Genomic DNA, 230,686 nt, shown 5'->3' on the forward strand with positions numbered 1-230,686 from the left:
GTTTTTGCGAGAAATTCCGACCGAAACGCTTCAGGAAGTCAGGATGCGCGCTCAGGTCAGCCGTCCGGTTTCATTCACCGGAAACGTGGATAGTCATGAGCCGGGGGTATATAAATTGGGGCAGCGCGTCCGCCATGAAAAATTCGGCGAAGGTGTGGTGCTGCAAAGAGAAGGCAGCGGCGCACAGGAGCGCATTCAAATCAATTTCCAACAGGTCGGTATTAAATGGCTGATGTTGTCATATGCTAAGTTGGAAGGGGTGGGTGTTTAAAGTAAGAGGTTTTTTATTCCCTTTGCTAATCAATTTTCGGCACGGTGGGGGGCGCCAAGCGAGTAACCGAACCGGCTACAAAGCTCTTAGCCCCGAGAAGTTATTTGTCAATAATCCTTAGTCGCAATTATCGCAAAGATAAGTCGTCACCTTATTGGGTTCATATTCTACCGACCATTCTTCGAGAATCATTTGCGGTATTTAATGGTCCACTAATCAGGGTTGGTGATGGAACGTCTCGGCAAGGAAAAAGATCTGGACGGCAATACGGTGCACCAAGGCCTTGCCATCTATGGCAACAAGGGCTCGACGGGTCAGCATGCCTTTGTCCTGCAACTGCGGGAGGGGCGCGCTATCCCCGTCGTAGATCAAAATTCGGTGCCGGGGTATCCTTAGGTGCTGCCGAAATTTGAAGTACGAAAGTTATAGATAATGAGGTTTATGTTTGCAAGGGGCTTGGACGCCTGTTGCGTTCAGCGATATTTTCCGGAATTTGGCGTAGATATTTGGGTATTGACTACAATAGTCTGTACAGACACTCTTATAAGTCAATGCCCGACACCTTCTAAACATGGTTTATCTTAAAAAGAGAAGTTGGCATGTGTTGTAGACCGTTCGTGCGGAGCCAAGTCGAAGCATGAAGGGTTTACAGCACTTTCACCAGTTCGGTGAAGCCTCAATGCTCTTTTTAGGTTTATGCTGTAAACAGTTATAAATTTTTTTAAATAACCACCAGGAGTGGCAAGTGAACAAATATATGCATATCGGCACGATAATCTTAGTTTCAGTACTAACCGGATGTGCCACAAAATCCACCACCCAATTTGAAGCCTTTGAACCGGCAGATTTGAACGAACTCGTCAAAACCGGTTCGTTAGTGCAAAAAACCGATAGTTTTCTGGTTTTGAATGACTCGTCCTCGTCCATGCGTACTCGATATGAAGGAGTGGGTGATTTGAGAGGTACTAAATTCGATGTCGAGAAAAATCTGCTCAATCGTTTCAATATGTCTATCCCCGATATTCCATTGTCGTCGGCTCTAAGGAGCTTCGGGTTTGGACCTTGTCTCGACTGGGGTGCAACCAAGTTGAATCAGCCTCTGCAAACCTATTCTGCAAGTTCGTTCGATTCCTCAATCCGCTCTCTTGAATGCGCAGGAGGAGGAACACCATTGGCTAGCGCTGTTAACGCAAGCAAGCAAGACCTCACGTCGGCTCCCGGCAATATCGCAGTGATCGTATTCAGCGATGGCATGGATGAAGTTTCGCCGGTACCTGCTACCAAGGCTTTAAAAGCCAAGTATGGCGACAGACTTTGCTTCTACAGCGTTTGGGTGGGTAACAAAAAAGATGTTTCGGGTAAGAGAAATCTACTCAACATGACTAATATTGCAAAATGCGGCTTTAGCACACAGACCGAAGCGATTGCCACTCCCCAAGGCATGGCCGCTTTCGTCAAGAGAGTATTCTTTAAACCCGGAACACCCGAAGTGGTAGACAACGACGAAGATAAGGATGGCGTTGTCGATAGTAAAGATAAATGTCCCGGCACGCCAAGAGGTGCGATTGTCGACAAAGACGGTTGTTGGGCATTTCATGGTCTGTTGTTCGACTTCGACAGCGACAAAGTCAAATCTCAGTATGATCCGATGATACAAAATGCCGTCAAAGTGATGAGGCTCAATCCGAAATTGACCGTCGAGATTCAAGGCCATACCGACAGCATCGGTTCGGACGACTACAACCAAAAATTGTCGGATCGCCGAGCGAAGTCGGTTAAAAACGAACTCGTTAGACAAGGTATTGAAGGCCGTCGCATGAGCGCTGTCGGTTTTGGCGAATCACAGCCGGTTGCTTCGAATGAAACCGATGAAGGGCGAGCCTATAACCGCCGGGTGACCTATATCAGAACGGACAAATAACGAGAGAAAACCTATGATCTAAACCGTTCGCCCTTAGTTAGCTCGAAGGGTGAACGGTTTAGTGTAGTGATAAAGAGGAAAGTAATGGGCATGGAATAAATCAAGGAATTGTAGGCGCGAATTCATTCGCACTGTGCGGATAATTCCGCACCTACACCGGAAATTCATCCGCGCACTTGAGGAAGTTATTTTTGTGCAAAATCCTAAACTGTCGCCTTTATCAGAGGAGAGATTTTTGAACAACTCTCTTTATCCTTCACTTTGCCAAATCAATACTCGCGTCCGGCTCAATAGTTTGTCACGCCAAATCGGCCGCCCGGCAACGCTGGATGATATTCCCGATTCCGAACTGGATGAATTGGCGAACTTGGGATTCGACTGGATTTACTGCCTTAGCGTTCGGCAAACCGGGGCCGCAGGGCGCAAGGACTCCCGTTCCAATCCGCAATGGTTCGCCGAATATCGAGAACTGTTACCGGATTTGCAGGAAGACGATATTTGTGGATCCGGGTTTGCAATAACGGCTTATGTTCCCGGCATTCGATTGGGGGATGAAGATGCGTTGATACGCCTGTGTGACCGTCTTCGTGACAGCGGTCTAAAATTAATGCTGGATTTTGTGCCCAATCATACCGCTCCGGATCATCCTTGGGTAAAGGCATATCCGGAGTATTATGTTTCCGGTACGGAGGAACAACTTGCCGGCCAGCCGCAAAACTATATCAAATTGGACCTACCCCAAGGCCCAAGTATTCAGGCTTACGGGCGCGATCCTTATTTTGACGGTTGGCCGGATACCTTGCAGCTCAATTACGGCAATCCCGACTTGCAGGTCGCCCAGACAGAGGAATTGCTGAAAATTTCCCGGTGCTGCGACGGCTTACGCTGTGACATGGCGATGCTGGTTTTACCTGCGATTTTTGAACGGACCTGGGACATCGCCGCTGAACCCTTTTGGCCTATGGCGATTTACAAGGCGAGAGAGGAACATCCGGATTTTGTGTTCATGGCGGAAGTATACTGGGATTTGGAATGGACTCTGCAACAGCAAGGATTCGATTACATTTACGATAAGCGTCTTTACGACCGTTTACGTGAGAAACATGCGCTCCCGGTGTGGGGGTATTTCCGGGCTGATCTGGAGTATCAGAAAAAATCAGCACGTTTTTTAGAGAATCATGATGAGCTTCGTGCCGCTACGGCTTTTCCCTCACAGGTACATGAAGTCGCCGTAATTTTAACCTACTTTTGTCCCGGTTTGCGTTTCTTTCACGAAGGACAATTACAAGGATGGCAAAAGAAAATTTCCGTCCATCTCTTCCGAGGCCTAGAACAACCTTCCGATCAAGATTTGCATGCGTTTTACCGTCGCTTACTCGAAACGATTCGACATAAATACTTTCACAAGAACGGAGACATAAGAGATGCAGAACGATAGCCACTCAATCACGACTAACGACTTTACACGGAAGGCCTTGGAAACTTCTATTAAAATCGGTCTTGTGTTTCTGTTACTGGTCTGGTGTTTCAATATCGCCAAACCTTTTATAAATCCTTTGGCCTGGGGAACCATTATCGCGGTAGCGCTGTATCCGGTGCATCTGAGACTATCGCAGATATGTGGTTCGAGGGAGAAACTGTCGGCTGGCCTCATTACAACCGTGCTTTTGCTGATTATTCTCGGACCGTGTGGAATTTTAGTGACTATGCTTGGGAATGAGATGCAGGAACTGATCCAGATGCTCCATCAAGAGACATTCAGGCTGCCTCCGCTCAACGAAAAAGTGGCCAACTGGCCGTTAATCGGAAAGCCAATCTTTGGCTTTTGGCAATATGCCTCGAATCATCTCGATGAGACCGTCAGGACCTATGCGCCACAATTAAAGGAACTCGGCAAGTGGTTGTTTGCCTTGAGTGCAATGGCACTGACGGCAATCCTGCAATTGTTGGTGTCGGTGGTTATCAGCGGCTTGCTGCTTGTCAACGGCAAAAGCGGCCATCTGCTTGCTTTAAATATCGGGCGGCATATTGCCGGGCAAAAAGGCGAGGAATTGACAGGCTTATGTATCGCCACTATCCGCGGCGTGGCTCGTGGTGTCTTGGGCGTGGCATTAATCCAGGCTGTTTTGGCCGGTATGGGGTTCTTTTTTGCCGATTTGCCCGGAGCGGCCGTCCTGACAATCGTATGCCTGTTTCTTGCCATAGTGCAGTTGCCGACTTTTATTTTACTTTTCCCGAGTATTATCTATGTGTTTTCAACACACGAAACAACGACAGCAAGTTTGTTTGCGGTGTGGATGTTGGGAGTGGGCCTGTTGGATAATATACTGAAGCCTCTGTTGATGGGACGCGGTCTAGATCTACCGATGTCTGTCGTGTTCATTGGCGCTATAGGGGGCATGCTGTTTTCAGGAATTATCGGGCTATTCGTCGGCGCGGTTGTCCTGGCTGTGGGTTATAAATTATTTCTTTCCTGGTTGCAGGATTAGCGCTTGAAGACTTCCTCTCTTCGGCATCCTCAATGATAACTTTAATATCCCCGAACTGTGATTATTGCTAATTTAACCTTAAATAAGGTTAAAAGGCCTTGATGAACAACCTAACGTTCATGAAAGCCAGGCAATCGCCCCGGCAAATGAAAGTGCGAGAATGGAAAGGGCGCGGTCACTCGCCCGACAGGACGCCGTGAATACATCCTTGTAGGCTCGACGGCGGAATCTGATTGCCATGGATGGCATGAATGCAGATTTTGCAGGAGCAAAAATCTGCCCTGCCGCCGACGCCTGTCGATCGAACAACCGCACCCTTTTCGGAACCGGCATTGTTTTGCATATCGAAAAATTAGATAAAGAGTCCAGATCTAAGAACTTTTACAGTAACGTGATTTCACTTAGGGTTCTAGTCTAGTTCTGCAAACGAAATCGACAAGCTACTGTTTGTTTATCGTTCTCGGCAAGCCAAGCTTGATTCTTAGCCGTTATTGCGGACTATCCAACATGGGAGAGACTTACTTTGCGGACTAGGCTAATGACTTCAGTGACACTTATGTTGATAAACATGCGTTGAAGCGATGGGATCAAAATAAGGCTTGCGCGTTCTTCCGAACACAAGTACAAATAAACAATAAGGTTATTATCTTGGTCAACTGATCGACGCACTCGCATTTTTGCATGGACAATTCTAAAAACAACAATCCGCTGAGCACGCTAGAAAAGCAACTTCACTTTCAATCGTTGCTGGCGGAGCTTTCGGCCACATTCGTACGCGTGCCGGTGGACAAGATCGACCAAGAGATCAACGATAGCTTGCGCCGGATTGCCGAAAATCTCGATATCGATCATATCGGATTGGGCTTAATCACGGCGGACAGTCAAGATATTTTTTCTAAATACAACTATGCCAAACCCTGCACCAAGCCATGGTTGGCGGAATCTCTGATGTCCGAAGGTCCATTGTTGACTCAAACCCTCTTGGCGGGTAAATCCTTCGTCATGAACGATGTGGACGCGCTGCCGCCCGAATGGTCTAAAGAACGGGAAGGGTTTCTCAATTATGGGATAAGAGCCGACTTAGTATTTCCTTTCATCGTTGGCGGTCGCTTAACCGGCGGCATCGGCTTTGCTTCGGCTCGACCTAGACAATGGTCCGCCGATGTCGTGCAAGGTCTCAAGTTGATCTCCGATGTCTTCTCCAATGTGCTGGAACGAAAGTTCGCCGTACAAGCACTCCAACAAAGAGAGGAACAAATGCGATTGGCTGCCGATGCCGCCGACATCGGTCTTTGGGTTTGGAATATTCCGGAGGATACGATCTGGGCTACCGATAGAGCGCGGGAAATTTATGGTTTACCTATTGGCGATAAGCTGAACATGGAACGTTTTTTCCAATGTCTTCATTCCGACGATAAAGAGCGTGTCAGAGAGACCGTGCAACTTACATTGCAGGGTGGAAATGGTTTTAGGGAAGAATATCGAGTAGTACATCCGGACGGCAGTGAACACTGGATTTGCGCGACCGGAAGATACCAACTCGGCGCCACAGAACAACCTGATCGGTTGATGGGGGCTAGTCTGAACATAACCGAGATTCGTCGCACCAAGCATGAACTTGAGCGGAGCAATGCCGAACTCAAAACGGCCCTTGAGAAAATTAGCGATCTTAAAGACCAAATTCAGCAAGAGAACATTTATTTGCGCCACGAAATATCGGAGCGGCAGGGATTAAGTCAATTAATAAGCGGCAGCGCTGAAATGCGGCGCATTTTATCGGAGATTCAGCAAGTGGCTGCCACGCCCGCTACCGTTCTGATCATCGGTGAAACAGGAACAGGTAAAGAGTTGTTGGCGACCGCGATTCACGAAGCCAGCCCGCGAAAACACAGGACGATGATCCGGGTGAACTGTGCGGCGATTCCGGCTGCGCTGATGGAGAGCGAGCTCTTCGGGCGGGAAAAAGGCGCCTATACCGGGGCGCTTTCCAAGCAAATCGGACGTTTCGAATTGGCCGACGGTTCGACGCTCTTTCTCGACGAAATCGGCGAGTTGCCGCCGGATGCTCAGGCCAAGCTATTGAGAGTTTTGCAGGAAAAAGAGATTGAACGCTTGGGCAACCCTAATACGATCAAAGTGGACGTGCGGGTGATCGCCGCGACGAATCGAAATCTTAATCAGGAAGTGGAAGAGGGGCGTTTTCGTGAGGATCTCTTTTATCGGCTGAATGTTTTTCCTGTTCATGTGCCGCCTCTTCGTGAAAGGCGCGAAGACATTCCCCGCTTGGCCGAAGCCTTCATCAAAGAAATTGCAACGACAATGGATAAATCGATCGATAAGATAGCCAAATCCAGCTTGCAGGCTCTCTGCAGCTACGATTGGCCGGGTAATATACGCGAGTTGCGAAATGTCATTGAACGAGCGGTCATTCTTGCTAAAGGACCCTCCCTAAAAATCGATCTGCCAACCGACTCCAGGGCTGAAGCGGGTTGCGCGAGAACCAACCTGGCATCGCTGGAGCAGATCGAACGTGATCATATCACTCGAGTCCTGAATGCCTGTGGTTGGAGGGTCCGTGGGAAAGCCGGCGCGGCTGCCATTCTCGGCCTTAAACCCTCCACTCTTGAAAGTCGTATGAACAAACACGGCATTCGCCGTCCGACTGCTGTTTAAACCTCGTTTCCGGTTGCTTAAAAAACTTGCCGAGCCGCAAGAATGTAAAAATACAGGCGCGGTTATCTATCCCGCTCTTGGCATTGATACGAGCGCCCGTCGTTCTGAGACGGGGTCAAGTCTTGCGAGGCGCATAATTGTTCGAAGGCTTTTTTCTTGTCCGGGTCGATCAGAACAGTCAGTCGTGCGGTTTTAACTTCAATGGTTTCTTTCGGATTTAACTTATGATAATTAAATTATAATGCATTGAATACAATACGATTTGACACAACCTAAACCCTCAAGGAAGAACTTCATGCGTATAAAACCGGCACTATCAACAATTTATCAAATCGGAATGAGGTCACCATGCCCTTACTAAAACAGCCATTGAAACTATCCCTGGTAGCGGCAATTACTTTATTGGCAAGCGCCTGTGCTATCGACAGTCATCAGACTACGACCGACTGTACCGAAATTCGTGAAAAAACCTACTATGCGCTACCGGGCCTCGATCACGGACATATCCAATCTCCGATCAACATCTTGACCGCCGAAGTCGGCGAAAGTAGTCGGCATCGCATCACGCTGCACTTTCAGGATCACTTACGCGCAGTCGAAAACCTCGGACATACCGTTCAGGTCGATTTCATACCGGGTAGCACAATTGAAAGCGATGGCAAAATCTATACGTTTCGACAACTGCATTTTCATACGCCTTCCGAGCATTTGCTCGACGGCGTAACGTTTCCGATGGAAATGCATATCGTTAATTACGCGCCGCCGTTTGATGAGACAGACATGCCGCACTACCTGGTCATTGGCGTGCTGTTTAAGATGGGCAAGAAAAATGCGTTCATTCAGGAAGTATTAGACAGCATTCCCGATCATGAACACGAGACGACCTACATCAAGCACGACTCGATTCGTCTAAAGGATGTGTTCATGGAAAATAGCGACAGAGAATTCAATAACTTCTATTACTACAAAGGCTCGTTGACCACGCCACCCTATACCGAGTCGGTCAACTGGTTCGTGCTTAAGCACATCATCGAAGCCTCCCCCGAGCAGATAGCGACGATCAATCGTATCGAAGGCAACAATGCGCGGCACATCCAACAAAAACACGGCAGAGCAATTGAATGACAAACATTCATGATCCGCAGTCATCTGAAACTATCTCAACCAACTTGCGCGAAAACATCACTCACGCCATCCCTGATGTTCGAGCTGCCGTCAAGCCCTCATGGACGAGTTCACCCCGCACCTAAATTCCATAGTCCATTGGCTAGATTCACTACCCAGGATAATTTAGGTGCTGGGTTCATGGCGGTCCTCGATAGACACATCCCATAACTTTTCCTGATTAGCAAGTTTCTTCAGCTAAAGCCCAAAGATTAGCATATCCCTAGCAGGACGGGGTTCGTAAGCCATGCGTGTCAAGCTAAAAACGGCCAACCCACATCACGCTCTTTCCCAAGCTCCAGCTTGGGAAAGACACCCCGGAAGCTCCCCCTTCGACAAGGCTCTCCTGAGCGCAGCCGAAGGGCTCAGGGCAAGAGCTTCCTGAGACCGACACAACCTCCGCACATTCTCAATCAACCCCGGCTCGCTCGTTCAACCTTTCTTGATTGTCGGGAAGCTAGAGCTTCCTGAACAGGTTACCCAAGCTGGAGCTTGGGTAACAGCATATTGTAGTTTTTGCGACTACGACTGGCCCATGCTCGGACACTTGGCTTCGGCAAGCTGAAGTATCTTGCTAATCAGGTAACTTTTTAGTCTTAGACGGTTTTCAATCAAGGGGGAGTAAGTTCGCGGTTTTGGTTGGCTCTTTCGATAGCCTCGGCACGCCATTTGTCACGGATACTCTTACTGTAATTCGAACTCGCCCGGCTTCCAGATCTTGTCGAACCAGCTCTTCTCGGGCCCATACAGGCGCAGTAGCACACTCCAACCCCTACCGGGAACGGTCTGGACCCAATTGTTTTCATGCCCCTTGGGGGCCGTCGGGCCAAACCAGACATCCACCGAACCATCGGCATTGATGACGATGTCCTTGTTTTTGCTGCCTATGCTTGGGAACTGCTGGTCGGTTTGCAGCATCGAGCGGCTCTGGTTGTCATACACGACGAAGGACCAGAAGTCCTTGGCCGGAATGTTCGGTGGCAGCTGGATCTTGTAGGTCTTCCCACCGTCCAGCGCCTTACCCTCGGAATCGGTGGTCGCCATGACGTACTGCGAGCCGATGCCCACCATTTCAATCGCCATCGCCGGCGTGACGCCGGTGTAGTTGTAGTGGAACAGGACGCGTGCGGCCAGGTTGCGCACGCCCGGTTGTGAGAGGAACTGGTAGCTGCCGCCGACAAAAGGGAAGAACCATGCGCTGTTCGGATGGAGGTATGCGTCCTTCATCCGGGGCTTGAAGGCGATGGTACGCGCGGTGGCATTGCCCACGGCCACGGCTTCGGTGAGTGTCTTCTTGAGTTTTTCGTCCGGATTGAAGGGCTTGCCCTTGTCGATGCCGATGGTGGCGAGCATGCCCAGGATTTCCGGGCTGTAGGCCTCATTCGGCTCTGCCTGGACGATCTCATTGATGTCCTCGAAGAAACTGAAGTCATTGCCGCCGATGGTATTGAAAGCCTTGCCGGAAACATTGATGAACCTCATCGCCGGCGGGCTGTTGGTGTCGGCCAGCGGGTAGACCTTGGCGAATTTCCTGGTGTTCTCGACCGCAGTCACGGTGCTGCCGTCCTTGATGAATCCACGCCAGAAATACAGGTTCTGGTAAGTGCGGGAGCGCAACACGAAGTAACCCTCCGGTACCTCGCCCTTGAAGCCGGGTGGTAGCAGCAGGTATTTACCGCCCTTGCCTTTGTCAGGCCCGGCATTGCCGATATCACCTACGTATTGGAACCAGTGGTCGTTGACGATGCCCAGGACATCGGGTGGCGACTCGATCACCAGCGGGCCGTCCTTCAGGTCCAGCCACATCATGCTGTAGATGCTGTCGGTGTTGGGGGTGAGGAACAGCGACTTGGAGTCCATCAGTTGCTCCATGATCAAAACCGTCTGGTTGTCACCGCCCTGGCTCTTGATGCCTCGGCCGGCCGCGTGGACCGACGCTCCCGGCAAAGCGTAGAGGAAAGCTTCCACGCCATGCATGAAGTCCAGATACTCATAGAGCGTTTCGGCCGTGGTGTCGGTCGGGTAGCCTTGCGGAAATTCGAGGATGCCGAGCCGGCTTTCGATCTTTGCGGGCGTCGTGATCGACTCCGGGATCGGGGTCGCCATCTTCATCATCTTCACCTTCGGGCTCGTCGTCGTACATCCGCTTGTAGCCAGCAGCAGCCCGGTCATGACGGCGGTGGCGCGGGGGAACGTTTTCATGGGGCTAATCCTGGTGTGTGCTTTGGCTTGTGTGCGTGTATTTAGGCTGCCCCGGATGGCTCTCCATCCGGGGCAGTGTAATGTATGGGCGATGACCCGACCCGTTTCACTCCGCCTTCATCAGCTTTGGCTGGGTCCACGAACCATCCAGCGCGGATTCTTTCGGCCAGTAAAGGCGCATGTAGGTAGCGAAAGGCCCTTTCGGCGCGGGCAGCCAGTTCGATTCCTTGTCCTTGCCGGGCGATTCGTTCTGGATGTAGAGGGTGAGCCCGCCATCGGCGTCTTTTTTCATGTTCGGCAGCATCGGTGAGTTGATGAGGTAACGGTTAATTGGATTGGCCACCAACAAGCTTTGCGGCAAGTTATACATCGTCAGCGACCAGAAGGCGTTGACCGGCGGGTATTCGCCCGGGGCAAAGCGCAGCGTGTAGCGATCGGTGCCGCTGAGTGCCTTGCCCTCGCTGTCCACGCGATAGACTGGATACATGGCTTCCTCTTTGGCATTGCCGTAGATGCCAATTGTGCCGAGCCAGCGGTTCAAGTAATTGTCCTTCAGGAATTCGCGGGAGCCGAAGACATCACCGGAAGTGATCTTCCCTTCGGTCAGCTCTTTTACGCCACCGGCAAAAGCTTTCCAGGCATCGGCGCGGCCCTGCTCGATCGCGGTCTTCATTTCAGGCGAGAGCCTGGCGGGGTCGAACGTCATGCCGCCACCGATGCCAATCTGGGCGAAGCGTTCCCTTAGAGCCACCTCGCTCGGTACCGCCGGGCTGTAGCCCAGTACGAAGTTCATGATGTTGAAGAATTCTAGCGACGTCTTCTGCTCGTTCTGGGTGATTGGCTTGATGAAATCCACAGTCGGTGCGGCCGGCGGAGGCGTTGTTCCCAGGAAAGCGGACAGTGGCTGCATCTTGTACTGGGCCTGGATCTTCTCGACCTTGCCGATGTCGGCAGGATCGAACAACTGCGTGCGCAACACGACAACACCGAAGTCTGTATCAGAGACGTACACCTTCTTGATGCCTTTGGGCGTCTCGCCTTTCCAGCCCGGCCCAACCACCATGAAATTGCCAGCATCATTGCCAGTGGTTCTCGACCCGGCGTAGCCGACAATAAACGTATAAGCATCCCAGATCTGAATGGAATAGTACCGCTCTTTCTCGATCGCCGGCACAGAAATCACGATTGGCTCGGCACGCAAATCCAGACCCGCCCAGGAATACGGTGTGTCCGAATTGGGTGTCTGCACCGCAGTATCGGCCGGCGTGAAGACTCGGTTAATGTTCTTGATGTGGTTCCAGGGTGCCTTGAAATTGGGATCGTTCTTGTCCACGTAGTAGGCGTACTGGGCACGGTAGTTGTCCACCATCGGGTAGCCGTAGATGTACGCATCCTTGGCAATGGCACGGGCCTCGGCCGCTGTTAAGTCGCTCGCCTGCGCCAGCGGAGCCAGGACGAACGCGGCTGCCATCACGATGGTCGTGGAGATATGTCGAATTTTCATCCGTTTTGGTACCTCGGGTTATGATTGGGAGCACAAGATAGTATAAGCGCTAACTGGGCGGCGTCTCGCGTCCCACATGCCCAGTTGGTGTTGTGAACTTCTTCTCGAACTCTCGGATAAGACGTTCAGTTGCAGTGCACGAAGGCTGTACAGGCTCATTGGGTTCGGAGCGACCAAGAGCAAGGCCGACGCCCATGATTGCGCCGGTGAGCGCACCGCAGGTTCCTCATGTGCGACCCATGCCACCGCCCTTTGGCAGAAGCTCGGACTCAACGCTTTGTGCATCGGCGAGAGTGAGCACGACACTTTCCGCACAATAGAGGCTGGAGGCGAAAGAGTCCTCGGCAGACCTACGAACGTTCAGGACAAACTCAGATTTCACGAGTGGCTCCAGTGCGATATGAGAAATGGTTACGGGTTGAATAAGGAGCGCGTGAGCGTCTGTCTTGATTCGATTGATGGCGATGAGTTAATCGTAGCAGTGAGTTTATCAAGGCTTGCGCTCCTTATTCGATCCGATGGCTCTGCGGAGCGGAGTTATCAAGTTATTATCCAGACGAGGCTAGCATAGGCTTTTATAAATCCAGTTGTCAAGAATGAGCCTCAGTACCTGATTTTCTAAGCGGTTTAATCTACATTTTTTGCATGTTAAACAGACAGGGATATCTCCATGCTCACTCTACCCAAAGATTTATCACAAAAATTTACCTGATTATCAAGATGCTTCAGCTTGCCGAAGCCAAGTGTCCGAGCAAGGGCCAGTCTTAGTCGCAAAAACTAAAATATGCTGTTACCCAAGCTCCAGCTTGGGTAACCTGTTCAGGAAGCTCTAGCTTCCCGACAATCAAGAAAGATTGAACGAGCGAGCGAGTCGGGGTTGATTGAGAGTGAGCGGAGGTTATGTCAGTCTCAGGAAGCTCTTGCCGTGAGCCCTTCGGCTGCGCTCAGGAGAGCCTTGTCGAAGGGGGAGCTTCCGAGGTGTTTTTCCTAAGCTGGAGCTTGGGAAAGAGCGTGATGTGGGTTGGCCGTTTTTAGCTTGACACGCATGGCTTACGAACCCCGTCCTGCTAGGGATATGCTGATCTTTGGGCTTTAGCTGAAGAAACTTTCTAATCAGGAAAATTTAACGATTTACTGGCTGAAAAATCGTTTCCAGATGAGTTCAGAGCTTGCTATTTAAAATGGCTACGTTTTTTGTTGTTCTTCGCGGTACTGGTCATTAGGTTGCCTGATTCGGGCAAAGTCTTCTTGCATTGTGCAGGCAACAAAACGCTGATGATTTTCAAGTTTTGATGGTTAATATCGGGTAATCTCCGATATTTCGTGTTTTGGTTGTTTAAGCGTAGATAGCTTCCCGCTCAGTCAGTTAACTAATAGTCTGTTTTATAAGAGGTTTATATGGTTGACACCAATATTGTCCTTAATGGCACAGGATGTGCCTTTAAATTCAGATATGATCGAATTCCATATCACCCTCAAGACACCGTCCAATAAAAGCCGGCCAGTGATCGAAGCACTTCAAGTGCTCGCCAAAAAGGCGCGCGCCGAATCCGGTTGTATTGCGGTCGAGGTTTATAAGACCGTTGGTTTTCCATGCCGCATAGGTTATCAAGAAACCTGGGCCACGGAAGAGGCCTTACGCAGCATGATCGCATCGCATCATTTTAGTCAACTGGCTTCACTGATGGAACTATCGATCGAACCGCCCAAATGTGAATTTAGGTTTATAAGCGTTATTCACGGCCTTGAATTTGCCTCCAAGGTTAGAAATTGCTCCGTATACGATTAGGCCATTCCAACTAATGACGCTAAACCTAAATTGTTGCATATCATTTTTTCAACGAACTAATTCAACACAATTCAAGGATAAGTCCCTATGAAATTTAAACAGACGACCCTGACAATGGCTCTGATAATGACCTTGTCGATCAACGCTTGTGCGGCAAACAATAAGAAGGATATCGAATCCTCAGAGATGGCGGAGAAAGGACCGGTGGAGATTTTTATGCAAGGTTGCAGCACCGAATTGGAGACCTACTGTAAAAACGTGACGCCTGGCGACAATCGTTTGCTGGCTTGCATCTATGCGCACAGCGACAAACTCTCGGGCCGCTGCGAATTCGCCCTCTATGAAGCCTCCGCGCAATTAGAGCGTGCCATCGCTTCGCTCCGTTATGCGGTCTCGGAATGTGCTGATGACCTCGAAAAATACTGCGCCGATGTAGAGGTCGGTGAAGGTCGGTTGCTGGCTTGTCTCGACAGCAACGAAAAGTCGGTCAGCACCCGCTGCAAACAAGCGTTGAAAGATGTTGGATTGAATCAATGAATTTATTGAAGGGTAACTTCGAAATGATTTTTAACGTGCCTCGTTGAATGGTTATGAACAACAAAATAACTCTACCTAAATCGCCTATGAAAAGCTCCATTCTTTATTCGTTAGTCATGATCCTGGCTCTAACGATAACCGGGTGCTCGAGCGTTCGAACCGGTACCAACCAAGCTAAATCTTTAGTCGTCGAACCTGCGCCCGATGCAGGCTTCATCGAAAATCCCGAACGCCAAGTCAAACGCATCGATTTGCCGTTTCAGAAGGTATGGATCAAACCCGGTTTCGACAAGAATACATATCATGAGCTTGTCGTCGCCCCAGTCAACACACAATACATGCAGGAAATGGACTGGCTGCATCAACTGAGTTCGGCAAACTATATCAGCGATGTGAAAGCCGATATCGAAGAACTGGCGCAGTATTTTCGTAGCCGGGTAATCAAACAATTCAGAGAAGATCCACGCCGTCGTTTCCGACTCATCGAGCATGCGAGTCAACACAGTCAACCGGCGCTACGGCTTGAACTCGCTTTGATACAAATCGATCCCTCACAGCCTGTGCTTCACGCACTCGGCTGGCTGCAAATGGGGGGTGGAACGGCCGCCGGAGTCATCAATCAGCGCCGCGCCGCTTTCGAAGGTCGTCTGCGCGACTTGCAGACCGGCGAGGTGGTCGCGACGTTTGCCGACCGCGACATGCAGGATGCAGGCCCTCTAGATTTGACTCGCTTGACTTGGTACGGTCCTGCGAAGGGCATTATGGACCGCTGGGCTGAACAGTTCGTGAAAATCGCGAATCGGAAACCGGGCGAGTCGGTGACCGACTCCACGCCGTTTACGTTGAGACCTTTTTAAACGCATACCGCACCATGAAATTAGGATATACCCATGAAAAAACATGAAATAACGGTAGCCGTTCTAACATTGTTAATCGCCGGCTGCAATGAATTATCTCTTTCCAAAAATTCGACCGCGACTCAAACCGAATCGTCGGCAGTTAACGGCGACGATCGAACGGTGCTGCCGATTCCCGAACCGAAACGGCCTATATACAAAGAGTTGGACGTTCGTAATGCCGTGCCTCCGCCCCGCTTCGAAGTCAAGCCGCCGGAAGGCGCGCCGAATGTGCTTTTGGTATTGATCGACGATCTCGGCTTCGCCGGTGCGAGCAGTTTCGGCGGCCCTGTCGGCACGCCTACCTTCGACCAAATCGCCAATGAAGGGTTGAAATACAATAATTTTCACACCACCGCCGTTTGTTCGCCGACCCGCGCTGCCTTAAAAAGCGGGCGCAATCATCACGTCAACAACATGGGCGCCATTATCGAGACCGGCACCGCCTTTCCCGGCAACACCGGTCAGATCCCGAACGAAGTCGCACCGCTCGCAGAAATGTTGCGTCTGAACGGTTACAGTACCGGCGCCTTCGGCAAGTGGCATGAATTGGCAGCTTGGGAAGCGAGTATTTCTGGCCCGTTCGACCGCTGGCCGACTCGGCAGGGTTTCGACAAGTTTTACGGATTTCTGGGCGGAGAGACCAACCAGTGGGCGCCGTTCATCTATGACGGCGTTCATCAGGTCGAACTGCCCGACGATCCCAATTATCACTTCCTGACCGACATGACCGACCAAGCGGTTGCCTGGATCAAGTATCAGAATGCTCTGACACCGGACAAACCGTTCTTCACCTACTATGCGCCGGGTGCCGTGCATGCGCCGCATCATGTACCGCAAGAATGGATAGCCCGCTGGAAGGGTAAGTTCGATCAGGGTTGGGACAAGTTGAGAGAAGAGATTTTGGCTCGCCAAATTGCCAGCGGCATCGTTCCCGAAGGTACCGAACTGGCACCTAAGCCCGAGGCCATTCCGGACTGGGAGACGCTGTCGGACGACGAGAAACGCTTGTTCACGCGCCAAGCCGAGGTGTTCGCCGCTTTCGTCGAAATGACCGACCATGAAATTGGTCGCGTCATCAAAGCCATCGAAGAAACCGGCCAGAGCGACAACACCTTGGTCATTTTCGTGTACGGCGACAACGGCACCAGCGCCGAGGGCGGCCGCAACGGCATGTTCAGCGAGATGACCTATTTCAACAGCGTGCAGGAAACGGTGCCGGATATGCTCAAATTTCTGGATAAATGGGGCGGCCCCGAGACTTATCCGCACATGGCGGCAGGCTGGGCCGTGGCCTTCGATACCCCCTATCAGTGGACCAAGCAAGTCGCCTCCGATCACGGCGGCACCAAGGTCAGTATGGCTATCCGGTGGCCGAAAGGCATCAAGTCAAAAGGCGGGTTGCGTACTCAATTTCATCATGTGATCGACGTTGCTCCGACCATCTTAGAGGCCGCCGGCCTGCCGGAGCCAAAAGTCGTCAACGGCGTGCCTCAGCGCCCAATGGATGGGGTCAGCATGGTTTACAGTTTCGATGACGCCAATGCGAAGGATCGGCACGTCAGCCAATATTTCGAGATGTTCGGCAATCGAGCCATGTATCACGACGGCTGGTTCGCCAGAACCATCCATAGGGCACCTTGGGAACGCGAGCCACGCCGCCCGCTCGTCGAGGATATCTGGGAGCTCTACAATACCCGTAGCGATTTCAGTCTCGTGAGCGACCTGGCGCAGGCCCATCCGGACAAATTGGCCGAGTTACAGAAGCTATTCATCGCCGAGGCCGAGAAGAATCATGCGCTGCCGATTGACGACCGGGTGCTTGAACGCGTGAACGCGGAATTGGTCGGCCGTCCCGATCTTATGGGCGGACGTACCTCGATGACATTGGCCGAGGGCATGACCGGTATGTCGGAAAATGTCTTTTTGAATATCAAAAACAAGTCCAAGACCATTATTGCCAACATCGAAGTGCCGCAAAGCGGAGCCAACGGCGCCATCCTCGTGCAAGGCGGCCGTTTCGGCGGCTGGGCATTGTACGTCAAGGACGGCGTGCCGGCTTACGACTACAACTTCCTAGGGCTGCAGCGCTTCACGATCGCTTCGAACCAAAAGCTCAAACCGGGCAAATCGACGATTCGCTTCGAGTTTGCCTACGACGGCGGCGGTTTGGGCAAAGGCGGACTGGGTACTCTGTTCGTGAATGACGAGAAAGTCGGCGAAGGGCGCATCGAACGCACTCAGCCGATGATTTTCTCGGCGGATGAAACTGCCGATGTCGGTATCGATTTGGCAACGCCCGTCGTAGAAACGATCGGATCGGAAGCAAAATCGCGTTTTACCGGACATATCCCGAAAGTCATGGTTCAGGTGAACTGAGGAGGTTTTTGAAACCGAATGAGATGGAAATGATGCAATCTTTTTCAATCGTTTAAAAGAGCAAAACATGAAATTACTATCGACGCTGAAACAAGAGATTAAGGAAGTGGGTTTGGTCACCCTCTATTTTTTCTTGTGTTTCCTTGTCATGTTGACATTGAAAAAGTTATTGCTGGCTGACTATCACATCGAAGTTCATGCTCTTTCAACGGCGGTCGTCAGCGCGCTTATCGTCGCAAAACTCGTGATCATTCTCGATAAGACGCCTGCCGGAAACCGTTTCGACGCAAGCCACCCATTGGGAATAGCTGCTTTATATAAGACGTTGGTTTATATGCTGATTACGTTCATAGTCTTATTCATGGAAAAACTTTTTCATGCTTACCGTGAGGTCGGCATATTCGGCCAATCCGTCATCTATGTCTGGGAGCATAAGGATCGCAATATCATGCTAGCCAAAGTCATCGTTATCGGTTTGATGTTTTTGGGTTACCACCTCTACGCCGGACTCGACCGCTGCCTGGGAAAGGGACGTCTTCGCCGGCTTGTGACCGAATCGCCAAATATTACGGGGAAGGAGGATTAAGCGATGTCTCACGAAATAATAAAAATCGATGGCGATCTGATAACCGTTCATATTCGAGAGATCATGCGCCTGGCCGATCAGAAAGCCCTGCAGGACGTGGCTCGTGATTTTATCGAACGAGGTTTCTATCCGAAGGTATTGGTCATCATCGAAGACTTCGAGGGTTGGGAGAAGTCTGAGGAGTGGGGCGAGGATGATTTTTTGCTGGAGCATGGAAACGAGATCCTCAAGATTTCGATCGTGGCCGAGGAGCGCTGGAAAGAGCGGCTTTTGATGTACGTCGGCAAGGGTTTGCGCGCCACCGAAATTGAATTTTTTGCACCTTCCTCTTTGAAGGAGGCCGAGCTATGGTTGCGCACCTGAGTCGTTCTGATCCTACCTATCAAGGAAAAAGACCGTCATTTTCGGTGTTTCCGCGGTGGAGAGTTGAATGATCGTCTTCACTTATCTCAACGTATTGTGTTCGCTCGCCTTATTCATTGGTATGTTGCTCGTTTTTGTGATCGGAAGGCGAATGGGATTCACATCATCGACGGTAGAATACAAAGGAGACAAGTCTTCGTCCGGCTTATTGGACGGCGCGGTGTTCGGGCTAATGGGGCTGCTAATCGCCTTCACTTTTCATGGCGCTTCTTCTCGATTGGATCATCGCCGGGAATTGGTCATGGAAGAGGCGAATGCGATGGGTACCGTCTATCTTCGTCTGGATTTGTTATCGGCTGAAAGCCAACCGGCTCTGAAAAGCTTGTTTAGAAACTATCTCGATTCGCGTATCGAAGTCTATCGATTACTTCCCGATCTCGAAGCGGCGGAAGCCGAGTTGGAAAGAACCGGGGATCTGCAAACGCTAATCTGGTCGCAGGCGGTCAAAGCTTGCGAAACGACGGGATCGGTTCCGGCAACGACGCTACTGCTGGCGGCCTTGAATCAAATGTTCGATATCGCTGAATACCGTGATTCGACATCGCGGTTCATGCATCCGCCAATGATCATTTTTATGATGCTGTTTGTCTTAGCGTTGATGAGTTCGCTGTTGGCGGGTTACGTGACCGGCAGCAATCAGGACCGCAATTGGGTCCATGCGATAGGCTTCACCGTGATCATGTCGATTACGGTCTATGTGATACTGGACATCGAATATCCCCGTGCCGGTTTGATCCGCGTCGACTCGGTGGATCGGATTCTAATGGATCTTAGGGAAGACATGAAATGAATCGGAAGGTCGCCAAGCGGTCGATAGATCGCAGGAGTCCGTGACATGTCGGCTCCGGTCAGACCATATCGTAAGTCGCTGTTCGCGGCAGCGGCAGTGTTGCTGATTATCGGCGTGGCGGTGATCTTTGTCAGGACATCCGGCCATCCGTCATCGTCGAATGGCGATGTGGCGTCATCGAAAGCGATGGTCTTGTCCGGTCCTGAATTTGTCGGCAGAACCGTTTGCGCCGAGTGTCATGCCGAACAGGATCGCCTATGGAGGGGTTCGCATCATGATCTGGCAATGCAGAAAGCGGCAAGCGGCACGGTACTAGGTAACTTTGATGACACTGAATTCAGCAAGGACGGTATTGTCTCGCGATTCTTTCGCCGTGATGGCAGTTTTTGGGTGAACACCGATGGGCCGGAAGGCCGATTGGCCGACTTCGAAATCAAGTATGCATTCGGATTTTTTCCGCTGCAGCAATATCTGATTGAACTGCCGGGCGGGCGGCTCCAGGCACTTTCGATTGCCTGGGACAGCCGTTCAATAGAAGAGGGCGGTCAGCGCTGGTTTCATCTGTATCCGGATGAATCCACCGAGCATACAGACGAACTGCATTGGACAAAGCGTTCGCAGAATTGGAATTTCATGTGCGCCGAGTGCCATTCGACCAACTTGCAGAAAAATTACGATCCTGACACCCGCAGTTATCATACTGTTTGGTCGGAGATCGATGTATCCTGCGAGGCTTGTCACGGTCCGGCCTCTCGCCATGTCTCCTGGGCTGAACGCAAGCCCGGTTTCGAGCGTATCGATGCCGAAACCAAGGGCTTGATCGTTCAGTTAGATGAACGTCTCGGGAACCGATGGACGATCGATCCTGAGTTGGGTAATGTCCATCGCAATGTCCCACGCAGTGCGGATAAGGAAGTCCAAATTTGCGCCCGTTGCCATTCTCGACGCGCGCAGTTCTTCGCCGATTACCGCTACGGCTCGCTGATGAATTCGCATCTGCCGTCGTTGTTGCAAGAGAGCTTGTACCATGCCGACGGTCAGATCGACGGCGAAGTCTATGAATACGGTTCGTTCCTGCAAAGCAAGATGTACAGGTACGGCGTGACTTGCAGCGATTGCCACGAACCTCACTCGCTGAAACTGCGCGCGGAGGGCAATGGCGTTTGTTTGCAATGCCATGCAGCCGAACAATTCGACAACGAGCGTCATCATTTTCATGAACTCGGCGCTCCCGGTTCTCGGTGCGTCGACTGTCACATGCCGGCCAAGACCTATATGGTCGTCGATGTGCGCCGCGATCACGGTTTTAGAATTCCGCGTCCTGACTTGTCGGAACAAATCAGCACGCCGAATGCCTGCAATGCTTGCCATAGCGATCAAACGTCCCGTTGGGCGGCCGATATCGTCCGGCAGCGCTACGGACATGATCCGAAGGGGTACCAACATTTTGCCGAAGCGCTGCATGCCGCGCGGTTCGGCGCAAGCGATACCAATGCGCGGTTAACCGCGTTGTTGAAAGATAAAAATCAACCGGCAATCGCGCGGGCCACCGCGGTTGCGGAGCTTGGCAATAGGTTAAGCTCCGAACTGTTCCCGCTTTTAACGGAAGCTTTGAACGATCCTGAACCGTTGCTGCGCAGTTCGGCGCTTGAAGCCTTGTCCCAATTGCCGCCCGAGCAGCGCTGGCCGATTGCGCATCAGCTCTTGCGCGATCCGGTGCGAACAGTGCGAGCGCTTGCCGCATCGGCTCTCGCTGGTACTTCAGAGCACAGTATTCCGCCTGATGAAAGAGCCGAATTTAGGCAAGCCATGAATGAATATCTTAGCGCGTTGCGCTTGAACGCGGACGACCCGGCGGCACAAGTCAATCTAGGCAATTTTTATTCGGTTCGAGACGAGACCGATTCCGCCGAGCGGGCCTACCGGGAAGCCTTGCAACTCGATCCGAACTGGGTGCCGGCGTATATCAATCTCGCCGATCTGCTACGCCGGCTCAAGCGCGACGGTGACGGCGAAAGAGTGCTTCGAGAAGGTTTGAATCATGCGCCGAAATCGGCAGTGCTTCATCACAGCCTGGGGCTGTTGCAGGCACGTAACAAGAATCTGATGGAGGCCTTGGCCTCGTTGAAACAAGCGGTTGATTTCGATCCCGGTGCGCCGCAGTTCAGCTATGTCTATGCTCTGGCTCTTTCCAGTGCGGGTAAGAATAAGGAGGCCCGCGAGTTTGTCGAGTCTGCCCTGAAGCGGCTACCTCATAATCCTTCATTGATCGCATTGAATGACCAATTGACTCAGGAGTGAATCGTGAACTCACTCAATTCGATTAAGAAAACTCATCCATCAACACAGAGAATGCCCATGAAAACTCGTTTATTACCTTGCTTAATACTCATCACCGTATCGATCTTGGCAGGCTGCCAGGCCGGCGGTGGTGCACCAAGGTCGTCTTCGTCCGCCGGGCAAATCGACCACGATGTCAATGCGGCTCTCGCGAAGCTTTACCAACAATCGCCCAACCTCCGGCAATTGGCGGCGCGAGCAAAAGGCGTATTGGTGTTTCCGAATGTAGTAAAAGCCGGATTCATCGGCGGCGCGCAATACGGTAAAGGAGCGATGCGAAAAGGCGGCAGAACGGTCGGTTATTACAGAATGGTAGCCGGATCTTACGGTTTACAAGCCGGGGTGCAATCGTTCGATTATGCTTTGTTTTTCATGAACGATGCCGCGTTGGCTCATCTCGACAGCAGTGCGGGATTTGAAATCGGGGTCGGCCCGAGCGTTGTCGTTCTGGATGAGGGAATAGCCAAAACGATGACGACGACGACCCTTCGCGACGACGTTTATGCGGTGGTATTCGGGCAGAGAGGCTTGATGGCCGGCTTGGGATTGCAAGGCTCCAAAATTACCCGAATAAATCCCTAAACCAATAGAAGAATCGACTTTATGCCAAAGCAGCACATGGGCTGCGTTCATCTTACAACTTCAGGTAAGACGTCGGAGAAAGCCTTATACATTTAGTGGAAACAACAGTTACAAATCAGGAGACTAATGAAATGAGAAACAATAACAAAAGAACAAAACTGGGGATTTTCGGCTTGATTCTGGTCATCCCGATGCTAGGGTGTGCACCGACCAAGCAAGCAAGAGACGTCGAACCCGCCGGTTTTCTAGGGGATTATTCGATGCTCGGGGAAGGAAAAGAAGGCGAGGCGCTTAAAATTTATCTCAATCCGTCTTATCAGAGCACTTGTCATAACTATGACAAGGTCTTGATTGAGCCTGTCCGGATTTGGGTCAGCGGAAACAAAGATTTGGCCGAAATGCCGCTCGCAGAAAGACAGGTCTTAGTCAATCACATGCATGGCTCATTGGTTGACGAGTTGGGCAAACATTATCGAATCGTTCGAACCCCCGAACCCGGAACGATAAGAATCAGAACGGCGATCACCGAGGCGGAGGGATCATGGGTCGCATTGGATACCGTCTCCTCGTTCGTGCCGCAGTTATTGGTCATGTCGACAATTAAAGAAGTGGCCACCGGAACAGCGACTTTTGTCGGCAGGGCCGGTGCCGAAGCGGATATCACCGATGCAATGACCGGAGAACGGATTGCCGCGGCTGTCGATCGTAGAGTCGGAAAGAAGTCCTACGAAGGCGTCACTCAACAATGGGATGATGTGACACGGTCTTTCGATTATTGGGCGGGGCGCATGGCATACCGTTTGGCGAATTGCGGCGCGATGCCGCCCGAGCAATGAGATTGACGCGCCTTTACCGGCTTCAATCATTCAACCTAAATTCGGCAGTTTAACGATGACGCACATGAAGTTCATGAAGGATTCAATAAATTACCAAAACATTCTCGCTAACCTTTTTGGTGAGCGAAAGTTCTATACAAACTTATAACAAGTTATTGTATTAACTTCTTATTCTTCATGATCTTCATGGTGAAATGCTTTTTCTAGGTTCAAACGATAACAATACAAAAGGGATACAAAAATGAATAGATCAATTAGCAAATTTATGCAGGCCATCATCGTCTGTGTTATGGGGGGGGTAATCGTATCACCGGCGGTTTGGGCGCAGGGAAATCTGATGATTTACCCAAAAATGGGACAAAATCCGCAACAACAGCAGCAGGATCGATACAACTGCCACGGTTGGTCGGTGCAGCAATCCGGCTACGATCCCAGCAACCCGCCTGCTCAAAGTTCGGGTCCAAGCTTTGGTAGCGCCTCTAGAGAAACGCTAAGGGGAGGCGCGCGTGGTGCTGCGGCCGGCGCGGCTATCGGCGCGATTGCCGGCGATGCCGGAAAGGGTGCGGCTATCGGCGCCGTTGGTGGCGCCATGAGGCGCGGATTTCAGGAGCGTGATAATCAGCGACAAGCCGCATCGGCACCGCCACCCGGACTCGACAACTATAACCGCGCGATGAAGTCTTGCTTGGAAGCGCTCGGGTATTCGGTCAATTGATCAACCTAACGGGGTTGGCAATGTTTCGCAAACTCCTCGGCTTTTAAATGAAAATTCCGGTTTCGGGCAACCGACGCAGCAATTCTCGCATTGGGATTCATGCGTTATCGATGCAGGCATTACTGCGTTTGAACGTCGTTGTTTGTTTGATTTTGCTAATGCCGTTGGCGTGGGGTGCGAGTGATTCGGCAACGCGCAATGATGTGGATGCGTCCGGCAAGGAACGCGTAGCCTCAATCAAATCGAGGCTTGCACAAGTACAAAGCCGTCTGTCCACACTGCCTGCCGACGGCTCGGGAGCGCCTACGGAAGCGGATGGCGATGAATGGTCGGAGTACAAGAGACTACTTAACCTGATCGCCAACACCTATGAATCTCATCTCGATGCATTGAAGAAACTGAATGCTATGCGCGTTGCACGGCAAGATTTTCACGAGCAATCATCGGCTTGGTTCAGTTTTTCGGAACCCGGGCCTTATTCTGTCGATTTCGTCGATGATTTATGGAACCAATTGCGAGCCAAGGAACGAGAAATCGAAGCAGTCCGTATCGAACAAGCGATGTATGCCAATCTACTGGAAACCCGTCGGCTCGCGCTCCGGGGTTCCGAACAAGCGTTAAGAAAAGCTGAGGAACAACTGGAGGCTGCCGAACCTGCAGCTGCGGACCGGTTGCGATGGTATCGAGACCTGAGCGCTCTTCGTAATCAGCTAGATCAAGCACGCGTCGCATCACTCGATACCGAGCGGGAGTTTCGGGACGAAATGCTGAGTTTACGTAGCGGCCAAAATGAACTGATGCTTCGCCAAGTCAAGGTAGCAAGCCTGGCATCGCCTCTTAGCGAACAGAATCTTGACGCCAAGCTCGCGGTATTGACGCAGTTACAGCTGGAACTGGACAAGGAGACTCAGCAAGCGATCGATATAGATCGGATGCTCCAGAAGCAATGGCGCCAAACCAGCGATCGATTACGCGAGGCCGAGGCATTCACCAGCGCGCTGCTTCCGGACGTGGCCGAACAGCAGAAGCGAAATATCGAACAATTGCAGTCAGAATTACGCACGCAAGTCATCGAAGCCGAGGCATCGAGTACGACGCTCAAAGTCATGCGGTTGTTGGGCAGAATAGTGGTCGCACGCCGTCATCTTTGGGAAACGCGTTATCGATTCGAAAACGAGGGCGACCTAAAAACGTTTGAAGATGCATTGCATGACATCGATCAAGGATATGGTCAATTAAATTTATGGCGGCAATATTTCCTTGCCAGTCTCAATAAGACACGCAGTCTTTTGGACAATCAAGAAAAAAAGCTTGCCGACTGGAAACCCGAATACGGCAACCGAGAATTAGCGGAACGAGAAAGGCTCGCTTATTCTCGGCAAGAGGTGATGCTACGGCGCATAGCCGTCGAAGCCGATGAGTTGGATGCGATGCTACGTAGTTTGAAGCAATCGGTAGAATTGCGTTATGAAGGCGTTACTTTGGGCGAGCGCCTGAATGAGCTTTATATTAATGTTGGCGGTGCGGTCGGTAAATTGTGGGATTTCGAGCTTTTTACGGTCGACGATAAAATCGTTGCCGAAGGCCGGGAGATCGTCAGTCAACGCAGCGTAACCGTCGGCAAGATCGTCCACATGTTATTGATTTTGGGGATCGGATTATGGCTGATCTCCAGAATTGCCGATCGTGGCGGTCAGTTGATGGCGAAATATCTGCCCGGACGAGAGAGTGCGATACTGCTGAGCTTAAGGTTATTTACGCTATTCGCCGTTATCGGAATCGTCGTTTATGCATTAGTAAGAGTTCACATACCGCTTACCGTATTTACATTTTTCGGAGGCGCATTGGCGATCGGCATCGGATTCGGCGCGCAAAATATTATCAACAACTTTATCAGCGGTTTGATTCTGTTGGTGGAACGCCCGATTAAGGTAGGCGATATCGTAAACGTCGAAGGAGTAAAAGGTAAGATAACGCATATCGGTGGACGTTGTTGCCAAGTGCACCGTTTCGACGGTATCGACATGCTGATACCGAACAGCAGTTTCTTGGAAAAGAGCGTCACTAACTGGACACTCTCCGATCAGTCAATCCGCTGCACGATTACCGTCGGCATCGCTTACGGTTCTCCGGTGCGCGAAGCGTTACTATTGGCTGAACAAGCGGCTAGAGAACATGGTTTGGTGCTCGACTCTCCTGCTCCTGAAGTCTATCTGGAGGAGTTCGGCGACAATGCACTCAATCTGGCCTTGGATTTTTGGGTCGGTAATTTGAAACAGATCAATCGACGCCGTGTGATGAGCGATATTCGTCATCGTATCGTTAAACTGTTCGGCGAACGAGGCATCGAGATTGCGTTTCCTCAGCGCGACGTACATGTAGACAGCAATAAGCCAATCAAAGTGGAGTTTGTATCGGCAGAGACAGAAACACCATCCAATTTGACAAGGGCTGTCGACAGAGCGGAATGAACCTAAATATATCGGTTCAGCTAAGACCGCTCGCTTCATCCAAAGAACATAATGAGGAGGTAAGCCATGAACAATTACATTTTGACGCAATCACCCAAAGGAGGTGACTTATGAAGACAACGATAAAAACGAGACTTCGTACCGCGCTATGCGGGGCGGTTCTGGCGGCAACGGCGGGTTGTGTCGAAAGACCGATGGTGACGCATTCAGAAACTTTGGCTTCCCATGGAGCGGTCACTCATACACTCGCCGAACCGGTGGAGGTTAAGGATATTCTTATGCGCATGGCCGAATTCCTAGCCAAGACTCCGAAATACAGTGTGAATCTTGAGAGCAGTTACGACGTGCTTCAGGAGTCGGGACAGATGATTGAATTCGGAGAAAGCCGGAGAATTGTCGTCAGTCGGCCCAACGGATTGCGCGTCGAAATCGAGCATAGCGACGGCGAGCGGCACCTCGTTCAATATGACGGGAATGACATAACGACGTTCAGCCCGACTCACAATGTTTATGCGCAAATTGCCAAGCCGGGCGGGATCGACGAGGCGGTCATGTATTTCCTCAGAGATCTCGGCATGCGCTTGCCGCTGGCGATGCTCCTGGTAAGCCGGCTGCCGGAAGAGCTGGAACGTAGGACTCTGGCGCTCGATTATGTCGAGAAGACTGTTGTCGACGGAACACCGACCCATCATTTGGCGGGACGCACCGAAACGGTGGATTATCAAGTTTGGATTGCGGAAGGCGCTCGACCGCTGCCGCTTCGTATCATCTTGAGCTATAAGAACGCAGAGGGGCATCCGTCATTCAGAGCGCAGTTTTTCGATTGGAGCCTGATGCCCGAAATCCAAGACTCCCAGTTTACGTTCAACCCAACCGATGGCATGAGGAAAATCGCCTTTGCTGCGGAATTACACAAAATTGCACATGAGGGTTCGATACGTCCGGAAGAAAGTGGAGGAAAACAATGAACACTAAAATCAAAACAGTCGCAACAACTTTTATAGCTTCTATCGTGATTTTGATCGCAACCAACGATGAAGCAACCGCGCGAGGCATGGGTGGAGGAGGCGGCGCTTCCCGTGGTGGGGGCGGAGGTTACTTGCGAGGCGGAGGCGCTGGCGGTTATTCTCGAAGCGGCGCCGCCGCGAGCGGCAGCTTCTCCTCCGGTGCGGGCCGATACGGTTCGGCGAGGTCCGGAAGTTCTGCGGCAGCGGCATCCAGAACGGCTAGCCGGTCCCAGGCCGCGCAGACCGCTTCGACAAGCCGATCTCAGACCGCGCAGACGGCTTCCACGAACAGGGCGTCGACCCAGCAAAGCCGGCAAGGCAGCTCAACCGAAAATCAGGCACAACGTCAGGATTACAGGCTAGACAGCCAAAGTCAGCGCCAGCAATATTCGAATGAAAACGTCGAGACCCGTCAACAAGGCGCTACAAGTCGAACCCAAGATCGTCAACAAACCGCGCAGTCCTATCAAGGCGCTTACCCTCCAGGTTATCGTCCGCCGGCAGGGGCTTACTATCCGCCGCCTCAAGGTTATTACGACGATAACCATTGGGACGACGGCGAAGTCGCCGCCGTGGCGCTCGGTGCAGCTGCGGTGGGTGCTATGGCGGGATACGCAGCAGGGGAGTCATCATCCGCGACAACGGCACCCCCGCCTTCGACAGTCGTCTATTCGGCACCTCCGCCTACAGCTTCGACCGGCCTGCCCTGTACGCCCAATACGACGATGGTTAACGGCATAACCTATTATCAATGCGGGGCCTCTTGGTATACCCAAGCTTACGGCAATAACGGCGTCATTTATATGCCGGTAGCGCCGCCTAACTAAGGTTAGGCGCAACACGACGAGAACGCAACTTTTTGAATTGCGTTCTCGATTTAAAGGTTTTGCTCGGAATAATTTGTTTACCACCGGACTTTTGTCATGAACCCCATGAATTTTTCGTTAACTTTCCTACGAGTAAAGAATGCTGCGCCGATTCTACTCTGCACGATTCTGCAGATGGCTGCAAACCCGTATGCCAACGCGCTAGGGCCGATCGATACGCCGCCGACTTGGGGCGGCGACTTGTCATCGCGGCCTCGGCTCAGCGGCAGTTGGGGCGGGTCGAGAGACGAATTGGCTAAGAAGGGTGTAGTGTTGGACGCAGACATGTATTTGCTTCCGCAGGGTGTCGTTGCCGGCGGTAAGGATACGGCGGCGGAATTCTGGGGCAACGTCGACTACTCGCTTGATCTGGACATGGGCAAAATGGGACTCTGGCCGGGCGGTTTCTTCAAGTTCGAAGGTGTTTCAAGCTTCGGCAATACACTTTACAACGATGTCGGCGCCGTTGTGCCCACTAACGCATCCTATTTGTTTCCCGGTATCAATGAAGCCGATAGCGCGCTGATGGGTGCGACATTCACGCAATTTTTCAGTCCCCAATTCGGCGTATTCATGGGGAAAGTCAATCTGTTCGATTTTACGCCGACTGAATTCTACGGCAATTATCGCACTCAGTTTTCGAATGCGGCGATGAATTTCTCGATGGCTTATGCGATGGTTCCGCTCTCGGCTTATGGCGGCGGAATTTTGTTGTTGCCGACGGAAAATATTACGCTGGCGGCGATGGCTCTCGATGCGAGCGGCACGCCGTCAGATAATGATGTCGGCAAGGCTTTTGATGACGGTACGACCGTCGTTAGTGCGGCCAATATCAAAATCAAGCCGTTCGGGCTGGTCGGTCATCAGAGTGTCAGCGGGATATGGAGTGACAAGACCCGTTTTTCTCTGGATCAGGACCCTACCAACATAGGACGTATGCTTTTGAACGAACGATTTCCCAGGCTTGCAAACCCCGGCCCGATACTCAGTCGGATTCTCGAGCGATTTTTTCCGGAACTGCTCGTCCCGGTTAGACCGGCGAACCGAAAAGACAACACCTGGGCGGTCATTTACAGCTTCGATCAGTATTTATGGCAGCCGGAAGGCGATTCGAGCAAAGGTATCGGCCTTTTCTTCAGCTTTGGCGCTACAGACGGTAATCCGAATCCCATTCAGTACAGTTATCTGATGGGAATCGGCGGCAAGGGCGTCATGCCTGGTCGGCCTGACGACTCGTTCGGCATTGGCTGGGCGCGCACGCAATTCAGCGACCATTTTGTGCCGCTACTTCGCGAGCGGCTCAATCTCGGGCTCGATTACGAAGACGCAATAGAATTGTATTACACCGCTTCGGTTACGCCTTGGCTCAGTTTGAGCCCCAATCTGCAGATTATCAACTCGGCGATGAATAAAACACTCAACAGCAATGGTGAGTTGCAAGGCTTGGATACGACGCTCGAAGCGAGTCTGCGTATGAATATCAAATTTTAATCGGCTTCAAGTGTTGATTCGAAAAGACAATGTTCAAACCGGTTCGACTGTGAAAAAAACCGGCAAAACATATAAACTCGAGCCGTTGCCAAGCAATGGCCGTAGAGGACTGTGATGCGGATAGTTAACTTTTTCGCGATGTTTTTCGTATTCGTGACTTTTCGTACGCAAGGCCAGGAGCTGGAGCCGCGCTCGTATGTCAACACTCCCGTGGGTCTGAATTTTCTGGTCATGGGTTACGGACTCACGGAAGGCGGTGTCGCGACCGATCCTTCGTTGCCTTTACAAGATGCGCAGCTCCAGGTTCATTCTATGTTTTTTGCCTATGCTCGTTCGCTGGATGTCTTAGGTAAGTCCGCCAAGTTTGACGTAGTGGTGCCCTATGCCTGGCTTTCAGGCGACGCCAAGGCATTTGGTCAAACTCGCGAGCGCCGCGTGGACGGCTTCGCCGATCCGCGTTTTCGCTTTTCGATCAACCTTTTCGGCGCTCCCGCATATCCTTTGGATGATTTCAAGCATTATCGACAAGACCTTGTTATCGGCACCGTTCTAGAAGTGACGGCGCCGGGCGGGCAATACGACGCCGACAAACTCGTTAACATCGGTACCAATCGGTGGTCTATCAAACCGGAGATAGGCATTGCCAAGAGTTTTGGACCTTTAACATTGGAGTTGGCCGGTGGGGTCCGATTCTTCAGCGAAAACGATGAGTTTTTCGGCGGTCAACTGCGTGAACAGGAGCCTATCTATTCTGTTCAGGGGCATCTCGTTTACAGCTTCGGATACGGTATCTGGGCAGCTGTGGACGGTACATTTTATACCGGAGGTCGGACCACCGTGGACGGATCAAAAAGTAACGACCGGTTGGAAAATTCACGTATGGGCGCCACACTGGCATTGCCCGTAAACCGTTATAACTCCGTCAAAATCTATTACAGTACCGGCGTCTCGACCCGTATCGGAAGCGACTTCGATGTGGCGGGCATTGCTTGGCAATATCGCTTCGGCGGAGGGTTCTGAGATGAGATTGAGCGAAGTTTTATTACCCCGTCGTTTATTGCATTCAGAGCGAAAGTGTCAATTTGGGGGAAGGCACTGTGATATCGACATACTAACCATGATCTTTGAGTTCGGGAGCACTTTCAAAACATGAGGCGATTCATCGAGTTGTCATTAATGGCGTTGATTATTATCGCGACTTCCGTATGGGGGGCTCTTGCCGTTTATTTCGGCGATTCGGATAGCGGCATTATCCGGAATTTTTTATCCGCCGGTTTTGGTGTGTTCAGTCTGGTTACACTGATTAGCCTGGGATTTCAACATTGGCGTAAACGCTGCCTTTACGGCTATGGGGTTGTATTTTCGCTAATTCTGATCTGGTGGCTTTCGATCAGTCCTTCGAACGATCGGCAATGGCAACCGGATGTCGCGAAGTTGGCTCATGCTACCTTCGACGGCGACAAAGTCACCGTTCACAATATCCGTAATTTCGACTACCGGAGCGAATTCACTTATGTGCCGGCTTATTACACGAAAACCTTCGACTTGAACAAATTGGAAGGCGTCGATTTGTTCTCGGTATATTGGATGGGGCCTGCGATTGCGCACACGATTCTGAGCTTCAATTTCGGCGACGGTGGTCATCTGACGGTTTCGATCGAAGCACGCAAGGAGTTGAGCGAAGGCTATTCGACGATCAAGGGTTTTTTCCGGCAGTATGAGCTGATCTATATCGTCGCGGACGAGCGCGATGTGATTCGGCTGCGCACAAATTATCGAAACGATCCGCCTGAACAGGTCTATCTATACCGGCTACAAGGGCCCCCGCAAAACGCTAAACGTCTGTTTTTGGAGTACCTGGACAAGATCAATTCGCTGAACGAAAAACCCGAGTTTTACAATACCTTGGCGGACAACTGCACGACCGCCATCTGGCTACGTTCGCGCATCAATCCTGAGCATCTACGCTTTTCCTGGAAAATACTTTTGAGCGGCTATTTGCCGGAATATCTCTATGAATCTCAACGGCTGAATACCCGGATTCCGTTCAACGAATTACAAAAACAGTCGTTGATCAATGAACGGGCGCTGAGAACCGATCAAGAGGACGATTTTTCAAGACGTATCCGTACGGTAATTCTCAAACACAATTAATACTTTTCACTATCAACTTTGAAATGCAAGGAAAATAAACCTATGAATATCAATTCGAAACACCTGAATGTAAAACCAGGTCACTTGCTATCGTCTATGGTAGTGACGATGTTGTTATCGGGATGCACCGGAATCGGCAAGGGCATGGTCGAGGCAATGCTGGAAAAATCGGAAGCCGAGGATACCCGAGTCTGCCAAGTCTGGGGGCAGCCCTTTACCGGAATTAGCTCCGGTTTGGGTAAGCAGCAGGGTAAAACCAAGCTGCTATTCGTGCATGGCGTCGGCGATCATCTGCCGGGCTATACGACCCAATTCATGGAGAAATTAGCCAAACAGTTGGACTTGAACGTACGTTCGGAAACCCCAAAAAATATCACGTTGAACGCACCTTTAGTTCCGGATAAGGAACTCGGTAATCTACGCATCACGCAGCTTCTTAACGAAAAAGATAAACGGGAACTTATTTTTTATGAATGGACTTGGTCGAACATTACTCGAGACCAAAAAGCGTTGCTGGCATTCGACAATTCGGGAGACTACGAATTCAGGCGTGCCAGAATCAACAGTATGCTGAAAAAATTCAGCAATGATACAGGTCCCGATCCGATTATTTATTTGGGAGAAAGCAGAGAAGCGATTTTGGCGGGCTTTGCGCAATCATTTTGTTGGATGGCCAGTGGCGATTGGCTGGATCTTCCTGACAGCGGCAGTCATACCTGTACCGGCTTGCATGATGAAAATATCGACCATATCGCGCATGACGACTATGTTTTTATTTCGCACAGCTTGGGCAGCCGTATCACGATCGACGGCATGCAGCGCATTGCGTTTCTTTTGGCGAATGCTGAAAAATTTGCCGATTCTAGCCAGGAAACTGAGTTGACTAGGGCATCCATCGAGGCTTTGCAAAATAAACGCTTACCCATCTACATGCTGTCGAACCAGTTGCCAATGCTGCAATTAGGAAGAAAACTTCCCGAAGTGAGCGGCCAAGCAGAAAGCTATTGCAGTCCCGCAAGCAACCGTTACCATGAGCGCCTGGTCAACGAAACGACGATCGTTGCGTTTAGCGATCCCAACGACTTGTTAAGTTACGGTATACCGCCGGGATTCAAAGACAAGTATCTGGATTCGAGACTTTGTGCAGCAGTCACTAATGTCAACATCAACATCGCCAAGATCATCGATGCATTCGGCCTAAGCGATCTGGCCAATCCGTTGGAAGCCCATTTAGGTTACGATCGAGATGATCGCGTCGTCGCGTTGATTGCCAACGGCATCGGTCACCCGAATGCATTGCCGTTGGTCGAAGAAAAATGTGAATTTGTCAAAACCGTCAAATGAATTCAAGCACGTCACAATTTTGGTAGCTGAAACCGGGCTAACCCTATGTCGGCTTTCACGAAAAATCGTGGCGCGCTTGCCGATCTATTCTTTGTTTATCAATCTATGAAAGGCCAAAATCATGTCAAAACAATTCAGACTCCTGATCACCGCCTTGATAATGATGACATTATTTACGGCATGTTCTACAACCCACGTGGCGACGCAGTCAAAACGCGCAGCTATTGAACAATTACTCTTGAGCGAGGCATTGATTCGCAGCCTTCCTCAGGAAGCCGACAGTTTGTTACCGATATCGACGGGTGCGAATGTCTTTCTCGAAATTTCCGGCATCAGTGGAGATGAAAAGCTTGTGCGGGATGTTTTGGCCGGATGGTTGGGCCAACAGGGTTACTTTGTACAAAATGAGGCCGCAAAGGCATCGTATCGCATCAACGCTATTCTTTCGTCTTTGGGAACCGAATCCGGTAAAACATTAGTCGGCATACCCGAGGTTGAAGGCAACTTTATTTCGATTGGAGAGCTCGCGTTTTATAAAGCGGAACACCAAACAGGCTATGCAAATTTGTTCTTTGATGTTTTCGAATTGCCTTCAGGTAAACATATTTTCCGGACATCGTCATTTCTCGCTGAAACGTTCTATAACTATTACACCGCATTTCTAATATTCGATTTCAACAGAACAAATCTGATTAAGCCGCCCCGGCTGCATTCATTTCAACATGAATGAAATACTGATGTGGCTAAAGCTGAGATCAAGCTTAACGCCCGGTTTTATAACATAACCGGCGTGAATTGGTGATTTGCCTAAATTGTTACATGGTGTAAATATTCAGTTCCCCTCTTTGAAAAAGAGGGGATAGGGAAGATTTTTTAAATTAATTCCCCTTTTTAAAAAGGGGAAGCCAAGTCGACAACTTGTTTTGGATGCAGGAGACTGAATAATTACCACATGGTTCTTTGGTCAATAAAATTAAATTGGTTTTTTCATGATTACAACTATCAAGCCCTATGCCATTCTTGTTGCAAGCCTCTGTTTGGCGGCCTGTTCATCGGTCCAAGTTGTCACGGACTATGATCGCTAGGCGTCTTTCGATTGCTATAAAACTTATACTTTAGAGCCTTCCGGTGCACCGATTCCAATGGCGCCATCGGTTGAGGCGGCGCTGCGAGATTCTCTACGGACGCAATTGTACGCTCACGGCATCATCGAGGTATCCGAAAACGCAGACCTTCATGTCGTGCGGCATGTATCGACCAAACAAAAAGTAACAGTCCATCAATCGCCCGGCGTTCCTTATCGTTACGGTCGCTACGGAGCATGGGCAGGTGCCTCGTACGGTTATACCGATGTTTCTCAATACACGGAAGGCACTTTAATACTGGACTTCGTCGATGCAAAGACACAGAAATTAGTGTTTCGTGGAGCCATCACCGGTACCGTCGGTAAACCGGAAACGAACGCCGAACGAATCCGGGAGGGTGTGGAAAAAGTCATCCAAAATTATCCTGCAATAGTTGCACATTGATCATCAAAAAAGGTATTGGGTCATGTTTCATAATAATCAATCGATCAAAACATTATTCTGTCGGCTTATCTTTGTTCTGGGATTAGTCGGTATTATTCCGGCGCAAGCGGAAGACTCATCGGAAGTGACGGCGTTGATGGGGTTGCTCGGCATTAACTCGAAAGAGTTGGCCAATCTGGAGCAGGGTAAAACCGTCTCATTCGATATCGCGGAAAACAACGAAAAAGAATTGGCCGCCGGCGTCGTGATGTACATACCGGCTAAACCTTCCAAGCTCGTTCAGTACATTAACGAGAAAGATCTCGGAACCATTGATACCGATCTCATTTCGCAAGGTAAGATTCCGGCCAACGCGACACTGGAGTCGTTCAAAGGTTTTGCTTTAAAGGCAGGAAGTGGGGAGGCAAAGAATTTCATGCGGGCGCAACCGGGCAGTCAATTCAATTTGTCGATCGACGAATTCAAGCTTCTTAAGAGCATCGACGCCGCGCAAGCCGACGCGGCGTCACAATCCTATCGGCGCATTCTTCTCGAACGCATGCAATCTTATCGCAAAAAGGGACTGAAAGGGATTGCCAATTATGATCGTGGAGACGGTTTGTCGGCGAGGCCTGCGGAAGAGCTTCGCACCGCAACATTGGCCAATAAAGTATTGACGCGTTATTTTCCGCAAGTTTACAAGGCTTGGCTCGATTATCCCGCGGCAATGCCGGCGGGTGCAGGCGAACAATTTTTCTGGCTCAATCGCAATGTCGAAGGGCGCCCCACCGCAATCCTGGGGCATCGCATCATGTTGTCATCGAATGGCGCCGAAGTCATGCTGTCCCGGCAGTTTTATGTCGGGCACTCATACAATTCCAATCAACTCAGTATCGCCTGTCTGCCTTATCGTGATGGTTCATTGGTTTTCTATGCCAACCGGAGCTTTACCGACCAAGTGGCGGGTTTCGGTAGCGGCGTTAAGCATTCGATAGGGCGCGAGCAAATGCGGGGGGAAATCGTCAAGAGGCTGATCAACTTGCGTAAGGCAATTATGTAAATGTCTTTTTTGGAATATACTTGGATTGCGACCGGATATGGTATGGTGCGCCCCATTCAACCCGGAGATTACGATTTCGTGTCCCAAGCTATCCCTGTCTATTCGTATGAGCTTTCTTAGATAGAACAAAATGGTCAGTGATTTGGTGTTTAAAGAGGTTTATTGCTTCGGCAAAAATCGTTTCAGTTCCGGCAGGCAAGAGCCGCAACCGGTTCCTGCGCTTAACCGCTGCCCGATTTGTTCGACGTTCGCTAAATTGAATTCCCGGACCGCTTTGGCGATCGATTTTTCGCCGACATTAAAACAGGAACAAACCAAGCGGCCGCAATCCTCTTGTCCATCCGGCGGCAAAGCGCTCAATAACCGTAAACGTTCTTCTTTGTTAATCTGCGGTTGCGCGAATAGCGATTCAAGCCAGCTGGTTTCCGGCATCGGCGGTGTTGAGGACACGAATAAGCAAACTTCCAATCGGTCGTCGATGATTAGCGCACTTCGATAAATGCCCCGTTCCGGATCGCTGTATTCCAGACAATGAGGGTTATTCGATTCGCCGGATAGCGATCTTAGCCAATCGCGCCAAGAAAGGCGGGGCATACGGTCGGCCAGCTCGTAGCGGATGAAGTCGTTGCCTTTGACTGTAACGCGATATTCTATATCGTCTAGGGCCAACGGCGCCCGCGACAATAGCATCGCGTACCAAAGCGCTCGGTAAGGCGTGATGGTTACCGGCGTTTGTTTGCTTTCCGGTTGGCCGGAATGCGGATCGACGACCGGGTTGACCAATGCGCCGACGCGTCCACGGCTAGTGAGTTGCGCCGTCCAGTGCATCGGCACGAATAGGCTGCCGGGTTGTTGGCTGTCGGTGATTACGACGCGGGCAATCATATTGCCCCATAGGCTCGAGATCGTGGTTAGGTCATGCGCTTGTAATTTGTGCCGGGACGCATCGAGCGGATGAATCTCGACAAAAGGCTCCGGTTTATGGGCATTGAGTTTTGCCGACAAGCCAGTTCGTGTCATTGTATGCCATTGATCGCGCAGGCGTCCGGTATTCAACGTGAAAGGATAATTCGGATCGGGCTTGTTAACCGGCGGGCGAGGGCGTATCGCAATGAACCGGGCTTTTCGAGACGCGGTATAAAACTTACCGTCGGTGAACAGGCGCGCGGTGCCGTTAGGATTCTTCTTGGTGACCGGCCATTGCACAGGTTGTAACCGGTCGTAGGCGTCTTCGGTCAGATCCGCGAAGGCCGAAATATCGAAATCGCGCGGTTGGTCTTCCCGATTATTTTCAAAGCCGGACAGCGCGGCATGTTCGCGGAAAATGTCGGCACCGGACCGGTAGGCGAAGGCATGTTTGAAGCCCATGCGGGCGGCGACTTGACTGACGATCCACCAATCCGGCCTAGCGCTTCCGGAAAAAGGGAATAGCGGTCGCTGACGCGATATTCGCCTTTCCATGTTCGTGACGGTACCGTTTTTTTCGCTCCAGCCGGCCGCAGGTAGGCGGACATGCGCCAAATCGACCGTATCGGTGTTCTTGATGCAATCCGATACGATGACGAGATCGCAGCGTTTCAGCGCATTTTTAATTTTGTCCGCGTCCGGCAGCGTGACGACCGGATTCGTTGCGATAATCCAAACCGCCTTGACGGTGCCCGCATCGATCGCATCGAACAGTTCGACCGCCTTTAGGCCGGGACGGGTCGCGATCCGATCGGTTTGCCAAAAGCGGGCAACGCGGTCGATATGCTCTGGCTTATCCAATTCCATGTGTGCGGCCAAGGTGTTGGCTAAGCCGCCGACTTCGCGTCCGCCCATCGCATTCGGCTGACCGGTGAACGAAAAAGGCCCCATGCCCGGTTTCCCGATTCTACCGGTCGCCAAATGGCAATTGATGATGGCATTGCATTTATCGGAGCCGGAGGCCGATTGGTTGATGCCTTGCGAATAGACCGTAACGGTTTTAGCGGTGTTCGCAAACCAGTCGAAAAATTTTTCGACGTCGGCCGAGGGCAAGCCGCAGTCTTGCGCGATGTTTTCAATATCTCCGGCCGTGTTGCGGGCGGACTGCAACGCCCATTCGAAATCCTGAGTAGATGTGTCGATATAGTCGTTATCGAGCACATCGCTTTGTGCTAAATAGGCCAACAAACCGTTGAATAATAAGCCGTCCATGCCCGGTTTGATAGCCAAATGCAAATCCGCGCTGTCGCATGTCGCGGTTCGGCGCGGGTCGATCACGACGATTTTCAGCGCCGGATTGTTTTGCTTGGCTCTGAGGATGCGCTGAAACACGACCGGGTGACACCATGCGGTGTTCGAGCCGGTCAGCACGATCAATTCGGCGGCCTCCAAGTCTTCGTAGCTGCACGGAACGGCATCGGCGCCGAAAGCCCGTTTGTAACCAGTGACGGCCGAGGACATGCACAGCCGTGAATTGGTGTCGATATTGGCCGAGCCGATAAAGCCTTTCATGAATTTATTGACGACATAATAGTCTTCGGTCAAGAGTTGACCCGAGACATAGAACGCTACCGCATCGGGCCCGTATTGCCGGACGATCGAGGTCAAACCTTCAGCAACGGTGTCGAGCGCGGTATTCCAGTCGCACGGCATGCCATGGACTTCGGGATGCAGCAGGCGATTTTCCATCGATACGGTATCGCCCAAGGCCGAACCTTTCGAGCACAGTTTACCGAAATTGGAGGGATGATCCGGGTCGCCTTGTATCGTCACTTTGTGGGTGATAGCATCGTCGACGGTCGCTAGAATACCGCAGCCGACCCCGCAATAAGGACAGGTGGTTTCGATTGTTTTTGCGTTCATGGCGGCGGTCATGCGGCAATCGGCAAGGGTGGGCGCCCGAAAATCAAACATTCGCGGTACGGCGAAATATCGGTCCGGTTTTTCAAACAATCGAGATACCAAGCCGAATCGCCAGTATCGCCATAGAGCACGATACCGGCGATACGTCGATTCTTGATAACCAATTTTTTATAAATATGCAGGGCAGGGTCCTTGAAAACAATCTGTTCGCTCTGTTTGCCGCCATTGAAATCGCCTGCCGAAAACAGATCGATGCCGGTCACCTTGAGCCGGGTTGCCGGCAACAAGCTTTGATAACGCGAATCGCTTCGATGACTCAATTGCCGAGCGCAGACCTTGGCTTGCTCGTATACCGGCGCGACCAGGCCGAACAATTCGCCGCGATGCTGCACGCATTCGCCGACCGAATAGATCTCAGGATCGCTGGTTCGCATCGTATCGTCGACGACGATGCCTTGTTCGCAGTCGAGGCCGATGGCCTTTGCGAGCGCGATATTCGGCTTGATGCCGGTTGCCATGATCAGTAGATCGGCGGGCAGGATGCTGCCGTCGCTCAGTTCGACTTCGGCGATATGGCCGTTTCGGCTGATGATGTTTTCGATCGTGCAGCCCAGCTTGAAATAAAGCCCCTTGGATTCGAGCTGCGATTTCAAGAGAGCGCCGGCCTCGTTATCGAGTTGGCGATTCAATAAATGGTCGGCGCGATTGATAACGGTCACATGCATGCCTCGCTGCTTGAGACCGTTGGCGGCTTCCAAACCCAACAAGCCGCCGCCGAGTACGATGGCGTGCCGCTTGCTTCGGCTTTTTTCGATCATTGCTTCGACATCGGCGATTTCTCGGAAACTCATCACGCCTTCGGTGTCGCGGCCCGGAATCGGTAGAATCAACGGCAGCGAACCGGTTGCGATTAACAGACGGTCGTAAGGGGCTTCGGTGCCATCCTTTGCGATCACGCGGCGATTGGCCCGGTCGACGTTGACGACGGTTTTGTCCGGACCGCAATAGAGCGTGATAGCATGTTTTCGGTACCAGGCGAAGTCGTGAATCATGATGTCGTTGATCCGTTTTTCGCCATACAAGACCGGAGTCAACAGAATCCGGTTGTAATTACCGTAAGGTTCGGCGCCGAATACGGTGATGTCGTATAAGTCAGGCGCGGATTCGATCAAGGCTTCGACAGATTTCATACCCGCCATGCCATTACCGATAACGACTAATTTTTGTTTCATGATCATTCTCCTTAGGATGGTGTGGGCGCGATGCCTTTAGTTCGTGAGCGAAGAACCGGCATGCACCACTTAACCTGTTAAAAAGAAACGTTGCCCTGAACCCAAACCTTTTGCGTGTCGTTTTGGGCAAAAGCGGGGGCGTTAGCATCGGCGGCGTAATAGGCGTATTTCAACAATACGGAATAGTGCTTGCCGAAGGCTTTGGTGACTTGGAAATCGTATTCGTTGCCGTAATCGATACTACCGCTGTCATCGGTGAAGTTGTGATAGACGAACATCAAATTGGCGCCGAGCACGCCGCTTGCCAATGTGACATTGACGTCCCGAATACCGTCGGCAGGCGTTGCCAGAAATCGGTCGGCCCAGCCTTGAAAGGCATGGTTAGTGCCGAGCGGCGCTTGGAAGGCATTGCGCCCGTTGCCGTTAAGTTGTTCCATAGCTGCTTTTGCAGTGATGCCGAATAGCGTCAAGCCGCCCATCAAGTTGTAACGATCCAATGCGAAGCTGTTCGGATTGTTTTGATAATCGGCTTGATAGCTGTATTCGGCCGTGTAATGCAGTGTCAAGTCTTCATTGATTTGCGGCGAGCCTATCAGTCTAATACCGTAGGTCTGGCTGGAGCGGCCGAACAACGCCTTGTCTTCGGTATATTTCAACCAGTAACCGTAAGCGGTTGCACTGCCCAAATTACCGAAGTTGTAATTGACGTTGAGTAAAGGCAGTTCGGTGTTGTCGGTCAACGAAAGAATGTTTCGGACCCTGCCGATATAGCCTGCCCGAATCGTCAAATCGGCAATCGACGTGTTCGTCACCAGCACAGAATCGTAGGTCATCTCCATTTGCCGCCAACCGACGTTACCGATGAAACGGTCGTCATCCAGCTTGATGCGTTGCCGGCCGCCCTTGATCAATGTATCCGGAATACCGTTAAAAGTGAGCCAGAGTTGATTCAATTCGTGCCGGTCGGCCGGGTCGGCGACAACATGATAACGGCTGTTGCCGGTTGATACGCCATTGTAATCGCGTTGCGCAGCAAAGATATTCTCGTATTCGGCGAAGCCTTGCCAACCGAATACATTCGGACTCAAATAGCCCAGACGCAAGCGAAAGGTATTGGCATTGGCCGGTTCCGGCGGGGTGCCTTCGGTGTTGGCGTGTTCGTAGCGGTAGTTCAGATCGAAAGTAACTTGACCGTATTTACCGTCACTTTGTCCGAACTTGAGCGCGTTTTCGATCGTTTCGTCGAAGCCGCCGGCCTGGGCTGACGATGTTATCGCGATTAATGTTGCCGAACAGGCGATATGCCAAGACCTTCGGGTTTTAAGCGGTAAAGCGGTAGCTAATAGCATCGTATTCTCCTTAATGAACATGAAATCGTTTTGATCGCACATGCGATCCATTAGAACGGGCTTAGGCCTCACGCGTTTACAGCGATTATGCATCGTGGACCCTATACAAGCGTCTCAATGCGTATGCTCGCATTCGGCCAGAAAGGTCAGTAGGCTTTCTCGGTACTTGTAATAATCCGGGTGATCGAGTAAGGCTTGTCGTGTGCGCGGCCTTGGTAGGTCGATCGTTTCGATCTTGCCGATCTTCGCGTGCGGACCATTGGTCATCATCACGACCCGGTCGGCGAGCAGGATGGCCTCGTCGACATCGTGGGTCACGACGATCGCGGTGACATGGGTCCGTTCCCAGACTTCCATCAGGACTTCCTGCAATTCCCAACGGGTCAGCGAATCGAGCATGCCGAACGGCTCGTCGAGCAATAACAGTTTCGGCGACAATGCGAAAGCGCGGGCGATACCGACCCGTTGGCGCATTCCGTTGGAGAGGTCCGCCGCTTTTTTATCCATCGCATCGGCCAGTCCGACGCGGGTTAAGTAATATTCGACGATATCGTCGCGTTCGGACTGCGATGCATGCGGGTAAACGTTGTCGACGCCGATCATGACGTTCTCGAACGCGGTCAGCCAGGGAAACAGACTGGGCGACTGGAACACAACGCCCTTGTCCGGGCCGGCGCTGTCGATTTCTTTGTTGTCCAGCACGATGCCGCCTTCGGATACGTCGGTCAGGCCTGCGGTCATCGACAGTACGGTCGATTTACCGCAGCCCGAATGGCCGATGATCGAGATGAATTCGCCTTTTTTGGCTAACATGTCGAATCCGTCTACAACCTTGACCGTGCTTTTACCGTCGGGCGTCGGATAGATTTTCGAGAGTTGCGAGAATTCCAGATAACGCGGTTTGCCAAGATCGTTCTGTTTGGGTTTTAAAGCCGAGATGTCCAATTTCCAATCGTTGCTGGTGTTGGGTCGAACATCCGGCAAAACAATGTTTTCTTTATCGGACGCGTCGGCTTTTTGCATGCCGACACCCATCAAATAGCGGGTGATTTCGGCGCGGAGTTTCTTGAAGGTTTCATCGTGATTCAGCGCGGTTCGGCCGCGCGGTCTTGCCAACGGAATCTTGAAGCTGGGCCCGAATGTCGCGCCGGGTCCTGGGTTCAGTGCGATGACGCGATCGGCCATATAGATCGCCTCGTCGACATCGTTCGTGATCAAAATGACGGTTTTCTTTTCCGCTTGCCAAATCGCGAGGATTTCGTCCTGAAGTTTGCCGCGCGTCAGCGCATCTAATGCGCTCAACGGTTCGTCCAACAACAAGATATCGGGATTGGCGGCCAAGGCCCGGGCCACATTGACGCGTTGACGCATGCCGCCCGATAATTCGGCAGGCTTTTTGGTCATTGCGCCGCCTAAATTGACCATGCGTACATATTTTTCGGTATGCGCTTTACGCCGGTCGGCCGACCAATCTTTGAAGCGTTGGTCGACGGCCAGTGCGACATTGTCGAATACGGTCAGCCAAGGCAGCAGCGAATAATTTTGAAAGACCACGCAACGGTCAGGCCCCGGTCCCTTGATCGGCCGGCCTTGTTTAAGCACCTCGCCGCTGTCGGCCTCGATCAATCCTGCAATCGTTGAAATCAGCGTGGTCTTGCCGCTGCCGGAAAAGCCGACGATCGCGATAAATTCGCCTGCCTCGATGTCCAGATTGATGTCTTTCAATACCGGCGTTTTACCCTTGCCCTCGCCGTAGGATTTGTAAACGTTTTTGAGTTGTAAGAAAGGTTTCAAGGAATGGACCTTGGCTAACGGCGCAGCGGGTGCCGGCGTGTCGATTGATTCGTCATCGATACGTAAGAGTCGGGATGTTTTCATGTCGGTCTCCGGGTCAGAGTGTTTTGCCGAAGGAGAAGGCTTGTTGCAGCGAATGCATGATGCGGTCCAGCATGAACCCGATGATGCCGATCGTGAATACCGCGACCATGATACGGCCTAAGGAATTCGAGCTGCCGTTTTGAAACTCGTCCCAGATAAACTTTCCGAGGCCGGGGTTTTGTGCGAGCATTTCGGCCGCGATCAGCACCATCCAGCCAACCCCAAGCGACATGCGCATGCCGGTGAAGATATAGGGTAAGGCCGAGGGTAGTACGATCTTCTTGATCTGCGTGCTCCAGTTGAGACGAAGGACTTTGCCGACATTAACCAAATCCTTGTCGATCGACGAGACGCCGACCGCGGTGTTGATCAGCGTCGGCCATAACGAGCATAGCGTGACGGTAATTGCCGAGGTCAAAAAGGCTTTTTCGAACCATGAATCGTCCGTCGTGATGTAGACCGCGCTGACAACCAGCGTCACAATCGGTAACCAAGCGAGCGGCGAAACCGGTTTGAAGATCTGAATCATTGGGTTGATCGCGGTATTGATAACCGGGCTCATGCCGCAAAGGATACCGAGCGGCACAGCAATCAACGTTGCAATGATAAAGCCCGTGAATACGGTATAAAGACTGGTCAAAATTTGGTCGAAGTAAGTCGGTTTGCCGGTATAGGGCCGTGTTTTGATTTCGGCTTGCGGGTCGCGCGCCAACTTTTGTTGATTGCGGATTTTTTGGCGCTCGTAGAATGCGGCCATTTTTTCTCTTTCGGCATGATGGGCGTCGATCAGTCCCTGCGCTTCATGCCATACGGCTTCAGGCCCCGGAATCGCGCCCAAACTGGTTTGGATTTTTACGGCCGAGGCATTCCAAAGGCCCAGGAAGATGACGAAAGCCAGTATCGGCACGATGATCGTCAAACCGATTTGCCGCATTTGCTGCTGCGGATTTTCGCCGGCGCAAAGCTTGACGAACGGTACGAACCAGGTCAGCCCGGTCACGTTGAAAAATTTGATTAATGTAGTCGACATGGCGAACCTCTTTGTCTAACCAACGGTCATGTTTAGTCATGAATGTCTAAAAAAATGACGCGTCCTTGCGCCTAGGCGACATTCGATGTCACTATCGGAAGGGGTTGTTCTTTATCTAGGATTTCGTGATAAATAACGTCCTATAGCTATGAGTTTTGTTGAGGGTTCGGCAACTCGCTTGACAGGTCGCCGTGAACCCAGCACCTAAATTCCTTAGCCCATTGGCTATGTTTAATATAATGGCTAATTTAGGTGCTGGGTGAATACGTCCGTGTAGGCTTGACGGCGGAATCTGATTGCCATGGATGGCATGAATGCAGATTTTGCAGGAGCAAAAATCTGCCCTGTCGCCGACACCTGCCAATCAAGCAACCGAACCCTCCATAGGATGGGAAAGTTATTGACGACCAAATCCTTACTTGTTTTATTCGGAGCGATGCGCCGTCATTGGCTGATTTTTCCGTCTTTCAATATTTCTTTGCCTTTCAAGCCGATCGGGAATTTCGTCAGATATTCGTTCGGTTTACTGCCGTCGTAAACAATGTCGTCGATAAAATCGGCTTGCGGCGGTTTGAATCCGGTTTCGGTTTCAGGCGGAAAATCGCTTGCCTTGGCTTTACCTTCGGCAATCAATTCTTTTGCGGCGGCCCTATAGATATCCGGGCGATAAACTTTTTTAGCCGTTTCAACGAACCATTCGTCGGATTTGGGTTCGTTGATCTGTCCCCAACGGCGCATTTGCGTCAGAAACCAAATTGCATCGCTGTAATAGGGGTATGTGGCGTGATAACGGAAAAACACATTGAAATCGGGCAGCGAACGGGCATCGCCTTTTTCATATTCAAAAGACCCGGTCATGCTATTGGCGATCACCTCAAAATCGGCGCCGACATAACGGCTGTCGGAAATAATCTTGGCTGCTTCTTTGCGGTTCTTATTGTTTTCGGCGTCGAGCCATATCGCCGCACGAATCAGCGCCTTGACGACAGCCAAGTGCGTATTCGGGTTTTTATCGGCCCAGGTTTTACTGACACCGAATACTTTTTCCGGATTGTTCTTCCAAATTTCATAATTGGTCACGACCGGTACGCCGATACCTTTGAATACCGCTTGCTGATTCCACGGTTCGCCGACGCAATAACCGTAAATCGTGCCGGCTTCGAGCGTGGCCGGCATTTGCGGCGGTGGAGTGACGGACAGCAACACTTCGGCATTGAGCTGTCCGGTCGTTTCTCCCGGCGGCGAGTAATAACCGGGTTGTATACCGCCGGCTGCCAGCCAATAACGCAGTTCGTAGTTATGCGTCGAAACCGGAAATACCATGCCCATGTTGAACGGTTTGCCTTCGGCCTTGAATTTTTCGATCACCGGTTTCAAAGATTCGGCTTTGATTGGATGCACCGGCTTGCCGTCTTGCATTGGTACATGCGGTTTCATTTGTTGCCAGATGTCGTTCGAAACGGTCACGGCATTGCCGTTTAGGTCCATGCTAAACGCGGTAATCACATCGGCTTTCGTGCCGAAACCGATTGTCGCGCCCAAGGGTTGTCCCGCTAGCATATGCGCGCCGTCCAACTCGCCGTTGATGACGCGGTCGAGCAAAACTTTCCAATTAGCTTGGGCTTCTAATTGCACATAAAGGCCTTCATCTTCGAAAAACCTTTTTTCATAGGCGATGGCCAAGGGCGCCATATCGGTTAACTTAATGAAACCCAATTTCAGGTCTTCTTTTTCGATGTTTTCTACAGATGCAGCATTCGTGCTTGCCATAAGCAAAAAGGCTGCGGTAGCCGCCAATATGGTCGGTCGTCGTTTAGCGTTGGATACTAAGTTTGAGTTCATGGTCGGTTCCGCAAATATAAAATTCAGGCAAAAAAAAGGCGTCTGCCATGCGATACGAGGGGTTATCGCATGAGAGACGCCTTTGTCCGGTTTGCTCGACAGTGAGCTTGTCAGTTACTCCATCGTTGGAGATTTATTAATATTTAAGCAAATGGAATGCCAATAGTGAGATGGTTTCGGGATAGTAATTAATAATTCAATAATAACAATAGGCTATGGTTAGATTGGATTTGAGAAGGGAGTAAGGGCGGTTTTTCCCTGGGCAAGCGATGACATGATTTAGTGCAGAGATAGTCATTGCCAGGGTAGTACGGCACCAAATGTGTGCGTTGGCGTTAGAAGAACGGTTTCGAGCAGATTATTCTCTTTTGATTGAAAAACCGGCTCAGAATAAAAGGTATGGGATGCGTCTACCGAGGACCGCCGTTCACCCAGCACCTAAATTATCTCAGATAGTTAACCATAGCCAATGGACTATGGAATTTAGGTGCTGGGTGAACCCATCCATGGGGGCTTTACGGCAGCAATCCCTGCAGCCGACATCCTCGTTAGCCACACCTTATGCTTTTATAAAGTTAGCTAATTTTTGAGTATAAAGGGAGTAAAATAACTCAGTGGAGATTCTTTGGTCCGGCTAATCTACCATAGCAATATATACACTCAGCTATTTCTAATTCAATGTCTGACTAGAGCGAAAAAATGGAATGCGGAATTCGGTACCGACAGAAAAGATTGGGGAAACGCCAAAGTGCATTAGCGCAAATTGCTCGTGTGCCGGCTGGGTAGATAGAGATGCTCCTCTTATTATCCGATCCTTATTATATCTTTCGCATTGCAAATTTCGGCAAAGCTTAGGGGGCATTCCAGTGCCGAATTTTGATCTATGAAGAGTATGTCGTCAAAGGTGTGTAATTATGAATCCAAACAAAAAACGTATCCTCATCGTCGGCGGCGTGGCCGGCGGAGCGACTTGCGCGGCGCGTGCGCGGAGACTTTGCGAAACCTGCGATATTGTCGTGTTCGAACGAGGCCAGCACGTTTCGTTCGCCAATTGCGGCCTGCCTTATTTCGTCGGTGACGTGATCGAGTCCGAAGCAAAGCTGCTGGTGGCCAGCCCGGATTTGTTCGAGCACCGCTTCAACATCGAAGTCCATACCGAAACCGAAGTCACACGCATCGACCGGCAAGCGCGAACGATAGAAGTGCTTGATTTGAAAACGGGAACGTGCCGCGAAGAAGCCTATGATGCCTTGGTTTTGGCGACCGGCGCCCAGCCGATCCGCCCACCCTTGCCGGGCATCGATCTGCCGGGTATCTATGTCTTGCGCAATATTCCGGATAGCCGAAAGATCAAGGCCGCCACCGCTAAGGCATCGCGAGCGTTGATCGTCGGCGGCGGTTTCATCGGGCTCGAAATGGCCGAAAATCTGGTGGCATTGGGACTCGATGTCACGTTGCTGGAATTGGCAGACCATGTGCTGCCGCCGTTGGATCCTGAAATGGCAAGCTATGCGGCAGAACGCTTGAGGACCAACGGCGTCGAATTAAGGCTCGGCGAAAGCGCCGTGTCGTTCGAGCAGCACCCGGAGCGCGGTTTGATCTTGCACACCTCGAAAGGCGCAGCGCTCAACACCGATCTGGTCATCCTGGGAATCGGCGTGCGTCCCGAAGCCACGCTGGCTCGGGAGGCTGGATTGGAACTGGGCGAGCTCGGCGGAATCCGGGTCGATCCCTACATGCGGACGAACGATCCGGCGATTTGGGCGGTCGGCGATGTCGTCGAAGTCAAAAACCGGGTCACCGAGCAATGGCAACTGGTCCCGCTGGCGGGGCCAGCGAACCGGCAGGGGCGGGTTGCGGCTACGGCAATCATTCATGATTTTTCATGCGGAGAAAAAGAAGCATTGCCGCCCTTGACTTTCGATGGCGTTTTGGGAACCGCCGTATGCGAGGTTTTCGGCCTGACCGTTGCCTGCACCGGCGCCAGCGAAAAACTATTGAAGCGGCTCGGTATGGATTTCGAGAAGGTCTATTTGCATCCAGGTCACCATTCCAGTTATTTCCCTGGCGCGAAACCGATACACATCAAGTTATTGTTCTCGAAGACCGACAACAAGATTTTGGGCGCGCAAGCCGTCGGCGAGAAGGATGTCACGCGGCCGATCGATGTCATCGCGACGGCGCTGATGCAAGGAGCCACGATATTCGATCTGGAGAATCTGGAACTTTGCTATGCGCCGCAGTTCGGCGCGGCCAAAGACCCGGTCAACGTCGCCGGCATGTTGGCCGGCAACCATCAGCGCGGCGATTTTCCTTTGGCGAACTGGGACGACCTGGAGACAACCTCGGCCTTGTTGGTCGATGTGCGTAGCGCGGACGAATATGCCAGCGGCCATGTTCCGACTGCGCAAAACTTACCGCTGGAATCGTTACGCGATCGCATTCACGAGTTACCGACGGATCGTGATATCTGGTTGATCTGCGGTGTCGGCCAACGCGCTTATTATGCATATCGTCTTTTGACGCAAAACGGCTTACGGGTCAAAGTACTATCAGGCGGCATGAAAACCTATCAAGCAATGACTCTGGCGACGGATGCTCCAGAATAGGTACTGCTTATTCAACCATAATCAGTCATTGCCCTTTGTCACGGAAGAAAATCGATGCTAGAAATAAAACTACGCTGGCGATAATGATCAACGGACCAGCCGAAATGCCGGTGACGCCAAAGGCAAGGATGCCGAGCGCGCAAGCAATGGCGCCGGCAATTGAACTGATGACGGTATATTGTTCCAGGCCGTTGCTGAGGTTTTTGGCCGTGCAAGCCGGAATGGCTAAGAGCGCAGCGGTCATCAGTCCTCCGACGATGCGCACGCCTATTGCGACGGTGATCGCAATACAGATAAGATAAATCGCATCATTGCGTTTTATATTTGCGCCGTTGGTTTGCGCCAGGTCGGCGGATATTCCGGATAAAACCAAAGGGGCGTAAATCGATTTGATCGCCCCGAAAAGCCCTAGACAGATTACTACCGTGATGAATACCGTCGCAGGCGATATTTGTGAAATATCTCCGAGCAAGGCGATTTCGGTTTTTTCCTCGGGCAGAAACAAAAATGCGGTTGCCAACGCGCCGGAAAACACCACGGCGGTCAGCGCTTCGGGATGCAGCCGGGTTTTTTGCTCCAAAAGCCAGATGATCGCTACGCCGCCGGTCAAAAAAAGTAGCGCGCCGATCGATACGTCGAAATCGTAAAGTAAAGCCAAGGCTACGCCAGGCAGCGTCAAATGACCAAGAGCTCCGCCCATCAACGCCATGCGTTTGGTAAGCATCAACGAACCCATGTAACCGGCAACCGCGCCGATTGCGCAGCCGATAATCAGAGCAAGCAAGATCGTTTCTAACATAAATTTTATCCGTGCCGATGTTGATAGAATTTGATGCCGCTACCGTAGAGCCGTTTCAATTGCTCCGGCGTCAAGACTTCGTCGGGTTTGCCCATGCACATTTCTTGTCGGTTCAAACAAAGGACTTGCGTTGCATATTCCCAGACGACATGCAGATCGTGAGTGACCAACAAAATAGTCAAATTTTGCATTTGCCAGAATTTTTGCAACAGGCTATAGATCGTTTCTTCGCCGCCGATATCGATACCCGAGGTCGGTTCGTCTAAAATCAAAACGTCCGGATTATCGAGCAGCGACCAGGCGATCATCATGCGTTGAAATTGTCCGGTCGATAATTCGTTGAATTGACGCTGCAAACATCTTACATCGAGTCCGACCGCGCATAGCATCGCTTCGATTTTTTCTCGGTCCGACGTTTTGAAGGCAAAGAATTCCGAGAGTTTCAGTGGCGGAATATCTTGTCGTCTAAGTAATTCTTGAGGCGGGACATAACCGATTTTTCCGGCATGCCAGGTGATGTCACCTTGATAAGGTAGCAGGTTCAACAGACTACGGAGCAGCGTGGTCTTGCCGGCACCGTTCGGCCCTAAAATGACCAGAATATCGCGTCGCTTGACCGCAAACGAAAGCCCTTCGATCACAGTCGTGCCGTTATAAGCGACTCGAAGATCATTGACTTCCAATACTTTGTTATTATCGTTCATATTGCTTTCCAATAAGCTGGGAATTCTTTAAGCTCTACAGCAAACAGAAAAAGGAGCAACTCATGATCGTATTCGGACCGGTACCGTCAAGACGCCTCGGGCGTAGCTTGGGAATCAATAACATACCGCCCAAACACTGCTCTTATTCGTGCCTATATTGCCAGGTAGGGCCGACAAAAGCCACGGAAATTCGGCAGCGTGCGTTTTACGAACCTGAGTATCTATTCGATGAGATCGCAAAGCATCTTGAAAAGCTTAAGCGATGCGGCGAAACGGTCGATTATCTGACCTTCGTTCCGGACGGGGAACCGACCCTGGATGCCGGTCTTGGCAGAGCGATCGAATTGCTGCGTGTTCTTGATATCAAAATTGCCGTGATTTCCAATGCCTCGTTGATCAGCGAACGCCAGGTTCGTGAACACCTCAAGTTGGCGGACTGGGTATCGTTGAAGGTGGATGCGGTCGATCGCTCTATTTGGCAACGCATCAATCGGCCGCACCAAGAACTCGATTTGGAGCTTATTTTGTCGGGAATGCTGAGATTCGCCGGCGAATTCACGGGAACACTGGCGACCGAGACGATGCTGCTCGAGGATATTAATACCGGGCAAGACTCTACGAAGCGTCTGGCGTCTTTTTTGCTGAAATTGGCGCCCGAGATAGTTTATCTCTCCATACCGACACGTCCGACTGCGGACAGTAGCGTTCGCGCGGCTTGCGCGGAGACGTTGACTCGTGTCTACCAAACCGTCAATGAAGTGATGCCTCGCGTCGAATTACTGAGCGGCTATGAGGGCAATGTCTTTTCGTCGACCGGCGATTTTGTCGAGGATATCCTGGCGATCACTGCAGTGCATCCGATGCGCAAGGATGCCGTAATGAAGTTACTGGAAAAGAATCATCAGGACTGGAAGGCTGTTGAAGTTCTGTTGAAGCAAGGAAAGTTACAGGAAGTCGACTATGAAGGGTACAGTTTTTATGTAAGAAGCAGTCTTTAAATTAGGCTATGTTCGCGTTAGCAGTTGCAACGGTTCTCTTTCCTAATAAATTAACCATTTAGGAAATAGTCAATGATTGCTTTCCAATGCACTGAGCGTGGAAGAGGGTACGATTACTCGCCTGACAGGACGCCGTAAACCCAGCACCTAAATTCCATAGCCTATTGGCCATGATTAATTATATAGATAATTTAGGTGCTGGGTGAATGCAGATTTTGCATTACGCCATGGATGGCGTGTATTAGGGCACCAACAGTAGGCGCTTTAGGCGATGCAGGGCAGAAAAATGCTCCTGCATTTTCTGCATTCATTACATCCATGTAACTCAGCAATTGCCGAGGAGCAAAAATCTGCCCTGCCGGCGACGCCTGCCAATCGAGTTATCGAACCTGCTTACCTTGCATTAAAAATAGGCAAATTATTTATGACCAAATCCTTAGTGGGTCGATGCGTAAAGCCTTTGAATTTCTTTATATCGATTTGCCGCATCGTTCAAAGCGCTTCTGGCCGATACTAGGTCATCGTTTTTTACCGCGCTACGTGCTTTTTTAAGTACGCTGCTGGCTCGGTTGCGTTTGACGTCCAAGGCATTGTTGGCTATGTCCTTTTGCAACTGCCGGGCGTCGCTGATCAAGTCGATCAATACGGCTTTATCTGTGTCGTTATCTAGTGCGCTTTGTGCTTCTTCGACTTTGGCCAGCGTATTTTCGATAGCGGCTTTAACCTCGGCATAGGTTGGATTGGTGACCGCAAAAGCGTTGCTCGACAAAGCACCGAGCAGGAACGTAAACAGAATTTTAGCGAATGTGTTCATAGAAAACCTCAGAAATGAAAAAAACAAGATATATAGCCTGGAGATTATTAGTGGCTTCGGAAGCAAAGCATTGAGTCAATCTCAAGGTGTGGTGATAGTCTACCTTAATAAAGGACTAATTAGAACTAAAAAGGTTCTAACCAGAACAAATATTTCAAATCAGTTTTCTTGCTCTCATGCTACGGATTATCGGTAATGCATTTAAATATAATTAAAATCATATGCTTGGGAAATATATCGGAGGTCGGTTAGGAGCTTTTTACGTCAGCGACTCCGATAACATTTGGGCGGCAAGACTTGCCGAAATAAACAGGAAGATCAAAACTTGCCGTTCATATAGAGGTTTCCAATAGTTTTGTATGACTGCATCGCGGCAGGTTTCGCGGTGAAAGCTTGCCGGGCTTATCGTTTGGCGCTATCCTGATCGTTCTGATTAGAACTTTTTAGTTGATCGCATGACAGTCTCTTCTACATTCCCAGGCGTGTTGCGTGACTTATTACGCACACATCAAGCTTTTTTATCTTATGCGGCGGTTCATGTTCAAAAATTCGATCTGACCTTGCCCCAGTACGACGTCATCATCACCCTGGGTGGTACGGAAGGCATGACGCCTAAAAAACTGGGTGAAGAAACGCTGATCACGAAAGGCACGCTGACCGGAGTCGTCTGCCGATTGGAGGATAAAGGACTCGTTCGGCGCTGCGCTTCCGCGAAGGATGGCCGGAGCCAAATCATCAGTTTGACCGAGGCTGGAAAAGATATCTATGAACGATCTTATCCGGAACATTTACGTTACATCGGCCGTTTGTTCGACGATTATGAATCCGAAGAAATAGGGGCGCTCGAGGCCAGTCTGGTGCGTTTGTACCAGGCAATTGCGGCTGCGCGGAATGGGGAAGAGGGCGCGGGTGACGATTGAAAGGATTTTAACCTAGAAAATGAATTTCACCATGAAGAATAAGAAGTTAATTCAATAACTTGTTATGCGTTTGTATGGTACTTTCTTTTACCCAAGAGGTTAGTGGAAATATTTAAGTAATCTCTTGAAATACTTCATTACTTTCATGTGACTCATGGTTAAGTTGCCGAAATTAGGTTTAGAGTTGTTTATCTCGGTAGCTTAGGAAAACGAAACATAGCTGCCTCATTTGATTTTCTCGGTTTGATGACCTTGAAGTAACAATCGCTATAAACTTTTCATCATTATCAACAATCGCTAAACTATGCCGTTTTTCAAGAGCGCCCCGGCTCTTAATATTTCGATAAATGACAACCGACAATAATGTGACGACTCTATTTCCCCTGCCGCAAAATCATCCGCAACGTTTCGTATTGCACAATGAAGTCCATGCCCGTGCCTCGTTGAATTTGGAATTGCCGATCAGGGCCTCTCATCTGGCCTTGTTGTTGACGAGCGATGAAAAACAGCGCGAACGCGATCATTTAAGTAAGCTCTGCCAGCGCTACGGCAAGCCCTGTCCCGAAAAAGACGCTAGCCATTTGAGCGAAACCTTCGATACGTTCGAGATTCGGTGGGAGCAGCATAGCGAATTCAGCACCTACACGTTTTACGTAGCGAATACGCCGGCTGATCCGTTTTCCGACCCTGCGTTGAAAAAAGTGCCGGTCGATTGGCTTTCCGAATTGCCGGGTCAATTGATGGTCGCCGCGCATGCCGCAATCCAACCGGCGGCCGTCGTCAAGAACGGCGACGGACTCGATATGGCCGCGATTTCCGCCTGTTTCGCGAACAATCCGGTCGTCGGTTCCAGCGTGACCGGCGGGGACGCCCAAGTATTTACTGATTTTAGGGTACATGTCGACGGGTTCAGCCGTTTTCTGATCGTCGACCATAATTTGCGCTCGGCGCAGGCGGGGCGATTGCTGCATCGTCTGTTCGAAATCGAAGTCTACCGAGTGATGGCACTGTTGGCATTTCCTATTGCGAAAAAGCTCGCGCCGGAGCTGAGACGGGCCAACCAAAAGCTTTATACAATCACGAATGCGATGGCGCAATCGGACAACAGCAAAGACGCAGGTCTGTTGGACGAATTGACGACGTTAGCTGCCGAAATCGAAAACCATATTTCGACGCATCTGTTTCGCTTCACGGCCGCAAGCGCTTACTATCAGCTCGTCGGTCAGCGCCTAGAAGATTTACGCGAAGTCCGGATTCAAGGCATACAGACGCTCGGTGAATTCATTCGGAGGCGCATGGAACCGGCGATGAGCACTTGCTATTCGACCTCCAAACGCTTCACGTCCCTGTCTGAAAGAGTCGGCAATGCGAGCCAATTACTGCGAACCCGCGTCGATATCGTGATCGAACGACAGAACCAAGGCTTGCTAACCTCGATGGCGCGCCGCGCGAAAATGCAATTCAAGATGCAACAAACCGTCGAAGGCATTTCGATCGTCGCGATCACCTATTACGCGACAGGACTGATCGGCTCGGTCTCCAAGGCGCTACGTGCGGCCGGTTGGCCGGTTAATCCGGAACTGGCGGTCGGCGCGGCGATTCCGTTCGTGATGATCGCAGTCGCGTTGGGCCTAAAACGGATTCACAAGATGATTGAAAAAACGAGCGAGGAATGAAGACGGGTAGGCCGGGTTAGCGATAGCTAATCTTCTACATTTCAAGGCGTTCTATTTTTAATGTTGGTTTTGGGAATGCTTTTGCCTGAAATTCCGGTTTCCCGAGGCCGGCAAGCCAAAGCTTGCCAATCAATCGTTCCCAAGCTATGGTTTGTAGGCCGAACATCAAGAAAATCGAAATTTGGAGGCAGAGGCGCGTTTTCGATTCGGCTATGTAAATTGTTAGTTGAACCGAGGGCGTTGGAGTGGGCAAATTAAACCTGACCACTTTATTCCTTTTTTTGGGAAAATAAACATCATGCCTATTCATCGTTCCTACGCTCTGCGTGGGAATGCATCCCGGGACGCTCTGCGTCCCCATAGGTCGATAATCCCTACAAGAGCAACGATACATTCTCTGCAGTTTCATAACCCAATTACCCTCCGCAGTCGACGCAGAGCGTCTAAAGCGGCATTCCCACGAAGAGCATGGGAACGAGCGGTTTGTGGGGATACCTCAGAACCTGCCCCCTTTTTCGTACATACAAATGGGCAGTAAGGGCTCGTATAATAAATTTTTCCAACAGCGGAATTTCTTCTATGCTCCATTGCTGCCGGTGAGATTGCCCGTTAAAAGGTGATTTCCTTCAACGCGTTACCGAAGCCGAACCGCAACAGGTCGATATCAATGGCTTATGACCGACTTGCTCCTAGCCAACTCGGCAAGCCTAATGTGAGCGCCGGCCAATAAGTGATGATTAGCACGGCCAACAGCAGAATGAAGAAAAAGGGCAATGTAGCCTGGTATAGCTGTAGTAACGGGCGCTGGAATCGGTAACTAGCGATAAACAAGTTCATGCCCACCGGCGGCGTGAAATAGCCGATTTGCATATTCGCCAGAAAAATAATGCCCAGATGCACCGGGTCTACGCCGTAACCGACCGCGATCGGCAGCAGCAACGGGATCATGATGACCAACGCGGCGAAGATGTCGAGCATCATGCCCAAGGCCAGCAAAAACACGTTCAGCGCGATGAGAAAGGTCAATCGGCTCGAAATATGATCGTGAACGAATTCGAACAAACGTCCGGGTACATCGGCATCGATCATCACGTTCGTCGAGGCCAACGAAACGCCTAAAATCACCAGAATGCCGCCGACCATGACCATTGCGCTCCGCATCACGGCTGGCAATTGGCTGAGACTGATTTCGCGGTGAATCAAGACTTCGACTGTCAGCACATAGACCGTCGTGACGGCGGCGGCTTCCGATACCGCGAAATAGCCGCTGTAAATGCCGCCCAGCACGATAAACGGCAGCGGCAATTCCCAGCGCGATTCGCGCAAAGCCTGCCAGGCTTCGTTTACGGTGAATTGGGTTAGTCCAATATCGCGGTTATGCCAATAACTCCAACCCGACAACATGACCAGCATCAGCAGGCCCGGCATGATGCCGGCCAAAAACAATTCATCGATCGTAAACGGGCGGCCGACGCTCATTTGCTGGGCGATAACGCCGTACAATATTAGCGGTAAGGAAGGGGCGAACAGCAAACCCAGGCTACCGGATGTCGTGACCAAGCCAAGGCTGAAATTTTCATGGTAACCGGCTTTGATCAAGGCCGGATAAAGCAAGGCGCCCAATGCGACGATCGTGACGCCCGAAGCGCCGGTAAACGTCGTCAACAATGCGCAAGCCGTCAATGAAACCATGGCCAGGCCGCCCGGCAGCCAGCCCAGCAGGGCTTGAGTCAGTCGCATCAGTCTTGTGGGTGCTTGGCTTTCGCTCAATAAATAACCGGCAAACGTAAACAGCGGAATCGCCAGCAATATCGACATATCGGCCAGCCGGTAAAATTCGATCGCTACGACCATTAGGTCGATGTCGTTATGATAAAAACCGAGCAGGGCGCTAGCGGCGATAATCGCGAACAATGGAGTACCCAATAGCGCCAGAACGATTAGCGCAACGACGACGAGCATCAGGGCGCCTCTCTATTCAACAAGACCGAAAGCCCATGTAATGTAAAACGCAGGCTCATGATGCCGAAGCCGAATGGAATGACCAGTTGGCAAATCCAGGCGGGAACCGAGGCGAATGCCATAGTCGCATATTGATAGTCCATCAGCATCAATCGCGCGCCTTGCCAAGCCAACAGAGCGCAAATGATAGCGGTAAACCAGTGGCTGAGGAGTAGAGCGGGTATTTTTAGAAAGCGAGGAAGGAATTTGCTAAGGACATCGATACTGATATGGTTATTATCGCGGGTTGCGGACATTGCCCCGAGCAGAGCGATCCATAGCACCAGGATACGCAGCAGCGGGTCGGCCCAGTCCAAGCCGGCGCCCCAAACGTTTCGGAGCACGACCTGGCCGATGGCCAGCAAAATCATCGCGGCGAGTACCAACGCTAAAATGCCGTCTTCGAGACGTCTTAATCCGTTGATGAGACGACGACACATGGGTTTAGCGGACTGAACCCTGGCGAAAATCGTTCAGATGCCGTCTTAAGGTCTCGATGATCGATTGGCTGAGAATGCCTTCCCGTTCCATTTTCGATTTGGTATCTTCGAGCATCGCTTGCCAGTTTTTTCGATCGTTTTCATCGGTTGCGACAAATTGTATGCCTTGGTTGCGTAAAACCCTGAGCGCTTCGGTATTATCTCGGCGATTAATGCTGTTGAACTCTTTATAAACCGCGCCGATCACCTCGCGAACGATTTGTTGATCGCCGGGCCTTAATCGTGAGAAGGCTCGGGCTTGAACGATCATCGTGCCGTACAAATAAGCCAACGGTTCGTCGGTGACGTATTTGATGCGGGCGTGCCATTGCAGCGCTATGGCACCCATCGGCGAGGTTGCGACCGTATTGATTAAGCCTGTTTGCAATGCAGTCATTACATCGGTTAACGGCAGAGATATCGGCGATACGCCGATGGTTTGAAAGGCGCTTCTGCTGATGTAATCGCCTTCGGGAACCCATATCTTTTGGCCTTTTAGGTCATCGACCCGCGACACCGGTTTGTCCGACATCAAATAAGCAAAACCGCCTTCGCTCAGGCCGAAGCTGATAAAGCCGTTTTGCTCGAGACCTTTGATGATCAAATCGTCCATGCGCGAGCGCACATAATCGACTTCGTCGAAAGAACGAAAAATCAACGGCAAGCTATACACCTGAGAATCCGGGTAAATGTCCTTCAAGCCGCCGCCTGGAAAAATACCGCCTTGTAATTGATTGACATTGATTTTACGCATCACGCTGGCATCATTGCCCATGATGCCGCCCGGATAAAAACGAAAGGTGACGCGGCCATTCGTGCGCCGTTTGATTTCGTCGGCCGCCTCGCGCATTTTTTCCATCCAGACCGTACCGTCCGGCGAAGCCGTTGCGATTTTGAGCATTTGCGATAGGGCAGGAGGCGAAAAAACCATCAGGCACATTAAAAACAGAGTCGCGATTAAATGATGCATAGTTTACTCATGGAAGTAGCTGTCGGATTCATCTAATAATAGTTGGGCTTCTTGTTGCGCGATCGTATTGGAAAGGGACAAGCCAGGCACATTCGGATCGGCCTGCAGCACTTCGCGCAACAAACGGTCGTGCATTTCACGGTCATACAGCATCCGTGCATAATTGCGCGCCAAGGCGACCTTGACGGCCAGGTCGTTGCCGCGCGACAGTTCAATTGCGCGCTCGAAATGGCTTCTAGCGGTTTCCGGATTGCCGCCCAAAGCCGGCGATAACTGCGAGCGGAGTAGTCCTAGGTAGTAATGCGCACGGCCGGAATCGAGGGACTCGTCTAATTCGAGGATTCTCTCGAACAACGATTCGATTTTCGGGCGGTCGGCAATCGCATTCCAGTCGCGGCTGTGAGCTTGCAACCACGCAGCCCAAGCCAAACCGTAGGTATAGAGTTCATTCAAGGCCGCGCGATCGGCATTTTGCAAAGCCGGTGCGAAAGCGTCATGCGGCAATTGGTCGATATGGCATAGGGATGGTTGCTCCAAACAAAGTGCTCGTTCGGCGTAAACGCGCGCTTTATTGGTGAGGTTGCGGGCACGGGCCGGCTCCCTCACCAATTCCGATGCATAAAATGCATAGAGCTTAGCGCCGGAAACCAGTCGGTCCGTATTTTCCGATTCTTGCTCGATCAATCCGTCGGTCATCAATAGATAAGCCGGCAAGCCTTCGCGCACGATCTCGATGTCGTTTTGATTGAGAATAGCATCGGACAAAGAATCGGAAAGGTTTTGCAGAGACGCGCTCACGCAACCAGTTAAAAATGCCGATAAAACCGGCAATAAAATAAATCGGGTTATTTTCGCTATGACCACAGGATTATTCAGAAAAATTCGAATTCGGTGGGCCATTATACCTTTATTGGTCAGCGAAAGAATACAGAAGCTAAAGGTGGATCGCTAAAGAGTAGCATCTATAATCGCTGCTTCGGGGTTGCATAAATTCGGTGTTGAATCCAAGATTGAATTTTCAGATTTCAAATTCGTTTAGCGCCAAGCGAAGGGATTGAGGAAGAGGCGTAGGGCGCATTGCCGTTCCCTCTTTCATCATAGAGGCGATTTGTTGTTCACCACTGGCGATCAATTCTTCAGTGTTGTCTTTACGGACTCTTAGATAATCGAATTTCATTGTAACGCGGTTTTGTGTGATCTGAGTCGCGTACATTTTAATGAGCACTTCGTCCAAAGCGAATAATTCCTGAAAGTATTCGCACGATATCCGCGTCGTTACTAGGCTTAACCCTTGCCCAAGCGCATCGATCACGTCGGATGCATAATCGCGTATAAACATTTCACGTACTCGGCCTTGCCAACGGATATGGTTGGCGAAATAGACATTGCCGACTAAGTTGGTTTCTTCAAAGCTAACGATGTGCCGATATTCGTAGGCTTTCATATTACTTCCCGAATGTTGCCGGCGATTTGGATTGGCGATTTTGTTCGACCAATATCGAAAACATCAATGGCGAAGAAGTGCCTTTGAGCTTTGCGATGTAGGTGGCAATGACAAAAGGGCCGGCTGTAAAAGTGACCCATTCGTCTTTTGCAGCCGATTGTAAGGTCAACGGGTGATTTGCGCTTGCGCCTGCTTTTTTTAAGCATTCGATGGCTCCCCAGACGCGGGTTGCAGTTAGATCTAGGTTTTCTCCGAATTGTTCGACGGTCAACCGCGCCAATGCAAAGCGTTCTTTGCCGAGTAAGTCTTCCCATATGGTAATCGGCCGAACGGTAACGATTTCTAAATCGCAAGCGACTTGTGATTCGCTTGTAACCGCGAAAATCCAATCTTCAGCATGCGCTGCAGAAATCGTTCGGCCATCGACGGATTCGGGTTTTCCGTCGCTACGGCGCAAAATAATGGTTTTGTTACCCAAAGCCAATTGTATCGCAGTGTTAGTCGGTTCTTCGGTAATATGGTTGTCGTTGTGTAATAAGACGAAGTTCAATTCGTGTGATTTAACGATTGCAGAAATCTTTCGCTGCAAATAAGGGGCAATTAAACCAACAGGCCAAGTTTCCCAATCGATGTTCGTAATTTCGCGTAAATGTAGGCCTTGCCACACTTCTTTCAAACAACCCGCATGGTTTCGAATTTCGAGGTCGTAGCAAAATTCATCGTGTCGTTGCCACCGTTCTCGGGCTAGGACATATATCGGGCCGTCGACTTTCAAGTCTTTCGGTACCCAGCGTTCTAAAGCGGTGGGTAACACGATTGCATGCGGAATGCAGGCTTGAATCGCGTGGATGGCCGCATCTCGAGTACCGGGGTCGCCTATCAGTAAGGTTTGCGGCAAGAAGCGGGCAAACCAAGTTTCTTCTGAAAGGTCTGAGCCGATATCGGCGGTACATTGAAATGCGGAAAGCTGCCGATAGGCTTTCACTTGTCGAAAGCGCCCGTCTTGAAAAAATAAAGGGCCGTAAAGTTCGGCGTCCGGCTCAATGGCTATTTTATGTGAATTGGTTGAATTTTCTTGAGCTACTTCTTCGCGAATAGTATTCGGACAGGCATCGAATCTTAATATCGCATGGAAGTGATCGATTTGGAATGCGGTCTGGCTGAAGCGTAGAGCGACCTCGATACTCTGGTCCTCTTTAACTAAAGCAACGGTGCGCAGCGTAACGACCTCTTTGGGAGGCACTACGATCGGTTGGGCAAAACGCAAGTCCTGGAAGGAAGGAGTTTCAGTCTGGCCAGTGACCGACCGGGCGGCTTGCACCATAGCTTCCATTCCGATGACAGCCGGAAAAATATGTTCGCCTTGGTAAACATGATCGTTCAAATAAGGGTCGTTGTTTAATGAAATTTCAGAATCGGTTACTAGTTCGATTCCCGGATAAAATAGTCCGGGCTTTTCTATAAATCGAAGAAAAGGTAATTCATGGGTCGGCAGAATCGGTAAAGGCGGAGTAATGCCTAATCGACCGCTTATTACCACATTTGAACTCGGCAACTCCAAATCCAGCAACCGGTTCAACCATTCGATGCCTTGTTCAGGCGATATCGGGCTAATCCCTTCACGTAATAAAGCGTCGATACGGCCCAAGCGCTCACCCATTCCGACGCCCGACCATATAGACCATTCGAGAGAAAGGCAACGACAAGCAGGGTTACGCTCTTTGAACGAATCGGTTTCATGACTCAGCCAAGCATTCGCCAATGCATAATCGGCTTCGCCACGCATTCCGACGCGGCCAATAATCGAGCTGAAGTTAATCAATAGCTTGAGTTTGCCGGAGTCGACCGAGGCTAATAGATGATTAAGGCCGTCGATTTTTGGAGACAACGTGCGCTTTAGATTTTCGATATTCAAATCGCGGATCAATCTAGGTTCATTGACGCCTGCGCCATGTAAAATAGCGGTAATAGGGCCGAATTCGGATTGTGCTTCCTTTACGGCGTTCTGGATATTGTCCGCATCGCAGACATCGACGGCATAATAGCGAAATGCGATGTTGGTCTTACTGAAACGTATCAGGTTTTCAGCTAACATGGTATCGTTTTCCGGTAATGCACGTCCCAAGAGTATCAGGCGTAGATCATGCGCGCGGGCTAACGAAAAGGCGCATTCGGCGGCGATACCTTTACCGCCGCCACTGACTAACAACACATCGCCAGATGTTAATAAGGAATTTCCGCTATCGTTGACAAGAGTGGTAATTAAACGCAAAACCCGTTCCGATCGTTGCCCTGTACTATCGTAAATCGCCTCACGAAAGCCCTCGGCAGCAAACGTTTCGGTTATAATCCAAGATAGCGCCTCTTGGCGATAGGGCGTATCGATAACACTAACGCATAGTCCATCGGCTTCTTCAAACAAGGTTCTTGCAAATGCCGAGGCAAAACCGTTGTGCTGAACCAGAATGAAAGACCTTGGCTTTCCGTCTTGTTCCAACGCGGCTTGTGAGGCATCCAGCAGTAATCGATCATATCCGGAGTCTGGAGTAGGAGGGAGGCATAGCAAGACGCCCGTGCCTCCGATCGATTCGAGCCGCTCTAATAAAGGAGTGACCAGTATATGATCTTTAGGAGCAAATACACGCCAAGATGAAGGCTGTTGTCTTTGATGGTAATTAGAAGAGGGCTTAGCTGGTTTTAATTCGCAGGGGCGCTGTTCGATAGTGAAGGCTCTTACCCAATTTTCTAATCCTTGAGGCGCTTTATGTCGTTCGAGATCGGCGTCATTATTCACGGTGCGAATCGATTCCAAAAATCGGGCGGCTTGGCCAACTGTGGCGTGTGCGTATTCCGTCGGTGCTAGCGAAACCGGTAGATTCAGTTTTCGTGCGGCCTCGGCCATAATTTGTCCGATGCTGATCGAGTTCAAATGCAAATCCCTCAATAAATGATGCTGCTCTTGAATTTCCGAAGCGGGCAGTTCAACTTTTTGAGCCAGTATTTGACGCAGTAACTGTAAAGCGTCGGGCTGTTCGGAGGCTTTCGGTAAAGCCTCATCCCGCCGATCATGGATAAGGACTTCAGTGTTCATTTTCGGTGTCGAGTCGTTTAAACGGTTTTCGATAGTATCCGTTGGTGCTGCCTCGCAAGGGTTGGATAAAAACGACAAGGGTCGTAACGGTTCGAAAAATCGTGTAAATCGATCAGCGAACAAGCCTCGAGTTTTGATTGGCTGCCCAAGCGCGTAAGCCGCGCCGATTGCCATGAGCAGCCCTTGCAAAGACGGACCCGAGGAATCGAGCGCCACGATAGGCGTAGTGTGGTCGGTGTTAAGTAAGCCGCTGAGTATTTGTCCGGGGCCGACTTCCAGACAAAGATCGCAATGCGGTAGAAGTTGGGCGAGCGCTTCGGTGAAACGAACCGGAGAAGTTAATTGCTCCCCAAGATGTTTTGGAAAATGAATGTCCGATAAAAAATCGCCGGTTACGGTCGATACAATGGGCCGGATAAGCGAATGAAAAATTTCGGATTCCAGAGACCGGGTCAATTGCTCGGCGGCAATCGTCATCGAAGGCGAATGAAATGCATGTGTAATCGGTAACAGGGTAAATGCAATATCTTGCGCTTTAGCGAGTGTCATCACACGGCGAATGGTATCGGTATCGCCGGCTATCACGCATTGGTGACTGCTGTTAAAACCGCCAACGACCACACCGGGTTCTTGGGCAATTAGCGCTTGTGTGATGGCTTCATTGGCGCCTATGACCGCCATTGCCCCGTCCGATTGTCTATCGGCTGACATGATCTCGCCACGCCGGCGGACGATACGCATTAAAGCCTGTTCGTCCAAAGCGCCGGCCCAGTGCAGGGCGGTCAATTCGCCCAAGCTGTGACCGACTGCTATTTGCGCTTCGATACCGACGGCGTCAAGTAAGCGCAAGCCCGCGATTTCGGCGAGCGCGATCGCCGGTTGCGCATGACCGGTATCTTGGGGGTCACCGATTAGCGGCGATTCTTGGTCATGATATAAATTGCCGATTTCGTTAAAGCGTTTGCCCATCGCGCCGCCTGTGAACCGTACCGGCGACGCTTGGCCGGGAAATAAAAAGGCGATGCGGGGGGCGGTTTTTCCACTGCCTAAAAATACGCCGGTTTCGGTATCGAATCCGGAGCTTTTTTCCTCGTCAAGCCAACCCTGCAAGATTTCTATGTTTTCTTCCAGTTGTTTCGGAGTTGCCGCGACGACAGCGGCGCGACAGAAGGAAGGCTTGACCGCGTTTGCCAGCGCGGCGGCCAAATCGCTCAATTCGGCGTAAGAAAGGGAAGCCGCTAATTCCCGTAAGTGTTTGATCGATACGATCAACTCGGCTGGGGTTTCGGCGCTGAGCAGAAACAACTCACAGTCTTGTCGGCTGTGACATAGTGACGTTTCACGCGATGTTACGCTTTTTCGGCGAACCGCCGAAGCACTTTCCAATGCAACATGGACATTGATACCGCCAAATCCGAAAGAACTGACGCCAGCTCTTAACGGCTCTCCTTCAGGCCAAGGAAGACCGGTTTCCAAGAGCTGTAGATTTCCTTGTTCAAAGATTCGATGCGGCTGATCAACACCCGTAGCGGGCGGTAAAATTTGGCTATGTAGAGCCATCAGCGCTTTGATCAGACCGGCCATACCGGCCGCCGCTTTGGTATGGCCGATGTTGGCCTTGATCGAACCGATCGTTGCGGGTGTTCGATTGCCTGCCAGTAATTCCGACAACGCAGCGAGTTCGACTTCATCGCCGACCGCCGTGCCGGTGCCGTGACCTTCAAACAAAGGCACGGTGTCGATTCCATAGCCGGCTCGTCGGTAAGCGCGCTGCATCGCGAGTTGCTGGCCCATGATTTCAGGTCGGGTTATCCCGCCGCTTCCGTCCGATGATATTCCCCAGCCGCGAATGAAGCCGTTACAACGAAGCCCCCTGCCCAAGGCTTCATCGTGCCGCATTAGCAAAGCGAAACCACAGCCTTCGCCCGGTAAAAATCCGCGGGGATTGCGGTCATAAACCCGCATGCCGTCCCGGGATAGCGCACCAACCCGCGAAAATCCGATCAATTCGAAAGGATCAAGGCTCAAGTCGACACCGCCGACCAATACCGCATCCAAATCGCCCGATTGCAGCGAGGTGCAAGCCTGTGCAACCGCAAGCAACGACGAGCTGCAAGCGCCGTCAACGGTAAATCCGCCGCCCTGGAAATTGAAAAAGTTGCAGATTCGCCCCGCTATCGTGTTGGCGAGGCCGCCCGCCAAGGTTTCCTCGCCGACCGGTTCGAAAGGCGCTTTATAGTGCTGCTCCATGTGCCGCAAGAATTCGCGTCGTTTGTCGTTGTTCCAACCTTCGGCGGCCAAGCGTTCGTTTAGCACTCTTTGAACATAGGGCCAGCGCAAACGCATCAAAGCCGCCCGCGAGAATTCCCCTGCTAGCGTATTCCCGACAATGACGCCGGTGCTTTCTTTCGGTAAGCCGATACCATTCGGCAGGCCGGCATCTTCGAGCGCGCGAGCGGCAATATCGAGTGCCAGCCAATGCGTCATATCGGTACTGCGAAAAGTCGAACCGGCAATGCGGAACTTTTGCCGGTCGAATGAATAACCCTCGAGTACGGCCGCCTCTTTGACGTATATCGAGTCTGAATACTCCGTTTTGTGCTCTAAATAGTCCTGCAGGTTGAGCCGTTCGGACGGCAAACGCCTAAACGCGAGGCGTTGGGCTAATACATTTTCCCACAGCGCTTGCGGCGAGTCGGCATCGGGGTAACGGCATGCAATTCCGACAATCGCAATCATTTTCCGGCACTCTCGGCAAATTGCGCATTCTGGAACAGTCGTTGGCGGTGTGCGATCAGATATAGTCCGGCTCCTCGGCAAGCGCAAACGACAAATAATGCGATAAACAATCCGAACACGATATTTTCAATCAGCAACAGTGCATAAACGGAGGCGACGGCCAGGCCGAAAATGACTTGGCGTAATGGATTCAGAGGCGTCGTGGCCGGGTCCGGAATCATATACAGTGTGAATAGAATGAACGCAGCGCTGGTCATGGGAATCAGAGGTACGATCCAAGGAATATCGAAATACCAACTACGCAGTAAGGCTTGCAGCAAAAAACCGCCGATCCAGGCGATGCATAACGGTAGACGACCGGTAAAATAAGCATGAACAATAATACCGCTGATTAAAATGAACCCCGGAATAATCCAATGCCAAAGGCCGGTGACGTTTTCGGTAAATTGATAGGGCGGAGCGAGGCCGATCCATGGAAATAGCAGCAAGGTTACCGTAATGCCGAAATTCGAAGGGTTGAAAATATGCTGCGAGCCTTGACCGACCGGCGCTCTGAAAATGACTTTCGATGCGATCGATAAGGCCGAAGCAAAAATCATCGGCCAAAGCAGTTCATTCGGATAAATCAGCATACCGACAGCAAGCCCCGGTATTAGGGCTGGCAGCAGAAAGATAAATCGTTCCGATAAGTTGTTTCCGTATCGCGGCGCACGTCGTGTCGAACGGCTATCCACCCACTCCAAGAGCCAATGCGTGAAACACGCGCTCGCCACGGCGACGATCGGTTGCAGACCGGATTGCTCGAATCCGAGCACGGTATGTCCAAGAATCGTCCAAAGCGTAATGAGAGCGGCAAAATAGCCTAATGCGAACAGGCGTAACTTAGGACTGCCTTTTGGATAAAAAAAACGGGTCGTAATTGTTTCGTTAATATTCATAAATTTTCCGCCTCTGCTTCGCCGAGTATGACAGTGTGCCACCCCGTTTTTAGGTCGAGCGTCTTACGGTGCAAACTGCCGGCTTGTCCGCGCCAACGCAGTTCAACCTCCAAGGGAGCATTACCGGACAACTTGCCGAGCCCGAAATGGAGATCAGGGCTCCGTTGACCGGAATGGCCGTTTCCGCCGTCGACTTGGGCGACTAATTTTTTTCCGTTAGGTAAATAGACGGTTGCTTGGGCTCCGATCGCCGGATAAGCGGCAATGTCATGATCCGGATGTCCCTCAATCATTCTAGTATTTGCCGAATCGCCGGCGATTCGAAGGTGTAAGCCGATAAAATTGCCGCAGTCGGGACATTCGTTGCGAAAGAAATACGATCTTTCCCATTGATTGGCTACGACAAAATCCAAGTCTCCGTCTCCATCGACATCGGCCACGGCAATGCCGCGACTGACCATCGGATCGTCCAGTTCAAGTTCCGATGCTAAATTGAAGAAACGACCGTCCTCGGCGCGCACAAAAAAACCGTTGGCTTCATGGCCACTTAAATCGTCGCCGGGTTTGAAAGATGGCCAATGCCGGGGATTGCTCATCATACGGTCGTTTCCGGTGCCTAACGCTTGCAATTTTGCCCAGCGAGGCGTTTCTCCCTTGACGAAACCGGTCGCGACCAGTGCTTCCGGATGGCCGTTGTTATCGAGGTCGGCCAGACGCGTATCCCAACCCCAACCGGCTCTGGAAAGGCCGAGCTGTTCACTGGCTTGAAAATAGGGCGCAACGCCATCGCGCATGCGTTCCGGCTCGCCGGTGCTCAACCATAATAAATTGCTCTCTTGCAAAGCCCATTCGCTGGTAATATTGCTGACGAATAAATCCAATAGGCCATCGCCGTTGAGATCTCCGAAATCGACGCCCATGCCTTTAAAGGAATCCTGACCCAGCACGAACGATTTCGGCGTGGCGAGGCTCGCTTTGCCGCGCAATTCGGCCCAACTTAGGCTGCCCGGAGTCGAACGGTTGTGCAGTAAGCGGTCCGGGCCGAAGTCATGCCCTAAATAGAGTTCCGGCAACAAGTCGCCATCCAAGTCGGCCGCGCCGACCGCCAAAGCCCAGCCGTGCTCGGTCGCCGGATCGAGCACGCCGGTTACGGCCCGATAACGGACCGTGGGTTGCTCGCCTCTTTCGGCGCCGTCCCAAAGCAATAAGTGCGTTTTGCCGCCGCTGAATGAGCGCGACTTGGTGTCGTGCATCCGTTCGATGCCTGTGCCGCGCGCATCGAGAATTTGCGCGCCATCCGAAAAATAGTTACCGATAACCAAGTCGATATGGCCGTCGCCGTCCAAGTCGGCAAGCGTCGCGGCATTGGTAAACCAACGCGCGTTGCCGGGAAAGATATCCACCGGCTTAAAGTTTTTCGCGGCGAGGCCGGCGCTATTTCCACGCTGTAAAAATGCGACCGGCGTGCGGCCCCAGTAGTAGACGATGGCATCGAGTAAGCCATCCTCGTTGAGGTCGCCCAATAGACAGCCCATCGGCGCCATTGTCGAGGCATCGAATGCCACGGGCGCCGGATGCAACTCGAATGGCATATAACGTTCGCCGGTTTCCGGCACGGGCGCGATGATGACCGAATCGAAGCGCGGGTCGACATGGCAAAGATCGTTCGGCAAGCCGTCTCCGTCAAGGTCACCGAGCGCCACGCTCGCGCCGACCGATGAAATCCACGCGGAAATATGTTCCAAGCTTGGATGAACGTTTCTTACCGAGCGAGGGCTTTTTCCGGAGGGTTCCGGTAACGGCAAGCGGGTAAAGTCGAAGCGGCCTGCGATGGACTTTCGTTCCGAAGGGCTCAAGCTCGGCGGTTGCATAAAGCCGTAAAGAAGGCCGATCCAAACCAGCGCGACCAACAGGGTCGCGCGGCGGCGTAGTAGCGGATAAACGCTATTCATAGTGCTGGTATCCTCTTAGTTGAGACTGCGATACAGGCTTAAATAAAGTGTTGCCGTATCCGTTGCCGCCAATGTTCGTAAGCCGGCAGCGCGTTATCGGCAGGCGCTTTTCGCAAGGCATCGTCCGTTAATTGCGCGGCATGCTCGGCGCTTAAATTGCAAAAGATGCGGCAGGCTAGCTCAGTATGTTCGGTCGGATTGCCGGCCCGTTGCCGGGCTTTGGCCGCAAATGCAGCGCCTTGAGCCAAATGCGCGGCAAAGTCCCCGGCCAAAATTTTCAGACGCTCTAAAACCTCCGGTTCGACGCCGCCGGCATAAGCGCCGGCCAAGCCGACACCGCTCCACAAGTCGCCCAACCTATCCGGCGGAAAGTTTTGCAGCCCCGATACGATACGCTCGGGGTCGGCTCCCATGACGAACCACAGACTGCGTCCCAAACCTTGATCGAAAGCTCTCTTTTCATAGCCTTGCAGGCATGAAGGACACTGTTGACGGCCGATGCTGTCCGGCCAATGAAAATAACCTTCATGGAAGCCGTAACCATCCAGCACCAGCCAACGGAGTAGGCTATCCATGCGCGAGGTCAGACGCGCAGGCGACACCGGCAAGCGGGCCAAAGCCCAACCGGCGCCGACATGCAACATATAGGCGTGATGCTGCGCGGGGCCGGTCAAAAATGCTTGAAAACGGCTCGGTTGCCAAGGGCAAAGGAAGTCTGAAATCACCAAGCCCATAGCGGCGCCTTCGAAGAAAAAACCGCGCCATTCATTGTCGCCGATCGCGTTTAAATGCTCGGTAAGGCGCAACGGATCGTTATCGAGCAAGGCGGCATGATAACCATCGACAAAACTCTTGCCGATGTGGTCGATTCGAGCCTTAACCCGGTCGTCGCCGACCTTGAAGCCGCGCCGTTCGACTCGGGTTTCGGCATCCGAAATGCCGAACAACGCGCGCCGGCAGCGTCCGAAAAATGCAGTCATCGATACTTTATTTATTCCGTTAAAGCCAAAAAACGGCAAGGGCAAAATGCGCCGAAGGGTTCGGCGCATGGTTTTGCGCTTAAACCAAGGGTTTGCGGCGATGTTGCCAACCGAACAATGCTAAGCCTGCACTTAGAAGTATAAAGAGATTTGGTTCTGGAATAGGAAGGTGATGTGCTGAAGCTGCAGATAGCTGACCAATAACCGGGTCGTTAGGATCGTTTAAATCCCCTATTCTGTAATATAGGTTGACAGGTTCAGGAGGTACGTACCCGATATTATTTTCAAAACATTGTCGACCAATTGGCGGTAAACAAAGAATTTTTGCTTCTACTCTATATGGAACTGTGTTGTATACGATCCCGGTTAAATCTAAGAGGTCAATTTCAAAAAATATATCAAAAAAGCTATCGCCGGATATAAATCTCCAGTCGTTAGGATCTTGAACGATATTCTCTATCGCGCCATATGTTGCTCCTTCCTGAACAGGTATGCCGGGATCTATCGGAAGCTGTCCGGGATGTCCGGGATTTGGATCAATACGAGTTCCGGCTCTTAAATGTATGTCACCGATAAAGTTGCTTGTACCAAATAAATCGAGAGCTAACATTTCCGTTAATATAGTGCCGCCTGATTGCTCATCCCTATGAATAGTCGTGTAATGCCAATTGTCATTCCAGTCTTTAGACGACACGTAAATATTCTCAGTAAATTCCGTACCAATGGGTCCATCAAAAATAGTCAATTTAAATTCGCCTACTGATTTGAATCGATCATCTCCCTCAGGAATCAACGCTGCATTTGAAATAACAGGCATTGAAACCAGCATTATTCCGAGTACCAATGAAGCGGTTGTGGATTTAATCATTCTTTTTTCTCTATTTGTTTCGATTGATGCAAATAGATTATGTGAAAAAATATTAATGAATTTACACATAGAACTCCCCCAAATTTTAAAATTGAAGTCAAGAATCAACGAAAATCAATATAAATTGCTTGTTCGTCATGTGTTAGCATGAGTCCAGACACGCCAACACAAAAAAACAGACAATATTTATTCCAAAGAATCTAAGTTATTCGTGGCGTCATTGCACTTGTCGCATAATTCATGTAGCCCATAGCGATGACTATCCTTATTGAACATGATGGGTAAAATGATGAAACGACAAGATCTAAGTCATGAACGTCTGGTGCTTATCGAGACCTTAAATAAATATTTAAATAAATCGCGTTCCGCGCGTTTTTATTATCGATTACAGATCTTGATTTTAGCGGCTGCTGGACTGAGTTACGAACGTATTGCCCAATGTTTCGAGATCAGCATTCGAAGCATTCAACGCTGGGTGCGTTTTTACCGGATATTTGGACTGGAAGGCCTTAAGGATGACAAGAAGATGGGCCGGCTTGCTGTCTTGAGACAAGATGAGAAGCTAAAGGTGAGGATTGATATTTCCCATTCGCCGAAGGAGTTGGGATATCCAGATCAAAAGTGGAGCGGCGGTTTATTGAAATCGCATTTACAGGAAAACTATGGTGTTAATCTCAGTCTTAGGCAGTGTCAGCGTATATTGAAGGATTATCGAGATGAATTAAACCGCAAGGAGCCTGCGCCATAGTTAATGATTTTACGACAAGTATTTTGTCGCTAGTACTAAAGTACAATTGACTTGTTACTGAGCGGAATAAAGTTTATGTCGATCTGTAAAATTTATGGACATTTCGTGATCGTTTGTGTGGATGTGTTTATTATATCTTTACGTTTCTAATCTGACGGCGTAGCTTTGAAGTTATCAATGATTCAGCAAAACAATACCTTAAAGAAATAGAGCAATTCAAGTTGCCTGCCTAGAGTGTAAAAAAAGCTGACATTTGGCCCGGCTAAATTGAGCTCATTTGCGCTTATTCGTATCGTCGTCCCACAGCATCAATAAAGGCGGCAGCAGTAATAAATCCAAGAACAAGGCGATGGTTAGCGTTATCGCGGTCATTAAGCCCATTTCCGAATTGATCGTAAAAGGTGAAAAACTCAAGACGATAAATCCGCAGATCAAAACCGCTGACGTTATCCATATCGCTTCGCCGACGGTCGAAAAAGCGTGCTGTATTGCCTCCCGGCAGCCATGGTTTTTTTCCTGCCGTGCATGTCGATATTTGCTGATGAAATGAATCGTATCGTCGACTACAATGCCTAGCGTGATGCTGGCCACTACGGATAGACTCAAGCCCACGCGCCCGTCGATGAGCGCCCAAATACCGAAAGCGGCAAGAGCAGGAGTTAAATTCGGGATAATGCTGATAAGACCTAAACTCAGCGAACGAAATGCACCGATTAAAATAAACGAAATAAAGACGAGCACGAGCAAGGTTCCTGTAATCATACTGCGGATATTGCGTTGCCCGACATGGGCAAACATCAGTGCCGTGCTGCCGGTTTCAATGCTCGTTTCCGGCATGTCGGTTTTTAACCATGCTTTCGAGCGCGATTCGAATGCCAGCATTTGTTTGGAGCTCAAATTCTTCAAGGTGACGATGACCCGCGTACCCGATTTATCGGCGTTGATTTGATCGTTTAAGTCCAAGCCGTATGGCAACGACAATTCATACATTAAAAGGTATTGAGAGGCGAGTTCGCGACGGTCGGGTAAAGCGTAATATTTCGGGTCGTCGTCATGCATGTTTTTATTGAGTCGTTTGAATATGTCGGTCACGGTATTGACATGCACGGTTTCGGGTTGTTTTTTCAGCCAGGCGCTGAATCGGTCGAGATTTCGCAAAAAAACGGGTTCTTGTATCCCGCCTTCTTGTTGAGTATCAAGCGAATATTCGATCGTGTATATGCCTCCGAGATGTTGGCTGAGAAAATCGGTGTCTTGTCTGAATTCGATCGACTTTCCGAAATAGTTGACGAATTCGTCGTTCAATTCGTTGTCGGGTGCATAGCCGATCAGAATAATGACAAGCAAAGCGTTGATTGCTAGCAATGCTTTGCGATAACGGATCACGAATATGGCCAAATGATGCATGGGCCTTTCGGTATGCTGTTGTTTTAAGCGAGGTCCAATCGGCAATAGCGTTATCAGCGAGGGCAACAACGTAAGTGTTAAGAGTAGCGCAGCCGCAACGCCGGTTGCGACGATATTGCCGAAGTCTCTAAAAGGCGGCGCTTCGCTGAAGTTCATGCCGAGAAACCCGAGCATCGTGCTAACGCTGGTGAGCAGAATCGGCTGAAAATTCGAATGTAGGCTTTCTTGTATGGCTTGTTTTTTTTCTTGGCCCGCCGCCATGTTTTGACGTATCGCAAGCAATACATGAAGGCAGTCGGCTACCGCAACCGTCATGATAATGGTCGGCGCGACCGCCGAGGTGGGCGTTAAGTCGCCATGAAACCATCCGAATGTTCCCAACGCGGAAATCATTGCCAACAAAATGAGTAAGACGATGGCGAATGTCGCCGATAGCGATCTCAAATTTAGCCATAATACGCCGATAATAACGCTATACATCAGCGGCAATAATTTCATATTATCGCTCATCGCCACTTCTACAAAGGCATTACTCATCATTGCTATGCCGCTGATACGAATTTTAACGCCGGGATACTGACTCTCGATTTCGCCGGCGAGCCTTCGCGCTTGTTCGGCAAGACGAATCGATTCCATCGGGCTTTTTCCTGGCAAATGTATATTAACATTGATGCCTGCGACATGGCCGTTTATAGATACTAGTCGATTAACCAACAGAGGCTCATTGAGTGCCGTTTTCTTTATGGATCGAATTTCGGGTTCGGTCAAAGCCTTCGGGTCGGGAATCAGGTCAGCGATGATTATGTTTTCGTTGTTCGAATAACTATGTTGAAAATTAACGATAGAATCGACTCTGCTCGCATAAGGAAGTTGCCAGGCGTCTTGAGTCAATTGTGCAATGGCCTGAAGTGAGGAAGCATTAAAAATGGTATCGTTTGGCGGTTGAATGACAAAAAATACGCTATCGCTTCTATTATAAACGGCCTCTAAGGCCTCAAAAGCAAGAAGCCGCGGATTTTCCTTGCTGAAATAGACGCGTGAGTCGCTATTGAATCCAAGATTCATCGCTCCGGACGATAATGCAACAACGACCGAAAAGGCAAGCAAAAGAACGCGCCAAGGATAATGCGTTACCCAGTGTGACAATCTATGACTGACGCTTTTCCAGGGCATATAAATGATATGTTGTTTGAGATTGACGAAATTGTGCATGAAAAAATTAAATGCACCAACTGAAAGTTCTTAACGGTAAAAGGTAATTTTAAAATTCTGTCTAAAATAACTTTCGGATTTTGTTCCCTTGTCCTTCGGGCATAAGTATCTACACAAGTTTTTATATCATAAATACAATGAGTTACAAGCTAGCCTAGCACCCTCTCCTGTTGGAGAGGGTTGCGGTGGTGAGAGTAAAAACAACCCCTTATATTCCCCTCATCCCAACCTTCTCCCGCAAGGAAAAAGGGGCAAGTACTTGTGTAGATACCTATGGTCCTTCGGGAGAGCAATAGTCCTTGGCACGAGGACGATTTTTCAATTAAAAGGGAGTAGGGATTAGGACATAAATAACTTCCCTATTTTACGGAGGGTTCGGTTGCTCGACTGGCAGGTGTCGGCGGCAAAGCAGACTTTTGATCCCCGGCAATTGCTGAGTTACAAGGATATAATGAATGCAGAAAATGCAGGAGCATTTTTCTGCCCTGCCTTGCCCTAATACACGCCATCCATGGCGTAATGCAAAATCTGCATTCATCATGCCTTTCTTGGCAATCATTTACCGCCGTCAAGCCTACTCGGACATATTCACCCAGAACATAAATTCCATAGCCCATTAGCTATGGTTAATTAACTGGAATAATTTAGGTGCTGGGTTCACGGCGTTCTGTCAAGCGAGTTACCGAACCCGCTATAAAACACATAGCATCAGGAAGTTATTTTTGACACTTTTTGCAAAATACCGTGCTTCTATTGGCGATGCGTATTTCGGTGAGCGGCGTTAAGCAGTTGCGGCAGGGCTCTCCGGCTCTTCCGTAGACTTGCAATTGTTGTTTGAAATAACCCGGCTTGCCGGTTTCGTTGACGAAGTCTCTTAGCGTCGTGCCGCCTTGTTCGATTGCGCTGCTCAAAACTAATCGAATACAGTCGGCAAGTTTTCGGTAACGGGCGAGCGATATGAGACCGGCCGCGCGGGTCGGTTTGATGCCGGCCATGAACAAGGCTTCGTTGGCATAGATATTACCGACGCCGACCACGATGTGGCTGTCCATGATGAACGATTTGACGGCAATGCTTCGTTTTTTAGATAACCGATAAAGATGGTCGCCGTTGAAATCGGTCAGCAGGGGTTCGGGGCCGAGTTCTTTCAATAAAGGATGTTCCCTAATCGCTTCGGAAGTCCACAGAACCGCGCCGAAGCGTCTCGGGTCGTTGAAACGCAGTATCGTCGTTTCGGAAAATACCCAGTCGATATGATCGTGTTTCTTGATTTCTTGCTCGCGGTTGACGATGCGTAGACTTCCCGACATGCCCAAATGAATGATCAGCACGCCTTTTTCGGTGTGCAGTAATAAATATTTCGCCCGCCGGTCGACTCGTTCGATGCGTAGTCCGTTCAATAGTTGATCTAAACGGTCTGGCACCGGCCAGCGCAGGCTCGCTTGGCGCACTACCGTTTCTTGGATGATCCGGCCTTCGATATGAGGCTTGATGCCTCGGCAGGTTGTTTCGACTTCAGGTAATTCAGGCATTATAAAGTTGTCGCATTAAATCCAGTGTAGCAATCGGCTTTTTCTCAACGTCGCCTACGTCGGTACCAAATCAACCAGCCGGTTATCATCAATACCAACGGGATAATCAACAGAAAGCCGAATCCCATAAGGGTAACCGATAGCGGTGTCAGCTGTAGATGCCGATCAGGAGCGGATTTGACCGGAATTGCGACATAGCGATCATCGCGGAGCAGCCAATTGATCATTCTTAGGCCCAGCTCAAGGTTGCCGACATTGCCAAGGTAGGCATCGGCGAGAAAATCGCCGTCGCCGATCACGATGATGCGTTGTTCGATCATTTCGTCGATTTGTCGACTTAAGGCGTAAGCCAGGATTAACGGGCCTTCGCGTTCTTCCATGTCCGCATCGAATTGAGCCGTGGCTCCGGTTATCCATGATTTGTCGGAGCTTTTTATTAAAACCGTGCTGACGAATGAGCTTTCCTCGCGGCTTTGCAGCGCCGCCGCGGCTGGAAATAGCGTCATTGTCTGTAGATTTTGCGTGATCGGATGGCCGGGGTATTTAGGCACTACAACGAAACTCGGATCGTCTATGCCGTAGAGCCCGGCGCTCATATCGACGATCGTGCCGGGCAAGCGGTCGATGCCTAGATAATCATCCAGGCCGCCCGGAATCAGGCTGTCGGGATCGGCCAGCCATAATAAATGGCCGCCTTGTTCGAGATAGTCATGCAAAATGCTTATTTCTCCGGGCAACAAGTCGACGCGCGGGCCGGCGATGACCAATAATTCCGAATTGTCCGGAATCGTCGGAATGTCGGCCCAGTTGAGCGTTTGCGCTTTGATATTGCGTTGCGCCAGCTCTTCGCCGAAGCGACTCAGGTCGAAATTGGCTTGCCCTTCGGGAGATCTTTCGCCATGACCGGTCAGAAAGCTGATCCAACGGACATTAGCGCTGGTCAATTGTCGCAAGGCATTGGTAAGTGTCGACTCGTCCAGAAAATTGATACGTTCGGTGCGGCCTAGATAATCGACAATGATAGCGCCCGAGGCGCCGATTTCCAGTTTCCGCGTTTTTTCCGGCGTCGAGTCGGGATCGATGAAAGTCAATTCGATATCGGGCTTGTGGAGCTTGAATCGATCGATCAATTGCTTGATCTGGGATCTGAGCGCCGGATCTTTTTTGATATAGGCCGTCACGACGATTTTATCGGTCAACGAATTTAAGACATTTTGACTAACCGAAGATAGGGTGTTGCGCGATCCTGCACTGATGTCAAAGTGGACCGGGCGCAGCGTGCTCAACCATGCCAAACCGAAAAGAACGCTAAGCCAAAGCGTGGTATGGAGCAGGTTCTTGATGCGAATTTGCCGGTGAATATGACGCGAAATTTTCATTTTTGCAGTCGATCGTTATCGAGATTACGAATGCTGAGAATCAGGAAAGTCCCGATAAATAATGCGAAATAGCACAGGTCGACGGTGTTAATCAACCCGCTTTGCAGGTTTTGAAAATGCCTAAGCAAGGATAGGTATTCGAATAATTCGCTTTTATTGTCGCGAAGCCCGGTCGACCAGTCCACAATCCATAAGAGCATTAACAGCCCGAATGCGCCCATCGCGGCAACGGTCGGATGTCCCGCGAGACACGACATGAATAGGCCGACCGAGCTGAAGGCGGCCAGCATCAACAGCAACGCCAGCATATTCGCCAGTAGTTTGCCGAAATCGAGCGTACCGCCGGCGAGCAGCGATAGGGGCATTAGCGTAATCAACAAGAGCACGGTCAGCATAAAGCCTAAAATGCCCAGATATTTGCCTATGACGATTTCGGTGCTCGATACCGGCGCCGAAAGCAACAGGGCCAAGGTTTTATTGCGCCGTTCTTCGCAAATAAGACGCATCGTCAACATCGGCGTTACCAGCATGAAGATAATCGCGGCATTGCCGTACAGCGGGGCGGCGATAACATCGGTCAAGCCGGGCGCATTATCCAAGCCTTCGAGTTGAGGTTGGAGGATGATGAAGGTTTCGACTTGGGTGAGAAACAAGTAGGCTAGGATAAATTGTAAAATCGCAAGTATGGACCAGGCCAACGGCAATAAAAATAGGCTTTTGAACTCGCGTAAGGCTATTGCTGTAATCATTTTGGTGATAGCGTCTTTTGGGTCGTGATTGAGATCCATGCGATCGACAGTGTAAGCGCAAACGTGTCGGGAAACAATTTTAAACCCTATGTTAGGAATATGCACAAAATAACTTCTACAAGCAGGACGCTTTGTGGCGATTCGGTGGCTCGCTTGGCTGGCCCAGCACCTAAATTGCCCAAGATAGTTAACTATGCCAATAGGCTATGGAATTTAGATGCTGGGTGAATACATCTATGTAGATGCTCCGCGTCGACTGCGGCTGGTAGGTAGATTGAGAGTGTATACGTTAGCTCTTGCTTGTTTTATCGATTACTTGGGACGCAGAGCGTCCCAAGATGCATTCCCATGCAGAAGGTAGGAACAATGATAATAAAACCGTATCCTCGAGGTTAGCGTAGGGTTTTTCCGATCAATTGGCCTAATTTCACCGGGCTGTCGGCCGTAAAATTCGCTTGCCAAGCGGCTTTGTCCTTGCCGAATAATACGATGATCGTCGAGCCCATGTTGAATCGCCCCATTTCCTCGCCGATATTCAAGTGCGGAGCATCGGTTTCGTAATGCCAGGTTCTGACTGTTTCAATCGTCGGCGGCGTGACGACACCGTGCCAAACCGTTTCGACGCTCGATACGAAGATCGCGCCGACCAATACTAAAGCCATCGGACCTGCTTCGGTATCGAAGATTGCCGCGACGCGTTCGTTGCGCGCGAACAGCCCGGGTACGCTGTTGGTCGTTGCGGCGTTGACGCTGAATAAGCGGCCGGGGATGTGGATCATTTCTTTCAAGGTGCCGGTCAACGGCATGTGCAAACGGTGGTAATCGCGAGGCGACAAATAAATGGTTGCGAACGAACCGTCTTTGAATGCTTCGGCGCGTTCGCCATCGCCGCCGAGTAGCTGCGTTGCGGTAAAACTTTTGCCTTTGGCTTGGAAAATCTCGCCGTCCTTGATTTGACCTGCCTGGCTGACGAAGCCGTCGGCCGGCGAGACGATCGCGCCGGGTTCGTTGGCAATCGGTCTGACTTCGGGCTTCAATTGGCGTGTAAAAAACTCGTTGAAGCTAGCATAGGCATCGATATTCGGTTCGAGCGCCTCGCTCATGTCGACGCCATAGTGTCGAATGATTTGCTTGATGAACAGATTTTTCCAAAGCTTGTTTTCGCAATAGGTCAGTTTGCTCATCAGCTGTGAAAGCGTATGATGAGGCAAAACATATTGGGGCAGGGTGGTTAGGGTTTCTTTAATCGTCATGGTTCGTGAAATTTTCAGGAGTTTTGCCGCTCAGGAAATAAGCGAACGCGATCACTTGCGCGACCGCGATATAGAGTTCTCGGGGGATTTCCTCGCCCAGCGGTACCTGAGCCAGAATTCGGGCTAACTCGGGTTCGGCTTGCAGCGGAATGCCGTGTTGTTCGGCAATGGCCATTATCTGTTCGGCGGTAAGACCTTCGCCTTTTGCGGTGACTTTCGGCGCATGTTTGCCGTCGTATTTGAGCGCGACGGCAATATCGGCATTGTAATAGGTCTTCGCCATCTAAAAATTTAGGGCAGATGCACCGGTTCCGGCGCTTGCCAGTCGGGGTTTTTATGTTCGGCGATCACATTCGTGTAAATGCCGCCCCGCACATTGAAGTTCGCCCGGATACGCATGAAGTTGGGATGAATTGTCGCGGCGATGTGATCGAGAATTTCGTTCGTGACCGCTTCATGAAATGCGCCCCGATCACGGAAGGACCACATATAGAGTTTGAGCGATTTGAGTTCGACGCAGAGTTGATTCGGAACATATTCTATCGTTAGTGTCGCGAAATCGGGTTGGCCGGTTTTAGGGCACAGACAAGTGAATTCCGGGATGTCGATGCGAATCGTAAAATCCCTGCCGGGTCTTGGGTTGTCGAAGGTTTCGAGCTGTGTGCTGGGTTGTGTCGTCATGTATCGATGATAAAAAGCAAAAATAAAAAGTCGAAGTTAATCCGGATATCGTTAATAATACGCGGTTATTTCCATTTAAACCAAGCAGCATTGTACCAGTAATGAAACTGGAAAAAATCAAACTTTCAGGATTTAAATCGTTTGTCGATCCGACCGTTATCCCGATTGCCGGTAATTTAACCGCGATCGTCGGGCCCAATGGTTGCGGCAAATCCAATATCATCGATGCGGTTCGCTGGGTGATGGGGGAGAGTTCGGCCAAACATTTGCGTGGCGGCAGCATGGTCGATGTGATATTTAACGGTTCGGCATCGCGTAAACCGGTCGGCACAGCATCGGTCGAATTAATATTCGATAACAGTGAAGGCAAGGCCGGCGGCGAGTTCGCGAAATACAATACGATTTCGATCAAACGCCAGGTCAGTCGTGACGGGCAATCATTGTATGCTTTAAATAATGCACGTTGCCGACGCAAGGATATTACCGACTTATTTCTAGGTACCGGGCTCGGTTCGAGAAGTTATGCGATCATCGAACAGGGCACGATTTCGCGCATGGTCGAGGCCAAACCGGAAGAACTTCGGGTGCATATCGAAGAAGCGGCGGGCGTTTCCAAGTATAAGGAGAGACGCCAGGAAACCGAGTCGCGCATGCAGCATACGCGCGAAAACTTGGAACGTTTAACCGACTTGCGCGATGAAGTCGAAAAACAATTGAAACATCTGCAAAAACAAGCCGAAAAAGCCGAAAAATATACCGGCCTAAAGCAGCAAGAGCGTCAATTCAAATTGGAATTGCTGGCGATGCGCTGGGATGGTTATCATCAATCCTTGCGGAAATTGGATGATCAGTTGCGTGAAGTTGCCGAAGATCATAATCGTTTGTTCGTTGCGGCGCGCGAGACCGACGCCGCTATCGAAGCCGCACGCGCCGAACATAAGAATCGGCAAGCGTCGATGAATCGCACGCAAGGCGACTATTATCAGGCGTCCTCCGAAGTCGGTCGTTTGGAGCAGACGATCCAGTTGAATCAAAAAAGCCATGAGGAGATCGTAGTCGAGATTAACCGGCTCAGGCGGCAGCTCGAGCAGTCGGTTAACGAGCTTGAAAACGATCAACTGCAATTGGAAGAAATTAAACAAGCCTTGTTCGAAGCCGATGAAGCATTGGCGCTGAGCCAAGAGCGCGCCGAGGATGCGGACGTGGCGCGCCAACAAGCGCAAGATGAAAAAAGTACTTGGCAACGGCAATGGGAAGTTTTTCTATCAGAAAGTTCGGCCTGTAGAGAACAAGCCGAAATCGAACGGCTGAAAATCAAACAGTTGGATAGTCAGAACCGCCAGCTACAAGCGCGTTTGGATAAATTGCAATCGGAACAAAACGAATTGACCGCGAGCCATTTACAAGCTGCGATCGAAGATTTGTCCGCAACGGTCGAATTGCTTCAAGAGCAGCGCGATGAGATGCACGGACAATTGGAAAATTTATTGCTACGAATCCAAGAGCAGCGCCAACAGCTCAAGCAATACAATCAAGACTTGCACGGCTTGCGCTCCGAATTGCATGGCGTCAACGGCAAGATTTCATCGTTGGAGTTGTTGCAGCAACATGCGATGGGTAAGGACAACAAACATCTTGCCGGCTGGTTGGATCAGGCGCAATTAACGGACAATAAACGCCTGGCGGAGTTGCTTGAAGTCGAAAACGGATGGGATCATGCGCTTGAACTCGTACTGGGTGCTTATCTCGAGGCGGTTTGCGTTGAGGATGCCGAGTTACTGTTTCCGGCCTTGCAAAACCTAACCGAGGACTCGGTGACGTTGTTTGAAACGCGAGAGTTCAATGGCGATCCGCAACATACCGCATTGCCGGCCTTGATCGATAAGGTCAAGGCACCTTGGGATTTGCAGGGTTTGTTGACCGGTATTTATTGCGCGGATGATTTGGCCTCTGCGAAGGCGATGGAATCGTCGCTCAAACCTTACGAATCGATTATTCTACCCGACGGCACTTGGATAGGATGCGGTTGGTTACGTATTATTCACAGTAAAGACAGTAAAACCGGTGTTTTGCAACGTGAAAAAGAACTGCGTTCGCTTAAACAGCGCCAATCGGAATTGCAACAACAAATTGAGCAACTCGAGGAACGGCTAGAAGATGCCGAGCAAGCCTTGAAAGATACCGAAGCTCATCGGGAAACTTGGCAGCGAGAGGAAAAAACACTTAGTTCGGAATTATCGGCTAAAAGCGCCGAATTGAGCGCGGAATCGGCCCGGCACGAGCAGCAACAACGGCGCTTGTCGCAGGTTCGTCACGAAATCGATGAAATCGTCGCCGAAACCGCCGAACAGGCCGAGATGCAAGCCGAAGCCGAGCTGAAATTGCAACAAGCCGAGCAACATTTGTATCGACTAGATGAACAAAAAGAAGCATTGGAAGAGGCTAGCCGGGTTTTGCAAACTAAGCTGCAAACCGCCGAAGCTCAAGCTTCGGAAATTAAGCAACAGGTTTTCAGTTATCAGTCCAAGATTGAATCATTGCGTTCTTCAGAGTCTTTGACGACAAAACAAATCGAACGCTTAAGCCTGCAAAATCGACAAGCCGGCGAGCGTATCGCAGAACTGGAACAAAAGCTCGTCGACACGGCCGCACCGATTGACGATGAAAAGCTCTTATTGCAACAATACCGTACCGATAAAGAAAGGCTTGAGAAGGATCTGAAGGCCGCGAGAAAATTACTCGAGGAAACCGAACAAACCATCGCCGGTTTAACCGAGAGACATACGCAAATTCAGCGCGACTTGGAAAAACGGAAAGCAAGTTTGGACAAACTTCGTTTCGAGCAGCAAGAGTGTCAGGTTCGGCGGCAAACGATCACCGAACAGTTAAATGAAATCGATGCCGAACCCGAACAGGTATTACAGCAAATACCGGAAGACGCTAATGAAGAGGGCTGGAAATCGAAAGTCGATGCATTGGCCGTTCAAATTGAAAAACTGGGTGCAATCAATCTGAGTGCGATCGATGAATATCAAGTGCAATCGGAACGCCTGAAGTTTCTCGACGATCAGCATGCCGATTTGACTGAAGCCTTGGATACCCTCACGCAAGCAATCAATAAAATCGACAAAGAAAGCCGGCAGCGTTTTAGGGAAACATTCGATAAAATAAACAGCGGCTTACAAGAAAAATTCCCGAAGTTATTCGGCGGTGGGCAGGCTTACCTGGAATTGACTGAAGTCGATGTATTGGAGGCCGGTGTCAATATCATCGCTCGTCCGCCGGGTAAACGGAACAGTTCGATTCATTTGTTATCGGGCGGCGAAAAAGCATTAACGGCGGTTGCGTTGGTATTTTCAATTTTTGAGCTCAATCCGGCGCCGTTCTGTTTATTGGACGAGGTCGATGCGCCATTGGATGATGCTAACGTGGGCCGTTTTTCGAAAATGGTCGAAGAAATGTCCGCGGCCGTGCAGTTTTTATTTATATCGCATAACAAGGTGACGATGGAGATTGCAAAACAATTGGCAGGTGTTACGATGAGAGAGCCCGGAGTGTCGCGGATGGTCGCGGTGGATATCGAAGAAGCAATGAGTCTGGCGGAAAGCTAATGGATAAAGAAATTTTAAGAATGGTTATTATTGTCATGGGGTTGATTGTGATCGCGGTCATGTTGCTGTGGTCTTATTTCAAAGGCAAAAAATCTCGGCGGGATGGTTTTTATTTCGATGATAAGGAGTCGGTACGGAATATCGATCCGTCGCTGACCTTGCATCCCGAACACGACGAATTCGACATCGTGCCGCTTGACTCTACCCAAGACAAGGATGATTCGGTCGATTTCAAGGATTATTCGACTGAAACACGGTATGGCTACGAGTCGGGTAAACAGCCTGATACCGATGCATCGGCTCAGCCGTATCAAGCCAAAAAATCGAAAGATCAACTGCCTGCGCTAATTCAATTTAGTTTGATAGCCGCCGAGGATGAAGGATTTAACGGCACCGATCTGGCCTTGGCTTTCGATAGTGTCGGATTGGTCTACGGTAATATTAAGATTTACGAGCGCTTAGATAGCAGAGGCTTGGTCGATTTCGGCGTGGCCAGCATGGTTGAGCCGGGCATATTCCCTGATCGGGATTTAGAAAAATTCACGACGCCAGGCTTGGTGTTTTTCATGCAACCGCGTGAAGTCGACGATCCTGCGGCGGTATTTGATGATTTTATCGAAACGATCGATATATTGGCCGAGGAGCTGGATGGCGTGCCGTGGGACGATCAGCGCCAACCGCTGACCGACGAAACGGTAGAAGTGTTGAAAAATCGCTTGTCGTTGGGCAATTGATCAAAAGGGCTCGAAACGAACGAACGTCTCGAGCCCTTTTGCTAGCTTTATTGAAGTCTCGGTTTCCCGAAAATAAATATACCTATCGTAGATCAACATTCGGCACTGGGGGGGGCGTCAAAGGACGCCGTGAACCCAGCACCTAAATTATCCAAGACAATTAACCATAGCCAATGGGCTATGGAATTTAGGTGCTGGGTGAATACGTTCATGTAGGCTCTATGCCAGCATCCATGCTGGCAACCTTTGCCAGGCACCCCGGTGCCTCCTTAGGCGCTGCCGAAATTTGAAGTGTGGAAGGTATAATTTATTGATTTATTTTCTTATAGCCGGTGACAGGCCATTTGCTAGATGACGATTTTGAAGTCTCTTTCTGATCTTCAATCTCAAGTTCTGCTGCAGCAGCCGATCCTTTGGATTGAGTTGATTTTTGAATGTGCTCAATGGCTTCTTCGGCCGGTGGTGTCGCTATGTCGGCATGATCCATCTTGCCGTGTTCGATGGAATATTCCAGTACTTTAACGGCGGCTTGCAAATGCGCTTTTTCCTCGCCTTCCGCTGTTTCTAATGCTTTTATCGCATGTTCTAACGCAGCTTCGGCATGCTCGACCAAAATCGAAGCGTGGCCCATTTTGCCGTGCTCGACCGCGGCATGTGCATGCTCTAATGCCACCGCAGAATGATCTTCCGCCATAACCAATTGGCTAGCACCCATCAGCAAACCTATGGTCATTGTTTTTAATAGTTTCATATGAATATCCTCTTTTTATGATGTTGTTATAGTAAATTTTAAGGAACATAGCTAAATATAGCTTTAGCGACCGATTGCATGTGTAACATAATTAAACGTTCACTTGATTATCCTCGTGACGTCGAGCAAAGCATAAGCTGGGCAAAGTTGCCTGAAATTCCCTTATGCCACACATCTCGACCGGATAGGCATTTCGCATCGGTTGCCGAAGTTTTAGGTTATGTCCGTCCCTTAGTCGATAAATATGCCGTGATGGTTTATTTATCGGTTACATTGTGAAAACGAAATTTTCCAATGTATTTAATTTCAATGACTGTTTCGTAGGTCATTGATTTTGCATTGACTCCATGTCTTTTCTTAAGGATGACGACTCTGCCACTTGGGGCACATTAGGTCTGAGCCGTTATACGCCACATTTCCTTAATTCAGATCGATACGAACTTTATTTGATGACTTAAGTCCGTCACTACTTAACCTACACCTTTTTAGTGAGCTTTAGCAAGGTCTTTAACCGACTTTGTTTCCAAGAAAATAAAGTCGGGTCAATCAATGCGCTAATTGAATCGGATGAATGCACGCTTCATCGTTATGGACCGGATTATTGACATGTTGGCTAATCGGCGTCAATTCCATTTGTTGATAAGAAAAGGTTTGATCGAAAGCAAGCACGTCGATTTCGAATGCTTGTTTATTCAACCAATCACCATAATTTTCAGGGTTGATAATGACCGGCATGCGTTCATGAATGTCTGAAACCGGTGCTAAGGCCGGGCAGGTAATGATCGTGCAAGAATAAATGGTTTCGTCGCCGTTTGTCCAATGCTCCCACAATCCTGCGAACGCGAACAGTCGACTATCCGGAAAATGCACATGATACGGTTGTTTACCGATTTCGGTTTGTTGCCATTCGTAAAAGCCGGTAGCGGGAATTAGGCAACGCCGTTTAGAATATGCCGCTCTGAACGAAGGCTTGTCGGCCAAGGTCTCGGCTCTGGCATTGATTAAGCGGTTGGCGATTTTTGCGTCTTTGCTCCAGGATGGGATCAAGCCCCAATGCAAATAGACGCTTTTGTTGCTGCCGTCTTCCAATTGCACGATGTTGAGTATTTTTTGTCCCGGCGGAATATTAAAGTCGGTCCGGTATTTCGGCAAACGCTTCAATCGGAAATGTTCGATGATCGTGTCGCTCGTCGTGATTAAATTAAACCTTCCGCACATAGATGCACCCTAAACTTATCGCACTCGAAAATCAATTTGCACGTTCGATTTTAACAAAGGTTTCAGCTCCTTGCCTGGACAGAGAGCAGGTCGAACTATGGATTAAACGTGACGATTTGCTACATCCTATCGTATCCGGTAACAAATGGCGTAAACTTAAATACATACTCAACCATGCCTTGTCGCTAGGTGCGATTAAAATCGTCAGCATGGGCGGCGCCTATTCGAATCATTTACATGCCTTGGCCTATGTCGGACATCGGCTCGGTCTTCAAACTGAAGGTTTTATTCGCGGCGAGCCGCAGTCGAATCCAACCTTAAGCGATTTGCGTCGATGGGGAATGCATTTGCATTTTGTATCGCGTGAAGACTATCGTAATCTCCGACAATACAAAGACTGGAATAGTTTGCCCGGAATCGATACCGGCGCTTATTGGCTGCCGGAGGGCGGATCGGTCGATTTGGCTTTGCAAGGCGTGGCCGAACTTGTTTCGGAAATCGATATTTCATACGATGTCGTTTGTTGTCCTTGCGGAACCGGAACAACCTTGGCAGGAATTATCGAAGCCGTTCGGCCCGATATCCGCGTCTTCGGTTTCTCGGCGCTAAAAGGCGGATCTTTTTTGCGGCATGACGTAGAGGCATTGTTGACTCCGCCCAGGGATAATTGGGACATCGTCACCGATTATCATTTCGGCGGTTTTGCGCGAACCAAGCCTGAATTAATCGAGTTCATGAAATGCTTTTCCAGTCAGTCTTCGATTCAACTGGAGCCGGTTTATACCGGTAAAATGTTTTACGGGATCTACGACCTAATCGAGAAAGGCTTCTTTCCTGCCGGTCGGCGCATTGTCGCGATGCATACCGGCGGCCTACAAGGCAACAGAGGTTTTTGCTTCACATGATAAAAAAATTAGAAATAAGCTCGGAGCATCAGTATAACAACCACCGATTATTTCAACGAATACTTGAGCCTGAATTGATGGAAGATTCCAAACAGGTACAAGCCTATGCGCAAGCCGATTTTTCGGAGCCTAATGAGTATTTTTTGCAAAATTTGAAAGCCTTGATTGGCATGATTGGTTTCGAAGGTTATGCATTGGATTTGGGTTGCGGTCCGGGCGATATCAGTTGCCGTTTTGCAAAAGCTTATCCATCGGCTCGGGTCGATGCCTTAGATGGGGCGAGAGCGATGCTTGACTATGCAGAATCAATTGTGCCGAGTGAGTTGAGCGCGCGCGTCTGTTTTATTCATGGGAAACTACCTACGATTTCATTACCTCGACGCCGTTATGATTTGATTTTTAGCAATAGCCTGTTACATCATTTGCCGGAACCGCAAGCCTTGTGGAATTTTGTCAAGCGCTACGCCGGTAATGGAACTAGGATTGCCATTATGGATTTATTCCGTCCTCAAAGCGTTCAGCAAGCCAAAGAAATTGTTGAAAGGTATGCCGCTACGGAGCCCGAAATTTTGCAACGCGATTTTTATCATTCGTTATTGGCGGCATTTACACCTGAAGAAATCGAGGAACAATTGCGCGAAGCCGGCCTAAATTTCGAAGTCGAACGGATTAGTGACCGGCATGTATTTATTTCGGGGACTATTATTTTAAAATAATTAAGAACCCAAGCGGCACTCAATATCGTTAGGCAAATTAACAAAATTCTATTACGGAAATTAGTTGTATGGAAAAAGAAAACGAAATAGGCGAGGCGATTAATCTCGATAGTTATGATTTGTATCTCAATCGCGAGCTCAGTCTGCTCGAATTCAATCAAAGAGTCTTGGCGCAAGCCAAAGATTTCCGTGTTCCGTTACTGGAGCGGCTAAATTATTTATGCATTTCCTGCTCGAATCTCGACGAGTTTTTCGAAGTCCGGGTCGCGAGTCTTTTGCAAATGGCTGAAATGGACCCTAAAGCCATCGGCGTCGACGGTTTGTCGCCGCATGAGCAACTCGAAAGGATTTCGGCCAAGGCGCATGATCTAGTCGAGGATCAGTATCGGGTCTTGAATGACATCTTGTTGCCGGCCTTGGCAGAGGAAAATATTCATTTTATCCGGCGGACGGAATGGACCGCTAAACAGCTCAAATGGTTGGAGAATTATTTTAACGAAGAATTGCTGCCGATTTTAACGCCGGTCGGCTTGGATTCGGCGCATCCGTTTCCGCGAATTCTCAACAAAAGTTTGAATTTCATCATTTCGTTGACCGGTAAGGATGCCTTCGGCCGCAATAGCGGTCGGGCGGTTTTGCAAGCACCACGAGCCCTGCCGAGGATCATTCAATTGCCACCCGATGCGACCGGAAGCGGGCATCACGATTTTGTGTTTTTGTCGTCGATCATTCACGCCTTTGTCGATCAATTGTTCAATGGCATGAATGTCAAAGGCTGCTATCAGTTTCGGGTGACCCGTAATAGCGATTTCTTTGTCGATGACGATGCGATAGACGATTTATTGCTTGCGGTCGAAGGTGAATTGGCGATGCGCAATTACGGCGATGAAGTCAGGCTTGAGATTGCTTCGAATTGCCCTGAAGAAACCGTCAATTTCCTCATGGCCCGTTTCGAATTGACGCCTGATCGCCTGTATTTGGTCGATGGCCCGGTCAATCTAAACCGCTTGCAGGCAATCATCAATCATGTGGAGCGGCCTGAGCTGAAATTTACGCCTTTCAAACCGGCTATTCCGTCGCAATTGGCTCGAAATAAAGATATTTTCGCCGCGATCGAAAAGCAAGACATTCTTTTGCATCATCCGTTCGAATCGTTTTTACCTGTCGTCGAATTTTTGAAGCAGGCTGCCTCCGATTCCGATGTATTGGCGATCAAGCAGACGTTGTATCGCACCGGTGCGGATTCGCCGATTGTTGGCGCATTGGTAAAAGCGGCCCGGGCCGGTAAGGAGGTTACTGTAGTGATCGAACTGCGCGCCCGGTTCGATGAAAAAGCCAATATTAATTTGGCTGCAAAGCTACAGGAAGCGGCCGTGCATGTCGTTTATGGAGTCGTGGGATATAAAACACATGCCAAAATGTGTCTGGTATTGCGTAAGGAGGGCAAGAAACTGCGTAATTATGTGCATCTCGGTAGCGGTAACTATCACCCCAAAACAGCATTGCTTTATACCGATTATGGCTTGTTTTCCTGCGACAAGGAGCTTGGCGAAGACGTTCGCCGCGTATTCGCGCAATTGACCAGTCTCGGTAAAGTAACCAAACTGAATAAGTTATTGCAATCGCCTTTTACGCTGCATAGTGGTTTGATCGAAAAAATTGAGCGCGAAATTAATCATGCTCAAGCGGGAAAGCCGTCCGGAATTATTATTAAAGTTAACGCGGTAGTCGAACAACAGTTGACCAAAGCCTTGTATCGGGCCTCGCAGGCCGGTGTGAAAATCCATTTGATTGTCAGGGGTATTTGTTGTCTAAAACCCGGCATTCCAGGGGTTTCCGAAAACATTGAAGTTCGGTCTATTATCGGCCGATTCCTCGAGCATACCCGTGTTTATGCATTTGAAAACGACGGTAATCCGGAAATCTATGTTGCCAGCGCCGATATGATGGGGCGCAATATGTTCAAAAGAGTCGAGACTGGCTTTCCGATAGAAAATAAACGATTACATCAACGGGTTAGAAGCGACTTAGAGTTATATTTAAAAGATAATTGTCAAGCATGGCTGTTACAGTCGGACGGCCAATATGTGCAATTGTCGCCTGGAGAAGAGGAAGAAGCGATTCAGGCCCAATCGGAGCTCTTGGTGTCATTGCAAAATTGAGGCTGAGCGCTCTTACCGGCATGTTTTTCAAGTCATAAAGCATGCTTCTATAGCCTAAGAGACGGCTTGCCAAGGTCAGTAGTCATTGGCGCCAACTTAAGTAACGTTCATGAAGGCCCAGCAATCGCCAGGCAAATGAAAGTGCAAACTGTGGTGGGTGCGGTCACTCGCCCGACAGGACGCCGTGAATACGTCCATGTAGGCTCGGCGGCGGCTATCCCTGCCGCCGACGCCTGTCGGTCGAGCAACCGCACCCTCCTCGGAACCGGTGTTGTTTTTCATAAAGCGGCAAATGCACCATAGAATGAGCGCTAAGTTGGCGCTTATGAGGTCAGTAGTTGGCGTCATGGCTTGATTGGTAATCTCCGTTGTTTGATCGCCCAGGCGACGTCGACCGCCTGCCTATTTTCTTTGATATCGTGGACGCGGAATAGCTTGACGCCGGCCATGACGCCCAATGCCGTGGTGACGGCTGTGGCGGTGATCAACTCGGTGGGCTCGGCGACATCCAAAATAGAACCCATGAAGCGCTTACGGCTAGTGCCCAGCAAAACCGGATAGCCGCTTTCGACGAAGCGATCCAAATGTGCCAATAAATCCAGATTGTCTTGTTTGCGTTTACCGAAACCGATGCCGGGGTCGATCGCAATATTGCTTCGATCAACGCCTTGTCCGATTGCTTGATTGATACGCTTCATCAAATGATTCAGCACTTCGCCTACTACATCTAGGTAATGAGGCTGATCCTGCATCGTTTTGGGGGAGCCTTGTTTGTGCATCAGAATAATCGGAATCTGACGTTTTGCGGCTAAATCAAAAATCATGGCGTCGTCTTCGCCCGCCGATATATCGTTGATGATATCGGCGCCGGCCGACAGTGCTGCTTCGGCGACCGAGCTCTGAGTCGTATCGATACTGATCAGGCTATCCGAAGCAAGATGTTTTCGGATGGCTTCGATGACAGGCACTACGCGTTCGATTTGTTGCGAGGCGCTCACCGGATCGGAGCCGGGGCGGGTCGATTCGCCGCCGATATCGATGATGTCGGCGCCTTCGGCGAGCATCTTGCGGCATTGCTCCAATGCGTTATCTAGGCGGTAATGTCGCCCGCCGTCGGAAAAGCTGTCAGGCGTGACATTTAAAATGCCCATGATCAGCGGTTTTTCTATCGTGTTAAACATAAATAAAATTTCGGCGGTATTTGAAGTGGTCTTTGATGATCGGGTATAATAACGGACTATTTCAATTTTGATCGAATAAATGGATAAACCGCGTTTAGCTTGGGCCGTCACCGGCTCCGGGCATTATATCGAAGAGTGTCTGGAATTTTTGATGACATTGGACGATGTCGATCTTTACTTGAGCCAAGCGGGCGAGGAGGTTTTAAAGATGTACGGCATTAAACTTGACGAGGTTCGCGCCCGAATGCCGGTTTTTCGCGATAAAGCCGCTTCGTCGCCACCGGTCGGTCGTTTTTATACCGGTTATTATCATAGTTTCGTGATGGCGCCGACGACCTCAAACACCGTAGCCAAATGCATATTGGGCATTGCCGATTCGCTGGTGACCAATCTTTATTCTCAAGCAGGCAAATGCCGCGTCCCCAGTATCGTCTATCCATGCGACATCGCACCCGAAATGGAAACCACCGCGCCGGGTGGTAAGAAGGTTATGGTATATCCGCGCCCGGTCGATTTGGACGCGACCGATAAACTGCGCGCCTTTCCGTATACGCAAGTCGTCGAAAGCGTCGACGAATTAAGCGAAGCGGTCAATCGGCGCCTGAAAACGTTGGGCCTGGTATGAGCGAGCACATCTTGTTTTTGACCGGAAAATTGGCCGAAAAACAATTACACCAGATTCTGGAAAAAATGCAGCCGGAGTTTACCTATACGGTACATCAGTTGGGCATTAAAGTCGCAGCGTTGATGACCACGGACATGATTTGCCGTCGTCTCAAGGAAACTTATCAAGCCGACCGAATGATCCTACCCGGAAGATGCCGGGGGGATCTGGACAAGGTGATACAACAATTCGGTTTACCGGTCGAGCGCGGCCCCGATGAGTTAAAAGACTTGCCCCTATTTTTCGGCAAGGAAGCGCACAAGCCCGATCTTAGCGATTATCGCGTGAAAATTTTTGCCGAAATCGTCGACGCGCCGAATGTTTCAGTCGAAGAGGTCGTCGAGCGGGCGCATTATTACCGGCGTCACGGCGCCGATGTGATCGATATCGGTTGTTTGCCGGGAACGCCGTTCCCGCATATGGAAGCCATTATCCGAACATTAAAGCAGGAAGGCTTCACGGTTAGCATCGATTCGCTCGAAGCCGACGACTTGCTCAGAGGCGGCAAGGCCGGCGCCGATTTCATGTTGAGTCTGCATGAAGGAACACTCTGGGTCGCCGATGAAGTCGAAACAACGCCGATTCTGATTCCGGAAATTCATGAAGACTTGGCATCGCTGGATCGAGCGATCGAAACCCTGCAGGCTAAAAATCGCGTGTTCCTGGTCGATCCTATCTTGGACCCGTTGCATTTCGGTTTCACGCAATCGGTGGTGCGTTATCATCAGGTACGGCAAAAGTATCCCGATATCGAGATTATGATGGGCGTCGGTAATATCACCGAATTGACGCATGCCGACACGGTCGGCATGAACGCGCTTTTATTGGGCATTTGCTCGGAACTCGATATCAACGCAATTCTGGCGACTGAAGTCAGCAAACATGCTTGCCGGGCAGTCAAGGAAGCCGATTTGGCGCGGCGCATCATGCATGCCGCCAAGCAAAATAATATGTTACCCAAGCATATCGACTCGGGATTGATGGCGCTGCATGAAACCTCGCCGTTTCCCTATACGCTCGATGAGATCAAAGAATTGGCCGGCGAGATCACCGATCCGAGCTACCGCATTCAAACCAGTCGCGAAGGTCTGCATATTTTTAACCGAGACGGTTTTCATTCGGCGACAGACCCGTTTGATTTATATCCGAAACTCGGCGTTGAAAACGACGGCGGTCACGCCTTTTATTTAGGCGTCGAACTTGCGCGCGCCGAAATCGCCTGGCAACTCGGCAAACGTTTCAATCAAGACGAGGCCTTGAGCTGGGGCTGCGCGACCGATCTATCCGAGCCGACGGTCGATTTGCACAGCTTTAAACCGGCCGGCACGACGCTAAAGAAAAATTAAACCGATGATTTTAGAAACGATAGTCACCACACAAAATTCAGAAGGCAGGGCGCATATTGCGCCAATGGGTATTCATCGGCACGATGAAGAGTTGATTATTTTGCCGTTTCGGCCGTCGACCACGCTCGACAATCTCTTGTTCAGCGGCCATGCCGTGATCAATTATTGCGACGATGTCAGGGTGTTTGCCGGTTGTTTGACGGGGCGGCGCGATTGGCCTTTGATCGAGGCCGAGAAGATTCCCGGTAAGGTCTTGACATGCGCATTGGCGCATAGCGAAGTCGAAGTGGTCCGTGTCGAAGAAGATGCTTTGAGGCCGAAACTGTTTTGCAAAATTATTCATACGGTCAACCATGCGCCATTCATGGGTTTCAACCGGGCCCAGTATTCGGTCTTGGAAGCGGCGATTTTGGTCAGTCGGCTGGGTATGTTGCCGCAAGAAAAAATCGATGCGGAACTGGGCTATCTTAAAATCGGCCTCGAAAAAACCGCCGGCCCGAAGGAGCTCGAGGCGTGGTCTTGGTTAATGGCGGTCATCGAACAGCACAAACGAGAGAAGCACGCATGACCGGGATGCTCGCCAGTGTCAGCAAGCTCGATGAAGCGCTGAGGATCTTAAATTTCGAAGTCGATATCGTCGACTTGAAGCAGCCTTCCCAAGGCGCGTTGGGTGCTCTGGATACCATGACGGTTGCACGCATCGTCAAGGCAATCAATGGACAATGCCCAATCAGCGCGACGGTCGGCGATTTACCGATGATTCCGGAAGTCATCGTGAGCGCGGTAGCGGATATGGCGGCGACCGGAGTCGATTATATCAAGATTGGTTTTTTCCCCGGCGGCGATTGGCAAGGCACGCTGGATGCATTGATGCCATTGGCTCAAGCCGGGTTGGCGTTAATCGGGGTCATGTTTGCCGATAGCGAACCCGAATTACATTACGTGGCCGCGTTCAAACAAGCCTGTTTCAAGGGTGTAATGCTGGATACGATGGACAAAAGTTCGGGTTCCTTACCTCATGTGTTGACTGATGATGCGATTGCGGGGTTTGTAGCTAAATGCAATGAACTCAGACTGTTATGCGGACTTGCCGGGTCACTAAGAGCCGAGGATGTGCCTGATTTGTTACGCCATAAACCCGATTATTTAGGTTTTCGAGGCGCTTTGTGTAGGCGACACGATAGAACCTCGCATTTGGATGATAATGCGATACTTGCGGTTAAAAAAGCGTTTTTACAGGGTTAGGTGGAAGTGGGTAGGTCGAGCGTAAATCATGAAAAATAAAATGCCGATCACCACAAAAATTTTGATTGCGATGTGCTTGGGGCTATTGGCAGGAAGCGCGATCAATGCTTTCGGACATGATAATGGTGCGATTCGGGAATATCTTGTCGACGGCTTGTTTCATGTGGTCGGCGCGTCGTTTATCAATGCCTTGAAAATGTTGGTCGTGCCGTTGGTCAGCTTTTCGCTGATTTGCGGTGTATGCGGCATCGGCGATATCGCAGCGCTAGGTCGTATCGGCATTAAAGCCTTTGGTTTGTATTTGTTGACGACCGGCCTTGCGATTGCCTTGGCCTTGTTGCTTGCCGTTTCGGTCGGTCCTGGGCGCGATTTCGAACGTAGCGGCGATACCACTGAATTCAGCGCGCCCGAAGCGCCCGGTTTGACTGAAGTGCTGATCGGGATCGTGCCGAGCAATCCGGTTAATGCGTTCGCCGAAGGTAATATGCTGCAGATCATCTTTTTTGTGATTCTTTTTGCGATCGCGATGATGATGGCGGGCGAAGTCGGTTTCCAATTGTTGAGAACCGCCGAGCAATTGAACGAAGTCATGATGAAACTCGTGATGCTGGTTATGGAATTTGCGCCGATCGGGGTTTTTTGTTTAATCGCGAAGAGTTTTTCCGAACAGGGTATCGGTTTGATCGTGCCGATGCTGGGTTATTTTTCGGTGGTTATCGCCAGTTTGTTTCTCCATACTACGCTTACGTTGTGTTTACTGTTATGGCTGATGACGCGGATGAATCCATGGGAGTTCATGAAAAAAATGCGTCCGGTGCATATCTTCGCCTTTAGTACGGCCAGTTCCAATGCGACGATTCCGGTCAATTTGCGTGTCGTTGAACACGATTTGGGCGTGCCGAACTCGACCGCGGCTTTTACGATCCCGCTTGGTGCGACGATCAACATGGACGGTACCGCGATTATGCAGGGCGTCGCGACAGTATTTATCGCCAATGTCTACGGCATCGAACTCGGTTTGATGCAATATTTAACCGTGATCGGCATGTCGATATTGGCATCGATCGGCACGGCAGGCGTGCCCGGCGTCGGATTAATCATGCTGGCGATGGTATTCAATCAAGTCGGGCTGCCGGTCGAGGGCATTGCCTTGATTTTAGGCGTGGATCGGCTTTTGGACATGCTTCGAACGGTCGTCAACGTGACTGGCGATGCGGCCGTGACCTGTATCGTCGCTAAGGGAGAGCATCGCCACTAGGCTACATCCTAGCCGAACATATCCCCCGTCTTTAGGAAATTAGACGCCTTTTCGATAAGACTAGGCGTAATAATCCAGCGGCGCCAAGCCTAGACGCTACAGCAGTTGATTACGCGCGGTTGTTAATTTTAAAAGATGGGATTTGTCTGTTTGCTTGTTATAATGCTCGGTATTTTTACAATTGCTTAACAGGTTCGAGAGATTGGGATGATTCAAGGCAGTATCGTAGCGCTGGTTACACCGATGATGGAAAATGGTTCGATTGACAAGGACAGCTTAAAAAAATTGATCGAATTTCATATCGATCAAGGTACGGACTCGATTGTTGCAGTCGGTACGACAGGCGAGTCGGCAACGCTCGACGAAGACGAGCATTGCGATTTTATTAAATCAGTTGTCGATTATGCCGGCGGCAGGATTCCAATCATCGCTGGGACTGGCGCCAATTCGACGACAGAGGCGATCGAATTAACGAATAGAGCGAAAGAAGTCGGTGCCGATGCCTGTCTTCTGGTGACGCCTTACTACAACAAACCGACACAAGAAGGTTTGTATTTACATTTTAAAGTCGTTGCCGAGGCGGTCGATATTCCGCAAATTCTCTATAATGTCCCGGGACGCACGGCTTGCGATATGCTGCCGGAAACGGTGGCTCGCTTGTCTGTTATCGACAATATTGTCGGTATTAAGGAGGCTTCCGGTAAATTGGAAAGGGTTAAGCGCTTACGCGACTTATGCGGCGACAAATTTGCGTTGTATACCGGCGATGATGCGACAAGCTGTGAATTTTGTTTACTAGGCGGTAATGGCACGATCACTGTAACCGGCAATGTTGCGCCGAGATTGGTCCATGAAATGATAACCGCCGCGATTGACGGCGATCGCGAGACCGCCCTGGCCATCGATGCAAAATTAACCGGATTGCACAAGCAGTTGTTCATTCAATCGAATCCGATACCGGTTAAATGGGCATTGATGGAAATGGGTATGATTCAAAAAGGTATCCGTTTGCCGTTAACTTGGCTGACCGAAGAGTGTTATGAGCCGGTGCGCGCTGCCATGCGTCAGGCGGAGTTGATTTGAAATTCATGAAGCGCATCTTTGCCGCTTTACTATGCCTGATCGTTCTGCCCTTCGTGGCGGGTAGCGGGTGTAGCACGATCAAAAGCTGGTTTCCCGATAAAGAAAAAGATTACCAATTTAGAACCGAAATACCGGAATTGGTGTTGCCTAAGGAATTGGCTATTCAAAAAGTAGAAAGACCGGTCAGAAATTCGAGAGTCGATCTAAGGCATGTCGATACCACTCAAGTGGTCGATGACGTCGACAAGATCACCCAGGTCGAGCGGGTCGCCACTGCCGATGCAGTCGTGCTCAGGATTAATGAACCCGTCGGAAAAGCCTGGCGTATCGTCGGTAAGGCTATGGCAAGACAGTCGATTGAAATCGTTGCACGTGACAGATCGCTGGCATCTTATATCGTGCAGTACGATCCTGAAGAACAGAGAGTGACCGACGATTCCTTTTGGGATGAGATCCTGTTCGTTTTCGGTCTATACGGGTCCAACGAAAAAGAATACCGCATAAGGCTAATCGAGTACGAACAATTTACCGATATCATGGTGAGGGATGAGGCTAATAAAGCCGTATCGAGCGGTGATGGCCTAACCTTGTTGCTGACGATTCAGCAAGCGATTGAAGACGATCTAGCCGATCAATAGACAGTTTTCGATGGTAGGTTAGGTTTCAGCTTACGCCAGGAAACGTACAAGGTTGATTCTCCCCTTTACTAGTCAAATTTCGGCCACCGGGGTACCTAATTAAAGGGCGCCTCGAACCTGACTTTTGGCAGGCGTGACATCAGCTTCCTACTGTCGACATCCTCGTTGGACACACCCCCATACCTTCAATAAAGTCTAACGATTTTCAGTATAAAAGGAGTAGGTTTGCCACGTCCTCTCTACACTGTATCTGTACTTTTTTATGAACTATTTCTCTTAACGGATTCCCCATGTTAAAAATTCCAGGAACATCCGCGCTATCCGCATTCCGCATAGAAAAATTACTTGCCCGTCTCCAAGAGATAGAGCCAGCCATCCATGGTATTTCGGCTTGTTATGTCCATTTTGTCGAGCTCGAACGTGCGATTAGCGCTAGTGAGCAAACGCTATTAAACCGTTTGTTAGCTTATGGAAGCGGCACGGCTGGATCGTTTCTTGACGGATTGCGCTTAACGGTGATTCCCCGGCCCGGCACGGTTTCTCCTTGGTCCAGCAAAGCGACCGAAATCGCACAGCGTTGCGGCTTGGAAGCTGTTTGTCGCATTGAAAGGGGAATTGAATATACGATATTCTCCGAAGGCATACTAGACGATCAAATTCAAAATCGCATTTCGGCTCTTGTGCATGACCGAATGACACAAACGGTCGTCAACAGCGAATCGATCAGTGAAGAGATTTTGTTTGCACATCACGAGCCTAAACCGTTACAGACCGTGCCGGTAATTGAGTCCGGTAGCGAAGCTTTGGTTAAAGCTAATACTGTGCTTGGGTTGGCGTTAAGCCCCGATGAAATCGACTATTTGACCGAAAGTTTTCAAGCATTGGAGCGCAATCCAACCGATGTCGAGTTGATGATGTTCGCACAAGCCAATTCGGAACATTGCCGCCATAAGATTTTCAATGCTGCCTGGACGATTGACGGTATCGAACAAGCCGAATCTTTGTTCAAAATGATTCGGCATACCGCCGAACAAAGCCCTGAAGGTATTTTGTCGGCTTATAGCGATAACGCCTCTGTTGTGGAAGGCGCTAATACGTCGGTTTTCATCCGCAATGCGTTGACCGGCGAATATGCCTATGTCGATGAAGATGCGCACATCTTGATGAAGGTCGAAACCCATAATCACCCGACTGCAATATCTCCGCATCCAGGCGCGGCGACCGGTTCGGGCGGGGAGATTCGCGATGAAGGCGCAACCGGCCGAGGCTCTGCGACCAAGGCCGGTTTGACCGGATTCAGCGTTTCCCATTTAAGGGTTCCAGGTTACGAGCAACCGTGGGAAGACGATAACGGCAAGCCGGGTCGCCTAACTTCGGCGTTGGATATCATGCTGGAGGGGCCGATCGGCGGTGCGGCATTCAATAATGAATTCGGTCGTCCGAATCTGGCCGGTTATTTCCGTAGTTTCGAACAAGTTGCACCGGGCGGTGATGACAACGCGTTCCACGGTTATCACAAACCGATCATGATTGCCGGCGGCATGGGCAATATTCGCCCAATGCTGGTCGAGAAGCAACCGATACCGGCGGGGTCGTTGATCATCATCCTGGGAGGGCCTGCGATGCTGATCGGCTTGGGCGGCGGCGCCGCTTCATCGCAGACTTCGGGCGAGGCTGCCGAGGAACTGGATTTTGCCTCGGTGCAACGCGAAAATCCCGAAATGCAGCGCCGTTGTCAGGAAGTCATCAATCATTGCAATGCCTTGGGCGAGGATACGCCGATCGTCTCGATACACGACATCGGTGCCGGCGGCCTATCGAATGCCGTGCCGGAGATCGTTCACGACTGTGCTCGGGGCGGGCGTTTCGAATTGCGCGACGTCAATATTGCCGATCGCGGCATGTCGCCAATGCAGATATGGTGTAACGAGGCGCAGGAGCGTTATGTTATCGCGATCAAGCCGGAGTCGCTGGAATTGTTTAAATCGTTCTGCGAACGGGAGCATTGCTTGTATGCCGTGATCGGCAACGCAACCGATGAAGAGCATTTGCAACTGAACGATCGTTTGTTCGGCGACAGACCGGTCGATTTACCGATGTCGGTGTTGTTCGGCAAGCCGCCGAAAATGCATCGAACGGTCGAGCATGTCAAACCTGATTTGTCGCCGTTGGACCTAGCCGGCATTGAGCTTGACGAAGCGATCAAGCGCGTATTGTCGTTCCCGGCCGTCGCCGATAAGAGCTTTTTGATCCATATCGGCGATCGTTCGATTACAGGTTTAGTTGCGCGCGACCAAATGGTCGGGCCTTGGCAAGTGCCGGTCGCCGATGTCGCAGTGACCGCTTCGGGCTTTTTCGCGTCGACCGGCGAAGCGATGGCAATAGGCGAAAGAACGCCGTTGGCGATCATCGACGCGCCGGCATCGGGCCGGATCGCGGTCGGTGAAGCGCTGACCAATCTTGCCGCCGCACGTATCGGATCGTTGGGCCATATCAAATTGTCCGCCAACTGGATGGCCGCGGCGGGCAGTCCGGGTCAGGATGCGGCGTTGTTCGACACGGTCAAGGCGGTCGGAAAGGAACTTTGCCCGGCATTAGGTATCGCGATTCCGGTCGGCAAGGATTCGTTGTCGATGAAAACTGTTTGGCAACAAGACGGCCGCGAAAAAACCATGACCTCGCCGGTATCGTTGATCGTAACCGCGTTCGCGCCGGTAGTTGATATAGAGAAAACCTTGACGCCGCAATTGCGCGACGAACCTTCGGTATTGATTTTGATCGACTTAGGGCAAGGAAAAAACCGCTTGGGCGCCTCCGTATTTGCGCAAGTCTTTAAACAACTAGGCGATAGTTGTCCGGATTTGGACGATGCTGTGTTATTCAAGGCCTTTTTCGACGCGATTCAGGACTTGAATAGCCGCAGCAAGTTGCTGGCTTATCATGACCGTTCCGATGGCGGTCTATTGGCTACGATCGTCGAAATGATGTTCGCCGGAAGGCTCGGCACGAACTTGGATTTGTCCGGGTTAGGGAAGGACGCCTTGTCGGCCTTGTTCAATGAAGAGCTTGGAGCGGTTATACAAGTCAGGGAAAGCGATAGCGCCGAAGTCATGGACTTGTTGGCGCAAGCCGGTTTGGATGCGTGTGTGCATCGAATCGGTACGGTTACGAAGCAAACCGATTTAAAGGTCAGCTATGCCGGTCGTGAACTCTATTCGGCCTCTCGGGCCGAATTGCAGCGCTGCTGGTCTGAGCTGAGTTATCGAATGCAAGCGTTAAGGGATAATCCTGATTGCGCATCCGAACAATTCGAACGGATCGGCGACGATAATGATCCCGGCCTTAATGCCGTGTTAACTTTCGATAGCAACGAAGATATTTGCGCACCGTTTATCGGCAAGTCGAAGCCGAGAGTGGCGATTCTGCGCGAGCAGGGCGTCAACGGTCATGTCGAAATGGCCGCCGCGTTCGATCGGGCTGGGTTCGCTGCAGTCGATGTGCACATGACGGATATCATTGCCGGTCGAGTTAGCCTGAAGGATTTCAGGGGGCTTGCGGCTTGCGGCGGGTTTTCTTACGGCGACGTGCTCGGCGCCGGCGGCGGTTGGGCCAAGTCGATTCTGTTCAATCCGCGCGCCCGCGATGAATTCGCGGCGTTTTTCGAACGCGAGGACACCTTCGGCCTTGGCGTGTGCAACGGTTGTCAGATGATGTCGGGGCTCAAGGAGATTATTCCGGGCGCCGAACACTGGCCTCGTTTTTTGAGAAACTATTCCGAGCAATTCGAGGCGCGCGTCGCGCTGGTCGAGGTTCAAGAATCGCCGTCCATTCTGTTGACCGGCATGGCCGGTTCGAGAATGCCGGTTGTGATCGCGCACGGTGAGGGGCGGGCGGAGTTTTCAGGCAGCCCGCTTGAAGCGATGGAAGGCGGTGCGGTCTCTTTGTGTTACGTCGATAATTTCGGTGAAAAAACCACGCAATTTCCGGCCAATCCGAACGGTTCGCCATTGGGCATTACCGGCCTGACCAATCGGGACGGCCGCTTTACGATCATGATGCCGCATCCGGAAAGATGCTTCAGAACCGTGCAAAATTCGTGGCATCCCGATGATTGGAGCGAATACGGTCCTTGGATGCGGATGTTTAGGAATGCTCGGGTTTGGGTGGCTTGAAATAATTTTGAATACCCCTATATTGTTTAACAGATACTGATCGATGTTTGTTCAGTATTTGATCGATAACAATTATTTCGGAGGTGTTTATGGCTATCACACGTTACGAACCCTGGGGCATATTGAGTCAACTGCAAAGAGAATTGGAGCGCGCGAGCGAAGGCGGTACCGGCGAAGGGTCGATATCGACCGCCGAATGGGCGCCTGCCGTCGACATCAAGGAAGAAACCGATAAGTTCGTGTTGCATGCCGATATCCCGGGCGTTAAGCCTGAGGATATCGAAGTCAGCATGGAAAACGGCATTCTGACGATCAAAGGTGAAAAGAAGACCGAAGCGAAGACCGAAAAAGAAGGTTATAAGCGAGTCGAACGGACTTACGGGTCTTTCTACCGTCGTTTCAGCTTGCCCGATACCGCCAATGCCGATGCGATTTCGGCAAAATCGAAAAACGGCGTCTTGGAAATTACGATTCCGAAACAAGAAGCAGTACAGCCGAAAAAAATCAATGTGACCTCGGAAGAATAAGTCAAGCAAACGGAGCCCTCGGGCTCCGTTTTTTTTGGGGGGCCAGGAACGCGAGCACGAAATCAATCAGGCTTCATCATTTCGAGGACTCCGAAAGTCGCGACGGATGTTTTGTGGGAGCGATCCCCAGATCGCGATCTCGAAGTCGAGTGAGCAAGGTAACAACAAACGGTATCGAAGTTGCGTTGGCTAAGTATACTCATCGTACATGAAATTTCGGCATTCTAATCCCTCACCCACATTGGGAAAGAGAGGGCTGGGGTTAGGGTTTTAAAAAACCGAAATTTGAAGTGCAAAAGTATAGCGTAACGCACCTGATAAAATCGGAGAGTATTTTTTAAGGCTATGTTCGCGTTAGCAGTTGAAACGGTCCTCTTTCCTACTCTAAATAAACCCATTAGGAAATAGCCAATGATTGCTTTCCGATACACTGAGCGTAGCAGAGGGTACGATTACTCGCTTGACAGGACGCCGTGAATACGTCCATGTAGGCTTGACGGCAGCTCCCTGCTGCCGACACCTGTCAATCGAGCAACCGTACCCTCCTTTCAACCATTGGCGTGATATTGAAAAAGGAAAGTTACTAAAAGTTGTATCCTTGGATTTCATGTTGGCTTTCAGTTCATAAAGTATCAACTATTAACGCGAACATAGCTTTTTTTAAACAGTTCCTTAGCCATGAATCTTGACGCATTGATTCCCCTCTTCGTGATTGATGCGACTGCCTTTAAATCAGTACGGCAGAGCAATTGCCTGCTGAATTCATTTTTTAATGTAGAAACGATACTTTATGAATATTCGAAAAACAGGAGTATTAATGCTCGCGCTGTTATCGCTGAAAACATTTAATCCTGCTTATGCGCATGCACGGGAAGACTTTGTTTATGTCGATACGCTTATTCCTTCTATCCGTTTAGACATTCGTTATGCGAGCGCTGATAACTTTATCGGTAGGCCTATCGAAGGTTATTATCGGCCATGCGCATTATTGACTCAGGCAGCAGCCGAAGCGTTGATGGCGGCGCAAAATGAGTTGGCAAAATTTTATTTAGGATTGAAAATTTTTGATGCTTATCGGCCTCAGCGCGCCGTTCGGAATTTTGTGCGGTGGTCGCAAGATGCCGATGATGTGGCTATGAAAGACGTTTATTATCCTCATCTGGACAAGCCAAGCTTGATTGAAGAAGGTTACATTGCCGCACGTTCATCGCATAGTCGAGGCAGTACGGTTGATTTAACGCTGGTTGACTTAGACAATGGCGAAGAACTGGATATGGGCGGCTTTTTTGATTATTTCGGCCCGGAGTCCTGGTCTTATGCTAAGACACCTACGGCCACGCAACGAGCGCACCGGATGCTATTGCAAACGGTTATGGAAAAACAGGGATTCGTTCATTACCCTCAGGAATGGTGGCATTTTACCTTGGCGAACGAGCCTTATCCCGACACGTATTTCGATTTTCCGGTGCAATGAGGTAGTGAGGGATCCTTTGCTGGGGTGGTTTGTGTTGAACCGAAAAGCTTGATCCTGATCTTTACGCTAACCCAGCTAACGCGACTATTCGTTATCAAAATCCAACGGACTTTTGGCTTGCTTCAAGGTCCTGCTTTGAACGGTGTGGGTATAAATCATCGTGGTTCTCACGTCGCTATGTCCAAGCAACTCCTGAATCGTGCGAATGTCGTAATTCGCCTCCAATAAATGACTGGCGAAAGAATGCCGTAACGTATGCGCTGTCGCCCGCTTGGTGAGTTTGGCGTCATTCACCGCGCGTTTGATCGCCTTTTGTACGATGGACTCATGAAGATGATAGCGTTTGTGTTCTTGGGTTTCGGTGACGAGCGTTAATGACGGTTGCGGAAAAAACCACTGCCAGATGAATTCCTTGGCGGCGTTTTTATATTTATGACTCAATTGGTTCGGCAAGAACACCCCTGCAAAATTGGCTTTTAGATCGGCTTCATGTAAATCCGCGACTTTTCGTAACTGTTTGTTCAATGCCGGTACCAATGTTTGCGGTAACGGTACCGTGCGGTCCTTTTGGCCTTTGCCGTCATGAACGGTCAAAATACCGGCATCGAAATTAAAACATTGGACACGCAGATTCAAGCACTCGAAAAGCCGCAGCCCGCAACCGTATAACGTAAGCGTCCAGCCGAGCCACCTATTCGTACTCAACTGAGCATGATTTAATCCAGATGGTCGAAAGGCAACAGCTCGTCGATCCGGCTATTGGGCCAGGTAGGGAGTTTTTCCAGGGTTTCATTTAACCAAGCGGCGGGATCGAGGCCATTGAGTTTGGCAGTGCCGAGCAGGGTTTGGATGACGGCGGCCCGTTGACCGGCACGCTCGGATCCGGCGAACAGCCAGTTTTTTTTGCCCAGGGCAATGGGCCGGATGGCGTTTTCTACCGGGTTGTTGTCTATGGGTAAATCGCCAGTTTCGGCATATCGTGTCAGGGCTGGCCAGCGTTTTAACGCGTGATCGATGGCTTTGGCGGTCGCGGTATTCGGTGCGGTGCGCAACCGGGTTTGGTGCAGCCAGTCGTGTAAGTCCGTGAGTGCCGGCAGGCTTTTTTCGGCCCGAAGGGTTTGGCGCTCTCGGGATGTCAGTTCCCGCGCGTCGGCTTCTACCACATATAAGACCGCGATACGATTTAACGCCTCCTGCGCGATCGGGCTCTGATTGGCCTGATACAGATCGAAGAATTTTCGGCGCACATGCGCCCAGCACGCCAATTCGACACACGGTTCGAGTAGGCAAGATGATTCGGGATGCGCACGCGCCGTCGCAAACAGGGCTTTGTAGCCACTGTAGTCATCGACCAGCAGGTGACCGTGCCAGCCTTGTAGAAATTGCTGCGCATGCCGGCCACTCCGGCCGGCTTGGTAGTCGAAGACGAGGATCTTGGGGCCGGGTTGCAAATCGTTGCTGCGATAAGCCCATAAATAGGCTTTCTTGGTTTTGCCGTTGCCGGGATCCAGTTGCGAAACCGGGGTTTCGTCGGCATGCAAGCTATCGCGATGCAATAAGTGCCAGGTTAAACGATCGGCCAAGGGCTCCAGGGCGACGCCGAGGCGTCCGACCCAATCGGCCAGTGTCGAGCGGGACAAGATCACACCGCTACGGGCGGCGATCTGTTCCAATCGGTACAACGGCAAGTGATCGAGGAATTTGCCGATCAGCACCCAGGTCAGCAAGCCGACTGCCGCCATACCGCCGTCGATCACGGCTGGAGGAATCGGCGCCGCCGTGACGGTTTCACAGGCTCGGCAGGCATATTGCGGGCGGATATGACGATGGACAAAGAATTTAGCCGGCTCGACGTCCAGTTGTTCGGTGACGTCTTCGCCGATCTTGACCAAGTCCTTGCCGCACTGACCGCAAGTGCAGGATTCGGGGTCGTGACGGTGCTCGATGCGGGGCAAATGATCCGGTAAGGGCTGGCGGCCGGCGCGCGGACGTTTGGGGCGAACCACAGTATCACACGCCGGGCCGTCTTGAAGCTGCTCGACCTCGGCTTCGATAGCGGCAATGTCGGCATCGAGAGTTTCCTCGAACACGTCGCGTTGCAGTGGTGCCAGCGCTTCGCTCTTGGTGCTGAAGCGGATACGCTTGTAGTAGGCCAATTCGTAGGTCAGGGCGCCGATTTTGAGGTCTTTAGCCTGGATGTCAGCTTCTTTAGCCTCAATGGTTTTGGCGTCCTGAGCAGCTTGATCAAGAAGCGCCTGCAGCAACGCCGCGACATGGTTTTTCGCGGCGGGCTCCAGGTTCAATTGATCGAGTTCGGCCAGTGGATTCATGGGGCTTATTATACCCTATCAAGCCCTCTGAAGCACTTGATTCAACTGGGTTTCTACGAATTTTTACGTGTTTTTTTCAGGCCTTTTAGACTTGCCAATCGGCTGACGATGACGCCGATAAGCGCTGCCAATCGACCCCGGCAATCAACCATTGCCACTGCGCCTGACTCAGGGCAAATACGGTTTCGGAGGCCTTGGGCCAGGTAAACGAGCCTCGATGCAGACGGCGTTGACACAACCAAACGCCATTGCCGTCCCACAGCAACACTTTCAAACGATTACCGGCGCGATTGCGAAAAATAAACGCTGCCCCGGCGCATGGCGCATGTCCTAAGCGCTGTTGGACAATCGCCGACAAGCCATCGATGCCCCGCCTCATATCGACCGGCTCGACCGCCAGCCAGATTTGCGCCGGACTCTCAATCAAACCAGACATTGCAGCAACTCCCCGAGCCAATGCGGCGATACACTGACCGGCAGCTCTAAAACGTGGCCTTGCGGCCAACGTAACGACAACGAACCCGAGACCGCCGGCTCCGGTTGCAGCCGGACCGGTATCAATGTCGGCGCATCGGCGTCAACCGCTTGCCGAGCCAATCGGCACCAGCGGCCAAAGGTTTTGACGTTCAAACCCGTCTGACGGCAATACGCTGATTTCGTCAATCCGCTGGCTTGCCAGGCTTCGATGTGATGTTTCTGTTTGTCCGATAATGCCATGTGCTCTCCTCGTGGAAAAATCCTGAGGATAACAGTGGCTGCGAGGGATTTTTAGATGGTGGCGTTGGACGCTTACCGTATAACAGTTTGGCGACGAGATCGACCGGATCGTCGAGATGATCAAAAATCAACTCGACTTCTTCGCGAGATAGAACCACCGGAATATAAGGCTTGCGTTTGGCTCGCGCGACACCTTTGATTTCGCCGAAATCCTTTTTCAAAACGTGTTGAAACAAAAACAGCAACGCATTGAATGCCTGATTTTGAGTCGACGCAGACACTTTCTTCTCGACAGCAAGATCACTCAAAAACGCCACGACATCCTGTTGCGTCAAATTCCGGTAATCTTTACTTTGGGTAAACGCTTGCAAACGGCGCGCCCAGCCGCGATAGGATTTCAAAGTCTTCGGCGAATAATGGCGCAATTGGATTTCACGAGTCAGATTGTCAAAGACAAAAACCCAACTGCATCCGGTTTGTTTTTCAGCAACATTATTATTGGGTTGGCTTTTATTGGAGGCGGCCGAATGCCGCGAGTGTTCATAAGGCAGCGATCGATGAAGCGGGAGATTCGGATCAGGCGATTTTTTTTGAAGCGAAATATCCGGAATTGGCGGAGCTTGTATCGGCAAGGTTTGGACTGCATTACTAGGCAGTTCGGCGTCTTCGGCATCGGCGGTTGCTTTTGATTGGTAAAACAGCACAATAGCCTGCCGAGCCTGCTCTCGTTGTTGAGCCGATTGGCCTTTTTGGTCGAGTTTGTCGAGAAACAACGGCAAGCTGGAGCGATGAAAAGGATCATGATGATATTTGTGACAAAAATCCCAATAGAAACGAAGCCATTTTCGATAAAAGTGTTTGATATTCTCAGGGTGCCGCCCTTGATCCAATTCTGCATTAAACTGATGAGATAATTCATCGGGAAGACTCAACATTGTAATTATCCGAATCTGGTTATCATGCTAAAAATGTATATTATCCGGTTTAGAACTACAAGGGCTTTAGAAAAAATTGACTTTAACAGCTGGTCTAGTGTACAAGATATGCAGATCTAGATAATAACTTGTTAGCGAATAAGAAAAGGAGTTGTTAATGGCCCCAGTGCCAATACCAAAACCATCTTTTTTAGATTCTTGTGAATACATGGGGGCATTCTCTGGCGAGCGCCGCTGGAGGTCGCACGATGGAAAACGCATTTATACGTGGGGTCATCTTCACGGCGAGATCGAGGTTTTTAACAAGAGAGGGCGGCACCTCGGCGTGATCGATCCAATTCATGGAGCTATCATTAAAGAACCAGTTAAAGGGAGAAAAATCGATGTCTAATTTCATTGAGCAATGTCTCGCAGGTTTAGCGCTCCAAGATGACATTGATGATTTCGTAGATTCTTGGCATGAACAGGAGGGCGATGATTCTTTGCATCATTTTCTTGGTATGACCAAGAGAGAATATTCATTATGGGTTGCAGACCCAGATGTATTGCCGTACATCATTAATGCCCATCACTTTGGCAAAGATGTATCTGTTCTTCTCGAGGAAGCTGATACGTTACCACTTGCGGCTAGATCAGATGGTCCGGATAAAGCCTTGAAGCTTATGCGATGGCTCAAAAGCGAAGGAATGTGGAATTAGCTGTGAGTGCGGCTTCTAATTTTGCGCGTCGAGTAGTGGAAAAATACGAACTGGAGCCACCAATCGACATTGAGAGGCTTGTTTCGGAATATGCGGATCTCAAATTCGCAGACATTCCGTTTGAAGGTGCTGACGGTATTTCCCTAAATCTTAAGGTAATTGGGAAAACAACAAGGGTTATCGTTAATAAGAACATGCCTGCAGCTAGGCAAAGATTTACGATGGCGCATGAATTGGGACATGTAATCATTCCTTGGCATGTTGGAACAATTATTGATCACATTGACCCTGAGCAAGCTGGCGGTGCAGATTGGTATTGGGCGATTGAGGAAGAAGCCAATACTTTCGCGGCAGAACTTCTAATGCCGCATCGTTTTATAGAGAAGCTATTGGTCGAAGAGGCGGATTTAGCAAGAGTACATCGAAAGGTGGCGAGAGAATGTGAAGTGTCGCCTTTTGCGTCTGCTATTCGAATTTCAGCCTTCATGCCCTCCAATATCGTTTACGCCTACGAAAGAAACGATTCGGTTGAGTTTTCAGGAAGAACACCCGGTACAATTGCTAGTGCATTAGGTAGGGGTGGAGAATTTCCAGTTACCCCATACGACTACGCTACCTCATATTTCCACAAAGTTTTAAACGGGGGAATAGTCCACTGGTGGGTGTTGCCAAGCGAGATTCACTACGAAATTGACGACGATAGGTCTTGGCGAGAAATTCTAAGCGCTATGATAACAGATATTGGAATTGAATCGTCACAGGTTCAAAAATATAAGTCCTCAATAAATGGGGTTGTTGCATATGCAAATGGTGCATGCAAAAGACGCAACACATATACGATCGACTCAGTAGTATCGGCAAGTGTCCAGCGCTTTAAGGATAGAGGCGGTTACGAGTCTTTTGTTCAACATCCAGATTTCAATGTATTTTTGGTGAAGAAGGCGGAAGAGCTTGTATCAGGAAATCGCTAACAATGCCGTTAACTCGGACGCATTTTTCATTCGCTGCGCTCACTACAAATGCGCCGGTTACGGTTGGCGATGGCTCCGCTTCGCGGAGCCATCGGGTCAGATAAGGAGCTTGAGCATGTCAAAACGACATACAGTATCAAACGCAACGCTATCAATCAGATCAAGCAGGCGCTTGGGCGCTCCTTATCTGACCCGTTAGGCGTGCACGAGCCTTGCGTCTGACAATCTTAATTTTAGGCTCAAACAATGAGGAAAAAATATGATTGGATACAACCATGTATGTGAAGACTGTGGCCATGAGTGGGAGCAAGCTCATGAAGATGATGCTCATGCGGATGCAGCAAAATGTCCAAATTGTGGAAGTGAATCAACTCAGGCATACCGACAAGGGTAAATGAAAAAGGCGGGCAGTTTATCTGCCCGCCATTGCTTTACGCGGTCACAAAATTATTTAGTTTATTTTGTTCGATGAGTTTTTTAGACTCATTTTTTGGAAGTGCTTTTTTAGCGAGGGTTTCGTGAGTTTTAAGTAAGCTACGCACATCGTTAGCATCAATATTTATATTGTTATCCTGAAATACACCAGCAATGGCATTTGCGCCTAAACCAGCCTCATCCATTTCGATAATTCTGTTAAGGTTGCCATGGTATTTCCACATTTGTCCAGGATTCATAAGGAAAATCTCCATAATTAGTAGGCTAAAAGATCAATTAGTGTTACAAGAAAAATCGCTTGAACCTTATGGAAATTGGGGCGATTATTTAGATTTCAAGGTTGAAGGTGGTATTCGCCTAACCAGCGGGTCAACTTGACCGGCAAAAGCTACGCGCCTATCGTCGCTAAGCTTTCGCCGTCAAGTTACCCTTATCGTTAGGTTCACAAAATCGAAAAGGAGAAAATCATGAAATTGATAATTAGGATTTCGCGAAAAATAACTTCTTGGAGTTATGAGCTTTGTCGAGGGTTCGGTAACTCGCCTGGCAGGACGCCGTGAATACGTCCTTGTAGGCTTGACGGCGGCTTTCCCTGCCGCCGACACCTGCCAATCGAGCAACCGAACCCTCCAAAAATAGGGAAGTTATTTATGACCAAATCCTTAGCGCCATCTTGGCTTTATTTTTCTCAGTACCTGCGCTTGCTTGCCAGTTTGATACCGATTGTGGGGTTGGCTCGCAATGCTACAAACCAGGAGGGGGAATCAATGGGTGGTGTGTAGGTGGCCTTAACCCGGGGAATCAAAATGATAGAAGACCAGCAAGAGACCCGTTAGATGTTACAGGAAAGCGGGGCAATACTTGCTCTTTTGATACCGACTGTGGCCCTGGTGGACAGTGCGTCAAAGGCAGTGGAATCTACGGGACATGCTTGTAGAAAGAACCTAACAAGGCAAATCCAGCCGACCCAAAAATCGCTGCGCGCTTTTCGGTCGGCTGATTTGCAGCGTTCCCGGCGGCTTCGCCGCCGGGAATCGCGGCGCTCACTTCGTTCGGCCTTGTCCCGTCGCCTTGCGCCGGAACAAGGCACTTCACCAGACTGCGCAGCCGTCGAGTTTACAGCTTGCCGCCCGCTCCGCTGGTGAGCGCCGCGATTAACCCTTCCTCTCACAGCCTTGCGAATATACGTCAATGACGTATAATGTTGTTATGTTTACTATCATCGAAACCCCTACATTCGAAGCGGATGCCAAAAAAATATGGACCGAGGAGGAGCGAAATGCGTTCTTCGCTTGGTTAGCGGCTAATCCTGAGATTGGTGACCCCATTCCTGGCAGTGGTGGATGTAGAAAGGTTCGTTGGTCGGTGGCGGGGTCAGGGAAGCGCGGTGGAGTGAGAGTCATCTACTTCACCAAGTTGGCTAATGGTGAGATCTGGTTATTGGTGATCTACAAAAAAGCCGTTAAGGAAAACATACCCGCGCATATCCTGAAGTCAGTTCGTGAGGTGCTGGAAAATGAATAACGAGATCTTGAGTGCAGAGGAACTTGGTAACAAGTTGCTCCAATCAGTTAAAGAAATGAAGGCTGGCAAAGCGGCTCGAACCAGTCGTGTTGAGCCTAACGAGGTTGCAGAGGCGCGGGGCAAGACTGGGCTAACCCAGATTGAGTTTGCTGAGGTACTGCATATTTCGCCGCGCACCTTGCAAGAATGGGAGCAAGGCCGCCGTAAACCCTCTGGACCTGCAAAAGCGCTTATCGAGATTGCTTTCCGCCATCCTGAAGTTATTCGGGAAGACCTTGCGCTTAAGGGTTAACAAACAATTGCAGCTTTAAATGTGGCTATGGATTTGGAGTTAGAGTTAATGTCTCAAACGTTAGGTACAGACTGCTCGAAAAGAGGAAGAAAACGCAAATCCTCAAAATCGTTCTGAACCCAAAGCTGGAGAGGTAGAAAAATCAAATAAGGATTCTGTAAATGAAGCAGATGCTATTGAATATGTCATTGAAAGGCTGTTAAAGTTAAGACCAGTAAAGAAGCAATCTTTAATCAATTCAATTAAAGCCATGTTTCAATTTCAAGGCGGGATTTCTGATTCAGATACAGATAAAATCATTTCTGAGTTACAAAAACGTAAACACATAAAAGTCGAACAAAACAAAATTTTTTATTTGTAGTCTGCTACGGATTTTAAAAACATGATGAAACAATTTGATGTAGTTATTGAAAAAGACTCCGAAGGCTATTTTGTAGCCTCTGTTCCTGCTTTAAAAGGCTGCCATACACAAGCTAAGTCTCTGGATATGCTTATGGAGCGTATTCGCGAGGCTATTGAGCTGTGTTTGGAAGTTCAGGGCGAAATACCGGAACCACTGGATTTTATTGGTGTTCAAAGAGTTTCCGTTGCTGCATGACATCTTTTCCAAGTGTGACAGGTAAAGATTTATTGCTTGCTTTGAAAAAAGCGGGCTTTTCCCTTGTTCGTGTGAAGGGCAGTCATCATTTTGTGCAACATCCTGATGGGCGTTCAACAGTTGTCCCTATTCATGCAGGCGAAACAATCGGACCTGGATTAATAAGTAAAATACTCCGTGATTGTGAATTAAGCCGCGAGCAGTTACAAAAACTCTTATGATTACCAAATATTTGCCTAACCCAACGCTCCAGCGGACTCTGCTAACGCTCCGCAGCTGAGCACTACGTTATGTTGAATAAGGAGTTCCAATGCCAGAACCAATTACGACAGTAGGACTTGGAGCTATAGCTGCCTACTTGGGTAAGGATGGATTAGCAAAACTTCTTGGCCCTACTGCCGAATATCTAGGTGGTGAGCTTCAAGAATTTACGAAAAAGAGAATCGAAAATGTTGGTAAAATCTTCAGTAATGCCGAAACAAAGTTGGGGAAAGATATTGACAAACCTGGGCACGTGCCTCCAAAGGTATTAAAGACCATTGTCAACGAAGGATCATACTGTGAAGATGATATCGCCGTAGAATATTTTGGTGGAATATTGGCATCATCAAGAACCGAACTGGGAAGAGACGACAGAGGTGCAAGAATTGCTAAAATACTCGATGGGCTATCAACATATCAGATAAGAACTCACTATCTTATCTATACATACATCAGAAAGTTATTCCATGATTCCGAATATCTCTTTAATCAAGAAGATCGGCCGAAAATGGAAATATTCATCCCTTTTGATTCCTATTTTGCCACAATGCAGTTTGATGAAAACGAAATGAAGCAGGTCGTTGCGTTACTCAACCACTCATTCTTTGGGTTAAACACAGAAGACCTAATAGAAACATTTCATTATGGCCCCGAAGAACACATTAAGAAGAGTTGCTCAGATGCAGTAGGTGGTGGAATCATTGTTCAGCCAAGTGCTTTTGGTGCAGAAATGTATTTATGGGGTTATGGCGAAGGCAACCAGGATCTTTCCTTTATTCTCAATGACGGGGCATTCACAGATCTTCAAGATATGCCACTAGTCTTGAAAAATGTCATTTCATCAAGCAAAAAACATAACAAGAAAATTCAGCCGACCGCTGATAGCGGCGGCTGATTTTAGCGATGGCTCCGCTTCGCGGAGCCATCGGGTCAGATAAGGAGCTTGAGCATGTCAAAACGACATACAGTATCAAACGCAACGCCATCAATCAGTTCAAGCAGGCGCTTGGGCGCTCCTTATCTGACCCGTTATGCCTGTTAACCAAATGTGAGGTGGATGTGATCACGTTCGAGGAAGCAATGGATACCGTAGAGGATGGCGCCAAGCCTTCGATTCTGCTTGGCAATGGATTCTCTCGTGCATGGAGTAACGACATCTTCAACTATGCCAATCTTCTTGATGCCGCAGATTTCGATGATCGTAATAATGAATTACGTGATTTGTTTGATCGTTGTGGTACTTACGACTTTGAGGCCGTAATGAGGGCCTTGGTATCAGCAAAAACCGTATTGGAGTCATATGGCGGTAACGATATTTTGATTCAAACGATTGAACGTGACCAACAGCTCCTTAAGGATGCATTGATAACCGCCATTTCAAACACGCACCCAAACAGACCGAATGAAGTAACGACTGATCAATTCACAGCTGCGCGAAGGTACCTTTCGCGTTTTGATCAGATTTTCACAGTAAACTATGACCTCCTTTTTTATTGGGCGAGGAACATGGATGACTTGCCTCCAGACAATTACTCAACCGATGATGGTTTTAGAGCTGGATGTAAGTGGCGGGGCCACGGCACCAATCAGGAAGCCCACTTTTTGCACGGCGGCCTCCACATTTTTGATAGAGGGTCAAATATTGAAAAGCATGCATTCTCAGAAACAGGGACAAGCATTGTTGACCTAGTGAGAAACAACCTGGCTAGAGGCAGGTTCCCACTGTTCGTCTCGGAACCAACGTCTGACAAGAAAAAGGCACGTATCGAGCATAACCCTTATTTGGATTATTGCTTCCGTGCTTTACGTAATGTCAGTGGTACGTTTTTCATCCAAGGGCATTCGATCGACGAGAATGACAAACATATATTTGATCAGCTTAAGAAAAGTCGAGTTGAGAAGTTCTTCGTCAGCATCTTCGGTGATGAGAACAGCGAAGATAATACTCGTATAAAAGCAAATGCCAGAGCATATCTGGAATCAGGAATTTCCGAAGTTGAATTTTTTGATGCACAGTCTGCTGATATTTGGGCATAACACGGCGCTCCAGCCGACGTCAGGCCGCGCTGCGGCCTTCCTTGGCTGAGCTCGGCGTTAGGTGTTTGCTATCGCGTATAGCCAATGTAATTCTTTTACACAACTTAGGAGAAAACTAAATGGGATGGTGGTCTGGTGTCTGGGAAGGAGTTAAGCGATTTGGTAGCACTGTGGCTAAAATTGCTCATAAAGCGTGGGAATTTGCCACCGGCCCAAGTGCTAAAAGTGCTTATGATGATCTGGAAAAAGTTCTAGAAAAATATAACAAAGTTAAAACCCATGTTTCAGGCTCCGATGATACCCCTGATTTCTTCGGGGGACTTTCCGTTGGTCAAGTTGACAAAAAACTTGACGATTACGAAAGAAAACTGGCAACCCAGCAAAATGAACTTACACATGCCAGGAAATATATGGCCGTTCAAACTGAATTTTCTAGGTTGCGGGTATCGGCCGAACTAATTGATCGAAGCATGGCGAACATAAAAATACACGCATCTAGTTTATCAACCCACTTTCAAAATATACGTAACATCAATGGACTTAATGATGATGTTAACGCTCTACGCGGTGGCTTAAAGTTACTTATGAAAACCTTTAACCACAACATGAATGTCCTTGGGGCGCAATCAGAAGATTCAAAGCTTATAAAAATCGAAGGGGTTGACGTCGACCTCAAAGAAGGTGCGGTATCAATGCTAGCAGCTTTTGACGCGTTTGATCGGACACGGCAACTTCTTTCTGAGGAGATTGTTGAGCTTTCAAATCTAGCAAAAAGTCACACTGCTGAGCTAGAAAATTTAAAAGTAAACGCCGGTACACTTGATGGTGAAGTTGGGGTGCAGGTAATTAACTTTATAGATTCAAGAATCAAACCGATCATATCACGAGCGGAAAAAGCAAGTTATCTGCTTCAAGGTGAACTTAAAAATCTTCCTTCAGCGTCTCGTGACGAAAATGGCAGATTGATTTTTGAAAATGGGAAATTAAAAATTGATAACGAACCTTTTGAACAAATTTAATCGCCACCTAACATGGCGCTCAAAGGGACGCTCCGCTTCGCTGCGCGCCCCCTTAGCTTGTCGATGGCTCCGCGAAGCGGAGCCATCGGGTCAGATAAGGAGCTTGAGCATGTCAAAACGACATACAGTATCAAACGCAACGCCATCAATCAGATCAAGCAGGCGCTTGGGCGCTCCTTATCTGACCCGTTAGGGCTGATCGTAGTGACCACCAATAGCGAAGATATAAATGGACTTTTCGTCGAACCTATATATCAAACGATCTTTCTGTGATATCCGCTTGGACCAGAGGCCAGAGAGGCTGTGCTTTAGTGGTTCAGGTTTCCCTAAACCTGAAGTAGGTTCGTTTGAACGCAGCATTTCCTTGAGTAATTTACACAAAGCCTTGTGCAATTGTTTGTCCTTTTCGCGCATAGTTTCATACGCTTCCCAGGTGTTGCCTTCAAATACCAGTGATCTCATTCATCTGCTCTTCAGTCGGTATGTAGCCTTTACCACGGTTGTGGGTTTCAAGAGAGTGGGCAATCTGTTGCATGAGGCTCTGGCTTTGGAGAACATGAAGCGTTTCCTGCTCTCGCTCCCAGTCGTCGGCGCTCATCACAACAAAAGCCTCTCCGGCTCGTCGAGTTACCTTGAGCGGTTCATGCCTGCTAACTACTTGATCTACAACGCTCTTAAGGTTGTCTCTAAATTTGTTTACACTGATTGTATCCATAACGGCACCTTAATGTACGGAGTTTCCGTACAAGTATACGTCAAGTGCCCTAACAAGGCCAAGCACAGCGACAGCTTTTTCGTTGCGGCTTCGCCTTCACTTCAAAGCTGCGCGTGTTGGCAGCGTTAGCCATCAAAACCAGAAGGAGGACATATGCAGCCTGATGAATTGGAGTACGTGGGTTTTTGGCCACGAGTTGGAACTTCGATAATTGATACCCTTTTGGTTGGAGTAATTATTTGGCCAGTCCTTACGGCGTTTTATGGTGACGCTTACTGGTCAAGCGAGCAATTTGTTCAAGGGCCTATGGATTTCATATTGTCTTGGGTCTTTCCTGCGGTTGCCGTGATTCTTTTCTGGGTAGCAAAACAAGCAACACCGGGCAAAATGGCTGTCTCAGCAAGAATTGTTGATGCAAAGACCGGCAGTGCTCCAACTACTGGCCAGTGTGTCGGGCGCTATTTAAGGTGCGTTGCTGTTGCCAGGCCAGCACTCTGAACTCCTTCGGCAGGGTAAAGGTGATAAGGAAATACTCGGCCGGCACCTGTTTTTTCAGTTGCCGCTCCAGCCATTGTTGGCTCTGATAGACAGGAGTCTGAATGCAGCGTAGACCAGGGATGGTCGAGAGCTGCCTTGCTGTTGGCAATGCGGACAATGACGATGACCGCAGGAGTGCGGGATGAAGTCTTGGTGAACGCAGTCCTCGCATTGCGCCTGCATCACGGGGCTGTGCGTAGTGCGGCACTGTTTCATGGCGGCCAGCGCGTTGCTTCGTGATTGGTTTGTTGAATTCGACCAATCTCGGTGGGACAAGCAAATTGAAGCTGATTCAAATGCCGGAAAGCTGGATTTTCTTATTAACCCTGCGTTAGTTGAGCATCAAGCCGGAAAAACGAGAGACCTTTGAAACATAAAGCGGCTTCCAGCTTCTGGATATGTTACGAAATACTTCCATTGGAAATTCGTGGGCTTGCAGACAAAAATTTCAATCTTCTTAAAGTAAATCGTTCCCATCCGTCTTTACAATTCAAGAAAGTCGGCAAAGTCGGGTCTGCTCGTGTTGTCTCACATTACCGAGCAGTTGCCGCACCTATTGAAGGTGGTTTGCTTTGGGTTTGGATTGGCACTCATGCTGAATATGACAAGTTGCTTGCCTAACGTCAGTCAAAGGGACGCGCCGGACGTGGGCACTTTTGAAGGTTAACGGTTTTTTCGAGTTAGCCGGTTTCGCTAATCCGCGTCACCCGACGCGCCCCTTACTTTTACGTTAAGCTTCAAATAGGGAACAGAAATTAAATGACATACGATGTATTAGTTCTTGCATGCGAAAAGCTTAGTTATAGGGATAAACTGCGCCTTGCTCAGTTGTTTATACAGGCAGCAAGAAAGGAAGAAGAGAATGTAAACCCGCAAAATTGATCAGAATCAGAAGTTACTACAAAAAGATCCAAAATCATTACAACACAGGCGTTTGACGAAATTGACACCATAGGATACGTTGTTGAAAGGCCCTTTTAAAATTGAGACCGAGCAAGAAAAAGACGTTGGCCAATTCAATTAAGTCAATGTTTCAATTTCAGGGAGGCATTTCAGAGGCGGATATCGACGCAATTATCCATGAACTTGAAAAGCGTAAGGATATAAAAATTGAGCAAAATAGCGTCAGTTATTTATAATCGAATTCACCTTGGCCATTGAGGTAAGTTTTTCTTGCCTTTAGGCTCTTCAATCCCCCGCATCATTAACGGAGAAAATCTATGGAACTCTCAGCAGTTTTAACGCCATCCCCCGAAGGGGGGTATGTCGCCTTCAATCCGGAAACCGGCACAACTACACAAGGGGAAACCGTTGAGGAAGCATTGACCAATTTGCGTGAGGCAACCGAGCTTTATCTTGAAGAATTTCCTCTTATCGTCGCGGGACGCCCTTTGCTGACCTCATTTCAAGTACCGGAACATGCCTAAACACCCGGTCGTGTCGGGAGCGGAGGTTGTAAGGGTTTTGCAGCGGTTGGGATTCGTGGTTGCACGGTAGCGTGGTAGCCATATGGTGATGCGGCGCGGCCCCTCGGGTTGCGTCGTGCCAAATCACGCCGAACTAAAAACTGGCACATTGAGCGGAGTTCTGAAACAGGCTGGTATTTCAGTAGATGAATTCGTTGAGGCGCTACATGCTTAAACATGCGCTCCAGCCGATTCCGCTAACGCTACGCCGCTGAGCTTGGTGTTAGGTTTTTTCATATCCACTTCATTTAAAAAAAATTTCGTAAGGAATTCTAATGTCTTTAAAAGTGTTAGGTGACATAAATGAAAATATACAGATCAAAATTAATGAGACTAAATTAAAAACAAAACAAATTCAAAAAGAAGATCTGCAAAACGCATTAGATATGTTCCGACTGGACGATACCCTTCATCCGGAGAAGGTTTAGAAGCATTAATTACAAGACCATATGGCTATAATAATTGGAATGGCCCGTATGTGAAGGGATTGACAGCCGAATCTATTGATGATTTTTATTATGAAAATAATGGCTCCTCTAGCAAGGATACGGTTTTAAGTATTAGGTAGAATTGAATAGTAGTTTTCGAGCAATTAATAGCTTATGGAATTCGAGTGGGATCAAAATAAAGCAGAAAATAATCTGAAAAAGCATGGTGTAAGTTTTTCTGAAGCATCAACCGTTTTTGGTGACCCTTTGTAAATCACAATTGATGATCCTGACCATTCAGATGGGGAATATTGATTTCTTAGTATTGGTAAATCAGAACTGGGAAATCTTCTAGTGGTCTCGTATACTGAGAGGCGAGAAAATATTATTCGTATCATAAGCGCTAGGCAAGCGACAAATCATGAGCGAAAACATTATGAATACAACAACTGATGAAATGCGTACTGAATATGATTTTTCAAAAGGCGTGCGGGGCAAGCATCATAAATCATATAGACAGGGTAGTAATGTAATTTTTTTAGATAAAGATGTGGCCAAGGTTTTTAAAGATTCTGAGTCGGTAAATCATGCCTTACGCTTGCTAATGGAAATTGCTGGGCAGGAAATAGGCAAAAACCTAACCAAAGGGTCAAGTTTCCCTTATCGTTAGACAGGCAGGCCATCAATGGGATTTACGCTCGAAAAAATTGTACCGTGGGGACGTTCTTATGAAGAATACGTCAGCATGTTTGGCCTTTCGGAGGTCGATCTTGAACTTCGCATTCTTGGCTGTGGTGATGGCCCAGCGGCATTCAATACGGTACTGACCAAACAAGGTGGGAATATCGTCTCGGTAGATCCAATCTACGTTTTTGAGGCAGAACAGATCAGAGGCCGCATCTCCGAAACGTATGAAACCGTTATGGCACAAATGCGCAAGAACCAAGACGATTACGTCTGGGAAGCCATTCCGTCGATAGAGCAGCTTGGTAGTCTTCGCATGTCTGCGATGGAAATATTCCTCGCAGACTTCGATGCGGGAAAATACGAAGGTCGATACATCCCAGGGGAGTTACCATCGCTGCCTTTTGAAAATGGAAAGTTCGACATCGCCTTGTCGTCCCATTTTTTGTTTTTGTACAGTGCGCATTTGTCGGCAGAGTTTCATCTTCAGGCGCTTCAAGAAATGTTGCGTGTAGCTCGCGAAGTGCGCGTATTTCCAATGCTTACCCTCGACGGCGCTTCATCAACCCATCTCCATTTTGTGACCAAACATCTTGCAAACCATGGTTTCGCGGTTGAAATTAAGCGCGCACCTTACGAGTTTCAGCGGGGCGGCAATGAAATGTTGGTGGTCAAGCCCGTCTAACATGGCGCTCGAACTCGCTTTAAATTCTTCACTATAACGGGTTTGCATTTTTTTACCTCTATAAAATTTTAGAGGCGACAACTGTCCTGACACAGAGGGGAGGGTAGTATGGATAAGGCAAAGATTGCGGCACGATCATCCATTGAGGTGACCTTGGAGGCGGACAAGGAGTACCACTGGTGTCAGTGTGGGCGCTCGAAAAACCAACCCTTTTGTGACGGTTCCCACGCCGGAACAGGGATTACTCCGATTGCTTTTGTAGTGGAGGAAGAACAGGACGCGTGGTTGTGCCGCTGCAAGCAAACGGGTAGTGCGCCGTTTTGTGATGGTACGCATGCGACGCTGCCCAAGGACGTTACCGAGCTGGCTGTGCCCGACCGCAGCAGCGACAAGGACAAGGATCCGGTGCCGAAAAACACCGAGGAAGAGCCGACACTCGAGTACATCCACGCGATGGCCAAGAGTGGACTCAAGGTGGTTGGGCGCGATGGCCCCGTGGATGCGATGGGCGTACCGCGTGAACGCCTGCCTTCATGGGACGACATCCAGATTCTGACTGCCCAGCTTGACCGCACGCCGCGGATGGATGATGCGCCCGTGGCGACGGAACTCGTGATCGGGCCGAATGCAAACAAGCCGCTACGCCTGAAGATGCCGCTGTTTGTCTCGGACATGAGTTTCGGCGCGCTGTCCGAGGAGGCCAAGTTGTCGCTGGCCAAGGGCGCGGAGCTGGCCGGAACCGGAATCGCCTCGGGTGAGGGCGGCATGTTGAAAGAGGCGCAACAGGCCAACTCTCGCTATTTCTACGAGTTGGCATCCGCCCAGTTTGGTTATGAAGAAAGCTTGCTGTCGAAGGTTCAGGCGTTTCACTTCAAGGCGGGTCAGGCGGCCAAGACGGGCACCGGCGGCCACTTGCCGGCGGCCAAGGTGACCGAGCGGATCGCCGCGGTTCGACATCTGCCCGCAGGGCAGGATGCCATTTCACCAGCGGCCTTCGAAAACCTCAAGACACCGGCGGACTTCGCCAATTTTGCGGCCCGTGTACGCGAGGTGTCGGGCGGCATTCCGATTGGCTTCAAGATGTCGGCACAGCACATCGAGAAAGACATCGACTTCGCGCTCGAGGCGGGCGCCGACTACATCATTCTGGATGGTCGCGGTGGCGGCACGGGCGCGGCTCCTTTGCTGTTCCGCGACCATATTTCGGTGCCGACGATTCCCGCCCTGGCCCGTGCGCGGCGTCATCTTGACCGCAGCGAGCGCGGGGATGTCACCTTGATCATTACCGGCGGCCTGCGTACCCCGCCGGACTTCATCAAGGCCTTGTGTCTGGGGGCCGACGGCATCGCCCTTGCCAACAGTGCGATGCAGGCGATCGGCTGCATCGCGGCGCGCATCTGTCATACCAACCACTGCCCCAGTGGCGTGGCGACGCAAGATCCGCAGTTGCGCACACGGTTGCAAGTGGATGTGGCGGCGCAACGTTTGCAACGCTTCCTCACCAGTTCGGTGGCATTGATGCAAGTGATGGCTCGCGCTTGCGGCCACGAGCGCCTTTCCGACTTTTGCGTGGATGACCTGACTACGTGGAAGAAGGACATGGCCGAGCTTTCCGGTGTCGCCTATGGTGGGGCCTGTAAATTCTGACGGAGTCGTTTTCTTTCCAAATGACCCAACAAGGCGCCGCAGTAGCGCCCTGACACAGGGGGCTTACACAATCTAACCTTATTCGTTATCTTCAAAATGATAATCGCTATCATTCGATAATGTAACACCCAAGCCTAGTCTGTAACAAACTGTAACATTGGCTGATTACTGTTTCTAATTGATTGTATTAATTTGACAATTGTGCAAATCCATAGGCCGCTGACTGTAACAGCTTATTGTTACAGTCAATCAAATCTCAATTCCCATCTAATTAATAACATTAATATATCAATAGGTTATATTAATTATCGGTAGGGCGCAGGTGGCATGTTCCATGCGTTACTTTTAAAAACCGTTGTAGTTCCTATTCGCAAATTTTTTCAACGATTGTTTTTTCAGCCTCTTGATCGGCGTCCTTAATATCAATGTCATATCTGTTCAATGAAGCGAAAAGGGTTGAATAGCGGCATGTTTCGAAGTGGCCGAGTAAAAAAGTCCTAGATAATATTTTTAGAGGGGAATCGATATGCCTGTAACACTTACTTATCCCGGCGTCTACATTGAAGAAATACCCAGCGGCGTCAGAACCATTACCGGTGTCGCAACATCGATCACGGCTTTTATCGGACGAGCGAAGCGCGGACCCGATAACGAGGCCAAAGTCATCAACAGCTTTCCCGATTATGAAAGAATCTTCGGCGGGCTTGATCTCAATAGTTCGATGAGTTTTGCGGTTAGAGATTTTTTTATCAACGGCGGTAGTCAGGCCATTATTGGCCGTTTGTATCATGAGGAAGACGACGCTGCCTCGAATGCGATTCTGACAGCCGATACTTTAATACTGGAAGCGGCTTATAAAGGCGCATGGGGAAATTATCTGCGGGCACGGGTCGATCACAATGTCTCTTCCGATGTGGCGACGGCACAGGGCTTGGAAGAAGAGGACCTTTTCAATCTAACAGTTCGAGACACCAAAACCGGCGTCACGGAGCAGTATCTGAATGTTTCTGTAAAGCCTGGGCCCAGGCAAATCGACAAGGTTTTGGACAATCAATCCAAGCTCGTGCGAGTCAGCGGCGACTTGCCGGAAGGCCGGCCGGAAGCCAGCGATCCCCCGCAATCCGGCGAGGATCCTTTCGGCGATAACGATCCGGAAACGAATTACACGGTAACCACCGAGGCTTCCGATAGCGCTCCACTCGAAATCGGAGATTACATCGGCGCTGGCATGAGCGATGCCAAGGAAGGGCTTTATCTATTGAAGCAAGCCGATCTGTTCAATCTGCTGTGTCTACCGCCGGAGGGTGAAACTCCGGATTACCCGGAAGGACTGGTCGATGCGGCGATTGCGCTCTGCGAGGAAGAGCGAGCGATGCTGCTGATCGATTCCCCAAGCGATTGGAGGGATAAGGATGCCGCTAAATCCGGCCTCGATGCGGTTGGTACGAAGAGTAAAAGCGCGGCGCTGTATTTTCCACGCCTCAAGCAACCCAACCCGTTGCGCGACAATCAAATCGAGGAATTCGTACCGTGCGGCGCGGTTGCCGGCGTGATGGCGCGCACCGATACGCAGCGCGGCGTTTGGAAAGCGCCGGCGGGCATCGAATCGACACTTCGCGGCGTACCCGAGCTGTCCGTCAAGTTGAACGATGCCGAAAACGGCGAATTGAATCCGTTGGGCATCAATTGTCTTAGGACGTTCCCGATCATCGGCCGAATCGTATGGGGCGCACGCACCTTGCGCGGTGCGGACATACTCGCCGACGAATACAAGTACATCCCGGTGCGCAGACTCGCGCTATTCATCGAGGAAACCTTGTTCAGAGGCACGCAATGGGTGGTTTTTGAACCGAACGACGAACCTCTATGGGCGCAGATTCGGCTGAATATCGGTGCCTTCATGCACAATCTTTTCCGTCAGGGTGCATTCCAAGGGACGACGCCCCGCCAGGCTTATTTCGTCAAATGCGATAGCGAAACGACGACGCAAAACGATATCGACCGCGGCATCGTCAATATCGTCGTCGGATTTGCACCGTTGAAACCGGCCGAATTCGTCATCATCAAACTCCAGCAGATCGCTGGCGAACTTGAAGTTTAAAGGAGATCCGTCATGGCACAGTTCAGCGTCAATCCGCAACGATTCGATCCTTATAAAAACTTCAAATTCCGCGTCAAATGGGACGGCAAATTCGTCGCCGGCGTCAGCAAGGTCGGCGCGCTCAAACGCAGTACCGAGTTGGTCGAACATCGAGAGGGCGGCGATCCGAGCACCTCGCGCAAGTCGCCGGGAAGAACCAAGTATGAAGCGATCACGTTGGAGCGCGGAGTCACCCACGATACCGAATTCGAAAAGTGGGCCAACAAAGTTTGGAATTTCGGTTCCGGTTTAGGCGCGGAGGTTTCGCTCAAGGACTTCCGGAAAGACGTCATTATCGAGGTCTATAACGAAGCCGGGCAATTGGCGATTGCCTACAAGGTCTATCGCTGCTGGGTTTCCGAATTTCAAGCCTTGCCGGATTTGGATGCCAATGCGAATGCAGTCGCGATTCAGACATTGAAACTCGAAAACGAAGGCTGGGAGCGTGACTACGAAGTGGCCGAACCTTCGGAGCCTGAGTTTACCGAGCCGGAAGGTTAAAATCGGAGCTGATACCGTGAGAAGTCAGAATGCTTTGGAATTATTGACTGTTTGGGAGCAGGGCTTGAGTCAACCGCTGTTGCAAAGGGCGCTCATCTTATTGGCCGTAGCTCTGCCAGACAGTGAACCCGAAGAACTTGCCGGCATGAGCATAGGCCGGCGCGATCGTCATTTATTGCGATTGCGCGAAAAGCTGTTCGGTCCTCAACTGGTCAATACCTCGGTATGTCCGGCTTGTTCGGAACGAATCGAATGGGTAAACCAGGTTTCCGACTTACTGATTCCGCAAGATCTGTATCAAGCAAGCGCCAACCGGTTTACTATCGATGTTGACGAATACAAGCTTTGCGTTCGATTGCCGAACAGTCTGGATATCGCTGCCGTCATCGGTAATCCGGATACCGAAAGCGCGCAGCGGCAATTATTGACCCGCTGCGTTCTTAACGTCGAGCGATCCGGCGAAGACTGTTCCATCGAACGATTGCCCGATTGTGTCATCGATGCGCTCATTCAACAGATTGAATTGCTCGATCCGCAGGCGGAAATCCTGATTAGCTTGAAATGTCCGGCATGTGCGCATCGTTGGGATGCGCTGTTCGACATTGCCGGTTTGCTTTGGACGGAGCTCAACGACTGGGCGGAACGCATGCTGCAAACGGTCCACCAACTGGCTTCGGGTTATGGCTGGAGCGAGCGCGACATTCTCGAACTCAGTCCGGTGCGTCGGCAACTCTATTTGGGGATGTTGGGAACATGAGCACTTTTCTGCGAACTTTGATCGATCGTCATCAGGAAGGCACCGCCGGCCGAGAGTCCGTGCACAAGGTACAACCACGCCCGAAAGCGAGGTTCGAGAACGATACGGGATCGGATGCTTTTGCATCGAGTACGCTCGAAACGGGTTCTGAATTTTCGGCGCCCCGTCGGTCGGATACTGACGTTAGGCCGGATATGAACCCGCATGATCCAAGTGCGGAATCTTTATTGACCACGGACATCCGGCAGATGGACAGACAGGCGCAAGATTCTGTGCAGCCAAACAACGATAAACCGGCAATAGCTTCCGATTACGCCCCGCGCCTTGACGATTTGAACTCACGAATCGAAGCGTTAACTTCAAAGCTACAACGACAGTTATACGGTCAGGACACGTCGAGGACTGCGGACAACCAATCTGTCGAACCAAGTGAAATCGATGAAACGACTTCTGAAAACAACGGCCAGGCAAATCATAGACAATGGTCAACAAACGACGACATAAATCATCGCATTCAAGGGATATTGCAAACCTTGCATCGCCAGCAACCGCATCAGTCCGGCGAAAATAGCTCCCTGCAATCGATAAACCGTAGGACACCCGATCGCGCGAGATCTGAGCTTGAAATAAGTCGACGACCTGAGAAGAACGTACCGGATGGGAATATTTTACCTAAAGAGCCTGTACTCAATATTCCGAGCATAAGCAGTCTGCCGAAGCAGGAAAAAATGCATCAATCCGGATTATTGCAAATTCCAGAGTGGTTAGAAGAAATGCGGGACGATCTTAGTGGTCGTCTGCAGGCTCTCAACGCCAACACGAAAACCGAGCCGATCGTAAACGTCACGATAGGCCGAATCGAAGTGAAAGCCTTACCGGCCGATTCGGTGAAACAGTCTAAGGTCAGGATTAACAAACCGAGCGGCGTGATGAGTCTAGACGATTACCTGAAACTCAGGGAAAGGAGGGGCTAGCATGAGCAGTCCGTCCGCGTTGGCAACCGTCACTGCAACGATGCATTATTTATTGACCAATGTGTTAGGCACGAATGTGACGACGAAGCCGCCGAGCACTGCTCGCAATGGTTTGACCGGCGCGCAACTCAATCTTTTTCTATACGGCGTGCATTACAATTCGGCTTTCAGCAATGCGCCGCTGCCGGGATCGGCCCGAAACGGCGAACATGCCCATCCGCCGATGCCTTTGGTCTTGAAATATTTGATAACGGCCTACGGCGACAACGATGACGATATTTCGGCTCAAATATTGATGGGACAGGCCATGAGCTTTTTTCACGATCGCCCGCTATTGAGCCGGGCGGACATTGAAGGCATCAGTCCGGATTCCGATTTACAACGTCAAATCGAGCGTATCCGCATCACGCATGATGCTTTGCCGCTAGACGACATGTCCAAGCTGTGGACCAGTTTTCAGTCGGCCGAATACCGGCTTTCCACCGGTTACGAGGTTTCCGTGGTCTTGATCGAAAGCACACGCACCGGCCGTGCGCCTTTGCCTGTTCTGAAACGAGGCGAAGAAGACCGGGGCGGGCATGTGATGGCGGCTCCGTCGGCCTCTCTTTCGGGTTTTCGGTTTCCGAATCAAAAACCGAGCGCCGAATTGGGCGATCCGATTACGTTACTGGGGCAAAATTTAACCGATGATAATACGACGGTTCGTTTACAACATCCTTTATTGAATGAACCGATCGTGCTTCAACCCGAGCCCACTCCGACGGAAACCGAAATGACGGTTCGGCTACCATCCATAACGGACGATGCCGAAGCGGGTTCAAAATGGCCGGCGGGGTTTTACGCCGTCTCGCTCGTCCGGCAAAGACCCGGTATGTCTCAGTGGACCAGCAATACATTATTTTTACCGTTGTCCCCACGTATAGAGACGATCGATCCGGCCAACGCTCCGGCAGGGGATGTCGAACTGACGATGGAATGCCTGCCGCAAATTTTGGAGGGGCAGCAAGTCGTGCTGTTGTTCGGCGACCGCATCGTGCCGCCCGATGCAATCGTTACGCCTGTTGATCCGGAGGCTAGAACCGAACTGACGTTCACGATCCAAAGTGCCGCCGCACGGGAAACGCCTTATGTCGTTCGCCTCAGGGTCGACGGTGTCGACAGCATTCCGGTGGATTTTTCAGGCGCCAAGCCGCAATTCGCCGATAACCAAAAGGTCAGCATCACATGAACGATCGTACCGACTGGGCGGAAATCAACGACAAGCATTTGGCCTCGGCCGTCGCTTGGCTTCGTCTGCGTTTGGAACGTCTCGCCCGAGCTACCGAAGGGAAAACGGAAGAGGTTTCTTCGGATGAGCCGAGTAGGGCAAAGTCGGGATGGTTCGGACTTCCGAAGCAAACGGCTTCAGGCAATACAGCGCTCGACGAATCGATTCCGGAAAAAGATTCGATCGATCGGGCTCTACAAGAAATGGCCGACTTGGAAGCCAACGATCCTCCGCCTGCGTTGATTTTGTTGGCCAATAATCTGGGCTTATCGGAATTTGATCGGTCGGTCTTGGCGCTGTGCGCGGCGATGGCGTTCGACACGCGAATCCCCGGGCTGTGCGCGAAAGCGCAGAGCGATCTCAACAAACCTTATCCGACTTTTGCGCTGGCATTTGCCTTGTTCGACGAGCCGGACTGGAACGCCTTGTCGCCTCACAGTCCGCTGCGTTACTGGCGGTTGCTCGAAATCAACCAACCCGGCGCGCTTCCGTTGACTGCGGCGGCGCTGATCGCCGACGAACGTATCGTCAATTATCTGAAAGGGCTCAATTATCTGGACGACCGGTTGACGCCGCTGCTCGATCCGATCGGTATTCAAACGATCGATGACGATTTGCCGCCATCGCAGCAGCAAACGGTCGATCGCATCGTCGCGCGCCTCAAACAGACGAACGGCTTCGAACTTCCGCCGATAATCGAACTGTTGGGACACGATTCGGCGAGTAAACGGCTCATCGCCGCACGATCGGCAACGCTACTGGGCTTGAATTTGCAAGCGATGGACCTTAAAAGCATACCGAGTCAGACCGGCGATTTCGAAACCTTCATCCGGCTATGGCAACGTGAATCGTTGCTGATGCCGCTGGCTTTGTATCTCGCTATCGATGGCGCCGCCGAGTCGGATCGAACGCTGCTCAAGCGCTTCATCGAACGCTGCAGCGGCCTAGTTTTCATTGATCTCGCAGACGCCAAGACCGAAACCCTCCGCGAGAGGATCACGATCGAAGTCGGCAAACCGACGCCGGCCGAACAGGAAACGATTTGGGATGAAGCCTTGCAGGGGCAGGCCGGCGACCTCCCCAAACGCTTGGCAGGACAGTTTTCTTTCGGCCAACATGAGATCCGTAGTCTAGCCCATGTCTCATCGGAACACGCCGGAGCATCATCGGAGTTCGACCTATGGCAGGCATGCCGCGTCGCCGCGCGCGAAGGCATGGAGCAGTTGGCGCAACGCATCGATGCCAAAGCCGTTTGGGATGATTTAATCCTGCCGTTGGAGCTCAAGTCCTTGCTTCGGCAAATCACCGACCAAGTCAGCGAGCGCAATCGAGTTTACGACGTTTGGGGCTTTCGAACGAAACTGAATCGCGGCTTGGGGATCAATGCGCTTTTTACCGGGGAAAGCGGTACCGGCAAGACGATGGCGGCCGAAGTGATCGCCAATGAATTACAACTCGACCTGTTCCGAATCGATCTCTCTGCGGTCGTCAGCAAATACATCGGCGAAACCGAAAAGAACCTGCGCAAGCTGTTCGATGCCGCCGAGGACAGCGGTGCAATCCTGTTCTTCGACGAAGCCGACGCGCTGTTCGGCAAACGCAGCGAAGTCAAGGACAGCCACGACCGTTACGCCAACATCGAAATCAATTATTTACTGCAGCGCATGGAGGCCTATCGGGGCCTGGCGATACTGGCGACTAATATGAAAGGCGCGCTGGACAAGGCCTTCATGCGGCGCTTGCGGTTCATCGTCGATTTTCCGTTTCCCGGCATCGAGGAACGCAAGCAAATCTGGAAAAGAGTGTTTCCGCCCGCGACTCCGGTCGACTCGACGCTGGACTACCATCGCCTGGCAGTGCTCAACATGACCGGCGGCAGCATCCAAAACGTGGCTTTGAACGCGGCATTCCTGGCGGCCCAAGAAGAGAACGGCCGGGTGACTATGCCGTTGATCTTGAACGCCGCGCGCACCGAGTTCAAAAAAATGGAAAAGCCCGCCAAGGAATCGGATTTTCGCTGGCTGGATCAGGCGGAGGGCAAATGAACATCAATCTGCATATCGAACGGCTGATTTTGGACGGTATCGATATCACACCCGGTCAGCGCCACTTGCTGCAAGCTAGTTTAACAACCGAACTGACACGGATGCTTGCAGAGGGCGGACTTGCACCTAATTTGGCTCAAGGAGTTGCCTCGCCGCAAGCGACCGCAAGCGATGTTCAATTGAATGACGCCAACAACCCGGCGCAACTTGGCCGGCAAATCGCGCAATCGGTCTATGGAGGCATCGGTGATGAATAAAACAGCCGTTGTACCTTTGGCGAAATCGGAACGTTTTTTAGCACCTTTTCAGGGCATACTACAGCGCAAATGCGCCTGTGGAAAGCAAAGTATTGCCGGTGAAGAGTGTGAGGAGTGTGCGAAAAAAAGGATCGGTTTTCAACGAAAGCTTCGCATGGGTACAATCAATGACCCGCTGGAAAGGGAAGCCGATCAGATTGCCGAACAGGTATTGAATACGCCCGCTAATCCCGTCGTAAGTAGAGCAACGTCAAGTATCCAACGCTATACAGGACGGCCATTTGAACAAACGGAGGACGTTCCGGACAGTGTAGATCAGGTTCTAGGCTGCTCTGGAAGCCTCATGGATGCAGCTTTGCGTAAAGACATGGAATCACGATTTGATCATGATTTTTCTCAGGTACGAGTACATCTTGGCGGCGTCGCCGAGCAATCGGCACGAGAAGTCAATGCCCAGGCTTACACGGTCGGACGTAATATTGTCTTCGGAGCCGGTCAATTCGCACCGCAAACACACACAGGACGACGTTTACTTGCCCACGAACTGTCGCATGTGGTCCAGCAAACCGGGAATAGTTCACCCAAAATTCAAAGGCAGCCGGAAAAAGATCAAGGTCCCTCTAGTGAGATCGGCAAAGCACTTGATAAAAACGATCTCTTTCAAAAATTGCCAAAAGCAGCACGCGATAAAATACTGGAGGAAATTGACAAAGCGCCCGAAACGATCACTAAAGCCGTTCTTGACAAGATAATTGATCTCGCGCCAATCGATTCCGAATATAAAGAAGGCTTGAAAAAGGCCGGCGAAGCAATCATTACAGCGGTTACCGGCAGAAAAGCCCCTTCAGTAAGCAAATGCGATGCCGTGTCCGGATATCATGAAGGCACATCTTCCACGTACAAAGGAATGTGCTGTAGAGGAAGTATTGAAAGTGAAATGACCTGTTGTCCAAAGGATAAATTCGCTCCCAACAATATACCTGTTTGCTGCAAAGGTGATGAGTATGTAACTACTGATTTCAAATGCAAGAAAGCATCGGCAATTGATTTCAGCACCATTTGCATGCCGCCCGGCAAAAAAGACGCATTGGGAAAATGCTGTATGCCCCCTTTAGATGTGATCAACGGAATGTGTGTCAATCCGCCTAAACCCAAACCGCCTCCTGAGCCATTCAGCATTAAATTTTCTCTAGGTGTGATTGATGATTACAACATAGATGAATCCGTTCTCAATAGCCGGCAGACCCTTCATTTCGAAAAAATCAAAAAGCAGATTCTTCAATATTTGGAATTCTGTCCATCCAGCATGATAACAATTATCGGATTCGCGGATAAACCAGGGACGGAAGAACATAATTTTGATCTTGGACAAAGAAGAGCCGATTACGTTAAGTTTCTGCTGCAAATTGAACTAATAAAAATAAATTTCAATGGATTTCCACCGCTACTTTTTTCACGTTCGGAAGGAGAAAATAATCCGGTTGATACGGAATCCGGCGAAAAATATTCCGCACGGAACCGAAGAGTCGAAATTGAATTTAATTCACTCTGTCCGCCGATCGGCAGTCTCTCTAGTACACCGCTTCAGATTGATTCACCATTGCAGTCGGGGTTCTCTCAGAAGTTGAATATAGGAAATTTCTAGATGATGAGGGAGAAAGCACAACATCAGCTAAAGCAGGACAACCCCTTATCCAGGCCGGTTTCAAGAGGTGTGATGCAACAGAAATGCGCTTGTGGTAATCGTGCGATCGTCGACGGGGAATGTGAGAAATACGCGAAACAAAAGAGCAGTTTACAAAGGAATTTTGCTATTAGATCTAGTGACGATCCGCTGGAAAGGGAAGCTAGTCGGGTTTCCGATCAGCTGTCGGCAACACTGGTGCGTTCAGTTGCTAATAGCTCGGCAATGCGTATTCAACGCTTAACTGGGCAACCGTCCGGCCGGATGGATACAGTGCCCGTCAGCGTGGGGCAGGCTCTTGCCGAACCCGGAAGCCCTTTGGAATCAGGGTTAAGGAATGACATGGAACAACGGTTTGGCTACGATTTTTCCCGCGTACGTACTCATTCCGGTGCGCTAGCCGGGCAATCCGCACAAGAGGTGAATGCTGATGCCTATACAGTGGGTCTCGATATTGTATTCAGTCCGGGCCGGTACGTACCCGGAACGCACGAGGGACGGAAGCTAATGGCCCATGAACTGACCCATGTGGTGCAGCAGTCGGGCGTAGAGGGAATTCGTGATGGGCAAAGATATGGCGGATGGGGTTCGTCGCCTCTTGCCGTTCAACGATCTCCCGCAAATTATGACAACCAATTATTTCAAGACGTTGGTGGAACTCTGCCCTACCGTGAGGCTACTAATTTGCTTGATTGCATTCGGATCATGGGGCCTGGAAGCGCTGAATTTTGCCGTCGGGAGGTGTTGGGAGAGGAAATTATACCGGAGACTTCCGTTCCCTCCGCTCCCACGAGCCCGGTCTTCACCGGAGCGACTGCCGGCGGCAAGAGTCCGCGTATAAAAAGTATGGAGAATAGCAGGGGGTGTGCATATACCGTCGTTTATTCAAAACCACGGAACGTGGATTGCGATACGGTTTATAAAAACAAACATGGGAAAAACCCGCCCGAGCCTCTCTGTGGTGTGTCGTTAGTTTATGACATCACTTCGGTAAGCGCTATTGGCAGAAAATGCCCCAAATTAGATGGACTCAAGGTATCCGAAGTAGTCAAGGGAGATCAGGGCTGCACACCTCCCGGTTATGTCTGGCCGGCTCCCAAGCCTTGTGTGATCGGATCCGGCGGCAAGTTAAGCGGGTGTACGGATACCCTCACTCTCTGCGGACCAACCCGCAATCTCCAGGGGAATGGCTGTACCGAGATTGTCGACCAGGAGATTGAAGTGGGAGGGCAACTTGCGGAAGAGCATGAGATCATCTTCGAACTGAAAAAGAGCGGCAAGGATTGCACTGGAAAAGTTACCCGAAACTGACGTCAATACTGGTTTTAAGCGAGACGGAGCCTAAATGAAACTTAATTTGCATATAGAACGGCTAGTTATGTACGGCGTTTACGTTGCAATTGATCAAAGTCATTCGATTGGTCGGCAATAATTCGATGCAAACCCCACAATGGGTGTATGGGAGACTCGGTTATGAATAAAGCGACAGTTGCTCAGCAAGCCGGAGCAGCAAGTTTTTTACCTTCCGCACACGGAATACTTCAGCGCAAGTGTGCTTGCGGCAATCATACGGTTGCTGGCGGAGAGTGTGTCGAATGTACAAAGCAAAATCGTCACCTGCAACTAAAGCTTGCCATCGGCGCAAGCCATGATCCGCTGGAACAGGAAGCGGATCGGGTTGCTGAGCGAGTGCTGGCAAAGCCCGGGCATTCCGCTTTCAATAGCTCGCCTCTACGCATACAACGCTTGGCGGGGCAGGCAGCCGAGGCCGAGTATACCGTGCCCGCCAGTGTCGATCGTGTGCTTGCCGGTACCGGTACGCAATTGCAACCCGCGTTACGGCAAGACATGGAATCGCGCTTTGGTCAGGATTTTTCTCAGGTACGCCTGCATTTGGGTGCTGTTGCCGAGCAATCCGCACGTGAAATTAATGCCCATGCCTACACGGTGGGGAATAATATTATATTTGGTTCTGGCCAGTATTCACCGGAGACTTACTCGGGACGGCGATTACTTTCACATGAACTCACCCATGTTATTCAGCAGAACGGGAGCAAGCATTCTGAAATCATTCAACGTGCAGAAGTGGATGACCGTTCTTGTACCGGTCTTACGGATATTGCGCCTGACATCGATGCAAAGGTGAATTCCGAGATTGCGGCTGCAAGAACATCTGCTCCTACCCCATTGATTGTTGCGGATTTTCTGAAAGATGTGGCTGGCCGCGTGGGTGGGAAGTTGGTGGGTTCAATCGAGAAATTTATTCAAGGTTTGCCTGCCAGTAAAAGAACAGACCCGGCTCAGAATCTTTCGGGAACGAAGTTCGCGGGAGTCAGTAGTGTAAATAAGTTCTATAACCTTCACACTCTCGGCGCGGTAAAAGTCGTTGGTCCTGCCGCCAATGTCAAAGGTATTTGTACCGGAGCGGATAAATTCGGACATTTTTTTGAAGAAGGATTTGTTTATTTCCAGCTTTCTAAAGCGGGAGCGACGGCCGCTATGTTGAATGAGGTGGGAAATTTCCTTGAAATAAGCCCAATACAAGGGCTCGGTGTGACGGGTGTTTTCTCCAACGCCGATAAGGCTGCCAATCTTGCTGGAAAAAAATTCTATGAAGACCTTGAGGCTGATCCCGGCAAGTACAAGTTTAGTGTAAGCAACTACCTCACTAAAGATTGGAACGAGACTACAAACCCAAGCTTCTATGAATCTGGAGAAGGCAGCATCATTTGGAGCAATCTCTTGACCGGCCTATGGGATGGACAGTTTACGTCCGCCGGGGTAACTTCGTCACCGATCAACGCTGAATTGGATCTCAAAGTCACAGCCGGGGGTAGCTTGACCGGGACCAATCAGTGGCCTGCAGGTGCCGCTAAACCCAACAAAGAAAAAATCAAAAACGGGAAGATTACCCATAAAACTACGGCCGTATCTGGAATCGATCCTAGAAGTGCCCCGCCTACACCTGTATCCGCCACACCCGTCAGTGGTGTCAAGATCGATTTCGAATGGGAATTGCGAAAAAGTTCCGGCAAGGGAATATGGTCGTCCATCAATGAACAAAATCTTGCCGGTACCTGGGGTATAGGCGCGTCAACAAGTAATGGGGGGAAATGGCTGTTGAAAAAGCGATGAGCCTTAAACTTTAGACTAAGCAACGTGCAGTACATGCACCGAATAAGCATGAGCCAGAGCAAAAAGATGCGAGTGATGTAGCCGCTGAATTGAGGGTAACCAAATGAACAAAAATGAAAAAACCTACACCTACCGCTGCGGCCATAAAGTCGAGCTGGAAAAAAGCCCCGATCAAATGGTTATCAGAGAGGTACCCGAGAATTTGGATGATGCAACTATCGTGTCATCCGAACAGGTTTCGCCGTCATCGACCCGTATCAATACCAGCGAGACGAATTTGGAAGCTTTGATGGCAAGGAGCCGGTCCGTGGCGCCGACCCATCATGCTTATTACGAAGCCGAGTCCGGGAATGAGTTTTTGATCACGGATCGGGTTTTCGTGACCTTCAAGGAAGCGCTTGCCGACGAACAGGTCGATGCGTTTGCTGGCCGTTACGGTTTGATAAAAAAAGAGTCGTACAGCGATAGGGACTATCTGTTTCAATTGACCAATCATACCGGCATGAATCCGGTCAAATTAGTGGTGAAATTGACCGAGGAAGAACCATTGGTCGAAGCGGCGGAGCATGACTTGAACCAACGCATGACGACTTATGCATTGGCGATTCCTGCCGACCCCGAATATCCGAAACAATGGCATCTCCATACCCGGTTAAACCATGCCGACTTCGATGTCCGTTCCTCGAGCCACTGCGAAAAGGCCTGGAATCTCTTGGGCCATTTCGGCAACGAAGAGGTCGTGATCGCGGTTTCCGATGATGGCTGCAAGCTGGATCACGGCGATTTCGACTCAGAGACTAAATTTGCCGGTTGGGGTTATCTGCGGGGGGAACGTCTGATTACTTCCGCCGATATCGATGCGGTACCGGGCCAAATGTACAAAACGGGTTCCAATCACGGGACTTCGTGCTGCGGCGTGATAGGTGCGGAAGTCGATGCTTTATTGACGGTCGGCGCGGCGCCCGGTTGCAGGCTGCTGCCCATTCAATGGGAGTCGTCGGGTCCGTCTTTATTCATCAGTGATTCCAAATTGCTGACCGTTCTGAACTATATCTCCGACAAGGTCGACGTGATGTCCAATTCCTGGGGCGGCGTTCCAAGGAGTGAATGGGCGCAACCGGTGATTAATAGGCTCAAGATCTTGGCTCAAACAGGCGGGCGCCGGGGCAAAGGCATCGTCTTTTTATGGGCGGCCGGTAACGAAAATTGCCCGATCAATCATAACGCCAATCAGGACGTTCCCTACGATCATGGCGTCGAGGTTCAAGGCGGTGCCTTGGTGTGGGTGGGTGTCAAGAAAACCCGATTTTTCCGAAACAATCTGGTCGGCATTCCCGGTGTCATGCATGTGGCGGCACTGGCCAGTACCGCGATGCGAAGCCACTATTCCAACTACGGTCCGGGGATTTTGCTTTGTGCGCCAACCAATAATGTCCATACCTATTACAGAATGACCGTGCGCGGTCTCGGCATCACCACGACGACCGGACAGGCGAGTAGCGTGACCGGCAGTTTCGGCGGTACGTCGAGCGCAACACCATTGGTGGCCGGCATTGCGGCGCTGATCATTTCGGCGAATCCCGGCCTGAGTGCGTTGGACGTTATTTCGATTCTGAAACGAACCGCCTCGAAAGACATCGATTTCAGTGCCTATGCTAAAACACCGCCGGCCAATTTCGATCCCGATACCGGTTGGGATGTCTCGCCCGTAGCTCCTTTCGACAAGGGCGATTTCGTCGATAACGGCGATGCGGACGGTAGTTGGAGTCCATGGTTCGGTCACGGCCGGGTCGATGCCGAAGCGGCAGTCGCTGAAGCCTTGAGACTAAGGGAACCGGCGGGCGAACTGAGTTTTCAAGACACGTCCTCTCCGAACAAAAGTATTCCCGACAACAACGCCGCCGGCATCAAGGACAAAATTACCTGTACGGAAAGTTTCACTATCCGCGATGTCAGCATTCGCGTGGCCATTGCCCATACCTATATCGGCGACTTGCGCGTCAGTCTGGTATCCCCTTCCGGCATTGCAGTCATACTCCATGATCGGGCCGGCGGAAGCGCCAATGATTTGAATCGGGAATTCACCGTTCTTTCGACCCCCGGATTGCACGGTCTGTCCGAGCAATCGTCAGAAGGCGACTGGGTGCTTCATGTCCAGGATTTGGCGAGAGCCGATCGCGGCAGATTGACGAGTTGGTCGCTGCAACTAAACGGGCATCGACAGGTCTCGGTTAGCGTTTCCGAAAATCCGGGTATGATCATTCCCGATAATTCGGCTGCCGGTATCTCACGGTCCTTGAACGTCGTCGAAACGGGTCGTCTGGATAATATCGACGTGGATATCGATATCACGCACACCTATATCGGCGATTTGATCGTCGAACTGCAAGCGCCCGATAGTACATCGGTCTTATTGCATAACCGCAGCGGTGGGTCGGCGGATAATATTATCAAGACTTATTCGTTGTCGAATACCGCCGGTTTACAAGCACTTCGGGGAACGGCGATACAGGGAGACTGGCAACTCAAAGTCATAGACCGCGCCCGCGCCGATCAAGGCAAGCTAAACCGCTGGGCCTTGCATTTGACCGCAATGTAACCGGAGAGCATCGAATGACCACGTTTCCCGGTTCACCCAAATTGATCAAAGGCGGTATCGTGCTGCTCAACCCTAGCACCAGTGCGGTGTTGCGTGTCATTGCGTTGCAATACAATCCGGATACGCTAACCCGCAGTCTGCAGGTGCAGGCGGTCGGTGGCGAAGGCGGGGATCGTTCCGAAGCACTGCGTCTGAAAGGTCCGCCGGTCGAAACGATCAAGCTGGATGCCGAGATCGATGCGGCGGATCAGTTGGAGTTTCCCGAGCAAAATCAAAATGTCGCCCGGTTGGGCCTGCATGCCCAATTGGCCGCCCTGGAAACCACGGTCTATCCGACCAGCGCGAAGCTCAACAGCAATAACGCTCTTGCGAGTTCGGGGACTCTTGAAATCGCGCCGATGGAATCGCCGTTACTGTTGTTCGTCTGGAGCAAAAACCGCATCCTGCCGGTGCGTCTGACCGAGTTCAGTATTACCGAAGAAGCCTTCGATCCGGCATTGAATCCGATTCGCGCGAAAGTCAGCCTGGGCATGAGGGTGCTGAGCGTCGATGATCTAGGTTTCGATCATAAAGGCGGCAGTCTGTTCATGACTTATCTGCAAAACAAGGAACAACTGTCCGCGCAATTTCAGGGCGGCTCGCTCACTCATTTCGGCATAGAGGGCATATCATGAACGATCCTTTGTCAGCCATGTTGCAAGCCGGCGTTTTCGGTAACGCCCTGTTTCCTGCAACCAGCCGCTATCACGGTATTCAGACCAAAATACGGGAAACGTCGGACGGTAAAAAGGTCATTTATCTCCAGCGGCGATTCGTGCCGCAACCGGAACGGTTCGAGCTGTTGCAGGAACATGTCGTGACCGAAGGCGAACGGCTCGATAACATCACCGCGCATTATCTGGGCGATCCGGAGCAATTTTGGCAACTCTGCGACGCCAATCGGGCGATGCGTCCCGACGAGCTGACCGAAAGAATCGGACGAAGACTGCGCATTACTCTGCCTGAAGGCATTCCGGGGGTGCCCGATGCTTAAGGACGTCCATTTGTCGCTGATGATAGGGCCGATCGTGCCGATTCCGGCTACGCGAGTCGTGATGGAGCATTTGGACAGCATCGAAGTGACCGTCAAGGACAAGGGCCCGAGCGCGTTTCAAATTTCGTTCGGCCTGAGCAACAAATCGCCGTTGCAGATTCTGTTTTTGCTGAGCGGAGGCAAACCGCTGTTGTTCATGCGCGTGGTCATCGTCGTGACCTTGAGCGGTAGGTCCGAAGTAATCATGGACGGCGTCATTACGCATCACCAAATCAAGCCAGGAAGTAACGGTTCGCAATCGACGCTGACGATCACCGGCGAGGATTTGACGGCGTTGATGAATCAGCAGGATTTCAGCGGCTTTCCGTTTCCTGCGACTCCGGCTGAGGCCCGTGTGCTCTTGCTGTTGGCCAAGTATGCGATTTTGGGCGTCTTGCCGATGGTGATCCCCAGCATATTGATCGACGTTCCGCTGCCGACCGGCAACATACCCGGTCAACGCGGAACCGACCTGGCCTATATCAACGCGTTGGCGGAACGGGTCGGCTATGTCTTTTATATCGATCCCGGCCCGAAACCCGGAATGAGCGTTGCCTACTGGGGGCCGCAAATCAAGATCGGTATTCCGCAGCCGGCGCTGAATGTCGACATGGATGCCCATACCAACGTCGAGAGCCTGAGTTTCCAATTCGATAATCAAAAGAACAAGATTCCGACGGTATTCATCTATAACGAATTGAGCAAGGTCGTGTTTCCGATTCCGCTGCCGCCGATCACGCCTTTGAATCCGCCGCTGGGACTCGTCCCGCCGCTGCCGACCAGCATCGGCGATTTGAAACCGGTACGCGACGATTTATCCAAACGCTCGATTCCCCAGGCGATCATGATCGGCTTGGCGACGGCCGCCAAATGGGCCGAGGCGGTTACCGGAAGCGGCGAACTCAATGTCTTGCGTTACGGACGAGTATTGAAGGCGCGGCAATTGGTCGGCGTGCGCGGCGCGGGACCGGCTTTCGATGGCTTGCATTACGTGACCGGCGTTAAGCATAAAATCAAGCGGGGCGAGTACAAGCAAAGTTTCGAATTGAGCCGTAACGGCCTTATTTCCACGATTCCGAAGGTGATGCCATGAACGAGCAAAACCCAAACACGGAGGCCCGCTATTACGGTAAATATCGAGGTACCGTGATCAACAACATCGATCCGGAGCAACGCGGGCGGATCATGGCGATGGTGCCCGATGTATTGGGGTTGACGCCTTCCAGTTGGGCGATGCCTTGCGTACCGATGGCGGGAAAACAGCAAGGCGTGTTCATGGTGCCGCAGATCGGCGCCGGTGTCTGGATTGAATTCGAGCAGGGCGACCCGGATTATCCGATCTGGGTCGGCGGATTTTGGGGCGTAGCGGCGGAGGTTCCGGCCTTGGCATTAGCGCCCCCGCCGATACCGCCGGGACAAAACATCGTCATGCAGACCACGGCTCAAAACACGCTGGTCATTAGCGATTCCGCGCCGACGCCGATCAGCGGCGGGATCGTGCTGAAAAGCACCGGCGGAGCAACGATCGTCGTCAACGACTCGGGTATTTATATTCAAAACGGCAAGGGCGCCAGTCTGGTCATGGCCGGACCGACCGTCACGATCAACAACGGCGCCTTGGTCGTCATGTGAGGAGGTGAAATCATGCCGGGATTTTTAGTTCATGTCGGCGCTCAAGTGTTTTGCGCCCATGCCGGCCAGGCGACGCCAACGGTGCCGAATCCACGGGTAACGGTCGGCGGTCAGCCGACTGTGGTGATGACTACGCCCTATGTGGTTGCGGGCTGTACCTTGCCGCCCCCTCCGGCCGCCAACGGTCCATGCGTCACGGCGCAATGGTTTAGCGGTACCACGCGAGTATTCTCGAACGGACAGCCGCTGTTGGTGCAAAGCAGTCAAGCCGTTTGCGCACCGTCCGGCACCCCTTTGATCATCGCGGCGACACAAACCCGCGTCAGTGCAATTTAAGGAGGCGTGATGTTTAATATCGACTTTCCGTTCCATTTCGATCATCGCGGTAAGACGGCGGTCGCCGATGATGACGAGCATATCCGCGACTTGATCGAGCAGTTCCTGTTTACCAATCCCGGCGAACGGGTCAACCGGCCCGAATTCGGCAGCGGTTTGCTGCAGTTGATTTTCGCGCCGAACAGTCCGGAGTTGGCCGCGGCGTTGCAATTTACCGTGCAGGCTGGATTGCAGCAATGGCTGGCCGATGTGATCGAAGTGCAGGAACTCGAAGTCACCAGCGACGACGCCCGTTTGCGCGTCGATCTCAAGTATAAGGTCAGGCGAACGCAGGAGCTGACGGCCGCCACTTTTACCCGGAGTACCGTGTCATGAAAACGGTCATTTGCAAGGATGTGCGCAGACGCGAGGGCGTAAGACGGCATGTGGAATTGAACGGCTTGGATTATCTCGAAGTCGCGTCGAATCAACTTGGTTTATCCGTTTTTTTTCTGGGCAAGGCGCCGGTTCAATTGGATAAAAGCAATATCGTGATCGAGGGCGGACAGCGTATTCGCGATATTCGGGTCGAAAGTGTCGACGTCATCCGCAATCATCATCCGGAATTCGACGACAGGATGGACATCACGGTCAATCAGGCGGGTGATTTTTCGACCTATACCTTACGGGTCGTCGAAAGGGACGAGCAAGGACAATGGCGCAGGCACCGGCATTTCGATCCGCTTTACGACCGCATCGAGTTCAGTTTCAAAATCGATTGTCCAAACGATCCGGATTGCCGGCAGCAGGCTTTGTGTCCGCCCGACAACAGCGACGCGCCGGATATCGATTACCTGGCCAAGGATTATGCGAGTTTTCGGAAGCTGGTTCTGGACCGGTTGGCGATAACGATGCCCGAATGGCGCGAACGGCACGTCCCTGATATTGGCGTCGCTTTGGTGGAAGTATTGGCCTATGCCGGCGATCATTTGAGCTACTATCAGGACGCGGTCGCGACCGAAGCCTATCTGGAGACCGCGCGTCGACGCATCTCGGTCCGGCGGCACGCCCGTTTGGTCGATTATGCGATGCATGAAGGCTGCAACGCCAGGTCTTGGATTTGTGCGCATGTCGATCAGGATATTTCGGCCATCGATCCCAAAGATATCTATTTCATCACGGGATTCGACGATTCGTTGCGGACGATCGAGATCGCCGCATCCCATGATGATCTCTTGCAATTTCCCTCGAGTCTCTACGAGGTTTATGAACCGGTAGCGGAAGGCGTCATCGATCTGTACACCGACCATAACCGTATCGAATTCCATACGTGGAACGATAGGCAATGCTGCATTCCCAAGGGAGCCACCCGTGCAACGTTGAAGGGGCAATGGATTCCTCCGGTCAGCGATGAGGATCCGCATTGCAGGCCTGAACAACAACCGAATCCTCCAGTCAACGCGGCCGTTGCGGAAGACTCTGCGGCCCCCAAACTCCGTCTGAAACCGGGCGACATCTTGATCTTCGAGGAAATCAAGGGCCCGAAAACGGGACATGCCGAGGATGCCGATCCCAAGCATCGTCATGCGGTGCGATTGGTCGAGGTTGCGAGCGACACCGATCCGTTGAACGGTCAAGCCATCGTTCATATCGCCTGGCATGAAAAAGACGCGCTTCCGTTTCCGCTCTGTCTTTCCGCATTGGGGCAACCGCCCGATTGCGCACTGATCGAAAACATCAGTATCGCATGCGGCAATGTGGTTCTGGTCGATCATGGCAAGACCGTCACCGAGGCATTGGACCCGGTTCCGGACGACCGCTCGAGTGAATGCTGCAAGGCTGAAGGCATGCCGTCGGATCAAGCGCTTGAAGCGGGACATTTTAATCCGGCCCTGCAATGGGCTCCGATCACCTTCAGTGAACCGCCGGCATTCGACAAACCGGCCGTGAACAGGCTCGAACAAGATGCACGCAAAGCGCTCCCCGTCATTTCATTGATAGAAGGGGAGGCGGCTGACGAAGAAAGGCATTGGCGGTCTCGCGCCGATTTATTGTCGAGTCATGCCGACGACCGGCATTTTGTCGCGGAGATCGATGAGCGAGGACGCGCCGTGTTACGCTTCGGCGACGGTGAAATGGGCAAATCGCCCGAGGCCGGCACGAAATTTTTAGCCCGTTACCGAACCGGCAACGGTACGGCGGGCAATGCCGGCGCCGAATCGATCAAGCATGTCATCTTCAAAAACAACCGGGTGGACGGCATTCGTGAAATACGCAATCCGTTGCCGGCCCTTGGCGGCATGGACGCCGAGCCGGTTACCGAAGTCAAATTGTTTGCTCCAGGCGCTTTTCGCAACGAACTGCAACGGGCCGTGATCGCCGAGGATTATGCGGCCATCGTTTTGCGCGAGTTCAAAACCGAGGTTCAGCATGCCGTGGCGACCTTGCGTTGGAACGGAAGCTGGCACGAGGTTTGGCTGGCGATCGATCCATTCGGGCGGGAGGAAGCGGAACCTTCGTTGTTGGCGGAAATCACCGCATGTCTGCATCGATACCGGCGCATGGGCCATGATCTGATCGTGAAATCCGCGCACCGTGTGCCGTTGGATGTTGCGATGTCGGTATGCGTGTTGCCGAGTTTCGTCAAAGCCCAAGTCAAGGCTGAACTGCTCAAGATCTTCAGCAATAGGATCTTATCTAGCGGCGGTATGGGTTTTTTTCATCCCGATAATCTGACCTTCGGCGAGGACGTTTATCTGAGCAAGATCGTGGCTACGGCGCAAACGGTGCACGGCGTCGAAAGCGTTACGATCGACAGGCTGCAGCGATTCGGTCAGCCCACGAACGACGAAATCGAAAACGGGGTGCTGCCGCTGGGGCGGCTTGAAATTGCCCGTATGGATAACGACCCCAATTTTCCTGAAAACGGAAAATTGACGCTGGAACTGAGAGGTGGCCGATGAAAACACATTGTCCCGATTGCTGCTATCCCGGGTTGGACGATCCCGATGCCTGCGGATGCTGCGAAGGCGTTGAAATCGTTACGCCTTTATCGATTTATAACCGCCCGGGGTTGCCTGAGATCGACTACCGCATAGGAACGCATGGCGATTTTCTTGCGACGATGACGGCAAGGTTGACCGGTTTTTATTGGGAAGAACAAATCGGGGATGGAAAAGTCTCGAGAGTCTACCCGTTGAAAGGCTTGACCACTCGCGATGCCGGCGACCCCGCACTCGCCTTTCTCGACGCCTGGGCCGTGGTCGGCGATGTTTTGACCTTTTATCAGGAAAGGATAGCCAACGAAGCCTATCTACGCACCGCGACCGAAAGACGATCGGTTCTCGAATTGGCGCGTCTGGTCGGATACAAACCGCGTCCCGGTGTCGCGGCCGGCGTTTTTCTCGCCTACACGCTCGATGACAATTTCGAAGAGGAAGTCATCATTCCTGCCGGCAGTCGCGTGCAGAGCATTCCAGGGCCTGACGAGCTGCCGCAATCGTTCGAAACCGGCGAGGATTTGCAGGCGCGGGCGCAATGGAACAATCTGAAGCCGAGAATGAGCCGGGCGCAAACCAAGCAAACGATTCTGAACCATTCGGAAAATCTATCCGAACCTCGCGTCTATTTGCAGGGAACGGGCCTTAGCTTTAGGAAAAACGAAGCGTTCCGCATCGACTTTGCCGATCAAACTCGAGAGTTGTTCTTCGTACGAGAAGTCTTGCCGGATCCCGCCGGCAATCGTACCTTGGTTACATTTTCGGAACGCTCAAAGCCTGAAACAGTACCTTTGCCGCCCAAAAAGATCATCGACAATCTGTCGAAGCCGGCTTCGATACAGCCTTCGAACCGCTTGCGTTTGAAACAAAACCTGATCGGTCAATTCGCCCTACAGCAAAGTATCCAGCCGGTTTTTCAAGGCTCACGCCTGATTCGATCGGATTTGCCCGATTCGCCGTCTTTCGGCGCTGTCGCTCAAGCCGGGTTTTCGATCTTAGGCGCCGTGTCGTCGGTATTTAAAGACCATTTGGCTACGGCTTACGCGAATAACAAAATCAGCGAGAGCAAGATCGAAGTCTTTGTGCTGGGTATCAAGGCAAATCTGTTCGGTCATAATTTGCCGTTGCCCGATGAAAATGGAAATTGCCGGCTGGAATTACCCACCGATGATGAGGATGAGGGGCCTATCATCATCACCATGGCCGTCGAAAATTCGGAAGGACAGGATACGCTGGCATTGGATGCCGAATATGCCAATATCACGGTCGGCGATAGTGTCGCGATTTCCTTTGATGATGAAGCAACGATTTTTTCCAAAGTCAAATCGGTCGAGACGAGAACGCTGGGAGGGCCTCAGTCCGGTGCTTTGAGTTTTTTCTCTACGTGCCCGACGATTACCGCCATTGGAGTTGCAACACCGGAAGGCTTGCGACGAACGACAGTAACCGTATCGGAGCCGATCAAGCAAAAAGTCACTGTGTTGACTCTGGAGGATCCGTGGCGCGATACAAGCGACAACCGGATTTTGAAAACCACGACCGTTTTCGTTCAGACCGCTCATCCGGAGCTGGCCGAGGCGCCGATCGACGTTTCTGTCTGCGGAGGCAAGGACGAAATAATCGAACTCGACGGTTTTTATGACGGACTGAAGGCCGGGCGTTGGGTCATCGTCTCGGGCGAGAGGGACGATCTTGCCGGCGTGAGATTCAGCGAACTGGCGATGTTGTCCTCCGTGGCGCAGGGTATATCGCTGTCGCCGGACGGAACAGTACTTCCGGGTGAATCGCCTCACACCTTCATTACCTTGGCCGAAAATCTGGCTTATTGTTTCAAGCGCGGCACCGTCGCTATCCACGGCAATGTCGTCAAAGCCACTCACGGCGAAACCCGGCACGAAGTCTTGGGCAGCGGAAACGGCGCGATGCCATTTCAGTCGTTCGCGCTCAAACAATGGCCGTTGACGCATGTTTCTTCTGCCAATGCCAAAGGTGCCGAAAGCACTCTGAAGATATACGTCAATGATCTGCAGTGGGAGGAAACCGATTCATTGGCCGCGTTGGAAGCCGGCGACCGAATGTTCATCAATGCGACCGACGACGGTGATCAAACCACGGTCACTTTCGGCAATGGCGAAAAGGGGATGCGTTTGCCGTCCGGAAGCGAAAACGTGAGGGCGCGATACCGTAGCGGGATCGGCCGTGCGGGTAACGTCCGGGCGCAGCAGATATCCTTGTTGATGACCAAACCGTTGGGCGTCAAGGAAGTCGTCAATCCTTTGCGCGCAACCGGCGGAGCCGATAAAGAGACTCGCGATCAGGCCCGAAAGAATGTGCCGCTGGGCGTCAGGGCTTTGGATAGGTTGGTGTCGGTTCAGGATTACGAGGATTTTGCGCGCGTCTTCGCCGGTGTCGGCAAGGCCCACGCGGTTGAATTGAGCGACGGTCGCCAGCCGCTCGTGCATGTCACGATCGCGGGAGCCGAGGACATTCCGATCGACGAAAATTCCGATTTATTCAGAAACCTGCGATGGGCGCTACATCGATTAGGCGACCCGCAACAAGCAATCAGCCTGTCCGTACGTGAATTGCTGATGATCGTGATCGAAGCCGGTATCGCGATTTTGCCCGGCTATCAATGGGAGCCGGTCGCAACGGAAGTCCGGAAAAAACTGCTGGAGGCTTTCGGTTTCGAGCGGCGCGAGCTAGGGCAGGATGTTTCGTTGAGCGAAATCCTCGGCGTCATGCAATCGGTTCGTGGCGTTGCCTATGTCGATGTCTACGCCTTCGGCGGCATTCCGGAGAAAATAGCGGAAGCGGACGGTAAGCGGCGTTTGCTGACGCCCGACGAGATATCGGAGGCCGTTGCTTGTCTGGTAACGCGCTGGAGCGCGGTGGATATGGACGCAAAATGCGCCGAACTCACCGCGCATTCGGAATGCGAAAAGTATGAAGATTGCCAAAAGTACGGAAGTTTCGGACAAACGCTTGGCGTCAGGCAGCGTCTGTCGGTCAATCTGGCGGATTTTGAAAATGGAGTCATTCGTCCCGCGCAGATTGCCTTTTTGACTCCCGATGTTCCGGCGACATTGATCTTAAATCAAATCGAGAGGTTGCCATGAAAGATCCGAGAATAGACCGTCTCTACGACTTGCTGCCGGTCATCTACCGGATGCGGGATTCTGAAGAGGGTTATCCCCTCAAGGCATTGCTGCAGATCGTCGCCGAACAGGTCAATCTGGTCGAGGACGATATAAGGCAATTGTACGAAAATTGGTTTATTGAAACCTGCGACGACTGGGTGGTTCCTTATCTGGGCGATTTGATCGGCTATCAGCCCTCGCAAGAAACCCGAGAATTAGAATCCCCAGACCCTGTCCGCAATAAAATACTGATTCCGAGGCGCGAGGTCGCGAATACGATTCGTTATCGGCGCCGGAAGGGAACATTGGCATTGCTGGAGCTGTTGAGCAACGATGTCGCAGGCTGGCCGGCCAGGGCTGTCGAGTTCTATCGGCTGTTGGCTTGGACGCAGGCCTTGAATTACCAGCATTCGGATCGAGCCAAGACCATCGATATCAGAAACGCTTCGGCGCTCGATGCTATAGGCGGGCCTTTCGATGCCTTTGCGCATTCGGTCGATGTTCGCCGCATCAACTCCGGGAAAAGCCAGGGCTTGTATAACATACCCAGTATCGGCGTTTTCGTTTGGCGGTTGAAGTCCTACTCGGTCACGAAAACACCGGCTTATTGCCAGCAATCCGCAGGCAATCATTGCTTTACTTTCAGCGTGCTCGGCAACGACGGCCCGCTTTATTTGAAACCGGAGCCGGAAACCGATCCGACCCATATCGCCGATCGCTTCAATCTGCCGGTGCCCATGGGAAGGCGGTTACTTAAAGATCATAAAAACCGGCTCTACGGCGTGGATAAGAGTCTGCAAATCTGGTTAAGGACCAAGCAAGAAAACGATGTGCGGGAAGAAGTCCCAATACCGCCGGAGCGTATCATCGCGACTGATTTGAGCGCCTGGCGCTATACGCCCCCGTCAGGCTATGTCGCCGTCGATCCCGAGCTTGGACGCATCGCATTCCCGTCCAGAAAACCGCCCGGCAAAAGCGATGTATTGGTGCAATATCATTACGGCTTCAGTTCCGAATTGGGAGGCGGCGAATACCGGCGGCAGTTACGGCAGCCGGCGGATTTTAGACTTTATCGCGTCGGAACCGATGAAAGCATCCGAACGATCAATGAAGCCATCTCGCTGTGGCGGACTGATCAACTCAATCGTCCGCAGGAACAGGAAAAACGACCGCGATTCGATCATGCCGTCATAGAAATTACCGACAGCGGCTTGTATGAGGAAGACTTCGAGATTGCATTGAAGTCCGGCGAAAGTCTGCAAATTCGAGCCGCCAACGGTAAACGTCCCGTCATCGCCTTGTCGGACAAACACAGAGGCCAGGCCGAATCGTTTTCTGTACAACTCGCGCGCGGCAGTTGTTTGACGCTCGACGGCTTGCTGATCGTCGGAAGGCCGGTCGAGATTGCCGATTATGAAGAGGATGCCGATCAGCCACCGGATTCAGCGGCGGTTCCTAAATTGGCCGAAATCATGATTCGACACTCTACGTTGGTGCCCGGATGGGAGATCAATGCCGATTGCCGGCCGTTGGAATCGACGATGCCCAGTTTGAGATTATGGACGGCTCATCTGTGCGTCAAAATCGATCGCAGCATCGTCGGCTCGATTGAAGTGGATCCGTCCGTCGCCACGCTTCCCGATATCGAGATCGGAAACGATCGTGAGCTGGCGCCTGAAGACGTGATCGAAACTCGTTGCCAACGCCTTCAGCAAGCGGTTCGACTGGAACCGATTCGAATCTGCATCAACGACAGCATACTCGATGCGACCGGCCCGGAACTCGAGGCAATAGGCACGCCGGATTGCACGGTGGGTCTTGCGGTCCTTAATATTCTGCGCAGCACCGTATTCGGGCAGGTTCAGGTTCATGCCGTCGAACTGGCCGAAAATACCATTTTCATCGGCCGTATGACCGTGGCGAGGCGGCAATCGGGCTGCATGCGTTTTTGCTATGTGCCGCCCGATTCCCGAACGCCGCGCCGTTATCAATGCCAACCCGATTTGGTCGTTGGCAAGATTGCGGAAGACATGATTTTGGAGGCTCAAAAAAATGACGTCGAACCCGATAAGACCGAAATCGAAGCGGCGCAATACCGAGAAGCCGTGCGGGTTCGCCCGCTCTTCAACAGCATGCGTTACGGTACTCCGACTTACTGTCAATTGGCCGAAGCATGCGCCGAAGAAATTAAGCAAGGCGCAGACGATCGATCCGAAATCGGTGTGTTTCATCACTTATATCAGCCGCAGCGCATGGCCAATTTACGGGTTCGGTTGGACGAGTACACCGTGGCGCGTATGGATGTCGGGATAATTTTATCGAGCTAGGAGAACACCATGAAAGGCGATTTCACACGCAATACTTTTGACCCTAATAAACATTTTTTACGCGTGCTGATGCAGCAAGGCAGAGTTCAGCTCGATGCGGATTGGAATGAACAAACCGCTATCCTGCTACATTATCTGCAAACGTTGGCCGCGGATATCATCGGTCCGTATGCGGGGCCGGCGTCGGAGTTGGGTTTTGAGATTACGCCCGGCGATGCGCAAGGAGACTTCAAGATAGGCGAAGGCCGCTACTACGTGAACGGCCTATTGTGCGAGAACGGGCAGGAGACCAGCTATCTGAACCAGACCGATTATCCTCTTTCGAAAGAAGATGACGCATTGGGTGTAGGTAACTATGTCGTCTATCTCGATGTTTGGGAGCGCCATGTCAGTTATGTCGAGGACGACTCGATTCGCGAAAAAGCGCTCAATGGCGTCGATACGGCGACACGTTCAAAAGTCGTCTGGCAAGTGAAAGTCAAACCGATTACCTATAACTATGCCTATTGTCAGCAAGGGACATCTTTATTGGGCGAGGAAGTATCAACGTTGAGTCGGATCGGTATGAGCGCCAGGGCCAAGCAGGTTCGAAAAGACAAGCAACCGTGTTTGACCGAGCCGGATGCGCAATACCGCGGACTGGAAAATCAACTGTACCGTGTTGAAATTCACGACGGAAACACAGTCGATGAATCCGGCAATGCCAAAACGCCCACTTTCAAATTCTCTCGTGAAAACGGGTCGGCGATATTTCCTGTCAATCAATTCGTTTACGATGCCGGTTCAAATACATCGACCGTTACTCTGGAGCATTTGGGCAGAGACGAAAAATTGGGTTTAAAGGTTCATGACTGGGTGGAATTGATCGATGACAGGATCAGTCTAAAAAACGAAATCAATCCGTTGCTTCAGATTCTGGATATCGACGTCATCGATAGAAAAATCATCTTGTCCGGCGGAGAAGGAATGGCGATTCATCAATGCCGGCATCCATTGCTTCGCCGTTGGGATCAACGAGCGAAAAAAAATGAGATCAATGCCGAGGGCGTCATTGAGATTCACGGAAACGGGTGGATTCCGTTGGAAGACGGCATCGAGGTAAAGTTTGCCTTGGAGGACGCCGGAGCGATTCGTCCAGGCGATTATTGGCTGATACCGGCCCGTGTCGCAACCGGCGATATCGAGTGGCCGTCGACCGGTCACGATAAAAACACTCGGATACCTCAAATACTGCCGCCGCAAGGCATCGAGCATCACTATGCTCCGTTGGCGATCATCGCCGCGACCGACGGAACGGTGACGATCACGAGTGATTGCCGCTGCAGCTTCGAACCGTTGTCAGGTGCTTGCAATTACAATTATTTCGGCCGTATCGGTATCGGCACCGATTTGATTCGTCCGCGAGTGCGAGGCGATCGATGAATGCCGTCTGGTCGTTTTGGAGCAAGCCTTATTTGTTCTCCCGAAAGACCATTTGGTGCAGCGAAAAACAACATTTGCTCTCATGGATTTTGTCATTGGAGCTGGCCAGGAAGTTTTTTGAAAAAACCGTTTTGTTCACCGACGACCACGGTGCGCGAATGCTCGTCGAAGGCCTCCGCTTGGAGTTCGATTGCGTGAACACCACTTTGAACGGTCTCGATCATCATGATGAAAAATGGTGGGCATTGGGGAAGATTCATACCTATGCTTCGCAAAAGGAACCTTTCATTCACATCGATAGTGATGCCTTCTTGTGGAAGCCCTTGCCGATCGACTCGAACACCCAGATATTTGCGCAAAACCCGGATTATTTCACGGTCGGAGCGTCGTATTACATGCCGGAGCAAGTCGAATCGTTAATACGAAAGCTCAATGGCTGGTTGCCGAAAGAGTGGGCATGGTACCGAACGAGCGGGCTGCCGCAGAGAGCGGAGAGTTGCGGTATTTTTGGCGGAAGCAATACCGAATTTATCAATCACTATGCGAAACAAGCGTTCGAGACGGTTGAGCACAGAGCCAATGCAAATTTATGGGCTATTTTGAACGATCGGGTCGAAAGAAACATTCTGGTTGAGCAATACTTGCTGTCCGCCTACATCGAATATCATAAAAATCATTCAGACGGATGGAATCGGCCAATCGAAGTCAGCTATCTCTTCGAATCGTTGGACGATGCGTTCGACCCCGGGAAAGCCGAAGAGGCCGGCTACACGCACTTGGTCGCAGATGCCAAGAAAAACAAATCTCTCGCCCAGGATATCGAGCAGAGAGTCCGAATGGATCATCCCGAAGCTTATGAAAATTGTTTGAGATACGTGCGCCAAACAAAGAACTGACGGAAGGTCATTCGAATCAACGTCTAATTGAGTCTTTATGCAAAATCGCTGACTAGAGCCGTGTAATTTCCCTTGCGTCCTTCTTAAATCTCCGCTTTTGTTCCGTCTAGGTGATGCTGAGCCCAGTTTTTGCGTTTGGTTGCTGCTATAACACAAGCGATTCACTCTCACCTATCCCATGTCATTGGCCAAGGAAATGGAAAGTAAATTGATATCCTGCGGTCAAGTTCTGTGTTGAACTAGCTTGCGAATGTTTATTTTTTGTATTTTGGCTGTATGCTTCGGCTCAGAATTGACTATGATGCATAACAGGTCAGGCGCGCACAAAAGCGCAGCTCCAAAGCCGAAAAGAACCGTCGCTTGATTGACGTTAAAATGTAACCTCACGCCCTCATAAGAAAGAGGGAATATTCCAATAAATCATAAGGTTACTTGGCTATGACAGCATCATCCACGCTCGATTTCAAGCATAACTATCAAACTCCTCTCAAACACCTGAAACTCAAGGGGCTTCAGCCGAAGACGGTCGAGGCTTATTCCCGTGCTATTCGGCGCATCGGCGCGTATTTCGATGAGCAAATTCATGACCTCTTCGAAGCTCAATTGCTCGAGTATTTTTCCGATTTGTTGACAACCCACTCCTGGAGCGCCGAGAAACTCGATCTCTACGGGCTCAAGCTCTAATATCAGCAGGTACTGTGCAAACCATAGCTGCATTTGCATTTGATTAAGCCGTCGAAGTGACAGGGATTGCCGGGTATCGTCACGGTTACAGAGGCCCAGCGATTATTTATGGCGACCCGTTCGGTGAGAGTTACCGGTTGTTCTTTTTCACGCTCTATAACCCATGCGCAAAGGAAAGGGAAGAAGCCGGAAGAGTTTACATTTCTCGGTTTTACCCACTACTGCGGGAAGACCACGCGGGGAGACTTCAAGGTCAAGCGACGCACCGCGCGCAAGAAATTCGGCGCGGGCTTGAAGGCCTTCGACGAATGGGCGAGCAAGGCGCGACACAAGCAGACCTTGGGCGAAATGCTACGCTGCGACAAGGCGCGGGTGGTAGCCGGCCACCTGAACTATTATGCATCGCGGATAACGCAACCCGGTGCAGCGACTTTGTCTATCGTGCAACACACATTCTGTACAAACGACTCAACCGCAAGAGCCAGTGCAAGGCTTACAACTGTGACAGGTTCAACCAGGCTTTAAATAGCATTGGCTGGCCGCGTGGACACATCCGCATAGACCTGAATCCCTTTCGAAGGGCGGAGGCTTGCTGAATGACTGATCGAGGAGCCGGATGTGGGAAAGCCGCTTGTCCGGTTCGGAGAGGGGGCGGGTATCAACCTGCGTCAGGGGTGAAATATTGTGGCACCGCCGGGAAACCAGGCGGCAAACGGAGAAAACCAACATCACCCTACCGCGCTGGGAGTGCCTGTCCTACTCGAAACCGCGCTTCTTAAAATATGATTATCCTGGAGAATTACCATAACGACCAATTCCCGGTCGACATAACATAAAATGCCAGCAACGTATTCGTCGTCATATGAGCAGTTATAGCATCGGAAATAGACTTTCTATGGTACAAGGCCAAAGCGAATCCCATTCCGGCAATTGTGCCGGCAAGCCATTCACCGTGCAATGCGCCGAATAAGATCGAAGATCCCAGAAAGGAAAGCCAAGTAAATTTAATCGCCTTTAATTCCGTAAAGTTTATATCGGATAGTTTATTGATTAAGTAACCTCGAAAAACGAGTTCTTCGATGATCGGTACAGTAATCGTGGCGCCGATGAAACGAAACAGCAACCAACTGCTAACTAACAGCGGAGGCGCCTCGAACAATGAATCCATAAATTTTTGATTATCTTGTTCAGAGACATCAACCAAGATCAGCCAAATCACAAAAACGCTAAAACCAATTAATAGCGAGTGTAGCGTAATATTTTTAAATATCGGACGATATTGCTTACGGAAATACCAAATTACCGAAAGCGAAACGATTACCCTTATGGGATAAAACCAATTAAAATCTACCGTAAAAGCCGAGGTTAATATTATTGATGAAAGTAGAGCGACGAAAGGCAACAATAGCGCTGGTGCCGACGAATGGTTGGATTCGTGGCTGAATTCAACAGCGTGCGATTCAACAAGGAAATATTTTGATCGTTGACAGATCGAAACCATCCCCCCACTAATCAAAACAAATGCGATCCAACCGGCATTCGAATGAAACCCGCCGGCAGCTATTTCCTCTGAAAAAGAAGATCCAATGGCGATCAGCGCCACAATCCTGAATACATTCAAAATCCATATTGTGATAACCCCAATTGGAAACAGAATATAGACATTCGGAAACAACAGGGTTCTGCGATAAGCAATTATGTACAAAAATAAAAATACGATAATGAGTCCAATGCCTTCGTATCCCGAGCATTGCGGTGAAATCTGCACCTCAAAACCAGGTGTTCCCAATATTTTATGAACCGGTTGAATAACGACCTCTGGATAAAAAATGCCCAATAAATAACCTGAAACTTTAAAGGTCAACTCGGTAAGGGGCTGCCAGTCTAATTCCGACATTTCTCCAGCAAACCAAGAAAGGACGCCTGTCAAAACAGCGAGGGAAACCAGAACTATCTCTTGCGAGATCAATCGTGTCCAACATTTCGCTGGTGCGATGGTAAAAAACAGGCAAACAACCGATCCTATCCCTATTAAAAACCAACTTACAGCTACCAAGTAGACCGTAATAGCCTCATGAGAATTTTCGAACTCGACGCCTTGAAATAACGCCGATGTGATATAGATAAAGGACATAATGAAAATACCATGGGCCGCCAACCATCTCTGCCACCATGGATAATCATTGTAATCAAGTAAAAAATGCGAAATAGCCTGAAACCTTGGCCAGCCAAAAACGGCAAAACCTCCTGCAACCGCAACGAAGAATCTGATAAATTCACCGGCATAACCGATTAAACCCAAAAACAAGTTATGTGTTTTCTCTAAAGATTGCGAATCGAAGCTAATTGATAAAACAAGAGCTTCCAGGCATAAAAACACTAGAAAAAAACTGCGGCTGACGACTGATTGCATCGCTTAAAAGGATAGAAAGAAAATCTGTTTCAAAAGGCGGAAAGTCGAGAAATCAAATTGCTATGACGGCAAATTGAAACGGGGCAAGTTTAAAGTACCCTTGCCCCGTTATTCGCTATTTGCGGCGACGTTCGGAAATAAGAGCAGCGACCGCGGTCGCCAATCCCAATCCTAAAGCTGCGATGCTGGAGTCCATTTCAGGTGCAGCAATAGCAGCAGTTGCGCTATTCATTCCGATAAATACGATTGCTGAGCCAAGATATAATTTAGTTACTGTTTTCATGACTATACTCCTTACACAATTAAAGGTTTTGTTCACTAGTTTAAGACTTGTAAAAACGATTTCAGTAAAATCGTATTTACAAGCTTAATAGCATCAGCAAATTGTAGGCCAATATTAATATTCAACTGAATAATAAAGAGTTATTTAATATCCCTCAGTTAATCGATTATGGTATTGTAAAATTTTCTGACATCCAAGATAACTTTCGATAAACCAAATTCCCTTTATACTCGTTGCTACCTAATGCCGATATAGAATTGAATTAAGGGGTTAGAGCCTGAGGTATCCCCGTAAAATAGTCATATAAAACAATTTGCTATGGCTAAAAATTGATCGAAAAGTTGGTTTCTCGGGTCTAATTGCTGAAATTCATAATCTTTCAGCTTCGCCGGGGAGGTCCTATGTTAACTATGAGTTTGCTCCATAATCTGATCAAGCGGGCGCTTCCTAAACTTCATCGAACCCGGCTTAAAACACTCATGGCGACCGTAGAGGGCGGCTTGAAAAGTATCTCGGTGTCGCTGACGGACTTAGGGCGAGCACTTCCCGGGCCGGCCTATCCCAAACACAAAATCAAGCGCATCGACCGTCTCCTCGGCAATCCCAAGCTCAAGTCTTGAGCGTTAAAAGCTCTATGGGGCCATGACACAGTGGTTATTACAGTCATTGCCCTTACCTTTGATTCTCATCGACTGGTTACCCGCTCACCGCCGATCAAAGTCAACAGTTGTTACGCGCGTCGCTACCGACCGGTGGGTGCACTATTACACCTAAATCCTGCAAACAAGCACTGGGAAAATATTAATAAACTATATAAATCAATGATATGATTATTTTTACAAAGTAACTCCAGGTCATGATTTTAATGAACGAACACGCCTCACGCCAACCTCAAAAAAACTGCACGCCGGCCAACCGGAAAAGTTCATCTGTCGGCAACAGCAAGTGGTTTAACCAGTCAGGCCGGCTTAATTCCGGTAATCAAATTTCTCGAGCGTATCGGTTTTGAAGATCTGGTCAAACAAACCGTTGCGCATGTGCGCGGCGATAATGCTGCTTATCAACTGGTGGAAGTCGTGTTGCTGACTTTGGTCGGCGTGATCGGTGGCGCCCGATCAATCGCCAAGGTTTGCGCGGTGTGGTCAGACGGCGTGTTTGTAAGCTGGCCGGTTGGTTAAAAATACCGATTGAGGCGACCATCAGCCGATTACTCAAAGAAGTTGATGAGCGCTAGGTCAGCCAATTAGAAACCCTCAATCATCGGTTACGCGCACGCATCTGGCGTAAAACGCAACGCGCCGGTATCAGCCGGTATTGACCGGAAAATAGAGGCGTGGAATCGCATATCTGAACGATTCTTCTGTACTGATTTAATGCCTGTTTCGCCTTCTTTTTTGGGTTTGCAGGATTTAGGTGCTATATAATTTGTTCATGATCGGACTTATTAGAATCGAATTTTCAGGCGCGTTCTATCATGTGACTTCCCGTGGTGACCGTCGTGAAAGCATTTATGAAGATGATGAAGACAGGGTTCAATTCCTTGATGTTTTGAAGCGTGTCGTAGAGGATTTTAACTGGGTTTGTCATGCCTATTGTTTGATGACCAATCATTATCATTTGGTCATAGAAAGGCCTGATGCCAATCTTTCGAAAGGGATGCGGCAGTTGAACGGTGTTTATACGCAAGCTCCATCCGGGCTACTCGCTACGGCGGGGTGTTCTCGGTCGTGCTGGAATTAAAACTTATGGGTCGAAAATCATGTACGGGATACTGTTGTTGCTGCATCTGTTGAGCGCCACCGTTTGGACGGGAGGGCATATTGTCTTGGCGGTTGTCGTTTTACCGAGAGTTCTCGAGGAGCGCTCTCCGGAATTGCTGCTGGCCTTCGAGTCCGTTTATGAAAAAATCGGTATGCCGGCGCTGATCGTGCAAGTTTTAACCGGGCTTTTACTGGCCTATCGCTTGGTTCCGGATATAGGCGAATGGTTCACGATGGCGAATCCGGTTTCTCATCCGATCGCGGCAAAACTGATCCTTCTTGCGTTGACGGCGGGTTTTGCCGTCAACGCCAGGTTTCGCGTCATCCCCGCATTGTCAAAAGACAACCTCGAGGTCATGGCAGGGCATATCGTTGCGGTCACGGTTTTGTCTGTTTTGTTCGTGATCGTCGGCGTTTCGTTCCGGACCGGATGGCTGTATTAATCAGGTCATGAATATTTCAATCAAGCGGGTATACGATCAGCTGGATGCCGGAGACGGAATGAGGATTTTGGTTGACCGGCTCTGGCCACGAGGCTTGCCGAAAGAGGAGGCGAAGATCGATTTGTGGCTGAAGTCGGTGGCGCCTTCAAATGAACTGAGAAAATGGTACGGACACGATCCCGAAAAGTGGGTGGAGTTCAAACAGCGGTATTTCTCTGAGTTGGCTTCGAATTCGGATGCGGTCACGGAATTGATCGGGCATGCGAAAAGCGGCAGGGTGACCTTTTTGTATTCATCGAAAGAGGCAAAATACAACAATGCAGTGGCTTTAAAAGACTATATAGACGCCATGATCGAACAATTTCGCTGCCATTAGCCCGAAACACAGCGGAATCCGAGATAATCCGAGTTTAATTCACCCCGGATTCAGCAAGCGGCATTCGGGCGCTGAAAATCATGGAAACGGAGCGTCAGCGAAGTGATGATTTTTAGTCCCCGATAGCCGTAGCGCCGGGTGTTTTGCCGGAGTCTGCGCGAGTAGCGCAGGTGGAGGCAAAATACAAGGCATCGCGACACGGCGTAAAGCCATTTGTGGGAGTGCTACGGAGCCGCATCGAGTATACGATGATGTGGCGTAGTGGCACGGACGCAGGGCGAATCGGGGCCGCCGAAGGCAATAATCGCCAAGCAATTTTTCGCTGCTGAAATCGGACGGACCCCATTTCAGCTTTCGCGAAAAATCTTGGCGCGCTTGTTACTTGCTGAACCGGCCGGCGCTATTTTACTTACGAAAAAATTGATTTCACGGCAGAAGTCAAACTGTCCCAGCCTTTTTCTAATTTCGCGGAAATCTCGTCCCATCCTTCTTCCAACGAGTCTTTTACGTCATCCCATTTGTCGTCGGCGGTTTCGGCGATTTCAAGGGCTTTCGCTTTGGCCTGCTCGAGTTTGGGTTCTAAGTCGTCGATTGCTTCGCGGATGTCATCGAGAGTTTCTTGCGATTCTTCCTTGGCTTTGTTTTTCAATTTGGTTAATTTGGCTTGTTGTTCGTCGATCGTGGATTGGATTTTATTCAATAGTTCGTCTTTAGTCATTGCCGTCGTTCCCAAGAGTAGTGTTCAAGTGAATTGAGTCCTTTCGAACGATCCGATAACGTCAGGATTTGCGGCCGAACAATTTGCCGAATGAATCGATGGCGCCGGAGACGCCGCCGACGCTATTCAACAACTGTTCTCCAAGATCGGCAAGCGTGCCGTTTGGAGAAGCCTTGTCTATGGCGTTGGGTACTGCTTCCTGCAGTCCGTTCAACGCCGTAGATTCGCTGATGCCTAGTTGTTTGGCGAATGCGGCGATTTTGTCGTGGCCGAATATTTGTTCCAACTGGTTTCCGGAAACCGGAGCGTTCTGGCCTTTGCCTAGCCACGAGGACGCGAGCTGCATTAAATCTTGGCTGCCACCGTTCTGCATGCTGGAAATAATAGAACCCAGGTTCGGTTGACCTTGTTTATTGCCGAATAATTTCGCCAACGCCCCGACGATTTCGGAGGTTTCTACTTTTCCGTCACGATCCGTGTCCAATTGCTCCTTGAATATTTGTGCACTGCTTTGAAGTAGGTAATTGATGTCCATGACGGCACCACCTCGGGTTAAAGGTTTTTGGGGATTCGGATTTTCTGGCCGGGATAAATTTTATCCGGGTCTTTGATGACTTCTCGGTTGGCCTCGAATATTTTTTGATATTTCGAGCCGTTGCCGTAGGCTTTCTCGGCGATTTTCCAAAGCGTATCGCCTTTTTCGATCGTGTAAAACTGATCGTCTCCGGCGACCGTGCTGCCATCCGCGATCGTCACTCCTGCGGCATCGATGGCTTCGATGCCTTGCACATTCCCTGCGATCAACACGGCTTTTTCCAGTGCTTCGGCCGAGCTTGCCTTACCGCTCAGAATCGCGCGCCCGTCTTCGACTTGAACCTGTAGGTTTTCGACGCCAGGATTGTCTTCTTCGATCAGTTTTTGTATCGCGGCAGGCGCCTCGGTTTCGGAGCCGAACAGTTTTTTGCCCATATTCATTGCAAAATTGAATAAGCCCATGATTTAGCCTCTTTTTTGTTATGGAAATGTGGTTTGCTTACGGAACATACCCCTGAACTTGCCAGTGGTCAACTGATTTCGGGCGTACAAAAAAATCAAGGCAGACTTTGCATTTAACATTTGGACCTTGTTGATCTAACCGACCAAGGAAAATTACTTGTGGTATCGCATGCCGACAGAGGAGATACAATTCGAATCATAACGCCAAGATTAGCCACGCTAGCGGGTTTGTCCGATACTCTGTTTGGCGCTTGTTGCAAGATAATCGCCGGAAGTAATACAAATGAGACCCTCGATCGGGCGGTTATAGAGATAAACCCAAGCGTTCAGTATTTGGCCTTGACCAAACATGACCGGTTCGATGGACCTCGCATATTCGTGGGGTCGAGAATCGCCGATGGAGCACTGCTCGTAGCGGTCGAGTGTGGTTAAGATCATTTTCGGATGATCGGTTCGGTAGATATCGCCTAGCACTCGGTCACCGGCTTTGTTGGATTTTACGACCCCCGGATATTTCCCCAGATTAAATAATTTTCCCTGAAAATATCCAGGGCCAATCCAGTCGGCGCGTTGATTTAGCCAACGCGACATGGGGTGTCCGTGATTTTTTCTTAAGGTTCCGTACACGAATAGATAGTGTGTTTGGCGTTTTTTAAGTCGTTTCACTTTTTGTTGTCGTTCGAATAGTACATTTTGTCGACGGCGTCTTTAAGTCAGTGATGCAGAGCAATTGCCGAGTAGCAAAATCGACCTAACACCCCGTCACCTCCTTAGGTACTACCGAAATTTGAAGTGCGAAGGGTGCAAAAACGAAGGTCTACTTTTGAAAATGGTGCGTAGGGCAGTGATCGTTACGTAAGCTAATAATCGGCCAATTCGATTGTTCAGCATAGGCTTTGAGTTTTTCATCGGGGTCGACCGCAACCGGGTTTTGCACTCGATTCAACAAAGGCAAGTCGTTGTGCGAATCACTGTAAAACCAACTGTTTGCAAGGGTTTCTCCCGAGGATGTCAGCCAGTCTTCCAATAAAGCGACCTTGCCGGCTTGGAAACAAGGCGTGCCGCTGAAATTGCCGGTATATCGCCCGTCGATGAATTCCGGGGTTGTTGCCAACAAGTGTTCGATACCGTATAGCTTGACGATAGGTTCTGTGACGAAGCGATTGGTTGCGGTAATCACCATCAAGGTATCGCCTTTGGTTTTATGTTTGTCGATCAAGGCTTGAGCCGGTTTGAGCATTAACGGTTTGATGATTTCTTCGATAAATTGTTCGCGCCATTCAAACAGTTGCCTAGGGGTATGCTCAGATAAGGGTTTTAATGAAAAGTTAAGAAATTCCACAATATCCAGACAGCCTTGTTTGTAATCGTCATAAAACTTGGCATTGGCTGCTTCATATTGGGCTTTGTCGACAATGCCTCGGTCGACTAAAAACTGTCCCCATAAATAATCGCTGTCATCGGCGATTAAGGTGTTATCTAAATCGAAGATCGCTAAACTCACTGCTGTAACCTATTGAAAAGTTTTAAAGGGCTTCGCGCTATAGCCTTGTTGATTGTTTTGTGGAACAATATCGCAATATTTTAAATCCCTGGTTCACTGGGCCATTCTATCACTTAGAAAAATGACGCTGTAGTTCTGCTTCGAATTTTTGTTTTTGCCCACTAAGGTCGAAACGGGTTCGTTAGCGATTTGCAGTTTAGCGTTTCAGTAGAGAAGGCGTGGGCACCAGGCTTATATTGACAGGTTTTAACATGATTGACTCAAAAGGATACCGACCCAATGTCGGCATCATCCTTTGCAATGACGAGGGTCGCGTGTTTTGGGCTAAGCGTACGGGCGCTAATTCATGGCAGTTTCCGCAAGGAGGCATCAATGAGGGCGAGGACCCGGAGCAGGCGATGTATCGGGAGTTGTGGGAGGAGACGGGTTTGCGTTCCGAACACGTTCAGTTACTGGGCAGGACTCGATATTGGTTACGCTATCAATTGCCGGAACGTTACATGCGCAAAAACTCGTGGCCGTTATGCATAGGGCAAAAACAAATTTGGTTTATTCTTCGTTTGTTGACACAAGATTCGGAAGTGCGATTCGATTGCGGGGCCAAACCTGAATTCGACGGTTGGCGTTGGGTCGATTATTGGGAGCCGCTTAAGGATGTTGTGTATTTCAAGCGAAAAGTCTATCGCAGAGCAATGTCTGAGTTAGGCGAGATTTTGTTGGCCGATTCGGTGCCGGTCAAGGCTGACGGCTTCTTAGCTAAGAAATGGCAGCAACAGAAATCTCGGTAATTTAATATTCCGTACAGCTCCGATCGATTTCTTGCAAGATTCCCGGCAGGCGGTGAACTTGGGTGGTGATCCGTCCGTCCGAATGCAATTCAATGGTTCGATAGCCCGGCATCAGGTCGTCTAACGTAAATCGCGAGCATAGCGGTTTGAATTGGAAGCAAGTCGATGGCGTGCCCAATATTCTTAGCGAGTTCAAGTAAATATCCATTTCTTGATGAATATGTCCGGACGTGATGCCTCTTATTTGCGGATATCGGTCCATAATCTCTAAAAACTCTTCGCAGTTTTTAATGATCATCGTGTCCATCCAGCTACTTCGGGTCGGAATACAGTGGTGATGAACCGCAATCAACGTAAAAAGATTTGGTTTTGTTTCTAGCGCATCTTCAATAAACCTCAATTCGTTTTCACTGAGGCTTCCCTCGGCTTTCCCCGGTATCTGGCTATTCAGGCAAAGCACTTGCCATTTCTCGAACTCGATATGTTTCTTACAGCTGATGTTGTCTTGGTTTAGCCATTGCTGCATTAAAGGATAATCGTCGTGATTGCCCGGAAGGCATAGTGTGTCGACTGCTAATGTGTGTAGTTGACCGAAAATTCTTTGATAAGCTTCAGGGCAGGGGTCCTGAGTTAAATCGCCGGTAACTAATACCAAATCGTAATGTGTGTTCGTTTGCCGCACATGTTGCAATACGGCCTCGAAATAAAATTCGGTGTCGACTCCTAGCATTTTTTCGCCGGGGCTCGGAAGAATATGCAGGTCGGTTAATTGTAATAGCGATAACGTGCCTTGAGTGCTCATGGATATTAATTCAGATGGATTTGCACAATATTTTAGAGTTACGCTGTGGATTGTAGATCGATTTCAGCTGTTCGGGCAGCGTTTCGACTGCGGTTGGTGCAAATCCGCGCTCTAAGAACCAATGGCTGGTTTGCGTCGTGAGCGCAAAAATTTGCTGCATGCCTAGCATTTTAGCTTTATGTTGCAAATGCTCTAATAATCGACCGGCTCTAGCTGAGCCTCGGTAATCTGGATGTACGGCCAGACAGGCGATCATGCCGGCGTGTTCGCTTTCGATCGAATGCAGTGCGGTACAGCCGATAATTAGACCGTCCCGTTCGATAATAATATAGTCTCCGATCTCCATTTCCAGTTTTTCCCGCGAACGTTTAACTAGGATACCTTGTTCTTCTAAAGGTATGATGAGTTCTAAGATACCGCCGATATCGTTTAATGTTGCTTGGCGCAGTTCTTCATAAGGTGTTGAGCTAATTAATGTGCCCGTGCCGTCTCTGCTGAATAATTCCAAAAGCAGACCGCCGTCTTGATGGCGATTAACAAGATGCACACGTTCAACGCCGGATTGGCAGCCATGGATCGCAGCTTGTAAAGGCAGGCTAATTGATTGTTCTATGCCTGGAAAGCGCTCAATAAATTGTTGGGTTTCGACGGTTGTCATTTGCTGAATCTTGTCGCCGCTTTCAGGATGATTGATGCTTTGTTCGGTGAGCAATAACAGTTTTTCTGCTTTTAAGGCGATCGCAATTTCGGTTGCTACTTTTTCTGCCGACAAATTGAATGCCTCGCCGCTCGGTGAATAACCGACCGGCGAGATTAAAACAACGGAATTCATGTCCAGTTGTTGATGGATGGCTTGGCTATCGATTCTGCGTACTTCGCCGGTATGGCCGTAATCGACGCCGTCGATTACGCCGATTGGCTTTGCGATGACGAAATTACCCGATACGACGCGAATTTTGGCGCCGGCCATCGGCGAGTTGGCTAGTCCCATCGATAAGAGCGCTTCGATTTCAACCCGGACGAGGCCGGCAGCTTCTTTTACGCATTGTAGAGCCAATTCGTCGGTGACTCGGAGATTCTTATGAAAACGGGGGGCGATGTTTTGTTTGCGTAGGCAGGTATCGATTTGAGGGCGAATACCATGTACAAGAACTAGTCGTATCCCCAGGCTGTTGAGCAGCGCAAAATCATGCACATGATGCGCGAACCCCGAGTCATAGACTGCCTCGCCGCCGAATGAAACGACAAAGGTGCGGTTCCGATGGGCGTGTATATAAGGAGAGGAGTCTCTGAACCAGTTGACAAAATCGTGGTTCAGAGACAAGGCCGGTAAATTAGAATCGGTCACAAAAAGCTGACTCGGTCAATTTTTTTCCGCGATCAATCTAAATTGTCGGTGACGGCACCTTTCGAAGCCGAACTGGTCAATTTGGCAAATTTCGCCAATACGCCGCGCGTGTATTTAGGGGCCGGTTGTTGCCATTTTTCCATGCGGCGGTTCATTTCGTGCTCGTTGATGTGCAGCGTCAATTCGTTGTTTTCAGCATCGATAGTAATGGAATCGCCGTCTTGTACGATGGCTAGCGGGCCGCCGGTGTAGGCTTCAGGGGTAATATGTCCGACCACGAAGCCGTGCGTGCCGCCTGAAAAGCGACCGTCGGTGATCAATGCGACGTCTTTGCCTAGCCCTTTGCCCATGACAGCCGAAGTTGGCGACAACATTTCGCGCATACCGGGGCCGCCTTTCGGGCCTTCGTAACGAATCACGATGACGTCGCCTTTGATGATGTCGCCGTTCAAAATGCTTTGCAATGCCTGCTCTTCGGCATCGAATACTTTCGCTTTGCCGGTAAACAATAAACCTTCCTTACCGGTGATTTTCGCGACCGAGCCTTCCGGAGCCAGATTGCCGTATAAAACGACCAAGTGACTGTCTTTTTTAATTGGGTTGTCGAAGGAGTGGATCATGTCCTGGCCTTCAGGATACGGTTGTACGTTGGCAAGGTTCTCGGCCAGCGTTTTGCCGGTGACAGTCAAGCAATCACCGTGCAGTAAACCGCGGTCCAGTAGGGCTTTCATCAATGGCTGAATGCCGCCGATTTCAATCAGCTCGGCCATTTGATATTGTCCGCTCGGCTTCAGGTCGGCCAGCATCGGAACGTTTTTGCCGATGCGGGTGAAATCGTCTAGCGTGATGTCAACACCGGTTGTATTGGCCATCGCAATCAAATGTAGCACCGAATTGGTCGAGCCGCCGAGTGCGATAACGACGGTGATCGCATTTTCGAATGCTGCCTTGGTCATGATGTCGCGCGGTTTGATGTCTTTAGCGAGCAATTCGAGAACAGCCGCGCCGGCGCGTTCGCAGTCGAGGCGTTTGTCTTCGGAAACCGCGGCTTGCGCTGAGCTGTTCGGTAAGCTCATGCCCAGAGCTTCGATTGCCGAGGCCATCGTGTTTGCTGTGTACATACCGCCGCAGGAGCCCGCGCCGGGTATCGCTTTCGCTTCGATTTGAGCAAGTTCTTCGTCGTCGATTTTATTGTTCGCGCGAGCGCCGACCGCTTCGAAAACTGAGACGACATCGAGTTTTTTATCTTTATGGCATCCCGGCAGAATCGTACCGCCGTAAACGAAGATGGCAGGACGGTTTAGGCGCGATAATGCGATCATGCAGCCGGGCATGTTTTTATCGCAGCCGCCGATCGCGACGACGCCGTCGAAGCCTTGACAGCCGACCACGGTTTCAATCGAGTCGGCAATGACTTCACGGGAAACCAGCGAGTATTTCATGCCTTCGGTGCCCATCGAAATACCGTCGGAGATCGTGATGGTATTGAAAATAACTGCTTTGCCGCCGGAATTATCGATGCCTCGAGCTGCATCGTCGGCAAGTCGATTAATATGCATGTTACAGGGAGTTACCATGCTCCAAGTTGAAGCGACGCCGATTTGTGGTTTTTTGAAGTCTTCATTTTTAAAGCCAACGGCATGCAGCATTGCGCGGCTTGGCGCTCGCTCCATGCCGTCAACGACTTGTGATGAAAAGCGTCTTGCGGATTTGTCACCTGAATTTGCCATCTGAATTCCTAATGTGTTCAATTGTTAATAGTAGACTGGGGGGTATCAAGTTGAAGCGGTTCCTTAGGATTGCGCGAAAAATAACTTCCGGAAGTTATGAGCTTTTTCGAAGATTCGGTTACTTGCCCCAGTCCTATCCCGGGGGCATTTGCTCAAGTAATTATGTGCGCGCACTTACTTTCATCTCCAATCTTTAAAACGTATCCCAACTACTGGTTCGTCGTCCTAGGCTTAGTTTCGGTAATATAAAACCGAGTAAAACGCCTCCTAATGCGAGTATTCCGCCATAGAGAAACCAGTCTTGATGAGCGTTATCGCGTAAGGCTTGGTTTTCTCGTTTAAGTTGCTGTAACTCGCGTTCGGCTGAAACGACGCGTTCTTGAAATTGATCGCGTTGGTTTTTAATGTCGATAGCGCTTGACGAAATTTGTTTTATTTCGGCAAGTTCCATCATCAATTGGTTGCGTTCGGCCATTAATGTCTCGCTAGATTTAACGGTCTCTTGCAATGAAGTTAACTCGGATTTCAGTCCGGCATTATCATTTTGAAGTTGTTCGATTTTTTTATTTGCTTGTTCAAGTAGATGGCTGTCGGGCGGCGAGGTTTTTAAAAAACGAGTTAAAATGTAGCCTTCGATACCTTTATTTGTTCTAACATAAGAATAACCGGAGCTGAGGTCTTCGATCAGTGTCAACGGCGTGCCGGAGCGAAGCATTCGCAAAATTTTACTGCGTTCGTTCTCGGCGACTCTGAGTGTTAATTCTAGGTCGTCAGTGACATAAACGGTTTTAGCTTGGGCAGCATTGATAACAATTGCGGAGAGAATGATAGCGTATACTAATTTTTTCACGTGTATCCTTGATGCAGGCAGGGTTGCATTATTTGTATTAGGAGTCGGTCAAATTTTACTTGTCACTCATTAATAATTCCAGCAAAGCCTTTTGTGCGTGTAGACGATTTTCCGCTTCGGGGAAGACAACACTTTGAGGGCCGTCGATGACTTCGGCAGCGACTTCCTCGTTTCGATGTGCGGGGAGGCAATGCATGAAAAGCGCGTCTTGGTTTGCAGTATTCATGACTCGTTCGCTGACTTGATAATCCTTGAAAGCTATTTCGCGTTGTTTTTGCTCTTCTTCGTGGCCCATGCTGGCCCATACGTCGGTAACAATCAAGTCTGAAGCTTCTGCCGCTTCTTCGGGAGAATTAAAAAACTCAATGTGTGACCGTCCGGTTTCTACTATTGCCGGGGTCGGCTCATAGCCCCGTGGGCAGGCAATATGTAATTTAAAATTCAATAACTTTGCAGCGTTTATATAGGAGTGACACATATTATTGCCGTCACCAATCCAGGTAACGGTTTTGCCTTCTATGTCGCCGCGATATTCGAAATAAGTTTGCATATCGGCAAGTAGTTGGCAAGGGTGTAGAAGATCGGTAAGGCCGTTGATGACCGGTACGCTGGAATATCTTGCGATCGTTGTGACCGTTTCGTGTTTAAACGTTCTCAACATCATGCCGTCGACCATGCTTGAAATGACTTTTGCGCTGTCTTGCAAAGGTTCGCCGCGGCCGAGTTGCGTGTCCCGCGGCGATAGAAATAAAGCCGAACCGCCTAAATGAATCATGCCGGTTTCGAACGAGATACGAGTTCGTGTCGAGGATTTTTCAAAAATCATGGCAAGAACCTTACCCTTCAACGGTTGATAGTTCGGGTCACGATATTTTTTTAGCTCGATTGCCCGATCGATTAAGGTTCGAAATTCGGTCGAAGTTAGATCATTTAGGCTAATAAAGTGTCTAGGGTTCATTGGCTTGATGTTTTTCCGTGAATTCGTGGATAGCGGCGGTTAGTGTTTTCACCAGTCTTTCGATTTGTTGCGCGTCGATAATCAACGGGGGTAATAACCTTATGGTTGTTTCATTAGTCACGTTGATCAACAATCCTTTTGACAAGGCGTTGTTGACGAGCTCGCCGCAAGGTACCGATAATTCGATGCCGATCATTAAACCTTTATGACGAATTTCTACGATCTTATTGTTGCCGACCAATAGCTCATCGAGCTTGGACGCGATCATTCGTCCTTTGATTTCGGCTTGTTCGATCAAATGGCCGTCATTTAATTCGTTCAATACGGCTAGAGCTGCGCTACAAGCTAAAGGATTGCCGCCAAAAGTTGAACCGTGAGTGCCCGGCGTCAAAATTTTATCGGCTTTTCCTCTCGCTAAGCAGGCACCGATTGGAACGCCATTAGCGAGCGCCTTGGCGAGTGTGCAAACATCGGGAAGTATGCCGTTATGCTGGTAAGCTAAAAACTTGCCGGTACGGCCAATGCCGGTCTGGATTTCATCCAGCATCATCAATAAATCGTGCCGGTCGCATAGTGTGCGGATTTTATTGAGATAATCCGGTGCGGGGATATTAACCCCGCCTTCGCCTTGAATCGGTTCTATAAGAATGGCAACTACATTGCTATGTTGTTGTAAGGCGTTTTCAATCGCGGTTATGTTGTTATATGGAACGCGAACGAACCCCTCGACCAGTGGCGCGAAACCTTGCTGGATCTTGGTGTTCCCGGTAGCGCTAAGCGTCGCCAAGGTTCTGCCGTGAAAGCTTTTTTCCATGACGATGATGGCGGGATTTTCTATGCCTTTTTGATGACCGTATCGGCGTGCTATTTTAATAGCCGCTTCATTGGCTTCGGCGCCCGAATTGCAGAAAAAGGCATTATCCATCCCGCTTAGAGCCGTTAACCGATCGGCGAGTTGTTCTTGTAAATCGATGCGGTATAAATTGGATGTGTGAACCAACTTCGCGCTTTGCTCACAGATGGCTTTATGTATGGAAGGATGGGCATGGCCCAGGTTGCATACCGCAATACCGGAGAGAGCGTCCAGATAACAATTGCCTTGTTGATCCCAAAGCAAAGCGCCTTCTCCTCTATCCAAGGAAATGCTTAAACGTCCGTAAGTTGGCATAACGTGGCCGGTCATAGATTATACCTTACCTAAAATGCAAAAAGGCGGCTAAAAGCCGCCTGCAAGAAAACCGATGATTATATGTTTGATAACCGGGCTAATCAATAGTATTGCTATAAAAAGAAGCTTTTTTAACAAAGCAAATCTTGATAGTATTACTTGGTTTTTATAATTAACGAGTAATTTCTATGGATGTAATAAGCAGAATTAAAGATCAGATTGAAAATAATCCGGTAGTACTCTACATGAAAGGTACTCCCGATTTTCCTCAGTGCGGATTTTCCGGCCGCTCGGTGCAAGTATTGCGCGCCTGCAAGGCCGATTTCACGTTTGTTAATATTTTCGAAGACCCTGAACTTAGGGAGGCGTTGAAGGAATATTCCAGTTGGCCGACTTATCCTCAGCTGTATATCAAAGGTCAATTAGTTGGCGGTTGCGATATCATTCTCGATTTATATAACACGGGTGAGTTAGTCAAGTTGTTGCAGGATGCTGAAGCTATTAGCGCTTGATTTTTTTGCTCGCCATGGATGGCGAGTGGCTTTTATGTTCTTGCGATCCTGCAATCCTTGCCCAAATGTCGCTTTCGATGCCGTTTCAACTACCAACGTAAGCATAGTCTTTTGTACCGGGTAACTTCTTGATCGCTTCCTCTAGCTTTCGGCTATGCCCGAGCCTGATTTTGTCTCGGCGTCAGACTCTAACGATTCCAGTTTTTTCCAGCGGTTGACGATTTTGCAAAACAGTGTAGCCGTTTGTTCGGCATCGTATAAAGCCGAATGCGCTTGGTCGCTATCCCAATTTAATCCAGCTGCGGCGGCAATTTTTGCCAGTACCGTTTGCTGATAGACTAGACCGCCTAATGTTGCGGTATCGAAAGTGCTGAAAGGATGAAATGGACTACGTTTGATTTGCGTTCTTTGGATTGCCGCATTTAAAAAACTAATATCGAAAGCGGGATTGTGGCCAACCAGTATCGCTCGGGTGCAGTCATTTCTTTTTACGGCCTTTTTGATGGGTTTGAATAGTTTATCCAGCGCATCTTTTTCTTGAATAGCCATGCGGAAAGGATGGTATGGATCTATTTTGTTGAATTTTAGAGCGGATTCGTCTAATTCGGAGTTTTGAAAAGGAATGATATGACATGCGTGACGCTCGGTGACTTCAAGGTTACCGTGTTTATTTAGTTCCACGATGACCGCTGCAATTTCCAGTAACGGATTTTTTTTGGGGTTGAAGCCTCCGGTTTCAATGTCGATAATTACTGGAAGGTAGCCTCGGAAGCGACTTCCCAGGGGAGTTATGGTTTTTTCCATCGATACATAAAAATTGAGAAAAATTTGAAAAAAGGAGTAGCGGCAAGTTTATTGCCAATGCTCGAAAGGGCAGGGATATTGTGCTATGTTACGCGAAAAACACCGAATAATAAAAATTTAGGTATTGCGAGGCCGTATATGAATCTAAAACCAATGGTAGCCCGTTTGGCGATGCCGTTATTACTGAGCACTGTGATCGGATGCGCGTCGGCGCCCGAAGCTAGGATCGATGAAAGCGATCCGTGGGAAGGTTTTAACCGGAATATGCAGGTCTTTAACGATAATTTGGACGAGTATGCCATGAAACCTCTTGCCAAGGGGTATCAATGGATTACCCCTTCTTTTGTCGATCGGGGTATTACAAACTTCTTTAGTAATATCAATGATATAGGTGTTACCATTAACGATTTGTTGCAATTTAAATTAGCCCAGACCGGATCGGATGGCGCTCGTTTTCTTGTGAATACGGTGGCGGGTATCGGAGGTTTGTTTGATGTTGCGACAGAAATCGATTTGCCGAAGCATAATGAGGATTTCGATCAAACTTTAGCGGTTTGGGGAGTGCCGTCAGGACCGTATTTGGTATTGCCGCTTTTTGGCCCGAGTTCGTCCAGAGGTGTATTCGGCCTTGTCGGCGATGCCGCTATGAATCCAATTAGTTATATCGATGGCGGTATCGTTTCCGGAACTTATGGTGCTATTGGGGGCGGTCTATTTGTATTGAATGCGGTCGATACTCGCGCCGACAATTTGAGCACAACGAGAATTGCGACAGAAGCTGCTGTGGATCGATACGAATTCTTCAAAAATGCCTATATACAACAACGAGAATATTTGATTCTAGACGGTAATGTGCCCGAAAACGATTGGGATCTCGATGTTGATTTTAACAATTTCAACGACGAATATATCGAACCGGATGCGATTTAACTGAAACGACTTGGAGAGAAGGGCTATGGTTAAAATTCTTGCCTTTTCCGGCAGTGCTAGAAAAAATTCCTATAACCAGAAATTGGTTGAGATTGCTGCCGGTGGAGCTAGACGTTCGGGTGCGGAAGTTACTTTGATTAATTTAGCTGATTTTGAAATGCCCATTTTCAATGAGGATCTCGAAAAAAAAGAGGGAATGCCGCGAGCGGCACGGGATTTTAAGTCGCTTTTAATCGCACACGACGGTTTTTTAATCGCATCGCCTGAATATAATAGTGCATTTAGTCCATTATTAAAAAATGCAATAGACTGGGCGTCGCGTCGGGAGGGCGATGAGTTGCCTCTGCTAGCATATCGCGGAAAATTAGCGGCAATTATGTCCGCTTCGCCTGGTGCTTTGGGCGGTTTGAGGGGGTTGGTGTTTTTAAGGTTGCTATTGTCCAATATCGGTGTAACCGTTCAAGCCGGTCAGCAAGCGATAGCCAATGCCGCAAAAGCATTCAACGATGACGGCTCGTTGGTCGATACCGCTCAACAAGATGCTGTCATCGAATTAGGCGTTAATTTAGCTCGGACACTGGCAAAATTAAAATCTACGGAATAGCGAAAAGTGATTCTTAACCGCATATTCATAAATCGATTTTCATAAGGATACGGTAAAAAATAACTTCCCTAAATGGATCTGGCGCTTTGCAAGCATCCTTCGCAAGTTTATCGTTCCCATGCTCTGCGCTCGCCGTTATTCACATCCCTTTGATACGCTATTGGCCATTATGCTCGATCCTAAGATTTATTTTGTGGGACCCCAGCTATCGTTACTTCGGAAATCGGCCGAACGTCTTTCATCTCAGTTTCTCGATTTAGTAAAGGAGATAATGTCGGCTCCAACGATTTGACAATTTGCACCGGTAGCGAACTGGTGAATCGGTAGTTTTCCGCATCGGGTCCTTTAACATAAGCGGTAATGACACCAAAGAATCGATCCCCAAGGAAAAATGCAAAAGTTGCGGCACGGCTGATGAATTTCGATTCGATCAACCGTCCACGTTCCCCCCACACTTGGCGCCGATGGTCGCCGGTGCCGGTTTTTCCGCCTATTGCGATCGGTTCGATATCGGAGTCTTTGTAAACGTTTCTTAAGCGTGTTGCCGTACCCCCTTCGACGACGCCAATCAAAGCATCACGGGTCACTTTTGCAATTTCGGGCGCAAAGACTCGCTGGCCATGAGCGGGTTGTCGACTCATGATGGTTTCATAGGGCGTGTCTTTTGCGAAATGAAGTTTTTCAAAACGAACTAGCGGTTGTCTGATGCCGTTGTTTTGTAGAATACCCATCAGCTCTGCTAATGCCGCCGGACGGTCTCCCGACGCGCCGATTGCGCTAGCATAGGAAGGCGTCAAATAACTGAAAGGGTAGCCCGTTCTTTGCCAAGCACGATGGATTGAGGTAAATGCTTCGATTTCCAGCAGCGTCATAATGCGCCGTTGTTGAGCGCTGGCTCGGCGGCTCCTAAATAACCAGCGATAAACTTCCTGGCGTTGCACCGTGCTGGCTTCTAGCATTTCTTCTTTTGTTGCGTTAGGGTGTTGAGCTAAATACCTGACTAACCAAAGTTCGAGAGGATGGATTTTGGTGATGTAGCCTTGATCCTGTAAGTCGAAATTGGCCGGAGAGTATTTTTCGTGCAGTTTTTCGATTTTTTCATTGCCGCGCGTGGAGGCAGGTAGGTTTTTTTTCAGAAACTGTTCCAACGCATCAATGCTAGCATCGGGATAAATCGATTGGTATAGCATAGAAAACCGGGATGCTTTGGCGTAAACGCGTTTTGTCAGCATAGCCAGTGCCTCTTCGGGCGACTTATCTTGATATTTTGCGTAGAATCGGCGCAAATATATACGTCCTTCACGGTCAGCAAAACGTTGGAGATATTCCTGGCGGCGAGGGTCGTCCGGAATTTCCAGCCACCGTGCAACACCTCCAGGTTTGTAAAGGTGATGATATACGACTTCGCGCATGAGGCGAATGAAGACTAAATTGACCGAATCGCGCAAGGCATCGCGAACCGATAGGATTTTTTCGTTGTCTATCCGGCTGAAATTACTAAAGCGATGAATGCCGCCCCCGGTATAGAAACTTTCTCCCGGGCTGGCCGAGAAACGCCTGTCGAGGGCCCGGTTCAATAAATCTTCCAATTGTATATTAGGGTTGGCGCGAAGTTGATGGATTACCCAGGCGGAAATATAGTCGCGTGAATGCAGTTCGATTTTATTGAATTCGGAAACCGGGGTGTGTTTGTAAAGCTCGTAAACTTTGGTGACTAGTTCAAGGTAATGAACCATCGTTCTGAGTTTAGCGGTAGAACCTAGGTCGATCTTGATGCCTTCGTTGATATCCAGCGGTTGATCGTAATTATCGGTTTGTACGCGTAGCAAGTTGCCTTTTGGGCTTCGCTCGAACAACATCAAGCTGTAAATAATAGGCGAGGGATCGTTGGTTTCATTTAATAACCTGAATCCGATAGCGCCCGCGGCTCGGGCGCCTTCTATTTCGCTCAAACGCCTGAGGGATTGACCGACTGCTTGCTGAGTATCGAAATCGATAGTCGACTTTGCGGTCAAGTCAATTCGGTCTAATTCGTAGATCGAATGAACTCCCAGCGCTCTAGCTAATCGTGTCCGGAGTACGGCTTGGGTCTTTTTTTCGGTCATGAACTTGGCCGGCTCTGGGATTTCGCTGGTTTGGCGGGCAACGGATGCTTGTAATGAAGCATCGCGTAATGATGTTGAAATGAGGCCTTGTTCGGCCATGACCCTTAAATAACTGTCGGTAAGATTTTGTAATGCTTTGAAGCCGGTCTTAGAACCGAGTAGATCTGAGGGTCTGCGTTGCGATAGAAGCAAGCTAAGCACTTGCCGGTAGGCTTTGCCTTGTTCGGGGCTGACTGCTTGTTCGGGGTCGAAGGCGCTTGAAGCGAGTAGGCGATTGGTTTCTTCAAAATCCGCTCCGTACCAGGCCGATAATCCATCGCCCAAACCATGAACCTCACCAAGTTTAGGCGTCGCAGCCAACGGCATTGAGTTTAGATATGAAAGCGCGATTTGTTTTCTCATTTCCCGGGTATCGGGTCCCAATAAGTAAGCGCGTATCGAAGCGCTGACCATTTGTTGCAGTTTGTCTTTGATTGAGTGAGTATAGCCGTCCGGTGAATGACGGTATTTTTCTAACTGAGTCGCCAGGGTGCTTCCGCCCGGTACGTTGATGTTTGAGCCGAATTGCTTGGCAATGAATTGCATGCCGGCGAATCCTAGTCGACTCCATTCGATAGCCGGATTTACCGTAGGGAATTTGTCATTGAGTAATTCGCGGTTCTCAATAAATAACAAAGTGTTGAGAATAAGCGGAGGAATCGTATCAAAATGTGCATATCCGTAAGTCGGATGCCGGGTGTTGAATAATTCGCGGTCTTTGTAATCGATGATGCGAAGCCCGGCTTGGATTTTTTCCTGATAGATGGGGTTGAGCCCGTAGTCGTTCAATTGCAAAATCGCATCGGAGGAGTGTGCCTGGGCCGATATCTTGAAACCGTTGTTTTCCAGACGGGATATCATGTCGGGTAACGATGTGTACCCGAGCCGTCGATCATAAGGGCCTTCAGAAGGAAAGCGAATCGACGAGCTGATGCCGGGTTCGAGTTTGAAACTCAACTGTTTGGTAATCTCCGAAAGATAGCGGGCTTGATAGCGGGAAGTTTCTATTTCCTCCTTGACTAAGATGACAAAAGAAAAGCTTAACCACGCCGCGCCGGTCCAAAAACTCAATACCAATAACCGGCGAATTTTAAGTTTAACATTTCGCATATTCTGTGGTTACCTTCAGTCAGGTCTTGTTGAATTTGGGCCGTCCAAGTATGGGATAGGTCGATTCTTTAGGGGAAATATACCTTTCGCACGTCAAGTTTCGGCAGTGCATGAGGAGGCGCCGGGATGCTCGGTCCCTCGCATAACGCTAGCTGAGGGGGCAGCATGCTGCTGGGCCTTTGATGCCCCCTTGCGCAGAATTTTGATCTACGAGGGTATAATTGTCAAAAAATGATTTTAAACCCTTTATTCATCATTATATGAATTTTAAATTAATGCAAAGAGGCATTTTTTAATCGAAAGTTCAGTCGCTTTGCCGGGGGCGCTAAAATAATCCCAATGCTCGATAGGTATTTTGATCGAAGAGTATAGTGACAGCTTTGCCGTAAGTGAAAATTGTTAATGACCAAATAGCGATAATTTCGTAGAATTAACACAGTTTTGTCTTTTCTGTAACGGGATGGGTCTTGTGCGGCTCCTCCCGTTTTGCACATTTGAGGTAGCAGATTTTGAGTAAACCCGCATTACTGGTATTGGAGGATGGATCGGTTTTTAATGGCGTATCCATCGGAGTAGACGGTTGTTCCGTTGGAGAAGTCGTTTTTAACACTTCATTGACTGGATATCAGGAAATATTGAGTGATCCATCTTACGCGCGTCAAATCGTAACATTGACATATCCGCATATCGGCAATGTAGGTACCAATGCCGAGGACGACGAGTCACCGAGTGTTTTTGCCAGCGGTTTGGTTATTCGAAATTTACCATTGCAGGCTAGTAATTGGCGGTGTGAAAAAACTTTGCAGGAATATTTGATCGATCGGAATGTGGTCGCGATTGCCGAGATCGATACGCGTAAACTGACTCGCTTATTACGCGATAAAGGTGCTCAGCGCGGTGCTGTTATTGCCGGCGATAACCCTGATATCGAGATTGCCAAGAAAGCGATAGCCGATTTTCCCGGCCTTAAAGGCATGGATTTGGCCAAAATCGTGACTGTCGAGAATTCTTATGAATGGACGGAGGACGTTTGGGATCTCGACAAAGGGCATCAAGCAGCCAATGATTTGACTAAGCATGTCGTCGCCTTTGATTTCGGAATTAAGCGCAATATCCTGAGGCTGCTTGCCAATCGCGGATGCCGAGTTACCGTCGTTCCAGCACAGACGTCTGCTGAGAAGGTCTTGGCAATGAATCCCGATGGCGTGTTTTTATCGAATGGCCCGGGTGATCCGGAGCCATGCGATTATGCAATCGAAGCGATAAAAACGATTCTCGATACCAAAGTTCCTGTTTTCGGTATTTGTTTAGGCCATCAATTATTGGCTTTAGCCAGCGGCGCAAAAACCGAAAAAATGAAATTCGGGCATCATGGCGCGAATCATCCTGTTCAAGAGCTTGCGACCGGACGGGTTATGATCAGTAGTCAAAATCACGGCTTTGCGGTCAACGAAGCGAGTTTGCCAACGCATTTAAAAGCGACTTTTCGTTCGCTTTTCGATGGCAGTCTGCAAGGCATAGAGCGAACCGATTGTCCGGCTTTCGGCTTTCAAGGGCATCCCGAGGCGAGTCCCGGTCCACAGGATGTCGAAAGTCTATTCGACCGTTTCGTCGACCTGATGAATCAAGCCAAAACGCACTAAACCGCCACAGACATATATAGTTTAAAAATGCCAAAAAGAAGCGACATTAAATCGATTTTATTATTGGGCGCAGGCCCTATTGTTATCGGACAAGCTTGCGAATTCGATTATTCCGGCACGCAAGCATGCAAGGCATTGCGTGAGGAAGGTTACCGGGTTATTTTGGTTAATTCCAATCCGGCGACGATCATGACCGACCCTGATATGGCCGATACAGTCTATATCGAGCCGATCGACTGGCAAACCGTTGAAAAAATTATAGAAAAAGAGCGCCCCGACGCGATTTTGCCAACAATGGGCGGACAGACCGCGCTGAATTGCGCGTTAGCGCTCGACAAGCATGGCGTGTTGGAAAAATACGACGTGGAAATGATCGGTGCGACTAAAGAAGCGATCAATAAAGCCGAAGATCGGGAACTGTTCAACCAGGCGATGCGAAAAATCGGCCTGGAAGTCGCGAAATCCAAAACAGCGCATAGTATGGAAGAAGCGCTGGCCGCACAAGAAGAAGTCGGCTACCCAACCATTATTCGTCCCTCGTTTACGATGGGCGGCAGCGGCGGCGGTATTGCCTATAACAAGGAAGAATTTATTGAAATTTGCGAGCGTGGATTGTATTTGTCGCCGACCAATGAATTGCTGATTGAAGAGTCGGTGTTGGGCTGGAAAGAATTCGAAATGGAAGTCGTGCGCGATTCGAAAGACAATTGCATCATCGTTTGTTCGATCGAAAATTTCGATCCAATGGGTGTGCATACCGGCGACTCTATTACTGTCGCCCCAGCGCAAACCTTGACCGACAAGGAATACCAAATATTACGTAACGTTTCGTTGGCAGTCTTGCGCGAAATCGGCGTCGATACCGGCGGGTCGAACGTACAGGTCGCGATCAATCCGGAAAACGGACGGATGGTCATTATCGAAATGAATCCGCGTGTTTCGCGATCGTCCGCCTTGGCATCGAAAGCCACCGGTTTTCCGATTGCGAAGGTCGCGGCGAAACTCGCGGTCGGTTATACATTAGACGAGCTGCAAAACGAAATCACCGGCGGTGCTACGCCTGCCTCGTTTGAGCCCACTATTGATTATGTCGTGACCAAAGTGCCGCGCTTTACCTTCGAAAAATTCCCGCAAGCCGACGATCGATTGACGACACAAATGAAATCGGTCGGCGAGGTCATGGCAATCGGACGCTCGTTTCAGGAATCGTTGCAAAAGGCCTTGCGTGGGCTTGAAGTTGACAAGACCGGCCTCGATGAGATTGTCGATTTAAATGCCGAGGATGCGAAGGAAATTTTACTTAAGGAAATGCGTCATCCGGGGGCCGAACGCTTATGGTATGTCGCCGATGCTTTCCGTAGCGGTATGTCGCTTGAAGAAATACATGATATTTGCAAAATCGACCCCTGGTTTTTGGCGCAAATCGAAGACTTGCTGATAGCCGAAAAATCGCTGTCAACCAAAACATTGGCGACTTTGGAAGAGGGTGAGCTCTATCGTTTGAAGCGCAAAGGGTTTTCTGATGCTCGGCTGGCAAAATTACTGGATACCAGCGAGTCTGAAATTAGAAACGCTCGACATAAAAACAATATTCGTCCGGTTTATAAACGAATAGATTCGTGCGCGGCTGAATTTTCATCCGATACCGCTTATTTATATTCCAGTTACGATGAAGAGTGCGAGGCACGGGTCAGCGATAAAGATAAAATCGTGATTTTAGGCGGAGGCCCGAACCGAATCGGACAGGGCATTGAGTTCGATTATTGCTGCGTGCATGCTGCATTGGCTTTGCGTGAAGATGGTTACGAAACGATCATGATCAATTGTAATCCGGAGACCGTTTCGACCGATTTCGATACCTCCGATCGCTTGTATTTCGAGTCGTTGACATTGGAAGATGTTTTGGAGATTATTCACCTCGAACAACCGAAAGGCGTGATCGTTCAGTACGGCGGGCAAACTCCGCTGAAACTGGCGCGCGCACTCGAGGCCGCCGGGGCGCCGATTATCGGTACGTCTCCCGACTCGATCGATTTGGCTGAGGACAGAGAACGCTTTCAAAAACTATTGGAAAGATTGGACTTGAAACAACCGCCCAATGCAACGGCGCGTTCGGTCGAGCAGGCAATACTTTCGGCGCGGGAGCTGGGTTATCCGTTGGTGGTTAGGCCTTCTTATGTGTTAGGTGGTCGGGCAATGGAAATCGTTGTCAATGAAGAAGGCCTGCAGCGCTACATGAAAGAGGCTGTGAGTGTTTCGAACGATTCGCCGGTCTTATTGGACCGGTTTCTCGATGATGCGGTTGAAATGGATGTCGATGCGATTTACGATGGCGAACGGGTGTTGATCGGCGGATTAATGGAGCATATCGAACAGGCGGGTGTTCATTCCGGTGATTCGGCTTGTTCGATACCTCCGTACGATTTACCTGCGGCTATTCAAAATCAGTTGCGCGAACAAGTCGCTAAAATGGCGGAAGCGCTTGGTGTGAGGGGGTTGATGAATACCCAGTTTGCAATTCAAGGCAATGATATATACGTGCTTGAAGTCAATCCCCGGGCATCGAGAACGGCGCCGTTCGTTTCCAAAGCGACCGGTTATCCGTTGGCCAAAATCGCTGCGCGCTGTATGGTTGGTAAAACTTTAGTTGAGCAAGGTATTACAGAAGAGCGTATACCTTCGTATTATTCGGTCAAGGAAGCGGTGTTTCCTTTCGTTAAATTCCCTGGTGTCGACTCCTTATTAGGGCCTGAAATGAAGTCGACCGGTGAGGTGATGGGTGTTGGAAAGACTTTTGGCGAAGCATTCGCCAAATCGCAACGTGCCGCCGGTATTGATTTAAGCCAAAGCGGGAAAGTATTGATCAGCATTCGTGATGCGGATAAGGCTAAGTTGCCAGAATTAGCTAAAATGCTGGTTGCAAAAGACTATCAAATCGTCGCGACTCGAGGGACGGCTAGAGTATTGAAAGAAGCAGGTATTCCTTGCGACGAAGTCTTTAAAGTCAACGAAGGTAGACCTAATACCGTGGATATGATCAAAAACGACCAAATTCAATTAGTCGTCAACACCACTGATGGCAAGAAAGCTATTCACGACTCATTCACGATGCGAAGAGAGGCGTTGCAGCATCGTGTAACCTATTACACTACGATGGCTGGTGCGCGTGCCGCGTGTTATGCATTGGGCGAATTGGCGGCGGGAACCGTGACTAGCTTGCAAGAACTTCACAAAAGCTTAATCGATGCCGATTAATCGCTCGCGTCTCTCAACAAGCTGAAAGATCTCTGTCGGTTTTCATTGTGAGTTGACAGTTGTTCTAAAGCGCTACATTGGCTTATTGCAACAAGTCATATGCCGACTCAATCCGACTTTTTTACCGGGCAAATTCTTTTTACTCGGTAACTACAATAAATTAAAGGAGTTGTATCCATGAATAAAGTACCTCTAACAGTCACTGGAGCCAAGAAATTACGAGAGGAGTTAGACGAGCTGAAATCCGTGGTGCGTCCCAGAATCATCAAGGCCATTGCTGAAGCCAGGGAGCACGGAGATCTGAAGGAAAATGCCGAATATCATGCTGCGCGCGAACAGCAAAGTTTTGCTGAGGGGCGCATCGCCGAGATTGAAGGCAAGTTGTCCAATGCTCAAATTATCGATGTCACTAAATTGGATGCTAACGGTAAAGTCGTATTCGGTGCAACCGTTGAAATCGAAGAGCTTGAAAGTGGTGATACCGTCACTTATCAAATCGTCGGCGAAGACGAAGCCGATATCAAAGCCGGTCGTATCTCCGTTGGCTCTCCGATAGCACGGGCCTTGATAGGTAAAGAAGCAGAGGATGTGGTCATCGTCAAAGCGCCAGGCGGCGATATAGAATACGAAATCCTTTCGATTCAGTATATTTAACGATCGTGTGAAACGGCGGGCGGTTTGTGCATTGCCCGCTCATACGCTTATTTCTCAGGATTTAGTCGATGAATTACTAGAATCTGGCCTATGCTTTGAACGAAGTCGGCTCCGGTTTGTGTACAAATTTCCTGTTGTAGCTTTTTTCGATCGTCGCGTTCGGCGCGTATTTTTACTTTAATGAGTTCATGACTATTGAGCGCAATATCCATTTCAGCCAAAACGCCTTGCGTTAGGCCCGAATGGCCTATTATGACAACCGGTTTCAGGCTGTGGGCTTGGGCTTTGAGTTGTTTTCTTTCGGCAGGGGTCACTCTGTGTTTCCTTAGCTATAAATAAAACGCGAATTTTACACGATTTCCGATATGGCACGAAGTAAAAGCAGTAGTCGCTGGTTACAGGAACATTTTCACGATGAATACGTCAAAATGGCTCAAGCGCAAGGATGGCGATCTCGCGCAGTGTTCAAGTTAATTGAAATACAAGAAAAGGACAGCATCATAAAACCGGGAATGAATGTCGTCGATTTAGGCGCGGCACCGGGCGGCTGGTCTCAATATGCCAGGCGCATTATCGGAAAAAAAAATAAAATTATAGCCCTGGATATATTGCCGATGGATCCATTGGAAAATGTCGATTTTATTCAAGGCGACTTTCGCGAACTCGCGGTGTTGGAACAGTTGCAAACCGTGTTGGCCGGGGCGACTGTCGACTTGGTCATGTCGGATATGGCGCCGAATATAACTGGCAATAAAGGCGTTGATCAGCCTAATTCCATGTATTTGTGCGAACTTGCGCTTGATACCGCGCGTTCGATTTTAAATCGCGACGGTTCATTTTTAGTCAAGGTTTTTCAGGGCGAAGGATATGAAAGTTTTCTTAAAGATGTCCGGCAAAGTTTTTCATCGGTTGCGATCAGAAAGCCGAAAGCCTCTAGACCAAGAAGCAATGAAGTATATATTTTAGGGAAAGGGTTTAAATAAGCTGATTGAGTCACCATGTTAATGAATGAGAATGGCGAAAATCAATAACAACGATCAGGAGCGCAGATTCCTGATACAATTGCAATGTTTTTAAACCGAGGGCCTGATAAGGTCAGAGGCTAGTAACTTGAACGATATGTTAAAAAATGTAATTTTATGGGTTGTCATCGCTGTCGTATTGATGTCGGTATTCAACAATTTCGCTCCGCGCGGAGACCGCGGCGAACTTTCGCTGACTTATACGCAGTTCATACAAGCGGTTAAAATGGGGCAGGTTCAACAGGTTTCAATCGATGACAATGTCGTCAAGGGAAAAATGCAAACCGGCGAGACATTTCGCACCTATGCGCCGAACGATCCGCATTTAGTCGATGACTTGCTCGAAGGCGGTGTCGACATCAAAGCATTGCCACCCGAACAACCTTCATTCTTGATGCAGCTTCTGGTCTCATTCGGCCCTATCTTGTTATTGATTGCGGTCTGGGTCTTTTTTATGCGTCAAATGCAAGGCGGAGGCGCCGGCGGCAGAGGAGCGATGTCTTTTGGTAAAAGCAAGGCGCGTATGCTTGAGGAAGACCAGATCAAAGTCACATTCTCCGATGTTGCAGGATGTGACGAAGCTAAGGAAGAAGTTGCCGAAATGGTCGATTTTCTAAAGGATCCCGCTAAATATCAAAAACTCGGCGGAAAAATTCCGCGCGGCGCATTAATGGTCGGGCCGCCCGGAACTGGTAAAACGTTATTGGCTAGGGCCATTGCCGGGGAAGCAAAAGTGCCGTTCTTCACCATCTCCGGTTCCGATTTTGTCGAAATGTTCGTAGGTGTCGGTGCGTCTCGAGTGCGTGATATGTTCGAGCAGGCAAAAAAACATGCGCCTTGCATTATCTTTATCGACGAGATCGATGCCGTTGGCCGCCAACGCGGAGCCGGATTAGGCGGCGGACATGACGAACGCGAACAAACCTTAAATCAGTTGTTGGTTGAGATGGACGGTTTTGAAGGTAACGAAGGGGTTATTGTGATCGCCGCGACTAATCGTCCTGATGTATTGGATAAAGCTTTGTTACGTCCCGGAAGATTCGATCGCCAAGTCACGGTCGGTTTACCCGATGTGAAAGGCAGGGAGCAAATTCTGAATGTTCACATGAAGAAAGTTCCTGCTGCCGATGATGTTGTGATCAAATATATAGCGCAAGGCACGCCCGGTTTTTCCGGTGCGGATTTGGCTAATTTGGTTAACGAAGCCGCCTTGTGTGCCGCCCGAGCCAACAAACGATTAATCAGTATGGTCGACTTGGAAAAAGCGAAAGACAAGATCATCATGGGCGCGGAACGTCGCTCTATGGTAATGAGCGACAAAGAGAAAAAAATGACGGCTTATCATGAAGCCGGGCATGCCATTGTCGGACGTCTGGTGCCTGACCACGATCCGGTCTACAAGGTCAGTATCATGCCGCGTGGGCGAGCCTTGGGCGTAACGATGTTTCTTCCCGAAGCAGATCAATACAGTATTAGTAAACGTAAGCTCGACAGCATGATTTCGAGTTTGTATGGCGGACGAATTGCCGAGGAAATGATTTTTGGCTGGGAAGAGGTCAGTACCGGCGCATCCAATGATATCGAGCGTGCGACAGAATTAGCTAGAAATATGGTCACGAAATGGGGCTTGTCGCAACGTCTCGGTCCTTTGGCTTATAGCGAAGAAGAAGGTGAGGTGTTTCTTGGTCGATCCGTTACGCAGCATAAGTCGGTTGCCGAAGAAACCTCGCACACGATCGACGAAGAAATTCGATCGATCATCGATAGGAACTACGAGCGCGCAGAAAAAATTCTAAAAGAAAACGAAGATATCTTGCACGCGATGGCTGACGCTTTGGTGAAGTATGAAACGATCGATAAAGCACAGCTCGATGATTTGTTGTCAAGAAAACCGGTTAGGCCTCCCCAAGGCTGGGAAGATCCATCGCCACCGCAAGGCGGTGCTAAAGTAGATAGTCGAGCCAATGCTAAAGATTCCGAGCCGCCTTTAAGCGATGCCGCCGAACAAAGCCAATAATCATTTCGGAAACAAGTGAAAAGGAGAGTCGGTGGCGGCTCTCCTTTTTTATTAGTTTGAAACAAGCATGCTTTTTAACCCATAAGTAATAAACGGGCTTGAAGATGAAGGAAAAAAAATATTTTGGAACCGATGGTATAAGAGGAAAAGTCGGCGAGTATCCGATAACGGCTGATTTTTTACTCAAATTAGGTTGGGCAACCGGACGAGTCTTCGCGAATGAAGGGCACGGTTTCGTATTGGTCGGAAAAGATACCCGAATTTCAGGTTATATGTTCGAATCGGCGCTCGAAGCGGGATTGACTGCTGCCGGTGTTGATACGCATTTATTGGGGCCGATGCCGACGCCGGGCGTAGCTTACCTGACGCGAACCTTGCGCGCCCAGGCAGGTATCGTTATTAGCGCTTCACATAATCCTTACTACGATAACGGCATTAAGTTTTTTTCGGTTGAGGGAACGAAATTGCCGGATTCGATGGAGAAAAAAATAGAGTATTACCTTGATTCTCCGATGACAACGGTCGACTCTTCGAAGCTGGGTAAAGCCAATCGTGTTGGAGACGCGGCAGGCCGGTATATAGAATTTTGCAAAAGTACGATTCCGACTTGGATGGACTTTAACGGTCTTAGAATCGTGGTCGACTGTGCTAATGGTGCAACCTATCATATCGCGCCACACGTTTTTAGTGAGGTAGGGGCTGAAGTCGTTACGATCGGCGCCGAACCGGATGGGTTGAATATTAACGAAGAGTGCGGAGCCACTAAGACTGAAAAATTAGTTTCCACGGTTCTTGCCTATCGAGCCGACTTCGGTATCGCTTTGGACGGCGACGGCGATCGTCTGATTATGGTAGATCATAAAGGCGAAATTGTTGACGGCGATGAGCTGATTTATATTATCGCTAAATCGAGATTGAACTCAGGAGCCCTAAAAGGTCCGGTGGTCGGTACTTTAATGACTAATCTCGGTATGGAGCATGCGCTAAAAAGCTTAGGCATCGAATTGTTTCGAGCGAAGGTCGGAGACCGCTATGTCATGGAAATGCTCGAAGAGAAGAACGGTATCTTAGGAGGCGAAAATTCAGGACATATCATTTGTTTAGACAGAACGACCACCGGCGACGGTATCGTGGCGGCTTTACAAGTCATGGCCGAAATGAAAACCACCGGAAAGACGCTGCATGAGCTTAGGTCCGGGGTTCGCATGTATCCTCAAGTTCTGATTAACTTGAGAACCGATATCAAAATCAATCCCGATAATCACGAAAAAATACAAAAAGCGGTTAAGGATGTCGAAAAAATATTAGGTGATAACGGTCGAGTCTTGCTGAGGGCATCGGGAACCGAGCCGTTGATTCGTGTAATGGTAGAAGGAGTCGACGAGGCGTTGGTGAATAAATGCGCCAATCAATTAGCGGATGAGGTCAAGAAAGCAATCGATGCTTGAACAAGTTCCGATAAGCATATATCATACGCAGCTTAATTTTGGATGGAGAGGGAGAAATTATGCGTCAAACACTTGTGGCTGGAAACTGGAAAATGAATGGTTCTAAAGCGACCACAGAATCGTTATGCAAAGCCATCATTGCCGGACTTAACTCATCCGACACCGGAATCGTAGTTTGTGTTCCTTATGTCTACTTAGCCGATGCGGCTAAATTAACGGAAGGCACACCTCTTGATCTTGGCGCACAAAATGTCGCCGATCAAAGTTCTGGCGCATATACCGGAGAAATCTCAGCGTCCATGCTGAACGAATTTAATTGCAAATATGCGATCGTCGGTCACTCCGAACGTAGGACTTATTACGGCGACACCAACGAATCGGTTGCTTTGCGTTATTCTCAAGCTCAACAACAAGGTATCATTCCTATATTGTGCGTTGGCGAAACATTAGAGCAACGTGAAAACGATCAGACGTTTAGCGTCATCGATGAACAGCTCGATGCGGTTTTAAGTGCGGCAGGCATCGACTCTTTCAGTAAAGCAGTGATTGCTTATGAGCCGGTATGGGCCATCGGTACGGGAAGAACCGCCTCTGACGAGCAAGCGCAGGAAGTTCATCAGTATATTCGTCAAAAGTTCGCTGCAAAAAATCAAACGATTGCCGACCAACTGCAAATTTTGTATGGCGGTAGTGTTAAGCCGGACAACGCTAAGGGCTTATTTGCAATGCCTGATATCGACGGCGGATTAATCGGCGGTGCATCATTGGATGCCGAAGGCTTTTTGAAAATATATAGCGCATCTAAATAATCACAGCTAAATAACATAATAAAATGTATCAAGTTATCATAGTTATCCATGTATTATTCGGGCTAGGTGTTATCGGTCTAGTATTAATGCAGCAAGGTAAAGGTGCCGATGCCGGTGCCGCGTTCGGAAGTGGTGCATCGGGAACTTTATTCGGCGCACAAGGCTCAGCTTCGTTTTTATCGAGAACTACAGCAGTTTTAGCGACTTTGTTCTTTGTGACAAGTCTTTCTCTTGCAATGTTGAGCGGTGGTAGTAAAGCCGCGAAAGACTTTTTTGATGACGCAGAAACCGAAGAAGCTTTCGATATACCGTTAATGAGTAAAGAAGCCGAACCGGTTGCCGTCCCCTCTATATCAGCGGAAACGCCGACTATCGAAGAAGAATCAAAAACGGTTGAAGAGGCAAAAGAACAGCCGACAGACGAAATAAAAGAATAAAAACTATCAGCCGATGTGGTGAAATTGGTAGACACGCCATCTTGAGGGGGTGGTGACGCAAGTCGTGCCGGTTCAAGTCCGGCCATCGGCACCAAATTCAAGTTCGGGATAGTCCGAACAACTCCAAAAACCCGCAAGTTACAAGGCTTAGCGGGTTTTTTATTGTCCGAAGAAATCCCGCTAACACTTTTTGCGCAGGCTCTGGAAAAGTCACGGCGTTACGAATGGATCACTATGCGGTAGTAGTTGAAAACACCCACCACTACCGGAAGCACTTATTAATCTAAAATGAATTGTTGTCTATGGGTAAATCGCCGGTTTCGGCATATCCGTGTCAGGATTGGCCAGAGTTTTAAGGCGTGATCGATGACTTTTACGCTCTCGGGATGTCAGTTCCCGCGCGTCGGCTTCTACCGCATATAAGGCCGCAATTCGGTTTAACGCTTCCTGCGCGATCGAACTTCAGTCGGCCTGATATCGATCGAAGAATTTTCGGCGCACATGCGCCCAGTAAGCCAGTTCGACACAGGCAAGACGATTCGGGATGCGCACGCGCCGTCGCAAACAGGGCTTTGTAGCCACTGTAGTCATCGACCAGCAGGTGAACGTTCCAGTCTTGCAGAAACTTGCCCGGCATGTCGGCCACTCCGGCCGGCTTGGTAGTTGAAGACGAGGATCTTGGGGTCGGGTTGCTGGTCGTTGCTGCGATAAGCCCATAGATAGGCTTTCTTGGTTTTGCTGTTGCTGGGGGCCAGTTGCGAAACCGGGGTTTCGTCGGCATGCAAGCTATCGCGTTGCAATAAGAGCTAGGTTTAACGATCGGCCAAGGGCTCTAGGGCGACACCGAGGCGTCCGACCGAATCGGCTAATGTTGAGCGGGACAATATTACACCGCTACGGGCGGCGATCTGTTCCAGTCGGTACAACCCAAAAAGAGCAGTTTGAGGCTTTACCAAGCCGGTGAAAGAGTTGTAGACCCTTCATGCTTCGACTTGGCTCAGCACGAACGGTCTTCGCACATGTCAACTGCTCTTTTTTGGTACAACGGCAAATGATCGAGGAATTTGCCGATCAGCACCCAGGTCAGTAAACCCACTGCCGCCATACCCCATCGATCACTGCAGGGGGAATCGGCGCCGCAGTGATGGTTTCGCAAGTCCGGCAGGCATATTATGGGCGGATATGACGATGGACAAAGAATTTGGTCGGCTCGACGTCCAGTTGTTCGGCGACGTCTTCGCCGATCTTGACCAAGTCCTTGCCGCATTGATCGCAAGTACAGGATTCGGGTTCGTGATGGTGCTCGATGCGGGGCAAATGATCCGGTAAGGGCTGGCGTCCGGTGCACGGACGTTTAGGGCGAACCGCGCAGTATCATACGCCGGGACGTCTTGAAGCTGCTCGACCTCAGCTTAGATAGCGGCAATGTCGGTATCGAGAGTTTCCTCGAACACGTCGCGTTGCAGTGGTGTCAGCCCTTCGCTCTTGATGAAGACGCCTTGACACAGCCAGACGCCATTGCTGTCCCACAGCAACAATTTCAAACGATTGCCGGCGCGATTGCGGAAAATAAACGCTGCCCCGGCGCATAGCGCATGGCCTAAGCGCTGTTGCAAAATCGCCGACAAACCATCGATGCCCCATCTCATATCGACCGCTAGTCAGATTTGCGCCGGACTCTCAATCCAGCCAGATATTGCAACAACTCCCCGAGCCAATCCGGCGATACACTGCCCGATATTTCCAAAACGTGGCCTTGCGGCCAACGCAATGATAATAACGCCGAGGCCGTCGACTCCGATTGCAACCGGACCGGTATCAATGCAGGCGCATCGGAGTCCGCTGGCTTGCCAGGCTTCGATGTGATGTTTCTGTCTCTCCGATAAATACCATGTGCTCTCCTTGTGGAAAAATTCTGAGGATAACCGTGGCTGCGAGGGATTTTAGATGGTGACGTTGGAAGCTTACGCGACTAATTAACGTTTTTCTAAAGTGATCTTTCTTGTCAAAAGAGACGAGACGTTAGTCGATTCGCATAAGGATGAGCTGATTTAAAGCAGATTAAGTCAAATCGCGCATTGATATTAGGGAGGTGTGTTAAATCCCTTAATTTTAGATGGGTGACTTAACTGGAGACTATTTGTTTTCGCTTTATATTGTTGAATTTAAGTTGAAATTTATTATTGGCATAATATATGCAATATTAAAAAAAGAATGCGGAAGCATTTTTTTGACAGCCCTGGATGAGGTCTTGAAGGAGCTGTTTACTGAACCAGAGTCTGATTAGAACGAAATGGTATTTGCGTTAGATAAAAGGAAATAAGCGTCAGGCATTAAGGATGTATTGCTGGTAGGGCAGGATGTCCTAATTACAATTGCCACAGCCGCCGTGAGGCGGGGTCGGAAAGCCTAGGGGTCTGGAGTGAAGCCAGATAGCCGGGCCGCCTCTGTGGGCGATGGAGAGCTAGTGCGCCGGTTGCAATACCGGGTGTCTTGGTTGTATCGCCCGAACATTAATTTAATTATTTTTGAAGGAGTTGATTTATGAATCTAAAAACCAAAATGGCTGCATCCCTGATATTGGCAGCAAGCGCTTCTATGGCACAGGCCGCCACTTACAATGTGTCTGCAGTATTTACTGACGGTGGGGTTCAGGAAGTAACCGTATTCGATGGTAACTTCGACTGGGACGGCTCTACTGTTAGCAATTTCTCGGGTTTTCTGTCTGAATCCATGTTTGCTTGGAATGGAACCGAGTTCGATTCGAACGGGACCGCCGCTGGTGGTATGAATGCAGCCGGTTACACGGATGAAGTGTGGGCCAAGCCCGGTGGATATGCCGATAACGAAGCGCCGTTGCTGCATTTGACCAATCAACTGGCTAGCAGTACTTCCGGCAACTTAGTGACAGTCAGTACATTTTTGCAAAATAGCACTGATGTTGTGAATGGGGGCGGTTATGAAGTGATAGGTAATCCAATGGCCTATGGCACTTTTGATGGTAACCAGCGAAATGACAACGCTTTTTTTACCTTGGTGTTTGATTCCACAAGCATAACTGATACTTCGGCAACTGTAGGCCAAATGGTCTACGGTGACATGACTGCTTTGGGCATGATGGGGCCTATGCTGACCGGTCCAATGGGTATGACTGCATTCCTCGGTGGAGGCTCTATGGGCGGTGCACCATTATCCTTGGAGATCTCGGAGGTTGCCGCCGTTCCCGTTCCGGCTGCTGCCTGGTTGTTCGGTGGCGCTTTGGTGAGCTTGTTCGGTGCAAATCGTCGTAAGTCTGTATTGCCTGCATAATCTTTATGGCAAGCTTGTTCTAGCCGGATTTAGGTAATCAGTTTTATGAGGAAAATGTGTTGGTTACTTGGTAAAGGTTAGCAGGGAAGAATTTGAACAAGGATGTTTGTATCGATTTTGGAAGCTTATTGAGTAGAAGCTCACGTTAATAAGAGAAAAAATATGAATGAAAACAAGATATTGTCAATGGTTATTAAGGTGCTGTTGTTGATGGTCGCTATTATGGGGTCTTCATCTTTTGCTTCTGTTGTAACCTATAAGGTAACAGGGGTGTTATACGAGCCCGCGACCCAACCCAACAATACAAATTTTGTTGGCAGCTTTGACTGGGATGGATCGGTTGTGTCCAACCTACATGGGGCAATGAATTCATCCATGTATGAGGTGGATGATGTTAATCCGGATTTTAAAAAGAGTTTTCCACTGTTGCATCTTAATTACCAATTAGCGCAAAGCACTGAAGGGGATATCGTAACTGCTAGTGTTTTTTTAAAAAATAGCACGGATGTTTTTTATGGTGGAGGCTATCAGAGCGGAGATGTTTTTCGATATGGCACACCTTTTTTTGAATCTAATACCGAGGTTATCAATAGCAATGCCTATTTCACATTTTCGTTTGATAAAACGACAATGGCAGGCATAGTTCAAAGTATGGTTTATGGTGACTGTACTGCGGGGGGGATGATGGGTGAGTTCTGTATGACCGGGCATAGTCCGGCAACGAATAGTTTGGGTCAAAATATTCCATTCGGGTCTATGGGGGCATATCCTTTGTCGCTGGAGATCACTGCTGTACCACTTCCGTCCGCAGTTTGGCTGTTTGGTAGCGCTGTGATGGGGCTGATGAGGTTTAACCGTAAACGCGAGTTGTTTGCGGCATAATCGTTTAAAAATATATTGTGTATTGGAATGCGATTTATTAAGAAAAATGGAAGAGGTTTGGGAGTTGATTTATTTGACCAACTTAGTAAGGCGTTATTGAAGCCTGTGTTTCTGGATCGAATAGCCGTTTATGGTTTATTAAAGATTAGAGGAAAGTATTCAGATCCCCTCCGCTATTTCCCAAATTCCGGTTTAGGAAGTCCTTCACATCTGTTGTTGCTTACCGGTTGCCAAAAGCTGGAGTATTTCATACCGCATTCCTAAGCAAGATGTTTGGGAGCGAGCGAAACGCATGGTGTCGGATATACGTAGTTTTACCGGGAAGATGTTTTCTTGAAGCATGATTTTTGGCGCGATTTTAATGACATATATATTGCTGTAATTTACTAATGCCGCGGTGTCCGTGGCGTTTTGGCTTAACTTGGCTGTATTTGAGCAATCTTTGCCAGCCCTGATCAAGCTTTGCAATGCTTGTCCCTTCATTCCTAGTGCATTGAGTTTTAGAGAGAAACACCCTTACATGTCGAGTCCACTGTCATCAGAGAAAATCGAATTGGCTCGTATAGCTGCCGTCAAGCCAAGCTATACATCGGCCTTTGTGCGTCCGCATTTGACTAAGCAACAAGCGCTTGTTCGTGTCATTGATAGCTGCATAGTTTTGACCTCTTTATGGCTGGCGATGCTGTCACTTAACTTAATTTGGCCGGGTGAATACGATTGGAACGATATATATCTCACCTACGGCTTTAGCGGTTTATTGCTTTATCAATTTTTCGCGGAATATAACGAGGTTTACTACAACTGGCGCGGAGCCGGGTTCGCTCATCAGCTATTTCGTATTGCCGGCTCCTGGTTGTTAACTTTGGTAGCCGTAGCCACTTTGCTGTTTTTTTCCAAAACCGCAAGCGATGCATCCCGGTTGGCGATCGGTATTTGGTCGACTATTTCGCTGTTGTTACTAGCGGTTTTTCACGCAGCCTATCATTATTTGACCCGCGTTGCCTCGCCAGCCGAATGTCATTCCTTGTCGGTGGGCGTTGTGGGTGCTAATGCGCTCGGGCAGCGTTTGGAGGGTACTTTTTCCAATATGCCGGGTTTGGGCTACCGATTTTCTGGTTACTATGACGATCGGAAATTGGAAAGTAATAGACGGTTGTCCTGCGATCCGGAAAAATGGCGAGGAGATCTAGATTGTTTATACGAGGATGCCCGGTCGGGAAAACTTGAAGCCATATTCGTTACCTTGCCGATGGCGGCTGAAATCCGCGTACGCGACATATTGGAGAAATTAGGTGATACAACCGCTACAGTATTTTATGTGCCCGATCTGTTTGCGTTTAATTTGGTTAGTTCGCGTTGCGTGATGTTGCAAGGCATTCCTTGCTTCAGCGTATACGGCTCACCTTTCGACCAGGAGCCAATGGATGGCATGTTGAAGCGGGCAGAGGATATTGTATTATCCACGTTGATTTTGTGCCTGATTGCGCTACCGATGCTTTTTATCGCGATCGGGGTAAAACTTAGCTCGCCGGGGCCTGTTATTTTTCGGCAACGACGTTACGGTGTGGATAGTTCGCCTATCGATGTTTGGAAGTTTCGTACTATGACGGTGTGCGAGAATGGTCCGACGGTTACGCAGGCAACACGCAACGATCCGAGAATCAAGCCCTACGGCGCTTTCTTACGCCGCTATTCCTTGGATGAATTACCTCAGTTTGTTAACGTCTTGCAGGGCTGCATGTCCATTGTAGGTCCCAGGCCGCATGCGGTCGCGCACAACGAGTTCTATCGCAAGGAAATATCGCAATATATGTTACGACATAAAGTTAAGCCCGGTATCACTGGCTTGGCTCAAGTCAGCGGTTGTCGAGGCGAAACCGATACGATTGGGAAAATGGAGAGTCGCGTAGCCTATGATTTGCGCTATATCCAAAGCTGGAGTTTGCTATTAGATCTAAAGGTGATTTTGTTAACAATTTTTCAGGTGTTTAGAGATCCCGATGCATACTGAGCGTTGATAGCGATCGATTTGAGTTAAATTCAGCACCTGTCTTGTCTGGGAGTAGGTGGCGATGTTACATGCAAGACTTTTCGGTGACTCGCGGTTTACCGATAAAAATGCACGACTAAAGCTTACATCGCGCCTTTGTTGAGGTGCGCGAACCTAACGCGATTATGAAGAAGCTTTTCACTCCGTAATATGAAAGTGCCTTCGTGTTAGATAAGGGGCGATTACTCGCCGGTCAGGACGCTGTGAACCCAATAGCTAAATTATCCAAGATAGTAAAACATAGTCAATCTGCTATGGAATCTAGGCGCTGTGCCTTTGACGGGACCCGGGTGCCGAATTTAGATTTGCGATGGTATGGCCAGAAATTGTGCCAACAAAGTTTCAAATCGCAAGATTTGCTAAAAGAGTGTGGCATATCACGCAGTGCGTGGCATATCCCATATTTAAAGCGGTTTTGAATTTAGCTTAGAGTTCTAAAAAACGTTGAATAAACAAAAGTAAATATATATGGCCTCAATTTTGCTTAACTCTTAGGATAAAAAAGAAAGTGTGTCGCTGGTTATTTGTTGTTGGAGTTCGTTTTAGGTAATCCCGGCTCTTTAAAACAGAAATGGGCATGGTGTTTGAGTAAAACAACATCAACGACATATCCGTTTGGTATGAATGGATTGACAGTCATGGTGGAAGAGCACTATTCACGCTACCTAAAACGGTCGCAAAATCTAGCCGTTTGGCAGCTATTAAAGAATTAATTGTTTGAAAGTATTTAGGTCAATAGTGAATCGTTTATTTGTTTTACCGGGTTCAATTCGAAACTGGTCGGCTACGTTTTTGTGTCTGTTTAGCGTATTCGTCGGGTCAGTTGCGGTTGCGGATAGTAGTTATCTAATCAATGCAGGTGATAATCTCAGAATTGATGTCTGGCAGGAAGAAAACTTGCGCGCTGAAGTGATGGTGTCACCGGATGGTACATTTTCTTTTCCCATAGTCGGTACTATACCCGCCGCGGGCAAAACCATAGATCAACTGCAGACGCTTCTGCGCGAACGGCTTGAAGTGTATATACCCGGGCCGGAAGTTACGGTTTCTTTGATGACCGTAGAAGGCAATACCATATTCGTTATCGGAGAGGTTGCTCGCCCCGGTCCATACATGATGATCAAAGACTTGGATGTGATGCAGGCGCTTAGCATGGCGGGTGGGTTAACCCCTTATGCCGCAAAAAACGATGTGCATATACTGCGTAAAGATTCGAGCGGGCAATCTTTATCTATCAAGTTTCGCTATGGCGACGTAGAGGACGGTGACAATTTGGAGGCCAATATTCGGCTTCAAAGCGGCGACACCATCATTGTCCCTTAATACTGCAAATTACAGATGCTCAGTGATGGGAGAGTGTGGCTTGTCGTTTTGTTTGGGCTTGGTCTAATGCGCATGGCTACTGCAGATCAGTGGAAAATTACGGGGGCTTTGGATCAAGGGTTCGAGTACAACGATAACATCGGCCTGCGCGTCGACAAAACGCCTGCTTTCGGTTATTTATTGCGACCCAGCGTTAAAGCAGAGTGGAACACAGCCTTGATGAAAGTGGGTATCAGCGGTAGTGGCGATATTCGCCGTTACGATGACGCACAATGGAATTGCGACAACTTTACCTTAGGTGCGGATCAAAGTTATACGCAACGGCGACACGTCTTCTCGCTAAACGCCGGTTATTCCCAAATCTGTAGTTATGCACAACAAGCTAGCGACACCGGCATATTAGTGCCGAATAACCAGTCCGAAAGTTTAAATCTGTCGCCGAACTGGAGTTGGCAAGTAACGCAGCTAGACCGCTTGAGTCTGAGTCCAAGCTACTCGCAAACCAGCTTCAACGATTTTGGTACCGGCAACAACAATGAGATCAGCAACAATTTTCGCGATAACACAAGTTACAGCGTCAACTTGTCGGAGTTACACGAATGGACCCGGCGCTTTTCTTCCAATGCCAGCATATTTTTCTCGCATTCGGAATTCAGCAGTTCCGGCAATGCATTTAATCGAGGCACATCCAGTCAAATTGTTTTCGGCGGTCAACTAGGCGGTCAATATGCCATAACACGTAAGTGGAGCATTAATGCCGGCGCCGGCGGACGTTGGGTGCAATCGCCCGGCGCATCCGCTTCGGGTGGTAGCGGCGGTCTCCTATTCGGGGAAACCTTTAACGTCGCCATCAATTACAAAGGTAAGTTTGGTACTTACGCGGTCAATTTTTCCCGTTCTGTAAGCCCCAGTGCTTTCGGACAAATTCAGGATGTCAGTTCATTCGGAATGCAATACGGCTACGAAATCAGCCGCGAGTTATCATTCAAAGCCAGTGGAAATTATTCCGAAAACCAAGCGGTCGGACAAAGCCAAACGCAGCTAGAGCAAAAGCTAAGTTTCTACAATGCTTCGGCAGAACTGGCTTGGAAATTCGCGCGAGAATGGCGTCTTACTGCTAGTTATCGCTACCAAATGCAAGACTTAGCCGCCGGCGGCGCGCAGATTAGCTCGTTTCTGTCCGGAGTGCGCGACTCCAACGCCATCATGATTCACCTTAACTATAACTGGGACGGCTTGCGCGACTCGCGCTAGGTCAACTTGAATAAATACCTATGGAAGAAGAAGAAAACGTCAAGAGCATTGCCGAATACCTTGAGGCGCTTAATCGACGCAAATGGCTGATTCTAATATCATTTTTACTAGTCGGGTTTCTTGGCTTTGTATTAGCGATGAAGTTGCCTCCGGTGTATCGTTCGGCCGCTACTATCTTGATCGAGGATCAACAAATTCCTCGCAGCATGATCGAGTCCACCATTACCGATTTTGCCGACAAGCGTATTCAGTTAATCAAACAGCGGGTAATGACGCGGGATCGCATATTGTCCGTAATCGAGAAGCATAAAGTATATCTGGATGATCGCGACAAACTGGTATCCAGCGAACTGGTCAAGCGCTTTATGGAAGATGCCGAAATCGAAACCATTTCCGCTAATGTGCTCGACCCGCAACGCGGCGGCGGCAAGGCGACAATTGCTTTTACCATAGCCTTTAGCGATCGGAGTCCGTTATTGGCTCAGGCAGTCGCTAACGAACTGGTCAGCCTGTTTTTGGACGAAAATACCCGGGCAAGAGCGCAGCGTGCGGCCAAGACTACTGAGTTTCTAGGCGCCGAGGCCGATAAGCTGAAAGCCGAGATTGGCCTGTTTGAAACGAAAATCATGGACTATAAGGAAAAGTACGCTAAAAGTCTGCCTGAAATGCTGCAAACTAACCTAGCTGCTTTAGATAGAGCAAAAGAATCGCAAAGGCAAACCGAAGGCGACATTCGTATCGCCAAGGACAGAATCGTGTATTTGACCGATTCCTTGCGCCAAGCCAAAGACGAGGTGCCCGCGGCACAAGCCGGCAAACCGATGAGTAAAGACGAGCAGATCAGACTGTTGAAATCGCAGTACATTCATATTAGCTCGCTCTATACAGACAAGCACCCGGATGCCGTGCGGGTAAAGCGACAAATTCTAAATCTCGACCCCAGCTTTACCGGCGAATCCAGCGACCTGGATGTGACGGAAGAATTGAAGCAAGCGGAACGGGAGTTGATTTTGCTGCAAGACAAGTATGCAGACGGCCATCCCGATGTTGTCAAACAGCAAAAGCGGGTTGAAAAACTTAAGCAAAATGAAAAAGAAGCCGCCAGTCAGACGATTATTTCAGAACTGGATACACAGCAAGGCAATTCGCTGTACATCAATTTAAACAATCAACTGCGTGCGACGCAAAACGAACTGGAGTATTTGCTGAGCAGAAGAGTCGAGCTAGAACAAAACATAAAAGAACTGCAAGAAAACATCGATAGAACGCCGATAGTAGAGAAGGACTATCTGGAAATGCTTAGGCAGCGACAGATCAGTTTGGAAAAATACGCCGAAATAGAAGCCAAACACAGGGAGGCTAGGTTGGCGCAAACCCTGGAAGAAGAGCAAAAAGGCGAAGCCTTTACTCTAATCGAACCGCCGATTGCGCCCGATAAACCCGATAAGCCTAACCGCAAAAAAATTATCGCCCTGGGGCTGGGAGCAGGGCTGGCTTTTGGTTTTGGCCTGACTATTTTTCTGGAAATATTAAACGAAGTCATACGCGGCGCTAAAGGCTTAGAGCGGGTGACGGGCATGCCGCCTATCGTGGTCATACCCTACATAGACACGCCGCAGGATATCACGCGCCGACAAAAACAAAAAAAACTGATCTGGTTGATTGTTTTGCTTGTAGCGGTGCTGATGGTCTTGGCTACCCATTTTTTTGTCATGCCGTTGGAGATGATTTGGATGATCGGACTAGCGAAATTAGGGCGGCTATGAGAATGAGTTGGCGGTTAAGGATGGATTTTTAAATTGGCTTCAGACTTTGAAAAAAGGGGGTAAATAAATAATTTCCCCTAACCCCTCTTTTTCAAAGAGGGAGATTGAATATTTACTAAACAGGAACTTGTTTTGACTAAAACCCAACAACACGCATTTTCTTCCATTAAATACACCCGTACTCGCAGTGTTGCGGTAAGCCCGGATGTGATGCGGGAACGGCGCTTGATTATGGGCTTACGAAACGATCCGCATGCCGACGTGTTTCGCTTGCTGCGCACGCAAGTATTAAAACAATTGCGTGAGAACAATTGGACCAGTCTAGCTGTGGTAGCACCGACCGCCGAATGCGGCAAAACCTTTGTTACCGCGAATCTCGCTATCGCATTGGCGATGGAAGTCAATCAAACCGTATTGGTGGTCGATGCAGATCTGCGTAATCCGCAAGTCGCTTGGTATTACGGTTTGGATATAGAAAAAGGGCTGCTGGATTATCTGCAAACTGATGTTCCGGTCGAAGACTTGCTAGTAAACCCGGGTTTCGAACGTTTAGTTGTACTGCCCGGTAAGCATACCACCTCCGTGTCTTCGGAGTTGTTGTCCTTGCCTAAAATGACAGCCTTGGTCGAAGAACTCAAAAGTCGCTACCAGTCTCGCATTGTTTTGTTTGACCTGCCACCACTATTGAGCTCCGACGACGCCCTGTTATTCATGCCGCATTTCGATGCTGCATTACTGGTAGTGGAAGACGGCAAGTCCAGTCCGGAAGAAGTGCAGCGATCGCTGGCAATTTTAGGCGAAACCAATCTAGCCGGCACCTTATTGAACAAGGTGAAAGGAGCGGTGTTTCCCCGATATCGATATGGCTTGGGGGTCAAGAATGCATAAGCGGCTGAAAATGTTCGGTATCGATTTCGATGCTTTGACCATGCCGGAAGCGGTTGCCAAGGTGTTGCTATGGAGGGAAGAGCCCGATTATCGTTGCCGCTATTTGGTAACACCTAATGTTGACCATGTGGTCAAATTTCAAAAGGATCAGGCCTTACGTGCAGCCTACCGAGATGCCGCCATGGTTACCGTAGACGGGAAACCGGTATTGTGGGCGTCTCGTCTGCTCGGTAAATCGTTACCGGCATTAGTGCCCGGTAGCGATTTTTGCCCGGCGTTGTTTGATGCTGCAAAAGCAAAACCTGGGTTGCGCGTGTTTTTATTGGGTGCGGCAGAAGGGGTCGCGGTTAGAGCTGCAGAGACTATATCAAAACGCTGGCCGTGGGTAACCGTTGTAGGTTGTTACAGCCCTCCGATGGGTTTTAATGCGCAATCTGCGGAAAACCGGCAAGTGCTCGACATGATCAATCAAGCCAAGCCGGATGTTTTGCTTATCGGCCTTGGCGCACCGAAGCAAGAAATTTGGGTGCACGCCATGCAAGACCAATTACAGGTAAAGGTGGCGCTATGCATAGGTGCGACAATCGATTTTCTCGCAGGCGAGAAGATGCGTGCGCCAAAGTTTTTACGCACGTTGGGTTTGGAATGGCTGCACAGAATGTTAAGCGAACCAAAGCGCTTGGCCGGTCGCTATTGGCATGATGCCAAAGTTTTTCCAAGATTGGTATTACGCGAATTCATAAACAAAAACCCAACTTGAGTAGGTTTTGAAAAATAGAAATGCAAATAGAAAGTAATTATTCACATCCCAAGCATTGGAACGATAGGCTGGTAATTACTTTGTGAGGATACATGCTTAAATATTTAAGATTTCGAATATTTACAGTGTTATTAGGCCCGTTCTCTAATCTATTGAGAAGAAGGCGAATGGCGGAATTTGAAAAGATTTTCAAACCAACTGAGGGTATGAAAATACTGGACCTTGGCGGCCAACCGGCTATTTGGGATTCGGTAACAGCAGCTCTTTCGATAACGTGTGTCAATCTACCAGGCGTCGCCAAAACAGACCATCCTACGCATCACACTATTACCTATCGAGATGGCGATGCATGCAGCTTGCCTTATTTTAAAAAAGGAGATTTCGATCTGGTTTTTTCCAATAGCGTGATTGAGCACATTGGAAATCATGAAAAGCAACGGCAATTTGCTGCCGAAGTGCAGCGTTTATCGGATAACTATTGGATACAAACGCCTAGCATTTATTTTCCAATTGAAGCGCACTGCGGCATGCCTTTTTGGTGGATATATCCGAAAAAACTGCAACAGTTCTTCTTGGCGAGATGGTCTAAAAAGTTACCGGCATGGACTGAGATGGTAGCGAATACTACTGTATTAACAAACCGGCAATTAAGGCAGCTTTTTCCGGGCTGTAGCCTAAAAACCGAGTGGATGCTTTTTCCAAAATCCACCATTGCATATGTAAAAAAATAAAAACTGCCGATCTGTACTTATGCAGTATTAAATCCGGAAGCAAAATGAGATTACGAATATGAATAAAGTCTTTAGCATCAACGACTCTGAAATAGATTTTGTAAAGTCATTCGCTTCAAAACTATGGATGCTTGCCATTCTCATTCTTTTCATGATGCCATTATCCTCAGCATCTGCCTGCGATGCCCCGGTAGGACGTTTCTGTGTCGATTTTTACAATGGCAAGAATTTTAATACCAAGCCATTGGTTACGCGAAAAGCCCCTTTTATTAAATATAACTGGAAGAATCGGAGTCCAGCGCGTCGCATACCGCATAATAATTTTTCTGCCCGTTGGCGAGGTCAATTCGACTTTAAGGATGGTCCCCACGAATTTCGTGCCACTGCCGATGATGGCGTTCGAATTTTTATTGACGGTAAGCTGATTCTTGATCATTGGCAAGACGCAGCAGGAACGGAATATCGTACCGTGGTCAATCAAATTGCCGGTAGGCATCTAATTGAAGTTGAATATTTTGAAGCGACTGGAAATGCCAGCCTGCTCGTCAACTGGAGACAGACTACAATACCTTCGACAATCTCTACCATTGCGCCCGCCATAGCAACTAAAAGCGTGCCAACAGTCGTTGCTAACGCAGCAGAAACACCAGAGATCAGCACGCCAACGCGAACTGCGGCTACATCGACACCCAATGTAGCCAAAAATATGTCATCAACCGTAAAATCACCACTTCCTAATGAGAAATTAACTCAGACTAAAAAAACAAACAAAGCACCGCTTGGTATTAACCTTTCTGGCTTCAATTATTGGAGCTCCACTGTGCCTTTTAAAGATCTTTTGATGCAAAGTGGACATATAGGGGTATTCAAGCCGTCATCAAATGAACGTTGTTTAGTGCAACCAACTTTTAATCTAGAAGGTTATCCAAGTGAAATACCAAATGGGTGTGTGTTCAGGATTTGGAGCGTGTTTCATATCATTGAAGATGAATTCTGGCCTGCCGGGACACCGCCATATCAGCCCGGCCATTATGTTTTGCTTTATCAGGGACGCGGCACGATTAAATTGGGTTGGGATGCTAAAAATGTCGTTTATAAAAATGATGGCCGTATCGAATTTGACGTCATTAAACCACATAATGGTATTGAGGTCGAAGTGACCGCTATGCAATGGAATGATCTCATTCGGGACATGCATATTGTGCATATTGATGATGAAGCAACATTCAAAGATCAGCCCTTTAATGAAAAATGGCTAGCACTGCTAAAGCCATTTCAAGTGCTGCGTTTCATGGATTGGGGTAAGGTCAGTATTAACCAATCACTTTACTATTCGCCTGCAATAGCTCATACGTCGAATACTATAACTCTGCCAGATTCTGCACCAGCCGATGATGAAGCGTTCGCAGGTGCAGTGGCCTTGATCAATGTGGATAGCAATTGGCCCAGGGTTTTTATTGATCGATACGATGGATCTACTCGCACGCTATATTTGAAAACACCGATAGAAACATCGAAAACAGGAAGGCAGCCGATAGTAAACCTCTTCGATTTTTTGAACAGGACATGGGCGGAACGAGCATTACCGAATACATTGACTCAGGCATCTGACAAAGGCGTAGCTTTTGAAACCATGATCAAATTGGCTAACACGCTTGATGCTGACCCCTGGATTACTATACCTACTGCGGCCGACGACAATTTTGTCGAACAACTAGCTTTATTAATTAAAACTTCGCTGAAACCAACCCTGAAGTGCTACATAGAGTATTCAAATGAAACCTGGAATTTTGCTTTCCCCGGTTATAACTACTCGGAAGCGAAAGCCAGACAACTGGGGTTAGTAGGTACCTGGGTCCCAGCCGATGCATGGCATGCTTATCGAGCTGTGGAAATATTCAAAATATTTAACCAGGTATTTGGAGAGCAGGATCTTAGGGAGAATAGAAAACAAAGTCGGTTGGTACGAGTGCTTACGTCCCAAACCGCTTGGCTGGACCGGGCCAAAATGGTTATGGATTGGAAAATGCCGAATAATGGTTGGCCTACAAAGGGAAACCCGGCTTACAAATTTGCCGATGCTTGGTCTATGACGCCTTACTTTAGTGTGGATACAAAAACACACCCATTGGAAAGTTTCAGTCTGAATGAATCTTTCGATATCCAGGTCGATAACATAAATGCCTTCTTTGGTGATAGTAAAAACCCAGGTGTGGTAAGAAATATACTTAAAGAATCAAAAGCACGGGGTTTACAACTAGTCGGCTACGAAGCCGGGACACATTTGCTGGCGCCTCAAAATAATGCTGAGTTGGTCGCAAAAGTGGCTCAGATCAACAAAGACCCACGAATGAAGGATGTATATGCGGTTTTATTGAATCATTGGAACAAAATTTTTCAAGAGTACGGTGTTAGTTCGGTAGGGGTGATGAATCAATACACGGATATCAGCAGATATGGAAAATTTGGCTATTGGGGGTTGTTACAATCAACTTATCAAGACCCAGCAACAGCACCAAAATATAAGGCAATTAATGACTATGTTACAGCCCCTTAGAGAAGCGCCAAAATTGAATATTTGGCTTCTTGTGTTTCTGGGCGGGAGTATTTCTGATTAATCCGAATTGGATTGCCTATTTGGTGCTTTTTAGCTGGCCGCTTGTTGCTATTATGATTTATCAGCGCATGTCTGTCGGTCGGGCTACGCTTTGGGCGATATTGGCACCTTATTTATTGCTCCCGGCTAGGCTCTCTGTTGATTTGCCGCTTATACCTCCATTGGACAAATCGACGATCCCTAATCTGGCAGCATATTTGGCGTGCCTGTTTTTTAAAGGGAAGCATGTAACATTATTACCAAAGGATCGCATGGCACGTTGGTTGATAATTATTTACGTAGCTAGCCCCTTTATAACGGCATTGAATAACCCGGAACCAATCATCGCTGGGCCGATATTTATTAAAGGCATGGCGCTCTATGACGCCTTGTCTGACGTCATTAGGCAATTATTGTTTGTCCTTCCCTTTTGGCTAGGATTTGCATTTCTGCGGTCCGCTAAAGATCACGAAGATTTATTAATGATAGTTGCCTTTGCTGGTTTGCTGTATTCCTTGCCTATGTTTTTTGAAGTCCGTATGAGCCCACAGCTACATACCTGGATATACGGCTATTTTCCACACAGTTTCGCACAACAAATGCGTGATGGCGGTTTTAGGCCGGTCGTGTTTATGGGGCACGGACTACTCGTCGCATTTTTTACGATGACAAGCGTTATAGCGGCAACAGCGCTTTGGCGTATTCATCGAAAGGTAGGTTTTTTTTCCGGTGGACAAGCAACTCTGTATTTAATGGTGTTGCTTGTTTTTTGTAAGAGCATGGCTTCCTTGTTATATGCTCTGGCATTGGCCCCGTTGGCTGCTTTCGCAAAACCAAAGAACCAAGTGCGAATTGCTAGCGCAATGGTGTTGGTGGCACTAATTTACCCTGCACTACGAGGATGGGATTTATTCCCAAGCGAAATGATCCATGAAATTGCCACCTCATACAGTGCTGAGCGGGCTCAATCTTATGATTTTCGGATCAAAAATGAGGATATGCTTTTAGATAAGGCAAATCAACGGCCCTATTTCGGGTGGGGCAGCTGGGGACGCAATCGCATTTACGATCCAGTAACGGGGCGGGATTTAAGTGTTACAGATGGGCGATGGGTAATAGTGATTGGGCAATATGGTTGGATCGGCTTATTCGCTGAATTTGGTCTTTTGGCGCTAACAATCTTAAGATGCGCCAGGACATTACGATATTGTACTAGCAAACGTGAGTCTATTATTCTGGGCTCTATTGCACTTATCCTTGGTATCAACTTGCTTGATTTAATTCCCAACAATACCATGATCCCCTGGACATGGTTGGTCGCAGGGGCGCTATTAGGTAGATACGAACAGGTTTTTTACAAACAGCGTTCTCAATCACGTTAGAACTATATTATAAAAAGCATGCGGGCATATTACGTGCTGTATATAGATACAGTATTTATTGACGACTTTCCAATTTGGATATGCTGAAAATTTTCACAGGGTAAGTCGGATAATAATTCTCCATTGATGTTATGGGAATTTATTAGATAAGTATTTTACGCAAAGGGTTTAAGCTGCCAATAGTGAAAATATAAGTTAATAATACTTAGGTAATTTAAATTAAATAAGTAATTATTGTTGATGGCTTTTTAAAATATAAATTTATATGGCAGTATCTGCAAATTAATATTAATGTAAATGGAGTTTTTAGGATTAGTGTCCAATAACAAAATAAAAAAAAGACAAATTATTAAAGCAGGCTCCTGGGTTTTGGGTGGGCATTTAATATCGCAGCTAATTAGGTTAGGCGGTAATCTTATACTAACACGCCTGTTAGTACCCGAAATGTTTGGTGTTATGGCTATTGTCAATGTTTTAATAATGGGGGTGGAAATGTTGTCCGATTTTGGTATCGGACAAGGTATTATTCAGAATAAAAGAGGTGATGATCCTGATTTTGTTAACACAGCTTGGACTCTGCAAATAATTAGAGGTTTTATACTATGGATGATTAATTGCCTAGTAGCGATTATGTTATGGGGGCTTAGCTATTTAAATTATTTAGATCAACAGAATATTTATGCTAACCCATTGCTTCCATATCTCATAATAGTTTCAGGGTTTGGGGTAGTAATTTCTGGGTTCAAATCAACGGCAATTTATCAGGCTAATCGTAATTTGATGATGGGGCGGTTGACGGTCATTAATGTCATGTCTCAAGTTGTTTCATTGATTACTATCGTTATTTTAGCATGGAATTATAGAACGATTTGGGCATTAGTAATTGGTGGTCTTATGTTCCAATTAATAGAAATGTGGTTTTCACATGTTTTTCTTGTGGGTGTGAAAAATAAACTGTGTTGGGACAAAATTGCACTGGCTGAGCTTAAGTGTTTTGGGAAATGGATTTTCTTAAGTAGCGCGCTTGGATTTATTGGTAATCAAGGAGATCGGCTAATTTTAGGTGGATTGCTCTCAGCGCAGGAGTTAGGGGTTTATAGCATCGCTTTTATGCTGTCAAATTTTCCATCTACAATCGTTTCAAATCTTTCACATAAAGTATTATTCCCCAACTTTAGTCGCATTAATCGGGAATTCCCTGGACAGCTAAAATTCTCGCTCATTAAATCAAAACTGTGGTTAGGCGTTTCTGTAATACCTATAACAGGTATATTAATGAGCGGAAGTGAGTTCATAGTTGATTTACTATATGATGATAGATACAGCGATGCTGGTTGGATGATAAAGTTATTGTTCTTGCGCGTTGTTACTGGATGCATGTTAATTCCAAATGCACTAGTGATGGTGGCCAAAGGATTGCCGCAATACTCAACCTTTTCAGCAACACTTAAGGCCTTATTCATTTTTATTGCCTTACCGCTTTCGCACAAGTTATATGATACACAATTTATGATATTTATGATTGGCATCAGTGGCTTAATTAACTTACCTATACTTTGGTATGCACTGATTAAACATAAGCTTTTTAGTTTGAAAGTGGAAGTTTTTTCTGTGATTTGTTTAGCTATTGGTTATATTGCTGGCGATTTAATATTTTCATCGTTAAAATAATGATCAGTTGTATTTTTGTTTTTTTGAACTTTATTAAAAGTTTAATATTTAATTATTTTTTAGTTTGAAATTGTAAAGCAAGTTTATTGTTTGAAACAGGTTAAGTATATGAATGTTTTTATATTGAGTACAGGTCGATGTGGATCTGTTACATTTATTAAAGCTTGCAAGCATATTACAAATTATTCATGTTCTCATGAGTCTAGATGTACTAAGCTTGGCGAAAGCAGAGTTGATTATCCAGTCGATCATATAGAGGCTGACAACAGACTTTCTTGGTTTTTGGGAAGGCTTGACGAGAAATACGGTAACAATGCTTTATATATTCATTTAAAGCGAAATGATCTACAGACTGCTCGTAGTTATGCCGAAAAAGAAAGATATCATGGTGGAATTATGAAAGCATACCGTGGAATGGGTATATTGTTGGAAATTCCGGAAGATACCGACCCCATGTCTATAGCAATAGATTATTGCGATACTGTTAATAGCAATATAAATCTATTTCTTAAAGACAAAACAAATAAAATGATAGTAAACTTAGAAAATATTGATCAAGACTTTAGGGTGTTTTGGGAGCTAATTAAGGCTAAAGGTGATATGGAAGCTGCTTTATCTGAATTTAAAGTTAATTATAATGCGACTAAAGAGGTTGTTAATAAAAATAAAAAAGATTATGCGGTTGTAAAAGTTCTAAAGAAGTTAAAAAGAATTTTATTTAAGCTCCCGGTCTTTATAAAAGATGCATAACGCGTGTAATTATTTACATCCCCAATCGTTCCCACGCTCCAGCGGTACTCAGGTGTTATCACGCAAAGCGTGGGCACGATAACTGCCGGTGAACTGTTTAGTTGCTAACGTGTTAGTATATAAATATTTTTTTAACTTGGCTTTCAAAAATATTTTGTGGATTACTAAGAATCAATTTAAATAACTCATATTTATAGTATAAAACATAGGTGGCCACTATATATTTATATTATCTAAAGTAGTTTTTCAATAGTCTATTAAATGGGCTGGTATGGACAGATTCTTCATTTATTAAAACAACTTAAGGAGATGAAAAATTGGAACCAGTAGATTTACTTCTGATAACATGGAATCGGCGCGAGTACCTGGTCAAAACACTAGATAATTTACTGGCTGACGACACTGATTTTCGATTATATTGTTGGGATAATGCATCAGAGGACGGGGTTGCGGATATTATTAACTCGCTAAATGATCCCCGGGTTGCAAAAAAGAATTTTTCTAAAGAAAATGTAAAGCAAAGAACCCCGACTTTATGGTTTTTTGAAAATGCAAAAAGCGATGTGGTTGGAAAGATTGATGACGATATTTTATTACCTCATGGCTGGGTTGATGTGATTGCACCGATCATAAGACAAAATGAACAGTTTGGTCGCTTAAGCTGCTGGAATTATATGCAGGAGGATTGGAATGAGCAGTTAGCGGCACATAAAATTATTAACATAAATGGTGTAAGAGTATTTCGAAATATGTGGGTCGGGGGGGCGTCTTTTTTAGCAAGGCTCGATCATTTGACGCCATTTATCAAACCTGAAAATGAAGGTTATGGATTTCCGATCGATCAGTATCGTATGTCATCGTCTGGCCTAATTAATGGCTACCCTCTCCCTATGTTATTTGCACATCATATGGATGATCCTAGATCTGAACATTGTTTGATGGCCAAAAACGGCGTTGTCGGAAGTCAGGATTCTGTGACTGCGCGTTATTTCGGTTTTACTGATCCGTTTGAATATGGCAGATGGATTGCTGAAGATGCTAGAAATACGCTGCGAGACCCAGTATCTCTACAGATTAAAAGAGAGCGCTTGCGAAGAGACCAGACTTTGATAGGCAAAATCAAAAGAAAGTTAAATAGGTTGTTATAAGACTCCTTATTTTTATACAACATTCAAATGAATCCACAACTACTAATAGTTATTCTTAATTACCTAGCAACAAATGTAACCATAGATTGCCTTCGTTCTCTTTCAATATGTGAAACCGTGTTAAATGGTCGTGCCAGGGTGGTTGTATGGGAGAACGGTAGCGGAAAAGAAGCAGCTAATACGTTAAACACGGCCATTGAGGAAGGGCAATGGGGGCAATGGGTTGAACTGTATGTTTCTGAATTAAATCTAGGTTTTACCGGTGGTAATAATAGGGTGATTTTGAAAGCTCTGAAAAGTAACTGTCCACCAGACTATTTCCTCCTGTTGAATTCAGATACTTTAGTGACCGATGATTCATTGTCTAAGTTGATAGACTTTATGGACAAGACGCCTGATGCTGGTATAGCGGGAAGTAATCTATTGACTGAAAAAGGCGAACACCAATGTTCCCCTTTTCAGTTTCCCGGAATATTGTCTGAATTTGAACAGGGTCTCAAACTTGGAGTAGTGTCTCGAATTCTTTCGAAATGCAAGGTATCGGTACCTCCCCCCGCATTTGAAACAAAGGTAGATTGGGTTTCCGGGGCAAGCATGATTGTCCGTAAGCAGGTGTTCGAAGAAATCGGGTTATTGGATGAAGGTTTTTTTACTTACTTCGAGGATGTAGATATTTGTAAACGCGCACAAAAGGCGGGTTGGCAGGTCTGGTACGTGCCGCAAAGTAAAGTAATCCATTTGGAAGGTGCTTCAAGTGGTATCGGTCATAAAATAGTTAAACGTCGTCCGAAATTCTGGTTTGAAGCGCGGCGACGATATTATTTGAAAAATGAAGGAAAATTGCGTGCGGCGTGTATTGATGCCGCTTTTATTTTGGGATTTATGTTGTGGAGAACTCGTCGTTTTATTCAAAGAAAGCCGGACCTGGATCCCCCTTACATGCTGTTTGATTTTATAAGAAATTGCGTTTTTAAAGTTGGATTTTCCGTTCCCTGGGTTGAATTGCCCAGCAACCAGATTAAAAAATCAGGGTAAGCGCTTGCGATTAGATATTCAAATTGACGTATATTCAAAATGAAACAAGCAATGTCGCAGGTTAACGTGCAGAGTCATATCGATACTGGAATTGTTGTGATTGGGCGTAATGAAGCGGAGCGTTTACCAGCCACTTTTAAGGCGTTTCATACTACAACTTTGGCGCCAATCGTCTACGTAGATTCATGTTCAACCGACAATAGCGTGGAGGTAGCCCAAAATCACGCTATTCAAACATTAGTATTGAGTCCAGATAAAGCCGTCAATGCTGCAAGAGCCCGGAATGTGGGTGCCTATTACTTACTGGAACATTTTCCTGATTTGAGGTATTTGCAGTTTGTCGATGGAGATACCGAGTTGTACCCTGATTGGCTTGCGACGGCTATTACGCATCTTGATTCCCACACCTGCGTTGGCTTTGTATGTGGTCAATTACGGGAAAAAGACCGTAACAGCAATATCTATCGGCGTTTGTGCGATATGGAATGGCGCTGGGAAGCTAGTGGAAACGCGGAGCCTTCCACCTTGGGTGGTATCGGGCTGATGAGAGTTTCTGCCTTTAAGCAGGCCGGTGGTTTCGACGAGACTTTGATCACTGGCGAAGACCCTGAACTATACGGCCGTTTGGTTGACGAGGGCTGGAAGTTGCATGTGCTGTCGGCACCAATGGGCTTGCACGATTCGGGCATGGTGGCTTTTAAGCAATGGTGGATTCGTGCGGTTAAATCGGGCTTTAGCTTTGCAAACAGTTTGGATCCGAACGCTTGGCGGCGCGAACGGCGCAGTGCATTGATGTGGTGCGTAGGTTTGCCTTTGGCAGCATCCTTGGGTGCTGTGGCAATCGATGCCCGTTTTTTGGCGTTGCTATTGGCATTTCCGCTGAACGTGTGCCGAATTCGAGCCAGCTCGGCCAAAGAGGAGTTTTCATCATTTGATTGTTGGTTATATGCGGGCGCTTGCATGTTGATGAAAATCCCGCAATGCATCGGCATAGCTAAATTTTATTGGCGGAAGCGAACCGGGCAAATAGGCTTGCTAATTCAATATAAATAATGATGGGAAGACATTTTAGTGACAACTGACAAAGCAATGGAACTACCAAAGAGTGGGCGGGATTCTTCTAACATTCGCACTGGTTTAAGGGATGTTGCGGAGGGAATGCAATGAACATTGCCATCGTCGGCTGCGGGTTTGTAGCCGACTACTATCTTGCCACGTTACCATTGCACCCAGAACTTAAGTTACAGGGTGTCATGGATCGCGATACCGCGAGAGCCGAACGATTTGGCAAGTTCCACGGGGTATCGGTTTATCCCTCGCTAGATGCAGTGCTCTCTGACGATAGCGTGCAGATTGTGCTTAACCTGACCAACCCGGATTCTCATTACGAAGTATCCAAAGCCTGTCTCGAAGCGGGTAAGCATGTCTATACGGAAAAGCCGCTGGCCATGCGTTTCGAGGATGCCAAAGAATTGGTGGAATTGGCTGAAAGTCGCGGCTTGCAGATATCCGGCGCGCCGTGCAGTTTGCTCGGTGAAAGTGCGCAGACGTTGTGGAAAGCTTTGCGCGAGCAGCGCATCGGCGATATCTATGCCGTGTATGCGGAAATGGACGACGGCTTGGTACACCGTATGCCTTATCACAAATGGTTCAGCACTTCGGGTATTCCTTGGCCGGCACAGGATGAATTCGAGGTCGGCTGTACATTGGAGCACGCCGGTTATGTGTTGGGTTGGCTGCCGGCTTTTTTCGGGCCGGCGGTGTCGGTAACGGCTTTTTCAACTGAGCAAATTCTGAATAAAGAGACAGCGCTGCCACTGACCCAACATGCACCTGATTTTTCCGTGGCTTGCGTGAAATTTGCGAATGGCATGGTTGCGCGTTTGACGTGCAGCATAATCGCCAAGCACGATCACACGTTGCGCGTGTTTGGCCGCGAAGGCACTTTGCATATCGATGATACCTGGCAATATCGGTCGCCGGTCTATCAGCGCCGCCTGATCAATATTCGGCGCAAAATGATTGTTAGTCCGCTAAAACAACAAATACCGTTTTTGGGTCTTGGGCAGCCGCGTATCAAAACGCGCGGTTCGCAGACCATGGATTTTGCCAGGGGCGTGGCGGAATTAGCAGAATCCATTACCCAGCAGCGCCTCAGTCGCCTGTCGCCACGTTATTCCCTGCACGTTACTGAATTAGCTTTGGCTATCCATAATGCCGGCGCCGACGGTCTTTGTTATCGGGTGCAGTCCACATTTGATCCCATTGACCCTATGGAGTGGGCGAAATGAGTTCAGCCAGCAAACCATCATTAAGCGTATTGGTTACCGGCGCAACGGGGTTTATCGGTCAAGTGGTCGTTGCTGAACTATTACGATGTGGTTATCGGGTAACAGCTCTGCTGCGTCGGATCGAGCAGCAGCATAGTCTTCCCTCGTCGTCGGCTTTAGAGTGTGTGGTTGCCGATGTGACCGAACTTGACGGATTAGTCGACGTGATGCAAGGCATCGATGTAGTGATTCATCTCGCCGGTGTGGTTTGGGGGCCGGCAACCCAAATGCACGATGTGATGGTGGATGGCACGGCAAATGTAATCGAAGCGATGCGGCAGGCTCATGTTGCCCGGCTGGTTTTGGCGAGTAGTTTTCTAGTTTACGACTGGCAGCGAATTGATGGCGTTTTGACTGAGTCATCGCCCCTAGCGGATGAAAAGTCTAATCGTCAGGGGGCTTATTCGGCGGCTAAAGTTAGGCAAGAATTGATGGCGCACAAACTATGCAAAACGCATGATATTCAACTGGTTGTATTGCGGCCGGCGGCCGTTGTTGCGCCGAAGCAATTGGATGCCGCTGACCTTGGTCCCCGGCTTGGTCCATTGCAGGTCGTAATTGCGCCGTTTCGCAAGCTAAGACTAGTGAAATTGGATCATGCGGTTTCTGCTTTTGTAACGGCCTGTGCTGCTAATATTCAAGATGGGCAGGCGATAAATTTGGTTGATGATCGGCCATTGACGGCTTGGCAATTTGCTGGTTCCGCGCGTCGGGATAGTCATGGTTTTTCTGTATTGGTGCCGCTGCCTTATTGGCTAGTGATGGGGACGGCGCGTTTAATTTATCCTGTATTCAATCTCATGCGGATAAGCCGATTTTTGCCGGGCTTATTTATACCTGATCGGGTAGAAAGCCGATTCAAATCGGTCGAATGCGATGTTCAGGCATGGCGCCGGTATTTGCCTTGAAAATGCTGGTATCCATAGCGTTAAATATTTTTTATCCGCCGCTACCCATTTCAATTTTTAAGCATGCAAAATTCTGATCCCAAACCGGCTATTGCCTATTTAACCGGATTTTATGCCCGCGCCGGCGATACTTTTATTCGCCGCGAGGTTGAACAGCTGCGCCTTTTGGGATGGACTGTACACACATTCTCTATTCGTCGCGCCGATGCAGGTGAAAAGGTGTCGGAAGAAATTTTGCGCGAGCAAGCCAGCACCTTGTATATCCTGGAAAAAGGCGCTTGGCGCTTGTTGACGGCATTTTTGACGATGGCATGCCGCTATCCGGTAAGACTTTGCAAGGCGGCTAATCTAGCCCGGCAAATCCGTTGGCCAGGCGTGAAGTCTATCGTTTGGCATGCCATTTACTTGCTTGAAGCCGCGTATTTAGCGCAACAGTTAATCAAGCGAGATGTCAGGTTATTGCATAACCATATTGGTATGAATACCGGCACTGTTGCTATGTTGGCTGCAAAATTGGCTAACATCCCCTTCAGTATGACCGTGCATGGGCCGCATGAGTTTTTTGATTCGGCGCGCTGGGCCTTCGGACGTAAAATTGCGGAATCGGCTATGACGATCTGTATTAGCGATTTCGGTAAGAGTCAGTGCATGTTGTTTTCTCCTCGCTCTGCCTGGTCACATTTGCAGGTGGTCAGGTGCGGTCTGGATGATGTGTTTTTGCGTGATGACGTTACGTTGCCGCCCAATGTTGCACGATTAATTTACGTGGGCCGACTCGACCCCGAAAAAGGTTTTTTCGTGTTGCTGGATGCGGCTGCTAGGGTAAAGGCGGCAGGCCTAAGCTTTGAATTGTGGGTAGTAGGTGACGGTGCGGTGCGAGCGGAAGGCGAAGCTTATGCTAAGCAATTGGACTTGCAAGATACCGTGCGGTTTTTAGGTTGGCGTGGCAGCCAAGATGTTAAACGGCTGATTTCCGAATGCCGGGCAATGGTTCTACCAAGTTTTGCTGAAGGCATACCTGTAGTTTTAATGGAAGCCATGGCGCAGCAACGACCAGTGATTAGTACGCAAATCGCTGGTATTCCGGAGTTGGTAAAAAACGGAATAAGCGGTTGGTTGGTGTCGGCAAGTTCTGTGGATGATTTAGCCAACGCCATGCGCGAGGCTTTGCAGGCTTCACCCGAAACCTTGGCTGAAATGGGAAAACAAGGCCGTCAAAGAGTGCTGGAACGGCATGCCATTGTCAAGGAAGCGGCAAAGTTGAGCGAATTGTTTGCCGATATCGTGTAGGCAGCGAGGGTGCAAAAGGGGATGATATGAACGTCGCGGTCAAATTTGACATTACCACGCCGAACCTGCCGGTTTTGCATCTGCATGTGTCTCGATCCGCTGACCGATGTGGGGAGGGCGTTTATGGCTTGAGGTGTCTGACGGAATGAGATTAACAGTAGAACAACGACGCGGTATTGTAGATATTGTCCTGGCTGAATTGGGCGAGCGCGCGATAGTGTCTTTGTTCGGCTCGCGACTCGATGAAAACCGCAAGGGCGGAGATGTCGATTTACTAATCGAATCCGAAACTGAAGTGTCTGTTTTGAGTAAAGCCAGGCTCAAAATGCGCTTGGAAGCTTTACTGAATTTGCCTGTAGACCTGGTTGTCATTAAGGCAGGCCAACAGTTAAGCGCGTTTAAAAGATTGGCTCTACGGCAGGGTGAACGTTTATGACCGAACAAATTTTGCAAGATCAAAGGTTACATCTGGCCAATCTGTTGGAGGCGGTGCAGCGTTGTGTGTTTTTCCTGGAAGGCATTGATCGGAAAATTGCTTGGCCTTTGGCGGAAGCTTTTCTGGTATCCAACAAAAAGGACCGGGATTTGTTCGAGTCTTTGGCTGCATACGAAAAATGGGGTGTCATCGATTCCGTGGAAACCTGGCAAATATGCCGTACCACGCGTAATTTGGCGGCGCATGATTACGATACCGACTATGGCGATATCGCCAAGCATTTCAACATGCTGCATGAACTGAAGCCGCGGCTTTACCAGGTTGCAGTGAATTTTTTGCGGCATTGCGAACACAGGTGCAGATCAAGCCGATTTCAATTGAATTCCTGATTAGCAAGATGCTTCAGCTTGACGAAGCCAAGTGTCCGAGCAAGGGCCAGTCGTAGTCGCAAAAACTAAAATATGCTGTTACCCAAGCTCCAGCTTGGGTAACCTGTTCAGGAAGCTCAAGCTTCCGGGGTGTCTTTCCCAAGCTGGAGCTTGGGAAAGAGCGTGATGTGGGTTGACCGTTTTTTACTTGACCCGCATGGCTTGCGAACCCCGACCTGCTAGGGATATGCTGATCTTTGGGCTTTAGCTGAAGAAACTTGCTAATCAGGATTGAATTTGCACCCGAATTTTTCTCGATTATGAAAACAATTGATCGCGACTGTGCGTCGCTCCTACAGCCGGATTGTTTTGCTTTCCAAACGCGTTTTGCATGAATCTGGATCATTCGCTGAATATTTACGTAACCCATCAATTTTGGATCGATAATTCAAACATGGATTTTATTGATATTGCTTTGATTGCTTTTGCCGGCCTGCTGGCCGTTCCGACCACGGTGTTTGCTTTGCAGGTGTTTCTGGCAGCGGGTGCTGGCCGGTCATCTTTTCAGCAAACTGGTGTTAGGTCTCGCATGGCTGTGTTGATGCCTGCGCACAACGAGGCTGCCGTGATAGTAGACACCTTGAGTTTCATTCTGCCACAGCTCGATGCGAACGACAGGCTGTTGGTTGTCGCGGACAATTGCTCGGACGATACGGCGGCGTTGGCTAAGGCTTGCGGCGCTGATGTCATCGAACGTCATGATGCAAGCCAACGAGGCAAGGGTTATGCGCTGGATTTTGGTTTACGGTTTTTGGCCGAACACAATCCGCCCGAGGTGCTGATTGTCATCGATGCTGATTGCCAAGTATCGCATCAGTGTATCGATACCTTGGCGCGTAGAGCGGCTGTGGAAAACAGACCCGTGCAGGCGCTTTACTTAATGCAGGCACCGCCAACCCAATCTCTCGCGCAGGCCATTGCCGAGTTTGCCTGGCTGGTCAAAAATCAGGTCAGGCCGTTGGGTTTCATGCGCATGGGCTTGCCTTGCCAACTAATGGGCACCGGCATGGCGTTTCCGTGGGACGTATTGCAGCGGGCTGATCTCGCGCACGGCAACATGGTCGAAGACATGAAAATGGGCATCGATTTGGCTTTACAGGGTTTTGCTCCCGTTTTCTGCCCGGAAACCCTGGTCACCAGTGAGTTTCCAACTTCTGAACAGGTTACTAGCAAACAGCGCACGCGCTGGGAACACGGGCATTTGGCGACGATTTTGGCGGAAACGCCGCGCCTGTTACGAGCGGCAATCCGTATGAGGGATAGTCGCTTATTGGTCATGGCGCTGGATTTGGCGGTGCCGCCTTTGAGTGTGTTGGCGCTGAATCTGTTTTTGCTTTTGTCGATAGCGTTGGCTTTGGCAATCCATGTGGGTGGCGGTTTGTCGGTAGGTTTGGCGTTGCTGTTGAATGGCTTGTTTGCGGTTGCGACTGTCTTGGCCTGGCAGCGCTTCGGGCGTCATATATTGTCCGGGCGGCAATTGCTCGGCATACCGGCATATATCATCAGAAAGATTCCGTTGTATCTGGGGTTTCTGTTTCGGCGGCAGCAGGAGTGGGTCAAGACAGACAGGCACTGAGGAAGATTATTCCAACAAAAAGGTTGGATACTGCGTGGCACAACCCCCCCCCGCATTCCATTGCATTCAGGCTGCGTTGTCTGGCTTTTTTTGTGAAAGTCGTTTCTAATGGCGGCGGAGTTTTAATGTAGAAAATACGATTGACGGGCTAATGGTCTGTTGCGAATGGCTGGAGGCGGAATGAGCGGATTTTTGCATGTATTGACGAGCCTATTGTTGCTTTATGTGTGCCTTTGTCTATGGGTGGTCACGGCGGAAGCATTATGTTCATTGGCCGGTCTCGGTCAGGCTATCGATACCAGCGAGCCGATGCCGAACACCGTGATCTTGATGCCGGCGCATAACGAACAGGAGGTCATTGTCACGACGCTGAAATCCTTGCAGACCGATTTGCTGGAGCATACCCGGATTTTATGTGTGGCGCACAACTGGAGAGACGGTACTGGAGCGCTTGCGGTCGCGCACGGTGCCGAGGTGGTCGTGGTCAACGACGATGGCACTGGCGGTAAACCGGCGGCGCTAAAGGCGGGGTTGAAATGGCTGGATCGTGAGCCTCCCGAGGTGGTCGTCATAGTAGATGCCGATTGAAGCGTGGCGCTCGGCAGCATCCGCCTGCTGGCGACTCAGGCGAAAGCGTGGAATGCGCCGGTCATGGGCTGTTACCTGTTTACGCCTGCAACCGACACTGGACGTGCCGCCTTTTCGAGTCTGGCCATCATGCTGAAAAACTTCATTCGGCCTTTGGGTTTGTGGCGTTTGGGTTTGCCGTGCTTGCTGAACGGTAGTGGCTCTGCTTATCCGTTTTCCCTGCTGCGCAACGCACCACATGGCGAAGGTTTCATTGCCGAGGATTATCAATTGACGGTGGATTTACTCGAGCAGGGTTATCCGACTCGCTTTGTGCCGACGGCCCGGATCGTAGGGCAGTTTCCGCACAAGGATGCGACAGCGCAAAAGCAGCGTCGACGCTGGGAACATGGGCATCTGCATTTGTCGTTGCATGTGGCGCCGCGCCTGTTGCTCAATGGAATCAGCCTGTTCGATAAGAACAGATTGGCCATTGGCTTGGATTTACTGGTGCCGCCGCTGGTGTATTTAGCGTTGATCGGTGGCGTCGTGGCCACCCTGGCTTTTGGAAAGGCTGCGCTGGGACAGGTTTGGCCGCTGCAGGTAATGAGCGTAAGCGTAGTGTTGTTCGTGGTTTCATTGATCCTGGCGTGGGGCAGATATGCCGAGCTGGCTGTCACGCTGCAAACCCTGGCGGAATTGCCTCGCTATGTGTTGTGGAAATTGCCGATTTACCGGGATTATTTTCGGCAACGGGAGACGCGCTGGATGAAAACCGAACGGGATTGACTGCTTTTTGGCGTTGTTTGCAAGGTAAGGATCGAGCACGAAATAACTTGAACATGTCATTCCCTCTCCTTTCGGGAGAGCATTAGGGTGAGGGGATTAAATGCCAAAGTTATAAGGTTTGTATTCCTAACTGAGTTGGACCAAATGGTTTGATGAAGGAGAACTTAATGGATAGGCGCATCATGGTGACCGGCGGGGCCGGATTTATAGGTTCGCATCTGTGTGCGATCGCCTAGTTGCGCTGGGCGAGGATGTGTTGTGTGTGGATAATTACTTCACCGGCAGCCGTAACAACATTCGCCACTTGCTGAACCACCCCAATTTCGAGGTCCTACGGCATGACGTGACCTTTCCGTTGTATGTGGAGGTCGATCAAATCTATAATCTGGCTTGTCCGGCGTCGCCGATTCATTACCAGTTCGATCCCCTACAGACTACTAAGACCAGTGTGCATGGCGCTATTAACATGCTGGGGCTGGCTAAACGTGTCAAAGCAAGAATTTTCCAGGCTTCAACGTCTGAAGTGTATGGCGATCCAGAAATTAATCCGCAGGTAGAATCCTATTGGGGTAGGGTTAATCCGATAGGTATTCGCAGTTGTTACGATGAGGGCAAGCGCTGTGCCGAAACCTTGTTTTTTGATTACTTTCGCCAGCATAATCTCGATATCAAGGTGGTGCGGATATTTAACACCTACGGCCCGCGCATGGCCCGAACCGACGGGCGGGTGGTCAGCAATTTCATTATCCAGGCATTGGCCGGCGAGGATATCACGATTTACGGCGACGGCACGCAAACACGTTCGTTTTGTTATGTTGACGACATGATCGATGCTTTCGTTGCCATGATGGACACAGAGAAAGGCTTCACAGGGCCCGTGAATCTGGGTAATCCCTGCGAATATCAGATAGGAGAGTTAGCGGAAACAATTGTTTCTATGTGTAATACTCGTTCTAAAGTGGTTTATAAGCCTTTACCGCAGGACGACCCGCGCCAGCGCCAACCGGATATCACTGTAGCCAAGGAAAAATTGGATTGGGAACCTCCGGTGCATTTGCATGATGGATTGAAGGCTACGATCAAGTATTTTAGCAGTTAGGTTGAGACTAATTTAATCGTAATTGCCTGTATTGCAACTGTTCGTGCCGGGCTTAGTTGAAGCAATTTGGTAGCCTGTATAATGCAAAGCGCAAACCGGCTTAAGGTTTCCGGTAGGTCATTGTTCTGTGGGAAGAAATGGGTAAATACACCGCGGGAGCAGCTGGAGTAGGGATTTAAGGACAAGAAAAGTAACCTGACCCCTTTTAGACTGGCCGAATAAAATACCTCTATCGCATACCGATTTGCTCAACCTCGACCATAACTATCCCGTCGTCAATGGTTTCGATGTTATAGACGCCGAATGGAGAAAAAACATTTCCTACCACTTCGCCGGTTAGCGTTTTTGTCAAATACAGTCGGCAGAACCCTTCTTCATCGTCCATCGTGCCCACCCAACTCTGTGTGCCGTCTTCTAATGTTATCTGGCTTTCCTGTTTGACAATATATCCTCCGACCGGTAAATCAATCAATATCTCGCCTCCTTCCGGAAGGTCGGTCAGAAGATCGGTGGGTATATCGATATCGATGGTCACGCGATCCATGAAAACACTGCCGGGATAATCATTATAGGAATCGATAGGAAATACTTGGTCGTTTCCGGAACCGAAGTCGGTATCCGATGCCGGTTTAAAAGAGCCTTTATAGCCGGTAATGAAGACCGTTTTGATGACGCCGTCTTCCTGAATAGTGGCGTAGTTGTAGTCCTTTAAAAATTGGCTAAGCGCTCTATTCCAATCAGATGCAAACAGTTTCGTGTCGATCATATCTTTTTCGACCGCAGCATTGAATTTAAAAGACATGCCGGTTCGAAGAGCTATGCTGCGGGCGGCTTCTTGCAGCGTTTGATTATTTATCACTAATGAAACGGCTTGTTTTTGGGTTTCGAACCTCGAAGCGGTCGATAAACCAGGGGCTTCGGAACGGTTTGCCGCTTCTACACTAAAAACCATGTTCAAGCAGAACGTCAATACCACGGCCGCGTTTCGGCGGCTTTGTGAAAAATCCTGAGATGCTGTTTGTGAGCGAGCATCTTCTTTAAGGAAAATACCGTACTTATCGCAAATGGCTTTTAAGGTTCGGTAGGCAAGGGGAGCTACGATACTTAATCGCTTTTGACAAACGAGTGTAGCATTGCCTTCGATGACACAAGGCTGCAAATAATGATTAGCGGGGTAGGCTTGATACCAGTGCTGTAAGTCAGTGCACAAATGGCCCAATCGTAGGACTGGATGAGCGGCGGCGCGATAAACTCCATCAATGGTTTCAATTGGATTCATATCTTTGGTCCTGGACAGTGTCATTTTGGTTTCAAACTCGGGGCGATTGGCGATTAAAGTTCCGCCAATATAAATTTCCCACTTTATCAAAGTGGGATCGCGGGGGATTTATTTGAAAAATCCTGATCTGGACGGGGATTGCAACCCATAGGAGCAATATGGAATTAAGCCTTTCATTTGACAACCACGATTCCTTTTGCTATCAGATCCATTGTGCCATTCGCTAGAGATTAGCTCACACTAAATTATTTGCCAAAACAATAAAGAGCATTATAGCGACTTGACATTGTTAACCAAACTTAAACAAATTGTATCTATACGCATGTCTGACCCCGATCTTTTGCAAATTATCTTTAACACTCATAGTTCGGCATAATTTTTTATGGCCAATGTTGGACGACCAGAAGCGTAACCCCTTTTTAGACCCAATTTACCTCTGCGGTGCCGACGCTAGCCGATGGAATCAAAACTACTCATTGGCAATTGAAACTGCACCAGTGCTCGTCCCGGCGGCTGCTTGGTTGTTCGGTGGTGCGTTAATGAGCTAGTTCCGCGCAAATCGTCGTAAAAAAGTTCTACCTGCGTAATTGAAGTAAACAAAGTGCCTGTCAGTTGAGCAACCGCACTCTCTTCGGTTCACGGTTCAGGCACTTTAACCGTAAAAAGTCTGTCATGCTCGCAGGGATGCTGGCATTCAGCGTCACTGATGGAAAGCTTCTAGCTATCCATGCAGTTTGGATTTCGGCAATTCCAGCTGAAATGACGACTTACGGGACGCATCTCTGAATTAGCTGAAACAGCTTACTAATCAGGATTTCTTTTGTGCATATTCTTGAGGAATCCGAAATGATCGCGCTGGCAACCTCGGATTCCGTAAACTTTATCCAGACTACTGGTTTAGCCACCCAATTGTTTCAACAGCTTCCTGGCTTGTTCAATACCTCTAAATTCCCTTTGCTGCTCCGCCAACTCGATAGCCCTTTTCAGCTCGGGCAATGCGGACTGTGTGTCGTTATACTTAAGGTAGGCTTCGGCCAAGTGGTAGCGTATCGGGGCAAGATTGGGCGCATTTTCGGCGGCTTTCTTTAATGCCTTTAGTGCGGGTTCGACTTGTCCGGATTTAAACATGACCCAGCCGTAGGTATCCAGAAAATACGGGTTGGAAACGTCCTTAAAGCGCTCAACCAAAGCGACGGCTTGGTTAATTCCGGCCGGATCGTCACTGGAACTGACGAGCAAATCGGCCAAATTATTTACGACTTCGTCATTACCGGGATATTTCAGATTCAACTCCTGGTATATCGCAATGGCTTCCGGGTTTTTTTGGTTTTGCTCGTAATGTTTGGCTAATTCCATCTGCAGCTCCGGCACATCCGGCATTTCTTTTAATGCTTTAAGATACATCGCTTCGACTTCGGCTGATTTTCCCTGAGAATTTAGTGTACCGGCTAGTACTCTGTAGGTCGATATGGACTTTGGCATACGCTTTAATGCTTCATGTAATATTTTGTCGGCCTCACCCCATTTTTTTTCTACTGTGTAGAGTAAACCCAGAGCATTATATGCAGTGATGCTCGCGGGGTTTTTTTGGATAAAAGCCTTCAAATAAGCGATCGCTTTATCACGCTTTTCAGTGGCTTGATATGCGTTCACTAAGCCGGAAATAGCTTGGTCGACATTCGGCTGCTTGACCAAAACCTCTTTATACGCATTAATCGCATCGGCATGGTGCCCTTGTGCGGCGGCCAGCATGCCGCTTAACATATCACCGCTGACACCGGCTTGCGGTTGTTTTTTGAGCTCTTCCACTACAATCTGAGCGCCGACCCAATCTTTTTTCGCCACCTTAAGTTGCACCAGCAACTCGGCGATTTGCGGGTTGGCGGGATTGGCTTTGAAGGTTTTTTCGACTAGCGTTTGCGCAAGCCCTTCTTCGCCGCGTTGTCGCATTTGCCCGACTAGTGGCGCCAAAGCCTGAAAATTACCTGGAGACATTTTCAGCATTTTTTGCCACTGCGATTCGGCGGACGCCGAATCGCCTTTTTGCAGATAAGCCTGTGCCAACATAAGCATGGCGGAGTCGGCATCGGGACGCAGTTTCAAGATATGTTGCAGATCGGCTATCGCACCATCGACATCTTTTTCATCCATGCGCATGCCGGCCCGTAATAATAAGGCTTCAGCATTGTCTGCATTGACCTTCAATACCTCTTCAATGAATACGGCAGTCGCTGCGATATCTCCACGACGCAAAGCGCTTTGGGCCAATTGAAGCAGCGCCGTTTGTCCGACTGTTCCGCTTGTATCCGTAGTTACGATTTCTTTCAGCACATCCTCTGCATCTTCAGCCTTTTGGTGCGCGGTAAGATAAGCCGCCAGCCGTAATTTCAGTTGTAAATCTTGCGGTCTTTCTTGGACGTATTGTTTCAGCAAGGCTTCCGCCTCGGCCTGATTACGACGCTCTACCAAATTGACTAAACGCAACTTGAAATCGAGTTCTTCCGGCGCTTTCTGCACCGCCAGTCGAGAGATTTTTTCCGCATCGTCGTATTGCTTCTGTTCGGCATACACCGACGCCAATAGTGAATAGGCCTGCATGCTATTCGGATTGTTTTCTATAAAACCTTTTAAAAATCCCGCTAATTCCTTTGTTTTGCCGTTAGCTTGATAGGCATTGGCTAAAGCGCTCCATGCTCTGGCGAAATTGGGTTGTTTAGCCAACACGGCTTTATAATGACCGATAGCCGTATCGTATTCTCCACGCTGTGCTGACAGCAGGCCACTCCACAATTCGGCGGCAAACTGGCCTTGAGGCAGTTTCTTCAAGTCCGCTAACGCGGCATTGGCGCCTGACCAATCTTTTTGGCCGGCTTTTACTTGTGTTACAAGTTCGAGAACTGCAGGATCGGCCGGCGCAGCCTTCATGGCTTTGTCAAGCAGCTCCTGGGCACGCTGTGCATCGCCACGCTTTAACAGTTGATTGGTCAACGACATCAGTGCAGCTGTATTGGCCGGACTGACTTCGAGCGCTTTACGCCAGTGACTTTCCGCAACTTCCGGCTCGCCTTTCAAAACATACGCCTGGGCCATCATAGTCATGGCTCGGTCGGAGTTGGGTTGATCGCGTAAAACAATACGCAGGTCCGAAATTGCGCCGTCCGCATCGTTATTATCAAGACGCAAGCTGGAACGCATCAACAAAGCTTTGGTATTACCTGCATCAGCCGTCAGCACCTCTGTAACTAATTTATCTGCAGTCGCTTTGTCATTTTTACCCCATGCAAGCTCGGCCAACCGAATTTTTGCCGCCAGACCGTCTTTTCCGACAGCATCCGCCGCCACAATTTGGTTCAACACCGCTAATTCGTCTTCGGCTCGTCCACGATCGGCATAAAAGCGCACAAAACGGATTTTTAATTGCAAGTCCTGCGGCCGTTCAGCCACAAAGGTCTTTAGTTTTGCTTCCGCCTCTTCCGGGTCTCGGCGTTCGAGCAAGCTCACCAGTTTCAATTTAAAATCTGCATCATCCGGATGCTTGGCGATAGCGTCTTTCAGCGCCTTTTCCGCCTGCTCGGTATTACCGATGGCTGCCAACATATCGATTTGCGAATTGCGCAGTCCCTTATCATTCGGATTTTGCGCTAGCAGCTTGTCAAACTCTCCAATCACCCGATCGAATTGTTTAAGTTCGGTTAGCAACCGGATTTTTTGTAAACGCAAGCCGATATTATCCGGAATTGCATCAATGCCCTGTTGTAAGGCCGACAAAGCCTCTTCACCGCGTTGCTCGGTGAATAGAATAGTGCTCTTGGAGATAATTGCATCTGCATTATTGCCGTCCTTGGCTAATACCCTATTGATCTGTTCCAACGCATCGGCATTTTTACCGTCTCGAAACATTAACGCTGCGTCGAAAATCAACGCGCCGACATTTTCCGGTTCCAGCTTGATCGCTGCGGCGGCCTGTTCTCTAGCTTTATCCAGTTGACCTTGCAACAAATACAATTGCCCCAACTTTACACGCGCATCAACATGGTTAGGATCTATAGAAACGGTTTCCTGTAACGCGCCATACATTGCCTTCCATTCTTGTTTTTTTTCCTCCAGCAACGCAAGGCCGTAATAGGCTTCCGCTAATTTTGGATTGATCTGCAATGCATTCTTAAATTGTACCCGCGCACTTTCCATGTCTCCTTTATCGAACAGTGATTTTCCATCCCGGATGAATTTTTGCGGGTCTTCTTCCGCACAAGCCGTCATCGCCATAATCAGGCAAACGGCCATCATTTTGGATAAACGGACGTATGGAAGTATTTTAAAGCTGTCAGTCACAATAGGATTCCTTGTTAGATTAAAGTGATTAAAAATTGTTATGAGTTCTATTTTGAAGGTTAGCTTGTTAGTTAAATCATTCCGAAATGGCTTGACGGAATTTTGAAGACATGAAAAGCATCGAAGATGCCGCCCCATACTTGGGATAACCTGGCCTGATCGCTCAAGACTAAGAGGCACCGGCTAAGACAGGTCACTCTTAATACAGTTTAAGTATTAGCGGCATAGCTCTCTAATTAGGAACATACTCGGACAACAAAGGCAATGCGCCTGTTAAAAACGCATGAATACGCTGATCGGCCGCATCTTTTGGTTCGCCATCGACAATAGGTGTAATCACTCGCGCCAAGGCACCGTCTGTTCGGTTTTCCAGCAGTGCGTCGCGGAATAAATGCCATTTGACTCGATATTCATCCGCCATCACTTTGCCCCGTTCTTCAAACCAGTAATACACTAATTGACTGTTTTTACCCTTTCTGATCACCACACGATTGAATTCAAACGGCGCTTTTTTATCAACGCCTGGAAACGCGCGCCGGGTCATGTCAACGATCTGCCAGCCGCCGCCTGGCAAACAAACTGTTGGAGAATGCGGCGACGACCCTTTGCGTTGAGATTCGTAATAAGCCACATAAAAATTAACCGGCATGCCTGAAGGTTGGCGGAAATCGGCCAGAAGGTAGTCTGTAAGGTCGAGCGTCTGCAACACTTCTGCACCCAAAGTATCAGGCTTGCCTTGCCATTCGCCGATCGACCTTGGAAATTCCGAGAAAAAAGCCCGCTCAGGCTTAATTTCCGACCGGTTCGCTACAGACACCATCAGGATGGCTGTTACCGCAATGAGACCCGTGCAGGCGATTAACGGCTTGGACAGCGGACGAATTCTAATTTGCTCCTGCGTAATAGACTTCTGAGCCTCAAACGTCAGACCGAAAACTTCGCCAAACGGCCTCCGATCTTTACCCACAAAAGTCAGTGCCCACATTTCCAAAAACAAGATGGCTACACACACCATAAACACAGCGAAGCCTTCGAAATCATGTAAAAAGCCTTCCGCCTGTTCGCTGCCGAAGTACTTCACAAGAAAGCCGATCATGCCAATGCGAAAACTATTCAACAAGATGGCGATAGGAATGGTGGAAAGTATGATAACCACGCGTTTCCAGGTCTCTACGTGATAAAGATACGCACAAATTGCCCCGAAGCCGAGTAAAGGATATAAATAAGTTAGGCCGCTGCAAGCTTCGATAACTTCCAACTTAAAAACCCCAAGATCGATCAAATTACCTTCTCGAAATACTGGAATCTTGCAGAAACGAATTAACTCAACCCCAAGCTTTGAAGACAAAAGCTGCAACTTCCCTGTAATTGCAGCTTCAAGAAAATAGGGTATCGGAATGGCAAACACTAAAATGGCAATCGGTGCGAACGTCAGGCGGCTACCGGCCCAACCCACCATTGCCAACGATAAGGCAAATAACACCAAGATGAAGGAGTAATGAATCAACAGGTAGATTGCACTGAGCTCACCCACCACCAGCATGACTAACGCTAGTCCGGCAACAACCAAAGCAAACCAGGTCGGTTGAAATGGTTGCCTGGAGAGTTTCGGCGCCAATTGCCAAAGAAAGGTCAACGTGACCAAAGGCAAAAAATACCCGTGGTTGTACTCCTCTTCGACTTCCCAGCGGTGGAATAGATTCTCCAATCCGCCGAAATAAGCCCAAATCGTTAATAGTAATGACGTAACCAATAGCAACCATGCATTTGTTTCAAAGCGCCAAAAAATCACTTGGCCGTTACGCACAGAAGTCGGGTTAATAGGAAACGAGGAAAAATCAGTGCTATCCGGGGTCCGGCTCATTTCATTATTTATTGGAATGGACATCGTAATATCAATTGATTAAATTAAACACCGGTTTCGGCGAATCCGCTGGGTTCGTTGCTCAAGCGAGTCCCGCATCAAATCAATTAAGCAAAATAGATGCCATATAAGCAATTAATAATTCAGTTAGCCAGTTATTAGCGTGTCTGCGCCCAAATTTAAGCCCGCTCCGGCGTATCGATCCGCGGAGTGGTTCAGGCTCTATTCCCGTGCGGCGCTCGGGAACGATGAGCTACAAAATATCGTCATTCCAGCATGGCATGTCGGAATCCCTGCTCTAAGGGTGGAGTAAAACCGGCCATCCATAGCACTAGCACTGGATGCCCAGTTCCCTGCGGGCATAATGGCCTGGGGCTAAAATTAAAGAGGCAGAAAATTACCAACAGCCATGCAGCCCAAAAGCACAACATCTTAAAAAAATACGGCAAATGCCACGCTATGAGTGATATGACACATCCCAAAACACACAGCTCAGGTGAAATAGCCGATGTTTAAGGTAATCGCTGAAACCATGACGTTGCTGCTGGCGAGACAAACTCCTCGCAAATGCCAAAACCCGGCTTGGGGTTGACATAAGCAACCCAATAGAATCAGCATGCCGACTTTTGTGTCTTTTTGATCCTATTTTGTCAGCTTGCATCAAATGCCCGTCGTTCCGGGGATTGCCGCAATTCGGATGCAGGAAAATGATAAGGCTTACCGTCTATCGCAGTGGATATTCCTTTTCTCGAGCGCATGAAAGTAGTATTTAAATCTGACAAGGTAGCACTCAGCAATAAAGCTATTTCGACAATCTTTTGATTGGTTGCATATTAATTCTTAGCGCAAATAACTTGGTTTTCGGCAATTTGGTTTACTACTTTTGCCGATGCTGTCTTTTGGCATTACTCTTGCTGTCATTATAATGATAATCAAAGACATTAAGCGCATTCGTTAGATAGCCGCCATAATCAGGCTAGAAAATTCGTTACTTTTCCGCATTATTTGAGGGGCGGCATTTATGACAGGAAAGAAACCTCTACTCACTTTAACTTTAGCATTAGCCATTTCCGGTAATGCGAATGCCACTATGTTGGGTGTAGTACAAACATACCCCGACATCACTCTGAACCAGAACTATCTGATTTACGACAATAACGCCATAGACAACACAACCGGCTTGTTGAAACTGATTTCTTTCGGTTCCACCCTAAACGAGGGGCCTGACAGCGGTAATTCGACACTGACTCAATCCTATAGCGGTTCCGGCGACAACTTCCCTAATCTAATGTTTACAATCGCCATCGATCGAACTACTGGCAATTGGGTCAGCAGCAAAAACCCGGTTGCAAACAAGGTGAGCATTGGTTTCGGTAACTCGGTTATTCTCAATCACACAAGTAACACCCCTGGCTTCAGCTGGCAAGGTGATATTAACGCCTTCGGTTGGAATACGAACGGCACTTTCTTCGACGCCACATGGACCATGACCAGCGATAATTATATAGACATGCCAGCCAGCTTGGCGCAGTTTACCGATGGTGTTTTGACCGATGCCATGGCTGCCTACATGGGCGGCATAAAGATCTCCAACAGCGCAGGATTCGGCGCTAGCGACGTCCCTGCCGCTTATCAGACAGACTGGGTGTTTGGCGCTAATGCAAATAGCCTTGGTATTCAAGCTTTATTAGCCCCCTTCTTGACGGAGCTATCGGCCAGCACTTGCAACCCCAGCACCCAAACAGGGTGCACAAACTATATCCATTCCACAGTTACCAGTGACTTGTTCGTCCCTGTCCCCGTTCCATCTGCCCTATGGTTATGGGCCGGCGCGCTGGCATTAGTTGCGCCCTTTGTTAAGCAAATAAAAGGCAGTACTCTTGCTAGGGAGAATATGACATGACATTACAACGTCTTATAGCACTTTTAACTATAACAGCCGGCATCGGTCTAGCGCCAAATTCGGCAAGCGCAACGTTAATAGGCCTTTCGCCCTTCCTGCCCACTATCGATTTCAGCGGCTCCGGAAATATCAACTATGAGGCTAGCAGAGGTATCGTCAGCGTCACTGCCGTGCCGAGCATATTATTTTCCGTTGATCCATTTATCTCCATCGAAATTCAAAATGCTGTCGATAACGCACCTAAGTCACTCTTAATTCAGTTTCAGGTAGATAACAACGGCAACCTGATCTCAAGCAGCTCCAGCGTGCCTGACTTGATTTTAATCGGCTCAGTGGATACAGATGGTGATAATCTTGTCGACTATAGCGGCACCTTGTTGTCCGCCAAAGTAACTCAATTTGGTTTTCTCGATAGCGCTAACGGCGACGATCGATTCGATTTGCGCCTGGATTCGATCGGCGGCTCGTTAGCATATTTATATAGCGATCATAACCTGGCATCGTTAGTGATTAGCGAGATTAGCGGCTCATACCCTAATACTTTCAATGGCAGCTTTGATGTGGACTGGCAAGGCCAAGCCAAAGGTGTTATCGGACTCATTCCAATCGAATCAGTCTCGCCGGTACCTGTTACACCTTCGTTCTGGCTATGGGCTGGAGCGTTAGCCTCTATTTTCCCCGGCGTAAAATTCAATAAAATTCGTAAAACATAGAAGCAATAACTTTCCTGATTAAAGGTGAAAAAATGTCATTTCGGCAGGGATTGTAAGAAATCCAGGCTGTATGGATAGTTTGTAGCTTACCTTCCATGGGTACTGGAGCCTATCATGCTTCAAGTTTTTTAGCGTTTTTGCTTTACGCAGCTAGATTTTGCATTAGAAATGTTAATCCATGTTTGACGTCTGAGCTAAAAAACTTCATAAATCAGTGCTTTATTTATTCATAAATGTAAATATTCGGCCAACCCCTAAGCAAGTCAATCAATCGGTTAGCCGATCCCGGAAGCACCTGTCCAAGGGGAAAACCCATAACTCCTTGATAGGAACATTTTGTTTGCCGGCGGGTCCGAGTTTACCACGGCCTTGCGTCTGTCCTAAATAATGCCACTTAGCGGCGCGGTAACAGGTGCCTTGAAAGCGGTCATTTTCGACAAGGGTTTCCAGGAGGACCGGTCGATAGCCATACACGGACTGCCAGTGGTCGGGCATTATCCGGGCGGTTTGCCCCAGGGTCATGGACGCCAGATTGCGCGTTTGAACCCAAGGCAAGATCAAAAAGCGGGCATTGTTGAGAATCAAGTGCAGCTGACGCTGGCGCTGAGCGTGATCCCAGCCGATGAAGCGGTCGCGCGGCGCACATTGTCAGGCGGTCGCGCTGAAGCCGAGCGCGTCAATCGGCTGCTGCGCCGAGTAGATCAGGTAGCGCAATTGTGCGCCGGGTAGCGGTTTGTGACTGAGGTAATGATAGCAATCGATGAATTCATTCCACAGTCGGGAGCCTGCGAACCCAGTGCAAAGGCGCTAATGCTCCGGCAGGCGCCAGGATCGGGTTGCCCGGCGCACTCCGCTCTCTAGCTATAGAGCCTGTAATTAAGTTACATTCGAAGCGTATCTTCCAGTCTGAAAAAAGAGCAAATACGTTCTGTATAGTGCTTCAATGGTTCCAATGCCATAGTAATCCGTTCTTTTAAATCAGATTTATTTTTATCGGTCGCTTCCCCCGAACGGTTATTTTTAATTTCATTCCAAACTTGTTCATCCGGATTGAATTCAGGTGAGCGTTTGGGTAGAAAATAAATCCTTAATTGGGTCCTATGTTCATTGACATATTGGTGAATCGGTTTCGGTTTGGCGTGGTGTAATGTGGCGTGATCCAAAAAAAGGATTAAAGGGCGTCCACGGTTTATAACCAGTTCCTCGATAAACTCAATATAGTGTTCCCTGTTAAAGGCTGAGAATATATATTATAGCCGCACCGTTCCACGCATGTTCCAGGCGCGACCATGCCGGGTTGTCACAGTACGCATCAAGCTATAAAAATTGCCCATGCAATTTGGTGGGCGAGAACGTATGTTTGTTGCGACATGATCGGTTTTTGAAAGCCTTTGTCGCGCGGCAGTTCGACACGCTGATGCGTAAGCTGTTAGATGATCTACGTCGGATGTTTAAAGCCAAGCGAAAGTGGCGCACGACTCGGCAAATGATTGCTCACAAGTGTGTATGGTACTTGGACAGCTTCTCAGTCTCGTCGGAGGAGCTCGATAGCGATTTTGCAGCGGGGAGCTGCGCTTAGCTTGATGCGTATGGGTTGTCACCCCACGCCAGATTCATCTTCAAAGACAATGTCCGCCCCAATTTTTTGGCAAGCCGCTATATCCTTAGGAATTTCTCATTCAGAAAATACGCGATTTCCTGTTCATTTCGTTTCTCATCCTGATATTCAGGCCGCTGGAAAGTCAGCCACAATGCCTTAAGGTGCTTCACTGAAAGTTATTCCGTGCTCTTACTCTAATAATTCGACTAATAGCGGGTATTTCCAAAGGTCGGTGCCATAGCCAAATATGGTCGGCATTGCTTCCAAAGTGACCTTTTTCAGACAGTCATCAATTGCTTGAATGATGATGGGTTCCGAGCCAGGTGGTATTTTGCTTTCTAATGCCAAAAAGCCGCCTTGATCATATTGTATAACCAACGATAAATACAGGTGTGATGGACGTTATAAGTCTTCGCTATCTGTTCTGGACTTTGGCCTTTTGTATACGGATGGCATTGACCGCCATTACCTGTATAAAATATATGACTTCATCGGGTATTTTTCTGCCATCTGACAACCAATTTAAGTTCATAATGCCCGCTATTAATGTTGTAGTTGCTAGCACTTATTCACTATGATAAGGCATTTAAAATTTAACTCAGTATGGAGTTTTATTAGCTACTAGTTCTATACCGCGCCAGGCGGAATGACGCGGTATGTCTTTAAGTTGGCTTGGCACTAATTCCGGTCCCACATGACATTGCAATTGCCTTTTGCGGCGGCGGTAAGTAGTTCGATCAGCGGCAATGCCCGGTGAGCCAAAGGAACCGGTTTTTCTTTCCAGTCCTTTTGCCCGGCGTCTGTCTCATCGTCTGAATTCACCGACGACTCCGCCTTCTGCTTTTCAAGGGCGCTTTGCAATTGCTCCAGTGCTATCGGAACATCTTCCGCCAAAATAGCGCCCGGCACGTTGCCGCGTTTTCCCATCATTTTCAGCAAGGTTTGCGCAATATCGCCGAAATAGGTGGTGTTGGGGTATACATCACAGCTGAATGTTACTAACATTTGATTTCACTGGAACTCATTGGATTTTATGATTCAAATTCATGGCCCTATTGTAGCGTTGTTGACGCCGTTTGATGCAAGCGGAAAAATCGAATGGCAAGCCTTCAAAGCTTACTTATCGTCTTTGTACTCTTGGGGGGTGCGGACGGTCATTGCCAATGGCACAACCGGAGAATTTCCGTCGATGACGATAAGTGAACGCCGGCATGTTGTCGAATTCGTTAGAGAAAATTTCGCTGGGACTATTATCAACAACGTCAGTGCAACCTGTGTCGGCGATGTTCGCAAACTGATCGCCGGAAGCAAAGACTGCGGGGACTGCATACTGTTATTGCCGCCTTATTATTATTCCGCCTGCCGGGACGAAGGGCTCTCGCGTTTTTTTATCGACGCGCTGTTCGGTGCCCCTTTGCCGGCGATGCTATATCATTTTCCCCAACATACCGGTAATCATCTCGGAATCGAACTGGTTTCCATGCTGCTTGAGCAGGGTCTTTCGATAGTTGGCATCAAGGATTCGAGCGGGCATATAGACAATGCCCGGCTATACCAGTCGAATTTTCCCGAATTGGCTGTATTTTTGGGCAATGACGCAAAAGTTTTCGAGGCCTTGCAAAAAGGTTTGTCGGGTTCTGTTACGGGGGCGGCGAATCCGATGCCTGAATTGTTGGTCGCGATGCAATCGGAGTACCGATTATCAGTCAGTAAGACGGAATCGATGCAGCGTTGTCTCGATGTTTGGAATCGGTTTCGGAATGATAGCGGTTATGTTGAAATTCCTTTGGTCAAAGCGGCCATGGGGGCTCGAATCGATAGTTTTCCGGTGCATGTTCGCCCGCCGTTGACTCCAGTTCCAATTGAAGAGTTTGATCGTGTTCGAAAAGTCATTTACAACTGCTTAAACGATTTTAACCTATTAAATTAAAGCGTTAGGCTAAGCATTATTTGGTGATCTGGGCCGAGCTACCTGCTTAATTGTAAATATTCAGGCCCTCTCGGCTGTTTTTCAAACTCCGGTTTGTGAAGCCCTTCACGAAGGCTTTTAGTTTTCCGGTTTCGAGAAGCTCTTGCCCTGAGCTTTTGTCGAAGGGGGAGCTTCTCGAACTGCATTCCCAAGCAAAGAGCTTGGGAACGAGTGAAATTAAAGCGTTAAGCTGGGTATCAGTTTAACGTGCCCTCATGTGTTGCCTTGTGCCGACATTAGGTACGCGCAGCGTACCCAATTCACTTTGAATTTTTAAGTACATCCGGTAGTGGTGGGTATTTTCAACTATTACCGCATACAGAGCCTTTTTAAAAGGGGGTATTAAGTTTTTTCCTTTCAAGCCATTCCAAGAATTGTAATACCAAGCTGTATAGCACCGGAAACACCAATAGCGTCAATACCAAAACCGTCAGCATGCCGCCTAGCGTGGGCACGACGATGCGCTGGGTCACATCGGCGCCGGCGCCGGTCGCCACCATGAACGGAATCAGGCTCAACATCGTCGTGAAGGCGGTGATCGCGACTGGGCGTACACGTAGCGCCGTGGCCGATTCGACGGCATCTTTTATTTCCCCCGATGTCAACGGCGCTTGTTTTTGTTCGCGCAGTTTGGCTATTTCGATATCGATGAAATTCAATACCATCACCCCGGTTTCGGCGGCGGTGCCGGCCAGCGCGATAAAACCGACATAGACAGCCACCGAGAGGTTGAAGTCGTACCAATAGACCATCCAAATGCTGCCGATCAAGCCGAACGGAATCGTCAACATCACGAGGAGCGGTTCGACAAAATTCTTAAACGAAAAATACAGCAGCAACAGAATCAGCGACAGGGTAAGCGGAATTACGACACGCAGCCTTTCAGCGGCCCTTTCCATGTATTCGAACTGGCCCGACCAACTGACGGTATAACCTTGAGGGATCTCGACCCGCTGCGCCAGCATCTTTTTGGCCCGCTCGACATAACCGCCGATGTCGGATGTCTTGATATCGACATAGATCCAGGTGTTGGGCCGGGCGTCTTCACTTTTGATTCCGGGCGGGCCTCGGCTCAATTCAATCGCGGCAACCTGTGCCAACGGGATTTGCGTGCCTAGCGGCGTCGGTATCAGGACGCGTTTGAGGTTTTCCTGATTGTCGCGCAATTCGCGCGGATAACGCAGATTAACGGGATAACGCTCCAAACCTTCGACAGTTTGCGTTATATTTTCTCCGCCGATCGCGCTTTGTATGACATCCTGTATGTCGCCGACGGTTAGTCCGTATCGCGCTGCTTCGCCGCGGTCGATGATGAAGTCCAGATAGTAACCGCCGACCGCACGGTCGCCCATTGCCGATAAGGTGTCCGGCAAGGTTTTCAATTCTTGTTCGATGCGTTCGGTGATGGTCTGTAAAACGGTCAGGTCGGGGCCGGACACTTTGATGCCGACCGGGGTTTTGATGCCGGTCGATAACATATCGATACGGTTTCTGATCGGCATGGTCCAAGCATTAGCCATGCCGGGAAAGTGAATCGCCCGGTCCATTTCGGCGACGAGTTCCTGTTGGGGCTTGCCTGGATCGGGCCATTCCGTTCGCGGCTTTAGATGCACTATGGTTTCGATCATCGACAGCGGGGCCATGTCGGTCGCGGTTTCGGCGCGGCCGACCTTGCCGAAGACATGATGCACCTCGGGAAAGGTTTTCAGGATTTTATCGGTTTGTTGTAGCAGTTCCTTGGCTTTGGTGATCGAAATGCCCGGAAACGTGGTCGGCATGTACAGAATATCGCCTTCATCCAGCGGCGGCATGAACTCGCTGCCGAGCCGAGACAAAGGATAAAGAGTGCTGGCCAACAGCAGTAATGCGATGAGCAAACTGACACCGCGATAGCGCATCGCCCATTTCAAGACCGGCGAGT

Annotated in this window: 206 protein-coding genes, 1 tRNA gene, 6 pseudogenes and 1 riboswitch (2 of these 214 running past the window's edge); of the genes and pseudogenes, 140 read left to right on the forward strand and 73 right to left on the reverse strand. The window is 49.4% G+C overall.

The window, feature by feature from the left end; all coding sequences use genetic code 11:
- The 5 genes from uvrD to ACINK7_RS08785 all read left to right on the forward strand — a co-directional run.
- A protein-coding gene (uvrD, locus tag ACINK7_RS08765; protein WP_404360969.1) for a DNA helicase II crosses the window boundary here: on the forward strand, positions 1 to 271 show its end. Its footprint begins 1,895 nt before the window's first position; the window shows 271 of its 2,166 coding nt (coding positions 1,896-2,166); its start codon lies beyond the left edge, outside the window; its stop codon occupies positions 269 to 271.
- Positions 272 to 499: 228 nt separating this feature from the next.
- On the forward strand, positions 500 to 667 hold the full coding sequence (locus tag ACINK7_RS08770) for a hypothetical protein (RefSeq protein WP_404360971.1): 168 nt from the start codon (positions 500 to 502) through the stop codon (positions 665 to 667).
- 349 nt (positions 668 to 1,016) lie between these two features.
- The gene (locus ACINK7_RS08775; protein ID WP_404360972.1) at positions 1,017 to 2,192 is read left to right on the forward strand and encodes an OmpA family protein; all 1,176 of its coding nucleotides are present in this window, start codon (positions 1,017 to 1,019) and stop codon (positions 2,190 to 2,192) included.
- Positions 2,193 to 2,427: 235 nt separating this feature from the next.
- Entirely contained in the window at positions 2,428 to 3,630 is a 1,203-nt protein-coding gene (locus ACINK7_RS08780; RefSeq protein WP_404360974.1) for an alpha-amylase family glycosyl hydrolase, read from the forward strand.
- Positions 3,617 to 4,681, forward strand: a complete 1,065-nt coding sequence (locus ACINK7_RS08785; RefSeq protein WP_404360975.1) for an AI-2E family transporter — start codon at positions 3,617 to 3,619, stop codon at positions 4,679 to 4,681. Before ACINK7_RS08780 ends, ACINK7_RS08785 begins: the two co-directional genes overlap by 14 nt.
- 175 nt (positions 4,682 to 4,856) lie before the next feature.
- On the opposite strand, the gene ACINK7_RS08790 is transcribed toward ACINK7_RS08785, so the two are convergent.
- On the reverse strand, positions 4,857 to 5,024 hold the full coding sequence (locus ACINK7_RS08790; protein WP_404360976.1) for a hypothetical protein: 168 nt from the start codon (positions 5,022 to 5,024) through the stop codon (positions 4,857 to 4,859).
- A 338-nt stretch (positions 5,025 to 5,362) separates the two neighbouring features.
- Here ACINK7_RS08790 and ACINK7_RS08795 point away from each other — a divergent pair, with 338 nt between their 5' ends.
- Positions 5,363 to 7,354, forward strand: coding sequence for a sigma 54-interacting transcriptional regulator (locus ACINK7_RS08795; RefSeq protein WP_404360977.1), 1,992 nt, complete (start codon positions 5,363 to 5,365; stop codon positions 7,352 to 7,354).
- Positions 7,355 to 7,416: 62 nt separating this feature from the next.
- Here the strand turns inward: ACINK7_RS08795 and ACINK7_RS08800 are convergent, their stop codons facing one another.
- The gene (locus ACINK7_RS08800; protein ID WP_404361428.1) at positions 7,417 to 7,557 is read right to left on the reverse strand and encodes a hypothetical protein; all 141 of its coding nucleotides are present in this window, start codon (positions 7,555 to 7,557) and stop codon (positions 7,417 to 7,419) included.
- A gap of 145 nt (positions 7,558 to 7,702) precedes the next feature.
- Here ACINK7_RS08800 and ACINK7_RS08805 point away from each other — a divergent pair, with 145 nt between their 5' ends.
- Positions 7,703 to 8,479, forward strand: a complete 777-nt coding sequence (locus ACINK7_RS08805) for a carbonic anhydrase family protein (protein ID WP_404360978.1) — start codon at positions 7,703 to 7,705, stop codon at positions 8,477 to 8,479.
- A gap of 723 nt (positions 8,480 to 9,202) precedes the next feature.
- On the opposite strand, the gene ACINK7_RS08810 is transcribed toward ACINK7_RS08805, so the two are convergent.
- From ACINK7_RS08810 to ACINK7_RS08820, 3 genes and pseudogenes are all read right to left on the reverse strand, one after another.
- A complete protein-coding gene (locus ACINK7_RS08810; protein WP_404360979.1) occupies positions 9,203 to 10,720 on the reverse strand; it encodes a DUF1254 domain-containing protein in 1,518 nt (505 codons plus the stop codon).
- Positions 10,721 to 10,826: 106 nt separating this feature from the next.
- Complete coding sequence (locus tag ACINK7_RS08815) at positions 10,827 to 12,224, reverse strand: DUF1254 domain-containing protein (RefSeq protein WP_404360980.1); 1,398 nt, start codon at positions 12,222 to 12,224, stop codon at positions 10,827 to 10,829.
- A 49-nt stretch (positions 12,225 to 12,273) separates the two neighbouring features.
- A pseudogene (locus ACINK7_RS08820) lies at positions 12,274 to 12,438 on the reverse strand (hypothetical protein); the annotation flags it as partial.
- 1,239 nt (positions 12,439 to 13,677) lie between these two features.
- Between ACINK7_RS08820 and ACINK7_RS08825 the strand changes: the two are divergent.
- The 21 genes and pseudogenes from ACINK7_RS08825 (at position 13,678) to ACINK7_RS08925 (ending at position 35,998) form a co-directional block, all read left to right on the forward strand.
- Positions 13,678 to 14,013 (forward strand): putative quinol monooxygenase, encoded by a 336-nt coding sequence (locus ACINK7_RS08825; RefSeq protein ID WP_404360981.1) that lies wholly within the window; start codon positions 13,678 to 13,680, stop codon positions 14,011 to 14,013.
- Positions 14,014 to 14,100: 87 nt separating this feature from the next.
- On the forward strand, positions 14,101 to 14,550 hold the full coding sequence (locus ACINK7_RS08830; protein WP_404360982.1) for a cysteine rich repeat-containing protein: 450 nt from the start codon (positions 14,101 to 14,103) through the stop codon (positions 14,548 to 14,550).
- Positions 14,551 to 14,603: 53 nt separating this feature from the next.
- Positions 14,604 to 15,407, forward strand: coding sequence for a DUF3313 family protein (locus ACINK7_RS08835; RefSeq protein WP_404360983.1), 804 nt, complete (start codon positions 14,604 to 14,606; stop codon positions 15,405 to 15,407).
- A gap of 33 nt (positions 15,408 to 15,440) precedes the next feature.
- Positions 15,441 to 17,825 (forward strand): arylsulfatase, encoded by a 2,385-nt coding sequence (locus ACINK7_RS08840; RefSeq protein WP_404360984.1) that lies wholly within the window; start codon positions 15,441 to 15,443, stop codon positions 17,823 to 17,825.
- A gap of 67 nt (positions 17,826 to 17,892) precedes the next feature.
- Positions 17,893 to 18,411, forward strand: coding sequence for a hypothetical protein (locus tag ACINK7_RS08845; protein ID WP_404360985.1), 519 nt, complete (start codon positions 17,893 to 17,895; stop codon positions 18,409 to 18,411).
- Between the two features lie 3 nt (positions 18,412 to 18,414).
- The gene (locus ACINK7_RS08850; protein WP_404360986.1) at positions 18,415 to 18,774 is read left to right on the forward strand and encodes an STAS/SEC14 domain-containing protein; all 360 of its coding nucleotides are present in this window, start codon (positions 18,415 to 18,417) and stop codon (positions 18,772 to 18,774) included.
- 67 nt (positions 18,775 to 18,841) lie between these two features.
- A complete protein-coding gene (locus tag ACINK7_RS08855) occupies positions 18,842 to 19,624 on the forward strand; it encodes a hypothetical protein (RefSeq protein ID WP_404360987.1) in 783 nt (260 codons plus the stop codon).
- Between the two features lie 45 nt (positions 19,625 to 19,669).
- Positions 19,670 to 21,925, forward strand: a complete 2,256-nt coding sequence (locus ACINK7_RS08860) for a tetratricopeptide repeat protein (protein WP_404360988.1) — start codon at positions 19,670 to 19,672, stop codon at positions 21,923 to 21,925.
- A gap of 57 nt (positions 21,926 to 21,982) precedes the next feature.
- On the forward strand, positions 21,983 to 22,546 hold the full coding sequence (locus ACINK7_RS08865) for a YSC84-related protein (RefSeq protein ID WP_404360989.1): 564 nt from the start codon (positions 21,983 to 21,985) through the stop codon (positions 22,544 to 22,546).
- A 131-nt stretch (positions 22,547 to 22,677) separates the two neighbouring features.
- Positions 22,678 to 23,382 (forward strand): DUF3313 domain-containing protein, encoded by a 705-nt coding sequence (locus tag ACINK7_RS08870; RefSeq protein WP_404360990.1) that lies wholly within the window; start codon positions 22,678 to 22,680, stop codon positions 23,380 to 23,382.
- Positions 23,383 to 23,623: 241 nt separating this feature from the next.
- Positions 23,624 to 24,097, forward strand: coding sequence for a glycine zipper family protein (locus ACINK7_RS08875; RefSeq protein WP_404360991.1), 474 nt, complete (start codon positions 23,624 to 23,626; stop codon positions 24,095 to 24,097).
- A 47-nt stretch (positions 24,098 to 24,144) separates the two neighbouring features.
- Positions 24,145 to 26,568 carry a mechanosensitive ion channel domain-containing protein gene (locus ACINK7_RS08880; protein ID WP_404360992.1) on the forward strand — a complete coding sequence of 808 codons (2,424 nt, stop codon included), beginning with the start codon at positions 24,145 to 24,147 and terminating at the stop codon, positions 26,566 to 26,568.
- Between the two features lie 110 nt (positions 26,569 to 26,678).
- Positions 26,679 to 27,536 (forward strand): DUF2092 domain-containing protein, encoded by an 858-nt coding sequence (locus tag ACINK7_RS08885; RefSeq protein ID WP_404360993.1) that lies wholly within the window; start codon positions 26,679 to 26,681, stop codon positions 27,534 to 27,536.
- Complete coding sequence (locus ACINK7_RS08890; protein WP_404360994.1) at positions 27,533 to 28,402, forward strand: hypothetical protein; 870 nt, start codon at positions 27,533 to 27,535, stop codon at positions 28,400 to 28,402. Before ACINK7_RS08885 ends, ACINK7_RS08890 begins: the two co-directional genes overlap by 4 nt.
- A 105-nt stretch (positions 28,403 to 28,507) precedes the next feature.
- Positions 28,508 to 29,932, forward strand: coding sequence for a carbohydrate porin (locus tag ACINK7_RS08895; protein WP_404360995.1), 1,425 nt, complete (start codon positions 28,508 to 28,510; stop codon positions 29,930 to 29,932).
- A 114-nt stretch (positions 29,933 to 30,046) separates the two neighbouring features.
- Entirely contained in the window at positions 30,047 to 30,952 is a 906-nt protein-coding gene (locus tag ACINK7_RS08900; RefSeq protein WP_404360996.1) for a transporter, read from the forward strand.
- Positions 30,953 to 31,081: 129 nt separating this feature from the next.
- A complete protein-coding gene (locus tag ACINK7_RS08905; protein ID WP_404360997.1) occupies positions 31,082 to 32,086 on the forward strand; it encodes a DUF4105 domain-containing protein in 1,005 nt (334 codons plus the stop codon).
- A gap of 42 nt (positions 32,087 to 32,128) precedes the next feature.
- Positions 32,129 to 33,430, forward strand: coding sequence for a hypothetical protein (locus ACINK7_RS08910; protein WP_404360998.1), 1,302 nt, complete (start codon positions 32,129 to 32,131; stop codon positions 33,428 to 33,430).
- A gap of 196 nt (positions 33,431 to 33,626) precedes the next feature.
- A complete protein-coding gene (locus tag ACINK7_RS08915) occupies positions 33,627 to 34,160 on the forward strand; it encodes a hypothetical protein (protein ID WP_404360999.1) in 534 nt (177 codons plus the stop codon).
- A gap of 370 nt (positions 34,161 to 34,530) precedes the next feature.
- Positions 34,531 to 34,959 (forward strand): annotated as a pseudogene (locus ACINK7_RS08920) (DUF4136 domain-containing protein); the annotation flags it as partial.
- 22 nt (positions 34,960 to 34,981) lie between these two features.
- Positions 34,982 to 35,998, forward strand: coding sequence for a hypothetical protein (locus tag ACINK7_RS08925; RefSeq protein WP_404361000.1), 1,017 nt, complete (start codon positions 34,982 to 34,984; stop codon positions 35,996 to 35,998).
- 159 nt (positions 35,999 to 36,157) lie between these two features.
- Here the strand turns inward: ACINK7_RS08925 and ACINK7_RS08930 are convergent, their stop codons facing one another.
- From ACINK7_RS08930 to ACINK7_RS08955, 6 genes are all read right to left on the reverse strand, one after another.
- Complete coding sequence (locus tag ACINK7_RS08930) at positions 36,158 to 38,878, reverse strand: molybdopterin-dependent oxidoreductase (protein ID WP_404361001.1); 2,721 nt, start codon at positions 38,876 to 38,878, stop codon at positions 36,158 to 36,160.
- Positions 38,836 to 40,059 carry an NAD(P)/FAD-dependent oxidoreductase gene (locus ACINK7_RS08935; protein ID WP_404361002.1) on the reverse strand — a complete coding sequence of 408 codons (1,224 nt, stop codon included), beginning with the start codon at positions 40,057 to 40,059 and terminating at the stop codon, positions 38,836 to 38,838. The genes ACINK7_RS08930 and ACINK7_RS08935 overlap by 43 nt, the downstream gene beginning before the upstream one ends.
- Before the next feature lie 77 nt (positions 40,060 to 40,136).
- Entirely contained in the window at positions 40,137 to 41,408 is a 1,272-nt protein-coding gene (locus tag ACINK7_RS08940; protein ID WP_404361003.1) for an alginate export family protein, read from the reverse strand.
- A gap of 114 nt (positions 41,409 to 41,522) precedes the next feature.
- Positions 41,523 to 43,286: an ABC transporter ATP-binding protein gene (locus ACINK7_RS08945; RefSeq protein WP_404361004.1), complete on the reverse strand. Its 1,764-nt coding sequence runs from the start codon at positions 43,284 to 43,286 to the stop codon at positions 41,523 to 41,525.
- A 13-nt stretch (positions 43,287 to 43,299) separates the two neighbouring features.
- A complete protein-coding gene (locus ACINK7_RS08950) occupies positions 43,300 to 44,316 on the reverse strand; it encodes an ABC transporter permease (protein ID WP_404361005.1) in 1,017 nt (338 codons plus the stop codon).
- Between the two features lie 444 nt (positions 44,317 to 44,760).
- Entirely contained in the window at positions 44,761 to 46,158 is a 1,398-nt protein-coding gene (locus ACINK7_RS08955) for a CmpA/NrtA family ABC transporter substrate-binding protein (RefSeq protein ID WP_404361006.1), read from the reverse strand.
- Between the two features lie 914 nt (positions 46,159 to 47,072).
- On the opposite strand from ACINK7_RS08955, the gene ACINK7_RS08960 reads away from it, so the two are divergent.
- Positions 47,073 to 48,767, forward strand: coding sequence for an FAD-dependent oxidoreductase (locus tag ACINK7_RS08960; RefSeq protein ID WP_404361007.1), 1,695 nt, complete (start codon positions 47,073 to 47,075; stop codon positions 48,765 to 48,767).
- Between the two features lie 25 nt (positions 48,768 to 48,792).
- On the opposite strand, the gene ACINK7_RS08965 is transcribed toward ACINK7_RS08960, so the two are convergent.
- Entirely contained in the window at positions 48,793 to 49,566 is a 774-nt protein-coding gene (locus ACINK7_RS08965; RefSeq protein WP_404361008.1) for a metal ABC transporter permease, read from the reverse strand.
- Between the two features lie 5 nt (positions 49,567 to 49,571).
- Positions 49,572 to 50,270 carry a metal ABC transporter ATP-binding protein gene (locus ACINK7_RS08970; protein WP_404361010.1) on the reverse strand — a complete coding sequence of 233 codons (699 nt, stop codon included), beginning with the start codon at positions 50,268 to 50,270 and terminating at the stop codon, positions 49,572 to 49,574.
- A gap of 62 nt (positions 50,271 to 50,332) precedes the next feature.
- On the opposite strand from ACINK7_RS08970, the gene ACINK7_RS08975 reads away from it, so the two are divergent.
- The gene (locus ACINK7_RS08975; protein WP_404361011.1) at positions 50,333 to 51,268 is read left to right on the forward strand and encodes a radical SAM protein; all 936 of its coding nucleotides are present in this window, start codon (positions 50,333 to 50,335) and stop codon (positions 51,266 to 51,268) included.
- A gap of 436 nt (positions 51,269 to 51,704) precedes the next feature.
- Here ACINK7_RS08975 and ACINK7_RS08980 read toward each other — a convergent pair whose 3' ends face one another.
- Entirely contained in the window at positions 51,705 to 52,082 is a 378-nt protein-coding gene (locus ACINK7_RS08980; RefSeq protein ID WP_404361012.1) for a hypothetical protein, read from the reverse strand.
- Positions 52,083 to 52,537: 455 nt separating this feature from the next.
- Here ACINK7_RS08980 and ACINK7_RS08985 point away from each other — a divergent pair, with 455 nt between their 5' ends.
- Positions 52,538 to 53,002 (forward strand): MarR family winged helix-turn-helix transcriptional regulator, encoded by a 465-nt coding sequence (locus tag ACINK7_RS08985; RefSeq protein WP_404361014.1) that lies wholly within the window; start codon positions 52,538 to 52,540, stop codon positions 53,000 to 53,002.
- Positions 53,003 to 53,349: 347 nt separating this feature from the next.
- Entirely contained in the window at positions 53,350 to 54,678 is a 1,329-nt protein-coding gene (locus tag ACINK7_RS08990; protein ID WP_404361015.1) for a DUF3422 family protein, read from the forward strand.
- Positions 54,679 to 55,350: 672 nt separating this feature from the next.
- Here ACINK7_RS08990 and ACINK7_RS08995 read toward each other — a convergent pair.
- The 10 genes from ACINK7_RS08995 to ACINK7_RS09040 form a co-directional block, all read right to left on the reverse strand.
- Positions 55,351 to 56,640 (reverse strand): TRAP transporter large permease, encoded by a 1,290-nt coding sequence (locus ACINK7_RS08995; RefSeq protein WP_404361017.1) that lies wholly within the window; start codon positions 56,638 to 56,640, stop codon positions 55,351 to 55,353.
- The gene (locus ACINK7_RS09000; protein ID WP_404361018.1) at positions 56,640 to 57,119 is read right to left on the reverse strand and encodes a TRAP transporter small permease; all 480 of its coding nucleotides are present in this window, start codon (positions 57,117 to 57,119) and stop codon (positions 56,640 to 56,642) included. The genes ACINK7_RS08995 and ACINK7_RS09000 overlap by 1 nt, the downstream gene beginning before the upstream one ends.
- Before the next feature lie 4 nt (positions 57,120 to 57,123).
- The gene (gene dctP, locus ACINK7_RS09005; RefSeq protein WP_404361019.1) at positions 57,124 to 58,128 is read right to left on the reverse strand and encodes a TRAP transporter substrate-binding protein DctP; all 1,005 of its coding nucleotides are present in this window, start codon (positions 58,126 to 58,128) and stop codon (positions 57,124 to 57,126) included.
- 3 nt (positions 58,129 to 58,131) lie between these two features.
- Complete coding sequence (locus tag ACINK7_RS09010) at positions 58,132 to 59,028, reverse strand: TRAP transporter TatT component family protein (protein WP_404361020.1); 897 nt, start codon at positions 59,026 to 59,028, stop codon at positions 58,132 to 58,134.
- Positions 59,029 to 59,146: 118 nt separating this feature from the next.
- Entirely contained in the window at positions 59,147 to 59,572 is a 426-nt protein-coding gene (locus tag ACINK7_RS09015) for an acyl-CoA thioesterase (RefSeq protein WP_404361021.1), read from the reverse strand.
- Between the two features lies 1 nt (position 59,573).
- Positions 59,574 to 65,402 (reverse strand): type I polyketide synthase, encoded by a 5,829-nt coding sequence (locus ACINK7_RS09020; protein WP_404361022.1) that lies wholly within the window; start codon positions 65,400 to 65,402, stop codon positions 59,574 to 59,576.
- Positions 65,399 to 66,340, reverse strand: a complete 942-nt coding sequence (locus ACINK7_RS09025) for an enediyne biosynthesis protein UnbU (protein ID WP_404361023.1) — start codon at positions 66,338 to 66,340, stop codon at positions 65,399 to 65,401. Before ACINK7_RS09025 ends, ACINK7_RS09020 begins: the two co-directional genes overlap by 4 nt.
- Positions 66,337 to 68,292: a CRTAC1 family protein gene (locus ACINK7_RS09030; protein ID WP_404361024.1), complete on the reverse strand. Its 1,956-nt coding sequence runs from the start codon at positions 68,290 to 68,292 to the stop codon at positions 66,337 to 66,339. Before ACINK7_RS09030 ends, ACINK7_RS09025 begins: the two co-directional genes overlap by 4 nt.
- Positions 68,293 to 68,330: 38 nt before the next feature.
- Positions 68,331 to 69,341 (reverse strand): DUF1702 family protein, encoded by a 1,011-nt coding sequence (locus ACINK7_RS09035; RefSeq protein WP_404361025.1) that lies wholly within the window; start codon positions 69,339 to 69,341, stop codon positions 68,331 to 68,333.
- 10 nt (positions 69,342 to 69,351) lie between these two features.
- Entirely contained in the window at positions 69,352 to 70,209 is an 858-nt protein-coding gene (locus ACINK7_RS09040; protein ID WP_404361026.1) for a hypothetical protein, read from the reverse strand.
- 217 nt (positions 70,210 to 70,426) lie between these two features.
- On the opposite strand from ACINK7_RS09040, the gene ACINK7_RS09045 reads away from it, so the two are divergent.
- Positions 70,427 to 70,888: a helix-turn-helix domain-containing protein gene (locus ACINK7_RS09045; RefSeq protein WP_404361027.1), complete on the forward strand. Its 462-nt coding sequence runs from the start codon at positions 70,427 to 70,429 to the stop codon at positions 70,886 to 70,888.
- Positions 70,889 to 71,161: 273 nt separating this feature from the next.
- Here ACINK7_RS09045 and ACINK7_RS09050 read toward each other — a convergent pair whose 3' ends face one another.
- The 7 genes from ACINK7_RS09050 to queF form a co-directional block, all read right to left on the reverse strand.
- Positions 71,162 to 73,468 (reverse strand): RND family transporter, encoded by a 2,307-nt coding sequence (locus tag ACINK7_RS09050; RefSeq protein WP_404361028.1) that lies wholly within the window; start codon positions 73,466 to 73,468, stop codon positions 71,162 to 71,164.
- Between the two features lie 755 nt (positions 73,469 to 74,223).
- Positions 74,224 to 75,039 (reverse strand): bifunctional DNA-formamidopyrimidine glycosylase/DNA-(apurinic or apyrimidinic site) lyase, encoded by an 816-nt coding sequence (gene mutM, locus ACINK7_RS09055; protein WP_404361029.1) that lies wholly within the window; start codon positions 75,037 to 75,039, stop codon positions 74,224 to 74,226.
- Positions 75,040 to 75,083: 44 nt separating this feature from the next.
- Entirely contained in the window at positions 75,084 to 76,418 is a 1,335-nt protein-coding gene (locus ACINK7_RS09060; RefSeq protein ID WP_404361030.1) for a GldG family protein, read from the reverse strand.
- Positions 76,415 to 77,167 carry an ABC transporter permease subunit gene (locus ACINK7_RS09065; RefSeq protein WP_404361429.1) on the reverse strand — a complete coding sequence of 251 codons (753 nt, stop codon included), beginning with the start codon at positions 77,165 to 77,167 and terminating at the stop codon, positions 76,415 to 76,417. Before ACINK7_RS09065 ends, ACINK7_RS09060 begins: the two co-directional genes overlap by 4 nt.
- 392 nt (positions 77,168 to 77,559) lie before the next feature.
- Positions 77,560 to 78,420 (reverse strand): archaetidylserine decarboxylase, encoded by an 861-nt coding sequence (gene asd / locus ACINK7_RS09070; protein ID WP_404361032.1) that lies wholly within the window; start codon positions 78,418 to 78,420, stop codon positions 77,560 to 77,562.
- Positions 78,410 to 78,703 (reverse strand): EscU/YscU/HrcU family type III secretion system export apparatus switch protein, encoded by a 294-nt coding sequence (locus ACINK7_RS09075; RefSeq protein WP_125219237.1) that lies wholly within the window; start codon positions 78,701 to 78,703, stop codon positions 78,410 to 78,412. The genes asd and ACINK7_RS09075 overlap by 11 nt, the downstream gene beginning before the upstream one ends.
- Positions 78,704 to 78,711: 8 nt before the next feature.
- On the reverse strand, positions 78,712 to 79,101 hold the full coding sequence (queF, locus tag ACINK7_RS09080) for a preQ(1) synthase (protein WP_404361033.1): 390 nt from the start codon (positions 79,099 to 79,101) through the stop codon (positions 78,712 to 78,714).
- A gap of 101 nt (positions 79,102 to 79,202) precedes the next feature.
- Between queF and smc the strand changes: the two genes are divergently transcribed.
- Positions 79,203 to 82,712: a chromosome segregation protein SMC gene (gene smc, locus ACINK7_RS09085; RefSeq protein WP_404361034.1), complete on the forward strand. Its 3,510-nt coding sequence runs from the start codon at positions 79,203 to 79,205 to the stop codon at positions 82,710 to 82,712.
- Positions 82,712 to 83,446 carry a cell division protein ZipA C-terminal FtsZ-binding domain-containing protein gene (locus ACINK7_RS09090; RefSeq protein WP_404361035.1) on the forward strand — a complete coding sequence of 245 codons (735 nt, stop codon included), beginning with the start codon at positions 82,712 to 82,714 and terminating at the stop codon, positions 83,444 to 83,446. The genes smc and ACINK7_RS09090 overlap by 1 nt, the downstream gene beginning before the upstream one ends.
- Before the next feature lie 307 nt (positions 83,447 to 83,753).
- Here ACINK7_RS09090 and smbP read toward each other — a convergent pair whose 3' ends face one another.
- The gene (gene smbP, locus ACINK7_RS09095; RefSeq protein WP_404361036.1) at positions 83,754 to 84,197 is read right to left on the reverse strand and encodes a small metal-binding protein SmbP; all 444 of its coding nucleotides are present in this window, start codon (positions 84,195 to 84,197) and stop codon (positions 83,754 to 83,756) included.
- A 546-nt stretch (positions 84,198 to 84,743) separates the two neighbouring features.
- Complete coding sequence (locus ACINK7_RS09100) at positions 84,744 to 85,415, reverse strand: SOS response-associated peptidase (protein WP_404361037.1); 672 nt, start codon at positions 85,413 to 85,415, stop codon at positions 84,744 to 84,746.
- Between the two features lie 2 nt (positions 85,416 to 85,417).
- Between ACINK7_RS09100 and ACINK7_RS09105 the strand changes: the two genes are divergently transcribed.
- The 3 genes from ACINK7_RS09105 (at position 85,418) to ppk1 (ending at position 89,198) form a co-directional block, all read left to right on the forward strand.
- A complete protein-coding gene (locus ACINK7_RS09105) occupies positions 85,418 to 86,320 on the forward strand; it encodes a 1-aminocyclopropane-1-carboxylate deaminase/D-cysteine desulfhydrase (protein ID WP_404361039.1) in 903 nt (300 codons plus the stop codon).
- Positions 86,321 to 86,397: 77 nt separating this feature from the next.
- Entirely contained in the window at positions 86,398 to 87,036 is a 639-nt protein-coding gene (locus ACINK7_RS09110; RefSeq protein WP_404361040.1) for a class I SAM-dependent methyltransferase, read from the forward strand.
- A gap of 68 nt (positions 87,037 to 87,104) precedes the next feature.
- Entirely contained in the window at positions 87,105 to 89,198 is a 2,094-nt protein-coding gene (gene ppk1 / locus ACINK7_RS09115; protein WP_404361041.1) for a polyphosphate kinase 1, read from the forward strand.
- A gap of 96 nt (positions 89,199 to 89,294) precedes the next feature.
- On the opposite strand, the gene ACINK7_RS09120 is transcribed toward ppk1, so the two are convergent.
- Together ACINK7_RS09120 and folP are read right to left on the reverse strand one after the other, a co-directional pair.
- The gene (locus ACINK7_RS09120) at positions 89,295 to 89,480 is read right to left on the reverse strand and encodes a hypothetical protein (protein ID WP_404361042.1); all 186 of its coding nucleotides are present in this window, start codon (positions 89,478 to 89,480) and stop codon (positions 89,295 to 89,297) included.
- A gap of 62 nt (positions 89,481 to 89,542) precedes the next feature.
- Positions 89,543 to 90,379 carry a dihydropteroate synthase gene (folP, locus tag ACINK7_RS09125; RefSeq protein ID WP_404361044.1) on the reverse strand — a complete coding sequence of 279 codons (837 nt, stop codon included), beginning with the start codon at positions 90,377 to 90,379 and terminating at the stop codon, positions 89,543 to 89,545.
- 79 nt (positions 90,380 to 90,458) lie between these two features.
- Here folP and ACINK7_RS09130 point away from each other — a divergent pair, with 79 nt between their 5' ends.
- The 10 genes from ACINK7_RS09130 (at position 90,459) to ACINK7_RS09175 (ending at position 102,786) form a co-directional block, all read left to right on the forward strand.
- Positions 90,459 to 91,004 carry a flavoprotein gene (locus tag ACINK7_RS09130; RefSeq protein WP_125219246.1) on the forward strand — a complete coding sequence of 182 codons (546 nt, stop codon included), beginning with the start codon at positions 90,459 to 90,461 and terminating at the stop codon, positions 91,002 to 91,004.
- Complete coding sequence (locus ACINK7_RS09135; protein ID WP_404361045.1) at positions 91,001 to 92,389, forward strand: DUF6513 domain-containing protein; 1,389 nt, start codon at positions 91,001 to 91,003, stop codon at positions 92,387 to 92,389. Before ACINK7_RS09130 ends, ACINK7_RS09135 begins: the two co-directional genes overlap by 4 nt.
- Positions 92,390 to 92,393: 4 nt before the next feature.
- Positions 92,394 to 92,957: a DUF447 domain-containing protein gene (locus ACINK7_RS09140; RefSeq protein ID WP_404361046.1), complete on the forward strand. Its 564-nt coding sequence runs from the start codon at positions 92,394 to 92,396 to the stop codon at positions 92,955 to 92,957.
- Positions 92,903 to 93,634 carry a (5-formylfuran-3-yl)methyl phosphate synthase gene (locus ACINK7_RS09145; protein ID WP_404361047.1) on the forward strand — a complete coding sequence of 244 codons (732 nt, stop codon included), beginning with the start codon at positions 92,903 to 92,905 and terminating at the stop codon, positions 93,632 to 93,634. The genes ACINK7_RS09140 and ACINK7_RS09145 overlap by 55 nt, the downstream gene beginning before the upstream one ends.
- Before the next feature lie 28 nt (positions 93,635 to 93,662).
- Positions 93,663 to 94,892 carry a dicarboxylate/amino acid:cation symporter gene (locus ACINK7_RS09150; RefSeq protein ID WP_404361048.1) on the forward strand — a complete coding sequence of 410 codons (1,230 nt, stop codon included), beginning with the start codon at positions 93,663 to 93,665 and terminating at the stop codon, positions 94,890 to 94,892.
- Between the two features lie 207 nt (positions 94,893 to 95,099).
- Entirely contained in the window at positions 95,100 to 95,975 is an 876-nt protein-coding gene (dapA, locus tag ACINK7_RS09155; protein ID WP_404361049.1) for a 4-hydroxy-tetrahydrodipicolinate synthase, read from the forward strand.
- 5 nt (positions 95,976 to 95,980) lie between these two features.
- Positions 95,981 to 96,613: an outer membrane protein assembly factor BamC gene (gene bamC / locus ACINK7_RS09160; protein WP_404361430.1), complete on the forward strand. Its 633-nt coding sequence runs from the start codon at positions 95,981 to 95,983 to the stop codon at positions 96,611 to 96,613.
- A 290-nt stretch (positions 96,614 to 96,903) separates the two neighbouring features.
- Entirely contained in the window at positions 96,904 to 100,785 is a 3,882-nt protein-coding gene (gene purL / locus ACINK7_RS09165) for a phosphoribosylformylglycinamidine synthase (protein ID WP_404361050.1), read from the forward strand.
- 89 nt (positions 100,786 to 100,874) lie between these two features.
- Positions 100,875 to 101,312 (forward strand): Hsp20/alpha crystallin family protein, encoded by a 438-nt coding sequence (locus tag ACINK7_RS09170; protein WP_404361052.1) that lies wholly within the window; start codon positions 100,875 to 100,877, stop codon positions 101,310 to 101,312.
- A 790-nt stretch (positions 101,313 to 102,102) separates the two neighbouring features.
- The gene (locus ACINK7_RS09175; protein WP_404361053.1) at positions 102,103 to 102,786 is read left to right on the forward strand and encodes a M15 family metallopeptidase; all 684 of its coding nucleotides are present in this window, start codon (positions 102,103 to 102,105) and stop codon (positions 102,784 to 102,786) included.
- Between the two features lie 84 nt (positions 102,787 to 102,870).
- On the opposite strand, the gene ACINK7_RS09180 is transcribed toward ACINK7_RS09175, so the two are convergent.
- The 5 genes from ACINK7_RS09180 to ACINK7_RS09200 form a co-directional block, all read right to left on the reverse strand.
- Entirely contained in the window at positions 102,871 to 103,491 is a 621-nt protein-coding gene (locus ACINK7_RS09180) for a tyrosine-type recombinase/integrase (protein WP_404361054.1), read from the reverse strand.
- A gap of 11 nt (positions 103,492 to 103,502) precedes the next feature.
- Positions 103,503 to 105,116: an IS66 family transposase gene (gene tnpC / locus ACINK7_RS09185; protein WP_404355494.1), complete on the reverse strand. Its 1,614-nt coding sequence runs from the start codon at positions 105,114 to 105,116 to the stop codon at positions 103,503 to 103,505.
- Between the two features lie 85 nt (positions 105,117 to 105,201).
- Positions 105,202 to 105,552: an IS66 family insertion sequence element accessory protein TnpB gene (gene tnpB / locus ACINK7_RS09190; protein WP_404355496.1), complete on the reverse strand. Its 351-nt coding sequence runs from the start codon at positions 105,550 to 105,552 to the stop codon at positions 105,202 to 105,204.
- Positions 105,540 to 105,833, reverse strand: a complete 294-nt coding sequence (tnpA, locus tag ACINK7_RS09195) for an IS66 family insertion sequence element accessory protein TnpA (RefSeq protein WP_404355498.1) — start codon at positions 105,831 to 105,833, stop codon at positions 105,540 to 105,542. The genes tnpB (ACINK7_RS09190) and tnpA overlap by 13 nt, the downstream gene beginning before the upstream one ends.
- Positions 105,776 to 106,768: a site-specific integrase gene (locus ACINK7_RS09200; protein WP_404361055.1), complete on the reverse strand. Its 993-nt coding sequence runs from the start codon at positions 106,766 to 106,768 to the stop codon at positions 105,776 to 105,778. Before ACINK7_RS09200 ends, tnpA begins: the two co-directional genes overlap by 58 nt.
- 157 nt (positions 106,769 to 106,925) lie before the next feature.
- Here ACINK7_RS09200 and ACINK7_RS09205 point away from each other — a divergent pair, with 157 nt between their 5' ends.
- From ACINK7_RS09205 to ACINK7_RS09225, 5 genes are read left to right on the forward strand one after another with little or no spacing between them, the layout of a single operon-like run.
- The gene (locus tag ACINK7_RS09205) at positions 106,926 to 107,159 is read left to right on the forward strand and encodes a colicin E3/pyocin S6 family cytotoxin (protein WP_404361057.1); all 234 of its coding nucleotides are present in this window, start codon (positions 106,926 to 106,928) and stop codon (positions 107,157 to 107,159) included.
- Positions 107,152 to 107,466, forward strand: coding sequence for a hypothetical protein (locus ACINK7_RS09210; protein ID WP_404361058.1), 315 nt, complete (start codon positions 107,152 to 107,154; stop codon positions 107,464 to 107,466). The genes ACINK7_RS09205 and ACINK7_RS09210 overlap by 8 nt, the downstream gene beginning before the upstream one ends.
- The gene (locus tag ACINK7_RS09215) at positions 107,436 to 108,437 is read left to right on the forward strand and encodes an ImmA/IrrE family metallo-endopeptidase (RefSeq protein ID WP_404361060.1); all 1,002 of its coding nucleotides are present in this window, start codon (positions 107,436 to 107,438) and stop codon (positions 108,435 to 108,437) included. Before ACINK7_RS09210 ends, ACINK7_RS09215 begins: the two co-directional genes overlap by 31 nt.
- 48 nt (positions 108,438 to 108,485) lie before the next feature.
- Positions 108,486 to 108,659 (forward strand): hypothetical protein, encoded by a 174-nt coding sequence (locus ACINK7_RS09220; protein WP_404361061.1) that lies wholly within the window; start codon positions 108,486 to 108,488, stop codon positions 108,657 to 108,659.
- Positions 108,660 to 108,696: 37 nt separating this feature from the next.
- A complete protein-coding gene (locus tag ACINK7_RS09225) occupies positions 108,697 to 108,831 on the forward strand; it encodes an FmdB family zinc ribbon protein (protein ID WP_404361062.1) in 135 nt (44 codons plus the stop codon).
- Between the two features lie 37 nt (positions 108,832 to 108,868).
- Here ACINK7_RS09225 and ACINK7_RS09230 read toward each other — a convergent pair whose 3' ends face one another.
- Positions 108,869 to 109,111 (reverse strand): hypothetical protein, encoded by a 243-nt coding sequence (locus tag ACINK7_RS09230; RefSeq protein WP_404361063.1) that lies wholly within the window; start codon positions 109,109 to 109,111, stop codon positions 108,869 to 108,871.
- A 970-nt stretch (positions 109,112 to 110,081) separates the two neighbouring features.
- Here ACINK7_RS09230 and ACINK7_RS09235 point away from each other — a divergent pair.
- The 7 genes from ACINK7_RS09235 to ACINK7_RS09265 all read left to right on the forward strand — a co-directional run bounded on the left by ACINK7_RS09235 (position 110,082) and on the right by ACINK7_RS09265 (position 114,603).
- Complete coding sequence (locus ACINK7_RS09235) at positions 110,082 to 110,396, forward strand: transcriptional regulator (RefSeq protein ID WP_404361064.1); 315 nt, start codon at positions 110,082 to 110,084, stop codon at positions 110,394 to 110,396.
- On the forward strand, positions 110,389 to 110,688 hold the full coding sequence (locus ACINK7_RS09240) for a helix-turn-helix domain-containing protein (RefSeq protein ID WP_404361065.1): 300 nt from the start codon (positions 110,389 to 110,391) through the stop codon (positions 110,686 to 110,688). The genes ACINK7_RS09235 and ACINK7_RS09240 overlap by 8 nt, the downstream gene beginning before the upstream one ends.
- A gap of 382 nt (positions 110,689 to 111,070) precedes the next feature.
- Positions 111,071 to 111,286 (forward strand): type II toxin-antitoxin system HicB family antitoxin, encoded by a 216-nt coding sequence (locus tag ACINK7_RS09245; protein ID WP_404361066.1) that lies wholly within the window; start codon positions 111,071 to 111,073, stop codon positions 111,284 to 111,286.
- Entirely contained in the window at positions 111,283 to 111,507 is a 225-nt protein-coding gene (locus tag ACINK7_RS09250; protein ID WP_404361067.1) for a type II toxin-antitoxin system HicA family toxin, read from the forward strand. The genes ACINK7_RS09245 and ACINK7_RS09250 overlap by 4 nt, the downstream gene beginning before the upstream one ends.
- An 89-nt stretch (positions 111,508 to 111,596) precedes the next feature.
- Positions 111,597 to 112,442 (forward strand): hypothetical protein, encoded by an 846-nt coding sequence (locus ACINK7_RS09255; protein ID WP_404361068.1) that lies wholly within the window; start codon positions 111,597 to 111,599, stop codon positions 112,440 to 112,442.
- Positions 112,443 to 112,450: 8 nt separating this feature from the next.
- Entirely contained in the window at positions 112,451 to 113,584 is a 1,134-nt protein-coding gene (locus ACINK7_RS09260) for a DUF4917 family protein (RefSeq protein ID WP_404361070.1), read from the forward strand.
- Positions 113,585 to 113,703: 119 nt separating this feature from the next.
- Positions 113,704 to 114,603 (forward strand): hypothetical protein, encoded by a 900-nt coding sequence (locus tag ACINK7_RS09265; RefSeq protein ID WP_404361071.1) that lies wholly within the window; start codon positions 113,704 to 113,706, stop codon positions 114,601 to 114,603.
- A gap of 189 nt (positions 114,604 to 114,792) precedes the next feature.
- On the opposite strand, the gene ACINK7_RS09270 is transcribed toward ACINK7_RS09265, so the two are convergent.
- Positions 114,793 to 115,065, reverse strand: a complete 273-nt coding sequence (locus tag ACINK7_RS09270; RefSeq protein WP_404361073.1) for a Txe/YoeB family addiction module toxin — start codon at positions 115,063 to 115,065, stop codon at positions 114,793 to 114,795.
- Complete coding sequence (locus ACINK7_RS09275; protein ID WP_404361074.1) at positions 115,046 to 115,318, reverse strand: type II toxin-antitoxin system Phd/YefM family antitoxin; 273 nt, start codon at positions 115,316 to 115,318, stop codon at positions 115,046 to 115,048. The genes ACINK7_RS09270 and ACINK7_RS09275 overlap by 20 nt, the downstream gene beginning before the upstream one ends.
- Positions 115,319 to 115,471: 153 nt before the next feature.
- On the opposite strand from ACINK7_RS09275, the gene ACINK7_RS09280 reads away from it, so the two are divergent.
- Positions 115,472 to 115,816: an RDD family protein gene (locus tag ACINK7_RS09280; RefSeq protein ID WP_404361075.1), complete on the forward strand. Its 345-nt coding sequence runs from the start codon at positions 115,472 to 115,474 to the stop codon at positions 115,814 to 115,816.
- 54 nt (positions 115,817 to 115,870) lie between these two features.
- Here ACINK7_RS09280 and ACINK7_RS09285 read toward each other — a convergent pair whose 3' ends face one another.
- Positions 115,871 to 116,071, reverse strand: a complete 201-nt coding sequence (locus ACINK7_RS09285; protein ID WP_404361076.1) for a transposase zinc-binding domain-containing protein — start codon at positions 116,069 to 116,071, stop codon at positions 115,871 to 115,873.
- Here ACINK7_RS09285 and ACINK7_RS09290 point away from each other — a divergent pair.
- The 34 genes and pseudogenes from ACINK7_RS09290 to ACINK7_RS09455 all read left to right on the forward strand — a co-directional run bounded on the left by ACINK7_RS09290 (position 116,070) and on the right by ACINK7_RS09455 (position 151,136).
- Positions 116,070 to 116,225, forward strand: a complete 156-nt coding sequence (locus tag ACINK7_RS09290; RefSeq protein WP_404361077.1) for a hypothetical protein — start codon at positions 116,070 to 116,072, stop codon at positions 116,223 to 116,225. The two genes, ACINK7_RS09285 and ACINK7_RS09290, sit on opposite strands and share 2 nt — an antisense overlap.
- Positions 116,222 to 116,476 (forward strand): hypothetical protein, encoded by a 255-nt coding sequence (locus ACINK7_RS09295; protein ID WP_404361078.1) that lies wholly within the window; start codon positions 116,222 to 116,224, stop codon positions 116,474 to 116,476. The genes ACINK7_RS09290 and ACINK7_RS09295 overlap by 4 nt, the downstream gene beginning before the upstream one ends.
- A 599-nt stretch (positions 116,477 to 117,075) precedes the next feature.
- Positions 117,076 to 117,282 carry a type II toxin-antitoxin system HicB family antitoxin gene (locus tag ACINK7_RS09300; protein WP_404361080.1) on the forward strand — a complete coding sequence of 69 codons (207 nt, stop codon included), beginning with the start codon at positions 117,076 to 117,078 and terminating at the stop codon, positions 117,280 to 117,282.
- Between the two features lie 82 nt (positions 117,283 to 117,364).
- Entirely contained in the window at positions 117,365 to 117,496 is a 132-nt protein-coding gene (locus ACINK7_RS09305; protein WP_404361081.1) for a type II toxin-antitoxin system HicA family toxin, read from the forward strand.
- Between the two features lie 100 nt (positions 117,497 to 117,596).
- Positions 117,597 to 117,749, forward strand: a complete 153-nt coding sequence (locus ACINK7_RS09310) for a hypothetical protein (RefSeq protein WP_404361082.1) — start codon at positions 117,597 to 117,599, stop codon at positions 117,747 to 117,749.
- Positions 117,750 to 117,757: 8 nt separating this feature from the next.
- A complete protein-coding gene (locus ACINK7_RS09315) occupies positions 117,758 to 117,889 on the forward strand; it encodes a hypothetical protein (protein WP_404361431.1) in 132 nt (43 codons plus the stop codon).
- A 34-nt stretch (positions 117,890 to 117,923) separates the two neighbouring features.
- Positions 117,924 to 118,202: pseudogene (locus ACINK7_RS09320) on the forward strand (BrnT family toxin).
- The gene (locus tag ACINK7_RS09325; protein ID WP_404361083.1) at positions 118,171 to 118,419 is read left to right on the forward strand and encodes a hypothetical protein; all 249 of its coding nucleotides are present in this window, start codon (positions 118,171 to 118,173) and stop codon (positions 118,417 to 118,419) included. The pseudogene ACINK7_RS09320 and the gene ACINK7_RS09325 overlap by 32 nt, the downstream one beginning before the upstream one ends.
- Before the next feature lie 15 nt (positions 118,420 to 118,434).
- Positions 118,435 to 119,118 carry a class I SAM-dependent methyltransferase gene (locus ACINK7_RS09330; protein WP_404361084.1) on the forward strand — a complete coding sequence of 228 codons (684 nt, stop codon included), beginning with the start codon at positions 118,435 to 118,437 and terminating at the stop codon, positions 119,116 to 119,118.
- A 108-nt stretch (positions 119,119 to 119,226) separates the two neighbouring features.
- Positions 119,227 to 120,765, forward strand: coding sequence for a glutamate synthase-related protein (locus ACINK7_RS09335; protein WP_404361085.1), 1,539 nt, complete (start codon positions 119,227 to 119,229; stop codon positions 120,763 to 120,765).
- A 526-nt stretch (positions 120,766 to 121,291) separates the two neighbouring features.
- Complete coding sequence (locus tag ACINK7_RS09340; RefSeq protein WP_404361086.1) at positions 121,292 to 122,866, forward strand: phage tail sheath family protein; 1,575 nt, start codon at positions 121,292 to 121,294, stop codon at positions 122,864 to 122,866.
- 12 nt (positions 122,867 to 122,878) lie between these two features.
- On the forward strand, positions 122,879 to 123,406 hold the full coding sequence (locus ACINK7_RS09345) for a phage tail protein (protein WP_404361087.1): 528 nt from the start codon (positions 122,879 to 122,881) through the stop codon (positions 123,404 to 123,406).
- Positions 123,407 to 123,422: 16 nt separating this feature from the next.
- Entirely contained in the window at positions 123,423 to 124,163 is a 741-nt protein-coding gene (locus ACINK7_RS09350; RefSeq protein WP_404361088.1) for a hypothetical protein, read from the forward strand.
- On the forward strand, positions 124,160 to 125,137 hold the full coding sequence (locus ACINK7_RS09355; RefSeq protein ID WP_404361089.1) for a hypothetical protein: 978 nt from the start codon (positions 124,160 to 124,162) through the stop codon (positions 125,135 to 125,137). Before ACINK7_RS09350 ends, ACINK7_RS09355 begins: the two co-directional genes overlap by 4 nt.
- A 1-nt stretch (position 125,138) precedes the next feature.
- Entirely contained in the window at positions 125,139 to 126,365 is a 1,227-nt protein-coding gene (locus tag ACINK7_RS09360) for a DUF4255 domain-containing protein (protein ID WP_404361090.1), read from the forward strand.
- Positions 126,362 to 128,449 carry an ATP-binding protein gene (locus ACINK7_RS09365; RefSeq protein ID WP_404361091.1) on the forward strand — a complete coding sequence of 696 codons (2,088 nt, stop codon included), beginning with the start codon at positions 126,362 to 126,364 and terminating at the stop codon, positions 128,447 to 128,449. The genes ACINK7_RS09360 and ACINK7_RS09365 overlap by 4 nt, the downstream gene beginning before the upstream one ends.
- Positions 128,446 to 128,706, forward strand: coding sequence for a hypothetical protein (locus tag ACINK7_RS09370; RefSeq protein ID WP_404361092.1), 261 nt, complete (start codon positions 128,446 to 128,448; stop codon positions 128,704 to 128,706). The genes ACINK7_RS09365 and ACINK7_RS09370 overlap by 4 nt, the downstream gene beginning before the upstream one ends.
- Positions 128,699 to 130,351, forward strand: coding sequence for a DUF4157 domain-containing protein (locus ACINK7_RS09375; protein WP_404361094.1), 1,653 nt, complete (start codon positions 128,699 to 128,701; stop codon positions 130,349 to 130,351). The genes ACINK7_RS09370 and ACINK7_RS09375 overlap by 8 nt, the downstream gene beginning before the upstream one ends.
- A complete protein-coding gene (locus tag ACINK7_RS09380; protein ID WP_404361096.1) occupies positions 130,352 to 131,701 on the forward strand; it encodes a DUF4157 domain-containing protein in 1,350 nt (449 codons plus the stop codon).
- Between the two features lie 162 nt (positions 131,702 to 131,863).
- Positions 131,864 to 133,525: a DUF4157 domain-containing protein gene (locus ACINK7_RS09385; protein ID WP_404361098.1), complete on the forward strand. Its 1,662-nt coding sequence runs from the start codon at positions 131,864 to 131,866 to the stop codon at positions 133,523 to 133,525.
- 103 nt (positions 133,526 to 133,628) lie between these two features.
- On the forward strand, positions 133,629 to 136,124 hold the full coding sequence (locus ACINK7_RS09390) for a proprotein convertase P-domain-containing protein (protein ID WP_404361100.1): 2,496 nt from the start codon (positions 133,629 to 133,631) through the stop codon (positions 136,122 to 136,124).
- Between the two features lie 14 nt (positions 136,125 to 136,138).
- Positions 136,139 to 136,798 (forward strand): hypothetical protein, encoded by a 660-nt coding sequence (locus tag ACINK7_RS09395; RefSeq protein ID WP_404361102.1) that lies wholly within the window; start codon positions 136,139 to 136,141, stop codon positions 136,796 to 136,798.
- Entirely contained in the window at positions 136,795 to 137,157 is a 363-nt protein-coding gene (locus ACINK7_RS09400) for a LysM domain-containing protein (protein ID WP_125219282.1), read from the forward strand. The genes ACINK7_RS09395 and ACINK7_RS09400 overlap by 4 nt, the downstream gene beginning before the upstream one ends.
- Positions 137,150 to 138,289: a hypothetical protein gene (locus tag ACINK7_RS09405; protein WP_404361104.1), complete on the forward strand. Its 1,140-nt coding sequence runs from the start codon at positions 137,150 to 137,152 to the stop codon at positions 138,287 to 138,289. The genes ACINK7_RS09400 and ACINK7_RS09405 overlap by 8 nt, the downstream gene beginning before the upstream one ends.
- The gene (locus tag ACINK7_RS09410; RefSeq protein WP_404361105.1) at positions 138,286 to 138,828 is read left to right on the forward strand and encodes a phage baseplate assembly protein V; all 543 of its coding nucleotides are present in this window, start codon (positions 138,286 to 138,288) and stop codon (positions 138,826 to 138,828) included. The genes ACINK7_RS09405 and ACINK7_RS09410 overlap by 4 nt, the downstream gene beginning before the upstream one ends.
- A gap of 12 nt (positions 138,829 to 138,840) precedes the next feature.
- On the forward strand, positions 138,841 to 139,164 hold the full coding sequence (locus ACINK7_RS09415) for a hypothetical protein (RefSeq protein ID WP_404361106.1): 324 nt from the start codon (positions 138,841 to 138,843) through the stop codon (positions 139,162 to 139,164).
- 9 nt (positions 139,165 to 139,173) lie between these two features.
- Entirely contained in the window at positions 139,174 to 139,539 is a 366-nt protein-coding gene (locus ACINK7_RS09420; protein ID WP_404361107.1) for a GPW/gp25 family protein, read from the forward strand.
- Positions 139,536 to 142,106: a putative baseplate assembly protein gene (locus tag ACINK7_RS09425; protein ID WP_404361109.1), complete on the forward strand. Its 2,571-nt coding sequence runs from the start codon at positions 139,536 to 139,538 to the stop codon at positions 142,104 to 142,106. The genes ACINK7_RS09420 and ACINK7_RS09425 overlap by 4 nt, the downstream gene beginning before the upstream one ends.
- Positions 142,103 to 145,261, forward strand: coding sequence for a putative baseplate assembly protein (locus ACINK7_RS09430; protein ID WP_404361110.1), 3,159 nt, complete (start codon positions 142,103 to 142,105; stop codon positions 145,259 to 145,261). Before ACINK7_RS09425 ends, ACINK7_RS09430 begins: the two co-directional genes overlap by 4 nt.
- On the forward strand, positions 145,258 to 147,609 hold the full coding sequence (locus ACINK7_RS09435; RefSeq protein WP_404361111.1) for a hypothetical protein: 2,352 nt from the start codon (positions 145,258 to 145,260) through the stop codon (positions 147,607 to 147,609). Before ACINK7_RS09430 ends, ACINK7_RS09435 begins: the two co-directional genes overlap by 4 nt.
- Positions 147,610 to 147,618: 9 nt before the next feature.
- Positions 147,619 to 149,031 (forward strand): DUF6519 domain-containing protein, encoded by a 1,413-nt coding sequence (locus ACINK7_RS09440; protein WP_404361112.1) that lies wholly within the window; start codon positions 147,619 to 147,621, stop codon positions 149,029 to 149,031.
- The gene (locus ACINK7_RS09445; RefSeq protein ID WP_404361113.1) at positions 149,028 to 149,927 is read left to right on the forward strand and encodes a DUF6734 family protein; all 900 of its coding nucleotides are present in this window, start codon (positions 149,028 to 149,030) and stop codon (positions 149,925 to 149,927) included. The genes ACINK7_RS09440 and ACINK7_RS09445 overlap by 4 nt, the downstream gene beginning before the upstream one ends.
- Before the next feature lie 438 nt (positions 149,928 to 150,365).
- The gene (locus ACINK7_RS09450) at positions 150,366 to 150,611 is read left to right on the forward strand and encodes a phage integrase N-terminal SAM-like domain-containing protein (protein WP_404361114.1); all 246 of its coding nucleotides are present in this window, start codon (positions 150,366 to 150,368) and stop codon (positions 150,609 to 150,611) included.
- A 66-nt stretch (positions 150,612 to 150,677) separates the two neighbouring features.
- Positions 150,678 to 151,136, forward strand: a complete 459-nt coding sequence (locus ACINK7_RS09455) for a hypothetical protein (RefSeq protein WP_404361115.1) — start codon at positions 150,678 to 150,680, stop codon at positions 151,134 to 151,136.
- Positions 151,137 to 151,410: 274 nt separating this feature from the next.
- Here the strand turns inward: ACINK7_RS09455 and xrtE are convergent, their stop codons facing one another.
- Positions 151,411 to 153,024, reverse strand: coding sequence for an exosortase E/protease, VPEID-CTERM system (gene xrtE, locus ACINK7_RS09460; protein WP_404361116.1), 1,614 nt, complete (start codon positions 153,022 to 153,024; stop codon positions 151,411 to 151,413).
- A 115-nt stretch (positions 153,025 to 153,139) separates the two neighbouring features.
- Entirely contained in the window at positions 153,140 to 153,307 is a 168-nt protein-coding gene (locus ACINK7_RS09465) for a hypothetical protein (RefSeq protein WP_404361117.1), read from the reverse strand.
- Between the two features lie 401 nt (positions 153,308 to 153,708).
- Here ACINK7_RS09465 and ACINK7_RS09470 point away from each other — a divergent pair, with 401 nt between their 5' ends.
- The 4 genes from ACINK7_RS09470 to ACINK7_RS09485 all read left to right on the forward strand — a co-directional run bounded on the left by ACINK7_RS09470 (position 153,709) and on the right by ACINK7_RS09485 (position 155,886).
- Complete coding sequence (locus tag ACINK7_RS09470; RefSeq protein WP_404361118.1) at positions 153,709 to 153,927, forward strand: hypothetical protein; 219 nt, start codon at positions 153,709 to 153,711, stop codon at positions 153,925 to 153,927.
- Positions 153,928 to 154,738: 811 nt separating this feature from the next.
- On the forward strand, positions 154,739 to 155,047 hold the full coding sequence (locus ACINK7_RS09475; RefSeq protein ID WP_404361119.1) for a transposase: 309 nt from the start codon (positions 154,739 to 154,741) through the stop codon (positions 155,045 to 155,047).
- A 19-nt stretch (positions 155,048 to 155,066) separates the two neighbouring features.
- The gene (locus ACINK7_RS09480; protein WP_404361120.1) at positions 155,067 to 155,510 is read left to right on the forward strand and encodes a CopD family protein; all 444 of its coding nucleotides are present in this window, start codon (positions 155,067 to 155,069) and stop codon (positions 155,508 to 155,510) included.
- A 7-nt stretch (positions 155,511 to 155,517) separates the two neighbouring features.
- Positions 155,518 to 155,886: a DUF488 domain-containing protein gene (locus ACINK7_RS09485; protein ID WP_404361121.1), complete on the forward strand. Its 369-nt coding sequence runs from the start codon at positions 155,518 to 155,520 to the stop codon at positions 155,884 to 155,886.
- 409 nt (positions 155,887 to 156,295) lie between these two features.
- Here the strand turns inward: ACINK7_RS09485 and ACINK7_RS09490 are convergent, their stop codons facing one another.
- The 5 genes from ACINK7_RS09490 to ACINK7_RS09510 all read right to left on the reverse strand — a co-directional run bounded on the left by ACINK7_RS09490 (position 156,296) and on the right by ACINK7_RS09510 (position 159,104).
- Positions 156,296 to 156,604 carry a hypothetical protein gene (locus ACINK7_RS09490; RefSeq protein ID WP_404361122.1) on the reverse strand — a complete coding sequence of 103 codons (309 nt, stop codon included), beginning with the start codon at positions 156,602 to 156,604 and terminating at the stop codon, positions 156,296 to 156,298.
- 61 nt (positions 156,605 to 156,665) lie between these two features.
- The gene (locus ACINK7_RS09495; RefSeq protein ID WP_404361123.1) at positions 156,666 to 157,139 is read right to left on the reverse strand and encodes a YidB family protein; all 474 of its coding nucleotides are present in this window, start codon (positions 157,137 to 157,139) and stop codon (positions 156,666 to 156,668) included.
- A gap of 17 nt (positions 157,140 to 157,156) precedes the next feature.
- A complete protein-coding gene (gene lysM / locus ACINK7_RS09500; protein WP_404361124.1) occupies positions 157,157 to 157,600 on the reverse strand; it encodes a peptidoglycan-binding protein LysM in 444 nt (147 codons plus the stop codon).
- A 219-nt stretch (positions 157,601 to 157,819) separates the two neighbouring features.
- The gene (locus tag ACINK7_RS09505) at positions 157,820 to 158,266 is read right to left on the reverse strand and encodes a gamma-glutamylcyclotransferase (RefSeq protein WP_404361125.1); all 447 of its coding nucleotides are present in this window, start codon (positions 158,264 to 158,266) and stop codon (positions 157,820 to 157,822) included.
- Positions 158,267 to 158,417: 151 nt separating this feature from the next.
- Entirely contained in the window at positions 158,418 to 159,104 is a 687-nt protein-coding gene (locus tag ACINK7_RS09510; RefSeq protein ID WP_404361126.1) for an HAD family hydrolase, read from the reverse strand.
- Positions 159,105 to 159,355: 251 nt separating this feature from the next.
- Between ACINK7_RS09510 and ACINK7_RS09515 the strand changes: the two genes are divergently transcribed.
- Entirely contained in the window at positions 159,356 to 159,892 is a 537-nt protein-coding gene (locus ACINK7_RS09515) for an RNA pyrophosphohydrolase (protein ID WP_404361127.1), read from the forward strand.
- A gap of 1 nt (position 159,893) precedes the next feature.
- On the opposite strand, the gene cpdA is transcribed toward ACINK7_RS09515, so the two are convergent.
- The 6 genes from cpdA to ACINK7_RS09545 all read right to left on the reverse strand — a co-directional run bounded on the left by cpdA (position 159,894) and on the right by ACINK7_RS09545 (position 166,763).
- A complete protein-coding gene (cpdA, locus tag ACINK7_RS09520; RefSeq protein WP_404361128.1) occupies positions 159,894 to 160,694 on the reverse strand; it encodes a 3',5'-cyclic-AMP phosphodiesterase in 801 nt (266 codons plus the stop codon).
- Positions 160,695 to 160,704: 10 nt separating this feature from the next.
- Complete coding sequence (gene argA / locus ACINK7_RS09525; protein WP_404361129.1) at positions 160,705 to 162,042, reverse strand: amino-acid N-acetyltransferase; 1,338 nt, start codon at positions 162,040 to 162,042, stop codon at positions 160,705 to 160,707.
- A gap of 32 nt (positions 162,043 to 162,074) precedes the next feature.
- Positions 162,075 to 163,772, reverse strand: coding sequence for a dihydroxy-acid dehydratase (gene ilvD / locus ACINK7_RS09530; protein WP_404361130.1), 1,698 nt, complete (start codon positions 163,770 to 163,772; stop codon positions 162,075 to 162,077).
- Between the two features lie 193 nt (positions 163,773 to 163,965).
- Entirely contained in the window at positions 163,966 to 164,622 is a 657-nt protein-coding gene (locus tag ACINK7_RS09535; protein WP_404361131.1) for a TIGR04211 family SH3 domain-containing protein, read from the reverse strand.
- A gap of 55 nt (positions 164,623 to 164,677) precedes the next feature.
- Positions 164,678 to 165,580, reverse strand: coding sequence for an ornithine carbamoyltransferase (gene argF, locus ACINK7_RS09540; RefSeq protein ID WP_404361132.1), 903 nt, complete (start codon positions 165,578 to 165,580; stop codon positions 164,678 to 164,680).
- The gene (locus ACINK7_RS09545; RefSeq protein ID WP_404361133.1) at positions 165,570 to 166,763 is read right to left on the reverse strand and encodes an aspartate aminotransferase family protein; all 1,194 of its coding nucleotides are present in this window, start codon (positions 166,761 to 166,763) and stop codon (positions 165,570 to 165,572) included. The genes argF and ACINK7_RS09545 overlap by 11 nt, the downstream gene beginning before the upstream one ends.
- A 173-nt stretch (positions 166,764 to 166,936) precedes the next feature.
- Here ACINK7_RS09545 and grxD point away from each other — a divergent pair, with 173 nt between their 5' ends.
- Positions 166,937 to 167,260 carry a Grx4 family monothiol glutaredoxin gene (gene grxD, locus ACINK7_RS09550; protein ID WP_014148278.1) on the forward strand — a complete coding sequence of 108 codons (324 nt, stop codon included), beginning with the start codon at positions 166,937 to 166,939 and terminating at the stop codon, positions 167,258 to 167,260.
- Positions 167,261 to 167,401: 141 nt separating this feature from the next.
- On the opposite strand, the gene rnt is transcribed toward grxD, so the two are convergent.
- Positions 167,402 to 168,064, reverse strand: coding sequence for a ribonuclease T (gene rnt, locus ACINK7_RS09555; protein WP_404361134.1), 663 nt, complete (start codon positions 168,062 to 168,064; stop codon positions 167,402 to 167,404).
- Between the two features lie 138 nt (positions 168,065 to 168,202).
- On the opposite strand from rnt, the gene ACINK7_RS09560 reads away from it, so the two are divergent.
- Together ACINK7_RS09560 and ACINK7_RS09565 are read left to right on the forward strand one after the other, a co-directional pair.
- A complete protein-coding gene (locus ACINK7_RS09560) occupies positions 168,203 to 168,994 on the forward strand; it encodes a VacJ family lipoprotein (protein ID WP_404361135.1) in 792 nt (263 codons plus the stop codon).
- Between the two features lie 25 nt (positions 168,995 to 169,019).
- Positions 169,020 to 169,598, forward strand: a complete 579-nt coding sequence (locus tag ACINK7_RS09565) for an NADPH-dependent FMN reductase (RefSeq protein WP_404361136.1) — start codon at positions 169,020 to 169,022, stop codon at positions 169,596 to 169,598.
- A gap of 179 nt (positions 169,599 to 169,777) precedes the next feature.
- Here the strand turns inward: ACINK7_RS09565 and ACINK7_RS09570 are convergent, their stop codons facing one another.
- The gene (locus tag ACINK7_RS09570; RefSeq protein ID WP_404361137.1) at positions 169,778 to 172,852 is read right to left on the reverse strand and encodes a transglycosylase domain-containing protein; all 3,075 of its coding nucleotides are present in this window, start codon (positions 172,850 to 172,852) and stop codon (positions 169,778 to 169,780) included.
- Positions 172,853 to 173,361: 509 nt separating this feature from the next.
- Between ACINK7_RS09570 and carA the strand changes: the two genes are divergently transcribed.
- The 3 genes from carA to greA all read left to right on the forward strand — a co-directional run bounded on the left by carA (position 173,362) and on the right by greA (position 178,404).
- Positions 173,362 to 174,495, forward strand: a complete 1,134-nt coding sequence (gene carA / locus ACINK7_RS09575) for a glutamine-hydrolyzing carbamoyl-phosphate synthase small subunit (protein WP_404361138.1) — start codon at positions 173,362 to 173,364, stop codon at positions 174,493 to 174,495.
- A gap of 27 nt (positions 174,496 to 174,522) precedes the next feature.
- On the forward strand, positions 174,523 to 177,750 hold the full coding sequence (gene carB, locus ACINK7_RS09580; protein WP_404361139.1) for a carbamoyl-phosphate synthase large subunit: 3,228 nt from the start codon (positions 174,523 to 174,525) through the stop codon (positions 177,748 to 177,750).
- A gap of 177 nt (positions 177,751 to 177,927) precedes the next feature.
- A complete protein-coding gene (gene greA / locus ACINK7_RS09585) occupies positions 177,928 to 178,404 on the forward strand; it encodes a transcription elongation factor GreA (RefSeq protein ID WP_017839725.1) in 477 nt (158 codons plus the stop codon).
- 47 nt (positions 178,405 to 178,451) lie between these two features.
- Here greA and ACINK7_RS09590 read toward each other — a convergent pair whose 3' ends face one another.
- Positions 178,452 to 178,718 carry a YhbY family RNA-binding protein gene (locus ACINK7_RS09590; RefSeq protein ID WP_017839724.1) on the reverse strand — a complete coding sequence of 89 codons (267 nt, stop codon included), beginning with the start codon at positions 178,716 to 178,718 and terminating at the stop codon, positions 178,452 to 178,454.
- A 51-nt stretch (positions 178,719 to 178,769) separates the two neighbouring features.
- Here ACINK7_RS09590 and rlmE point away from each other — a divergent pair, with 51 nt between their 5' ends.
- The 6 genes from rlmE (at position 178,770) to ACINK7_RS09620 (ending at position 184,231) form a co-directional block, all read left to right on the forward strand.
- Positions 178,770 to 179,387, forward strand: a complete 618-nt coding sequence (gene rlmE, locus ACINK7_RS09595; protein ID WP_404361140.1) for a 23S rRNA (uridine(2552)-2'-O)-methyltransferase RlmE — start codon at positions 178,770 to 178,772, stop codon at positions 179,385 to 179,387.
- 136 nt (positions 179,388 to 179,523) lie between these two features.
- Positions 179,524 to 181,443 carry an ATP-dependent zinc metalloprotease FtsH gene (ftsH, locus tag ACINK7_RS09600; protein WP_404361432.1) on the forward strand — a complete coding sequence of 640 codons (1,920 nt, stop codon included), beginning with the start codon at positions 179,524 to 179,526 and terminating at the stop codon, positions 181,441 to 181,443.
- 104 nt (positions 181,444 to 181,547) lie between these two features.
- Positions 181,548 to 182,891 (forward strand): phosphoglucosamine mutase, encoded by a 1,344-nt coding sequence (gene glmM, locus ACINK7_RS09605; RefSeq protein WP_404361141.1) that lies wholly within the window; start codon positions 181,548 to 181,550, stop codon positions 182,889 to 182,891.
- A gap of 59 nt (positions 182,892 to 182,950) precedes the next feature.
- Entirely contained in the window at positions 182,951 to 183,700 is a 750-nt protein-coding gene (tpiA, locus tag ACINK7_RS09610) for a triose-phosphate isomerase (protein WP_404361142.1), read from the forward strand.
- Positions 183,701 to 183,723: 23 nt separating this feature from the next.
- Entirely contained in the window at positions 183,724 to 184,137 is a 414-nt protein-coding gene (secG, locus tag ACINK7_RS09615; RefSeq protein WP_404361143.1) for a preprotein translocase subunit SecG, read from the forward strand.
- 9 nt (positions 184,138 to 184,146) lie between these two features.
- Positions 184,147 to 184,231 (forward strand) — tRNA-Leu (locus ACINK7_RS09620).
- Between the two features lie 368 nt (positions 184,232 to 184,599).
- Here the strand turns inward: ACINK7_RS09620 and ACINK7_RS09625 are convergent.
- The 4 genes and pseudogenes from ACINK7_RS09625 to tnpB (ACINK7_RS09640) all read right to left on the reverse strand — a co-directional run.
- On the reverse strand, positions 184,600 to 184,728 hold the full coding sequence (locus ACINK7_RS09625; protein ID WP_404361144.1) for a hypothetical protein: 129 nt from the start codon (positions 184,726 to 184,728) through the stop codon (positions 184,600 to 184,602).
- Positions 184,725 to 185,093: pseudogene (locus ACINK7_RS09630) on the reverse strand (transposase). Before ACINK7_RS09630 ends, ACINK7_RS09625 begins: the two are co-directional and overlap by 4 nt.
- A gap of 89 nt (positions 185,094 to 185,182) precedes the next feature.
- Positions 185,183 to 185,624: pseudogene (locus tag ACINK7_RS09635) on the reverse strand (IS66 family transposase zinc-finger binding domain-containing protein); the annotation flags it as partial.
- A 24-nt stretch (positions 185,625 to 185,648) separates the two neighbouring features.
- A pseudogene (tnpB, locus tag ACINK7_RS09640) lies at positions 185,649 to 185,786 on the reverse strand (IS66 family insertion sequence element accessory protein TnpB); the annotation flags it as partial.
- A 718-nt stretch (positions 185,787 to 186,504) separates the two neighbouring features.
- Positions 186,505 to 186,586: riboswitch (cyclic di-GMP riboswitch) on the forward strand.
- 95 nt (positions 186,587 to 186,681) lie between these two features.
- Here tnpB (ACINK7_RS09640) and ACINK7_RS09645 point away from each other — a divergent pair.
- Together ACINK7_RS09645 and ACINK7_RS09650 are read left to right on the forward strand one after the other, a co-directional pair.
- A complete protein-coding gene (locus tag ACINK7_RS09645) occupies positions 186,682 to 187,446 on the forward strand; it encodes a hypothetical protein (RefSeq protein WP_404361145.1) in 765 nt (254 codons plus the stop codon).
- A 162-nt stretch (positions 187,447 to 187,608) separates the two neighbouring features.
- Positions 187,609 to 188,328, forward strand: a complete 720-nt coding sequence (locus ACINK7_RS09650) for a hypothetical protein (RefSeq protein WP_404361146.1) — start codon at positions 187,609 to 187,611, stop codon at positions 188,326 to 188,328.
- 204 nt (positions 188,329 to 188,532) lie between these two features.
- Here the strand turns inward: ACINK7_RS09650 and ACINK7_RS09655 are convergent, their stop codons facing one another.
- Positions 188,533 to 188,811, reverse strand: coding sequence for a hypothetical protein (locus ACINK7_RS09655; RefSeq protein WP_404361147.1), 279 nt, complete (start codon positions 188,809 to 188,811; stop codon positions 188,533 to 188,535).
- 37 nt (positions 188,812 to 188,848) lie between these two features.
- On the opposite strand from ACINK7_RS09655, the gene ACINK7_RS09660 reads away from it, so the two are divergent.
- The 23 genes from ACINK7_RS09660 (at position 188,849) to ACINK7_RS09770 (ending at position 215,105) form a co-directional block, all read left to right on the forward strand.
- Positions 188,849 to 190,339: an undecaprenyl-phosphate glucose phosphotransferase gene (locus ACINK7_RS09660; protein ID WP_404361148.1), complete on the forward strand. Its 1,491-nt coding sequence runs from the start codon at positions 188,849 to 188,851 to the stop codon at positions 190,337 to 190,339.
- Between the two features lie 777 nt (positions 190,340 to 191,116).
- The gene (locus ACINK7_RS09665; RefSeq protein WP_404361149.1) at positions 191,117 to 191,701 is read left to right on the forward strand and encodes a polysaccharide biosynthesis/export family protein; all 585 of its coding nucleotides are present in this window, start codon (positions 191,117 to 191,119) and stop codon (positions 191,699 to 191,701) included.
- A gap of 72 nt (positions 191,702 to 191,773) precedes the next feature.
- On the forward strand, positions 191,774 to 192,955 hold the full coding sequence (locus tag ACINK7_RS09670; protein ID WP_404361150.1) for a hypothetical protein: 1,182 nt from the start codon (positions 191,774 to 191,776) through the stop codon (positions 192,953 to 192,955).
- 20 nt (positions 192,956 to 192,975) lie between these two features.
- Complete coding sequence (locus ACINK7_RS09675) at positions 192,976 to 194,721, forward strand: GumC family protein (protein ID WP_404361151.1); 1,746 nt, start codon at positions 192,976 to 192,978, stop codon at positions 194,719 to 194,721.
- Between the two features lie 132 nt (positions 194,722 to 194,853).
- Complete coding sequence (locus ACINK7_RS09680) at positions 194,854 to 195,609, forward strand: CpsD/CapB family tyrosine-protein kinase (protein ID WP_404361152.1); 756 nt, start codon at positions 194,854 to 194,856, stop codon at positions 195,607 to 195,609.
- On the forward strand, positions 195,602 to 196,369 hold the full coding sequence (locus ACINK7_RS09685; RefSeq protein ID WP_404361153.1) for a WecB/TagA/CpsF family glycosyltransferase: 768 nt from the start codon (positions 195,602 to 195,604) through the stop codon (positions 196,367 to 196,369). Before ACINK7_RS09680 ends, ACINK7_RS09685 begins: the two co-directional genes overlap by 8 nt.
- Before the next feature lie 167 nt (positions 196,370 to 196,536).
- The gene (locus tag ACINK7_RS09690) at positions 196,537 to 197,100 is read left to right on the forward strand and encodes a class I SAM-dependent methyltransferase (protein WP_404361154.1); all 564 of its coding nucleotides are present in this window, start codon (positions 196,537 to 196,539) and stop codon (positions 197,098 to 197,100) included.
- A 58-nt stretch (positions 197,101 to 197,158) separates the two neighbouring features.
- Positions 197,159 to 199,657 (forward strand): PA14 domain-containing protein, encoded by a 2,499-nt coding sequence (locus ACINK7_RS09695; protein WP_404361155.1) that lies wholly within the window; start codon positions 197,159 to 197,161, stop codon positions 199,655 to 199,657.
- Positions 199,658 to 199,770: 113 nt separating this feature from the next.
- Positions 199,771 to 201,078 carry a hypothetical protein gene (locus tag ACINK7_RS09700; protein WP_404361156.1) on the forward strand — a complete coding sequence of 436 codons (1,308 nt, stop codon included), beginning with the start codon at positions 199,771 to 199,773 and terminating at the stop codon, positions 201,076 to 201,078.
- A gap of 297 nt (positions 201,079 to 201,375) precedes the next feature.
- On the forward strand, positions 201,376 to 202,749 hold the full coding sequence (locus ACINK7_RS09705) for an oligosaccharide flippase family protein (protein WP_404361157.1): 1,374 nt from the start codon (positions 201,376 to 201,378) through the stop codon (positions 202,747 to 202,749).
- A 108-nt stretch (positions 202,750 to 202,857) separates the two neighbouring features.
- A complete protein-coding gene (locus ACINK7_RS09710) occupies positions 202,858 to 203,499 on the forward strand; it encodes a hypothetical protein (RefSeq protein ID WP_404361158.1) in 642 nt (213 codons plus the stop codon).
- Positions 203,500 to 203,816: 317 nt separating this feature from the next.
- Complete coding sequence (locus tag ACINK7_RS09715; RefSeq protein WP_404361159.1) at positions 203,817 to 204,647, forward strand: glycosyltransferase family 2 protein; 831 nt, start codon at positions 203,817 to 203,819, stop codon at positions 204,645 to 204,647.
- A 27-nt stretch (positions 204,648 to 204,674) separates the two neighbouring features.
- Positions 204,675 to 205,682, forward strand: coding sequence for a glycosyltransferase family 2 protein (locus tag ACINK7_RS09720; RefSeq protein ID WP_404361160.1), 1,008 nt, complete (start codon positions 204,675 to 204,677; stop codon positions 205,680 to 205,682).
- A 51-nt stretch (positions 205,683 to 205,733) separates the two neighbouring features.
- Positions 205,734 to 206,735, forward strand: a complete 1,002-nt coding sequence (locus ACINK7_RS09725) for a glycosyltransferase family 2 protein (RefSeq protein ID WP_404361161.1) — start codon at positions 205,734 to 205,736, stop codon at positions 206,733 to 206,735.
- Between the two features lie 110 nt (positions 206,736 to 206,845).
- The gene (locus tag ACINK7_RS09730) at positions 206,846 to 207,973 is read left to right on the forward strand and encodes a Gfo/Idh/MocA family protein (RefSeq protein ID WP_404361162.1); all 1,128 of its coding nucleotides are present in this window, start codon (positions 206,846 to 206,848) and stop codon (positions 207,971 to 207,973) included.
- Positions 207,970 to 208,920, forward strand: a complete 951-nt coding sequence (locus ACINK7_RS09735) for an NAD-dependent epimerase/dehydratase family protein (RefSeq protein ID WP_404361163.1) — start codon at positions 207,970 to 207,972, stop codon at positions 208,918 to 208,920. The genes ACINK7_RS09730 and ACINK7_RS09735 overlap by 4 nt, the downstream gene beginning before the upstream one ends.
- Before the next feature lie 63 nt (positions 208,921 to 208,983).
- The gene (locus ACINK7_RS09740) at positions 208,984 to 210,210 is read left to right on the forward strand and encodes a glycosyltransferase (protein ID WP_404361164.1); all 1,227 of its coding nucleotides are present in this window, start codon (positions 208,984 to 208,986) and stop codon (positions 210,208 to 210,210) included.
- 145 nt (positions 210,211 to 210,355) lie between these two features.
- Entirely contained in the window at positions 210,356 to 210,646 is a 291-nt protein-coding gene (locus ACINK7_RS09745; protein WP_404361165.1) for a nucleotidyltransferase family protein, read from the forward strand.
- Entirely contained in the window at positions 210,643 to 211,035 is a 393-nt protein-coding gene (locus ACINK7_RS09750; protein ID WP_404361166.1) for a hypothetical protein, read from the forward strand. The genes ACINK7_RS09745 and ACINK7_RS09750 overlap by 4 nt, the downstream gene beginning before the upstream one ends.
- Positions 211,036 to 211,468: 433 nt before the next feature.
- Positions 211,469 to 212,650, forward strand: coding sequence for a glycosyltransferase family 2 protein (locus tag ACINK7_RS09755; protein WP_404361167.1), 1,182 nt, complete (start codon positions 211,469 to 211,471; stop codon positions 212,648 to 212,650).
- Positions 212,651 to 212,830: 180 nt separating this feature from the next.
- Positions 212,831 to 213,238, forward strand: coding sequence for a glycosyltransferase (locus ACINK7_RS09760; RefSeq protein WP_404361168.1), 408 nt, complete (start codon positions 212,831 to 212,833; stop codon positions 213,236 to 213,238).
- Positions 213,239 to 213,241: 3 nt separating this feature from the next.
- Positions 213,242 to 214,006, forward strand: coding sequence for a glycosyltransferase (locus ACINK7_RS09765; RefSeq protein WP_404361169.1), 765 nt, complete (start codon positions 213,242 to 213,244; stop codon positions 214,004 to 214,006).
- 220 nt (positions 214,007 to 214,226) lie between these two features.
- Positions 214,227 to 215,105, forward strand: a complete 879-nt coding sequence (locus ACINK7_RS09770) for a UDP-glucuronic acid decarboxylase family protein (protein WP_404361170.1) — start codon at positions 214,227 to 214,229, stop codon at positions 215,103 to 215,105.
- A gap of 229 nt (positions 215,106 to 215,334) precedes the next feature.
- Here the strand turns inward: ACINK7_RS09770 and ACINK7_RS09775 are convergent, their stop codons facing one another.
- The 3 genes from ACINK7_RS09775 to xrtD all read right to left on the reverse strand — a co-directional run bounded on the left by ACINK7_RS09775 (position 215,335) and on the right by xrtD (position 222,523).
- Complete coding sequence (locus ACINK7_RS09775; RefSeq protein WP_404361171.1) at positions 215,335 to 216,384, reverse strand: hypothetical protein; 1,050 nt, start codon at positions 216,382 to 216,384, stop codon at positions 215,335 to 215,337.
- A gap of 897 nt (positions 216,385 to 217,281) precedes the next feature.
- The gene (locus ACINK7_RS09780; protein WP_404361172.1) at positions 217,282 to 220,716 is read right to left on the reverse strand and encodes a tetratricopeptide repeat protein; all 3,435 of its coding nucleotides are present in this window, start codon (positions 220,714 to 220,716) and stop codon (positions 217,282 to 217,284) included.
- 232 nt (positions 220,717 to 220,948) lie between these two features.
- Positions 220,949 to 222,523, reverse strand: coding sequence for a VPLPA-CTERM-specific exosortase XrtD (xrtD, locus tag ACINK7_RS09785; RefSeq protein WP_404361433.1), 1,575 nt, complete (start codon positions 222,521 to 222,523; stop codon positions 220,949 to 220,951).
- 1,078 nt (positions 222,524 to 223,601) lie between these two features.
- Between xrtD and ACINK7_RS09790 the strand changes: the two genes are divergently transcribed.
- Together ACINK7_RS09790 and ACINK7_RS09795 are read left to right on the forward strand one after the other, a co-directional pair.
- Complete coding sequence (locus ACINK7_RS09790) at positions 223,602 to 224,483, forward strand: hypothetical protein (protein WP_404361173.1); 882 nt, start codon at positions 223,602 to 223,604, stop codon at positions 224,481 to 224,483.
- Positions 224,480 to 225,196, forward strand: coding sequence for a hypothetical protein (locus ACINK7_RS09795; protein WP_404361174.1), 717 nt, complete (start codon positions 224,480 to 224,482; stop codon positions 225,194 to 225,196). The genes ACINK7_RS09790 and ACINK7_RS09795 overlap by 4 nt, the downstream gene beginning before the upstream one ends.
- A gap of 267 nt (positions 225,197 to 225,463) precedes the next feature.
- Here the strand turns inward: ACINK7_RS09795 and ACINK7_RS09800 are convergent, their stop codons facing one another.
- The 4 genes from ACINK7_RS09800 to ACINK7_RS09815 all read right to left on the reverse strand — a co-directional run bounded on the left by ACINK7_RS09800 (position 225,464) and on the right by ACINK7_RS09815 (position 227,801).
- A complete protein-coding gene (locus ACINK7_RS09800; protein WP_404361175.1) occupies positions 225,464 to 225,781 on the reverse strand; it encodes a Druantia anti-phage system protein DruA in 318 nt (105 codons plus the stop codon).
- Positions 225,782 to 226,077: 296 nt separating this feature from the next.
- Positions 226,078 to 226,443 (reverse strand): transposase, encoded by a 366-nt coding sequence (locus tag ACINK7_RS09805; protein ID WP_404361434.1) that lies wholly within the window; start codon positions 226,441 to 226,443, stop codon positions 226,078 to 226,080.
- Positions 226,444 to 226,985: 542 nt separating this feature from the next.
- Positions 226,986 to 227,144 (reverse strand): hypothetical protein, encoded by a 159-nt coding sequence (locus ACINK7_RS09810; protein WP_404361176.1) that lies wholly within the window; start codon positions 227,142 to 227,144, stop codon positions 226,986 to 226,988.
- A gap of 330 nt (positions 227,145 to 227,474) precedes the next feature.
- A complete protein-coding gene (locus tag ACINK7_RS09815) occupies positions 227,475 to 227,801 on the reverse strand; it encodes a DUF1840 domain-containing protein (RefSeq protein WP_404361177.1) in 327 nt (108 codons plus the stop codon).
- 28 nt (positions 227,802 to 227,829) lie between these two features.
- Between ACINK7_RS09815 and ACINK7_RS09820 the strand changes: the two genes are divergently transcribed.
- Positions 227,830 to 228,726: a dihydrodipicolinate synthase family protein gene (locus ACINK7_RS09820; protein ID WP_404361178.1), complete on the forward strand. Its 897-nt coding sequence runs from the start codon at positions 227,830 to 227,832 to the stop codon at positions 228,724 to 228,726.
- A 368-nt stretch (positions 228,727 to 229,094) separates the two neighbouring features.
- On the opposite strand, the gene ACINK7_RS09825 is transcribed toward ACINK7_RS09820, so the two are convergent.
- Positions 229,095 to 230,686, reverse strand: partial view of an efflux RND transporter permease subunit gene (locus ACINK7_RS09825; RefSeq protein WP_404361179.1) — the 3' portion only. It continues 1,570 nt past the right edge of the window; the window shows 1,592 of its 3,162 coding nt (coding positions 1,571-3,162); the start codon falls outside the window, past its right edge; its stop codon occupies positions 229,095 to 229,097.

Origin of the sequence: Methylotuvimicrobium sp. KM1, from assembly GCF_044788715.1 — a bacterium.
Lineage (GTDB): Bacteria > Pseudomonadota > Gammaproteobacteria > Methylococcales > Methylomonadaceae > Methylotuvimicrobium.

What these genes read in the sequence shown, in the direction of transcription:
- ACINK7_RS08770 (WP_404360971.1), top strand. Translation starts at nt 500, where the DNA reads ATGGAACGTCTCGGCAAGGAAAAAGATCTGGACGGCAATACGGTGCAC.
- ACINK7_RS08785 (WP_404360975.1), top strand. Translation starts at nt 3,617, where the DNA reads ATGCAGAACGATAGCCACTCAATCACGACTAACGACTTTACACGGAAG.
- ACINK7_RS08790 (WP_404360976.1), bottom strand. Translation starts at nt 5,024, where the DNA reads ATGCAAAACAATGCCGGTTCCGAAAAGGGTGCGGTTGTTCGATCGACA.
- ACINK7_RS08795 (WP_404360977.1), top strand. Translation starts at nt 5,363, where the DNA reads ATGGACAATTCTAAAAACAACAATCCGCTGAGCACGCTAGAAAAGCAA.
- ACINK7_RS08805 (WP_404360978.1), top strand. Translation starts at nt 7,703, where the DNA reads ATGCCCTTACTAAAACAGCCATTGAAACTATCCCTGGTAGCGGCAATT.
- ACINK7_RS08810 (WP_404360979.1), bottom strand. Translation starts at nt 10,720, where the DNA reads ATGAAAACGTTCCCCCGCGCCACCGCCGTCATGACCGGGCTGCTGCTG.
- ACINK7_RS08815 (WP_404360980.1), bottom strand. Translation starts at nt 12,224, where the DNA reads ATGAAAATTCGACATATCTCCACGACCATCGTGATGGCAGCCGCGTTC.
- ACINK7_RS08825 (WP_404360981.1), top strand. Translation starts at nt 13,678, where the DNA reads ATGATCGAATTCCATATCACCCTCAAGACACCGTCCAATAAAAGCCGG.
- ACINK7_RS08830 (WP_404360982.1), top strand. Translation starts at nt 14,101, where the DNA reads ATGAAATTTAAACAGACGACCCTGACAATGGCTCTGATAATGACCTTG.
- ACINK7_RS08835 (WP_404360983.1), top strand. Translation starts at nt 14,604, where the DNA reads ATGAACAACAAAATAACTCTACCTAAATCGCCTATGAAAAGCTCCATT.
- ACINK7_RS08840 (WP_404360984.1), top strand. Translation starts at nt 15,441, where the DNA reads ATGAAAAAACATGAAATAACGGTAGCCGTTCTAACATTGTTAATCGCC.
- ACINK7_RS08845 (WP_404360985.1), top strand. Translation starts at nt 17,893, where the DNA reads ATGAAATTACTATCGACGCTGAAACAAGAGATTAAGGAAGTGGGTTTG.
- ACINK7_RS08850 (WP_404360986.1), top strand. Translation starts at nt 18,415, where the DNA reads ATGTCTCACGAAATAATAAAAATCGATGGCGATCTGATAACCGTTCAT.
- ACINK7_RS08855 (WP_404360987.1), top strand. Translation starts at nt 18,842, where the DNA reads ATGATCGTCTTCACTTATCTCAACGTATTGTGTTCGCTCGCCTTATTC.
- ACINK7_RS08860 (WP_404360988.1), top strand. Translation starts at nt 19,670, where the DNA reads ATGTCGGCTCCGGTCAGACCATATCGTAAGTCGCTGTTCGCGGCAGCG.
- ACINK7_RS08865 (WP_404360989.1), top strand. Translation starts at nt 21,983, where the DNA reads ATGAAAACTCGTTTATTACCTTGCTTAATACTCATCACCGTATCGATC.
- ACINK7_RS08870 (WP_404360990.1), top strand. Translation starts at nt 22,678, where the DNA reads ATGAGAAACAATAACAAAAGAACAAAACTGGGGATTTTCGGCTTGATT.
- ACINK7_RS08875 (WP_404360991.1), top strand. Translation starts at nt 23,624, where the DNA reads ATGAATAGATCAATTAGCAAATTTATGCAGGCCATCATCGTCTGTGTT.
- ACINK7_RS08880 (WP_404360992.1), top strand. Translation starts at nt 24,145, where the DNA reads ATGAAAATTCCGGTTTCGGGCAACCGACGCAGCAATTCTCGCATTGGG.
- ACINK7_RS08885 (WP_404360993.1), top strand. Translation starts at nt 26,679, where the DNA reads ATGAAGACAACGATAAAAACGAGACTTCGTACCGCGCTATGCGGGGCG.
- ACINK7_RS08890 (WP_404360994.1), top strand. Translation starts at nt 27,533, where the DNA reads ATGAACACTAAAATCAAAACAGTCGCAACAACTTTTATAGCTTCTATC.
- ACINK7_RS08895 (WP_404360995.1), top strand. Translation starts at nt 28,508, where the DNA reads ATGAATTTTTCGTTAACTTTCCTACGAGTAAAGAATGCTGCGCCGATT.
- ACINK7_RS08900 (WP_404360996.1), top strand. Translation starts at nt 30,047, where the DNA reads ATGCGGATAGTTAACTTTTTCGCGATGTTTTTCGTATTCGTGACTTTT.
- ACINK7_RS08905 (WP_404360997.1), top strand. Translation starts at nt 31,082, where the DNA reads ATGAGGCGATTCATCGAGTTGTCATTAATGGCGTTGATTATTATCGCG.
- ACINK7_RS08910 (WP_404360998.1), top strand. Translation starts at nt 32,129, where the DNA reads ATGAATATCAATTCGAAACACCTGAATGTAAAACCAGGTCACTTGCTA.
- ACINK7_RS08925 (WP_404361000.1), top strand. Translation starts at nt 34,982, where the DNA reads ATGTTTCATAATAATCAATCGATCAAAACATTATTCTGTCGGCTTATC.
- ACINK7_RS08930 (WP_404361001.1), bottom strand. Translation starts at nt 38,878, where the DNA reads ATGTTTGATTTTCGGGCGCCCACCCTTGCCGATTGCCGCATGACCGCC.
- ACINK7_RS08935 (WP_404361002.1), bottom strand. Translation starts at nt 40,059, where the DNA reads ATGAAACAAAAATTAGTCGTTATCGGTAATGGCATGGCGGGTATGAAA.
- ACINK7_RS08940 (WP_404361003.1), bottom strand. Translation starts at nt 41,408, where the DNA reads ATGCTATTAGCTACCGCTTTACCGCTTAAAACCCGAAGGTCTTGGCAT.
- ACINK7_RS08945 (WP_404361004.1), bottom strand. Translation starts at nt 43,286, where the DNA reads ATGAAAACATCCCGACTCTTACGTATCGATGACGAATCAATCGACACG.
- ACINK7_RS08950 (WP_404361005.1), bottom strand. Translation starts at nt 44,316, where the DNA reads ATGTCGACTACATTAATCAAATTTTTCAACGTGACCGGGCTGACCTGG.
- ACINK7_RS08955 (WP_404361006.1), bottom strand. Translation starts at nt 46,158, where the DNA reads ATGAACTCAAACTTAGTATCCAACGCTAAACGACGACCGACCATATTG.
- ACINK7_RS08960 (WP_404361007.1), top strand. Translation starts at nt 47,073, where the DNA reads ATGAATCCAAACAAAAAACGTATCCTCATCGTCGGCGGCGTGGCCGGC.
- ACINK7_RS08965 (WP_404361008.1), bottom strand. Translation starts at nt 49,566, where the DNA reads ATGTTAGAAACGATCTTGCTTGCTCTGATTATCGGCTGCGCAATCGGC.
- ACINK7_RS08970 (WP_404361010.1), bottom strand. Translation starts at nt 50,270, where the DNA reads ATGAACGATAATAACAAAGTATTGGAAGTCAATGATCTTCGAGTCGCT.
- ACINK7_RS08975 (WP_404361011.1), top strand. Translation starts at nt 50,333, where the DNA reads ATGATCGTATTCGGACCGGTACCGTCAAGACGCCTCGGGCGTAGCTTG.
- ACINK7_RS08980 (WP_404361012.1), bottom strand. Translation starts at nt 52,082, where the DNA reads ATGAACACATTCGCTAAAATTCTGTTTACGTTCCTGCTCGGTGCTTTG.
- ACINK7_RS08985 (WP_404361014.1), top strand. Translation starts at nt 52,538, where the DNA reads ATGACAGTCTCTTCTACATTCCCAGGCGTGTTGCGTGACTTATTACGC.
- ACINK7_RS08990 (WP_404361015.1), top strand. Translation starts at nt 53,350, where the DNA reads ATGACAACCGACAATAATGTGACGACTCTATTTCCCCTGCCGCAAAAT.
- ACINK7_RS08995 (WP_404361017.1), bottom strand. Translation starts at nt 56,640, where the DNA reads ATGCTCGTCGTCGTTGCGCTAATCGTTCTGGCGCTATTGGGTACTCCA.
- ACINK7_RS09000 (WP_404361018.1), bottom strand. Translation starts at nt 57,119, where the DNA reads ATGTGTCGTCGTCTCATCAACGGATTAAGACGTCTCGAAGACGGCATT.
- dctP (WP_404361019.1), bottom strand. Translation starts at nt 58,128, where the DNA reads ATGCATCATTTAATCGCGACTCTGTTTTTAATGTGCCTGATGGTTTTT.
- ACINK7_RS09010 (WP_404361020.1), bottom strand. Translation starts at nt 59,028, where the DNA reads ATGGCCCACCGAATTCGAATTTTTCTGAATAATCCTGTGGTCATAGCG.
- ACINK7_RS09015 (WP_404361021.1), bottom strand. Translation starts at nt 59,572, where the DNA reads ATGAAAGCCTACGAATATCGGCACATCGTTAGCTTTGAAGAAACCAAC.
- ACINK7_RS09020 (WP_404361022.1), bottom strand. Translation starts at nt 65,402, where the DNA reads ATGATTGCGATTGTCGGAATTGCATGCCGTTACCCCGATGCCGACTCG.
- ACINK7_RS09025 (WP_404361023.1), bottom strand. Translation starts at nt 66,340, where the DNA reads ATGAATATTAACGAAACAATTACGACCCGTTTTTTTTATCCAAAAGGC.
- ACINK7_RS09030 (WP_404361024.1), bottom strand. Translation starts at nt 68,292, where the DNA reads ATGAATAGCGTTTATCCGCTACTACGCCGCCGCGCGACCCTGTTGGTC.
- ACINK7_RS09035 (WP_404361025.1), bottom strand. Translation starts at nt 69,341, where the DNA reads ATGCGCCGAACCCTTCGGCGCATTTTGCCCTTGCCGTTTTTTGGCTTT.
- ACINK7_RS09040 (WP_404361026.1), bottom strand. Translation starts at nt 70,209, where the DNA reads ATGTGTAAATTCATTAATATTTTTTCACATAATCTATTTGCATCAATC.
- ACINK7_RS09045 (WP_404361027.1), top strand. Translation starts at nt 70,427, where the DNA reads ATGATGAAACGACAAGATCTAAGTCATGAACGTCTGGTGCTTATCGAG.
- ACINK7_RS09050 (WP_404361028.1), bottom strand. Translation starts at nt 73,468, where the DNA reads ATGCCCTGGAAAAGCGTCAGTCATAGATTGTCACACTGGGTAACGCAT.
- mutM (WP_404361029.1), bottom strand. Translation starts at nt 75,039, where the DNA reads ATGCCTGAATTACCTGAAGTCGAAACAACCTGCCGAGGCATCAAGCCT.
- ACINK7_RS09060 (WP_404361030.1), bottom strand. Translation starts at nt 76,418, where the DNA reads ATGAAAATTTCGCGTCATATTCACCGGCAAATTCGCATCAAGAACCTG.
- ACINK7_RS09065 (WP_404361429.1), bottom strand. Translation starts at nt 77,167, where the DNA reads ATGATTACAGCAATAGCCTTACGCGAGTTCAAAAGCCTATTTTTATTG.
- asd (WP_404361032.1), bottom strand. Translation starts at nt 78,420, where the DNA reads ATGACGATTAAAGAAACCCTAACCACCCTGCCCCAATATGTTTTGCCT.
- ACINK7_RS09075 (WP_125219237.1), bottom strand. Translation starts at nt 78,703, where the DNA reads ATGGCGAAGACCTATTACAATGCCGATATTGCCGTCGCGCTCAAATAC.
- queF (WP_404361033.1), bottom strand. Translation starts at nt 79,101, where the DNA reads ATGACGACACAACCCAGCACACAGCTCGAAACCTTCGACAACCCAAGA.
- smc (WP_404361034.1), top strand. Translation starts at nt 79,203, where the DNA reads ATGAAACTGGAAAAAATCAAACTTTCAGGATTTAAATCGTTTGTCGAT.
- ACINK7_RS09090 (WP_404361035.1), top strand. Translation starts at nt 82,712, where the DNA reads ATGGATAAAGAAATTTTAAGAATGGTTATTATTGTCATGGGGTTGATT.
- smbP (WP_404361036.1), bottom strand. Translation starts at nt 84,197, where the DNA reads ATGAAACTATTAAAAACAATGACCATAGGTTTGCTGATGGGTGCTAGC.
- ACINK7_RS09100 (WP_404361037.1), bottom strand. Translation starts at nt 85,415, where the DNA reads ATGTGCGGAAGGTTTAATTTAATCACGACGAGCGACACGATCATCGAA.
- ACINK7_RS09105 (WP_404361039.1), top strand. Translation starts at nt 85,418, where the DNA reads ATGCACCCTAAACTTATCGCACTCGAAAATCAATTTGCACGTTCGATT.
- ACINK7_RS09110 (WP_404361040.1), top strand. Translation starts at nt 86,398, where the DNA reads ATGGAAGATTCCAAACAGGTACAAGCCTATGCGCAAGCCGATTTTTCG.
- ppk1 (WP_404361041.1), top strand. Translation starts at nt 87,105, where the DNA reads ATGGAAAAAGAAAACGAAATAGGCGAGGCGATTAATCTCGATAGTTAT.
- ACINK7_RS09120 (WP_404361042.1), bottom strand. Translation starts at nt 89,480, where the DNA reads ATGAAAAACAACACCGGTTCCGAGGAGGGTGCGGTTGCTCGACCGACA.
- folP (WP_404361044.1), bottom strand. Translation starts at nt 90,379, where the DNA reads ATGTTTAACACGATAGAAAAACCGCTGATCATGGGCATTTTAAATGTC.
- ACINK7_RS09130 (WP_125219246.1), top strand. Translation starts at nt 90,459, where the DNA reads ATGGATAAACCGCGTTTAGCTTGGGCCGTCACCGGCTCCGGGCATTAT.
- ACINK7_RS09135 (WP_404361045.1), top strand. Translation starts at nt 91,001, where the DNA reads ATGAGCGAGCACATCTTGTTTTTGACCGGAAAATTGGCCGAAAAACAA.
- ACINK7_RS09140 (WP_404361046.1), top strand. Translation starts at nt 92,394, where the DNA reads ATGATTTTAGAAACGATAGTCACCACACAAAATTCAGAAGGCAGGGCG.
- ACINK7_RS09150 (WP_404361048.1), top strand. Translation starts at nt 93,663, where the DNA reads ATGAAAAATAAAATGCCGATCACCACAAAAATTTTGATTGCGATGTGC.
- dapA (WP_404361049.1), top strand. Translation starts at nt 95,100, where the DNA reads ATGATTCAAGGCAGTATCGTAGCGCTGGTTACACCGATGATGGAAAAT.
- bamC (WP_404361430.1), top strand. Translation starts at nt 95,981, where the DNA reads ATGAAGCGCATCTTTGCCGCTTTACTATGCCTGATCGTTCTGCCCTTC.
- purL (WP_404361050.1), top strand. Translation starts at nt 96,904, where the DNA reads ATGTTAAAAATTCCAGGAACATCCGCGCTATCCGCATTCCGCATAGAA.
- ACINK7_RS09170 (WP_404361052.1), top strand. Translation starts at nt 100,875, where the DNA reads ATGGCTATCACACGTTACGAACCCTGGGGCATATTGAGTCAACTGCAA.
- ACINK7_RS09175 (WP_404361053.1), top strand. Translation starts at nt 102,103, where the DNA reads ATGAATATTCGAAAAACAGGAGTATTAATGCTCGCGCTGTTATCGCTG.
- tnpC (WP_404355494.1), bottom strand. Translation starts at nt 105,116, where the DNA reads ATGAATCCACTGGCCGAACTCGATCAATTGAACCTGGAGCCCGCCGCG.
- tnpB (WP_404355496.1), bottom strand. Translation starts at nt 105,552, where the DNA reads ATGTCTGGTTTGATTGAGAGTCCGGCGCAAATCTGGCTGGCGGTCGAG.
- tnpA (WP_404355498.1), bottom strand. Translation starts at nt 105,833, where the DNA reads ATGGCATTATCGGACAAACAGAAACATCACATCGAAGCCTGGCAAGCC.
- ACINK7_RS09200 (WP_404361055.1), bottom strand. Translation starts at nt 106,768, where the DNA reads ATGTTGAGTCTTCCCGATGAATTATCTCATCAGTTTAATGCAGAATTG.
- ACINK7_RS09205 (WP_404361057.1), top strand. Translation starts at nt 106,926, where the DNA reads ATGGCCCCAGTGCCAATACCAAAACCATCTTTTTTAGATTCTTGTGAA.
- ACINK7_RS09210 (WP_404361058.1), top strand. Translation starts at nt 107,152, where the DNA reads ATGTCTAATTTCATTGAGCAATGTCTCGCAGGTTTAGCGCTCCAAGAT.
- ACINK7_RS09215 (WP_404361060.1), top strand. Translation starts at nt 107,436, where the DNA reads ATGGCTCAAAAGCGAAGGAATGTGGAATTAGCTGTGAGTGCGGCTTCT.
- ACINK7_RS09220 (WP_404361061.1), top strand. Translation starts at nt 108,486, where the DNA reads ATGCGCCGGTTACGGTTGGCGATGGCTCCGCTTCGCGGAGCCATCGGG.
- ACINK7_RS09225 (WP_404361062.1), top strand. Translation starts at nt 108,697, where the DNA reads ATGATTGGATACAACCATGTATGTGAAGACTGTGGCCATGAGTGGGAG.
- ACINK7_RS09230 (WP_404361063.1), bottom strand. Translation starts at nt 109,111, where the DNA reads ATGAATCCTGGACAAATGTGGAAATACCATGGCAACCTTAACAGAATT.
- ACINK7_RS09235 (WP_404361064.1), top strand. Translation starts at nt 110,082, where the DNA reads ATGTTTACTATCATCGAAACCCCTACATTCGAAGCGGATGCCAAAAAA.
- ACINK7_RS09240 (WP_404361065.1), top strand. Translation starts at nt 110,389, where the DNA reads ATGAATAACGAGATCTTGAGTGCAGAGGAACTTGGTAACAAGTTGCTC.
- ACINK7_RS09245 (WP_404361066.1), top strand. Translation starts at nt 111,071, where the DNA reads ATGATGAAACAATTTGATGTAGTTATTGAAAAAGACTCCGAAGGCTAT.
- ACINK7_RS09250 (WP_404361067.1), top strand. Translation starts at nt 111,283, where the DNA reads ATGACATCTTTTCCAAGTGTGACAGGTAAAGATTTATTGCTTGCTTTG.
- ACINK7_RS09255 (WP_404361068.1), top strand. Translation starts at nt 111,597, where the DNA reads ATGCCAGAACCAATTACGACAGTAGGACTTGGAGCTATAGCTGCCTAC.
- ACINK7_RS09260 (WP_404361070.1), top strand. Translation starts at nt 112,451, where the DNA reads ATGGCTCCGCTTCGCGGAGCCATCGGGTCAGATAAGGAGCTTGAGCAT.
- ACINK7_RS09265 (WP_404361071.1), top strand. Translation starts at nt 113,704, where the DNA reads ATGGGATGGTGGTCTGGTGTCTGGGAAGGAGTTAAGCGATTTGGTAGC.
- ACINK7_RS09270 (WP_404361073.1), bottom strand. Translation starts at nt 115,065, where the DNA reads ATGAGATCACTGGTATTTGAAGGCAACACCTGGGAAGCGTATGAAACT.
- ACINK7_RS09275 (WP_404361074.1), bottom strand. Translation starts at nt 115,318, where the DNA reads ATGGATACAATCAGTGTAAACAAATTTAGAGACAACCTTAAGAGCGTT.
- ACINK7_RS09280 (WP_404361075.1), top strand. Translation starts at nt 115,472, where the DNA reads ATGCAGCCTGATGAATTGGAGTACGTGGGTTTTTGGCCACGAGTTGGA.
- ACINK7_RS09290 (WP_404361077.1), top strand. Translation starts at nt 116,070, where the DNA reads ATGGCGGCCAGCGCGTTGCTTCGTGATTGGTTTGTTGAATTCGACCAA.
- ACINK7_RS09285 (WP_404361076.1), bottom strand. Translation starts at nt 116,071, where the DNA reads ATGAAACAGTGCCGCACTACGCACAGCCCCGTGATGCAGGCGCAATGC.
- ACINK7_RS09300 (WP_404361080.1), top strand. Translation starts at nt 117,076, where the DNA reads ATGGAACTCTCAGCAGTTTTAACGCCATCCCCCGAAGGGGGGTATGTC.
- ACINK7_RS09305 (WP_404361081.1), top strand. Translation starts at nt 117,365, where the DNA reads ATGGTGATGCGGCGCGGCCCCTCGGGTTGCGTCGTGCCAAATCACGCC.
- ACINK7_RS09310 (WP_404361082.1), top strand. Translation starts at nt 117,597, where the DNA reads ATGTCTTTAAAAGTGTTAGGTGACATAAATGAAAATATACAGATCAAA.
- ACINK7_RS09325 (WP_404361083.1), top strand. Translation starts at nt 118,171, where the DNA reads ATGAGCGAAAACATTATGAATACAACAACTGATGAAATGCGTACTGAA.
- ACINK7_RS09330 (WP_404361084.1), top strand. Translation starts at nt 118,435, where the DNA reads ATGGGATTTACGCTCGAAAAAATTGTACCGTGGGGACGTTCTTATGAA.
- ACINK7_RS09335 (WP_404361085.1), top strand. Translation starts at nt 119,227, where the DNA reads ATGGATAAGGCAAAGATTGCGGCACGATCATCCATTGAGGTGACCTTG.
- ACINK7_RS09340 (WP_404361086.1), top strand. Translation starts at nt 121,292, where the DNA reads ATGCCTGTAACACTTACTTATCCCGGCGTCTACATTGAAGAAATACCC.
- ACINK7_RS09345 (WP_404361087.1), top strand. Translation starts at nt 122,879, where the DNA reads ATGGCACAGTTCAGCGTCAATCCGCAACGATTCGATCCTTATAAAAAC.
- ACINK7_RS09355 (WP_404361089.1), top strand. Translation starts at nt 124,160, where the DNA reads ATGAGCACTTTTCTGCGAACTTTGATCGATCGTCATCAGGAAGGCACC.
- ACINK7_RS09360 (WP_404361090.1), top strand. Translation starts at nt 125,139, where the DNA reads ATGAGCAGTCCGTCCGCGTTGGCAACCGTCACTGCAACGATGCATTAT.
- ACINK7_RS09365 (WP_404361091.1), top strand. Translation starts at nt 126,362, where the DNA reads ATGAACGATCGTACCGACTGGGCGGAAATCAACGACAAGCATTTGGCC.
- ACINK7_RS09370 (WP_404361092.1), top strand. Translation starts at nt 128,446, where the DNA reads ATGAACATCAATCTGCATATCGAACGGCTGATTTTGGACGGTATCGAT.
- ACINK7_RS09375 (WP_404361094.1), top strand. Translation starts at nt 128,699, where the DNA reads ATGAATAAAACAGCCGTTGTACCTTTGGCGAAATCGGAACGTTTTTTA.
- ACINK7_RS09380 (WP_404361096.1), top strand. Translation starts at nt 130,352, where the DNA reads ATGATGAGGGAGAAAGCACAACATCAGCTAAAGCAGGACAACCCCTTA.
- ACINK7_RS09385 (WP_404361098.1), top strand. Translation starts at nt 131,864, where the DNA reads ATGAATAAAGCGACAGTTGCTCAGCAAGCCGGAGCAGCAAGTTTTTTA.
- ACINK7_RS09390 (WP_404361100.1), top strand. Translation starts at nt 133,629, where the DNA reads ATGAACAAAAATGAAAAAACCTACACCTACCGCTGCGGCCATAAAGTC.
- ACINK7_RS09395 (WP_404361102.1), top strand. Translation starts at nt 136,139, where the DNA reads ATGACCACGTTTCCCGGTTCACCCAAATTGATCAAAGGCGGTATCGTG.
- ACINK7_RS09400 (WP_125219282.1), top strand. Translation starts at nt 136,795, where the DNA reads ATGAACGATCCTTTGTCAGCCATGTTGCAAGCCGGCGTTTTCGGTAAC.
- ACINK7_RS09405 (WP_404361104.1), top strand. Translation starts at nt 137,150, where the DNA reads ATGCTTAAGGACGTCCATTTGTCGCTGATGATAGGGCCGATCGTGCCG.
- ACINK7_RS09410 (WP_404361105.1), top strand. Translation starts at nt 138,286, where the DNA reads ATGAACGAGCAAAACCCAAACACGGAGGCCCGCTATTACGGTAAATAT.
- ACINK7_RS09415 (WP_404361106.1), top strand. Translation starts at nt 138,841, where the DNA reads ATGCCGGGATTTTTAGTTCATGTCGGCGCTCAAGTGTTTTGCGCCCAT.
- ACINK7_RS09420 (WP_404361107.1), top strand. Translation starts at nt 139,174, where the DNA reads ATGTTTAATATCGACTTTCCGTTCCATTTCGATCATCGCGGTAAGACG.
- ACINK7_RS09425 (WP_404361109.1), top strand. Translation starts at nt 139,536, where the DNA reads ATGAAAACGGTCATTTGCAAGGATGTGCGCAGACGCGAGGGCGTAAGA.
- ACINK7_RS09430 (WP_404361110.1), top strand. Translation starts at nt 142,103, where the DNA reads ATGAAAACACATTGTCCCGATTGCTGCTATCCCGGGTTGGACGATCCC.
- ACINK7_RS09435 (WP_404361111.1), top strand. Translation starts at nt 145,258, where the DNA reads ATGAAAGATCCGAGAATAGACCGTCTCTACGACTTGCTGCCGGTCATC.
- ACINK7_RS09440 (WP_404361112.1), top strand. Translation starts at nt 147,619, where the DNA reads ATGAAAGGCGATTTCACACGCAATACTTTTGACCCTAATAAACATTTT.
- ACINK7_RS09445 (WP_404361113.1), top strand. Translation starts at nt 149,028, where the DNA reads ATGAATGCCGTCTGGTCGTTTTGGAGCAAGCCTTATTTGTTCTCCCGA.
- ACINK7_RS09450 (WP_404361114.1), top strand. Translation starts at nt 150,366, where the DNA reads ATGACAGCATCATCCACGCTCGATTTCAAGCATAACTATCAAACTCCT.
- xrtE (WP_404361116.1), bottom strand. Translation starts at nt 153,024, where the DNA reads ATGCAATCAGTCGTCAGCCGCAGTTTTTTTCTAGTGTTTTTATGCCTG.
- ACINK7_RS09465 (WP_404361117.1), bottom strand. Translation starts at nt 153,307, where the DNA reads ATGAAAACAGTAACTAAATTATATCTTGGCTCAGCAATCGTATTTATC.
- ACINK7_RS09470 (WP_404361118.1), top strand. Translation starts at nt 153,709, where the DNA reads ATGTTAACTATGAGTTTGCTCCATAATCTGATCAAGCGGGCGCTTCCT.
- ACINK7_RS09475 (WP_404361119.1), top strand. Translation starts at nt 154,739, where the DNA reads ATGATCGGACTTATTAGAATCGAATTTTCAGGCGCGTTCTATCATGTG.
- ACINK7_RS09480 (WP_404361120.1), top strand. Translation starts at nt 155,067, where the DNA reads ATGTACGGGATACTGTTGTTGCTGCATCTGTTGAGCGCCACCGTTTGG.
- ACINK7_RS09485 (WP_404361121.1), top strand. Translation starts at nt 155,518, where the DNA reads ATGAATATTTCAATCAAGCGGGTATACGATCAGCTGGATGCCGGAGAC.
- ACINK7_RS09490 (WP_404361122.1), bottom strand. Translation starts at nt 156,604, where the DNA reads ATGACTAAAGACGAACTATTGAATAAAATCCAATCCACGATCGACGAA.
- ACINK7_RS09495 (WP_404361123.1), bottom strand. Translation starts at nt 157,139, where the DNA reads ATGGACATCAATTACCTACTTCAAAGCAGTGCACAAATATTCAAGGAG.
- lysM (WP_404361124.1), bottom strand. Translation starts at nt 157,600, where the DNA reads ATGGGCTTATTCAATTTTGCAATGAATATGGGCAAAAAACTGTTCGGC.
- ACINK7_RS09515 (WP_404361127.1), top strand. Translation starts at nt 159,356, where the DNA reads ATGATTGACTCAAAAGGATACCGACCCAATGTCGGCATCATCCTTTGC.
- cpdA (WP_404361128.1), bottom strand. Translation starts at nt 160,694, where the DNA reads ATGAGCACTCAAGGCACGTTATCGCTATTACAATTAACCGACCTGCAT.
- ilvD (WP_404361130.1), bottom strand. Translation starts at nt 163,772, where the DNA reads ATGGCAAATTCAGGTGACAAATCCGCAAGACGCTTTTCATCACAAGTC.
- argF (WP_404361132.1), bottom strand. Translation starts at nt 165,580, where the DNA reads ATGAACCCTAGACACTTTATTAGCCTAAATGATCTAACTTCGACCGAA.
- ACINK7_RS09545 (WP_404361133.1), bottom strand. Translation starts at nt 166,763, where the DNA reads ATGACCGGCCACGTTATGCCAACTTACGGACGTTTAAGCATTTCCTTG.
- grxD (WP_014148278.1), top strand. Translation starts at nt 166,937, where the DNA reads ATGGATGTAATAAGCAGAATTAAAGATCAGATTGAAAATAATCCGGTA.
- rnt (WP_404361134.1), bottom strand. Translation starts at nt 168,064, where the DNA reads ATGGAAAAAACCATAACTCCCCTGGGAAGTCGCTTCCGAGGCTACCTT.
- ACINK7_RS09560 (WP_404361135.1), top strand. Translation starts at nt 168,203, where the DNA reads ATGAATCTAAAACCAATGGTAGCCCGTTTGGCGATGCCGTTATTACTG.
- ACINK7_RS09565 (WP_404361136.1), top strand. Translation starts at nt 169,020, where the DNA reads ATGGTTAAAATTCTTGCCTTTTCCGGCAGTGCTAGAAAAAATTCCTAT.
- ACINK7_RS09570 (WP_404361137.1), bottom strand. Translation starts at nt 172,852, where the DNA reads ATGCGAAATGTTAAACTTAAAATTCGCCGGTTATTGGTATTGAGTTTT.
- carB (WP_404361139.1), top strand. Translation starts at nt 174,523, where the DNA reads ATGCCAAAAAGAAGCGACATTAAATCGATTTTATTATTGGGCGCAGGC.
- greA (WP_017839725.1), top strand. Translation starts at nt 177,928, where the DNA reads ATGAATAAAGTACCTCTAACAGTCACTGGAGCCAAGAAATTACGAGAG.
- rlmE (WP_404361140.1), top strand. Translation starts at nt 178,770, where the DNA reads ATGGCACGAAGTAAAAGCAGTAGTCGCTGGTTACAGGAACATTTTCAC.
- ftsH (WP_404361432.1), top strand. Translation starts at nt 179,524, where the DNA reads ATGTTAAAAAATGTAATTTTATGGGTTGTCATCGCTGTCGTATTGATG.
- glmM (WP_404361141.1), top strand. Translation starts at nt 181,548, where the DNA reads ATGAAGGAAAAAAAATATTTTGGAACCGATGGTATAAGAGGAAAAGTC.
- tpiA (WP_404361142.1), top strand. Translation starts at nt 182,951, where the DNA reads ATGCGTCAAACACTTGTGGCTGGAAACTGGAAAATGAATGGTTCTAAA.
- secG (WP_404361143.1), top strand. Translation starts at nt 183,724, where the DNA reads ATGTATCAAGTTATCATAGTTATCCATGTATTATTCGGGCTAGGTGTT.
- ACINK7_RS09625 (WP_404361144.1), bottom strand. Translation starts at nt 184,728, where the DNA reads ATGACTACAGTGGCTACAAAGCCCTGTTTGCGACGGCGCGTGCGCATC.
- ACINK7_RS09645 (WP_404361145.1), top strand. Translation starts at nt 186,682, where the DNA reads ATGAATCTAAAAACCAAAATGGCTGCATCCCTGATATTGGCAGCAAGC.
- ACINK7_RS09650 (WP_404361146.1), top strand. Translation starts at nt 187,609, where the DNA reads ATGAATGAAAACAAGATATTGTCAATGGTTATTAAGGTGCTGTTGTTG.
- ACINK7_RS09655 (WP_404361147.1), bottom strand. Translation starts at nt 188,811, where the DNA reads ATGAAGGGACAAGCATTGCAAAGCTTGATCAGGGCTGGCAAAGATTGC.
- ACINK7_RS09660 (WP_404361148.1), top strand. Translation starts at nt 188,849, where the DNA reads ATGTCGAGTCCACTGTCATCAGAGAAAATCGAATTGGCTCGTATAGCT.
- ACINK7_RS09670 (WP_404361150.1), top strand. Translation starts at nt 191,774, where the DNA reads ATGGCTACTGCAGATCAGTGGAAAATTACGGGGGCTTTGGATCAAGGG.
- ACINK7_RS09675 (WP_404361151.1), top strand. Translation starts at nt 192,976, where the DNA reads ATGGAAGAAGAAGAAAACGTCAAGAGCATTGCCGAATACCTTGAGGCG.
- ACINK7_RS09685 (WP_404361153.1), top strand. Translation starts at nt 195,602, where the DNA reads ATGCATAAGCGGCTGAAAATGTTCGGTATCGATTTCGATGCTTTGACC.
- ACINK7_RS09690 (WP_404361154.1), top strand. Translation starts at nt 196,537, where the DNA reads ATGGCGGAATTTGAAAAGATTTTCAAACCAACTGAGGGTATGAAAATA.
- ACINK7_RS09695 (WP_404361155.1), top strand. Translation starts at nt 197,159, where the DNA reads ATGAATAAAGTCTTTAGCATCAACGACTCTGAAATAGATTTTGTAAAG.
- ACINK7_RS09700 (WP_404361156.1), top strand. Translation starts at nt 199,771, where the DNA reads ATGATTTATCAGCGCATGTCTGTCGGTCGGGCTACGCTTTGGGCGATA.
- ACINK7_RS09705 (WP_404361157.1), top strand. Translation starts at nt 201,376, where the DNA reads ATGGAGTTTTTAGGATTAGTGTCCAATAACAAAATAAAAAAAAGACAA.
- ACINK7_RS09710 (WP_404361158.1), top strand. Translation starts at nt 202,858, where the DNA reads ATGAATGTTTTTATATTGAGTACAGGTCGATGTGGATCTGTTACATTT.
- ACINK7_RS09720 (WP_404361160.1), top strand. Translation starts at nt 204,675, where the DNA reads ATGAATCCACAACTACTAATAGTTATTCTTAATTACCTAGCAACAAAT.
- ACINK7_RS09725 (WP_404361161.1), top strand. Translation starts at nt 205,734, where the DNA reads ATGTCGCAGGTTAACGTGCAGAGTCATATCGATACTGGAATTGTTGTG.
- ACINK7_RS09730 (WP_404361162.1), top strand. Translation starts at nt 206,846, where the DNA reads ATGAACATTGCCATCGTCGGCTGCGGGTTTGTAGCCGACTACTATCTT.
- ACINK7_RS09735 (WP_404361163.1), top strand. Translation starts at nt 207,970, where the DNA reads ATGAGTTCAGCCAGCAAACCATCATTAAGCGTATTGGTTACCGGCGCA.
- ACINK7_RS09740 (WP_404361164.1), top strand. Translation starts at nt 208,984, where the DNA reads ATGCAAAATTCTGATCCCAAACCGGCTATTGCCTATTTAACCGGATTT.
- ACINK7_RS09745 (WP_404361165.1), top strand. Translation starts at nt 210,356, where the DNA reads ATGAGATTAACAGTAGAACAACGACGCGGTATTGTAGATATTGTCCTG.
- ACINK7_RS09750 (WP_404361166.1), top strand. Translation starts at nt 210,643, where the DNA reads ATGACCGAACAAATTTTGCAAGATCAAAGGTTACATCTGGCCAATCTG.
- ACINK7_RS09755 (WP_404361167.1), top strand. Translation starts at nt 211,469, where the DNA reads ATGGATTTTATTGATATTGCTTTGATTGCTTTTGCCGGCCTGCTGGCC.
- ACINK7_RS09760 (WP_404361168.1), top strand. Translation starts at nt 212,831, where the DNA reads ATGAGCGGATTTTTGCATGTATTGACGAGCCTATTGTTGCTTTATGTG.
- ACINK7_RS09775 (WP_404361171.1), bottom strand. Translation starts at nt 216,384, where the DNA reads ATGAATCCAATTGAAACCATTGATGGAGTTTATCGCGCCGCCGCTCAT.
- ACINK7_RS09790 (WP_404361173.1), top strand. Translation starts at nt 223,602, where the DNA reads ATGACAGGAAAGAAACCTCTACTCACTTTAACTTTAGCATTAGCCATT.
- ACINK7_RS09795 (WP_404361174.1), top strand. Translation starts at nt 224,480, where the DNA reads ATGACATTACAACGTCTTATAGCACTTTTAACTATAACAGCCGGCATC.
- ACINK7_RS09815 (WP_404361177.1), bottom strand. Translation starts at nt 227,801, where the DNA reads ATGTTAGTAACATTCAGCTGTGATGTATACCCCAACACCACCTATTTC.
- ACINK7_RS09820 (WP_404361178.1), top strand. Translation starts at nt 227,830, where the DNA reads ATGATTCAAATTCATGGCCCTATTGTAGCGTTGTTGACGCCGTTTGAT.